This window comes from Enterobacter sp. Taxon_2, assembly GCF_058355295.1.
Map to the genome: position 1 here is coordinate 683,788 of NZ_CM178024.1, position 230,686 is coordinate 914,473.

Below are 230,686 nucleotides of genomic sequence, written 5' to 3' on the forward strand. Positions count from 1 at the left end.
CCCTTTAATCAGTACTCTTTGAATGGAATGGATATGAATACCTTACGCATCGGCTTAGTGTCGATTTCTGACCGCGCCTCCAGCGGTGTTTACCAGGATAAAGGCATCCCCGCTCTGGAAGCGTGGTTGAGCAGCGCGCTGACCACCCCCTTTGACATTCAGACCCGCCTGATCCCTGACGAACAGCCGATCATCGAGCAGACGCTCTGCGAGCTGGTGGATGAGATGAGCTGCCACCTTGTTCTGACGACGGGCGGAACCGGCCCCGCGCGCCGCGACGTGACGCCGGACGCGACGCTGGCGATTGCCGATCGTGAAATGCCTGGCTTCGGCGAACAGATGCGGCAGATCAGTCTACACTTTGTTCCGACGGCCATTCTTTCCCGCCAGGTGGGGGTGATCCGCAAGCAGGCGTTGATCCTGAACCTGCCGGGCCAGCCGAAGTCGATTAAAGAGACGCTGGAAGGGCTGAAAGCAGAAGATGGCAGCGTCCTGGTTCATGGCATCTTTGCAAGTGTACCGTATTGTATACAGCTGCTTGACGGTCCCTATGTGGAAACCGATGAGAAAGTGGTAGCAGCTTTTCGCCCGAAAAACGCACGTCGCGAAACAATCTCCTGAAATTAACCAATATGTGACATTAGCTGAAGCGGCGATAGCGTGGTGAAGCTTTTACGGTATAGTAATTTTTTCTTTACGAATGCTGTAAAAATAAATCCACAACACACGCACAATGGTTCGCTATGTCACATAACACCCGACCTCTGAATCGACAGGACTACAAAACCCTCACGCTCGCGGCTTTAGGCGGCGCGCTGGAGTTTTACGACTTTATTATCTTCGTCTTCTTCGCCGCCGTGGTGGGAGAACTCTTCTTCCCGGCGGATATCCCGGAATGGCTGCGTCAGGTGCAAACCTTCGGCATTTTTGCCGCCGGGTATCTGGCGCGTCCGCTGGGCGGCATCATCATGGCCCACTTTGGCGATCTGGTCGGGCGCAAGAAGATGTTTACCCTTAGCATCCTGCTGATGGCCGTGCCGACGCTGGCCATTGGTTTGCTACCTACCTATGCCTCGATGGGCATTCTCGCGCCGTTGCTGCTGTTGCTGATGCGCGTCCTGCAGGGGGCGGCGATTGGCGGTGAAGTGCCGGGCGCGTGGGTGTTTGTCGCGGAGCATGTGCCAGCGCGCCGCATTGGTATCGCCTGCGGAACCTTAACGGCGGGGCTGACGGTCGGGATCCTGCTCGGCTCGGTGGTCGCAACAATTGTGAATACCAGCATGACGCAGCAGGCCGTGCACGACTGGGGCTGGCGTATTCCGTTCCTGCTGGGCGGAGCGTTTGGTCTGGTCGCGATGTACCTGCGCCGCTGGCTGCAGGAGACGCCGATTTTCCTCGAGATGCAGCAGCGCAAAGCGCTGGCGCAGGAGCTGCCGGTGAAGGCGGTTGTGGTACGCCATAAAAAAGCGGTGGTGGTATCGATGCTGCTGACCTGGCTGCTCTCGGCGGGCATTGTGGTGGTGATATTGATGTCCCCGGTCTGGCTGCAAAAGCAGTACGGTTTCGCCCCTGCCGTGACGCTACAGGCGAACAGTATCGCGACAATCATGCTCTGCTTTGGCTGTCTGGCCGCCGGGCTGGCGGCGGATCGTTTTGGTGCCAGCGTTACCTTTATCATCGGTAGCCTGCTACTGGCCGCATCAAGCTGGGCGTTTTACCATCTTGCGGGCAGCCATCCTGAACAGCTGTTCCTGCTGTACGGCGTGGTAGGGCTGTGCGTGGGCGTAGTGGGGGCTGTGCCTTACGTCATGGTGCGAGCTTTCCCACCGGAAGTTCGTTTCACCGGGATCTCGTTCTCTTACAACGTGTCGTATGCCATTTTCGGCGGGATGACGCCGATTGCGGTCACCGTGCTGATGGGCGTGTCTCCCCTGGCTCCGGCCTGGTACGTGCTGGCGCTGTCGGTGATGGGGCTGGTATTAGGATTTTGGCTTCGTCAGGCGGGGGAATGTCGTGCCCGCGAGGCGGGCACGACAGAGGGATCAGTGTTTTTCACCAATCGGTAAAACGGTGCGGTCAAACTGCTCGTTCAGCACTTCACCCATCGCCAGGTAGATAGCGCTTGCGCCGCAAACCAGACCAATCCAGCCTGCAACATGAACGATGCCTTCGTTATCCACCAGATGACCAATCGCCAGCAGGGCGAACAGCACGGTCAGGCTCAGGAAAACGAACTGCAGCATACGGTTACCTTTCAGGGTACCGAAGAACATGAACAGGGTGAAGACGCCCCACAGGCCCAGGTAAACGCCCAGGAAGTGGGCGTTTGCCGCGTCAGCCATGCCCATTTTAGGCAGCAGCAGAATGGCAACCAGGGTCAGCCAGAAAGAACCGTAAGAGGTGAAGGCGGTTAAGCCGAAGGTATTGCCTTTCTTATATTCCAGCAGGCCCGCGAAGATTTGCGCGATACCGCCGTAAAAAATGCCCATCGCCAGGATGATGCCATCCATCGGGAACATCCCGATATTGTGCAGGTTCAGCAGGATAGTGGTCATGCCAAAACCCATCAGGCCCAGCGGAGCCGGATTAGCCAACTTAGTGTTGCCCATAAGTCCTCAAAAAAATCATCATTAATATGGTGAAATGGTTAAACCCGCGTCAGTTCTCCCTGACTGGGCGCGGCATCATAATGGGCGCAATCGATGGCGTCTATGATCTCATCAGGGTGAAATTAAAATTTTTTTTATCATTCCCCCTTGATGGATGCCGTCGCGACCCCATCTTGTAGTCAACCGCAGTGTGTGGACCTGAAAAAAATCAAATCTGGGCAGTTGAAAAAGCACGTTCTGCCCTTATTACAGGTACACAACCACATGTTGACTGAATTTTTAGTGGAGACGTTTAGATGGGTAAAATTATTGGTATCGACCTGGGTACTACCAACTCTTGTGTAGCGATTATGGATGGCACTACTGCACGCGTGCTGGAGAACGCCGAGGGCGATCGCACCACGCCTTCTATCATTGCTTATACCCAGGATGGTGAAACTCTGGTTGGTCAGCCGGCTAAACGTCAGGCAGTGACAAACCCGCAAAACACCCTGTTTGCGATTAAACGCCTGATCGGTCGCCGCTTCCAGGACGAAGAAGTTCAGCGTGACGTTTCCATCATGCCTTACAAAATCATCGCGGCAGATAACGGCGATGCATGGCTTGATGTGAAAGGCGCTAAAACTGCACCACCGCAGATTTCTGCTGAAGTGCTGAAGAAAATGAAGAAAACCGCTGAAGATTACCTGGGTGAGCCGGTAACTGAAGCTGTTATTACCGTACCTGCCTACTTCAACGATGCTCAGCGTCAGGCAACCAAAGATGCTGGCCGTATCGCAGGTCTGGAAGTAAAACGTATCATCAACGAACCAACCGCGGCTGCACTGGCTTACGGTCTGGATAAAGAAGTTGGCAACCGCACTATCGCGGTTTACGACCTGGGTGGTGGTACCTTCGATATCTCTATTATCGAAATCGACGAAGTTGACGGCGAAAAAACCTTCGAAGTTCTGGCAACCAACGGTGATACCCACCTGGGTGGTGAAGACTTCGATACCCGTCTGATCAACTACCTCGTTGACGAGTTTAAGAAAGATCAGGGCATTGACCTGCGTAACGACCCGCTGGCGATGCAGCGCCTGAAAGAAGCCGCTGAGAAAGCGAAGATCGAGCTGTCTTCCGCTCAGCAGACCGACGTGAACCTGCCGTACATCACTGCAGACGCGACCGGTCCTAAACACATGAACATCAAAGTGACCCGTGCGAAACTGGAAAGCCTGGTAGAAGACCTGGTGAACCGTTCTATCGAGCCGCTGAAAGTTGCTCTGCAGGATGCTGGCCTGTCCGTATCCGATATCCAGGACGTTATCCTGGTCGGTGGTCAGACCCGTATGCCAATGGTTCAGAAGAAAGTGGCTGAGTTCTTTGGTAAAGAGCCACGTAAAGACGTTAACCCGGACGAAGCAGTTGCAATCGGTGCTGCGGTTCAGGGTGGCGTACTGACCGGTGAAGTTAAAGACGTACTGCTGCTGGACGTTACCCCGCTGTCTCTGGGTATCGAAACCATGGGCGGTGTGATGACTGCGCTCATCAACAAAAACACCACCATCCCGACGAAACACAGCCAGGTGTTCTCTACCGCTGAAGACAACCAGTCTGCGGTAACCATCCAGGTGATTCAGGGTGAGCGTAAGCGTGCGGCGGATAACAAATCTCTGGGTCAGTTCAACCTGGACGGTATTAACCCGGCACCGCGCGGCATGCCGCAGATCGAAGTGACCTTCGACATCGATGCTGACGGTATCCTGCACGTGTCTGCGAAAGACAAAAACAGCGGTAAAGAGCAGAAGATCACCATCAAGGCATCTTCTGGCCTGAACGAAGCGGAAATCGAAAAAATGGTTCGCGATGCCGAAGCTAACGCGGAATCCGATCGTAAGTTCGAAGAGCTGGTTCAGACCCGTAACCAGGGTGACCATCTGCTGCACAGCACCCGTAAGCAGGTTGAAGAAGCAGGCGATAAACTGCCAGCGGAAGACAAGACTGCTATCGAAGCTGCACTGAGTGCGCTGGAATCCTCACTGAAAGGTGAAGACAAAGCGGACATCGAAGCGAAGATGCAGGGACTGGCGCAGGCTTCTCAGAAGCTGATGGAAATCGCTCAGCAGCAGCACGCTCAACAGCAGGCGGGCGCTGACGCTTCGGCGAACAACGCGAAAGACGACGACGTTGTCGACGCTGAGTTCGAAGAAGTTAAAGATAAAAAATAATCGCCCTGATGCAGGGTAATTAATCGGCACGGGCGTAGGAGAACTCTCCACGCCCGTGCTCGCATGTTAAGGGGCTTAAAAAAACCAATGGCAAAGCAAGACTATTACGAGATTTTAGGCGTTCCGAAAACTGCGGAAGAGCGTGAAATCAAAAAGGCGTATAAGCGCCTGGCCATGAAATTCCACCCGGACCGTAACCAGGGTGATAAAGAGGCTGAAGCCAAATTTAAAGAGATCAAAGAAGCCTACGAAGTCCTGACCGATGCACAAAAACGTGCGGCCTATGACCAGTACGGTCATGCAGCCTTTGAACAGGGCGGCATGGGCGGCGGTGGATTCGGTGGCGGCGGCTTTGGCGGCGGCGCTGACTTCAGCGATATCTTTGGCGATGTGTTTGGCGACATCTTCGGCGGTGGCCGTGGTCGTCAGCGCGCGGCGCGCGGCGCGGACCTGCGCTACAACATGGAGCTGACGCTGGAAGAGGCCGTCCGCGGTGTCACCAAAGAGATCCGTATTCCGACGCTGGAAGAGTGTGACGTTTGCCACGGCAGCGGCGCGAAAGCAGGTACACAGCCTCAGACCTGTCCAACCTGTCACGGCTCTGGTCAGGTACAGATGCGTCAGGGCTTCTTCGCGGTACAGCAGGCCTGTCCACACTGTCACGGTCGCGGTACCCTGATTAAAGATCCGTGCACCAAATGCCACGGCCACGGTCGCGTTGAGAAAACCAAGACCCTCTCCGTTAAAATCCCGGCCGGCGTCGATACGGGCGACCGCATTCGTCTGGCGGGTGAAGGTGAAGCAGGTGAACACGGCGCACCGGCAGGCGATCTGTACGTTCAGGTGCAGGTGAAGCAGCACGCCATCTTCGAGCGCGAAGGTAATAACCTGTACTGCGAAGTGCCGATCAACTTCGCGATGGCGGCACTGGGCGGTGAAATCGAAGTACCGACGCTGGATGGTCGCGTGAACCTGAAAGTGCCTGGTGAAACCCAGACAGGTAAGCTGTTCCGCATGCGCGGGAAAGGCGTTAAGTCCGTTCGCGGTGGTGCGCAGGGCGACCTGCTGTGCCGCGTCGTCGTAGAAACGCCGGTTGGCCTGAACGACAAGCAGAAACAGCTGCTGAAAGAGCTGCAGGAGAGCTTTGGTGGCCCGACGGGTGAGAAAAACAGCCCGCGTTCCAAAAGCTTCTTCGATGGCGTCAAAAAATTCTTCGATGATTTGACCCGTTAATCTGTTCTCAGATTTTCATCCGCAAAAGCCCGGAAGCGATTCCGGGCTTTTTCTATTTATGGGTATTGCTCGGTAAAACTGAATCTATACTCAATATTAATCTGTTTTTGCCGAGTTATTTGGCTTGGTATTATGGTTTTATCGAGGTATTGTTGTAACAGAGAGAATTAAAGTGAAATTACTACACCGTTTTTTTAGCAGTGAGGCGTCCGGCGGCGTGATCCTGATTATTGCCGCTGCGGCTGCGATGGTGCTGGCTAACCTTGGCATCACGCAGGAACTCTACCATGCATTTCTGGAAACGCCCGTTGAGCTGAAGGTCGGGGCGCTGGAAATTAACAAGAACATGCTGCTGTGGATCAACGATGCGCTGATGGCGGTGTTCTTCCTGCTCGTCGGGCTTGAGGTTAAGCGTGAGCTGGTACTGGGCTCGCTTGCCAGCCGCCAGCGCGCGGCGTTCCCGGTGATTGCCGCGCTCGGCGGGATGGTGGTGCCGGCGCTGCTCTTCCTGGCGTTCACCTGGCAGGATCCGATTGCACGTCACGGCTGGGCGATCCCGGCTGCGACGGATATCGCCTTTGCCCTCGGGGTGCTGGCCTTACTGGGAAGCCGCGTGCCGGTAGCCCTGAAAATCTTCCTGATGGCGCTGGCGATCATCGATGACCTCGGCGCCATTGTGATTATCGCACTGTTCTACACCAGCGATCTGTCGATCCTGTCCCTGAGCGTGGCCGCCGGGGCGATTGCGGTGCTGGCGCTGCTGAACATCTTCAATGTTCGCCGTATCGGTATATACATCCTCGTGGGGATGGTGCTGTGGACGGCGGTGCTGAAATCAGGCGTGCACGCCACGCTGGCGGGCGTGATCGTCGGCTTCTTCGTACCGCTGAAGCCGCAGGACGGCAAGTCGCCTGCCAAACAGCTGGAGCATGTGCTGCACCCGTGGGTCGCCTTTATGATCCTGCCGCTGTTTGCGTTTGCCAACGCCGGTGTGTCGCTGGGTGGCGTGACGCTGGACGGGCTAACGTCCGTGCTGCCGCTGGGCATTATTGCCGGGCTGTTTATCGGCAAGCCGCTGGGTATTAGTCTCTTCTGCTGGCTGGCGACGAAGCTGAAGCTGGCGTCTTTGCCGCACGGCACCACCTTTAAGCAGATTATGGCCGTCGGCGTGCTGTGTGGTATAGGGTTTACGATGTCGATCTTTATCTCGACGCTGGCGTTTGGGACGCATGCGCCTGAGCTTATCGTCTGGGCAAAACTCGGCATTCTCATCGGGTCATTACTGGCCGCGGTAATCGGTTATACCTTGCTGAAGGTAAAATTGTCCGGACAGGCCGTCCAGGCATAACGGAACACCGGGAGGAGGCGATCCTTCTCCCGATACACACTCAGGGAGAGAAGACGCGATGTCTCATTTAAATTACAACCATCTGTACTACTTCTGGCACGTCTATAAACAGGGCTCGGTGGTGGGGGCGGCAGAGGCGCTCTACCTGACGCCGCAAACCATCACCGGGCAAATCAAGGCCCTGGAAGAGCGCCTGCAGGGTAAGCTGTTCAAGCGTAAGGGGCGTGGGATTGAACCCAGCGAACTGGGTGAACTGGTTTTCCGCTACGCGGACAAAATGTTCACCCTGAGCCAGGAGATGCTGGATATCGTCAACTACCGCAAAGAGTCGAACCTGCTCTTTGATGTTGGCGTGGCGGATGCGCTGTCCAAACGGCTGGTAAGCGGCGTGCTGGATGCGGCGGTAGTGGAAGATGAGCAAATCCATCTGCGCTGCTTTGAATCCACCCATGAGATGCTGCTGGAACAGCTCAGCCAGCACAAGCTGGACATGATTATCTCGGACTGCCCGATTGACTCCACCCAGCAGGAAGGGCTGTTTTCGGTGAAGATTGGCGAATGCGGCGTCAGCTTCTGGTGTATTAACCCGCCGCCGGAAAAACCGTTCCCCGCGTGCCTGGAAGAGCGTCGCCTGCTGGTGCCGGGAAGACGTTCCATGCTCGGACGCAAGCTGCTGAACTGGTTTAACTCGCAGGGGCTGAACGTGGAGATACTCGGTGAGTTCGACGATGCGGCGCTGATGAAAGCCTTTGGCGAAGCGCATAACGCGATCTTCGTTGCGCCGACGCTGTACGCGCACGATCTCTATTCGGACGATAAGATTACGGAGATAGGCAGAGTGGATAACGTGATGGAGGAGTATCACGCCATATTTGCCGAAAGAATGATTCAGCACCCGGCGGTACAGCGAATCTGTAACCGCGACTATTCAGCGCTGTTTACGCCACCGGCAATCTGAAGACATAAAAAAACCCGCGTTAAGCGGGTTCTTTAAACAAGCAACAACAAGTAGCGATTAAGCCAGTTTGTTGATCTGCGCAGTCAGGTTTGCTTTATGACGCGCTGCTTTGTTTTTGTGGATCAGACCTTTAGCAGCCTGACGATCCACGATTGGTTGCATTTCGTTAAATGCGTTCTGCGCTGCAGCTTTGTCGCCTGCTTCGATTGCTGCGTATACTTTCTTGATGAAAGTACGCATCATAGAGCGACGGCTTGCGTTGTGCTTACGAGCCTTTTCAGACTGAACGGCACGTTTCTTAGCTGATTTGATATTAGCCAAGTCCAACTCCCAAATATGATCTATGTGGACAATTCAAAGGCCGAGGAATATGCCCTCTTTGCCTTCTTTTGTCAATGGATTTGTGCAAATAAGCGCCGTTAATTAGCGACGCTACGTTACGTAGTGATGGCGCAGGATTCTACCAGCTTGTCTTCCCTGAATACAGCCTTTCGGCATAAAAATCGCAGTTCACGAGCAGATTTTTTCGCTGCGAAAGGTCAGCCTGATGAAATCATTACGGCTTTCTGTTTTGCACGAACAATCGCCGGTTAACCTTAACCGTTGTACAAGGTATACTTTGGCGATTTTCACTGTTTTGAGCCAGACATGAAGCTGATACGCGGCATACATAATCTCAGTAGCGCGCCACACGGGTGCGTGCTGACCATTGGTAATTTCGACGGCGTGCATCGTGGTCATCAGGCGCTGTTGCAGGGATTGCGTAAAGAAGGGGAGGCCCGTGGCCTGCCCGTTGTGGTGATGATTTTCGAACCGCAGCCGCTGGAGCTGTTCGCGGGTGATAAATCTCCCGCCCGTCTCACTCGCCTGCGCGAGAAGTTGCGCTACCTGGCAGAGTCCGGTGTGGACTACGTATTGTGTGTACGTTTCGATCGCCGCTTTGCCGCGCTGACAGCACAAAATTTTGTCAGCGACCTGCTGGTTAAGCGTCTTGGTGTACAGTTTCTCGCCGTGGGCGATGATTTCCGCTTTGGCGCTGGTCGTCAGGGCGATTTCTTGCTATTACAGAAGGCTGGTCTGGAGTACGGGTTTGACGTCACCAGCGCGATGACCTTCTGTGAGGGCGGCGTGCGCGTCAGCAGCACGGCGGTTCGCCGGGCACTGGCCGATGACGAGCTGGAGACGGCGGAAACCCTGCTGGGGCATCCGTTCACTATCTCTGGCCGCGTGGTCCATGGCGATGCGCTGGGCCGCACGATAGGCTTCCCGACGGCGAATATACCGCTGCGTCGTCAGGTTTCCCCGGTTAAAGGGGTGTATGCGGTGGAAGTGGCAGGACTGGGCGATAAGCCGTTTTACGGCGTCGCCAATATTGGCACGCGTCCGACCGTCGCCGGTGTGCGTCAACAGCTGGAAGTGCACCTGCTGGACGTTGTAATGGACCTGTATGGTCGCCATATAGATGTGATACTGCGTAAAAAAATACGCAACGAGCAGCGATTTGGTTCGCTGGATGAACTCAAAGCGCAAATTGCGCGAGATGAATTGACGGCCCGCGAGTTTTTTGGGCTTTGAACCCGGCTTAACTGCCTACGTGATAAATACGGAACCGAGAATCTGATGAGTGACTATAAATCAACCCTGAATTTGCCGGAAACAGGGTTCCCGATGCGCGGCGATCTCGCCAAGCGCGAACCGGGAATGCTGGCGCGTTGGACCGATGATGACCTGTACGGCATCATTCGTGCAGCCAAAAAAGGCAAAAAATCCTTCATTCTGCATGATGGCCCTCCATATGCGAATGGCAGCATTCATATTGGTCACTCGGTTAACAAGATTCTGAAAGACATTATCGTGAAGTCCAAAGGCCTCGCGGGATATGACTCGCCTTACGTTCCAGGCTGGGACTGCCACGGTCTGCCAATCGAGCTGAAAGTGGAGCAGGAATTTGGCAAGCCGGGTGAGAAGTTCACCGCCGCCGAGTTCCGTGCGAAGTGCCGCGAATACGCCGCTACGCAGGTTGATGGTCAGCGCGCTGACTTCATCCGTCTGGGCGTGCTGGGCGACTGGTCGCACCCGTACCTGACCATGGACTTCAAAACTGAAGCCAACATCATCCGTGCGCTGGGTAAAATCATCGGTAACGGCCACCTGCACAAAGGCGCTAAGCCGGTGCACTGGTGCGTGGACTGCCGCTCTGCGCTGGCAGAAGCGGAAGTGGAGTATTACGACAAAACCTCTCCATCTATCGACGTGGCCTTCCAGGCCGTCGATCAGGATGCGGTGAAAGCCAAATTTGGCGTCGCCTCGGTAAACGGCCCAATCTCGCTGGTTATCTGGACCACCACTCCGTGGACCCTGCCTGCGAACCGTGCGATCTCCCTGTCCGGTGAGTTCGAATACGCGCTGGTTCAGGTTGAAGGTCAGGCGGTTATCCTGGCGAAAGATCTGGTTGAAAGCGTGCTGAAGCGTGCGCATATCACCGACTACACCGTGCTGGGCACCGTGAAAGGTGACGCGCTGGAGCTGATGCGCTTCAAGCACCCGTTCCTGGACTTCGACGTTCCGGCGATCCTGGGCGACCACGTGACGCTGGAAGCGGGTACCGGTGCGGTGCATACCGCCGGTGGCCACGGTCCTGACGACTACAACATCAGCCTGAAGTACGGTCTGGAAATCGCTAACCCGGTGGGCCCGGATGGTTCTTACCTGCCTGGCACCTACCCGGCTCTGGACGGTATCAACGTCTTCAAAGCGAACGACATCATCGTCGACATGCTGCGCACCAGCGGCGCGCTGCTGCACGTTGAAAAAATGCAGCACAGCTATCCGTGCTGCTGGCGTCACAAGACCCCGATCATCTTCCGTGCGACCCCGCAGTGGTTCGTCAGTATGGATCAGAAAGGCCTGCGCGAGCAGTCTCTGAAAGAGATCAAAGGCGTGCAGTGGATCCCTGACTGGGGCCAGGCGCGTATCGAATCCATGGTGGCTAACCGTCCTGACTGGTGTATCTCCCGTCAGCGTACCTGGGGCGTGCCGATGTCTCTGTTCGTGCATAAAGAGACGCAGGAGCTGCACCCGAACACCCTGGAACTGATGGAAGAAGTGGCGAAGCGCGTCGAAGTTGACGGCATTCAGGCGTGGTGGGATCTCGACGCCCGCGACATCCTGGGCGCTGACGCTGACAGCTACGAGAAAGTGCCGGATACCCTGGACGTGTGGTTTGACTCCGGATCGACCCACTCCTCCGTGGTTGACGTGCGTCCGGAGTTTGCCGGCCACGCTGCCGATATGTATCTGGAAGGGTCTGACCAACACCGCGGCTGGTTCATGTCATCTCTGATGATCTCTACCGCCATGAAGGGTAAAGCGCCTTACCGTCAGGTACTGACTCACGGTTTCACCGTGGATGGTCAGGGCCGTAAGATGTCCAAATCTATCGGTAACACCGTTTCTCCGCAGGATGTGATGAACAAGCTGGGCGCAGACATTCTGCGTCTGTGGGTGGCGTCGACCGACTACACCGGAGAAATGGCGGTATCTGACGAGATCCTGAAACGTGCTGCCGACAGCTATCGTCGTATCCGTAACACCGCGCGCTTCCTGCTTGCGAACCTGAACGGGTTCGATCCGGCAAAAGACATGGTGAAACCGGAAGAGATGGTCGTGCTGGACCGCTGGGCGGTAGGCTGCGCGAAAGCGGCGCAGGAAGATATCCTGAAGGCCTATGAGTCTTATGACTTCCACGAAGTGGTGCAGCGCCTGATGCGCTTCTGCTCCATTGAGATGGGCTCGTTCTACCTCGACATCATCAAAGACCGCCAGTACACCGCGAAAGCGGATAGCGTGGCGCGTCGTAGCTGCCAGACCGCGCTGTTCCATATTGCAGAAGCGCTGGTACGCTGGATGGCGCCGATCATGTCCTTCACCGCGGATGAAATCTGGGGTTACCTGCCGGGCGACCGCGAGAAGTATGTCTTCACCGGCGAGTGGTACGAAGGTCTGTTCGACCTCTCCAGCACCGAAGCGATGAACGATGCCTTCTGGGACGAGCTGCTGAAAGTGCGTGGCGAGGTGAACAAGGTTATCGAGCAGGCGCGTGCAGACAAGAAAGTCGGCGGCTCTCTGGAAGCGGCAGTCACGCTGTACGCTGAACCGGAGCTGGCGGCGAAGCTGACGGCGCTGGGCGATGAATTACGATTTGTCCTGTTGACCTCCGGTGCGAAAGTTGCGGATTATGCCGAGGCTTCTGCTGATGCTCAGCAGAGCGAACTGCTCAAAGGACTGAAAGTCGCGCTGAGCAAAGCCGACGGTGAGAAATGCCCGCGTTGCTGGCATTACACCACCGATGTTGGCCAGGTGGCGGAACACGCAGACATCTGCGGACGCTGTGTAAGCAACGTCGCCGGTGACGGCGAAAAACGTAAGTTTGCCTGATGAGTAAAACTCTCTGTTCAACAGGACTGCGCTGGCTGTGGCTGGTTGTGGTGGTGCTGATTATCGATCTGGGCAGCAAGTTCCTGATCCTCCAGAATTTTGCTCTGGGGGAGACGGTTCCGCTGTTCCCGTCACTTAACCTGCACTACGCACGTAACTACGGCGCAGCGTTCAGTTTCCTTGCCGATAGCGGTGGCTGGCAGCGTTGGTTCTTTGCGGGTATCGCTCTCGGTATCTGCGTGATCCTGGCTGTGCTGATGTACCGCTCGAAGGCGACGCAAAAGCTGAATAACATCGCCTACGCGCTGATCATTGGCGGCGCGCTGGGCAACCTGTTTGACCGCCTGTGGCACGGCTTTGTGGTCGATATGATCGACTTCTACGTCGGCGACTGGCACTTCGCGACCTTTAACCTCGCCGATAGCGCTATTTGCATCGGTGCAGCGTTAATCGTGCTGGAAGGCTTCTTGCCGAAACCCGCCGCGAAAGAGCAGGCGTAAAAACCAGCCGGGTGGCGCTGCGCTTACCCGGCCTACGGTTAATGTAGGCCCGGCAAGCGCAGCGCCACCGGGCAAAACAAGCGAGCAATTTGCATGTCTAAATCCGTACAGAGCAACAGCGCGGTTCTCGTCCACTTCACGCTGAAGCTGGATGACGGCTCCACGGCCGAATCCACCCGCAATAACGGCAAACCGGCCCTGTTTCGTCTTGGCGATACTTCCCTGTCTGAAGGTCTTGAGCAGCAGCTTCTCGGTCTGAAAGAGGGTGAGAAAAAAGCCTTTTCGCTGGAGCCGGATGCCGCGTTTGGCGTGCCAAGTCCCGATCTGATCCAGTATTTCTCGCGCCGTGAGTTCATGGACGCGGGTGAACCGGAAATCGGGGCGATTATGCTCTTTACCGCTATGGACGGCAGCGAAATGCCTGGCGTGATCCGCGAAATCAACGGCGATTCGATTACCGTTGATTTCAACCATCCGCTTGCCGGGCGTACCGTTCATTTTGATGTTGAAGTGCTGGAAATCGATCCTGCACTGGAGGCCTGAAATGCAGATCCTGTTGGCTAACCCGCGCGGCTTTTGCGCCGGTGTAGACCGCGCTATCAGCATTGTTGAAAACGCGCTGGAGATTTACGGCGCGCCGATTTATGTACGTCACGAAGTGGTGCATAACCGCTACGTGGTTGACAGCCTGCGCGAGCGCGGTGCCATCTTTATTGAGCAGATCAGCGAAGTGCCGGACGGCGCGATCCTGATCTTCTCCGCGCACGGCGTCTCCCAGGCTGTACGTAACGAAGCGAAAAGCCGCGATCTGACCGTATTCGATGCCACCTGTCCACTGGTGACCAAGGTGCATATGGAAGTGGCGCGCGCCAGCCGTCGTGGTGAAGAGTCGATTCTGATTGGCCATGCCGGTCATCCGGAAGTTGAAGGCACCATGGGCCAGTACAGCAACCCGGAAGGGGGGATGTATCTGGTCGAGTCGCCTGAAGATGTCCTGACGCTGAACGTGAAAAATGAAGCCCGTCTGTCGTTTATGACCCAGACGACGCTCTCCGTAGACGATACCTCAGACGTGATTGACGCCCTGCGTCAGCGCTTCCCGAAAATCGTCGGTCCGCGTAAAGATGATATCTGCTATGCGACCACTAACCGTCAGGAAGCGGTGCGCGCACTGGCTGAACAGGCGGATGTGGTGCTGGTGGTCGGCTCCAAAAACTCGTCTAACTCCAACCGCCTGGCCGAACTGGCGCAGCGCATGGGGAAGGCAGCGTTTCTGATTGATGACGCGTCGGATATTCAGGAAGCGTGGGTTAAGCATGCGGCTTGCGTTGGCGTGACGGCCGGGGCGTCTGCGCCAGATATTCTGGTACAGAACGTCATTTCCCGTCTGCAGGAGCTGGGCGGTGGCGAAGCGGTGCCGCTGGAAGGACGTGAAGAGAACATCGTTTTCGAAGTCCCGAAAGAACTGCGCATCGACGCCCGCGAAGTCGAATAGTCCCTTTTCTGATGAAAGGCCAGCACCTCCTGTGCTGGCCTTTTTTTTAACCGTTACTTTATCGTGACGACAAAATCATGTCTTTTACTGATATTTAAGTCGGTTTCACGTTAAATTCTAATTATCGGTGTTTTCAGTTGGCAGTGCTTCTCAAGGCTGGTTAATCTGAAAACGGTTTACATCATTTTAACGTAAGAGAATAACTATGCATGATGCACAGATCCGTGTCGCCATTGCGGGCGCGGGTGGACGTATGGGCCGCCAGCTTATTCAGGCGGCACTTCAGATGGATGGCGTCGCGCTTGGCGCGGCCCTGGAGCGTGAAGGTTCTTCACTTCTGGGGACCGATGCCGGTGAGCTGGCGGGCGCAGGCCACACGGGCGTTACCGTGCAAAGCAGCCTGGAGGCGGTAAAAGAGGACTTCGATGTCTTCATCGATTTTACCCGCCCGGAAGGGACGCTCACGCATCTGGCGTTTTGCCGTCAGCACGGCAAGGGGATGGTGATCGGCACCACCGGTTTTGACGACGCGGGTAAGCAGGCTATCCAGGATGCATCAAAAGAGATTGCGATTGTCTTCGCCGCAAACTTCAGCGTGGGCGTTAACGTCATGCTGAAGCTGCTGGAGAAGGCGGCGAAGGTGATGGGCAACTATACCGATATTGAGATCGTAGAAGCTCACCACCGTTACAAAGTTGATGCGCCATCAGGTACGGCGCTGGCGATGGGCGAAGCGATTGCTCATGCACTCGATAAAGATTTAAAAGAGTGCGCGGTCTATACCCGCGAAGGTCACACTGGCGAACGCGTGCCGGGCACCATTGGTTTCGCCACCGTTCGAGCGGGTGATATCGTCGGCGAACACACGGCGATGTTCGCCGATATTGGCGAACGTGTCGAGATTACGCATAAAGCCTCCAGCCGAATGACATTTGCTAACGGCGCCGTACGCTCCGCTTTGTGGCTGAAAAATAAGAAAGATGGCCTTTTTGATATGCGAGATGTGCTCGATCTCAACAATTTGTAAGCATTATTACCCATCGTGATGTGGTTATTGCAGTCGTAATTGTTTGATTGCATAGGGCAATATTTTATTGCCCTTTTATTTTGACTGTTTCAATGTGAATCAGGCTATAAGCCTATAAAAACCTATCTATTGATGCGTATTAACGTTGCTGAAATGTAAATTTTGACCATTTGGTCCACTTTATGATGCTCCATCCGCTGATTTTTTATTAAACCAGGCGCGCAAGCGTTTTCCGCAGTGATTTACCTGATCTTTTTGTCGCTTAAGCCGCATTCCTCTCGCCAGGCCTGTAAAAGACTAAACAAAATATCCGTTTTAAGTTGACTTTTACCCACCAAATCCCCAGAATGCCGCCGTTTGCCAAAAATCCGCTGGCAACACATTTGCATTGATCCATGACATGGTTATGAATTAATATGCAAATAAAGTGAGTGAATATTCTCTGGAGGGTGTTTTGATTAAGTCAGCGCTATTGGTTCTGGAAGACGGAACCCAGTTTATCGGTCGGGCCATAGGGGCAACGGGTTCGGCGGTTGGGGAAGTCGTTTTCAATACTTCAATGACCGGTTATCAAGAAATCCTCACTGATCCTTCCTATTCTCGCCAAATCGTTACTCTTACTTATCCTCATATCGGCAATGTCGGCACCAATGCTGCTGACGAAGAATCTTCTCAGGTACATGCGCAAGGCCTGGTCATCCGCGATCTGCCGCTGATTGCCAGCAACTTCCGCAATACCGAAGACCTCTCTTCTTACCTGAAGCGCCATAACATCGTGGCGATTGCCGATATCGATACCCGTAAGTTAACGCGTCTGCTGCGCGAGAAGGGTGCACAGAACGGCTGCATCATCGCGGGTGATAACCTCGATGCGACGCTGGCGCTGGAAAAAGCGAAAGCCTTCCCGGGCCTGAACGGCATGGACCTGGCGAAAGAAGTGACTACCGCTGAAGCCTACAGCTGGACTCAGGGTAGCTGGACGCTTTCAGGCGACCTGCCGGAAGCGAAAAAAGAGAGCGAGCTGCCGTTCCACGTGGTGGCCTACGATTTCGGCGCCAAGCGCAACATCCTGCGCATGCTGGTTGACCGCGGCTGCCGCCTGACGGTGGTGCCGGCACAAACGTCTGCTGAAGACGTGCTGAAGATGAATCCGGACGGTATTTTCCTGTCCAACGGCCCTGGCGACCCGGCGCCGTGCGATTACGCTATCGCCGCCATTAAGTCCTTCCTGGAAACCGACATCCCGGTATTCGGCATCTGCCTCGGCCATCAGCTGCTGGCCCTGGCGAGCGGTGCGAACACCGTTAAGATGAAGTTCGGCCACCACGGTGGTAACCACCCGGTGAAAGACATCGATAACAACACGGTGATGATCACCGCGCAGAACCACGGCTTTGCCGTCGATGAAGCCTCAATGCCGGCTAACCTGCGCGTGACCCACAAGTCGCTGTTCGATGGCACCCTGCAGGGCATCCACCGTACCGATAAGCCAGCGTTCAGCTTCCAGGGCCACCCGGAAGCCAGCCCGGGCCCACACGACGCCGCGCCGCTGTTCGATCACTTCATCGAACTTATCGAGCAATACCGTAAGACCGCTAAATAATCAGGAGCCGAGAAGACAATGCCAAAACGTACAGACATAAAAAGCATCCTGATCCTTGGCGCTGGCCCGATCGTGATCGGCCAGGCCTGTGAATTCGACTACTCCGGCGCGCAGGCGTGTAAAGCCCTGCGCGAAGAGGGTTACCGCGTTATCCTGGTGAACTCCAACCCGGCAACCATAATGACCGACCCGGAAATGGCTGATGCGACCTACATCGAGCCGATTCACTGGGAAGTGGTGCGTAAAATCATCGAGAAAGAGCGTCCGGACGCAGTGCTGCCAACCATGGGCGGCCAGACGGCGCTAAACTGTGCGCTGGAGCTGGAGCGTCAGGGCGTGCTGGCCGAGTTCGGCGTGACCATGATTGGTGCGACCGCCGACGCGATTGATAAAGCAGAAGACCGTCGCCGCTTCGACGTGGCGATGAAGAAAATCGGCCTCGACACCGCGCGTTCCGGTATCGCACACAATATGGAAGAAGCGCTGGCCGTTGCGGCTGACGTGGGCTATCCGTGCATCATCCGTCCATCGTTCACCATGGGCGGCACTGGCGGCGGCATCGCCTACAACCGCGAAGAGTTCGAAGAGATTTGCGAACGCGGTCTGGATCTCTCGCCAACCAAAGAGCTGCTGATTGATGAATCGCTGATTGGCTGGAAAGAGTACGAGATGGAAGTGGTGCGTGATAAAAACGACAACTGTATCATCGTCTGCTCTATCGAAAACTTCGATGCGATGGGTATCCACACCGGTGACTCCATCACCGTTGCGCCAGCTCAGACCCTGACCGACAAAGAGTATCAAATCATGCGTAACGCCTCGATGGCGGTACTGCGTGAAATCGGCGTGGAAACCGGCGGTTCTAACGTGCAGTTCTCCGTTAACCCGAAAACCGGCCGTCTGATTGTTATCGAAATGAACCCGCGCGTGTCCCGTTCCTCCGCGCTGGCCTCTAAAGCGACCGGCTTCCCGATTGCGAAAGTGGCGGCGAAACTGGCGGTGGGCTACACCCTCGACGAGCTGATGAACGACATCACCGGTGGCCGCACGCCTGCGTCCTTCGAGCCGTCCATCGACTACGTTGTGACCAAAATTCCTCGCTTCAACTTCGAGAAATTTGCAGGCGCGAACGACCGACTGACCACCCAGATGAAATCTGTCGGTGAAGTGATGGCGATTGGCCGCACGCAGCAGGAATCCCTGCAGAAAGCGCTGCGCGGCCTCGAAGTGGGCGCGACCGGCTTCGACCCGAAAGTGAGCCTGGACGATCCGGAAGCGCTGACGAAAATTCGCCGCGAGCTGAAAGACGCGGGCGCAGAGCGTATCTGGTATATCGCTGATGCCTTCCGTGCGGGGCTGTCCGTCGACGGCGTGTTCAACCTGACCAACATCGACCGCTGGTTCCTGGTGCAGATTGAAGAGCTGGTGCGTCTGGAAGAGCAGGTGTCTGAGCTGGGCATCACCGGCCTGGACGCGGACTTCCTGCGCGTGCTGAAGCGTAAAGGCTTCGCCGATGCGCGTCTGGCTAAGCTGGCGGGCGTGCGTGAAGCGGAAATCCGCAAGCTGCGCGACCAGTATGACCTGCACCCGGTCTACAAGCGTGTGGACACCTGTGCGGCGGAGTTCTCGACCGACACCGCCTACATGTACTCCACCTATGAAGATGAGTGCGAAGCGAACCCGTCCGTCGACCGCGACAAGATTATGGTGCTGGGCGGTGGTCCAAACCGTATCGGCCAGGGCATCGAGTTCGACTACTGCTGCGTACACGCCTCCCTGGCGCTGCGTGAAGACGGTTACGAGACCATCATGGTCAACTGTAACCCGGAAACCGTCTCCACCGACTACGACACCTCCGACCGCCTCTACTTCGAGCCGGTTACCCTGGAAGACGTGCTGGAAATCGTGCGCATCGAGAAGCCAAAAGGCGTTATCGTGCAGTACGGCGGCCAGACCCCGCTGAAGCTGGCGCGCGCGCTGGAAGCAGCAGGCGTGCCGGTTATCGGTACCAGCCCGGATGCGATTGACCGTGCGGAAGACCGCGAGCGTTTCCAGCAGGCGGTTGACCGTCTGAAGCTGAAACAGCCTGCGAACGCCACAGTCACCGCCATTGAGATGGCCGTTGAGAAGGCGAAAGAGATTGGCTACCCGCTGGTCGTTCGTCCTTCCTACGTGCTGGGCGGCCGCGCAATGGAAATCGTTTATGACGAAGCCGACCTGCGCCGCTACTTCCAGACGGCGGTGAGCGTCTCCAACGATGCGCCAGTGTTGCTCGACCGCTTCCTCGACGACGCGGTGGAAGTGGACGTTGACGCCATCTGCGACGGCGAAATGGTGCTGATTGGTGGCATCATGGAGCACATCGAGCAGGCGGGCGTGCACTCCGGTGACTCAGCCTGTTCTCTGCCAGCCTACACGCTGAGTCAGGAGATTCAGGATGTGATGCGCCAGCAGGTGCAGAAGCTGGCCTTCGAGCTGCAGGTTCGCGGTCTGATGAACGTTCAGTTCGCGGTGAAAGACAACGAAGTCTACCTGATTGAAGTGAACCCGCGTGCGGCACGTACCGTCCCGTTCGTCTCCAAAGCCACCGGCGTACCGCTGGCGAAAGTGGCGGCGCGCGTGATGGCGGGCCAGACGCTGGCGCAGCAGGGCGTGACCAAAGAGATCATCCCACCGTACTACTCGGTGAAAGAAGTGGTGCTGCCGTTCAACAAATTCCCGGGCGTTGACCCGCTGTTAGGGCCAGAAATGCGCTCTACCGGGGAAGTGATGGGCGTAGGCCGCACCTTCGCTGAAGCGTTCGCGAAGGCACAGCTGGGCAGTAGCTCCACCATGAGAAAATCAGGCCGTGCGCTGCTCTCCGTTCGTGAAGGCGACAAAGAGCGCGTGGTTGACCTGGCCGCCAAGCTGCTGAAACAGGGCTTCGAGCTGGATGCAACCCACGGTACGGCGATTGTGCTGGGCGAAGCCGGCATCAACCCGCGTCTGGTGAACAAGGTGCATGAAGGTCGTCCGCACATTCAGGATCGTATCAAGAATGGCGAATACACCTACATCATCAACACCACCGCGGGCCGCCAGGCGATCGAAGACTCCAAGCTGATTCGCCGCAGCGCGCTGCAGTACAAAGTGCACTACGACACCACCCTGAACGGCGGTTTCGCAACGGCTATGGCGCTGAACGCGGATGCTACCGAGAAGGTGATTTCAGTGCAGGAAATGCACGCGCAAATTAGCAAGTAAGTAAAAATGCCCGGTGCCGTTCGGCTGCCGGGCATTCTCCCCATCTTCAGAACCTTCTGGTTTTTCATCCGCTTTCAGTCAGTTAGCCTAAAATCATTAGGTCGATAACGAAATTCAACTGAGAGCAGGGGAAAACACCATGCAAAATAAATTACTGATCGCTTCCGTTCTGGCTGCCACGACAATGTTTACCGTTGCGGGCTGTTCGTCCAATCAGGCCGTAAAAACCACCGATGGCAAAACCATTGTTACCGACGGAAAACCACAGGTGGATGACGATACCGGTCTGGTGTCGTACAAAAACGCCGAAACCGGTCAAACCGAGCAGATCAACCGTGACCAGGTGAAATCGATGGGCGAGCTGGATAACTAATTCAGAATTCTGACGTAAGCCCGTCAATAATATTCACTATTAGCCTGTTGAATTACTGACTACACTCTTTTGTTAAAAGAAAGCAGTAACAACAGGCTAATCAATGATTCTGATAATTTATGCCCATCCTTATCCGCAGCACTCGCATGCGAATAAGCGGATGCTTGAGCAGGTAAGGACGCTTGATAACGTAGAGATACGTTCCCTCTATCAACTCTATCCCGATTTTAATATCGATATCGCCGCCGAACAGGAGGCGCTTTCCCGTGCCGATCTGATTATCTGGCAGCATCCCATGCAGTGGTACAGCACGCCCCCGCTCCTGAAACTGTGGATTGATAAAGTCTTCTCCCACGGCTGGGCGTATGGCCACAACGGCAATGCGCTAAAAGGGAAAAGCCTGATGTGGGCGGTCACCACCGGTGGAGGGGAAAGCCACTTTGATATCGGTTCCTTCCCGGGGTTTGAGGTCCTGGCACAGCCGCTGCAGGCGACTGCGCTGTATTGCGGTCTGAACTGGCTCCCGCCTTTTGCGATGCACTGCACCTTTGTCTGCGACGATGAAACGCTGCAGGCGCAGGCTCGCCATTATAAACAACGCTTACTTGAGTGGCAGGAGGCGCACCATGGATAGCCATACGCTGATACAGGCGCTGATATACCTTGGCGCAGCGGCGCTGATTGTGCCCGTGGCGGTACGCCTGGGGCTGGGCTCTGTTCTCGGCTACCTGATTGCGGGCTGCATCATTGGACCGTGGGGCTTTCGACTGGTGACGGATGCAGAGGCGATCCTTCATTTCGCTGAAATCGGCGTTGTGCTGATGCTCTTTGTGATTGGCCTGGAGCTCGACCCGCAGCGGTTGTGGAAGCTTCGCGCATCGGTATTTGGCGGTGGGGCACTGCAGATGGTGGCCTGCGGCCTGCTGCTGGGCGGGTTCTGCATCCTGCTGGGCATGGACTGGAAAGTGGCAGAGCTTATCGGCATGACCCTGGCGCTCTCCTCAACGGCCATTGCCATGCAGGCGATGAACGAACGAAATCTGACGGTATCCCAGATGGGACGTAGCGCGTTCTCGGTGCTGCTGTTCCAGGATATTGCCGCTATCCCGCTGGTGGCGATGATCCCGCTGCTGGCGGCCAGCGGTTCCTCTACCACGCTGGGCGCTTTCGCGCTGTCGGCACTGAAGGTGGCGGGCGCGCTGGCGCTGGTGGTGCTGCTTGGTCGCTACGTCACCCGTCCGCTGCTTCGGTTTGTTGCCCGCTCGGGCCTGCGCGAAGTGTTCAGCGCCGTGGCGCTGTTCCTGGTGTTTGGCTTCGGTCTGCTGCTGGAAGAGGCCGGGCTGTCGATGGCGATGGGGGCGTTCCTCGCAGGCGTGCTGCTGGCGAGTTCTGAATACCGTCACGCGCTGGAAAGCGATATCGAGCCGTTCAAAGGGTTACTGCTGGGGCTGTTTTTCATTGGTGTGGGGATGTCCGTCGACTTCGGCACGCTGGTGACGCACCCGCTGCGGATCGTCATCCTGCTCGTCGGCTTCCTGATCATTAAAATGGTGATGCTGTGGCTGATTGCGCGTCCATTAAACGTGCCGACCAGGCAGCGACGCTGGTTTGCCGTGCTGCTGGGGCAGGGGAGTGAATTTGCGTTCGTGGTCTTTGGCGCCGCGCAGATGGCAAACGTGCTCGATCCCGAGTGGGCGAAAGCGCTGACGCTGGCGGTCGCACTGTCGATGGCGGCGACGCCTGTGCTGCTGGTGGTGCTGACGCGCCTGGAAAAATCGGACAGCGAGCAGGAGCGCGAAGCCGATGAGATTGACGAGGAGCAGCCGCGCGTCATCATCGCCGGATTTGGTCGCTACGGGCAGATCGTCGGGCGTTTATTACTCTCCAGCGGCGTGAAGATGGTCATCCTCGATCACGATCCCGACCATGTCGATACCCTGCGTAAATTTGATATGAAGGTGTTTTACGGGGATGCCACCCGCGTTGATCTGCTGGAATCCGCCGGGGCGGCAAAAGCCGAGGTATTAATTAACGCCATTGACGATCCGGAGACCAGCATGCAGATGGTGGAGCTGGTTAAAGAGCATTTCCCGGCACTGACCATTATCTCCCGCGCGCGCGATGTGGATCACTACATCAGGCTGCGACAGGCGGGCGTAGACGCACCGGAGCGTGAAACGTTCGAAGGTGCGCTGAAGTCTGGCCGTATGGCGCTGGAAAACCTGGGGCTTGGCGCGTACGAAGCGCGCGAACGGGCGGACCTGTTCCGTCGCTTTAATACCGAGATGGTTGAAGAGATGGCGGCGATGGCGGGCAGTACGGCTACCGAGCGCGCGGCAGTGTTTAAACGCACCAGCGCGATGCTGACGGAAATCATTAACGAGGACCGTAACCACCTGTCGCTGATCCAGCGCCATGGCTGGCAGGGCACGGAAGAGGGCAAGCATACCGGCGATCCGGCTGACGAGCCCGAGAGTAAACCTTCCGCGTGAAGTGGAGTTGCCAGCAATATTAAAAAATTTCTTTATCTTTACCCTGCCGCCAGTCGACGAAAGATTAAGCTTTCCGTATAGTGGCGGCAATTTTTTGCATCCGGGAAATTTTCAATGATCAGTCTGATTGCAGCGCTGGCGGTGGACCGCGTTATCGGTATGGAAAATGCCATGCCGTGGAACCTGCCTGCCGATCTCGCATGGTTTAAACGTACTACGTTAAACAAGCCGGTAGTGATGGGCCGCCTGACCTGGGAGTCGATTGGTCGTCCATTGCCGGGCCGTAAGAATATCGTTATCAGCAGCCAGCCAGGCACTGACGATCGCGTCGAATGGGTAAAATCAGTAGACGAGGCGATTGCTGCATGCGGCAATGCCGAAGAGATTATGGTGATTGGCGGTGGGCGTGTGTACGAGCAGTTCCTGCCAAAAGCGCAGAAGCTGTATCTGACCCACATTGATGCAGAAGTGGAAGGGGATACCCATTTCCCGGACTACGATCCGGACGAGTGGGAATCGGTATTCAGCGAATTCCACGACGCGGATGCACAGAACTCCCACAGCTACTGCTTCGAGATTCTGGAACGTCGTTAAGTGATTTTCCCTCTCCCGGCCGGGAGAGGGAATCATTATCAGGAGGCAACGGCCTCGCCTTCTCCTAAGTCCAGCTGTCGGTTGGACGGCTGCACAAAGTAAGCTTTATCTTCCCAGCGTAAGCAGGTTAACTCCCCACCCCAGCTGCATCCGGTATCCAGACCGTAAATCCCTTCCGGCGTTCCTTTTCCTTCCAGTGCTGCCCAGTGACCAAATACCACGCTGTACTCGCTGGTCACCGGTCCCGGAATGGCAAACCACGGTTTCAGCGGGGCGGGCGCGCTTTCCGGCGTCTCTTTGGAATACATATCCAGCTGCCCGTTCGGGAAGCAGAAACGCATGCGGGTGAACGCGTTGGTGATAAAGCGCAGGCGGGCCAGACCGCTGAGATCCTCGCTCCAGTGGTTCGGCATATCGCCGTACATGGCATCAAGGAAGAAAGGATACGAGTCGCTCGCCAGCACCGCCTCAACGTCACGCGCGCAGGTTTTCGCCGTCTCAAGATCCCATTGTGGCGTGATCCCGGCATGCGCCATGACCAGCTTTTTCTCTTCGTCGATCTGCAGCAGGGGCTGACGGCGCAGCCAGTTAATCAGATCGTCCGCGTCCGGCGCATCCAGCAGTGGTGTGAGGCGATCTTTAGGCTTGTTGCGGCTGATCCCGGCGAAAACCGCCAGCAGATGCAGATCGTGGTTACCCAGCACCATGCGCACGCTGTCGCCCAGCGATTTGACGAAACGTAATACTTCAAGGGAGCCGGGGCCACGCGCGACTAAATCGCCCGTCAGCCAGAGCGTGTCCTGTCCTGGCGTAAAGTCGACCTGTTTTAACAATGCGATCAGTTCATCGTAGCAACCGTGAACGTCGCCAATCAGATATGTAGACATTAGATTAATGAATGAGTGTTGTAACGGCGAGACGGAACACAGGAATGGCAACGCGGAATCCGTTGCCATCGACGTCGACCATTTCATAATGGCCTTGCATGGTACCCATCGGCGTTTCAATTACCGCGCCGCTGGTGTACTGGTACTCTTCGCCAGGGGCGATGTGGGGCTGTTCACCGACCACACCTTCGCCCTGAACTTCAATTTCGCGGCCATTGCCGTTAGTGATAAGCCAGTAGCGCCCGCGCAGCTGCACGGGCATCCGCCCCAGATTGCGAATGGTCACGGTATAAGCGAAAACAAAACGATCTTCGTCCGGAGAGGACTGTGATTCAACATAGACGCTTTGTACATGGACACATACGCGGGGCGAATCAATCATGGCTTAACTCTCCTTCGGCGGCGCATTATCGCTGATGTAATTAGCCAGCTTGCAGTACTGCTCTACGGAAATATTCTCCGCACGCATTGCCGGGTCGATCCCCAGCTCGGCTAACACCTCTACGGTAAACGAATTGCTCAGGCTGTTACGGATCGTTTTACGGCGCTGGTTAAAGGCTTCTGTGGTAATGCGGCTCAGTACGCGCAGATCTTTAACCGGATACGGTTTCGTCTTGTGCGGCACAAGGCGCACAACCGCTGAATCCACTTTCGGTGGTGGTGTGAACGCTGACGGCGGTACTTCGAGTACCGGGATCACGTTGCAGTAATATTGTGCCATCACGCTTAAACGACCATACGCTTTACTGTTCGGGCCTGCAACCAGACGGTTAACAACCTCTTTTTGCAACATGAAGTGCATGTCGGCAATGGCATCAGTATAGCTAAAGAGGTGGAACATGAGCGGCGTGGAGATGTTGTACGGCAGGTTGCCGAAAACGCGCAGCGGCTGGCCCATTTTTTCCGACAGTTCGCCAAAGTTCATGGTCATGGCATCCTGCTGATAGATGGTCAGCTTCGGCCCGAGGAACGGGTGCGTTTGCAGGCGTGCGGCCAGATCGCGGTCCAGTTCGATGACGGTCAGTTCGTCGAGGCGTTCGCCTACCGGTTCGGTCAGTGCAGCAAGGCCTGGGCCGATTTCGACCATCGCCTGGCCTTTTTGCGGATTAATAGCCGAGACAATGCTTTCGATCACGAACTGATCGTTAAGGAAGTTTTGCCCGAAACGTTTACGGGCTAAGTGGCCCTGATGGACTCGATTAGTCATTGAGTATTAACAATCATTTTGATGGCGAGATTAAGCGCCGTAATAAAACTGCCGACATCCGCTTTCCCCTGGCCTGCCAGATCCAGCGCAGTACCGTGGTCAACGGACGTTCGAATAAAGGGTAAACCGAGGGTGATATTCACCCCGCGGCCAAAGCCCTGGTATTTTAGCACGGGCAGGCCCTGATCGTGGTACATCGCGAGCACGGCGTCGGCATTATCCAGGTATTTTGGCTGGAAAAGGGTATCTGCTGGCAGCGGCCCGCTGAGGTTCATCCCCTTCGCCCGCATTTCGTTGAGCACCGGAATAATGGTGTCGATCTCTTCGGTGCCCATGTGCCCGCCTTCACCGGCGTGCGGATTCAGACCGCAAACCAGAACGTGCGGCTGCGGGATCCCAAATTTTGTCTGCAGATCGTGATGCAAAATCCCGATGATCTCGCGCAGGAGATCAGGGGTGATCGCATCCGGAATCGCTTTGATCGGAAGATGGGTTGTCACCAGGGCAACGCGCATCGCTTCGGTCGCCAGCATCATCACCACTTTCGGACTGTGCGAGCGCTCTTCGAAGAACTCCGTATGCCCGGTAAACGGTATGCCCGCTTCGTTGATCACGCCTTTGTGAACGGGGCCGGTAATCAGAGCGGCAAATTCGCCCTTCAGGCAACCGTCGCAGGCGCGCGCAAGGGTTTCAACGACATAGTGGCCGTTTTCCGTGCTGAGCTGACCCGGAATGACCGGCGTTCGAAGGGGAACAGAGAGAAGGGTAAGCGTACCGGCTTGCTGTGGTGCGGGCTGTTGGCCTTCAACGTAAGGGATGAGCGTTAAAGGCAGACCGAGCAGTGTTGCCCGGTCTTGTAACAGTGTTGCATCGGCGCAGACAACCAGTTCTACCGGCCAGCTGAGCTGGGCGAGCTGGACAACGAGGTCAGGACCAATCCCGGCGGGTTCGCCGGGCGTGATAACAACACGATGCTGTTTCATTAGTTGCTCAGCACTTTCACGTAAGCACTGGCGCGTTGTTCCTGCATCCAGGTGGCTGCTTCTTCAGAGAACTTACGGTTAAACAGCATACGGTAGGCTCTGTCTTTCTGTGCCGCATCCGTTTTATCAACGTTACGGGTGTCCATCAGCTCGATCAGATGCCAGCCAAACGAAGAGTGGACCGGCGTGCTCATCTGGCCTTTGTTCAGCTTCATCAACGCGTCACGGAAGGCAGGATCGTAAATATCCGCAGCCGCCCAGCCCAGATCGCCGCCCTGGTTAGCAGAGCCTGGATCCTGAGAGAACTCTTTTGCGGCCTTCGCAAACGAGGTTTTACCGCTCTTAATGTCTGCTGCGATCTGTTCCAGCTTCGCACGCGCCTGATCGTCAGTCATGACCGGTGACGGTTTCAGCAGAATGTGGCGAGCGTGAACTTCGGTGACGGAGATATTTTGGCTCTGGCCGCGCAGATCGTTCACCTTCAGAATGTGGAAGCCCACGCCTGAACGGATAGGACCGACGATATCCCCTTTCTTCGCCGTGCTCAGCGCCTGGGCAAAGATGGATGGCAGCTCCTGAATACGTCCCCAGCCCATCTGGCCGCCTTTCAGCGCCTGTTGGTCAGCGGAGTAGGTGATGGCCAGCTTGCCAAAGTCGCCGCCGTTACGCGCCTGTTCAACAATAGAACGCGCCTGGCTTTCTGCTTCCGCAGCCTGATCGGACGTTGGGTTCTCTGGCAGTGGAATCAAAATGTGGCTCAGATTCAGCTCTGTGCTCGCATCGTTCTGGTTACCCACCTGTTTTGCCAGCGCGTCCACTTCCTGAGGCAGGATAGTGACGCGGCGACGCACTTCGTTGTTACGTACTTCCGAAATCAGCATCTCTTTACGGATCTGATTACGGTAGGTGGCGTAGCTGATGCCGTCATAGGCCAGACGGCTGCGCATCTGATCTAAAGACATATTGTTCTGCTTCGCGATGTTAGCGATCGCCTGATCGAGCTGCTCGTCAGTGACCTTCACACCCATTTTCTGCCCCATCTGCAGAACGATCTGATCCATGATCAGGCGCTCCAGGATCTGGTGGCGCAGCGTGGCGTCATCCGGAAGCTGTTGACCGGCTTCGCCCGAATTGAGCTTCACCGATTTCATCAGACCGTCAACGTCACTTTCAAGCACGACGCCGTTGTTAACCACAGCAGCGACTTTATCAACAACCTGGGGGGCCGCGAAGCTGGTATTCGCAACCATAGCGACACCGAGCAGCAGCGTTTTCCAGTTCTTCATACTTTTTCCATTTCAATTAACCGCAAAGCGGATTACGTTGCAAATCAAGCACATTACAAGGCGCTACTGTACGGCAGAATATTCGAGCGCAGCATTTTCTGCGTACCCAGACCGTAGTTGGAACTCAGGCCGCGTAACTCGAAGTTAAAGCCAATCACGTTATCGTATTTGCTCTGATTGTTTTCACTGTTCCAGCCATTAAGCTTACGTTCGTAACCGACACGCAGCGCGTAACAGCAGGAGTTATATTGCAGACCCACCATCTGGTCAGCAGGTTTATTGGCGTTAGTGTCAAAGTAGTAAGCGCCTACGATTGACCAGCGGTCGGCGATAGGCCAACTCGCTGCGCCACCCACCTGCGAGATACCGTCTTTATACTGTTCTGCGCCAGCATAAGATGGCAATGTTGCCTGAATATATTCCGGGCTTGCGTAACGATACGTCAACTGCACCATACGGTCTTCATCACGGCGGTACTCAATAGCAGCGCTACTTGTCGCAATATTATCGAGTCGAGTGTCATATTGCACACCACCACGCAGACCCCAACGGTCAGTCATACGCCAGTAAGTATCTCCTGCCCAAACCAGCGATCCCGTTTTGTTATCTTTCTCCCAGTTAATGTTGTCATCACCGGTGCGTGACTCGGTGAAATAGTAGATTTGACCAACAGAAACGTTAAAACGTTCAACGGCGGCATCATCATATACACGGGTTGTGACGCCGGTCGTCAACTGGTTTGCTGAGGCGATTCGGTCAAGACCACCGTAGGTACGGTCACGGAACAGGCCGCTGTAGTCAGACTGGAGTAAAGAGGAGTCGTAGTTCTGAATCTTGCTTTGATCGCGGTACGGCACGTACAGATACTGCATTCGCGGTTCGAGCGTCTGAGTATAACCATCCGCCAGCAGACCCATATCACGCTCGAAGATCAGCTTGCCGTCCATTTTGAACTGCGGGAGCGTGCGGTTGACCGACTCTTCCAGATGCGTATTGTTAGTTGCGTTGTAGTTATCAACATTTTTTTGCTGATAGTGGGTTGCCATCAGCTTGGCTTCGGTATTCAGGCTTGCCCAGTCGTTAGACCACGGCAGATTGATCGTCGGCTCAAGGTGAACACGCGTGGCTTCAGGCATGTCCGAATCCGTGTTAACGAAATGCACTGCCTGAGCGTAAACCCGAGTGTCGAATGGGCCCACATCATTCTGATACCAGTTAACGTCCAGCTGTGGCTCAGCGCCATAGGTAGGCGTGGACTGATCAGAAAATACCTGGAATTGCTTGGTCGAGACGGTTGCATCAAAGTTCTGCACCGCATAGCCCACGCTGAATTTCTGCGTGGCATAGCCATCGGTACTCGAGCCGTATTTGGACGAGAAGTCATTAAAATAAGACGAATCGCTAACTTTGGTGTAGTCAACGTTAAAGCGCCACACCTGATCCATCACCCCGGCATGCTGCCAGTAGAACAACCAGCGGTGCTTATCACCTTCGGTCGGATGCTCATCCTGGAAGACTTTATCCGACGGCAGATAATCCAGCTCCATCAGACCCGCACCAGCGTGTGTCAGATAGCGGAACTCGTTCTCCCACATGATGTTGCCGCGCTTGTGGATATAATGCGGCGTGATCGTCGCATCCATATTTGGCGCGATGTTCCAGTAATACGGCAGGTAGAACTCAAAGTAGTTCGTGGTGCTGTATTTGGCATTTGGGATCAGGAAACCGGAGCGACGTTTGTCACCCACGGGAAGCTGCAGATAAGGGCTGTAGAATATGGGCACTGGACCCAGTTTGAAGCGGGCGTTCCAGATCTCTGCGACCTGTTCTTCGCGGTCATGGATAACCTCGCTTCCGACCACGCTCCAGGTATTTGAACCCGGCAGACATGACGTAAATGTACCATTTTCCAGGATCGTATAGCGGTTTTCGCCGCGCTGTTTCATCAGGTCTGCGTCACCGCGCCCCTGGCGACCCACCATCTGGTAATCACCTTCCCAGACGTTAGTATCTTTAGTATTCAGGTTTGACCAGGCTTTCGGACCTTTCAGGATGACCTGATTGTCGTCATAGTGCACATTACCCAGCGCATCCACCGTTCGTACCGGCTCGGCCGCACCTTCCGGCTGCTTCTGGTGCAATTGCACTTCATCTGCCTGCAGGCGGCTATTACCCTGGTTAATATCCACATTGCCCGTAAACGTGGCATTGTCAGGGTAAGTCCCTTTCGAACTGTCGGCAGTAATGGTTACCGGCAAGCTATTTGTATCGCCACTCACCAGTGGACGATTATAACTTGGGACGCCAAGCATACACTGCGAGGCGAGATCGGCCGCCAGCCCCTGTTGACTATACAGGGCGGAGCCAATCATTGTGGCCAGAAGGGTGGGGATACGTTTTTTCATACGTTGTATTTTATTGTTCCGTCATCAGTGGCTACGGCTTACAAACGCTCAGAGACTATCTTACTCATCTGCGCAGTACCAGCGTTAATCCTGCCCGTTTGCGTGCCAGAGTGTTAGGCTCGCTATCGAATGACGAGTATGATAAAGCAAATTATAGGCGATGTCCTTCAATTGACCGTGACTTGAACACAGTGATGATGACGTTGCGTCGGCCAGGAATATGACTATCCGGGGAGTATATGCAGTATTGGGGTAAAATAATCGGCGTTGCGTTCGCCATCATCATGGGTGCCGGGTTCTGGGGGATTGTGCTTGGGCTTATTATCGGCCATATGTTTGATAAGGCGCGCAGCCGCAAAATGGCCTGGTTTGCCAATCAGCGCGAGCGTCAGTCACTCTTTTTCTCCACCACCTTTGAGGTGATGGGGCACTTAACCAAATCCAAAGGGCGTGTCACAGAAGCCGATATTCAGATTGCCAGCGTTTTTATGGATCGTATGAACCTGCATGGCGATTCCCGTCTGGAAGCGCAAAATGCGTTTCGCATCGGTAAATCGGATAACTATCCGCTTCGCGAAAAAATGCGTCAGTTCCGCAGCATCTGCTTCGGACGTTTTGACTTAATTCGGATGTTTCTGGAAATACAAATCCAGGCGGCCTTCGCCGACGGTTCACTTCACCCTAATGAACGTGATGTGCTGTACGTCATTGCGGAAGAGCTGGGCATCTCCCGTATGCAGTTCGACCAGTTCCTGCGCATGATGCAGGGCGGGGCGCAGTTTGGCGGCGGCTATCACCAGCAGTCGTCCGGCGGCGCCTGGCAGCAGGCGCAGCGTGGTCCGACGCTGGAAGATGCCTGCAACGTGCTTGGCGTTAAGCCTTCTGACGATCAGACCACGATTAAACGTGCCTATCGTAAGCTCATGAGCGAGCATCATCCGGACAAACTGGTCGCGAAAGGCCTGCCGCCAGAAATGATGGAGATGGCGAAGCAAAAAGCACAGGAAATCCAGAAGGCGTACGAGCTCATTAAAGAGAAGAAAGGTTTCAAATAAAAAAAAGCCCGACGGTGTCGGGCTTTTTTTTAGAAGTCCACCGGGGCTTTAAACGTCATCGCGTTACCGAAGGCCGGATGGGTGATGGTGAGCGTCTGCGCGTGCAGCTGCAGACGTGGCGCTAAGGCCAGCGCTTCAGGCGGCGCGTAGAAGCGATCGCCCAGAATCGGATGACCCAGAGCGAGCATATGCACGCGCAGCTGGTGTGAACGTCCGGTAATCGGTTTAAGCAGGACGCGCGCGGTATTATCCGGCGCATACTCCAGCACTTCATACTCGGTCTGCGCGGCCTTACCGGTTTCATAACACACCTTTTGCTTTGGCCGGTTCGGCCAGTCGCAGATCAGCGGTAAATCCACCAGCCCTTCCGCCTGAGCGGGGTGGCCCCAGACGCGGGCGACATACTGCTTTTTCGGCTCGCGCTCGCGGAACTGGCGTTTTAACTCGCGTTCCGCCGCTTTATTTAGCGCCACCACAATCACGCCGCTGGTGGCCATGTCCAGGCGATGGACAGACTCCGCCTGCGGATAATCGCGCTGAATGCGCGTCATCACGCTGTCTTTGTGCTCATCCAGACGCCCCGGCACGGACAACAGGCCGCTGGGCTTGTTGACCACCATAATGTGTTCATCCTGATACAGAATGACCAGCCAGGGATCCTGCGGCGGATTGTAAGGCTCCATCACCATCTTGCGCTCCGTTTACTGATGCGTCACAACGATAAGACGCAGGGCATCCAGACGCCAGCTCGCCTGATTCAGGCTTTCCAGCACCTGCTGACGGTTACTTTCAATCGCCGCCAGCTCGTCGTCACGAATGTTCGGGTTGACGGCTTTTAACGCTTCCAGACGGGACAGCTCCGCGGACAGTTTCTCGTCGGCTTCACTGCGCGCAGCGTCAATCAGCGCTCTGGCCGCTTTCTCAATTTGGGTTTCGCCCAGTTGCAGAATAGCGTGCACGTCCTGCTGGACCGCGTTAACCAGCTTGCTGCCCGTATGGCGGTTGACCGCGCTCAGCTGTCGGTTGAAGCTCTCGAACTCGACCTGTCCGGCCAGGTTCGTGCCGTTTTTGTCCAGCAGCAGGCGGACGGGCGTTGGCGGCAGGAAGCGGGTGAGCTGCAGCTGTTTAGGCGCCTGCGCTTCCACAACGTAGATCAGCTCTACCAGCAGGGTGCCCACCGGCAGCGCCTTGTTTTTCAACAGGGAGATGGTGCTGCTGCCGGTATCGCCGGAGAGGATCAGGTCCAGACCGTTGCGGATCAGCGGGTGTTCCCAGGTGATAAACTGGGCATCTTCGCGGGACAGCGCCACGTCACGCTCAAAGGTGATGGTACAGCCGTCTTCCGGCAGGCCCGGGAAATCCGGTACCAGCATGTGATCGGACGGGGTCAGGACAATCAGGTTCTCGCCACGGTCGTCCTGGTTGATACCGACAATATCGAACAGGTTCATGGAGAAGCTAATCAGGCTGGTATCGTCATCCTGCTCTTCGATGCTCTCTGCCAGCGCCTGCGCTTTTTCACCGCCGTTGGAATGGATCTCCAGCAGGCGATCGCGACCCTGTTCCAGCTGCGTTTTCAGCGCGTCGTGCTTCTCGCGGCAGGACTTAATCAGATCGTCAAAGCCGTCGGTGTTTTCCGGCGCGGCCAGGTAGCCGATCAGATCGCCATGCACCTGATCGTAAATGGTGCGGCCCGTCGGGCAGGTATGTTCAAACGCGTCCAGACCTTCGTGGAACCAGCGTACCAGCACGGACTGCGCGGTTTTTTCCAGATACGGCACGTGGATCTGAATATCATGCGCCTGACCAATACGGTCCAGACGGCCGATACGCTGCTCCAGCAGATCGGGGTTAAACGGCAGATCGAACATCACCAGGTTGCTGGCGAACTGGAAGTTACGGCCTTCAGAGCCTATTTCCGAGCACAGCAGAACCTGTGCGCCGCTGTCCTCTTCCCCGAACCACGCCGCGGCGCGGTCGCGCTCGACGATGGACATTCCTTCGTGGAACACGGCGGCACGAATACCTTCGCGCTCGCGCAGGACCTGCTCCAGCTGCAGCGCGGTGGCCGCTTTGGCGCAGATCACCAGCACTTTCTGGGAGCGGTGCGCGGTCAGGTAGCCCATCAGCCACTCCACGCGCGGATCGAAGTTCCACCAGGTGCCGGTATCGCCTTCAAATTCCTGGTAGATTTGTTCCGGATAAAGCATGTCGCGGGCGCGCTCTTCCTGGGTTTTGCGCGCGCCCATAATGCCGGATACTTTAATCGCCGTCTGATACTGCGTCGGCAGCGGAAGCTTGATGGTGTGCAGCTCGCGTTTCGGGAAGCCTTTGACACCGTTACGGGTGTTTCGGAACAGCACGCGGCTGGTGCCGTGGCGGTCCATCAGCATGTCGATCAGCTCTTTGCGCGCGGATTCCGCGTTGTCGCTGTCGCTGTTCGCGGCCTGCAAAAGCGGCTCGATATCCTGCTCGCCAATCAGATCGCTCAGGGTGTTGAGTTCGTCATTTGAAAGACGCTTGCCTGCCAGCAGCATGGCGACGGCATCCGCCACCGGACGGTAGTTATTCTGTTCTTCCACGAACTGCGCAAAGTCGTGGAAACGGTTTGGATCGAGCAGGCGCAGACGGGCGAAGTGGCTTTCCAGACCCAGCTGTTCCGGCGTTGCGGTCAGAAGCAGGACGCCAGGCACGCGTTCGGCAAGCTGCTCGATAGCCATATATTCGCGGCTCGGCGCATCTTCGCTCCAGACCAGGTGGTGAGCTTCGTCGACCACCATCAGGTCCCATTCAGCATCGCACAGATGCTCAAGGCGCTGCTTGCTGCGGCGTACGAAGTCCAGAGAGCAAATCACCAGCTGTTCGGTTTCAAACGGGTTGTCCGCATCGTGCTGCGCTTCGGCATAGCGTTCGTCGTCGAACAGCGAGAAACGCAGGTTAAAGCGGCGCAGCATCTCAACCAGCCACTGGTGCTGCAGGGTTTCTGGCACCACAATCAGCACGCGTTCGGCAGCGCCGGAAAGCAGCTGTTGATGCAGGATCATGCCCGCTTCGATGGTTTTACCCAGACCCACTTCATCTGCCAGCAGCACGCGCGGCGCGTGACGACGGCCCACGTCATGGGCGATGTTCAGCTGGTGGGGGATCAGGCTGGTGCGCTGGCCGCGCAGGCCGCTCCACGGCATGCGGTACTGCTCACTCTGGAACTTACGCGCGCGATAGCGCAGCGAGAAGCGATCCATACGGTCGATTTGCCCGGCAAACAGGCGGTCCTGCGGCTTGCTGAACACCAGCTTGCTGTCGAGCAGCACTTCACGCAGGATAACATTGGCCTCGTCGGTGTCCAGACGAGTCCCGATGTAGGCGAGCAGTCCATTCTCTTCTTTTACGTCTTCAATCTTGAGCTGCCAGCCGTCATGGCTGGTCACGGTGTCACCCGGATTAAACATCACGCGGGTGACAGGGGAGTCATTGCGAGCGTACAGACGGTTTTCACCGGTGGCTGGGAAGAGGAGGGTAACCATACGCGTATCGATTGCTACGACGGTTCCTAATCCAAGTTCGCTTTCTGTATCGCTGATCCAGCGTTGACCAAGTGTAAAAGGCATAGTTGTTCGGCTCTAATCTTTAATTGCAGGCAATAGTTCGACCCCCGTCAAAAAAGACGGTCATCGAAAAATGGGTCCGGGAATGGAAAGGGCGCTATGGTACTGGATGGCAGCCATTTCGTCACGCGTCAAAATAGGCCAAGTTGCCCTGTCACTAGTGTAGCAAAATCATCGTCGATGAAGGGCAAAATTCCGTCGGCAACCGGCTGAAGCTGACGCGTCAGATAGTGTTCGTAATCCAGCGGAGAATGCTGATAATCCACGGGTTCCGGGCCGCTAATGGTCCAGACGTATTTGATGGTCCCCCGGTTTTGATACTGCGGCGCGCGGCCGCGGCGTACGTTTTCTTCATCCGCGAGACGCGCGGCGCGTACGTGCGGAGGAACGTTACGCTGGTACTCCGCCAGCGGGCGGCGCAGGCGCTTGCGGTACACCAGCTGCGCGTCAAGTTCGCCCGCCATCAGGCTGGCTATCGTCTTGCGCACATAGTCCTGATAGGGCTCATTGCGGAACACCCGAAGATAGAGCGTCTGTTGGAACTGCTGCGCCAGCGGCGTCCAGTCGGTACGCACTGTCTCGAGCCCTTTAAATACCATCCGCTGCGCGTCGCCTTCCTGAATCAGCCCGGCGTAGCGCTTCTTGCTGCCCTGATCGGTACCGCGAATGGTGGGCATTAAAAAGCGGGCGAAGTGGGTTTCAAATTCCAGCTCCAGCGCGCTGGTTAACCGCGCTTTCTGCAGATGTTCCTGCCACCAGTCGTTCACGAAGGCGACCAGCGCTTTACCTATTTGCGCGGCGTCTTCTTCTGAATGCGCGCCCTTAAGCCACACAAAGGTGGAGTCGGTGTCGCCGTAGATGACGTCATAGCCCCGGGATTCAATCAGCGCTTTGGTCTGGCGCATGATCTCGTGCCCGCGCATGGTGATCGACGACGCCAGGCGCGGGTCAAAGAAGCGACAGGCGCTGGTGCCCAGCACGCCGTAAAAGGCGTTCATGATGATTTTCAGCGCCTGTGATAGCGGCTTGTTACCGTGGCGCTTGGCCTCGTCGCGGCCGTTCCAGATGTTTCCCACGATGTCAGGCAGACAGTGTTTTTCCCGCGAGAAGCGTGCGCCGAGGAAGCCTTCGGTGCTGTGCTCATCATCCGGCTGGGCCAGGCCTTCAACCAGCCCGACGGGATCGATCAGGAAGGTGCGGATGATCGACGGGTACAGACTTTTATAGTCCAGGACCAGAACGGAGTCATACAATCCTGGCCGGGAATCCATGACGTAGCCGCCGGGGCTGGCCTGCGGCGGCACCTCTCCGAGGTTAGGGGCGACATAACCTGTCCGGTGCATCCGGGGAAAATAGAGGTGGCTAAAGGCGGCAACCGAGCCACCGTGCCTGTCGACCGCCAGGCCGTTAACCGTCGCGCGCTCCAGCAGGAACGGCATAATCTCGGTTTTGTGGAATATCTGCGTGACCAGCTCGCAGTCTTTCAGGTTATAGGTGGCGAGCGCGGGCTTGTCTTCGTTAAAGCGCCGGTCGATCTCGTCCATTCTGTCCCAGGGGTTATCGATGGATTTACCTTCGCCAAGCAGCTCCTGCGCCACTGCTTCAAGGGAGAAGGAAGAGAAGCTCCAGAAGGCGGATTTGAGCGCCTCGATGCCGTCAATAATCAGGCGGCCGTTAGCCTGTGCGAAGAAAACGCCATTCTTAAAACCGTGTTCGCGCCATTCCAGCTCGCTGTTGCCGCGCCCGAGCATCAGCGGGATGCGGTAGCGCTCGGCGTGTTTTTGCAGCACGCGCAGGTCAAACTGCACCACGTTCCAGCCGATCAGAACATCGGGATCGTAGTCGGCAAACCACTGGTTAAGCTTCTCCAGCAGCTGCGGGCGGCTGTTGACGTACTCAAGCCGGAAATCCAGCGCGGTGGCATCACCATTCGGCGGCCCGAGCATATAGACAACCCGATCACCACAGCCTTCCAGGCCAATGCAGTACAGTTCGCCGTGACGGGTGGTTTCGATATCCAGGGAGACCCACTTCAGCGGTGGGCGGTAGTGCGGGTTCGGCTTCAGGCGCGCATTAACGAGGCTGCCGCTATGCGCGGTGCCGTCGACCCAGACGGGGGCGGTAATAAACCGCTCCATCAGAAAGCGCTCCGGTGGGCGGATATCGGCTTCGTAGAGCGTCACGCCCGCCTCGCGGAGCAGTTTTTCATAGCGCATCAGCTGTCGATGGGCGCGACAGTAGAGGCCGTAAACCGGCTGGCGGTGGAAATCTTTCAGTTCAAGCGGGGTAATGCGCCAGCCGTTTTCGCCGCGCAGCAGCTGTTTCACGTTTTCGACGTGGGCTTCAGGAATAAAGGCCACGGATTCCTGCGGGGGCAGCGTAACGTGCAGCGGACCGTTGTCCGTCGCCAGCCAGAACGCGACCTCGGTGCCCTGAGGAGTATCCCGCCAGTGTCGGGTCAGTAAAAAGCCTTCTTGCGCCTGCGCCACGCCGTTATCCCAGAAAACAAAACCAGGCCTGATTATAGCCTGGTTAAGATTTTAATGCTGGGTTTATATACAGCTTACTGCCCGTAATAGGCCTTCGCGCCGTGCTTGCGCAGGTAATGCTTATCCAGCAGGGTTTGCTGCATATCCGGCAGCTGCGGTGCCAGCTGGCGACAGAAGATCCCCATATAGGCGATCTCTTCGAGCACGATGGCGTTATGCACCGCGTCCTCCGCGTTTTTCCCCCAGGCAAACGGGCCGTGGGAGTGCACCAGCACGCCGGGCATCTGCGCCGCGTCGATCCCCTGTTTTTCAAAGGTTTCGACAATCACGTTGCCGGTTTCCCACTCATACTCGCCGTTGATTTCTGCATCGGTCATCAGACGCGTGCAGGGAATGGTGCCGTAAAAGTAGTCCGCGTGGGTGGTACCGGTCGCCGGGATGGACTGGCCCGCCTGCGCCCAGATGGTGGCATGGCGCGAATGGGTATGCACGATGCCGCCTATGGTCGGGAATGACCGATAGAGCAGGCGGTGAGTGGGCGTATCGGAGGACGGTTTTTTGTTGCCTTCCACCACTTCGCCGGTCTCGAGGCTGACAACCACCATATCGTCTGCGGTCATCACCGTGTAATCCACGCCGGAAGGCTTAATCACGAACACGCCTTTTTCCCGATCAACGGCGCTGACGTTGCCCCAGGTCAGGGTCACCAGATTATGTTTCGGCAGCGCCAGGTTGGCTTCGAGCACCTGACGTTTGAGATCGTCTAACATAGTTGTCTCCTGCCGGATGGCGCTTCGCTTATCCGGCCTACGAAACCGTAGGCCCGGTAAACGAAGTGCCACCGGGCATTCAGGGCTTAGCGTTTTGAACCGTAATAGACTTCGTTCCAGCGCAGCGCGTCTTTGAAGGCGGGCAGGCGGGTATCATTATCAATCACGGTAAGCTCGATGTCGTGCAGCTCGGCGAACTGACGCATGTCGTTCAGATCCAGCGCGTGGCTGAACACCGTGTGGTGCGCGCCACCGGCCACGATCCAGGCCTCTGAGGCGGTTGGCAGGTCAGGCTGTGCTTTCCACAGGGCGTTGGCGACCGGCAGCTTCGGCAGAGAATGTGGCGTTTCAACCGCATCGACGCAGTTCACCAGCAGGCGGAAACGATCGCCAAGGTCAATCAGGCTGGCGTTGATGGCCGGGCCCGTGCGGGTGTTGAAGATCAGACGCGCCGGATCGGCTTTACCGCCGATGCCGAGGTACTGCACGTCGAGGATCGGTTTTTCCTCTACCGCGATGGAAGGACACACTTCCAGCATGTGCGAGCCGAGCACCAGGTCGTTGCCGTTTTCGAAGTGGTAGGTGTAGTCTTCCATAAAGGAGGTGCCGCCCTGCAGACCGGTCGACATCACCTTCATGATGCGAAGCAGAGCGGCAGTTTTCCAGTCGCCTTCGCCCGCAAAGCCGTAGCCCTGCTGCATCAGACGTTGTACCGCCAGACCCGGCAGCTGTTTCAGGCCGTGGAGATCTTCAAAGGTGGTGGTAAAGGCGTGGAAGCCGCCCTGTTCCAGGAAGCGCTTCATGCCCAGCTCGATGCGCGCCGCGTCCAGCACGTTTTGGCGCTTGTCGCCGTTAATTTGTGCCGCAGGCGTCAGGCGGTAGCTGCTTTCGTACTCGTCCACCAGCGCGCTCACGTCGCCGTCGCTGATTTCATTCACCACCTGCACCAGGTCGCCCACGGCCCAGGTATTCACGGAGAAGCCGAACTTGATCTGCGCGGCCACTTTGTCGCCGTCGGTGACCGCCACTTCACGCATGTTGTCCCCGAAACGTACCACTTTCAGGTGGCGGGTGTCCTGTTTAGAGACCGCCTGACGCATCCAGGAGCCGATACGCTGTTGCGCCTTGCCATCCTGCCAGTGGCCGGTGACCACCGCGTGCTGCTGACGCATACGCGCGCCGATGAAGCCGAACTCGCGGCCGCCGTGCGCGGTCTGGTTCAGGTTCATAAAGTCCATGTCGATGCTGTCCCACGGCAGGGAGGCGTTGAACTGGGTATGGAACTGCAGCAGCGGTTTGTTGAGGATAGACAGGCCGTTGATCCACATTTTGGCGGGTGAGAAGGTGTGCAGCCACACCACCAGGCCGGCGCATTTATCGTCGTAGTTGGCGTCGCGGCAGATGTGGGTAATTTCATCCGGCGTCGTGCCCAGCGGTTTCAGCACCAGTTTGCACGGCAGTTTGGCTTCCGCGTTCAGCGCGTTAACGACGTGCTCCGCATGTTTCGTCACCTGCTGCAGCGCTTCCGGTCCGTACAGATGCTGGCTGCCAATTACAAACCACACTTCATAATTATTAAAAATGGTCATCATCGTGTCCTTAATGGGTCAGGGTTGCCGTAGTGTCCGCGGTGCTTTTGGCCGGGGCGGCGACAGGGAGATAGTGAAGTTCGGCGCTTTTTGTCCATTGCTGGTAGCGCTGATAAAGCTGTTCAAAGCGTTGTGCCTGTTGAGTACGCGGCTGGAGTGTGCTTTCGACGGCGCTCGCCATGTGCTGCTGCGCGGTCGGGATATCCGCATGAACGCCTGCGGCCACGGCGGCGAAAATCGCCGCGCCCAGCGCGCAGCACTGATCGGAGGCCACAATCTGCAGCGGACGGTTCAGCACATCGCAGCAGGCCTGCATGATCACCGGGTTTTTACGGGCGATGCCGCCCAGCGCCATCACGTTGTTCACGTCGATGCCCTGCTCGGTGAAGCACTCCATAATGGCGCGGGCACCAAAGGTGGTGGCGGCAATCAGTCCGCCGAACAGCGCAGGCGCGTCGGTCGCCAGATTGAGATCCGCGATCACCCCTTTCAGACGCTGGTTGGCAAACGGCGTGCGGCGGCCGTTAAACCAGTCCAGCACCACCGGCAAATGTTCGAGAGACGGATTTTTGGCCCAGGCTTCGGTGAGCTGCGGCAGAAGCTGCTTTTTGCTCTCTGCTATCTGGGTTTTCAGTTCAGGATGCGCCGCCGCCAGCCGATCCAGCGGCCAGCCCAGCACGCGGCCAAACCAGGCGTAGATATCGCCAAACGCGGACTGACCGGCTTCGAGGCCAATAAAGTCCGGCACCACGCTGCCGTCCACCTGGCCGCAGATGCCTTTTACCGCGCGGTCGCCGACGGTGGCTTTATCCGCCGTCAGGATGTCGCAGGTGGAGGTCCCGATGACTTTGACCAGCGTGTTTGGCTGCGCGCCCGCGCCCACGGCGCCCATATGGCAATCAAACGCGCCGCCGGAGATCGCCACGTTTTGCGGCAGACCGAGACGCGTCGCCCACTCCTCACAGAGGGTGCCGACGGGAATATCGGCGGTAAAGGTGTCGGTAAACAGCGGGTATGTCAGGCTCTTGTTGATGATCGGGTCGAGCTCATCGAAGAACGCGGCCGGAGGCAGGCCGCCCCAGTTTTCATGCCACAGGGATTTATGCCCGGCACTGCAGCGACCGCGGCGGATATCCTGTGGACGCGTGGTGCCGGAGAGCAGGGCAGGCACCCAGTCGCATAGCTCAACCCATGACGCCGCAGCCTGCGCAACGGTTGCGTCGGCACGGGTGACGTGGAGGATCTTGGCCCAGAACCATTCGCTGGAATAAATCCCGCCGATGTAGCGCGAGTAGTCCGTTTTGCCCGGCTGATGGCACAGGCGGGTGATGGCTTCGGCCTCTTCCACGGCGGTATGGTCTTTCCACAGCACGAACATGGCGTTCGGGTTGTCGGCAAACTCAGGACGCAGCGCCAGCACGCGGCCTTCGGCATCCACAGGGGCTGGCGTGGAGCCGGTGCTGTCGACGCCAATGCCGACAATCTCAGCCCGCTGGGCGTCCGTCAGTTCAGCCAGGACGGTTTTGATCGCCGCTTCCATCGACTCAATGTAGTCACGCGGGTGGTGGCGGAACTGGTTGTTTGGCGCATCGCAGTAGCGCCCCTCTTGCCAGCGCGGGTACCACTCAACGCTGGTTGCTATCTCCTGGCCGGACGTACAATCCACTGCCAGCGCGCGAACCGAGTCGCTGCCAAAATCGAGGCCAATCGCAATTGCCATGGTGTTGCTCCATCGAAAAAAGAGGTATGGAAGAACATTAGAGACTGGGGACAAAAGTCGTCAGGCAGGATCCGCTAATCTTATGGACTAAATTGCTGTTACAACGGAAAGTGTGACGCCGTGCAAATATTCAATGTGGACATTTCTGCCGCACTTATAGACACTTTTGTTACTGCTTATCTGCCTGCTCAGGCGGAGAAATCAGGGGGAAAGGCTGAAACATGGCGGACGTAAAAGCGGCGTGATGCTTTTTGGATCTTTTCGCGGGCCATTTTTAAGCTGCTTTTAATGATATGGACAATTGGTTTCCTTCAGGACCCTTGGGAGAACTGAATCTATGGCCGAAACGCAAAACGATCCCCTGCTGCCGGGATACTCGTTTAACGCGCACCTTGTGGCGGGACTGACCCCTATCGAGGCTGAGGGATATCTCGACTTTTACGTCGACCGACCGCTTGGGATGAAAGGATATATCCTCAACCTGACCGTGCGAGGGGAAGGGATCATCAAGAACGGTGACCAGCAGTTTGTCTGCCGTCCCGGCGATATCCTGCTGTTCCCGCCGGGGGAGATCCACCACTATGGCCGTCATCCGGATGCCAAAGAGTGGTATCACCAGTGGGTCTATTTCCGTCCGCGCGCCTACTGGCAGGAGTGGCTTTCCTGGCCGGCTATTTTTGCGCACACCGGTTTTTATCGCCCGGATGAGGTTCATCTGGCGCAGTTTCGCGAGCTTTTTGCGCAGATTATCGAGGCGGGACAGGCCGGTGGTCGCTACGCTGAACTGCTGGCGATTAACCTGCTCGAACAGCTGCTGCTACGCCGCATGGAAGCGATTAACGAGTCGCTTAATCCCCCGCTGGATAACCGCGTGCGCGACGCCTGCCAGTACATCAGCGACCACCTTGCTGACAGCCAGTTTGATATCGCCAGCGTTGCCCAGCACGTCTGCCTTTCGCCGTCGCGTCTGTCGCATCTGTTTCGCCAGCAGTTGGGCGTCAGCGTGTTGAGCTGGCGCGAGGACCAGCGGATCAGCCAGGCGAAGCTGCTGCTCAGCACCACCCGGATGCCCATCGCCACCGTGGGGCGCAACGTGGGCTTTGAGGATCAGCTCTATTTCTCCCGCGTATTTAAAAAATGTACCGGTGCCAGCCCGAGTGAATTCCGCGCGGGATGTGAATAAACGGTAAAAAAAGATAAACAAACAGGTGAATGCGGGAAGCAACCTGTAAACTATTCAGACAATTGTTGCCTTGACGCGGTGCGGGGCGCTAAGCAGAATCGCTGATTCGTTTTCTGACCGGAATAGTTATGCAGGCATTGCTGGAACACTTTATTACCCAGTCCGTTATGTACTCACTCATCGCCGTGGCGCTGGTGGCGTTTCTGGAGTCGCTGGCGCTGGTTGGGCTGATCCTGCCCGGCACCGTGATGATGGCGGGGCTTGGCGCGCTGATCGGCAGCGGCGAGGTCAATTTCTGGCAGGCGTGGCTGGCCGGGATTATCGGCTGCCTGCTGGGCGACTGGATCTCCTTCTGGCTGGGCTGGCGCTTTAAGAAGCCGCTGCACCGCTGGTCGTTCATGAAAAAGAACAAAGCCTTGCTGGATAAGACCGAGCATGCGCTGCACCAGCACAGCATGTTTACCATCCTCGTCGGCCGCTTCGTTGGGCCAACGCGTCCGCTGGTGCCGATGGTGGCGGGGATGCTGGATCTGCCCGTCGCGAAATTCGTGGTGCCGAACATTATCGGCTGCGTCTTCTGGCCGCCGTTCTACTTCCTGCCGGGGATCCTCGCGGGTGCTGCCATTGATATTCCTGACGGTATGCAAAGCGGTGAGTTTAAGTGGCTGCTGCTGGGCACGGCTGTGCTACTGTGGCTGGCGGCATGGCTCTGCTGGCGGCTGTGGCGCAGCGGGAAAGCAAATATCGATCGCCTGACGCGCTACCTCCCGCGTACTCGCCTGCTCTGGCTGGCCCCGCTGACGCTGGGCGTGGCGGCGGTGGCTCTGGTGGCGCTGATTCGTCACCCGCTGATGCCAGTGTACGGTGAGATCCTGTTGAAAGTTGTGAGCCGTTAAGCGCCGGGCGGCACTGCGTTTGCCCGGCCTACGGTTTTATACCCAATAATCCAGAAGCGCTTTCTTTTCCGCTCATTAATGCTTCTGTTGCTCCATCCCACAAAATGCGTCCCTCCGCGATCACCACCGATCGCGGCGCAATCCGTGCGGCATCCTCAATACTGTGCGAAACCATCAGCATCGTCAGCTGCTGGCGCTGACAGACCTCCTGCACCAGGGCCAGCATCTCCTGACGCAGCGCGGGATCGAGCGCCGAGAACGGCTCATCCAGCAGTAGTATCGGCTGTTCGCGCACCAGACAACGTGCCAGCGCCACGCGCTGACGCTGGCCGCCGGAGAGCTCGCCCGGCAGCCTGTCGATAAACCCGGTGATCCCCATCTGTGCGGCAATTATCTCCAGCTTATGGCGCTGGTCATCGTTCAGCCTGAGTCCCGGGTGCATTCCCAGCGCGATGTTTTGCCGCACCGTCAGGTGGGTAAACAGGTTGTTTTCCTGAAACAGCATTGAGACAGGACGTTTTGCGGGCGGCGTGTGGGTATGATCCCGGTTATCTATGACGATCGAGCCACTTGCCGGCTGCAGAAAACCCGCAACCAGATTAAGCAGCGTGCTTTTTCCTGCGCCGCTTGGGCCAAGCACGGCGATCATCTCTCCCTGGCGCACGGAGAGCGTGAAGCGCATCGGCAGATGCTGATAAAGCCAGGTTACATCAGTCAGTTTTAACATCACGCCCCGGAAGTTTCTCGATAACGGTAAATAAGGCAAAGCACAGCAGCAGCAGTAACAGCGCGGTGACCGCGCCGTCCTGACTGCGGTAAGAGCCGATTTGCTGATAGAGCCAGTAGGGCAGCGTGCGGAAATCGTCATTGCCGAACAGCGCCACGACCCCAAAGTCTCCAATAGAGAGCACGCAGGCAAACGCCAGCGCCTGTGCCAGCGGACGTTTTAGCGCGCGCAGTTCGACCACCTTCAGCCGCTGCCAGCCCTGCATGCCCAGCGACTGGCACAGCAAACTGTAGCGGCTGTTGACGTCGCGCATCGGGTTTTCCAGCACCTTGAGCGCATAAGGGATGGCCATTAAGGCGTTGGTAAAGATCACGATGCCGTCGGCGATTTCCGGCAGGCCGATGGTGCTGTTGAACAGCAAAAAGAAGCCCGTCGCCAGCACGATCCCCGGCATCGCCAGAATCAGCATGCCCGTCAGCTCCAGCATTTGTCCGGCTTTTTGCGCCTGGCGGGCGTAAAGCTCACGGCTGCTCCACAGCAGCATCATGGTCAGGATGACGCACAGTAATCCGGCAGCCAGCGCGATACGCAGCGAGGTCCAGGTGGCTTGCCAGAGGACGGGCTGTTGCAGGACAGACAGGAGATTGAGGTTCAGTCCGTCAACGATAACGGCCAGCAGCGGCGGCAACAGAAGCAGGAGCGCCAGCCCGATCAGGACAAAATCGCTGACGCGGCTGTGCAGGCTGTCCTGCGGATCGCGCCAGCCGGTTATTTGATGACTGCCAGCGGGAATGGCTTTACTCAGCCGCTGGCTCAACAGCACCAGTGCAAGGCAGCATGCCATCTGGACTATCGCCAGCAGCGCGGCGCGACCGGGATCGTAGTCGTAACTCAGCGCCTGGTAAATCGCCAGCTCAATGGTGGTGGCCTGCGGCCCGCCGCCGAGCGACAGCACGGTGGCAAAGCTGGCAAAGCAGAGCATGAAGATTAATGCCGCCACGGGCGGGATTTGGCGGCGCAGCCACGGCCATTCGACAAAGCGGAAGAACGACACGCCGCGCATGCCGAGCTGGGCGGCAACCTGGCGCTGCTCGCCGGGAATGTTCTCCAGCGCCTGCAAGAAGAGGCGCGTTGCCATCGGCATATTGAAAAAGACGTGTGCCAGCAGGATGCCCTGCAGTCCGTAAGGCGAGAATGACCATTCCAGACCAAGCTGGCCGAACAGCGATGCCAGCCAGCCCTGGCGACCGTAAACGCTCAAAATGCCGAATACCGCCACCAGCACGGGCAGTATCAGCGTCATGGCGCACAGGCGCAGCAGGGCCTGCCTGCCGGGGAAACGCCGCCGATACAGGGCGCGCGCCAGAAAAATGGCCGGGATCACCGACAGCAGGGCAGAAAGAAACGCCTGCCAGAAGGAGAACTGGATCACGTGCCAGAGGTAACTGTCGTGCCAGAGGGCGAGCAGATCGCTCTCTGGCGCGTTGAACCACAGTGCAAGAAAAGCCCCCAGGCTGACCGCCACCATCAGCAGGGCGGCGAGCAGACCGGGGATTAACCAGCCGGGAATCAACGGCTGACGGCGCGTTGCCATTCACTTACCCATGCGGCACGCTGCGCGGCGACCTGCTGCGGCGTAAACTCCAGCGAGGTTGTTGGTTTGGTCAGCTGCTCAAAACCTGCTGGCAGCGCAACGCCAGTGACCGGATACATCCAGTTGCCTGCGGGAATGGCATTCTGGAATGCCGGTGAAACCATAAATTTCAGGAACTTCTCGGCCAGCTCCGGCTGTTTGCTGGCGGCGGTACGCGCGGCCACTTCCACCTGCAGATAGTGCCCTTCAGCGAAATTCGCCGCAGCGTAGTTGTCTTTCTTCTCGGCGATGATGTGGTAGGCCGGAGAGGTGGTGTAGCTCAGCACCAGGTCGCTTTCGCCTTTCAGGAACAGGCCATAGGCTTCGCTCCAGCCTTTGGTCACGGTGACGGTTTTGGCGGCCAGCTTCTGCCACGCTTCCGGTGCTTTATCCCCGTAGACCTTTTGCATCCACAGCAGCAGGCCCAGCCCCGGCGTGCTGGTACGCGGATCTTCATAAATCACGCGCCATTTCTGGTCACTTTCCACCAGTTCTTTCAGGCTCTTCGGCGGGTTTTTCAGCTTATTTTTGTCATAAACAAAAGCAAAGTAGCCGTAATCGAACGGCACAAAGGTGTCGTTCTTCCAGCCGCCAGGCACGTTAACGGCATCGGCCGCGACGCCGCTTTTGGCAAACAGTTTGGTTTGCGAGGCGGCTTCCAGCAGGTTGTTATCCAGCCCGAGCACCACGTCGGCCTTGCTGTTTTTCCCTTCCATGCGCAGACGGTTGAGCAGCGAAACGCCATCTTCCAGCGCGACGAACTTCAGCTCGCAGTTGCAGTCGGCTTCAAAGGCTTTTTTGACTACCGGGCCAGGGCCCCAGTCGGCAGAGAAGGAGTCATAGGTATAGACCGTCAGGACGGGCTTCGCAAAAGCAGGCAGCGCAAACAGCGCCAGCAGGGGGAGAACTTTTTTTAACACTTTGCACCTCAAAGTTGAGTGGCAAAGGATTTTGAGCGACAGCCTCAAATCCCTTCGCCGGCGTTATCCGGATCAGGTTCGACGGGTATTATCTCAGCGCACATCAGTGATGCAGCACCCCGTTGAGAACGGCGCTATTGTAATGATTTGGTGAATATTACGAAAGCGTTATGGCTCCGGCGGTGCAAACCAGGCGGATTTAAAATCAAACCAGCCCAGGGTATTCATCCGCAGGCCGCGCATGCTGCGCTGGCCCTGGATCATCAGCCAGTGGTGGATCAACGGGACGATGGTCTGTTCGGCCAGTAGCTGCTGGCACCACACGGCAAGATTCATCTCGCCCGCGCGCCACTGGGCGGCATCCTGCTGCCAGTCACGGTCGATGCAGTGCTGGATCAGCGGGACTTCATACAGGTGCGAGAAGAGCGAGAAATCGAGCGGCAGGGTGAAGTTGGCGCTGTTAAGCCAGATATCACTGGCGATCTCACCCTGATGCCATTCGTCATAGTCAACTTCCCTGACCTCCAGCGTTACTCCTTCGGCTGCCAGCAGTCGGGTCATGATTCTGGCGATAAAACGATGCTCCACGTGCTCGCGGTAGTAGGTTAGGGTGATGGACTCCAGCCCTGCGGGTTTGTCGCAGTGCGACGGGCGGGCGTGGTGCCAGCGCGGAAGCAGGCCGTAGGCCGGGAACCAGTATGTCTGGTACTGAGCTTCCGCATGGTAGATCAGATTGGCAGGGGACAACACGTGGCTGATCCACTTGCGGACGGCCTGGTTTGCCCCGCGGTGGGTGCGGCGGTCAAAGAGGAGATAGTAGCATCCCTCCTCCAGGCGACTCTCCACGGCTTTTTCTCCCGTGGTGGGGCCTTCAAGCGTCAGCCCGCAGCTCAGGTCTTCATTGAGATCCGGCAATACCCACACGTTGACTTCGTCGATCAGCGCCCGATAGCCAAAGTAGTCATCGAACGCGCGGATTTTCAGCTGGTTGCTGTTATTGCGGGACACGGAGTAGGGCCCGGTGCCAATCGGCAGGCTGGCAAAATTGTTCATCGATTCCCATTCGCCGGGCAAAATCATCGACGGCACGTAGCCCAGCAGCCAGGGAAGCCACTTATCCTGCTGCGACAGCTCGATATCCAGCGTCCAGGCCGTGGGGGAGTGGATACGCGAAATATGCGAGTAGAGCGGCAGCCTTCGGACGCGTTCCAGAGAGGCGATGACGTCGTGCATCTCCAGCTCGCGACCATGGTGAAAGTGAATGCCGGGGCGTAAAAAGAAGCGCCAGTGAAGCGGAGAAAGTTGCTGCCAGTGGTGCGCGATATCAGCTTCCAGTTCCCCGTTTTCCTCATTTATCCGCGTCAGACCGCTGAAGATTTGCCGGGCCATATGGGTTTCGGAGCGGCGTAACGCCGTGCCGGGCAGCAGATTTTTCATTGGACGATAGTAGAGCACCCGCAGGATGTGTCGACCCTGACGAAAACTGCGTCCGAGATGGGAAACCAGCATCTGGCGCACGGCGGCTTTGTCGCCCACCAACTGAACCAGCTGATCGATGCGGTCCTGCTCGAGCAGGTCTTCCGCGCGCTGCTGCTGCAACGCCAGCCCGGTATAGAGAAAGGTCAACCGCGAACGTTTGCCGCGTCCCGCCTCAGCTTCCCAGCTTAACCAACCCTGCTGCTGCATGGTGTTGAGCAGCGTACGCATATGACGGCGGGAACAGCTAAGCAGGTCAGCCAGCTCGTTGAGCGTGGTCTCCTGCGATTGCCCCTCGCAGCACTGCCAGAGGCGGATAAACTGTTGTTGCAGACGACCGGAAGGCATAAAAGGGGAACTCCTGACAAAAAACCAGCAATTTATTTATCCCTATATTAGGCCAATAATTCTCCTCGATGAAGTGAGGAGGTAAATTATGAAGAGGTCTACCGCACGTCAGTTTTATCAGCAGTACTTTTCAGCGACAAAAGGATCGTCCTGGCTGGCCCGCCAGTGTGCAGAGCAACGGCTGAAAACGTTAGAAGAATTGATGCAGTGGGACGTTACAACACCGACCTCTTCCCGCTAACTCGCCTCGATCATGTGTGACTGAGTATTGGTGCTTATCACCCGCCAGCAAAATGTTTTTGCTGGCTTTTTTCGTTTATTCTTTCACCCGATTTTGATTCGCTTTCACAAGGACTTGCGCATGCTGTGGTTGATGACGATGGGGCGACGCCTGAACGGCGTGTATGCCGCTTTTATGCTGGTGGCCTTTATGATGGGCGTGGCGGGGGCGCTGCAGGCGCCGACGCTGAGCCTGTTTCTCAGCCGCGAGGTGGGGGCACAGCCGTTTTGGGTCGGCCTGTTTTATACCGTTAACGCCATTGCCGGGATCCTGGTCAGCCTCGCGCTGGCAAAACGATCGGACAGCCAGGGCGATCGCCGCAGGCTGATCCTCTTTTGCTGCGCCATGGCGGTGGGCAACGCGCTGCTCTTCGCCTTTAACCGTCATTATCTGACGCTCATTACCTGCGGCGTGCTGCTGGCGTCACTGGCGAACACCGCCATGCCGCAGCTGTTCGCGCTGGCCCGTGAATATGCGGATAACTCGGCACGGGAAGTGGTGATGTTCAGCTCGGTGATGCGTGCCCAGCTCTCGCTGGCGTGGGTAATTGGTCCGCCGCTGGCCTTCATGCTGGCGTTGAACTACGGCTTTACCATCATGTTCTCTATCGCCGCCGGGATTTTTGTCATCAGCCTGGCATTGATTGCCTTCGCGCTGCCGTCCGTGGCGCGCGTTGAACAGGCTACGGATAAACCTGTCACCGAGGTGAGCGGCTGGCAGGATAAAAACGTCCGCATGCTGTTTATTGCCTCCACGCTGATGTGGACCTGCAACACGATGTACATTATCGATATGCCGCTGTGGATCAGCAGCGATCTGGGTTTACCGGACAAACTCGCGGGGATCTTAATGGGAACCGCCGCCGGGCTGGAGATTCCGGCGATGATTCTGGCGGGTTACTACGTTAAGCGCTTTGGAAAGCGTCGGATGATGATCGTTGCCGTGGCGGCCGGAGTGCTGTTCTACGCGGGGCTGATCCTTTTCCATTCGCGTGAAGCGTTGCTGGCGCTGCAGCTGTTTAACGCCGTGTTTATCGGGATTGTTGCCGGGATCGGCATGCTCTGGTTTCAGGATCTCATGCCCGGTCGTGCCGGCTCGGCGACCACGCTTTTTACCAACAGTATTTCAACCGGGGTGATTCTGGCAGGCGTGATTCAGGGGGCGCTGGCGCAAAGCTATGGGCATGCGTCTGTCTACTGGATGATTGCGGCGCTCTCTGTCGTGACGCTTCTGCTGACCTGCCGCGTAAAGGACGTGTGATCGAATGAATGAAACGGAGCCCGGGAACGCCGGTCTCCGGTTTATTCTGAACACTGATATTTACGCTGCGCGCGTAGCGTCAGGTACATATGAACGAGGCCCATGAAACCGTGTGCCCAGAAATATGTTTCAATAAAGACCGTCAGGAATTTATGCAAATATAAGGCGGATTCCGTGACGGACGAAACGGGTCCGAGCGTGGCGTTCAGCACGAACCAGGCCGCGCCGCAGAGTGCAACGCCCAGCAGCGCCAGCACGCCCAAACCTTGCACCGTTGCCGCCATACCGCCGGCATGCGCGTCAGGAAGCTGACGCTGCGTGAGGGTGCGAATATCGTCAACGATTCCGCGAAAATCCAGCGCCAGCCAGGCGAAGTAATATTTAAATCCGCGCTGGGTTAACATCCATGCCATCATGGCAATGCCACAAAAAATTAAACCAAACCCGGAAATAATATGCATCCAGGTGACAATTCCGTTCAGCCCGGAGTCGTGGAGGGCTTCACTATCGGTGAAATTAGAATTGATGATCTGGACCAGCACCAGTACGGCCACAAGAATGTGCAGTACGCGAAGAAAGGGTGTTTCTTTATGGGGAAGCGTATTGCGTAGCGTTGGGTTCATCGCTTTTTACCTCAATAATGAGAGAGCTGATGCGATGCAGTGTGACGCAGATTAATTAACGAAACCTTAACGGTGGGTTGCGTCACACTGTATTTATGCGTTCCGATTAGCGAGCAGGATCAATATGCGTCATCACGTTCAGCACATTGAATTTTTGCATCACATTGTTTCTGGCATTGACGGCAATCTGATGCCCTTCTTTTACGCTTAATTCGCCGTTAACTTCCAGATGGACATCGACAAGGGCTAAATCGCCCATCTTGCGGGTTTTTAAATCATGGAGTCCGGTGACACCCTCGGTGGAGAGAAGACACGTTTTGATGTCGTGCTCCAGCTCGGGTTCAAGCGAACGGTCCATCAGGTCGTGCAGGGCATCGGCAGAGAATTTGTAACCCATATGGGCGATAAATATCCCAACAATCAGGGCCGCAATCAGGTCCATCGCGTGAAAACCCACTAAATTCCCGGCAATACCGATGGCGACAACCACTGACGAGGCTGCGTCAGAGCGGGCATGCCAGGCATTGGCTATCAGCAGCGAGGACTGAATACGTTTTCCCGTGGCATACATGTATCTGAACAGGCTTTCCTTCACCACCAGCGCCAGTATCGCCACCCACAGAGCGGCCCCTTTCACCAGCTGATGCGTCTCGGGGGAAAGCAGTTTATTCCCTGCTGACCAGAGCATCCCGACCCCAACAAGCAGCAGAATAGCGCCAATAATGAGCTTTGCACCGTTTTCGAAACGCAGATGACCGTAATGATGATCGATATCAGAGGCTTTCTGACTCTTTTTATTTGCAATCAGAACGACAAAGTCAGAGGATAAATCGGAAAGAGAATGAATCCCATCGGCAATTAATCCCTGTGAGCCTGAGAATATTCCTGCAACTATCTGAAAGCCGGTGAGTAAACTATTTGTTATCACGCTAACTATTGTGCATTTTTGTATTTCATGAGAACGGAGATGAGACTCATTGCTATTTTTCTTTTTCATGATAATTTCCGCTGCCAGCTGATTGAGCGATTATTCTGCGCAGGGAACATTAAATTGACATTAAATATAACGTCATTATTGGCTGGGTTTGCGAAGTATTTACAGAAGGAAGATGGGCATTGGGATAAAACACAGCCTGCAGAGTACACTGCAGGCCGGAGGATTATTTCATAAATGCGGGTTGTTTTTGTTCGTAAGTGGCAATCGCCGCTTCGTGCTGGAGAGTTAAACCAATGCTGTCCAGACCGTTCAGCATGCAGTGACGGCGGAAGGCATCAATGCTGAAGCTGTAGGTCTTATCCCCGGCTTTCACCACTTCGGCTTCCAGATCCACTTCAAACGAAATGCCCGGATTCGCCTTAACCAGCGCGAACAATTCGTCGACCTGTTCATCGCTCAGCGTCACCGGCAGAAGCTGGTTGTTGAAGCTGTTGCCGTAGAAGATATCCGCGAAGCTTGGGGCAATGACCACCTTAAAGCCGTAGTCGGTGAGCGCCCACGGCGCGTGTTCACGGGATGAGCCGCAGCCAAAGTTTTCCCGCGCCAGCAAAATGGAGGCGCCTTTATATTCCGGGAAGTTCAACACGAATTCCGGATTAGGCACTTCGCCCTTATCGTCGAGGAAACGCCAGTCGTTAAACAGGTGCGCGCCAAAACCGGTACGCGTCACCTTCTGCAGAAATTGTTTTGGAATAATAGCGTCAGTATCGACGTTAGCGGCGTCCAGCGGGACAACCCGGCCCGTATGTTGGGTAAATTTCTCTGCCATGATTGTCTCCTTATTTCAGGCTGCGAATATCGGCGAAATGGCCGGTGACTGCCGCAGCGGCGGCCATTGCCGGGCTGACCAGATGGGTGCGACCACCGCGGCCCTGACGGCCTTCAAAGTTACGGTTACTGGTGGAGGCGCAGCGCTCACCCGGATTCAGGCGGTCATTGTTCATCGCCAGACACATGGAGCAGCCAGGCAGACGCCACTCGAAGCCCGCTTCGATAAAGATTTTATCCAGACCTTCGGCTTCTGCCTGGGCCTTCACCGGACCGGAGCCAGGAACCACCAGCGCCTGCACGCCTGGTGCCACTTTACGGCCTTTGGCAATTTCGGCGGCGGCACGCAAATCTTCGATACGGGAGTTGGTGCAGGAGCCGATAAACACTTTATCAATGGCTACATCGGTCAACGGCACGCCAGGCTTCAGCCCCATATAGGCCAGCGCTTTTTCCGCACTGGCGCGCTCGACCGGATCGGCGAAGGAGGCCGGGTCAGGGATGCTGTCGTTGACGGAAATCACCTGACCCGGGTTGGTGCCCCAGGTCACCTGAGGCGCAATCTCTTCTGCCTGCAGCGTGACAACGGTATCAAACGTTGCCCCATCGTCGGTTGTCAGGGTTTTCCAGTAGGCTACCGCGTCGTCAAAATCCTTACCTTTCGGCGCGTGCAGACGGCCCTTCACATAGTTGAAGGTGGTTTCGTCCGGCGCGACCAGCCCGGCTTTTGCGCCCATCTCAATGGCCATGTTGCACAGGGTCATGCGACCTTCCATGCTCAGTGCCTGAATAGCGTCGCCGCAGAACTCAACGACGTGGCCGGTACCGCCTGCGCTGCCGGTTTTACCGATGATGGCCAGGACGATGTCTTTAGCGGTAATGCCAGGTGCGGCTTTACCCTTCACCTCAATCTTCATGGTTTTGGCGCGGCCCTGCTTCAGGGTCTGCGTTGCCAGCACATGTTCCACTTCGGACGTGCCAATCCCGAATGCCAGAGCGCCAAACGCGCCGTGGGTCGCGGTATGGGAGTCACCGCAGACGATGGTCATGCCCGGCAGGGTGATCCCTTGCTCAGGCCCCATCACGTGGACGATGCCCTGATACGGATGGTTCAGGTCGTACAGCTCAACGCCAAATTCATTGCAGTTCTTAATCAGCTCCTGCATCTGGATACGGGCCATCTCACCCGAGGCGTTAATGTCTTTGGTCTGGGTGGAAACGTTGTGATCCATCGTCGCGAAGGTTTTACCCGGCTGACGTACCGGACGCTTGTGCGCACGCAGGCCGTCAAATGCCTGAGGTGAGGTCACTTCGTGTACCAGATGACGGTCAATGTACAGCAGCGGGGTTTCGTTTGGTGCCTCGTAAACAACGTGCGCATCGAACAACTTTTCATATAACGTCTTAGCCATGATTACACCCCTTCAGCGACATAGCGGGCAATGATGTCGCCCATTTCATCGGTACTGACTGCCGCCGTGCCGCGTGCTAAATCGCCGGTACGGACGCCTTCTTCTAACGCCCGGTTAATGGCGTTCTCAATTGCGGTTGCCGCATCGCCTGCATCCAGGCTATAGCGCAGCAGCAGGGCCAGGGAGAGGATCTGCGCAATCGGGTTAGCAATGTTTTTGCCTGCGATATCCGGCGCGGAACCGCCTGCAGGCTCGTACAGGCCAAAGCCTTCTTCATTCAGGCTTGCGGATGGCAGCATGCCCATGGAGCCGGTGATCATCGCGCACTCGTCAGAGAGAATATCGCCGAACAGGTTGGAGCACAGCAGCACGTCAAACTGGGACGGATCCTTAATCAGCTGCATGGTCGCGTTGTCGATGTACATGTGCGACAGCGCAACGTCCGGGTACTGCTTAGCGACTTCACTCACAATCTCGCGCCACAAAATGGAGGACTGCAGCACGTTCGCTTTATCAATGGAGGTCACCTTATGGCGGCGTTTGCGCGCCGACTCGAACGCGATGTGGGCGATACGTTCGATTTCGAAACGATGATACACCTCGGTGTCGAACGCTTTCTCATGTTGTCCGCTGCCTTCGCGCCCTTTTGGCTGACCAAAGTAGATCCCGCCGGTCAGTTCACGCACGCAGAGAATGTCGAAACCGTTGGCGGCGATATCCGCGCGCAGCGGGCAGAACTCTTCCAGACCCTGATACAGCTTCGCCGGACGCAGGTTGCTGAACAGCTTGAAATGTTTACGCAGCGGCAGCAGCGCGCCGCGCTCTGGCTGCTCTGCTGGCGGCAGGTGTTCCCATTTCGGGCCACCGACGGAACCAAACAGCACGGCATCGGCATTTTCGCAGCCTTCCACGGTCGCTTTCGGCAGTGGCGTACCGTGGTTATCAATCGCAATACCGCCTACGTCGTAGTGGCTGGTGGTGATTTTCATCGCAAAACGCGTACGAACGGCTTCCAGTACTTTCAGCGCCTGTGCCATCACTTCCGGACCAATACCGTCGCCCGGTAACACAGCAATATGGTAATTCTTCGACATTACACGGTTTCCTTGTTGTTCTCTTTATTCTGAGCTTTGCGTTGCAACTCTTTTTCGACTTCGGCGGCGCGCCAGATGTTGTTCAGAACATGCACCATCGCTTTCGCGGAGGATTCAACGATATCGGTCGCCAGGCCCACGCCATGGAAGCGGCGGCCATTGTGGGTCACAACAATGTCGACCTGACCCAGAGCATCTTTGCCGTGGCCCTTGGCCGTCAGGTCATACTTCACCAGCTCCACGTCGTACTCGGTGACGCGGTTAATCGCCTGGTAGATGGCATCCACAGGGCCGTTACCGTTCGCGGCCTCTGCTTTAATTTCATCACCGCAGGCCAGCTTGACCGAGGCGGTGGCGATGTCGCTGGAGCCGGACTGCACGTTAAAGTAATCCAGACGGAAGTGCTCTGGCTCTTCCTGCTGCTTGTTAATAAAGGCCAGCGCTTCCAGGTCATAATCGAACACCTGACCTTTTTTGTCGGCCAGCTTCAGGAACGCGTCGTACAGCTGATCCATGTTGTAATCGCTGTCCTTATAGCCCATCTCTTCCATACGGTGTTTAACCGCCGCGCGACCGGAACGGGAGGTCAGGTTCAGCTGCACCTGGTTCAGGCCGATGGATTCCGGGGTCATGATTTCGTAGTTTTCGCGGTTCTTCAGGACGCCATCCTGGTGAATACCGGAGGAGTGCGCGAAGGCGCCAGTGCCGACAATCGCTTTGTTAGCCGGAATGGGCATGTTGCAAATCTGGCTGACGGTCTGGCTGGTGCGCCAGATTTCGTTGTGATTGATGCGGGTGTGCACGTCCATGATGTCTTTGCGCACTTTGATCGCCATGATCACTTCTTCCAGCGAACAGTTGCCCGCGCGTTCGCCGATACCGTTCATCGCGCCTTCTACCTGACGCGCACCGGCGTGGACGGCGGCGATGGCATTACCCACGGCCAGACCCAAATCATCGTGGGTGTGGACGGAGATAATTGCCTTATCAATATTGGGTACGCGGTCGTACAGTCCGGTAATGATGTTGGAGAACTCAAACGGCATGGTGTAGCCGACGGTGTCAGGGATGTTGATGGTTTTCGCACCCGCGTTGATGGCGGCTTCCACGACGCGCGCCAGGTCTTCGATTGGCGTACGGCCCGCATCTTCACAGGAGAATTCAACGTCATCGGTGTAGTTGCGTGCGCGTTTCACCATATACACCGCGCGCTCAATCACCTCATCCAGCGTGCTGCGCAGCTTGGTGGCGATGTGCATAGGTGAGGTCGCAATAAAGGTGTGGATACGGAACGCTTCGGCGACTTTCAATGACTCGGCAGCAACGTCGATGTCTTTCTCTACGCAGCGCGCCAGGGCGCATACGCGGCTGTTTTTAATGGTGCGGGCGATAGTCTGGACGGATTCGAAATCACCCGGAGACGAGACCGGGAAACCGACCTCCATCACGTCGACACCCATACGTTCGAGAGCCAGCGCGATCTGCAGTTTCTCTTTTACACTCAGGCTTGCCTGCAATGCCTGTTCACCGTCACGTAAAGTAGTATCGAAAATAATGACTTGCTGGCTCATGGGTTAGGTCCTTGTCAGTCTTAGGGCGCCTTGCTACGAGCATAAAAAAACCCGCGCAGTGGCGCGGGTTTTTAGTCTTACTGGTGACGATTCAACGCTGAATTTCGCCCGCCAGTCTACCGCGCACAGTGAATGCGTTTAGTAGTAGTAGACCGGTGAAACGAATGGTGCGAATCATGAATCGTGCTCCGTTAAATTCAATATGCTTTTAGTGGTACTGGATACGGCCGTTCATGTCAACCCCTGACGATGAAAACGGGCCCGACAGACGGAATCAGCAGGGTATTCACTTTAGCTAATTGTGCTGGTTTTAGCTTTCGCGACCCGACTAATTGTCTAATTTTGGACTTAAGAAAAGAGTTGCAGAAACAAATAAATATAATTGTTTAAAAATGAGTGAAATGTCCTGAAGAGAATGCGTTGTGATTAAAAGGTTTTAATATCATTAAGTTATAAATGCAGTGAATCTGTTCCATAATGCTGAAAAGCGAACGGATATAACAGGTTGTTAACTAACTGTAGGGCGATGGCAATAACAGTTTAATAATACTTAAGTCATCATTAACCTGATGGCAATTGTATATTTGTTTGGTTTATGGTTTCATTCAAATCCTAAAGTCAAACATATCATTTGCGCACATTAATTTTCGTTATTATAGAGTCTTTATATATTCCGAATTTTAAATAATTCTCTGTTGCTGATCGTATTTGCATGATAAATCATATTTTCGAGATGATTACCGTACGTGAGCAAAGGGAGTGTAGCGTGACAGTGGAGTCAGAAGTGTCAGAAAATAATATTAAACAACCTCAAGCTACTGATGGGATTAAACCGCAGTTACGCACGGTGGATCTTAATCTTCTGACGGTATTTGATGCTGTCATGCAGGAACAGAATATCACCCGCGCGGCCCAAGCCTTGGGGATGTCACAACCTGCTGTGAGTAATGCCGTTGCCAGGCTTAAGGTCATGTTTAACGACGAATTGTTTGTTCGTTACGGAAGAGGGATCCAGCCTACGGCGCGCGCATTCCAGCTGTTCGGCTCCATCCGCCAGGCGTTGCAGTTGGTACAAAACGAGCTGCCGGGATCGGGCTTTGAACCCTTAAGTAGCGAGCGCGTATTCCATCTTTGCGTCTGTAGCCCATTAGATAATTATTTAACGTCGATTATTTATAATAAAGTTGAAGAGATCGCACCAAATATCAACCTGGTTTTTAAATCATCCCTGAATCAAAACACGGAACATCAGTTACGCTATCAGGAGATCGAATTCGTTCTGGGGTATGAAGAGTTCCGTCGTCCAGAATTTTCCTGTGTACCACTGTTTAAAGATGAAATGGTTCTGGTCGCCAGTAAAAAACATCCGCGCCTGAATTCTCCGCTGCTAGAAAGCGATGTTTATAACGAGCAGCACGCCGTTGTTGCACTCGACAGATATGCTTCCTTTAGCCTGCCGTGGTACGACACTGCGGATAAACAGTCGAGCGTGGCGTATCAGGGCATGGCCATGGTTAGCGTATTAAACGTGGTCTCCCAGACGCAACTGGTGGCGATTGCGCCGCGCTGGCTGGCAGAAGAGTTTTCTGACCCGTTAAACCTGCAAATTTTGCCTCTGCCGCTCAAGCTAAATAGCCGCACCTGTTATCTTTCCTGGCATGAAGCGGCGGGTCGGGATAAAGGGCATCAGTGGATGGAGGAGTTGCTGGTTGGCATCTGTCGCCGGTAAACGCATCAGGATAAATCGCATCGGTTTATGTGATTTATCCTGAGTTCTTTTAGATAATTGCTATTTTATTCTGAGGTGCTTTTTTTCGGGATGCTCTCCGGCACGCAAAAATAGATGATTTCCTGCATTGTCGCGCTTTTCAGCGATGATTTATCACCCCATCCTCTATTCCCAGAGGAATTAACCATATCTCCTGTTAACGGCTGCTTTTTCTGCTTTACGCGCCGTTTATCTACCCGGGTTTGCTAATTGCCTGCCTCATAACGAGCGGTTAAGGTAAAGAACACTCTGCAAAATATAAGATTGGTTTATCCCAATCGTAAGACGGTGCGGAAATGAATTCGGCAGTCCGTCTATAACAAAATGCCTGGAGGCAAAGCATGGAGATGTTGTCTGGCGCGGAAATGGTCGTTCGGTCGCTGATCGATCAGGGCGTAAAGCAAGTGTTCGGCTACCCTGGCGGTGCGGTCCTCGATATTTATGATGCGCTGCATACGGTAGGGGGCATTGACCATGTTCTGGTACGTCACGAGCAGGCGGCGGTGCACATGGCTGACGGCCTGGCGCGTGCGACGGGTGAAGTGGGCGTGGTGCTAGTCACGTCCGGCCCCGGCGCGACAAACGCCATTACCGGCATTGCGACGGCCTATATGGACTCTATCCCGCTGGTGATCCTCTCCGGGCAGGTGGCAACCTCACTGATTGGCTACGATGCTTTTCAGGAGTGCGACATGGTCGGGATTTCGCGTCCCGTTGTGAAGCACAGCTTCCTGGTCAAGCAAACAGAAGACATTCCCGGCGTACTGAAAAAAGCCTTCTGGCTGGCGGCGAGCGGACGTCCAGGACCGGTGGTGGTCGATCTGCCTAAAGATATCCTGAACCCGGCAAACAAGCTGCCTTATGTCTGGCCGGAATCGGTCAGCATGCGCTCTTATAACCCAACAACGCAGGGGCATAAAGGTCAGATCAAGCGGGCATTGCAAACGCTGCTGGCAGCCAAAAAACCGGTGGTCTATGTCGGTGGCGGGGCGATCAACTCTGCCTGCGAAGTCCAGCTCCGTGAACTCATTGAAAAACTTAACCTGCCAGTTGCATCGTCATTGATGGGGCTGGGGGCATTCCCTGCCACCCATCGTCAGGCGCTGGGGATGCTGGGTATGCACGGTACCTATGAAGCCAACATGACGATGCATCATTCCGATGTCATCTTTGCCGTCGGCGTGCGCTTTGACGATCGCACCACCAACAACCTGGCAAAGTATTGCCCGAACGCCACCGTGCTGCACATCGATATCGATCCTACGTCAATTTCAAAAACAGTGGCGGCTGATGTGCCGATCGTCGGTGATGCTCGTCAGGTTCTGGAGCAAATGCTGGACCTGCTGACCCAGGAGAGTGCGACCCAGCCGCTGGATGAGATCCGCGACTGGTGGCAGCAGATTGAACAGTGGCGCGCGCGTCAGTGCCTGAAATATGACACGCAAAGCGAAAACATTAAGCCGCAGGCGGTCATCGAAGCGGTGTGGCGACTGACGAAAGGTGAGGCGTACGTAACCTCAGACGTGGGACAGCACCAGATGTTTGCCGCCCTGTATTACCCGTTTGATAAACCGCGACACTGGATCAACTCCGGTGGTTTAGGAACCATGGGCTTTGGTCTGCCTGCCGCGCTGGGCGTGAAGCTGGCGTTGCCGAATGAAACCGTCGTCTGCGTGACCGGAGATGGCAGTATTCAGATGAACATTCAGGAGCTGTCTACCGCGCTGCAATATGAACTGCCGGTACTGGTGCTGAACCTGAATAACGGATATCTCGGTATGGTGAAGCAGTGGCAGGATATGATCTACTCTGGCCGTCATTCACAGTCATACATGAAATCGCTGCCGGACTTTGTTCGTCTTGCTGAAGCTTACGGCCATGTAGGCATGCGGGTGACCGATCCGGCTGAGCTGGAAGCGAAGCTCGCGCAAGCGCTTGAGCACGTTAAAAACAACCGCCTCGTCTTTATGGATGTGATTGTTGATGGGACCGAACACGTTTATCCGATGCATATTCGTGGTGGTGGTATGGATGAAATGTGGTTAAGCAAAACGGAGAGAACCTGATATGCGCCGGATATTATCTGTTTTACTGGAAAACGAGTCTGGCGCACTGTCGCGCGTCATTGGTCTTTTTGCGCAGCGCGGCTATAACATTGAAAGCCTGACCGTTGCCCCGACGGAAGACCCGACGCTGTCGCGCATGACGATCCAAACCGTCGGCGATGCCAAAGTGCTTGAGCAGATTGAGAAACAGCTGCATAAGCTGGTTGATGTGCTGCGCGTGAGCGAGCTGGGGCAGGGGGCCTACGTTGAACGAGAGGTTATGCTGGTGAAAATCCAGGCCAGCGGCTACGGGCGTGAAGAAGTTAAACGCAATGCGGATATTTTCCGCGGACAGATTATTGACGTCACCCCTTCTCTTTATACGGTTCAGCTGGTTGGGACAAGCGACAAGCTGGATGCTTTCCTGGCGTCAGTGCGGGATGTCGCAAAAATTGTCGAGGTCGCGAGATCGGGTGTAGTCGGTCTGTCACGCGGCGAGAAAATCATGCGTTAGTTGTCAAAAAGGTTCGCCTCTTTCTGCCCGGTCACCAAAGCCGGGCTTTTTTTTGCGTAATCAGCCGACAACGCAGATAAAAGCGGTTGCCGCGAAGGCTTTTCTGCGTTTAGATGTTAAAAGATTTAACCATAACCTTGACAGGGCCATGGACTCTTTTCTTTTTTTAAGGGGCAATTGTGAAACTGGATGAAATCGCCCGGCTAGCCGGCGTGTCACGAACAACGGCCAGCTATGTGATTAACGGTAAAGCAAAGCAGTACCGTGTTAGCGACAAGACCGTTGAAAAAGTTATGGCGGTGGTTCGTGAGCATAACTACCATCCGAATGCTGTCGCAGCCGGTCTGCGTGCCGGGCGTACCCGCTCTATTGGTCTGGTGATCCCTGACCTGGAAAACACCAGCTATACCCGTATCGCCAACTATCTTGAACGTCAGGCGCGTCAGCGCGGCTATCAGTTGCTGATTGCCTGCTCAGAAGACCAGCCTGATAACGAGATGCGCTGTATTGAGCATCTGCTCCAGCGTCAGGTGGATGCCATTATCGTGTCGACCTCCTTGCCGCCAGAGCATCCGTTCTACCAGCGCTGGGCGAATGACCCGTTCCCAATTGTGGCGCTGGATCGCGCGCTCGATCGCGAGCATTTCACCAGCGTGGTGGGTGCGGATCAGGATGATGCAGAAATGCTGGCCGCAGAGTTGAGAACGTTCCCCGCTGAAACGGTGCTGTATCTTGGCGCGTTGCCCGAGCTTTCTGTGAGCTTCCTGCGTGAGCAGGGATTCAGAACCGCCTGGAAAGACGATCCGCGCGAGGTTCACTACCTCTATGCCAACAGCTACGAGCGTGAAGCCGCCGCGCAGCTGTTCGAGAAATGGCTGGAAACGCATCCGATGCCTCAGGCGCTGTTCACCACTTCGTTTGCGCTGTTGCAGGGCGTCATGGACGTGACTTTACGCCGGGAAGGTAAACTGCCCTCCGACCTGGCGATTGCCACGTTCGGGGATAACGAGCTGCTCGACTTCCTCCAGTGCCCGGTGCTGGCGGTAGCACAGCGTCACCGCGATGTGGCTGAACGCGTGCTGGAGATTGTGCTGGCAAGCCTGGATGAGCCGCGCAAGCCGAAGCCGGGCCTGACGCGTATCAAACGTAATCTCTACCATCGCGGAATTTTAAGCCGCCAAAAATGAAATGACCGGGGCGGCGAAATCTGCCCCCTTTTGTTGCGATAATTCGTGCAGATAATTCCCGGAGAGAAATTAGGATAATTCTTGAGGGATCCTAATCACCTATTTTCCTTAATTCATTCTGGCTTTTAAATTGTCTTTTTAAGAACGTCCGGTCGATTTTAAACGGCATTCTTTGTATTATTTTGTTACAAACCCTTTTCGGTCGATGAATAATCAGACGTTTTTCCTCCTCCTTTGCCAGCTTACGTGGCAACCGCTGCGCTTACCGGGTGCCTGGGTGAATCTGGCGCTGTTATCCCCTGAGAATCTGTCATAAAATGCTGCCCGCGTCGCAAACTGACACTTTATATTTATCTGCGATGATATTGAGTGAGCTTTAACGCTAGTGTGCATATTCGGTTTTTTTCTTACAAATATTCATAACGTTAATTTTGCCTCGCCAGTTGTGCAGTTATTAACCAGGACTGTTTATCTCTGTAAATAGAGGGCTTCCGAGTCCTTATATGGAGAGTCCTGGCTTGACAAGCTTTTCCCTCGCTCCGTAAACTCCTTTAGGTGGGAATTTGTGGGTTAAAGTGGTGAGGAGGGGTGAGACTGGCATGTTCCGTGGAGCTACGTTAGTCAATCTCGACAGCAAAGGGCGTTTATCGGTACCAACCCGATACCGCGACCAGCTGATTGAGAACGCTGCGGGTCAAATGGTTTGCACCATTGACATTAACTCCCCCTGCCTGCTGCTTTACCCCTTGCCTGAATGGGAAATTATTGAGCAAAAGCTGTCGCGACTGTCGAGCATGAACCCGCAGGAACGCCGCGTACAGCGGCTGTTATTGGGACATGCCAGTGAATGTCAGATGGATAACGCAGGGCGATTACTGATTGCCCCTGTGTTGCGGCAACATGCCGGTCTGACCAAAGAAGTGATGCTGGTCGGGCAGTTCAACAAGTTTGAACTGTGGGATGAAACGACCTGGTATCAACAGGTCAAGGAAGATATCGACGCTGAGCAGTCTGATTCCGCGACATTATCGGAACGGCTGCAGGACTTGTCTCTATAAATATGATGGAAAATTATAAACATAAAACGGTGTTACTGGACGAGGCCGTAAACGGCCTGAATATTCGTCCGGATGGCATCTACATTGATGGCACTTTTGGTCGCGGTGGTCACTCGCGTTTGATTCTCTCCCAGCTTGGAGAGGAAGGACGTCTGCTGGCAATCGATCGCGATCCGCAGGCTATTGCCGTTGCACAGACCATCAATGACCCACGCTTTTCCATCGTGCATGGACCTTTCTCTGCGCTCGCGGATTATGTCGCTGAGCGCGGCCTGACGGGCAAGATCGACGGGATTCTTCTCGATCTTGGCGTCTCTTCACCCCAACTTGATGATGCTGAACGTGGTTTCTCCTTTATGCGTGATGGTCCGCTGGACATGCGGATGGACCCGACGCGTGGTCAGTCTGCCGCTGAGTGGCTACAGACAGCTGACGAAGCCGATATTGCATGGGTCATCAAAACGTTCGGCGAAGAGCGCTTTGGCAAACGTATTGCGCGCGCCATCGTTGAGCGCAATCGCATTGAGCCAATGACCCGCACCAAAGAGTTGGCCGAAGTGATCGCGGCGGCGACACCGGTGAAGGATAAGCACAAACATCCCGCGACCCGTACCTTCCAGGCGGTTCGCATCTGGGTAAACAGTGAACTGGAGGAAATAGAGCTGGCGCTAAAAAGCTCGCTCGACGTGCTGGCCCCGGGTGGGCGGTTATCCATCATCAGCTTCCATTCGCTGGAAGACCGTATTGTGAAACGCTTCATGCGTGAACAAAGCCGCGGTCCGCAGGTGCCAGCGGGGCTGCCGATGACGGAAGAACAACTCAGGAAGCTGGGTGGCCGTCAGTTGCGAGCATTAGGCAAGTTGATGCCGGGCGAAGAAGAAGTGGCAGAGAATCCACGCGCCCGTAGTTCAGTGCTGCGTGTTGCAGAGAGGACGAACGCATGATCGGCAGAGTGACAGAGACCCTAAGCAAAGTTAAGGATTCGTTAGGAAGCAACGAGCGCCATGCCTTGCCTGGCGTGATCGGCGACGATCTTTTGCGGTTTGGGAAACTGCCACTCTGTCTGTTCATTTGCATCATTGTCACGGCAGTTACGGTGGTGACCACCGCCCACCATACACGTTTATTGACTGCGCAACGCGAGCAGATGGTACTGGAACGCGATGCGCTGGATATTGAATGGCGAAATCTGATCCTTGAAGAAAACGCGCTCGGCGATCACAGCCGGGTTGAACGGATCGCAACGGAAAAGCTGCAGCTGCAGCATGTTGATCCTTCGCAGGAAAATATCGTAGTACAAAAATAAGGGAAAACGCGACGCATGAAAGCAGCGGCAAAAACGCTAAAACCAAAACGTCAGGAAGAACAGGCCAACTTTGTCAGTTGGCGTTTTGCGTTGCTTTGCGGCTGCATTTTACTGGCGCTGGGTTTCCTGCTCGGACGCGTGGCCTGGCTACAAATCGTCGCCCCTGACATGCTGGTACGCCAGGGCGATATGCGCTCTCTGCGCGTCCAGGAAGTGTCGACATCCCGTGGGATGATCACCGACCGCTCGGGTCGTCCGCTGGCGGTGAGCGTGCCGGTGAAGGCTATCTGGGCCGATCCGAAAGAACTGCATGATGCTGGCGGCATCACGCTTGATAACCGGTGGAAGGCCCTTGCGGATGCGCTGAAGATGCCGCTGGACCAGTTATCTTCACGCGTGAATACCAACCCGAGAGGGCGCTTTATCTATCTGGCGCGTCAGGTGAATCCTGACATGGCAGACTACATCAAAAAATTGAAGCTGCCGGGGATCCATCTGCGCGAAGAATCCCGCCGGTACTATCCATCCGGCGAAGTGACTGCTCACCTCATTGGCTTTACTAACGTTGATAGCCAGGGGATTGAGGGCGTTGAAAAAAGCTTTGATAAATGGCTGACCGGCCAGCCCGGTGAGCGCATTGTGCGTAAAGACCGCTATGGTCGCGTGATCGAGGATATTTCCTCAACGGACAGCCAGGCAGCACACAACCTTGCGCTGAGTATCGATGAGCGGTTACAGGCGCTGGTTTACCGCGAGCTGAACAACGCCGTGGCCTTTAACAAAGCGGAATCGGGTAGTGCCGTGTTAGTTGATGTCAACACGGGTGAAGTGCTGGCGATGGCCAATAGCCCGTCCTACAACCCTAACAATCTTACCGGTACGCAAAAGGATATTATGCGTAACCGTACCATCACCGACGTGTTCGAACCGGGTTCGACCGTTAAGCCGATGGTCGTCATGACTGCACTTCAGCGCGGTATCGTTAATGAAAATACCGTACTGAATACCATTCCTTACCGAATTAACGGTCACGAAATCAAAGACGTGGCGCGCTACAGCGAATTGACCCTGACCGGGGTGTTACAGAAGTCGAGTAACGTCGGTGTTTCAAAGCTGGCGTTAGCGATGCCGTCCTCAGCGTTAGTAGAGACTTACTCACGTTTTGGGCTTGGAAAGGCGACCAATTTGGGGTTGGTCGGAGAACGCAGTGGCTTATATCCTCAAAAACAACGGTGGTCTGACATAGAGAGGGCCACCTTCTCTTTCGGCTACGGGCTAATGGTGACACCGTTACAGTTAGCGCGAGTCTACGCAACGATCGGCAGCTATGGCGTTTATCGTCCGCTGTCGATTACCAAAGTTGATCCACCGGTTCCCGGTGAGCGTATCTTCCCGGAATCGACCGTCCGTACTGTTGTTCATATGATGGAAAGCGTGGCGCTGCCCGGTGGCGGCGGCGTGAAGGCGGCAATCAAAGGTTATCGCATCGCTATCAAGACCGGTACGGCGAAAAAAGTGGGGCCTGATGGCCGCTATATCAACAAATACATTGCCTATACCGCAGGCGTTGCGCCTGCAAGCAATCCGCGTTTTGCGCTGGTGGTCGTGATTAACGATCCACAGGCGGGTAAATACTACGGCGGCGCCGTCTCCGCGCCTGTGTTCGGGGCTATCATGGGCGGCGTGTTACGTACCATGAACATTGAACCGGATGCGCTGGCGACGGGCGAAAAAAGTGAATTTGTAATTAATCAAGGCGAGGGTACAGGTGGCAGATCGTAATTTGCGCGACCTTCTCGCTCCGTGGGTGCCAAATGCACCGGAGCGAGCACTGCGAGAGATGATACTGGACAGCCGCGTGGCTGCTTCTGGCGATCTTTTTGTGGCGGTGGTCGGTCATCAGGCGGACGGGCGTCGTTATATCCCGCAGGCGATTGCGCAAGGTGTGGCTGCCATTATTGCTGAGGCTAAAGATGAGGCAACCGACGGTGAGATCCGTGAAATGCATGGGGTGCCGGTTATCTATCTCAGCCAGTTAAACGAGCGTCTTTCCGCACTGGCGGGGCGTTTTTATCACGAACCTTCCGACCAGCTGCGCCTGGTTGGCGTGACGGGTACCAACGGTAAAACCACCACCACGCAGCTGATGGCGCAGTGGGCCCAGCTGCTGGGTGAAACCGGTGCGGTGATGGGGACCGTGGGTAATGGCCTGCTGGGCAAAGTGAGCCCAACGGAAAACACCACCGGCTCCGCGGTAGACGTACAGCATGTGCTTGCCGGTCTGGCAGGGCAGGGGGCAACCTTTGCTGCGATGGAAGTCTCTTCGCACGGTCTGGTACAGCACCGCGTCGCAGCGCTGAAATTTGCCGCTTCCGTGTTTACCAATCTTAGCCGCGATCATCTTGATTATCATGGTGATATGGAGCATTACGAAGCCGCGAAATGGCTGCTGTTCTCTACTCACCATTACGGACAAGCCATCATCAACGCCGACGACGAAGTGGGCCGCCGCTGGCTGGCGAAGCTGCCGGATGCGGTAGCAGTGTCGATAGAAGACCATATCAATCCAAACTGCCACGGCCGCTGGCTGAAGGCGGTTGAAGTGAATTACCACGACAGCGGGGCGACAATCCGCTTTGCCTCTTCCTGGGGTGAAGGCGAAATTGAAAGCCGCCTGATGGGCGCGTTTAACGTCAGCAACCTGCTGCTGGCGCTGGCGACGCTGCTGGCGCTGGGGTATCCAATGGCTGAGCTGCTGAAAACCTCAGCGCGTCTGCAGCCGGTTTGCGGCCGTATGGAAGTGTTCAGCGCGCCGGGCAAACCGACCGTTGTGGTTGATTATGCCCACACGCCGGACGCGCTGGAAAAAGCGCTGGAAGCGGCGCGCCTGCACTGCACAGGGAAGCTCTGGTGCGTGTTTGGCTGCGGCGGCGATCGCGACAAAGGCAAACGCCCACTGATGGGGGCTATTGCCGAGCAGTTTGCAGATATTCCGGTAGTCACAGATGACAACCCGCGTACGGAAGAGCCGCGCGCCATCATTAATGACATTCTGGCGGGCATGCTGGACGCGGGCCGCGCTCGCGTGGTGGAAGGCCGTGCGGAAGCCGTGACTAACACCATCATGCAGGCGCGGGAGAATGATGTTGTCCTGCTGGCGGGTAAAGGCCATGAAGATTATCAGATCGTTGGCAATCGCCGTCTGGACTACTCGGACCGCGTAACGGCAGCACGTCTGCTGGGAGTCGTGGCATGATTAGCATCACGTTAAGCCAGGCCGCTGCCATTCTGCAGGGTGACCTGCACGGGCAAGACCTGACGATTGATGCCGTCACGACGGACACCCGCAAAATCACCGCAGGCTGTCTGTTTGTGGCGCTGAAAGGCGAGCGTTTTGACGCGCATGATTTTGCTGAACAGGCCAAAGAGAACGGCGCCGGTGCGCTGCTGGTCAGCCGCAAGCTGGATATCGATCTGCCGCAAATTGTGGTGAAAGATACGCGTCTCGCGTTCGGTGAGCTGGCCGCCTGGGTTCGTCAGCAGGTCCCTGCGCGCGTTGTCGCCCTGACCGGATCATCAGGCAAGACGTCGGTGAAAGAGATGACGGCGGCGATCCTCAGCCAGTGCGGGAATACGCTTTATACCGCGGGCAACCTCAATAATGACATTGGCGTGCCGATGACATTACTCCGCCTGACCAAAGAACATGAATTTGCGGTGATCGAGTTAGGGGCAAACCACCAGGGCGAAATCGCCTGGACCGTGAGCCTGACTCGCCCGGAAGCCGCACTGGTGAATAACCTCGCGGCTGCGCATCTGGAAGGCTTTGGCTCGCTGGAAGGCGTAGCAAAAGCCAAAGGTGAGATTTACACCGGCCTGCCGGATGACGGTATCGCCATCCTGAACGCCGATAACAACGACTGGCTGAACTGGCAGAGCATTATTGGTTCGCGTAAAACCTGGCGCTTCTCGCCGAATGCGGTCAACAGTGATTTTACCGCGACCAATATCCATGTGACGTCGCACGGCACAGAATTCACCCTCACCACCCCAACGGGTGGTGTCGATGTGCTGCTGCCGCTGCCGGGTCGCCATAACATCGCCAATGCGCTTGCGGCGGCGGCGTTGTCGACGGCGGTGGGCGCGTCGCATGAAGCGATTAAAACCGGGCTGGCGAACCTGAAAGCCGTGCCGGGACGTCTGTTCCCGATTCAGCTTTCGGAAAATAAGCTGCTGCTGGATGACTCCTACAACGCGAACGTTGGCTCGATGACGGCGGCGGTGCAGGTGTTATCTGAAATGCCGGGCTATCGCATCATGGTAGTTGGCGATATGGCAGAGCTGGGCGACGAAAGCGAAGCCTGTCATATCCAGGTCGGTGAAGCGGCGAAAGCGGCGGGGCTGGACTGTGTGCTGAGCGCAGGAAAACTGAGCCAGGCGATTAGCTATGCCAGCGGCGTTGGCGAGCATTTTGCTGACAAAGCCGCGTTGATAGAGCGCCTTAAAGCGTTGATTGCAGAAAAACAAATTGTGACTGTGTTAGTGAAAGGTTCACGTAGTGCCGCCATGGAAGAGGTTGTGCACGCATTACAGGAGAACGGGACATGTTAGTTTGGCTGGCCGAACATTTGGTCAAATATTATTCAGGCTTTAACGTCTTTTCATATCTGACGTTTCGCGCCATCGTCAGCCTGCTGACTGCGCTGTTCATCTCGTTGTGGATGGGCCCGCGCATGATTGCCCGTCTGCAAAAACTCTCTTTCGGTCAGGTTGTACGTAACGACGGTCCGGAATCGCACTTCAGCAAACGCGGTACGCCGACCATGGGCGGGATCATGATCCTGACCGCCATCGTCGTTTCCGTGCTGCTGTGGGCCTATCCCTCCAACCCGTACGTCTGGTGCGTTCTGACGGTACTGGTGGGTTATGGGATCATCGGTTTTGTTGATGATTACCGCAAAGTTGTTCGTAAAGACACCAAAGGCCTGATTGCCCGCTGGAAATATTTCTGGATGTCGGTGATTGCGCTGGGCGTGGCCTTCGCGCTGTATCTGGCCGGGAAAGACACGCCAGCCACCGAGCTGGTCGTGCCGTTCTTTAAAGACGTGATGCCGCAGCTGGGGCTGTTCTACATCCTGCTGGCCTACTTTGTGATTGTCGGTACCGGCAACGCCGTAAACCTGACCGACGGTCTGGATGGTCTGGCCATTATGCCAACCGTCTTTGTCGCCGCCGGTTTTGCGCTGGTGGCGTGGGCGACCGGTAACATGAACTTTGCGAACTACTTGCACATCCCTTATCTGCGCCACGCGGGTGAGCTGGTGATCGTCTGTACGGCGATTGTCGGCGCGGGGCTGGGCTTCCTGTGGTTCAACACCTATCCGGCGCAGGTCTTTATGGGGGACGTCGGTTCTCTGGCTTTGGGCGGTGCGCTCGGCATTATCGCCGTACTGCTGCGTCAGGAGTTCCTGCTGGTGATCATGGGCGGCGTGTTTGTCGTTGAAACCCTATCGGTGATTTTGCAGGTCGGTTCCTTCAAGCTGCGCGGTCAGCGCATCTTCCGTATGGCGCCGATTCACCACCACTATGAACTGAAAGGCTGGCCGGAGCCGCGCGTGATTGTGCGCTTCTGGATTATTTCGCTGATGCTGGTGCTGATTGGCCTGGCAACGCTGAAGGTACGTTAATCATGGCAGATTACCAGGGCAAAAAAGTCGTTATCATCGGGTTGGGCCTTACGGGGCTCTCCTGCGTGGACTTTTTCCTCGCGCGTGGCGTGACGCCGCGCGTGATGGATACGCGTGTCTCTCCGCCGGGTCTGGACAAACTGCCTGAACAGGTTGAACGCCACCTTGGTGGTCTGAATGATGACTGGCTGCTGGCAGCCGATCTGATTGTCGCCAGCCCGGGTATGGCGCTGGCGCATCCTTCACTGAGCGCTGCCGCGGATGCGGGCGTTGAGATTGTCGGCGATATTGAGCTGTTCTGCCGCGAAGCGCAGGCGCCCGTTATCGCCATTACCGGTTCTAACGGTAAAAGCACCGTCACTACCCTGGTGGGTGAAATGGCGAAAGCGGCGGGCATGAACGTCGGCGTTGGCGGTAACATTGGTTTACCCGCTCTGATGCTGCTGGATAAAGGCTGTGAGCTGTATGTTCTCGAGCTTTCCAGCTTCCAGCTGGAAACAACCTCCAGCCTGCACGCTGCGGCTGCGACAATCCTCAACGTGACTGAAGATCACATGGACAGATATCCATTTGGTCTGCAGCAGTACCGTGCCGCCAAGCTGCGCGTTTATGAGAATGCCAAAGTCTGCGTAGTGAACGCCGATGATGCGCTGACCATGCCGGTGCGTGGCGCAGACGATCGCTGCATCAGCTTCGGTATCACGATGGGGGATTACCACCTGAACCGCCAGCTGGGCGAAACATGGCTGCGCGTGAAGGGTGAGAAAGTGCTGAACGTGAAAGAGATGAAGCTCACTGGTCAGCACAACTATACCAATGCCCTGGCGGCGCTGGCGCTGGCAGATGCAGTAGGGCTGCCACGCTCCTCCAGCCTGAAAGCATTAACCACGTTTTCTGGTCTGGCACACCGTTTCCAGCTGGCGCTGGAGCACAACGGCGTACGCTGGATCAACGACTCTAAAGCCACCAACGTGGGCAGCACGGAGGCCGCGCTGAACGGCCTGCACGTTGACGGCACGCTGCATTTGCTGCTGGGTGGCGACGGTAAATCAGCGGATTTCTCCTCCCTGAAACCGTATCTTTCCGGTGATAACGTCCGTCTGTACTGCTTCGGCCGTGACGGCAGCGAGCTGGCTGCACTGCGCCCCGAGGTCGCCGAGCAAACCGAAACCATGGAACAGGCGATGCGGCTGATTGCTCCTCGCGTGAAGCCAGGCGATATGGTGCTGCTCTCTCCGGCCTGCGCCAGCCTCGATCAATTCAAGAATTTCGAACAGCGTGGTGATGTCTTTACCCGCCTGGCGAAGGAGTTAGGCTGATGCGTTTATCTCTCCCTCGCCTGAAAATGCCGCGCCTGCCAGGATTTGGGATCCTGGCATGGCTGTTTGCGGCGCTCAAAGGCTGGGTGATGGGCTCTCGTCAAAAAGATAACGACAGCCTGGTCATGTACGATCGCACACTGTTCTGGCTCACGATGGGGCTGGCGGCGGTCGGCTTTATTATGGTGACGTCCGCCTCAATGCCCGTCGGGCAGCGTCTGGCGAACGATCCTTTCCTGTTTGCCAAGCGTGATGGTCTGTACATCATTCTGGCGTTTTGCCTGGCGCTGGTGACCTTGCGTCTGCCAATGGAGTTCTGGCAGCGGCACAGTACGGCGATGCTGATCGCCTCGATTATTATGCTGCTGATCGTACTGGTGGTGGGGAGCTCTGTTAACGGGGCATCGCGCTGGATCGCCTTTGGCCCGCTGCGTATTCAGCCTGCGGAATTTACCAAGCTCTCCCTGTTCTGCTACCTGGCTAACTACCTGGTGCGTAAGGTAGATGAAGTGCGTAATAACCTGCGCGGCTTCTTAAAACCGATGGGCGTGATTCTGGTGCTGGCGGTATTACTGCTGGCGCAGCCTGACCTCGGTACCGTTGTCGTGCTGTTCGTTACCACTCTGGCGATGCTGTTCCTGGCGGGCGCGAAGCTGTGGCAGTTCATCGCTATCATCGGAATGGGGATTTCGGCGGTTGTGCTGCTGATCCTCGCCGAGCCTTACCGTATTCGCCGTGTAACCTCGTTCTGGAACCCGTGGGAAGATCCGTTCGGCAGCGGTTATCAGCTGACTCAGTCGCTGATGGCCTTTGGTCGCGGCGAAGTCTGGGGACAGGGTCTGGGTAACTCGGTACAGAAACTGGAGTATTTACCGGAAGCGCATACTGACTTCATCTTCTCCATTATTGCGGAAGAACTGGGTTATATCGGTGTGGTATTAGCGCTATTAATGGTATTCTTCGTCGCTTTCCGCGCCATGTCCATCGGCCGGAAAGCGCTGGAGATCGATCACCGCTTCTCAGGATTCTTAGCCTGTTCAATTGGTATCTGGTTTAGCTTCCAGGCATTGGTTAACGTCGGGGCCGCAGCGGGTATGCTGCCGACCAAAGGTCTGACGTTGCCGTTGATCAGTTATGGTGGTTCCAGTCTGTTGATTATGTCGACGGCCATCATGTTTTTGTTGCGTATAGATTATGAGACGCGTCTGGAAAAAGCCCAGGCGTTTACACGAGGTTCACGATGAATCAACCGAAGCGGTTAATGGTGATGGCAGGCGGTACCGGCGGACACGTGTTCCCGGGGCTGGCGGTTGCGCACCATTTAATGGATCAGGGCTGGCAGGTACGCTGGCTGGGAACCGCAGACCGCATGGAGGCCGACCTGGTACCGAAGCACGGTATCGAGATCGACTTTATTCGTATTTCCGGCCTTCGGGGCAAAGGCCTCAAGGCAATGCTGCTGGCACCGGTGCGTATTTTTAACGCCTGGCGTCAGGCGCGCACCATCATGAAGCGCTTTAAGCCGGATGTGGTGCTGGGCATGGGCGGCTATGTCTCGGGTCCTGGTGGGCTGGCGGCGTGGTCGTTAGGTATTCCCGTTGTGCTGCATGAGCAGAACGGTATTGCCGGTCTGACCAACAAATGGCTGGCGAAAATCGCCACCAAAGTTATGCAGGCGTTTCCCGGCGCGTTCCCGAAAGCGGACGTCGTAGGTAACCCGGTGCGTGTGGACGTGCTGGCGCTGCCGCTGCCGGACGCTCGCCTGACGGGCCGTGAAGGGCCGGTGCGTGTACTGGTCGTCGGCGGCTCTCAGGGCGCGCGTATCTTAAACCAGACGATGCCGCAGGTTGCCGCAAAGCTGGGGGATGCCGTGACGATCTGGCACCAGAGCGGAAAAGGCGCTCAGCAGACCGTTGAGCAGGCTTACGCAGACGAAGGTCAGCCGCAGCATAAAGTCACAGAGTTTATCGACGACATGGCAGCAGCGTATGCCTGGGCCGATGTCGTGGTCTGTCGTTCAGGCGCGCTGACGGTGAGCGAGATCGCCGCCGCCGGTCTGCCTGCCCTGTTTGTGCCGTTCCAGCACAAAGACCGACAGCAGTACTGGAATGCGCTGCCGCTTGAGAAAGCCGGTGCCGCGAAGATATTTGAGCAGCCACAATTTACCGCCGACGCGGTCGCCACCACCCTGGCGGGCTGGAACAGAGACGCACTGCTGGAGATGGCGCAACGCGCGCGCGCGGCCGCTATCCCTGATGCGACGGAACGGGTGGCAAAAGAAGTGAGCCTGGCAGCCCAGGCTTAACCCTCGCAGCGCGTGAAGCGCGGCACGAATTTTAAGTAGTCGATGGCGTTTAGAGAATGAATACACAACAACTGGCAAAACTGCGTTCAATCGTGCCCGAGATGCGTCGCGTCCGGCACATTCACTTTGTTGGCATCGGTGGTGCTGGCATGGGCGGTATTGCCGAAGTGTTAGCTAACGAAGGCTATCAGATCAGCGGGTCTGACCTGGCGCCAAACCCTGTTACGCAGCAGCTGGCATCGCTTGGGGCGACTATCTATTTCAACCATCGTCCGGAAAACGTGCGCGATGCGAGCGTGGTGGTGGTCTCAAGCGCCATCTCCTCTGACAACCCGGAAATCGTTGCCGCGCATGAAGCGCGCATTCCGGTGATCCGCCGTGCTGAAATGCTGGCGGAACTGATGCGTTTCCGTCACGGCATTGCTATTGCCGGGACCCACGGTAAAACCACGACCACGGCGATGGTCTCCAGTATTTATGCGGAAGCGGGTCTCGATCCGACCTTCGTCAACGGCGGTCTGGTCAAAGCCGCAGGCGTACATGCGCGTCTGGGCCACAGTCGTTATCTGATTGCCGAAGCGGATGAGAGCGACGCGTCGTTCCTGCACCTGCAGCCGATGGTGGCGATTGTCACTAACATCGAAGCTGACCATATGGATACCTACCAGGGCGACTTCGAGAATCTTAAGCAGACCTTCATCAACTTCCTGCACAACCTGCCGTTCTATGGACGCGCGGTGATGTGCGTAGACGATCCGGTGATCCGCGAGCTGCTGCCGCGCGTGGGTCGTCAAATCACCACTTACGGCTTCAGCGAAGACGCTGATGTCCGCGTGGAGGAGTACAAACAGATTGGTGCGCAGGGGCATTTCACGCTGGCGCGTCAGGACAAAGAACTGCTGCACGTCACGCTGAATGCGCCAGGTCGCCATAACGCCCTCAATGCCGCAGCGGCAGTGGCCGTCGCGACGGAAGAAGGCATTGATGATGATGCGATTCTACGCGCGCTGGAAAGCTTCCAGGGCACCGGCCGTCGTTTCGACTTCCTCGGTGAATTCCCGCTGGACGCCGTGAACGGTAAAGCCGGCACAGCGATGTTGGTGGACGACTACGGCCACCATCCGACCGAAGTGGACGCCACCATTAAAGCCGCACGTGCAGGCTGGCCTGACAAGAATCTGGTGATGATCTTCCAGCCGCACCGCTTCACGCGTACGCGCGATCTGTACGACGATTTCGCCAGCGTCCTGTCACAGGTTGATACCTTGTTAATGCTGGATGTTTATTCTGCGGGCGAAACGCCGATTCCGGGCGCAGACAGTCGTTCTCTGTGTCGTACCATCCGTGGACGCGGTAAAGTTGACCCTATTCTGGTTTCTGACCCTGCACAGGTGGCGGAAATTCTGGCTCCGGTCCTGACAGGTAACGATTTGATTCTGATCCAGGGCGCGGGAAATATCGGCAAAATCGCCCGTACCTTAGCTGAAATCAAACTGAAGCCGCAAACTCAGGAGGATGAGCATCATGGCTGATAAGATTGCTGTCCTGTCTGGCGGCACCTCCGCCGAGCGTGAGGTTTCCCTGAATTCCGGCGCGGCTGTGCTCGCGGGCCTGCGAGAAGGGGGCGTCAATGCGCACCTGGTCGACCCAAAAGAGGTCGACGTGACGCAATTAAAAGCCATGGGCTTCGATAAAGTCTTTATCGCTTTGCATGGTCGCGGCGGTGAAGATGGCACCCTGCAGGGGCTTCTGGATTTGATCGGCATGCCGTACACCGGCAGCGGCGTGATGGCCTCCGCTATCTCTATGGATAAACTGCGCAGCAAACTCCTGTGGCAGGGCGCGGGGTTACCCGTTGCGCCATGGGTTGCGCTGACGCGTCGCGAATTTGAATTGGGCCTGCCGGATAGCGTTAATACACGCATTGCTGAACTGGGCTTACCGGTTATTGTAAAGCCCAGCCGGGAAGGCTCCAGTGTGGGAATGTCCAAAGTCGACAAAGCTGAAGATCTTTCGTCCGCTTTAGCACTGGCATTTCAACATGATGAAGAAGTTCTGATTGAAAAATGGCTCAGCGGGCCAGAATTTACCGTCGCGATGCTTGGCGAAGAAATTTTACCGTCAATCCGCATCCAACCCGCTGGAGTCTTCTATGATTATGAGGCGAAGTATCTCTCTGATGAGACGCAATATTTCTGCCCTTGTGGTCTTGAAGCCGAGCGTGAAGCAGATTTACAGTCCCTGGTGCTTAAAGCCTGGCATGTTCTGGGTTGCCGCGGCTGGGGACGCATCGACGTGATGCAGGACAGTGATGGGCAATTTTATTTGCTGGAAGCCAATACCTCTCCGGGAATGACCAGCCACAGCCTTGTGCCGATGGCTGCGCGTCAGGCGGGGATGAGTTTCTCGCAGTTAGTCGTACGCATTCTGGACCAGGCGGGCTGATATGTCTCAGGCTGCATTGAACACGCGCAACCGCGATGACGAGGACGAATACACCTCTTCACGCCGCAGTAATGGAACGCGTCTTGCAGGCATCATTTTCCTGCTCGGGGTGTTGTGCACTGTGTTTATCAGCGGCTGGATGGTCCTGGGCTGGATGGAAGATGCGCAGCGGTTGCCGCTCTCTAAGCTGGTGGTCACCGGCGAGCGCCACTACACGCGTAACGACGATATTCGTCAGTCAATACTGGCGCTGGGCTCGCCTGGCACCTTTATGACGCAGGACGTCAATATTATCCAGAGCCAGATAGAACGTCTGCCATGGATAAAACAGGCGAGCGTAAGAAAGCAATGGCCTGATGAATTGAAGATTCATCTGGTTGAATATGTGCCCATTGCGCGTTGGAATGATCAGCACATGGTTGACGTAGACGGAAATTCCTTCAGCGTCCCGACCGATCGTGTCAACAAGCAAAATTTACCGATGTTGTATGGCCCTGAAGGCAGCGAAAACGAAGTGTTACAGGGTTTTCGCGAAATGGGTCAGGTGCTGGCGAAGGACAGGTTTACGTTAAAAGATGCTGCCATGACGGCGCGCCGTTCCTGGCAGCTGACGTTAACGAACGGCATTAAGCTCAACCTGGGACGCGGAGACACAATGAAGCGTCTGGCGCGTTTTGTCGAACTTTACCCGGTTTTACAGCAGCAGGCACAGACTGACGGCAAACGGATAAGCTACGTTGATTTGCGCTATGACTCAGGCGCAGCAGTCGGTTGGGTACCGGCTCCGGTCGAGGAACCTAATCAGCAACAGAATCAGGCACAGGTACAGGCAGAACAACAATGATCAAGGCGACGGACAGAAAACTGGTAGTTGGACTGGAGATTGGCACCGCGAAGGTTGCCGCTTTAGTAGGGGAAGTTCTGCCCGACGGTATGGTCAATATCATTGGCGTAGGCAGTTGCCCGTCCCGTGGTATGGATAAAGGTGGGGTAAACGATCTTGAATCGGTGGTGAAATGCGTTCAGCGCGCCATCGATCAGGCTGAATTGATGGCAGATTGCCAGATTTCTTCTGTCTATCTGGCCCTTTCTGGTAAGCACATTAGCTGCCAGAACGAAATCGGTATGGTGCCGATTTCCGAAGAAGAAGTGACGCAGGAAGACGTTGAGAACGTCGTGCATACGGCGAAGTCCGTGCGCGTTCGCGATGAGCATCGCGTGCTGCATGTCATCCCGCAGGAATATGCGATCGACTACCAGGAAGGGATTAAGAACCCGGTGGGTCTTTCCGGCGTACGTATGCAGGCAAAAGTGCACCTGATCACATGTCACAACGATATGGCGAAGAACATTGTAAAAGCCGTTGAACGTTGTGGCCTGAAAGTTGACCAACTTATTTTCGCGGGGCTGGCGGCAAGTTATTCCGTGCTGACCGAAGATGAACGTGAACTGGGTGTCTGTGTGGTCGATATTGGTGGTGGTACAATGGATATCGCCGTGTATACCGGCGGTGCGTTGCGCCACACCAAAGTGATCCCGTACGCAGGGAACGTCGTGACCAGCGATATTGCTTACGCTTTTGGTACGCCGCCGAGCGATGCAGAAGCGATTAAAGTGCGCCACGGCTGTGCGCTGGGGTCTATTGTTGGCAAAGATGAGAGCGTTGAAGTGCCGAGCGTTGGTGGTCGTCCACCGCGTAGCCTGCAGCGCCAGACGTTGGCAGAGGTGATTGAGCCGCGCTATACCGAGCTGCTCAACCTGGTCAACGAAGAGATTTTACAGTTACAGGAACAGCTTCGTCAGCAGGGCGTTAAACATCATCTTGCGGCGGGGATTGTATTAACCGGCGGTGCAGCGCAAATTGAAGGCCTTGCGGCCTGTGCTCAGCGCGTGTTCCATACGCAGGTGCGTATTGGTGCACCGCTGAATATCACCGGTTTAACGGATTATGCTCAGGAGCCGTATTATTCAACGGCTGTGGGCCTGCTCCACTACGGGAAGGAATCTCATCTCAGTGGTGAAGCGGAAGTGGAAAAACGCGTTTCAGTGGGGTCGTGGGTCAAACGACTGAACAACTGGTTGCGAAAAGAGTTTTAATTTTTTTAAGAGACCGGAGAGAATTAGCGGTCTCGGGCGACAGGCACAACGGAGAGAGAAATTATGTTTGAACCTATGGAACTGACCAACGACGCGGTGATTAAAGTCATCGGCGTCGGTGGCGGCGGCGGTAACGCCGTAGAGCATATGGTGCGTGAACGCATTGAAGGTGTTGAGTTCTTCGCAGTTAACACCGATGCACAGGCACTGCGTAAAACGGCTGTAGGCCAGACTATCCAGATCGGCGGTGGTATCACCAAAGGGCTGGGAGCAGGGGCTAACCCGGAAGTGGGTCGCAATGCGGCTGAAGAAGATCGTGAAGCCCTGCGCGCTGCACTGGAAGGTGCGGACATGGTCTTCATCGCAGCAGGTATGGGTGGCGGTACCGGTACCGGCGCAGCACCTGTTGTGGCTGAAGTGGCAAAAGATTTAGGTATCCTGACCGTTGCTGTCGTGACCAAGCCTTTCAACTTTGAAGGCAAGAAGCGTATGGCTTTCGCGGAGCAGGGTATCACCGAGCTGTCCAAGCATGTGGACTCGCTGATCACCATCCCGAACGATAAGCTGTTGAAAGTTCTGGGTCGCGGTATCTCCCTGCTGGACGCATTCGGTGCAGCAAACGACGTGCTGAAAGGTGCGGTTCAGGGTATCGCTGAACTGATTACCCGTCCTGGCCTGATGAACGTTGACTTTGCAGACGTTCGCACCGTGATGTCCGAAATGGGCTACGCGATGATGGGCTCTGGCGTGGCGAGCGGTGAAGACCGTGCAGAAGAAGCGGCTGAAATGGCTATCTCTTCTCCACTGCTGGAAGATATCGATCTGTCTGGTGCGCGCGGCGTGCTGGTCAACATTACCGCTGGCTTTGACCTGCGTCTGGATGAGTTCGAAACCGTGGGTAACACTATCCGTGCGTTCGCCTCTGACAACGCTACCGTGGTAATCGGTACTTCCCTTGACCCTGAAATGAACGACGAGCTGCGTGTTACCGTTGTTGCGACCGGTATCGGTATGGACAAACGTCCTGAGATCACCTTAGTGACCAACAAGCAGACTCAGCAACCGGTAATGGATCGTTACCAGCAGCACGGTATGTCTCCTCTGACTCAGGAGCAGAAACCGGCCGCGAAAGTGGTGAATGATCCAACGCCGCAAACGGCGAAAGAGCCAGATTATCTGGATATCCCGGCGTTCCTGCGTAAGCAAGCTGACTAAGAATTGGCTGGAATTAGGGGATTTGCGCTCTTTGTGCTAAACTGGCCCACCGTTAGTGATATACACTCTCGGTTGGATAGTTAATTTGGCGAGATTATACGATGATCAAACAAAGGACACTTAAACGTATCGTTCAGGCGACTGGTGTCGGTTTACATACCGGCAAGAAAGTCACGCTGACGTTACGCCCTGCGCCGGCCAATACCGGGGTCATCTATCGTCGCACCGACTTGAATCCACCGGTAGATTTTCCGGCCGATGCCAAATCTGTGCGTGATACTATGCTCTGTACTTGTCTGGTGAACGAGCATGACGTGCGGATTTCTACCGTAGAGCACCTGAACGCCGCCCTGGCGGGTCTGGGTATCGACAACATTATTGTTGAAGTCGATGCGCCAGAAATCCCGATTATGGATGGCAGTGCTGCACCGTTCGTCTATCTGTTGCTGGATGCCGGCATCGAAGAACTGAACTGCGCGAAGAAATTTGTACGCATCAAAGAGACCGTTCGCGTCGAAGATGGCGACAAGTGGGCTGAATTCAAACCGTACAATGGTTTCTCGTTGGACTTTACCATCGACTTTAACCATCCGGCGATTGACTCCAGCACCCAACGCTATGCGATGAACTTCTCTGCTGATGCGTTTATGCGCCAGATCAGCCGAGCCCGTACATTTGGCTTCATGCGTGATATCGAATATCTGCAGTCCCGCGGCCTGTGCCTGGGCGGCAGCTTCGATTGTGCCATCGTTGTTGACGATTATCGCGTACTGAACGAAGACGGCCTGCGTTTCGAAGATGAATTCGTTCGTCACAAAATGCTGGATGCTATCGGCGACCTGTTCATGTGTGGTCACAACATCATTGGTGCATTTACCGCGTTCAAATCCGGTCATGCGCTGAACAACAAACTGTTGCAGGCCGTCCTGGCAAAACAGGAAGCCTGGGAATATGTGACCTTCGAAGACGAAGCTGAACTGCCGCTGGCTTTCAAAGCACCAAGCATGGTTCTGGCGTAACGGTTCAGACCGTTTCGTAAAAAAATCGACTGGTTAACCTGGTACTCTCTCCGACCAGGAAGACCAGTCGTTTTTATTTTTACCCTTCTTCGTTTGCCCCGGCGTTATCTCTCGTTTGTCTTACGCAGAAAATGTGTGCGTTAGCTGCATTCTTGACCGTTTTTCCCCGCGGCGGCACCTCATTCCTGCTGATGTACATTAGCTTTAGTGGTACTATCTGGGCGCTAAAAAGAATAACTGAACTCAGCCTCTGCAAGGCTGGCTTATTGGGTGGAGCAGGTGAGCGGAATACTGACGCGCTGGCGACAATTTGGCAGACGTTACTTCTGGCCGCATCTCTTATTAGGGATGGTCGCGGCGAGTTTCGGCTTGCCTGCGCTCAGCAACAGTGCCGAAGCGGCGACGCCCGCGAAAACCTCTACCACCAAACACGATCTCAACACGCGGGTTAACTTTACAAACCTCGCGTGGCTTGAAGCCAGCCGCCGCCCGAATTTCTCCGTTGATTACTGGCACCAGCACGCTATCCGCACGGTTATCCGTCATCTCTCCTTCGCGATGGCACCACAGGCCATGCCTGTTGCGGAAGAGACGCTTCCGGTGCAGGCACAGCATCTTGCGCTGCTGGACACGCTCAACGCGCTGCTCACGCAGGACAGCCAGCCGCCGGTCATGGTTCGCCAGACGGCGCAGCTCGCGCTTGTTCCTCCTGTCTCATTCTCTGTTTCAACCTGGATTAGCCAGACTCACGGCATTCGTGCCGGGCCACAACGCCTCAGCTAAATTAACTTTTTCAATACCTTAATTTATCTGCCCACGATGGGGCGTTTGAGAATTTATTATGCTAATCAAATTGTTAACTAAAGTTTTTGGTAGTCGTAACGATCGTACCCTGCGCCGTATGCGCAAAGCTGTTGCCGTCATCAACGGGATGGAACCGGCGATGGAGAAGCTCTCTGATGATGAGCTGAAAGCGAAAACGGCGGAATTCCGTGCGCGTCTGGAAAAAGGCGAAACCTTAGAAAGCCTGATCCCGGAAGCGTTTGCAGTTGTGCGTGAAGCAAGTAAGCGCGTATTCGGCATGCGTCACTTCGACGTTCAGCTGCTGGGTGGTATGGTGCTTAACGAGCGCTGCATCGCGGAAATGCGTACCGGTGAAGGTAAAACCCTGACCGCAACGCTGCCGGCTTACCTGAACGCGCTGACCGGTAAAGGCGTTCACGTCGTTACCGTCAACGACTATCTGGCGCAGCGTGACGCCGAAAACAACCGTCCACTGTTCGAATTCCTCGGTATGACCGTCGGCATCAACATGTCCGGCCTGCCTGCGCCAGCCAAGCGTGAAGCGTATAACGCGGACATTACCTACGGTACCAACAACGAATACGGCTTCGACTACCTGCGTGACAACATGGCGTTCAGTCCGGAAGAGCGCGTCCAGCGTAAGCTGCACTACGCGCTGGTGGATGAGGTGGACTCCATCCTGATCGATGAAGCGCGTACTCCGCTTATCATCTCCGGCCCGGCTGAAGACAGCTCCGAGATGTACCGTAAGGTCGACAAAATCATTCCACACCTGCTGCGTCAGGAGAAAGAAGACTCGGATACCTTCCAGGGTGAAGGCCACTTCTCCGTTGATGAAAAAGCGCGCCAGGTGAACCTGACCGAACGCGGTCTGGTGAAAATTGAAGAGCTGCTGGTCGCTGAAGGCATTATGGAAGAGGGCGAGTCTCTGTACTCCCCGAGCAACATTATGCTGATGCACCACGTGACTGCCGCGCTGCGTGCTCACGCGCTGTTCACCCGCGACGTCGACTACATCGTAAAAGACGGTGAAGTGATCATCGTCGATGAGCACACTGGCCGTACCATGCAGGGACGTCGCTGGTCTGACGGTCTGCACCAGGCTGTGGAAGCCAAAGAAGGTGTGGATATTCAGAATGAAAACCAGACGCTGGCGTCTATCACCTTCCAGAACTACTTCCGTCTGTACGAGAAGCTGGCGGGGATGACCGGTACTGCTGATACCGAAGCGTTTGAATTCAGCTCTATCTACAAGCTGGATACCGTGGTCGTTCCAACCAACCGTCCGATGATCCGTAAGGATATGCCGGACTTGGTGTACATGACCGAAGCGGAAAAAATTCAGGCGATCATCGAAGATATTCGCGACCGTACTGCCAATGGCCAGCCGGTTCTGGTGGGGACCATCTCCATCGAGAAATCCGAAGTGGTTTCGCACGAGCTGACGAAAGCGGGTATCCAACACAACGTTCTTAACGCCAAATTCCACGCCAAAGAAGCGGACATCGTTGCGCAGGCGGGTTATCCGGCTGCCGTAACCATCGCCACCAACATGGCGGGTCGTGGTACCGACATTATGCTGGGCGGTAGCTGGCAGGCTGAAGTGGCGGAGCTGGAAAACCCAACGCCAGAACAGATTGCCCAGATCAAAGCCGACTGGCAGGTTCGTCATGACGCCGTTCTGGCGTCCGGCGGTCTGCACATCATCGGTACAGAGCGTCATGAATCCCGTCGTATCGATAACCAGCTGCGTGGTCGTGCGGGTCGTCAGGGTGATGCCGGTTCATCCCGGTTCTACCTGTCTATGGAAGATGCGCTGATGCGTATTTTTGCCTCCGACCGCGTGTCCGGCATGATGCGTAAGCTGGGGATGAAACCTGGCGAAGCTATTGAGCACCCGTGGGTCACCAAAGCGATCGCTAACGCACAGCGCAAAGTGGAAAGCCGCAACTTCGATATTCGTAAGCAGCTGCTGGAATACGATGACGTGGCTAACGACCAGCGCCGTGCGATCTACACCCAGCGTAACGAACTGCTGGACGTGTCCGACGTGAGCGAAACCATCAACAGCATTCGCGAAGATGTGTTTAAAGCCACGATTGATGCGCATATTCCACCGCAGTCTCTGGAAGAGATGTGGGATATCGAAGGCCTGCAGGAACGTCTGAAAAATGACTTTGACCTCGAACTGCCAATCAAAGAGTGGCTGGACAAAGAGCCTGAGCTGCACGAAGAGACCCTGCGTGAACGTATCTTTGAAACCGCGCTGGACGTTTACAAGCGTAAGGAAGAGGTTGTTGGCGCTGAAATGATGCGTCACTTCGAAAAAGGCGTGATGCTGCAGACTCTGGACTCCCTGTGGAAAGAGCACCTGGCGGCGATGGACTACCTGCGTCAGGGTATCCACCTGCGTGGCTATGCGCAGAAAGATCCGAAGCAGGAATACAAGCGTGAATCCTTCTCCATGTTTGCGTCTATGCTGGAGTCACTGAAGTACGAAGTGATCAGCACCCTGAGCAAGGTTCAGGTGCGTATGCCGGAAGAAGTGGAAGCGATGGAGCAGCAGCGTCGTGAAGAAGCCGAGCGTCTGGCACAAATGCAACAGCTGAGTCATCAGACCGACGACAGCGAAGCCGCAGCGGCGATCGCCGCGCAGACCGGCGATCGTAAAGTGGGCCGTAACGATCCGTGCCCGTGTGGTTCCGGTAAAAAGTACAAGGCGTGCCACGGCCGTCTGAGCTAAGTTCATAAAAAAACAAAAAGGCGCAGACATCTGCGCCTTTTTTATGGAAGTAACAATATGAAAATACTGCAAATTGCCGTCGGGATTATTCGCAACCCGCAAAACCAAATCTTCATCACCCAGCGCGCTGCCGACGCCCATATGGCGAACAAGTGGGAGTTTCCGGGCGGTAAAATCGAGTCAGGTGAAACGCCGGAAGAGGCGCTGGTTCGGGAACTTCAGGAAGAGGTGGGGATCACTCCGCTTGGTGCAACGCTGTTTGATAAGCTTGAGTACCAGTTTCCGGACAGGCACATCACGCTGTGGTTCTGGCTGGTGGAAAACTGGGAGGGTGAACCCTGGGGAAAAGAGGGGCAGCCGGGTAACTGGGTGGCGCTTCAGGCAAGTGATGCCGAAAAATTCCCGCCAGCTAATGAACCTGTGATCCTGCGGTTAGTCGCACAACCGTAGGCCTGCTGAGCGACGCGCCAGCAGGCTTTACAGATTACTGCTGGGTTTCACTCCAGTCGTCGCTGTCCGAGAGATCGCCTTTACTCGGAATGCGTTTCTCTTCCGCCGCCCATTCGCCCAGGTCAATAAGCTGGCAGCGTTTGCAGCAGAATGGGCGGAACGGACTCACTTCGCCCCAGACAACGGTTTTGCCACAGGTAGGGCAGTTTACGGTGGTGACATCAGACATCGGCACTCCTTAACAACAGGCCAGTTCAAAATCGAGACGTTCCGGCACGGTGCCATTTTCACTGTCCAGCGGCATAAAGCGAATCGCAAAGCGGCTCTTATGCCCGGAAATCTGTGGGTAAAGCTGTTCGCCAAGAGACAGATTGAGACGCAGAAGATCGGCATCATCACCGTTATCCTGGAAGAAACCATTCAGGCTGGTTTGCTTGCGGAACGGCGCAGAATTACGAATCAGATCGAGGATCAGCGACAGCGTCTGGTGCATAGGCTCCAGGCTTGCCAGCCAGCTGTTCACCTGCGCGTCACGCTGCGCCTGTGGCATATGTAGCCACATATGCAGCGTCGGCAGGTCGAAGCTACAGCAGCCGCCAGGGATGCTCAGACGCTGGCGCACCAGGCCAATCAGGCGGTCTTCACGCAAAAACTGCCCGACGCGCGGCGCGGCCATCAGGATGCTGCTGCTGGTTTTAAGCTGCTGACGAAGGGAATCGATACGGCTTACATCCACCCCCGGAACCTCAGCCCATGCCTGTAATTTACGCTGCTGGCGCTCCAGCTCTTTGAGTAATTCTGTGCGGACATCGCCGCGTTCAATCACATCCAGCAGATCGCCTACGTTGCGGAAGAAGTGCAGCGCCGTAGCGTGATCGTTAACCGGCAGATGTTGTGAAAGCTGCTGAATGAGGAATTCGATGCGCAGCCAGGTGCGCATTTTTTCGTTGAGCGGATGCTCAAAAAGGATGTGTGTCGACATTATGGTTTTTCCTGTGCAACGGCCTGCGCGGCAAACGTCAGATACTGCGCGTGCAGACGGGCAACATCCGATGCAATGGCATCTGGTGCGCCGTTATTATCAATGACATCATCCGCCACGGCAAGGCGCTGAGCGCGCGTAGCCTGAGCGGCAAGAATGTGTTCAGCATGCTCCCGCGAGACATGGTCGCGCGTCATGGTTCTCTGGATTTGCGTTTCGGGAGAGACATCAATCACCAGCACCCGATCGGCTTTCTTCTGCAGCTGATTTTCAACCAGTAGCGGAACCACCCACAAGACATAGGGCGAGCGGGCCGCGGCGATCTGACGCTGAGTTTCCCGGTGGATGATGGGGTGGAGAAGGCTATTAAGCCAGGCTTTTTCCGCGGAATCGGAAAAAATGCATTCGCGAAGCTGACGGCGATTCAGTGTGCCATCGGCATTGATGATGGCCTGACCAAAATGTTCTGCGATGGCCTTTAGCGCGGGTGTATTGGGCTCTACCACCTGGCGGGCAATGATATCGGCATCGATAATCGTGATACCCAAACGAGAGAAAGCGTCTGCAACGGTACTTTTACCACTACCGATGCCGCCGGTTAATGCGACGATATACCCCATTAAATCAAATCCTGGGAATTATTCATTTTTAAAATCAGTTGATTAAAATTCTTACGTGCGCCAGCCACTGTTTAGCCCCGTTTACCGGCTTTTTACCAGGTAAATTTATAGGATTGTAGCGTAAAAAAAGAGAATTTCGCAGTCTTGCGGAGCAGGTATTAGTGCGTATGATAACGTCACTGGAGTTGTGCTTTTAACATATTTGCCTCTAACCCCAGGAATCCGCACATGCGTATCGAAGAAGATCTGAAGTTAGGTTTTAAAGACGTTCTTATCCGCCCTAAACGCTCTACACTGAAAAGTCGCTCAGACGTTGAACTCGAACGTCAATTCACCTTTAAGCATTCCGGTCAGACCTGGTCTGGCGTGCCGATCATCGCTGCCAACATGGATACTGTGGGAACCTTTGAGATGGCAACCGCCCTGGCACAGTTCGACATTCTCACCGCCGTGCACAAACATTACAGCCCTGAAGAGTGGAATGCGTTCGTTGCGTCCGCGTCTGCTGACGTGGTGAAGCATGTGATGGTCTCTACCGGTACCTCCGATGCGGATTTCGAGAAGACTAAACAGATCCTGAATGCTAACCCGGCGCTGAACTTCGTTTGTATTGATGTGGCGAATGGTTACTCCGAGCACTTCGTGCAGTTCGTCAGCAAGGCGCGTGAGGCCTGGCCGACGAAAACCATCATCGCGGGCAACGTGGTGACCGGTGAAATGTGTGAAGAGCTGATCCTCTCCGGTGCAGATATCGTGAAAGTAGGTATTGGCCCGGGCTCCGTATGCACCACACGCGTCAAAACTGGCGTCGGTTATCCGCAGCTCTCTGCAGTCATTGAATGTGCCGACGCGGCGCACGGGCTCGGCGGCCAGATCATCAGCGACGGCGGTTGCACCATACCGGGTGATGTTGCAAAGGCATTCGGTGGCGGTGCGGACTTCGTGATGCTCGGCGGTATGCTGGCAGGTCACGAAGAGAGCGGTGGTACCGTGGTTGAAGAGAACGGCGAGAAATTTATGCTGTTCTACGGCATGAGCTCTGAATCCGCGATGACCCGTCACGTCGGTGGCGTGGCAAAATACCGTGCGGCAGAAGGCAAAACCGTGAAGCTGCCTCTGCGCGGCCCGGTTGAATACACCGCGCGCGATATCCTCGGCGGCCTGCGCTCGGCCTGCACCTACGTTGGGGCATCCCGCCTGAAAGAGCTGACAAAACGTACAACGTTTATTCGCGTTCAGGAACAGGAAAACCGCGTATTCAATAGCCTGTAATGGCTTTCGCTGGCGCATACCCATGCGCCAGCACTGTTTTGCGCTAACCCGCGCTCATCGCATCCCCCAGATGGAAAATCGGCAGGTACATTGCCACCACCAGCGTGCCGATGATGACCCCCGTCACAATCAGAAGCACTGGCTCGAGAAGTGCCGCCAGGCTATCTGCCCGTTGAAAGGTCTGTTCCGTGTGATGTCGGGCGAGGTTTGCCAGCATGATGTCCAGCGCACCTGACATTTCGCCGGTTCGTAAAAGCTGAATGCATAGCGGGGTAAAGATGGCCGCTTTCTGAAAGGATGACCAGACGGGGAGGCCTTTTTCAATGTCCTCTCGCACGCCGCGAAGTATTCCCTGCCAGTACCGGCTCTCAACAGTTTCCTCTGCACTCGCCAGGCCCTGTAAAAAGGGGATGCCCGCCTGTTGCGTGAGTGACAGCACGGTAAAGATATGTCCCAGTTTTCGACCTTTTGCCAGTGCGCCCAACACGGGAGTGAGCATCAGGATGCGCTGCCAGCGAGGGTTCTGCCGCAGAGCCCAGGCGGTGGCTAAGGGCGCGAGTAACGCGGCGAACAGCGCAAGGGCATATGACCGCATAAAGGCGGCCATCCCCATGACCATTTGCGTCAGCAGCGGAAGCGGAGTGTTAAACGTTTTGTAGATCGCGGCAAACTCGGGCAAGACCAGGATGACCATCGCCAGCACCACGAGTACGGCCAGGGTCAGGACGATCGCCGGGTAGCGCAGCGCCTTTTTCACCTTCGCACTGAGCTGCTGCTGCGCTTTTTGCTGCTGCGCGAGCTGGCGACAGCACTCCTCCAGCTTCCCTGTGAGCTCACCGGTTTTCACCATCGAGACATGAAGCGGGCTAAAAACGGCTGGCCACTTTTTTAGCGACTCAGAAAAGGCGGCTCCCTCACTAAGCTCATCGGCAATGCTTTGCAGCAGCGCCTGCCACGGTTTTAACGGATGTTGTTCTGCCAGCATCTGCAGGCTGTGGGACAATGTCAGTCCGGCCTGCAGAAGCGTTGCGAGCTGGCGAAACATCTCGTAGCAGTGATGTGGCCGCCAGCGGTGTCGCTGAGCGCATCGGGTCAGCGTCAGAGGATGGAGGTCGCTGTGCATCAGCCTGGTGAAGGCGGCATTGCGGTCTGTAGCCCAGAGTGTCCCGCTTCGGGGTTCTCCTTCCTGGGTGAGCGCTCGCCAGCGCCAGAGCTGATTAGCAGCCATCCGGCATGCCCAGGACGCGCACCAGCTCTTCGATCGTGGTCAGCCCCTGTTCGACGGCCATGCAGCCGTGCTCAAAAAGAGAAATCATTCCCGCCTGCCGGGCGCTCGCCTCTATCACTTCTGTTCCCGCCCCGCTGGCAATGGCCTGCCGCAGGGCATTGTCGATCGCGAGTACTTCAAAAATAGCCACGCGGCCATAAAAACCGTGATAACAACGTTCGCAGCCGATGGGCTGCCAGCGTGGAAGCGGTCTGGAGCATACGGCGCGCGGTAATTCAGCATGCTCACTGGTTTCCCGACGACAATGTGGGCACAGACGCCGGACCAGACGCTGGGCAATCACCATCGACAGCGCGGAAGATATCATCCAGCGCGCCACGCCCATCTGCTCCAGGCGAGTCAGGGCTTCCGTCGTCGAGTTGGTGTGCAGCGTTGATAGCACCAGGTGCCCGGTCTGGGCAGCATTAATGGCAATCCCGGCCGTTTCACCGTCACGAATTTCGCCGACCATAATGATGTCTGGATCCTGGCGTAGCAGCGCCCGCAGCACGCTCTGGAATGTTAAACCCGCCCGGGGATTAATCTGCGTCTGGTTTAATCCCGCAAGGGGTATCTCAATGGGATCCTCCACGCTACAGATGTTGACGTCAGGGGTGTTACGCGCCTGCAGCGCGCTATACAGCGTCACGGTTTTGCCGCTGCCGGTAGGGCCGGTAACCAGAATTAGCCCCTGCGGCTGGTGGAGGGCCTCATTAAAACAGGCCAGTTGTTCAGCACTCATGCCAAGTGCTTTTGGCTCAAGGGCCAGCTGAACCTGATGCAGGAGACGCAGCACAATTTTCTCGCCGCCGCTGCAGGGAAGCGTCGCGATCCGAAACGAGACCGGCGCGTTCGCCAGCTCTATCGTAAACTGACCGTCCTGTGGCAAACGACGCTCTGCAATATCCAGGTTACCCAGCACTTTTAAACGTGCGCTGAACTGGCTTGCCAGCGAGGCGGAAAGCGGAGGCTGGGGGCAAAGAACCCCGTCGATGCGTAAACGGATCTGGCACGCGTGCTCCATCGGTTCGATATGAATATCAGAGGCGCGCTGGTTGATTGCCTGCTGCAGCGTGTGGTTGAGGATATCTACCGTTGAGTGCGTTTGCGAAACAACGGGCAGATGGGATTGTGACGTTAGCTGTCGCTGTTTTTCCATGCGCTCAGCGCTCCAGCACTCAATATCAATTCGTTTCTGGGTGGCGAAACGCAGCGCCTCCATCAGTTCAGCCGCGGGGTTGCCTACAACGGCGATGCTGACCATGTCACTGTCGCTGTTGAGCAGCAGAGCGTGATGGCGCAGGCAAAGCGCCACGAGTTGATCGGTATTCATTTTCCGCTCCTCAGTTATTGTCGAAGCGGAAAACGTCTTCGCAGGCCTGCTTCAGGGCGCTGTCAGCACTGATGCTGCAGGCACGCGTCCAGCCCGTCATACCGTTGCCGTCGCTCCACCGTGGCGTCATGGTTACCGTCAGCCCGTTAAGACTCTCCTGTCCTGTTAAGGTCACGACCCCTTTCGCTACGCTCATTCCTGAAACGTAGCGTGTCGTGGTGGGGGAAGGGATGCCGTTGCTGCCGGCATCGCAGCTTTCCACACCACCGTGATCCAGCGCGCAAAGCTCGATGGCCGTGCGGTAGGGAATGAAGGTTTGCAGCATATCGGTCAGCGCCGCCTTGCGCAGGTAATTCTGATAGGCGGGGACGCCGATGGCGCTCAGAATCGCAATAATGCCAATGACCACCATCAGCTCAATGAGTGTGAAACCTTGTTGTCTGTCCATATCTGCTCCTTATGCAAAGTGGCGCTACTTTGTCAGCGGGAAAGAGCAGAAACGAGGGGCAAAAAAGGGAACGGGAAGGGGGCTTCAGAGAATTTATTCAGTATTGCAGGGAAGAACAGCGGATCTGCGAGCGGGGCAGTAATTCCCCTCTCCGGGTGGAGAGGGGAGAATGCGTTATTTAAAGCGCATTGAGAGGTCGAGAGCGCGAACGTGTTTGGTTAGCGCACCGACGGAGATGTAATCCACGCCAGTTTCGGCGAATTCACGGATCGTTTCGAAAGTGACGTTCCCGGATACTTCAAGCTGAGCCCGGCCGTTTGTCAGTTTTACCGCCTCGCGCATCTGCTCTGTTTCAAAGTTATCGAGCATGATGATATCGGCCCCGGCCTTAATCGCCTGCTCCAGCTCTTCCAGGTTTTCGACTTCCACCTCAACCGGCACATCCGGGTGCAGCCAGAAGGCTTTCTCCACCGCCTGACGCACGGAGCCAGAGGCAATAATGTGGTTCTCTTTAATCAGGAAGGCGTCGGACAGGCCCAGACGATGGTTTGCGCCCCCGCCGCAGAGCACCGCATATTTCAGCGCGGTGCGCAGGCCCGGCAGCGTTTTGCGGGTATCCAGCAGCTGAGTGCGGGTACCGGCCAGCAGGTCAACGTAGCGACGCACTTCGCTGGCCACGCCTGAGAGCGTTTGTACAAAATTGAGCGCGGTACGTTCGCCGGTCAGCAAGACGCGGGAAGGACCGTCCAGTTCGAACAGCGGCTGGTTGGCCGTGACTGCATCGCCATCTTCCACGTGCCATGTTACCTGCACATCGTCGCCTGCCAGTTGAGTAAAGACCTCTTCAACCCAACGCTTGCCGCAAAAAACACCGTCTTCACGGGTGATGATGACCGCGTGGGAGCGCGTCTCTTTTGGCAATAATTGTGCGGTAATATCCTTATCAGCATTAACGTCACCGCCCAGATCTTCTTTCAAAGCATGGGAGACGCTTGCCGGAATATCCATATTAATACGTTCCAGAAGCGCTTCACGTCGGTGGTCGGGGTTATAGCGGCGAGGCGGCATGATAAAACTCCAAATTGGTAACGAATCATAATATTGAAACATGCTACTCTGAACCGAGTCATTGCACCATACAGAAGGAGTTCCAGCATGTTGTTAGAAGACGGATGGCTGGTGGATGCGCGGCATGTGCCCTCGCCGCACCACGATTGCCGCCCGGAGGATGAAAAGCCCACACTGCTGGTGGTTCATAATATTAGTCTCCCGCCGGGTGAATTTGGCGGCCCGTGGATCGATGCGTTATTCACGGGAACGATTGATCCCGCTGCTCATCCCTTTTTTGCTGAAATTGCACATCTGCGCGTATCGGCTCACTGCCTGATTCGTCGCGATGGTGAAGTGGTTCAGTATGTTCCCTTTGATAAGCGCGCCTGGCATGCCGGGGTGTCGATGTATCACGGGCGCGAACGGTGCAACGATTTTTCTATCGGGATCGAACTGGAAGGCACGGATACCACGCCCTATACCGATTCACAGTATCAACAGCTAGCGGCCGTGACCCGCACGCTTATCGGACTCTACCCGGCTATCGCCGACAATATCACGGGGCACAGTGATATTGCCCCGGAGAGAAAAACCGATCCCGGCCCGGCCTTTGACTGGCCCCGGTTTCGCGCCATGCTCACCGCGTCGTCAGAATAAGGAGATACCATGACGTTGTTTACCATGCTGCTGGTTATCATCGCTGAACGCCTGTTCAAGCTCGGCGAGCACTGGCATCTGGATCACCGGCTGGAGGTGTTTTTCCGCCGGATTAAGCACTTTTCCATGCTGCGCACGCTGCTGATGATGGCGGGCGTGATGGTCATTACGTTCCTGCTCCTGCGCTCGCTGCACGGACTGTTTTTCAACGTGCCGCTGCTGGTGGTGTGGATCCTGCTTGGGGTGCTGTGCATTGGTGCGGGCAAGGTGCGTTTGCACTATCACGCCTACCTGAAAGCCGCCTCCCGTGACGATGCCCATGCGCGCAATGCTATGGCGAGCGAACTGACCATGATCCACGGCGTGCCGCCGGACTGCGACGAGCGCGAATTTCTGCGCGAGCTGCAGAACGCGCTGCTGTGGATTAACTTCCGTTACTACCTGGCACCGCTGTTCTGGTTCGTGGTGGGCGGCCCGTGGGGGCCGGTACTGCTAATGGGGTATGCGTTCCTGCGCGCCTGGCAGACCTGGCTTGCCCGCTATCTGACGCCGCATGAACGTTTGCTGTCCGGCATCGATGCCATCCTGCACGTGCTCGACTGGCTCCCGGTGCGTCTGGTGGGCGTGGTGTATGCGTTAATTGGTCATGGTGAGAAAGCGCTGCCCGCGTGGTTTGCTTCGCTGGCTGACCGCCATACGTCGCAGTATCAGGTGTTAACGCGTCTGGCGCAGTTCTCGCTGGCGCGTGAGCCGCATACCGACAAGATTGAAACACCAAAAGCCGCTGTCTCCATGGCGAAGAAAACGTCGTTTGTGGTGGTGGTGATCGTGGCGCTGCTGACTATTTACGGCACGCTGGTGTAAGCCAGCGCGCCGCAAAGACTACAGCGTATCCGCGGGCGGGATGCCGAAATCAGGCATCCCGTTTTCATTCCAGCGGACGAGCTTCAGGCGGGTATGCCGGTTCGGATCGTACAGCGGGTCGCCCTCAATTTCGGTGTAGTTACGCGCGTGATACACCAGCACGTCTTCCCCTTCCGGCGTTTGCGTAAAGCTGTTGTGTCCCGGGCCGAACTGGCGGTTTTCATAGCTGGTAACGAACACCGGACGCGGGGATTTGTGCCAGTTTGCCGGGTTTTTCGGAGCGGCATTCAGGTCTATCCACAGTAGCCCCATACAGTAGTTCTCGTCGGTGGCGCTGGCGGAATAGCTGATAAACAGCTTATCGCCGTGAATCAGTACCGCCGGGCCTTCGTTAACCCAAAATCCGCGACACTCCCAGTCATACTCCGGCTTGCTGAGCATCACCGGCTCGCCTTTTAGCGTCCACGGGTTCGCCATTTCGCACAGATAAAGGTTGGAGTTCCCGGTGATATCCGGCGCTTTTTGCGCCCACAGATACCAGCGTTTTCCCTGATGCACAAAGGTGGTGGCGTCCAGGGCGAAGGTGTCGAAAGGCGTTTTGATCTGCCCTTTTTCCACCCACGCGCCGGTAAGCGGATCGTCGTCTGCACATTCAATGGCGAACATTCGGTGCTGGAACATCCCGAGCGCGTCGAGCGCCTGGGTGTGCGTCGCGGCAAAGTAGATGTACCACTTCCCGTCAATGTGGTGCAGTTCCGGCGCCCAGATCAGCTGGCTCATGGGTCCGGTCTCGGGTTTGCGCCAGACCACAACTTCTTCAGCATGGCGTAAGCCTTCCAGCGACGCTGCGCGGCGGATCGCCAGCCTGTCGTACTGCGGCACGGAGGCGATAAAATAGTACTCCCCCTCATGGCGTAAAATGTACGGGTCGGCGCGTTGTTCGATAAACGGGTTTGGCCACTGATGCATTTGGCTCTCCTTATTTTGTCTCTGTGGCTTTCAGTTCCTGATAGTCGCTCAGTTCACGGTAATTGGTGCGACGTTTTTCCAGGTCTTCCTGAATGCGTTTCATCGTTTCACGGTCAACCTTCAGCAGCCGTACTACGCCCGCGGTGATTAAGTATCCAATGCCGGGAATGACGGTAAACAGCAGGACGATCCCGTTGATGGCGTCCGCGCTCTGCGCTTTTGCGCCCGCGTCATAGCCGTACCAGGAGAGCAGGAAGCCGACCATCGCACCGGCAATCGCCAGCCCTAATTTCAGGAAGAAGATGTTGCCGGAGAAGCTGATGCCCGTGATGCGCTTCCCGGTCTTCCACTCGCCGTAGTCGTCCACGTCGGCCATCAGCGACCAGTGCAGCGGAGACGGGATCTGGTGCAGGATGTTCAGCAGGACGTAGAGCACCACAATGGTGACGGTGGCTTTCGGGTCGAAGAAGTAGAAGGCGCAGGAGAAAATCGCCAGCACGATGTTGGTCCAGAAGAAGACCTTCAGCTTACACCAGCGGTCGGTCAGCACTTTTGCCAGCACGCTGCCGAGCATCATGCCGACCACGCCCAGGCTGATAAACAGCGTAGCGAAGTGGGTGCTCTGGCCCATCACCCAGGTGACGTAATACATGGTGGCCGCCATACGGATAAAGCCCGGGCAGACGTTGCAGAGCGTCAGCAGTAGAATGCGTACCCACTGGTCGTTCTTCCACACGTCTTTCAAATCGTTTTTCAACTCGTCGTTGGTCTGTACCGCCGGGCGCACGCGCTCGCGCACGGTGGCGAAGCAGAACAGGAACATGCAGGTGCCAATCAGCGCCAGCACGGTCATCGCCATCTGGTAGCCTTTGGCTTTATTGTCCCCGCCAAACCAGTCGGCCATCGGCAGCAGCGTTAATGAGAGCAGCAGCGTGGCGATGCCGACCAGCACGAAGCGATACGACTGGCAGGCCACGCGTTCTTTTGGATCGTTGGTGATTACCCCTCCTAAGGAGCAGTAAGGGATGTTGATTGCCGTATAGGTCAAAGAGAGCAGGAAGTAGGTGACAAACGCATAGATAACTTTGCTGCTATAGCTCCACTCCGGCGTGGTGAACATCAGGATGCTGAACAGCGCGTAGGGGAAGGCGATCCACAGCAGCCATGGACGAAATCGGCCATATTTACTGCGGGTACGGTCGGCAATCGCGCCCATGATCGGGTCCGTTACGGCGTCAATTACGCGGACGGACAGCAGCAGCACGCCGACCAGCGCAGGCGCGAGGCCAAAAATATCCGTATAAAAATAGTTAACAAACAACATGATGGCGCCAAAGATAATGTTGCATCCGGCGTCGCCCATCCCATAGCCGATCTTTTCTTTTACTGACAGTGTGTTGTTATCCATCGACAGCTCTCCGGTTTACGGTATGGAGAGAATTATTCGCTGGCAAAGGGATATATGCGTTGCAGTATCAGGGCGGTGATATGGATAAATGCGCTATGGGCGTGAAAGTGTGAGGGAGGTAACAACGCGCGGTACCCGCAAAAGCAGGTACCGCGGAGAGAGGCTTAGTGTGCCTTCATGGCATTACGGCTTTTCTGACTGAAGAGATAGCCCACGCCGAGGATCGCAATCCAGACCGGGATCAGGTAGACGGAAATCGCCATACCCGGCGTGATCAGCATGATCACCAGCACGGCCGCCATAAACAGCAGGCAGATCCAGTTACCCAGCGGATAGAGCAGGGCAGGGAAGCGCGTGGTGACGCCCTGCTGCTGTTTCGCGCGGCGGAACTTGATGTGTGCCAGGCTGATCATCGCCCAATTGATGACCAGGGCTGAGACCACCAGCGCCATCAGCAGGCCAAACGCCGATTCCGGTGCCATGTAGTTAATGAGCACGCACAGGGCGGTCACGATGGCGGAAACAATGATGGTATTCACCGGCACGCCGCGTTTATCAACGTTAAGCAGCATCTTCGGCGCGTTGCCCTGTTGGGCGAGGCCGAACAGCATACGGCTATTGCAGTATACGCAGCTGTTGTATACGGAGAGCGCTGCGGTCAGCACCACGATGTTCAGGGCGTTGGCGACAAAGGTGTCGCCCAGCTCGTGGAAGATCAGCACAAACGGGCTGGTGTCGGCGGTGACGCGCGTCCACGGCAGCAGGGAGAGCAGCACGGCCAGTGAGCCCACATAGAAGATCAGAATACGGTAGATAACCTGATTTGTGGCTTTCGGGATGCTCTGCTCCGGGTTGTCGGCTTCAGCGGCAGTGATCCCTACCAGCTCCAGACCGCCGAAGGAGAACATAATGATGGCCATCATCATCACCAGACCTGTCATGCCGTGAGGCAGGAAGCCACCCTGTTCCCAGAGGTTGCGCACGGTGGCCTGCGGTCCGCCGTTGCCGCTGAACAGCAGCCAGCCGCCAAAGATAATCATCGCCACCACGGCAATGACTTTGATGATGGCGAACCAGAACTCCATCTCACCGAACACTTTTACGTTGGTCAGGTTAATGGCGTTAATAATGACAAAGAAGGCCGCAGCAGAAGCCCAGGTTGGGATTTCGGGATACCAGAACTGAATGTATTTTCCGACGGCGGTAAGCTCAGCCATGGCAACCAGAACGTACAGCACCCAATAGTTCCAGCCTGAGGCGAAACCGGCAAAGCTGCCCCAGTATTTATAGGCAAAGTGGCTGAAGGAGCCTGCGACCGGCTCTTCAACGACCATTTCGCCCAGCTGGCGCATAATCAGAAAAGCAATGAAACCCGCAATCGCGTAACCCAAAATAATACCCGGACCGGCAGACTGGATAACGGATGCGCTGCCCAGAAACAGGCCGGTACCTATCGCACCGCCCAGTGCGATGAGCTGAATATGGCGGTTTTTAAGCCCGCGCTTTAGCTGATCGCCGTGCTGTTGAGCTTCCATTTGAAACCTCGTGTGTGGTTGTTATGTTCACGCTGTGCGTGTGTAATTATGAAAATCCATATTCTGTATTTATTTCTTTACGGTTAACGAGACCGAAAAAAGCGGAGATGACTTCCGTAAGCGCAAGAATAGTGGTAAGCGCCTGCGAATGCACCTGCTTTATGAAGGGGTGATGACGACTTGAATAAAAAGAAAGCATTTGTAAATCGGCCCGCTCGTTGTTCCTAACCCAACCTATAGAATAGAAATGCGCCGTAAGTGGGCGAATTTTCATTATTTGCCTTGTTGAATCGCTTCAGATTGCAAAAACCCTCGTTTCATTATGGTTAAAACTCCCTCTTTAGGAGTAATCAACTCATTTGTGCAAAGTTACATTTCTGAAACGTTATTTCTGTAAGGTTGTTAAAATGTGCAGGGTTTACTGATTTCAATCAAAACCAATATGGACAGAAGGTGAATACTTTGTTACTTTAGCGATACGAAATAGAAATTGGTAAGACCAATTGACTCCGGGCAAAAAGGCGTAAGACAGGGAATATGGCCTACAGCAAAATTCGCCAACCAAAACTATCTGATGTGATTGAGCAGCAGCTGGAGTTTTTAATCCTCGAAGGGACTCTGCGCCCGGGTGAGAAACTTCCACCAGAACGCGAGCTGGCAAAACAGTTCGACGTTTCACGTCCCTCTCTGCGTGAGGCGATTCAACGTCTCGAAGCAAAGGGCTTGCTGCTTCGTCGCCAGGGCGGCGGAACCTTTGTGCAAAACAGCCTGTGGCAGAGCTTCAGCGATCCGCTGGTAGAACTTCTCTCTGACCACCCAGAATCCCAGTTTGACCTGCTTGAGACCCGTCACGCGCTTGAAGGGATTGCGGCCTATTACGCCGCCCTTCGCAGCACTGATGAAGATCGCGTGCGTATCCGCGAACTGCATCAGGCCATTGAACGGGCACAGCAGTCCGGCGATTTAGACGCCGAGTCCAGCGCCGTCGTCCAGTATCAAATCGCCGTCACCGAAGCGGCACACAATGTGGTGCTCCTCCATCTGCTACGCTGCATGGAGCCGATGCTGGCCCAGAACGTTCGTCAGAATTTTGAATTGTTGTATGCCCGTCGGGAGATGCTCCCACTGGTAAGCAACCATCGCACCCGAATATTCGAGGCGATAATGGCCGGGGAACCGGAGCAGGCGCGTGAAGCGTCGCACCGCCATCTGGCTTTCATTGAGGAAATCTTGCTGGACCGCAGCCGTGAACAATCGCGTCGCGAACGTTCATTACGCCGCATACAGCAACGAAAGGATTAAGCGCCAGGTACTTTTAGAGCGCGGCAACTAAACGCAGAACCTGTCTTATTGTGTTCTTGCCCAAGAGCACAATGGGACAGGTTCCAGACAAATCAACGTATTAGATAGATAAGGAATACCCCCATGTCAGAACGTCTCCAAAATGACGTGGATCCGATCGAAACTCGCGACTGGCTACAGGCGATCGAATCGGTCATCCGTGAAGAAGGTGTTGAGCGCGCTCAGTATCTGATTGATCAGCTGCTTTCTGAAGCCCGCAAAGGCGGTGTGAAGGTTGCTTCAGGTGCAGGGGCTAGCAACTACGTAAACACGATTGCCGTCGAAGACGAACCGGAATACCCGGGCAATCTGGATCTGGAACGTCGTATCCGTTCTGCAATCCGCTGGAACGCCATCATGACCGTTCTGCGCGCCTCCAAGAAAGATCTGGAGCTCGGTGGCCACATGGCGTCCTTCCAGTCTTCTGCGACCGTTTACGAAGTGTGCTTTAACCACTTCTTCCGTGCAGCGAACGAGAAAGACGGCGGCGACCTGGTGTACTTCCAGGGCCACATCTCTCCGGGCATCTATGCACGTGCCTTCCTGGAAGGTCGTCTGACTGAAGAGCAGATGAACAACTTCCGTCAGGAAGTTCACGGTAAAGGTCTGTCTTCTTACCCGCACCCTAAACTGATGCCTGAATTCTGGCAGTTCCCGACCGTATCTATGGGTCTGGGCCCAATCGGTGCGATCTACCAGGCTAAATTCCTGAAGTACCTGGAACACCGTGGTCTGAAAGACACCTCTGAGCAGACCGTATACGCCTTCCTGGGCGACGGTGAAATGGATGAGCCAGAATCTAAAGGTGCGATCACCATCGCTACCCGTGAGAAGCTGGACAACCTGTGCTTCATCATCAACTGTAACCTGCAGCGTCTGGATGGTCCGGTAACCGGCAACGGCAAGATCATCAACGAACTGGAAGGCATCTTCGCGGGTGCTGGCTGGAACGTGATCAAAGTCATGTGGGGCGGTCGTTGGGATGAACTGCTGCGTAAAGACACCAGCGGTAAACTGATCCAGCTGATGAACGAAACCGTTGACGGTGACTACCAGACCTTCAAATCCAAAGACGGTGCCTACGTTCGTGAGCACTTCTTCGGCAAATACCCTGAAACCGCAGCCCTGGTTGCAGACTGGACTGATGAGCAGATCTGGGCCCTGAACCGCGGTGGTCACGATCCGAAGAAAGTCTACGCTGCACTGAAAAAAGCGCGTGAAACCAAAGGTAAAGCGACTGTAATCCTGGCCCATACCATCAAAGGTTACGGCATGGGTGATACCGCAGAAGGTAAAAACATCGCTCACCAGGTTAAGAAAATGAACATGGACGGCGTGCGTTATATCCGCGACCGTTTCAACGTTCCAGTGACCGATGAGCAGGTAGAAAACCTGTCTTACATCACCTTCCCGGAAGGTTCTGAAGAGCATAAGTACCTGCACGAACGTCGTCAGGCGCTGAAAGGCTACCTGCCAGCTCGTCAGCCTAACTTCACCGAGAAGCTGGAACTGCCAGCGCTGGAAGACTTCTCTCAGCTGCTGGAAGAGCAGAACAAAGAGATCTCTACCACTATCGCTTTCGTTCGTGCCCTGAACGTGATGCTGAAGAACAAGTCGATCAAAGATCGTCTGGTTCCAATCATCGCCGACGAAGCGCGTACTTTCGGTATGGAAGGTCTGTTCCGTCAGATCGGTATCTACAGCCCGAACGGCCAGCAGTACACCCCGCAGGACCGTGAGCAGGTTGCATACTACAAAGAAGACGAGAAAGGTCAGATCCTGCAGGAAGGTATCAACGAGCTGGGCGCAGGCGCATCCTGGCTGGCTGCTGCGACTTCTTACAGCACCAACAACCTGCCGATGATCCCGTTCTACATTTACTACTCCATGTTCGGGTTCCAGCGTATCGGTGACCTGTGCTGGCAGGCAGGCGACCAGCAGGCTCGCGGCTTCCTGGTAGGTGGTACTTCCGGTCGTACGACCCTGAACGGTGAAGGTCTGCAGCACGAAGATGGCCACAGCCACATTCAGTCTCTGACTATCCCTAACTGTATCTCTTACGACCCGTCTTACGCGTACGAAGTGGCAGTCATCATGCATGACGGTCTGCAGCGCATGTACGGTGAAGCGCAAGAGAACATTTACTACTACATCACCACCCTGAACGAAAACTACCACATGCCGGCAATGCCAGCAGGTGCCGAGGAAGGTATCCGTAAAGGTATCTACAAACTCGAAACCATTGAAGGTAGCAAAGGTAAAGTTCAGCTGCTGGGCTCCGGTTCTATCCTGCGTCACGTACGTGAAGCAGCGCAGATCCTGGCGAAAGACTACGGTGTCGGTTCCGATGTGTACTCTGTGACCTCATTCACTGAGCTGGCGCGTGATGGCCAGGATTGTGAGCGCTGGAACATGCTGCACCCAATGGAAACCCCACGCGTTCCGTACATCGCTCAGGTGATGAACGATGCACCAGCGGTCGCGTCTACTGACTATATGAAACTGTTCGCTGAGCAGGTTCGTACTTACGTTCCAGCTGATGATTATCGCGTTCTGGGTACTGACGGCTTCGGTCGTTCTGACAGCCGCGAAAACCTGCGTCACCACTTCGAAGTTGATGCTTCTTACGTGGTTGTAGCAGCACTGGGCGAACTGGCTAAACGTGGCGAAATCGATAAGAAAGTGGTTGCAGACGCAATCACCAAATTCAACATCGATGCAGAAAAAGTTAACCCGCGTCTGGCGTAAGAGGTAAAAGAATAATGGCTATCGAAATCAATGTACCGGACATCGGGGCTGATGAAGTTGAAATCACCGAGATCCTGGTCAAAGTAGGCGACAAAGTTGAAGCTGAACAGTCGCTGATCACCGTAGAAGGCGACAAAGCCTCTATGGAAGTCCCGTCTCCTCAGGCTGGCATCGTTAAAGAGATCAAAGTCTCTGTTGGCGATAAAACCGAGACTGGCAAACTGATCATGATTTTCGATTCCGCCGACGGTGCAGCAGCAGCTGCACCTGCGCAGGAAGAGAAGAAAGCCGCTCCGGCCGCCGCTGCTCCAGCCGCTGCCGCGAGCGCGAAAGAAGTGAACGTGCCTGACATCGGCGGTGACGAAGTTGAAGTCACTGAAATCCTGGTGAAAGTGGGCGACACCGTTGCGGCCGAGCAGTCACTGATCACCGTAGAAGGCGACAAAGCCTCTATGGAAGTGCCAGCGCCGTTCGCCGGTACCGTTAAAGAGATCAAGATCAACACCGGTGACAAAGTGTCTACTGGCTCCCTGATCATGGTCTTCGAAGTGGCAGGTGCTGCACCTGTTGCCGCGCCTGCACAGGCCGCTGCTCCGGCTCCAGCCGCAGCACCAGCCGCTGCTGGCGGCGCGAAAGACGTTAACGTACCGGACATCGGCGGTGACGAAGTTGAAGTCACCGAAGTGATGGTGAAAGTGGGCGACAAAGTTGCCGCTGAACAGTCACTGATCACCGTTGAAGGCGACAAGGCTTCTATGGAAGTCCCTGCGCCGTTCGCGGGTACGGTTAAAGAGATCAAAATCAGCACCGGCGACAAAGTGTCTACCGGCTCTCTGATCATGGTCTTCGAAGTGGAAGGCGCTGCGCCTGCCGCAGCTCCGGCTGCCGCGGCTGCTCCTGCACCTGCTGCTGCGCCGGCTCAGGCTGCTAAACCAGCCGCTGCCCCTGCTGCTAAAGCAGAAAAATCTGAGTTCGCTGAAAACGACGCTTACGTCCACGCTACCCCGCTGATTCGTCGCCTGGCGCGCGAATTCGGTGTGAACCTGGCGAAAGTGAAAGGGACCGGCCGTAAGGGTCGTATCCTGCGCGAAGACGTTCAGACCTACGTGAAAGACGCGGTGAAACGCGCCGAAGCTGCACCAGCTGCAGCCGCTGGCGGCGGTATCCCGGGCATGCTGCCATGGCCGAAAGTGGACTTCAGCAAGTTCGGCGAAATCGAAGAAGTGGAGCTGGGCCGTATCCAGAAAATCTCTGGTGCGAACCTGAGCCGTAACTGGGTGATGATCCCGCACGTTACGCACTTTGATAAGACCGATATCACCGATCTGGAAGCGTTCCGTAAACAGCAGAACGCCGAAGCCGAGAAGCGCAAACTGGACGTGAAATTCACCCCAGTGGTCTTCATTATGAAAGCGGTTGCTGCGGCTCTGGAGCAGATGCCACGCTTCAACAGCTCCCTGTCCGAAGACGGTCAGAAGCTGACGCTGAAGAAATACATCAACATCGGTGTTGCGGTTGATACGCCAAATGGTCTGGTTGTTCCGGTCTTCAAAGACGTGAACAAGAAGAGCATTACCGAGCTGTCCCGTGAACTGACCGTGATCTCCAAGAAAGCGCGTGATGGTAAGCTGACTGCCGGCGAAATGCAGGGCGGCTGCTTCACTATCTCCAGCATCGGCGGCCTGGGTACTACCCACTTCGCGCCGATTGTGAACGCGCCGGAAGTGGCTATCCTCGGTGTGTCCAAGTCCGCGATGGAGCCGGTGTGGAATGGCAAAGAGTTCGTACCGCGTCTGATGATGCCAATCTCTCTGTCCTTCGACCACCGCGTAATCGACGGTGCTGATGGTGCGCGTTTCATCACCATCATCAACAACATGCTGAGCGACATTCGCCGCCTGGTGATGTAATCGAAAAGCCGGCCAGTCGGCCGGCTTTTTTCTGATAATCTCATGGGGTTTGTGAGGTTATTGGCGAAAGCGACAATTCGTGAGCCGTTTGTTGTTTCAAAATTGTTAACAATTTTGTAAACTGCGGGCGGATAGAACGACCCGGTGGACGACGGGTATAAATTAAGAGGTCATGATGAGCACAGAAATCAAAACTCAGGTCGTAGTACTTGGGGCAGGCCCGGCAGGTTACTCCGCAGCATTCCGCGCCGCGGATTTAGGTCTGGAAACCGTCATCGTAGAGCGTTACAGCACCCTCGGCGGTGTTTGTCTGAACGTCGGCTGTATCCCTTCTAAAGCGCTGCTGCACGTAGCGAAAGTTATCGAAGAAGCCAAAGCGCTGGCTGAACACGGTATCGTCTTCGGCGAGCCGAAAACCGATATCGACAAAATTCGTACCTGGAAAGAGAAAGTTATCACTCAGCTGACCGGCGGTCTGGCGGGTATGGCCAAAGGCCGTAAAGTGAAAGTGGTAAACGGTCTGGGTAAATTCACCGGTGCGAACACCCTGGAAGTGGAAGGCGAAAACGGCAAAACCGTGATCAACTTCGACAACGCGATCATCGCGGCAGGCTCTCGCCCAATCGAACTGCCATTCATTCCGCATGAAGATCCACGCGTGTGGGATTCCACCGATGCGCTGGAGCTGAAAACCGTTCCTAAGCGTCTGCTGGTTATGGGCGGCGGTATCATCGGTCTGGAAATGGGTACCGTGTACCATGCGCTGGGTTCAGAGATCGACGTGGTTGAAATGTTCGACCAGGTTATCCCGGCTGCCGACAAAGACATCGTTAAGGTCTTCACCAAACGCATCAGCAAGAAATTTAACCTGATGCTGGAAACCAAAGTGACTGCCGTTGAAGCGAAAGAAGACGGTATTTACGTTTCCATGGAAGGCAAAAAAGCCCCATCCGAACCACAGCGTTACGACGCCGTGCTGGTGGCTATCGGTCGTGTACCGAACGGTAAAAACCTCGACGCGGGCAAAGCTGGCGTGGAAGTGGACGACCGTGGCTTCATCCGCGTTGACAAACAGCTGCGCACCAACGTGCCGCACATCTTTGCTATCGGCGATATCGTCGGTCAGCCAATGCTGGCGCACAAAGGTGTCCACGAAGGTCACGTTGCCGCTGAAGTTATCGCCGGCATGAAGCACTACTTCGATCCGAAAGTGATCCCATCTATCGCGTACACCGAGCCAGAAGTGGCATGGGTGGGTCTGACCGAGAAAGAAGCGAAAGAGAAAGGCATCAGCTACGAAACCGCCACCTTCCCGTGGGCTGCTTCTGGCCGTGCTATCGCTTCCGACTGCGCAGACGGTATGACCAAACTGATCTTCGACAAAGAGACTCACCGTGTAATCGGTGGTGCGATTGTCGGTACCAACGGCGGCGAGCTGCTGGGTGAAATCGGTCTGGCTATCGAAATGGGCTGTGACGCTGAAGACATCGCGCTGACCATCCACGCTCACCCGACTCTGCACGAGTCCGTGGGCCTGGCGGCAGAAGTGTTTGAAGGTAGCATCACCGACCTGCCAAACGCGAAAGCGAAGAAGAAATAAGTTTCTTCAGATGAAAAAAGCGGCCTCAGGCCGCTTTTTTTATGCGCTGCGTTCAGGGGGCCACAGGCTGCCAGGTTTTATCAGGACTATAGGTGGTTAACGCCCGGGCTTTCTGCTCAGAATCGCTGCCGAGATCGGTCTGATACACCTTATCATCCTGATTTATCACAAAGCTCATGACGCCCGTCTGACCATAGCTGACTGGCCAGGCCACCATCGCGAAACCGTTATTATCCGGCAGGATGCGGAAACGATAGCCGTGATAACCGGTACCCGGCTCTTTTGGGCTAAATGCCGGTCCGAGCGGACTGGGCGCTTCGCCGGGAGAGGCAGGCCAGTACAAACCGTCTTTTTTCCCTTTCGAGCTGACAATCTTCTGCGCGAATTTCTGGTTCATCGCAAAGTAGCTTTGCTGCGCATCAACATAGGCATGTAAGGCTTCAATGGCGGCAAGTTCGTTACGCCCGATTTCGCGGGTCAGGATCTCTTCGGCCCCTTCTTTGATATCGAATTGCCAACCGGCAGAGGTTTTGATCACCGGGATAGGAAGCTGCCAGCTGTTGTCACCGACAACCAGATGCGCCGTATCCCCTTCGACAACCGTGTTATGACGGACTTTCCAGTCGCGCAGGAAACGATCGACGGCATCCGGGTCAACGCCTTCAGGGGGCAGAAAATCGCGCCAGTTCTCTCCAAGCAGATTGCTCATCTCGCTCTCATTATGCTCACTAATGGCTTTGGTCAGCGCATCGGTTGCCTGATCGGGGGTGCTAAAGGATTGCTGCGCCATCACCGAAGCCGAAAGCATGAACAACACCATGCCACTGAGTAGTTTACTTTTCATGTCGGTTCCCTTAGCGATGTCGAATTTCACGGCGTTCAGCGCGTCCACCAGACGCCTGACGTGGCTGCTGCTGGCGAGCCGCAAGCTGTCTGCTTTGCGCACCGCGCTGCTGCTGCGCCTGCCAGTTCGCGGAGCGGCTGTCGTTGCCGCTCAGCGCATTGGCCCGGGGCTGGCTGTTTCGCTGCTGGAGAGCGCGTTGCTGCGCCGGCTGCGAACCCCGTTTCTCTTGTCTCTGCGCGGTGGTCTGGCGATTTTCTCGCTGCTGCGTGGTGGTTCGCTTCGTCGTCTGCGGTTTGGTGTCGTAGCCACGGTAGTTATTGCGCTGCGAAATCTGCTTCAGCTGTTCACTTGAGGCCTGACGCTGCACATCTTTCGTGCCGGGACGCGCCGTTTGGGGGAAGGTTTTACCCGTGGACTTCTCCATCTGGCTCAGGGCAGCCTGACGCTGGCTATCGCGGTTAACCGGTTTTTGCTGCGTTGAGCTTAGTCCGGTAGCCGTGCTGGTGGAGTGGAAACGGTTGTTGAGCTGGTTAGTCGGATAAGGCACGCCTTCACGATAGGCTGGGTTATGCTGCCAGGTACGGTTGGCGTCCGTTAGACGCTGCCCGCTGATTTTATTGAAGTTCTCAACGTTGATATTGATGTTGTTATCACCGTTGCGGTTATAGCCGCCGTGATTATCCCAGTCGTCATGGTGATGATCCCAGTCATCGTCATCATCCCAATCGATGTTGCTGAAGATGGCATAGGTTGTGGCGACGCCCAGGCTGAAGCCTAAGCCGTTGACGAAGCTGTTGCCAAACTGCTCCCCGGGTGTAGGCGGGAGATAAGTAGGTGGATAGGCGGTGTTTGGCCAGGTCCCGTAAACCGTATTGGGGTTATAGGTAGGGACGTAAACAACCTGCGGATCGGCAGATTCAATTTTGATTACCGTTGGGGCCGGCGCAGACGTGGTTGTTGTCGTTGCCTCGGTGGTGCTGGTTTTCGCTGGTGCCGGTTTTGTCACGGTGGTGACCGTCTGCTGAGGCGTGGATTGTAAAGCGCCGGTCTTTTGTGCCAGCGCGCGCAGGCGTTGAACGGAATCCATTACGTCCTTCGGCTGCGCGAGAAACGCATCGCCCAGATTTTGTACCCACGGCGGGTTTTCACCCATCAGGGACATGAGCTGAGGAAACGCGACCAGCGATTTTACGCTGGGATCCCAGGGCTGGCTGGCAACGGCCTGAATGGCGGCGTCCCCTTCCATTTTAGGGTTGTCTTTTGACCACTGCGCCGCCTGGATCACGTTGGCCGGGTAAGTCGAGGCCATCAGGATTTGCGACAGCAGGGCATCCGGGTAGAGCGCGATAGGGGCAACCCACTGATCGATTTGCGCGGCAGTATAGGTTGGTGCGGCGACAGGGGCGGGCGTTGCTGCTACCGGTGCCGCCGGTGCCGCTGGTTGTTGTGCGACGGGGGTCGGCGCAACGGGTTCCGTTGCACGACTTTTGACAAACATGACGCCTGAGGCGGCAAGCAGCCCGGCACTGCACAGAAGGACGAGCAGATGTGGCTTAAAGGGCAACTTCATAAAATGACTCCAACGAGACAAGCGCTGTGCCGTGAGGCGTTACGGTTGGCGTGAGTATTATTCACCCGTCTTTTACTGTTTTGACTTTTATTGGGAAGCGTCCGGTACGTCCGGATAAAGATTGTGAGTATTTATTACACAATTATATGCGATGCGGGAAAAACCGAAGGGAATTCAGAAGGCCGCTCTTACGAGCGGCCAGCAGCTAGTTGCCGAGGTTGACGACAAACAGCACCGTGATGTCGGATATGTTCCAGCCACCGTGCAGCGCGGTTAGCAGTAAACCGGTCACAACGATCAGCGCAGTGATTCGCATCTCCATTGCGTGCGTTCCTGTAAAGGCTACGCGGGTTCATTCTTCACCGGGAAAGGCAGAACCAGGCAAGTTGGGATTGCCGCGTAGGTTACGGAACTGCTCCCGGGCCCGGTGACTGGTTGCTACACCAGCGAAGCAGGCCGAGAGGAAGAGTAATCGACTCAGTAGTCATTCTGAAGGCGAAAAATGAAGTGAAACGAATTTTCATTCGAAACAGGAAGGCGCTACGCAAAATTGACATAATGGCTTGCAAGCCAGCGGGGCGTGATGCAAAATTCATTGCGTTGGGGTTGCCGCAAATCTGCCAACACGGTGTGCTACCATCGCAAGGCAACAAATAAACCGCTATCAGGCGGTTTTTTTGTACCCAAAATTCGTCTTGTCTCCCCGCTACACCATGCTTAACGATTCAGCAAATTTTTTAATGTTGCTTTTTTGTAAACGGATTAACACTGTGCAGAAATCCTGCTATGCTGCCCGACGCGGTATCGGGCATTTACCCTACAAACTGCTGTCTCACAGGAGCGTGAAGAGAACGCCCGCCGCATATGACAATGAGAGCGAGGAGAACCGTCGTGCTAGAAGAATACCGTAAGCACGTAGCAGAACGTGCCGCCGAGGGAATTGTACCCAAACCTTTAGATGCAACCCAAATGGCCGCGCTCGTCGAGCTGCTGAAGAACCCGCCTAAGGGCGAAGAAGAATTCCTGTTAGATCTGCTGATCAACCGCGTACCGCCTGGCGTAGATGAAGCTGCCTACGTAAAAGCCGGATTCCTTGCTGCTATCGCCAAAGGCGAAGCCACCTCCCCACTGGTTACTCCTGAAAAAGCCATTGAACTGCTCGGCACCATGCAGGGTGGTTACAACATACATCCGCTGATTGACGCGCTGGATAACGACAAGCTGGCACCGATTGCCGCTAAAGCGCTCTCTTCCACGCTGCTGATGTTCGATAACTTCTACGATGTAGAAGAAAAAGCCAAAGCAGGCAACGTCTATGCGAAGCAGGTGATGCAGTCCTGGGCGGATGCCGAATGGTTCCTGAACCGTCCTGCGCTGGCTGAAAAAATCACCGTTACCGTCTTTAAAGTGACCGGTGAAACCAACACCGATGACCTCTCTCCGGCACCGGACGCGTGGTCTCGCCCGGATATTCCTCTGCACGCCCTGGCAATGCTGAAAAACGCCCGTGAAGGCATTGAGCCGGATCAGCCGGGCAGCGTTGGCCCGATCAAACAGATCGAAGCCCTGCAGAAAAAAGGGTTCCCGCTGGCCTACGTGGGTGACGTTGTAGGTACCGGTTCTTCCCGTAAGTCCGCCACCAACTCCGTGCTGTGGTTCATGGGTGATGACATCCCTCATGTGCCAAACAAACGCGGCGGCGGCCTGTGCCTTGGCGGCAAAATTGCACCGATCTTCTTCAACACCATGGAAGATGCGGGCGCCCTGCCGATCGAAGTGGATGTTTCTAACCTGAATATGGGCGACGTGATTGACGTTTACCCGTACAAAGGTGAAGTGCGTAACCATGAAACCAACGAGCTGCTGGCGAGCTTTGAGCTGAAAACCGACGTGCTGATCGACGAAGTGCGTGCCGGTGGCCGTATTCCGCTGATCATCGGCCGTGGCCTGACCACCAAAGCGCGTGAAGCGCTGGGTCTGCCGCACAGTGATGTATTCCGTCACGCGAAAGACGTGGCGGAAAGCAATCGCGGTTACTCTCTGGCGCAGAAAATGGTCGGTCGCGCCTGCGGCGTCGCCGGTGTTCGTCCTGGCGCATACTGCGAGCCGAAGATGACCTCCGTAGGTTCTCAGGACACCACTGGCCCAATGACCCGTGACGAACTGAAAGACCTGGCGTGCCTGGGCTTCTCTTCTGACCTGGTGATGCAGTCCTTCTGCCACACGGCGGCGTATCCGAAGCCGGTTGACGTGACCACGCACCACACGCTGCCAGACTTCATCATGAACCGCGGCGGCGTTTCCCTGCGTCCGGGCGACGGCGTAATTCACTCCTGGCTGAACCGCATGCTGCTGCCGGATACCGTGGGTACCGGCGGTGACTCCCATACCCGTTTCCCAATCGGTATCTCTTTCCCGGCGGGCTCCGGTCTGGTGGCGTTTGCTGCGGCGACGGGCGTGATGCCGCTGGATATGCCGGAATCGGTGCTGGTGCGCTTCAAAGGTAAAATGCAGCCGGGTATCACCCTGCGCGACCTGGTTCACGCGATCCCGCTGTATGCGATTAAACAGGGTCTGCTGACCGTTGAGAAGAAAGGGAAGAAAAACATCTTCTCTGGCCGCATCCTGGAAATCGAAGGTCTGCCGGATCTGAAGGTTGAGCAGGCGTTCGAGCTGACCGATGCCTCCGCTGAGCGTTCAGCTGCGGGCTGTACCATCAAGCTGAACAAAGAGCCGATTATTGAGTATCTTAACTCTAACATCGTGCTGCTGAAGTGGATGATTGCAGAAGGCTACGGCGACCGTCGTACGCTGGAGCGTCGTATCCAGGGCATGGAGAAATGGCTGGCCAATCCGCAACTGCTGGAAGCCGATGCTGACGCAGAGTACGCGGCGGTGATCGACATCGATCTGGCGGATATCAAAGAGCCAATCCTGTGTGCACCGAACGATCCGGACGACGCGCGTCCGCTGTCCGAAGTTCAGGGCGAGAAGATCGACGAAGTGTTCATCGGATCCTGCATGACCAACATCGGCCACTTCCGTGCGGCCGGCAAGCTGCTGGATACCCACAAAGGCCAGCTGCCAACCCGTCTGTGGGTGGCGCCGCCAACCCGTATGGATGCGGCTCAGCTGACCGAAGAGGGCTACTACAGCGTGTTTGGTAAGAGCGGGGCGCGTATCGAAATTCCTGGCTGCTCCCTGTGCATGGGCAACCAGGCGCGCGTAGCCGACGGTGCGACGGTGGTTTCCACCTCTACCCGTAACTTCCCGAACCGTTTAGGTACCGGTGCGAACGTCTTCCTGGCCTCTGCGGAGCTGGCGGCGGTTGCGGCGCTGATTGGCAAACTGCCAACGCCGGAAGAGTACCAGACCTTTGTGGCTCAGGTGGATAAGACCGCGGTGGATACTTATCGCTATCTGAACTTCGACCAGCTCTCTCAGTACACCGAGAAGGCCGACGGGGTTATCTTCCAGACGGCGGTATAAACAGCAAAACCGTCTCCACGAGACGGTTTTTAGTGTTTGCACCCTCTCCCGTGGGAGAGGGACGGGGTGAGGGCATCAGGCCGCAGGGTCTTGCTCTCACCTTTTTATTTTCATTCCTCCCACCTCTCACGCTTTTTTTCTTCCTCGCTGCTGCGATAATTACCTTAATGGCTTTGCAGAGGAAAACACTATGGATTACGAATTTCTGCGCGACATCACCGGAGTGGTGAAAGTGCGTATGTCGATGGGCCACGAAGCCGTTGGACACTGGTTTAACGAAGAGGTGAAAGAAAATCTCGCACTTCTTGATGAGGTTGAACAGGCGGCAAATACGGTGAAAGGCAGTGAACGCTCCTGGCAACGCGCCGGGCATGAATACACGCTGTGGATGGACGGTGAAGAGGTTATGGTGCGCGCCAACCAGCTCGAGTTTTCAGGTGACGAGATGGAAGAAGGGATGAGCTACTATGACGAAGAGAGCCTGTCGATGTGCGGCGTAGAAGACTTCCTTCAGGTGGTGAATGCCTACCGCGAGTTTATGAAACAGCGGTAACTTCCCGAAGCGTCCCTGCTCCGGGCAACACTTACACGGCCGGAATATTACGGCCGTAGTAGATCTCGCGCATCTCTTTCCAGAGCAGGTCGGTAATCGCCTTACGCTCTTCTTCGCTCAAATCTTCCGGCTTCGTGTGGAACATATAGTGCTTAAGGTCGAATTCCTTAAGTAACATCTTGGTATGGAAGATGTTTTCCTGGTATACGTTCACGTCCATCATGTCATACAGCGATTTCATGTCTTCGGACATGAAGTTCTGAATAGAGTTGATTTCGTGGTCGATGAAGTGCTTCATGCCGTTGATATCACGAGTAAAACCGCGCACGCGGTAATCAATCGTGACGATATCCGATTCCAGCTGATGGATGAGATAGTTCAGCGCGTTCAGCGGGGAAATCACGCCGCAGGTCGACACTTCAATATCGGCGCGGAACGTACACAGCCCACCTTCCGGGTGACTCTCCGGGTAGGTATGGACGCAGATATGGCTTTTATCCAGGTGGGCAACAACCACTTCCGGCAGCGGGCCCGGATGTTCCGTTTTGTCGATAAGCTTAGGATCGACCGGCTCTTCGCTGACCAGGATGGTCACGCTGGCGCCCTGGGGTTCATAATCCTGTCGGGCGATGTTCAGGATGTTGGCGCCGATAATGGAACAGGTTTCTGACAGGATCTCGGTCAGACGGTTGGCGTTGTAGAGTTCGTCGATATAGGCGATGTAACCATCGCGTTCTTCCGCTGTTTTGGCATAGCAGATATCGTAAATACAAAAACTCAGGCTTTTCGTCAGGTTGTTAAAGCCATGCAGTTTAAGCTTTTTCAATTAGCTCACCCCCTTAGTGGATAATGCGTCTTGCAGGTACTGCGGCAGAGCAAACGCTGCGGTATGAATAGCCGGATTGTAGTATCGGCACTGAAGACCGGCCTGATGGAAGCGGGCCTGAATAATTTCGGTGGAAAGATGACGTAATACGTCGTTATCCGTCGCCCAGGCAAAGGTCATGATCCCGCCGTAGTACGTCGGAATAGCGGCCTGATAGAAGCTGACATCATCGAAATAGGTGCTGAGCTTACGATGGCTATCCAGCGCTTCATCCTGCTGCAGGAAGCAGACGCCATTTTGGGCGACGAAGATCCCGCCCGGGTTCAGGCAGCGCTTGCAGCCCTCGTAGAAGGAGGAGGTAAACAGCGACGCGCCGGGGCCGATAGGGTCGGTGCAGTCGGAGATGATCACGTCAAAGGTCTGCGAGGTCTGGTTAACGAAGTTAACGCCGTCGTCAATCACCAGGCTAAAGCGCGGATCGTCATAGCTGCCGGCATTGTGGTTGGGCAGGTACTGGCGGCAGAAAGAGACGACGCCCGCATCGATTTCCACCATGGTGATGGTTTCAATGGAACGATGGCGGGACACTTCACGCAGCATTGCGCCGTCGCCACCGCCGATAATCAGGACATGCTTCGCGTGGCCGTGCGCCAGCAGCGGGACGTGGGTCATCATCTCATGATAGATAAACTCATCTCGCTCGGTGGTTTGCACGATGCCGTCCAGCGCCATCACGCGGCCAAAGGCAGCATTCTCGAAGATGATCAGATCCTGGTGATCGGTTTTCTCATGATAGAGCACGTTATCAACGGCAAAGTACTGACCAAACTGGTCATGCAAGGTTTCATGCCACAACGTGTGGTCGGCCATAGCGAACTCCTCCTGTGTAAACATCCGTTACGCTCACAAAAAATGAGCGAAACATGATAGCTAACTCTAACCGCGGTTGCACGGTCAGAGGTTCAACAGGGGGCGTCGGGAAGGTTATTTGACGTAGGCGAGCAGGCTGAGTGAGTCGCGAGCCAGCGCTTTGCATTTTTTGGCAGTGGGAATACCAATACCGCTTAGGTCGCGGTAGCTGTCTTCACCGAGCGCCTTCATGTCGAAGCTGTCGTAGTTGCTGAGATCCCACTGGTTCTGCTGGGCAAAAAAGACCAGCGCGCGGCGAATTTGCCCGTTGGGTAAATTCTGGTAGCCACAATCATTTTTCAGGAATACAAAAACCGCCGTTAAATCGGCCATATCTTCCGCTTCATTTTCACTTAGCGCATAGCTGTTCGCACACATTGCCATCAGGCTACCGAACAAAATTGTCCTGAAAAACGTCTTCATTGCTTCTACCACTTCTTCACGGAAAATTAACGTTAGCATACTTGATGCCAGTGCGACGATCTTTATTATTGCCGCTTGACTTGACCTTCCGGTAAGGGGAGGGTTTATGCTCAAAAGATCGCCTGCTGGAAATAAGGAAATGAACATGCAACGTCGTGATTTTTTAAAATATTCCGTGGCGCTGGGTGCTGCCAGCGCATTGCCTCTCTGGAGCCGCGCGGTTTTCGCGGCTGACAGGCCTGCCTTACCCATCCCTGACTTGCTGACCGCGGATGCCCGTAGCCGTATCAAACTTGTTGTTCAGTCCGGCAACACGCTGTTCGGTGCGCACAACGCGACGACCTGGGGCTATAACGGCAATCTGCTCGGCCCGGCGCTACAGCTGCGCAAAGGGAAAGCGGTGACGGTGGATATCCACAACACGCTTGCCGAAGAGACGACGCTGCACTGGCACGGGCTGGAAGTGCCGGGCGAGGTAGACGGCGGGCCGCAGGGCGTCATCAAAGCGGGCGGCACGCGCAGCGTCACCTTTACGCCCGACCAGCGCGCGGCAACCTGCTGGTTCCATCCGCATCAGCATGGCAAAACGGGCCATCAGGTGGCGATGGGGCTGGCGGGGCTGGTGCTGATTGAAGACGACGAAAGCCGCCTGCTGCGCCTGCCGAAACAGTGGGGCATCGACGACGTGCCGGTGATTGTTCAGGACAAGAAATTCACCGCGGACGGGCAAATTGACTACCAGCTGGACGTGATGAGCGCGGCGGTAGGCTGGTTTGGCGACACGCTGTTGACCAACGGCGCCATTTATCCTCAGCACGCCGCACCCAAAGGCTGGCTGCGCCTGCGTCTGCTGAACGGCTGTAACGCGCGTTCACTCAACTTCGCCACCAGCGATAAGCGTCCTCTGTACGTGGTCGCCAGCGACGGCGGCCTGCTGCCGGAGCCGGTGAAAGTGAGCGAACTCCCGATGCTGATGGGGGAGCGCTTTGAGGTGCTGGTGGATATCAGCGACGGCAAGGCGTTTGATCTTGTGACCCTGCCGGTTAGCCAGATGGGGATGGCGGTCGCACCGTTTGACAAGCCGCATCCGGTGCTGCGCATTCAGCCGTTACTGGTGACCGCTTCCGGCACGCTGCCTGATACGTTAACCACTCTGCCAGCACTCCCGTCGCTTGATGGGCTTACGCAGCGTAAGCTACAGCTCTCCATGAACCCGATGCTCGATATGATGGGCATGCAGGCGCTGATGGCGAAATATGGCGATAAGGCGATGGCGGGGATGCATCACGGGCAGATGATGGGTCATATGAATATGGACCACGGCAAAATGGGCGGCATGGGGAACATGGATCACGGCGACCATGGCTTTGATTTCCACAACGCCAATATGATCAACGGCAAAGCGTTCGACATGAACACGCCGATGTTTGCTGCGACAAAAGGGCAGTTTGAGCGCTGGGTGATTTCAGGTGAAGGGGACATGATGCTGCATCCGTTCCACATTCACGGTACGCAGTTCCGCATTCTCTCAGAAAACGGTAAAGCGCCGGATGCGCATCGCGCGGGCTGGAAAGATACGGTGAGAGTGGAAGGCGGCGTCAGCGAGGTGCTGGTGAAGTTTGACCACGACGCGCCGAAGGAGTTTGCCTATATGGCGCACTGCCATCTGCTGGAGCATGAAGATACGGGGATGATGCTCGGGTTCACTGTTTAAAACAGTGCGGCCTGATGCCCTCACCCTGACCCTCTCCCACAGGGAGAGGGAACAAACACAAAAACGGCAACCGAAGTTGCCGTTTTGCATCTTTCCGTAAGCCGGGTAAGGCGTAGCCGCCACCCGGCTTTTTCAGTTACTTGTTTTCGTCAGGCAACGCATACGCGACAATATAGTCGCCCATCTTCGTGCCAAACGAACCGTGACCACCCGCGGAGATGACAACGTACTGCTTGCCATTCACTTCATAGGTCATCGGGGTAGCCTGTCCGCCAGCCGGCAGACGGCCTTGCCACAGTTTTTCACCGTTGGTCATGTTGTACGCGCGCAGGTAGTTATCTGCGGTTGCCGCGATGAACAGCACGTTACCGGCGGTGGAAATTGGGCCACCCAGCATTGGCATACCCATATTGAACGGCACCGGAACCGGCATCGGGAACGGCATGCTGTCCTGTGGCGTACCAATACGTTTTTTCCACACGATCTGGTTGGTTTTCAGATCCAGGCCGGAGATATAACCCCAGGCAGGCTGTTTACAAGGCAGACCAAACGGTGACAGGAACGGGTTCAGCGTTACGCCGAACGGTACGCCATACTGCGGCTGAATACCGGCTTCGGTACCGCTGCCTTTCGCGTCTTTCGGCTGCTCCATTGGGTTGCCCGGACCGCGTGGGATCAGACGGGAAACGAACGGTAGCGCCATTGGGTTAGCAATAGCGACCTGACGGTTAGGGTCAACGGAGATCCCGCCCCACTCGAACATCCCCAGGTTACCCGGGAAGACCAGCGTGCCCTGCTCAGAAGGCGGCGTGAAGATGCCTTCATAGCGCAGCTGATGGAACATCACGCGGCACACCAGCTGGTCAAACATCGTGGCACCCCACATGTCTGCCCCGCTGAGGTCTTTCTTCGGACGGAAGCTCAGGTCAGAGAACGGCTGGGTTTTGCTGACGTAATCGCCTTTCGCCGCACCCTGCGGAACCGGTTTTTCCGGTGCCGGCACAACCAGCTTGCCGTTGCTGCGATCCAGAACGAAGATGTTGCCGGTCTTGGCCGGGGCGTAAATCACCGGAACGGTTTTGCCGTCAACGGTAATGTCCGCCAGCGTCGGCTGGGACGGCATATCCATATCCCACAGATCGTGGTGTACGGTCTGATAGCTCCACGCCAGCTTACCGGTGGTCGCGTTCAGCGCCACGATAGCACTCGCATAACGTTCCTGCTCCGGCGTGCGGTTACCGCCCCAGATATCTGGCGTAGTAACGCCCATCGGCAGGTAGACCAGGTCCAGCTTCGCGTCATACGCAGCCGGGGCCCAGGAGTTTGGCGAGTTAAAGGTAAAGGTGTGCTCGTCCGACGGGATCGCATTCGGATCTTTCGCGCCCGGGTCGAAGGCCCACAGCAGTTTACCGGTATTCACGTCGAAACCGCGGATAACGCCGGAGGTTTCACGCGTGGAGAAGTTATCCGTTACCGAACCGGCAATCACGATGGTTTTATCGGTGATGATCGGCGGCGAGGTTGGCTCATACAGACCCGGCGTGGTGTCCGGCATGTTGGTCTGTAGATTCAGGATACCTTTGTTGGCAAAGGTTTCGCACAGCTTGCCCGTTTCGGCATTGATGGCGAACAGACGACCATCGTTGACCGGCAGCATGATGCGGCGCGGACAGTCGGCAACCACTTCCGGGCTCGCGTTATCGGCGCGCGCTTCGTGATAAGAGACGCCACGGCAGGTGACGTGCTGGAAGGACGGGTTGGAGTTCAGCTGCGGATCGAAGTGCCATTTCTCTTTACCGGTGGCCGCATCGAGCGCGAACAGACGCTGGTGCGCCGTACACAGGTAGAGCATGTTGCCCACTTTGATCGGGGTGACTTCGTTGGTCAGTTCACCCGGATCGTTCGGCATCTTCAGGTCGCCGGTACGGAATACCCAGGCTTCTTTCAGGTTCTTAACGTTGTCCGCGTTGATCTGCTTCAGCGGAGAGTAACGCTGACCTTCCTGATTACGACCATACGCAGGCCAGTCGCCGTCCGCTACCTGCGAGATAGCCGCCGCAGGCGTCGATTCTGCGTTCAGCGTACCGTTGATCTCCTGCGGGTCGTTAAAGCCGGCCCATGTCAGGATGCCGCCGGTAATCAGCAGGGCAACAACCAGGCCCGCCACAGCACCGCTGGAAGGCACAATCAGGCGACGCCAGACGAACGGCAGGATCAGCCAGATACCGAAGAAGACCAGGATGTCGCTGCGCGGCGTCAGCGCCCAGAAGTCAAAGCCAACTTCCCAGACGCCCCAGATCATGGTGGCAAGAAGGAGTGCGGCATACAGCCACAGTGCAGATTGTTTTCTACGCCAGAGCAGGACGGTTACGCCAAGCATAACCAGGCCCGCAATCGGGTAGTACCAGGAGCCGCCGATCGCGACCAGCCAGACGCCACCGATTAACAGATACAGCGCGCAGAAGGCTGCGAACGCCGCTGTTAATGTCACCAGTAGACGCGGCTGTTTAGAGTTTGTTTCAGCCATAGAAAGTGTACTCGTCAGTTTTTGTTAATAATTTGCTAGCAACTAATTATAGGTATTAACAAGTGTGATCGGAATCACAATATTTGCTTTTTATAACTCATACGCCAGGGTTATCCATTTGCTGATATAATGGCTGGCTTGCGTATCAGTGCTGGATATTAACTCATCCGTATTGAGAGATTTTCATCAAAATCATTTGGTTAGTAATATGAAACATACTGTTGAAGTGATGATCCCGGAAGCCGAGATCAAAGCGCGTATCGCCGAACTGGGTCGTCAAATCACCGAACATTACAAGGACAGCGGCAGCGAAATGGTGCTGGTCGGTCTGTTGCGCGGCTCTTTCATGTTCATGGCCGACCTGTGCCGTGAAGTGCATGTGCCCCATGAGGTCGATTTTATGACCGCCTCCAGCTACGGCAGCGGCATGTCCACCACCCGTGATGTGAAAATCCTGAAAGATCTGGATGAAGATATTCGTGGCAAAGATGTGTTGATCGTGGAAGACATCATCGACTCCGGCAACACGCTGTCAAAAGTGCGCGAGATCCTGAGCCTGCGTGAGCCAAAATCGCTGGCGATTTGCACCCTGCTGGATAAGCCTGACCGCCGTGAAGTGCAGGTGCCGGTAGAGTTTGTCGGTTTCTCGATTCCGGATGAATTCGTCGTCGGTTACGGCATTGACTACGCGCAGCGTTATCGCTATCTGCCGTATGTTGGGAAAGTGGTATTGCTGGACGAGTAATTGCGGTTTGTTGCCCGGTGGCGCTGCGCTTACCGGGCCTACGAATGGGCACATGTAGGCCGGGTAAGGCGCAGCCGCCACCCGGCTTTGTTTATTTATGGTTCACATGCTTAAGCTGAAGGTTGGCAATTCCCGAACGGTAACGCTGCTCCAGCGTTTCGCGGTTGGTGGCGGTCACTTCAAGATTGCGCAGCAGACCGTCATGAATGCCGTACGCCCAGCCGTGGATCGAGACCTTCTGCCCGCGTTTCCACGCCGATTGCATGATCGTTGAGTGGCCCAGGTTATATACCTGCTCCATCACGTTGAGTTCGCACAGGGTATCCATGCGACGCTCCTGCGGCATTTCGCCCAGCAGTGAGCTATGTTTGAACCAGATATCGCGGATGTGCAGCAGCCAGTTATCAATGAGCCCCAGTTCCGTGTTTTCAACCGCCGCCTGCACGCCGCCGCAGCCGTAGTGGCCGCAAATGATGATGTGCTCGACTTGCAGAACGTCAACGGCATACTGAACAACAGAAAGACAATTGAGATCGGTGTGAATCACCAGGTTGGCAACGTTGCGGTGAACAAACAGTTCGCCGGGCTCGAGGCCGGTCAGGCGCTCCGCCGGTACGCGGCTGTCGGAGCATCCAATCCAGAGAAAGCGTGGGTTTTGCGCCTGCGCGAGTTTTCCAAAAAATCCGGGGTCTTCCTCCACCAGCATTTTTGACCATAGTGCATTGTTGCTGATGAGTGTATCTATGTTGTTCATGGAGGTTAGCGACCTGTAACCGAGTAATTGCGTTGCGCTACTATAGGGTAACCCGACTTTTAATGAAACCACACAACGTGTGTCAGAACGGAAGGTAAGTTAATTTCATGGCAATTGCACTGGAGCTTGAGCAGCTTAAAAAAACCTATCCGGGCGGCGTTCAGGCGCTGCGCGGAATAGATCTAAAAGTAGAGGCCGGTGATTTTTATGCGCTTCTGGGGCCGAACGGGGCGGGGAAATCGACCACCATTGGGATTATCAGCTCGCTGGTCAATAAAACCTCCGGCCGGGTGAGCGTCTTTGGTTACGACCTGCAAAAAGATGTGGTGAACGCCAAGCGCCAACTGGGTCTGGTGCCGCAGGAGTTCAACTTCAACCCGTTTGAGACGGTGCAGCAGATCGTTGTTAACCAGGCGGGTTATTACGGCGTCGAGCGTAAAGAGGCCCTGGAGCGGAGCGAAAAGTACCTCAAGCAGCTCGATCTGTGGGAAAAGCGTAACGAACGCGCCCGGATGTTGTCCGGCGGGATGAAGCGCCGCCTGATGATTGCCCGCGCGCTGATGCACGAGCCAAAGCTGCTGATCCTTGATGAGCCGACGGCGGGTGTTGATATCGAACTTCGTCGTTCCATGTGGGGCTTCCTGAAAGATCTCAACGACAAAGGCACCACCATTATTCTGACCACCCACTACCTTGAAGAGGCTGAAATGCTGTGCCGCAACATCGGCATCATTCAGCACGGCGAGCTGGTGGAAAACACCTCGATGAAGAACCTGCTCTCCAAGCTGAAATCAGAAACCTTCATTCTCGATCTGGCGGCAAAAAGTCCGCTGCCGAAGCTGGAAGGGTATCAGTATCGTCTTGTCGATACCTCGACGCTGGAAGTGGAAGTGCTGCGCGAGCAGGGCATTAACAGCGTGTTCTCACAGCTGAGCGCGCAGGGTATTCAGGTCTTAAGTATGCGTAACAAAGCGAACCGACTGGAAGAGCTGTTTGTCTCTCTGGTGCAGGATAAACAAGGAGACAAGGCATGACGCATCTTTACTGGGTCGCGCTGAAAAGCATCTGGGCGAAAGAGATTAACCGCTTCATGCGCATCTGGGTGCAAACCCTGGTGCCGCCGGTCATCACGATGACGCTCTATTTCATCATCTTCGGTAACCTGATTGGTTCCCGGATTGGTGAGATGCACGGCTTTACCTATATGCAGTTTATCGTGCCGGGCCTGATTATGATGGCGGTGATCACCAACGCCTATGCCAACGTGGCGTCGTCATTCTTCAGCGCCAAGTTCCAGCGCAACATCGAAGAACTGCTGGTGGCGCCGGTACCGACGCACGTTATTATCGCCGGCTATGTTGGCGGCGGCGTGGCGCGCGGGCTGTGCGTGGGGATCCTGGTCACGGCGATTTCGCTGTTCTTTGTGCCGTTCCAGGTGCACTCCTGGCTGTTCGTCGCGCTGACGCTGCTCCTGACGGCGATCCTGTTCTCGCTGGCCGGTCTGCTGAACGCCGTGTTCGCCAAAACGTTTGACGACATCAGCCTGATCCCGACCTTCGTGCTGACTCCGCTGACCTATCTTGGCGGGGTGTTCTACTCCCTGACGCTGCTGCCACCGTTCTGGCAGGCGCTGTCGCACCTGAACCCGATTGTCTACATGATCAGCGGCTTCCGCTTTGGCTTCCTTGGTATCACTGACGTGCCGCTGTTTACCACGGTGGCGGTGCTGGTGGTGTTCATCATCGCCTTCTACCTGCTGTGCTGGTATCTGATCCAGCGCGGACGCGGTCTGCGCAGCTAGCCCTCAGCCCGGCGATATTCTGTCTGCCGGGCACTTTCTTTGACAGTTATCACCGAAAGCTAACCTTCACTCCGCTAAACTACTTGCCTGCTAAGGAGAGAGTTATGCTGGGATGGGTTATCACCTGCCACGATGAACGGGCGCAGGACATGCTGGACACGCTTGAAGCCAGCTTTGGCCCGCTGGCACAGTGCCGGGCGGTAAATTACTGGCGCGGGTTGAGCACCAATATGCTGAGCCGCATGATGTGCGATGCCCTGCATGAAACGGACACCGGTGATGGCGTCATTTTTTTGACCGATAAATCGGGCGCGGCGCCTTACCGCGCAGCCGCTTTGCTGAGCCATAAGCATGATTGCTGTGAGGTGATCTCGGGCATCAGCCTTCCATTACTTGAAGCGATGTATCCGCAGCGTCAAACGTTAACCAGTGCCGGGTTCCGGAACGCTATCGTCGAGCAGGGCGCGCCGGACGTCAGCAGCTTGTGGCATCAGCAGCAAAAAAATCCTCCTTTCGTCCTGCTCCATGATCTGTATAAGAATTAAACGTTGGTATTGATGTCGCTTTTGCTACAATGGCATAAGTATTTCCGCTTCGAATAAGACCCCTCATGTTCACGCGTATTGTTTTTCTGTTGTTGATGTTCGTGTCCGGCACTTCTTCTGCCAGTTTATTAAGTCAGCAAAGACTGCCTGCCCAATATATGCAAACCACCGAAGATGCGGCGATTTGGGCGCAGGTCGGCAACAGCGTTATTAACGTCGGCAACGTGCGGGCAGGGCAGATCCTTGCGGTGGTGCCTGCGGCGGCGGACTACTATGAATTTCGCTTCGGATTTGGCACGGGCTTTATCGACAAGGGGCATCTGGAGCCGGTGCAGGGTAAACAGCGCGTCGAGGATGGGCTGGGAGATCTAAATAAACCGCTGAGCAATCAAAACCTGATAACGTGGAAAGACACGCCCGTTTATAACGCCCCGAACAACGGTAGCGCCCCCTTCGGCACCTTAAGTGCCAATCTTCGCTATCCGATCCTGAACAAGCTCAAAGATCGCCTCAATCAGACCTGGTTCCAGATCCGCATCGGCAACCGCCTGGCGTGGATCAGCAGCCTGGACGCGCAGGAAGATAATGGCATTCCGGTCATTACCTATCACCATATTTTGCGCGACGAGGAGAACACCCGTTTCCGCCATACCTCCACGACCACCAGCGTGCGGGCGTTCAGTAACCAGATGACCTGGCTGCGCGACCAGGGCTATACCACACTGACGATGTACCAGCTGGAAGGGTACGTGCGTAACAAAATGAACCTGCCGGCGAAATCGGTGGTGATTACCTTCGACGACGGCCTGAAGTCCGTTAACCGCTATGCTTACCCGACCCTCAAAGCGTATGGCTTTAAGGCGACGGCGTTTATTATCTCCTCGCGCATCAAGCGCCACCCGCAAAAATGGGCGCCGAAATCCCTGCAGTTTATGAGCGTGTCGGAGCTGGAGCAGATGCATGACGTGTTCGACTATCAGTCCCACACGCACTTCCTGCACCGCGTTGACGACAACCATCAGCCCATTCTACTGAGCCGCAGCTATCACAATATTTTGTTTGATTTTAAGCGCTCGCGCAGGGACCTGGCGCAGTTTAACCCGCACGTGCTTTACCTCTCGTATCCGTTCGGCGGCTACGACGATAAAGCGATTAAAGCCGCGAATGACGCCGGGTTTCATCTGGCGGTGACGACGGTACGCGGGAAGGTCAAACCGGGGGATAATCCGTTCTTGCTGAAGCGCCTGTATATCTTAAGAACGGATTCGCTGGAGACGATGTCGCGGCTGATCAGCAATCAGCCGCAGGGGTAAATCATTCGTAAGTAAACTGGAACGTAATGTTCGCCCCGAATGCGCCCACCGTTACCGGGTCGCTGCCCGTCTTCACCAGGTGCGCCCAGATATTGTCGTTAATTATGTTCACCGGGTTAACGTAGTCAGCATGTAATACTTGCTTATAGCCAGCCGGTATTGGATAGTAGTCATTTTGACCATAGGTAATCTTGACACCGACTCCCCCGGCTGCGGTCACGCTTGCATTACTCACCAGCGAATTGGTGAAATACTTCTTGTCATCTGTCGTGTTGGCGGAGGACATCGTGTAGCTCACATCATGCGTATTGGCGCAGGTGCCGGTCACGTTAACCGGCACCACGGTAGTTGTCCCGTTTTCCACTTCCGCCGGTGTCCAGTCGCCCAGGTTAACCGTGTACGGCATTCTGAGTGCGCAGGTCGGGCGATTCAACGGCACATTAAACGACATTTCCGAGATGTTGACTAACGGACGCGGGTGGTCGCCGGCCGTCCCGGTATTTGGATCGCCCAGTACGATTTGACCTATTGGGCCGCTTCCGAGGGTGAGATAATTGACATCTTCAGGAATACCCGCGAACCCGCTATTCTGGTAGATATCGACGCGGACATGCCAGGTTCTTCCCTTCACGTTACCTTCATTCTCATGATCGTCGCCCGTCATATACCAGCTTCCCGCATTCGGAGGAAACCAGGCCGTTAATCCGTTTCCGTCAGGATAAAAAGCGACGGTGTATTCGATTCCCGGTACGTTGGTTCGAAAAGCCGCTTTGTTATCAACGTAGCCTACAAGCATGGCGTTATTGGTCATTTGGTAGACATCATCACCATCTTTACCCACTTCGCAGTCAGACGTTAACGCCGGCGTGGTTTCCATAATAATGGTTGAACTGATTTGCACTGGCGTGGAGCCGACTGTACCCACAGGCAGCGGAACGATACTCGGTGTAGCCGCAGGGGACATGATTTGGAGCGTATCGCCGCTGTTAAAATGGCATTCGTAGCCCGCATGGGACAGACCTGATATCCCTGTTAACACGGTGGCTAACAATAAGTTTGTAAAACGCATACTAAGTCCTTTTATTCGTAACTTACGTCGACCAAAACGTTGCTGACAACAAGACCACTCGTGACGTCGCCCGTGTTTTGATAGCGTGCGTAAAATTGATAGTCCGTTAAATAATCTTCCGGGTTGCTGCTTACGTCATAAACGACGTTTGAACTGCCGTCGCTGTTTAACACGTTCTTGTTGTAAGCAGCAGAGAAAATAACAATGCCCACATTCCTGGCAGCACCTGCCGTGGCATCATTCTTAAACACCTGATTCTGGTTACTCCAGAATCCCGTCTTCGGCGTGAAGCTGAATTGCAGCTGTTTAACGCCGGCTCCCTCACTACCCGTATAGCAGTTTTCTACATGTACGGTAAAAGGCGTTCCTGCCTCATCGTCGGTAGGGGAGAGGCGATAGCTATTATCCGCGTTATAAAACCAGTCGCGCGATACGTTCGGTAAAAAGACGTCCCCACCGTTTTCCAGGCTTAACTGACAGGTGTTATTGACGATATTGGCTGTCAGATTGATATCCATATCTGAACCTGCCTGGCTTACGCCAGGCAGCAAATTTCCAGCCAGACCGACGAGCAACAGAAGACCGGGCTGGCATAAATTAAACGGTGATTGTTGCATCATAAGCCTTGCTTAAGGATAGGTAATGGTAAATGTTACTGGCGCGGTGACGGCTCCAGTACCCACATTTGCAATGGATCTGTCTTTTGCGATGACAATACGTGAATTCATTGGGAATTCTCCTGTACCATCGGATATTGCAACTTCCTGTGCGGATGGTGGCGTTTTGCAACTCAACAACACGCCATTGTCAACCACTCCTGACCAGACTTCGAAACCTGTGGCGAGGCCAGCGGAGAAAGAATCACCGTCAGAATTTGGTCCTGAACATCCGCCTCCAGGTCCTGGTGCTGCAGAAACTGTTGCTTTATCGACACCTGAACAGTTGGTGAAGGCGATCTTCAGCGGTTCGACGCGTGTTTTGTTTACCAGATCTGATTTATAGACATCGCCAAAAGCAATTTCCGTTGCTTCCGTACCGGCATTGTTCAACAGTTTTGCGGTACAGGTACCTGAGGTGACGTTGGTGACGAAGGTCATTTCTGCGCTGCTGGTACCCGTGATCGTTGCGTTAGCCATGCCAGAAAATAACGCGGCAGAAACGGAAAGGGCGATTAAAGCTGAGTTAAATTTCATAATAGTGCTCCGTTATTCTGCACAAATTATTCGTAAGTAAATTCAAATGTGGCAACAGTCTGGAATGAGCCCGTTGTCATCTGGTTTGCTTTTGTTTCACGCAGAGTCGCCACGAGTGGGAGCTCTTTGTTATTAATCTCTTCTGATGTCCAGACCAGGCGTTGAGCATCTGCCGTTGCGTTCGGGGTAAAAGGCGCATCCGGCGTAGATTCACGTGCAATTTCGATTGCCGCATAATCAGCGCCACCGCTATCTTTGCTTATCTGGTTAACAAAACCGGTCGCTAAATCCGCTGCGGCCTGGCCTTTAATGGTTGTTTTCAAGGACGTCAGCGATGATGGGCATTCAACGATCATCAGCTTAAAATCAGCAGACACGTTACCGCTTTTGACATCGTTCAGGCGCACTTCACCTTTGCTACCACCCAGCGTTAAGGTCTGCTGGGTGTCAGAACCGATACCGCCGGAAAGTTTCATATCGCAGGTTGTTTCACGAATATTTGCCGTAAAGTTAACGGTGATATCCGCACCGTCCGTAGCCTGGGCTGACCCCATAGATGCCAAAACAGCAATCGCTGTCATGGACAAGCCAAGAAGACTTTTTTTCATATAAATTCTCATTAATTTAATCCCTGAATAATTACATCTGGCACAGCTGATTGCTGAGCACGGTTGTAAGCCCTACTTTTTGAGCATCTGGCGTAACGTGATAACTCACTGAACACGTACTATCTTTATTTCCGCCCCAGTTAACATGCAGCACTCCCTGGTCGGGAATACCGCGAACGTAGGCCTGCCCAGCCTGTCCGACTGTACCGACAACTTCATTCTTCTCATTCAGTACATCCGCGCCTAACGGAATAAAACCTTTATCGCTACGCTGGAGTTCTAATATGACGGAACGACCTTCATCCGTTTCGAAATTAACTAAAACAACCGAGCCGCTGCGTGGAACGGTAATGGCGGTGGTGTTTTTGACTTCCACATCGTTTTCCAGGGTGCTGATATCCAGCGAGACCCGGTTTTCACGATAGGCAGACATATAAGGCAGGATCCCGTAACCGGAATCGCCTATTTCAGCATTGCTGAAACCAATGCCGGCCCCTTTCGCGCCGCTGGCTTTAACCAGCGCTAACGAATCATTGTCACCGATACTTCCCGGCGCAAACGCGATGCCGCCAGAGTGCAGGACCATGCCGCCGCTGTAAGAGGCAGAATATTGTTTGCTGCTGTCGTCCCCAAATGAGGCTGACAGACCCAGAGGGCCATACTCGCTGTTCCAGGAGCTAAAACCGCTGATCTGGTTCAGATCGCCATAATTACCGGAGCTTGAGGCGGCGCTGACGGAATAACTGACTTTGCCGTCTTCGGTATTGCCCCCTGCCGAGGTGTTGAAGTTCGTTCCACCTTTCAGGTCAGAGCGTAACCCCATATTGATATTGGTAAAGCCTCCCGAAGAGCGGCCGCCGTCGTTAGAGAACACGCTCAATGGCACGCTTAGGCTCAGATAAACGCTGTCGTCTTTCTTCCCCGTCTGGTCATAGGTGCGCTGCACCGACAGGCTATAACTTCCGTATTTGAAGCTGTTGTTATAACCCACGTTATAGTTGGAGTTAGACCCTGTACCGTTCCAGTAATCCTGCCAGGTACCGCTGACGTACAGTGAGCCGTAATTTTCTTCACCCGCCTTCAGCGGCTGGTTAAGACTAAGCTGCACCTGGTTTTTAGTACGCTGATAGTTGGCATACAGCTCGTTGTTAGAATCATAGCTGCGGTTCGCGTACTTCTGGCGCTTGATACTGTCTTCAAGCTGTGCGGCATCGCTAAGGCTGAGGTAATCCTCCGTCGAGAAGCGATAGGCCGCGACGTTAAAGGAGGTATTGGTGGCTTCAACCATCTTGCTGTACGTTAAGCGATAGCTTTGGCCACTTAGCGAATCCAGCCCTTCGATATCCGCATGGGACTGCGTAATATCGAAGGCAAAGGCACCTATTTCGGTGTTCATCGCCAGGCCTAAAATACCGGCGTAGAAATCCATATCGGTATACTGCGCACCCAGATAGCCCGTGAAGGTATTGTTCAGGCCATAGTAAAGCGTGCCGTACCCGACCTTCGGTTTTTCCAGAAGCGAGTCATCATTGAGCTCACCCACGCCAACATCCCAGCGCGCTATGCCCGGACGCAGCATCTGGGTCACGGAAGAGAAGGGCACACTAAAGGAGCGTTTGCTGCCATCCGCTTCTTCAATGGTGACCAGCAGGTCGTTTCCGTAACCCGTTGTGCTTAAATCGTTAATTTCAAACGCACCCGGCGGCACGGACGTTTCGTAAATCTTGTTACCGCTCTGCGTTACGCTCACTTTGGCGTTACTGTTTGCTACGCCGCGAATAACCGGGGCGTAGCTGCTTGAGCCCATTGGCAGCATGCGGTCGTCGCTGTACATGCGCGCGCCGCGAAGGCTAACTGAGTCAAAGGCTTCACCGCGGGTGTATGAGTCTCCCATCACCATCTGTGCGCTAAGGCGGGTCACGTCGCGCTGCAGGTAGATATCCTGGCTGGAATAGTGGCTGCCATTGTCTTTATCCCAGTTAAAGTTACCTCGCGAGCGCAGGCGCCATGGGCCCATGTTGAGGCCGTAGCGAAGCCCCATATAGCCGGTTTCTGACGTATCGCCATTACTTTCGTTGTGCCACGCATTCATGTCGTACGAGACTAATGCCGCCGGAATACCGGCATCCCATAACGACGGGTCGACATAGCCATTTGGGCGCTTAATCACATAGATTTGCGGGAAGTTAAGATCCAGCGCCTGTTTTCCGCTGTCATAATTGGCAGTCGCGCCAGGGTAGGATTTCTGAATATCGATACAAACGGTATTGTCTTCGTCATCCAGCTTTTCATCGAGCTTGCTGACGTCAACCCCGGCCTGAGCCAGTAACAGTTTCGTGATACAGGCAGATGCCCTCGGCGTGCCGTTTTCTTTAAAGGTAATTTCAGCGGTAGATTTTAATTTACCGTTCAGATTTACCCTGGTGCGATAAGTCCCTGGCGCAACCGGGTTGCCGTATGCGAAGCGGCTAACGTCAATGTTTGTACTGCCATTAAGCAGAAACTGATCGTTAAACTCGATAGCACTATCATCTTCAGGCATATTATCTGAAGATGCATTTGCGTCAGCATAGGCATATAAAGGCAATGCTGTACTTATAGCAAGACATAAAAGAGAGCGTCGAAACAACATGGCACATCCGTATAATTAGAGCGGATAACGTACTATCCGCAGAATTTATGCTATCAATTGTTACTGGTATTCAGAGTGTGCAGATTATTTCAGGCTTTTTTCGAGCTTATCTGTACCACCGAAATCATTAATTGAATCGAACAGAACTGTCCCGGTTGTGGACGACGTCAATCCTTTAACAACCATAGATGCGTCGCTGAACGGTTTAACTGTCTGATGCACAACATCGTAATTTTTCTCCCCAACTTTCAATTTCACCGAGGAAAGTGAAATATGATAAGGCGAATTGTTGTGCGCAATCAGATGAAGAGTATTTCCCTCTTTTTTCTGCGACCAGGTTAATGCGGCAGCAGCTTCACCTTGTGATCCTTTCATTCCTTCAGGACGATAGAAAAATTTAATACGGGTGCGGAATGCCAGCTGGAGCTGATTAAGGTTTTCTGCCTTAACCACTTTTGATTTTGGCGGGATTTCCAGTACGTTGAACCAGAAAAGGGATTCGCGGTCTTGCGGTAAAGATCCCCCCGTGTAGGTGACACGAACGGACTGGCCTTTTTTCGGATCGATACGTGATACCGGAGGGGTAATCACAAACGGTAGCTTAAGTTCTTCAGGGTTCACGCCATCACGACCGTCGTCCAGCCATGTCTGAACGAGCAGGGGTTTATCGCCGTGGTTGTCGAGATTAACGATCACATCTTTGGATGATTGCGGGTAAATAACGCGAGTGCCTGAAATGACGATATCAGCATTAGCAGCGAATGCTGTTAATAATGCAGTCGCGACGAACGCGGATTTTAATCCTTTAAATACAAATGCTTTAAACATTTTTTCCACTTCCTGTTGGAATTAAATGAACTATCCCCCGGTATTCACCGAGGGATTGATTTACCAGCGATATATAACGCTATTATTCGTAGATCATGGTGAAGGCAACCTGTGCCTGCACGGTACCTACGGTCACTGGGTTAGCAGATGCATCCCAGTTCTGGCCCTGCGTATACGCTACGCGGTAGTACAGGTTGCCTGCACCGGAAGCATCGACAGTGGCTTTCTGAGTGTTGTTGGTCTGGTCAACTTTGATCTGGTCGGTTGCGGAGTTACCGTCGTTCGACAGCACCAGGTTTACGTTCTGAGCAGCACCCTGGCTGTTTGATGGTGGAACCAGCAGGCCGCCTTCAGTAGAGGAGGAACCGGCCCATGAAGAGAACTGTGCAGACGCATCTTTAACCGTTGCAGTGTCGCAACCGGTCAGGGACAGACTGAATTTCTTTTCACCCAGGGTGCTGGTTGTACCCAGTGCGTTAGCGAAATCTTTCACGTACACGGTATCCAGCGTGACGTCGAAATCGTTGCCGTTCTGGTCAATTTTCTGATCCAGGGAGATCTGGCAGGTGTTATTAGAAACCATACCATGGAAAGTAATTGTACCGGTATCAGAGTCAGCTGCTACAGCTGAACCTGCGCTCATTACCATTGCCATTGCAACTGCTAAACCATATTTCTTAAAAGACATTTTAATATCCATATCGTGTATATAATGATAAGCAAACATATATATGCTTGCTCTATGGGTGAAATATTATTTCGGGGCTGATTTTATCCGCGATTTTTATTGATAGGAATAGCGTGGGCGGTTAGTTTATTTTAAAAGGAATTTAAGAATGCCTTAAGGGGGGTGATTTTAGGTTTTTATATTGGTGCGAGGAATATTTTTTGCGTGCAATGCGTGGAAGAATGACGTAACTGACGGGGCTGAAAGAATAACTCATTCGCGATAATTATATTTCGCGAATGAGTTTGGTAATATGAATTATCAGGCAACCTGAACCGGAATCGCCTTTGCGGTGCGCTTCATTTCATTGTCGCCTTCGAAGTAGGCCACTTTAGGCTGCCAGCGGCGGGCTTCTTCATCAGACATCATCACGAAGCTGGCGATAATCACAATGTCGCCCACGTCTGCACAGTGCGCGGCTGCGCCGTTAACGGAGATGATTTTAGACCCGCGCTCGGCGGCAATCGCATAGGTAGAGAAGCGTTTACCGTTGTTCACGTTCCAGATATCAATCGCTTCGTTTTCGAGGATACCTGCTGCATCAAGGAAATCCTGGTCAATGGCGCAGGAGCCTTCATAGTGCAGGTCGGCCTGGGTGACTTTCACACGGTGAAGCTTACCTTGCAGCATTTTGCGAATCATTACGTTTACCTATAATTATCAAGGGTGAAAGGAACTACGCCAGCTCAACCACTTTATTGTCGATCAGACGCGCCTGACCTAGCCAGGCCGCCACCAGGATGACTGCGCGCTTGCTGTTCTGGGTTAATTCCAGCAGCGTATCAGCATCACGAATCTGTACGTCGTCAGCACGAAGGCCTTTATCGTTCAGCGCCTGCTCGGCAAGGGCGATAATCTCTTCTGCTGTTAACTCTTTTGCCAGCATCTGCTCTGCCATGGTGTTCATGACCTTGCTGAGACCCGGCGCGATTTTACGCTGTTCGGCGGTCAGGTAGCCATTACGCGAGCTGAGCGCCAGTCCGTCTTTGGCACGTACAATCGGTACGCCGACAATCTCGATATCGTAACCCATATCCGCGACCATCTTGCGGATCAGCGCCAGCTGCTGGAAATCTTTCTCACCAAAACAGGCAACGTCCGGCTGTACCAGGTTGAACAGCTTGCTGACGATGGTGGACACGCCGCGGAAATGACCCGGGCGGCTGGCGCCTTCGAGCATGGTGGAAATGCCCGGGACGTCAACGTAGGTTGCCTCTTCGGTACCCTGCGGATAAACATCCGCTGGTGCAGGTGAGAAGACGATATCCGCGTGGCGTTTTTTGAGCTTCTCGCAATCTTCCTGCAGGGTACGCGGGTAGCGCGCCAGATCGTCCGCGCGATCAAACTGCATGGGGTTCACGAAGATACTGACCACCACGATATCAGCCCGCGCGCGGGCTTCGTCGACGAGCTTCATGTGGCCGTCATGCAGATTGCCCATGGTCGGGACCAGTGCGATACGTTTACCTTCCTGACGCGCGCGGCGGATATGCTGGCGCAGCAGCGGCAGGGTTTCAATGATTAGCACAACGAGACTCCTTAATGGAAACTGTGTTCTTCACCCGGGTAAACACCGGATTCAACGTCGGCAATATACTGCCTGACCGCAGCGCGCATGTCGCCCGCTTCGGCGAGGAAATTTTTGGCAAATTTCGGGATGTGTCCGCCGGTGATACCGAAGGCGTCGTGCATCACCAGAATCTGGCCGTCGGTGACGTTGCCTGCACCAATACCAATCACCGGAATGGACAGCGCGTCGGTGATGCGTTTCGCCAGCTCAACCGGCACGCACTCCAGCACCAGCAGCTGGGCACCTGCGGCTTCCAGCGCCAGGGCATCATCCAGCAGCGTCTGGGCTGCATCGCCGCGGCCCTGCACCTTATAGCCGCCGAAGATATTCACGGATTGCGGCGTCAGGCCTAAATGGCCGCAGACCGGCACGGCGCGTTCGGTGAGCATCTTCACCGTATCAACCAGCCAGGCGCCGCCTTCAATTTTGACCATATTGGCACCGGCACGCATCACTGCCGCCGCGTTTTCGAATGCCTGTTCCGGCGTGGCATAGGCCATAAACGGCAGATCGGAAAGCAGCAGGCAGGCTGGGGCGCCACGGCGCACGGCACGGGTATGGTAAGCGATATCCTCAACCGTCACCGGCAGGGTGGAATCATGTCCTTGTACCGTCATCCCTAACGAATCTCCGACCAGCATGACGTTGATCCCCTCTTCGGCAAACAGTTTGGCGAAGCTGTAGTCATACGCGGTGATGGTGGCGAAGCGTTTTTTTTCCTGTTTGCATTTCTGCAGTAAGGAGATGGTGGTTGGTTTCATACTGTTTCCTGATAGCCCAAAAGCGAATCTTTGCGCATTCTAACAGTAACATTCGAGGGAACAATGATTTTAGGTAAACGATTAGCCACAATTATTTTGAGGTTAATTGACAGGGGAACCCGATCACCAGCGAGCAGGTTTTTCCGCGTTGAGGTTGTCCAGAATGGACTTAAGTGAGGTGCCATCCGGGAAGATGAGATCGGGGGCGACTTCAAACAGCGGCCAGAGCATAAACCCGCGATTTTTCATATCGTAATGCGGAACGGTGAGACGTTCAGTGTTAATCGTCTCGTGACCAAACAGCATAATGTCGAGGTCCAGCGTGCGCGGTCCCCAGCGTTCGGCTTTGCGAACGCGACCCTGCTGCAGTTCGATGCGCTGGGTATTGTCCAGCAGCGCTTCTGGACCCAGTTCAGTCTCAAGCACCACGGCAGCGTTGAGATAATCGGGCTGATCCTGCGGCCCCAGCGGCGGCGTGCGGTAGAACGAGGAGACCGCCACGATCTTGCTTTGCGGAATCTCGCCCAGCGCCTGTACGGCAGCATTCACCTGCTCCAGCGGAGAGGCTAAATTGCTGCCGATGGCGATATACGCGAGGGTCATGCTGTCCCTTCACGACGCGGCGCGCGTTTGCGCGGACGACGATGACGACGACGCGGTTCCGGCTCTTCATCCAGTCCGGTAAGCATATCTTTCTGCTCCGGCGGGGCGGAGACCTGGAATTCAGCCCACCACTGCGCCAGACGCTGCAGCTCCTGGTTGCGTTCAATTTCAGCACGCAGCGACAGGAGATCGAAGGCAGCGCGGAATTTAGGATGCTCCATCAGCTTCCAGGCGCGTTTGCCCTGACGACGGGACATGCGCAGCTGAAGCTGCCAGATGTCGCGCACCAGGGTGGTAATCCGTTTCGGAATGGCGAGCGTGCGGCAGCCTTCGTCCAGCACGTCGTTGGCGGCCAGCGCGAACGCATCGTAATAGGCGAGCCCGCTCTCCTGGGTAATACGCTGTGCCGTTTCCAGCAGCGGATACCAGAACATCGCGGCAAACAGGAACGCCGGGTTCACGCGCATGTCGTTGCGAATGCGGGTATCGGTATTTTTCAGCACCTGCGCAATCATCCGCTCCATTGGGCTGTCACCGTTTTCGGTGAAGTAGCGGGTAATGGTCGGGAACAGCGGCTGGAACAGGTTATATTCGCGCAGCAGATTATAGGTTTCAAAGCCGTGGCCGGCCTGCAGCAGCTTCAGAGCCTCTTCAAACAGGCGGGCAGGCGGCACGTCGTTAATCAGCGTTGCCAGACGCGGGATCGGCTCTGCCGTTTCCGGGCTGATGCGCATATCCAGCTTGGCGGCGAAACGCACGGCGCGCAGCATACGCACGGGATCTTCACGGTAGCGCGTTTCCGGCGTGCCGATCAGACGAATCAGACCTTCTTTCAGGTCCTGCATGCCGCCGACGTAATCGCGCACGGTGAAATCCGCCACGCTGTAATAAAGGCTATTGATGGTAAAGTCGCGACGCTGGGCATCTTCTTCGATAGAGCCGAAGATATTGTCGCGCAGCAGCATACCGTTCTGGCCGCGCTGTGACGTAGTGCGATCGGACGCGCCCGCTTCGTGGTGCCCGCGGAAGGTCGCCACTTCGATAATTTCTGGCCCAAACATCACGTGAGCCAGACGGAAACGGCGGCCAACGAGACGACAGTTACGGAATAATTTGCGCACCTGCTCAGGCGTGGCGCTGGTCGTCACGTCGAAATCTTTTGGTTTTTTGCCCAGCAGTAAATCACGCACTCCACCGCCCACGAGATAGGCCTCGTAGCCCGCTTTATTCAGACGATAGAGCACCTTGAGGGCATTTTCACTGATATCTTTGCGGGAAATAGTGTGCTGCTCACGCGGAATAACCGACATGTGTGGCTGTGCAATAGCATCGTTCGCCATGCTCTCTTCGCGGCTTAGCACTTTACGGCAAAAATTAGCGACTCGGGTAAAAATGGTACACCTCGTAGTGTGTTTTGTTATGAAAAAAGCGGCTAATCATAGCTCAGCGCAACGCATTTGAGAATGCTGGATTTTTGGCACTGCCGCGAGCGTCCAGTTGGCAACGGCCATTTTCAGCAGTTCGTCAATACGCAGATCCTGCCATTCGTTGGTTACATTCTGGTTGAGAAATCGCAGCGCGTCGATCAAAACAGGACGCGGATCGCCGTCTGGCAGGGCCGGGGCGTGGTTCTGCTTTGACAATTTAAAGCCTTGCGCATTGACCGCCAGCGGCAGATGAATGTAGTCCGGCGCCGTCCAGCCAAACTGGTGATACAGCGAGATTTGTCGCACGGTCGGCTCGACCAGATCCGCCCCGCGCACAATTTCCGTCACGCCCTGGAAATGATCGTCCACCACCACGGCCAGGTTATAGGCGAACAGGCCATCGCGACGGTGAATAATAAAATCCTCACGCGCCAGACGTTCATCGGCATGAATCTCACCGGAGAGTAAATCGGTAAAGCGCGTCACCGGGGAGCGCTGCCTGATACGCACGGCAGCATTTTCCGGAGGAAGATTAAGCGTGCGGCAGTGGCCGTCATAGACGCCGCCTGCGCTCTGGATACGCGCGCGGGTGCAGGTGCAGTTATAGGAAAGCCTCTGTGCGCGAAGCCAGGCCAGACGTTCCCGATACGCCTCGTGACGTTTTGACTGCCACAGCACCTCGTCATCCCAGTGAAGACCGTAATGTTCCAGCTGACGCAGAATCGTCTCTGCAGCACCGGGAACTTCACGCGGAGGGTCAATATCTTCAATGCGGACGAGCCATTTTCCCTGGCGGGCGTGAGCCTGCAGGTAGCTGCCGAGCGCGGCAATTAATGAGCCGAAGTGTAATTCACCGGAAGGAGATGGCGCGAAGCGCCCAATATAGTGTGATTCAGACATATCAACAGTAACAAGGCGGGAGAGACTCCCGCCTTTAGAGTGTGTAAACAGCGCTGGTATTAACCGGCCATCTGTTTTTCGCGGATTTCGGCCAGCGTTTTACAGTCGATGCACAGATCGGCGGTTGGACGCGCTTCCAGGCGACGAATACCGATTTCAACACCGCAGGATTCGCAGTAGCCAAAATCTTCGTCTTCGACTTTTTTCAGCGTTTTCTCGATCTTTTTGATCAGTTTGCGTTCGCGGTCACGGTTACGCAGTTCGAGGCTGAACTCTTCTTCCTGAGCGGCACGGTCTACCGGATCCGGGAAGTTAGCAGCTTCATCCTGCATATGAGTAACGGTGCGATCGACTTCATCCCTGAGTTGATTACGCCATGCTTCAAGAATACGCTTGAAGTGCGACAGCTGGGCTTCGTTCATATACTCTTCGCCCGGCTTCTCTTGATACGGCTCCACCCCAGCGATGGCGAGAATACTCAGGGACGATGTTTTACGGTTTTGCCCTTCTTGCATGTTGCTTCTCCTTAACACGCACTATCGATCCCCGTGTTGGGGGAAAAATCAGGTCGCTATAAATAGCAGATGCTTTTCCGGATGGCAATTATCTAAACGTAACACTTGACAAGCCTGTGAGGAAAAGCGTATTTGCGCACGCGGCCAGAACACTTAATCGTCAATCGTCTAATCCCTTATAAGACAATGGGAAGAGAGGATCTCAGAGTCATATTATCGGCAGAAAGTTCCGCTTTATAAGCGAAAACCTCTACCCCCTGCTTTTGTGCCTCATTCAACAATTGCGCGTATTTAGGATCAATATGGCGGGCAGGGGAGAAACGTTCAATGGCTGAATGCAACACCGCAAACAGCAATACGGCGCGTTTGCCCGCCGCCGCAACACTCATTAGCTCTCGCAGATGCTTCTGGCCACGTAGCGTTACCGCATCCGGGAAGTAGCCATTTTCCTGCTCCGCTAACGTCACTGATTTCACTTCAATATAGCACTCCGGCCTGTCTTCCGCCTGTAACATGAAGTCAATTCTGCTGCTTTCATCGCCATATTTCACTTCACTTTTATGCGTGCCATAACCGACCAGTTCAGGAATGGTGCCATGGGTCAGTGCTTCCTTAACCAATTGATTTGCGCGCAGGGTGTTAACGCAAATAAATGCCCCGTTTTGGGTTTCGGTCATTTCCCAGGTATGGGCATATTTGCGTTTAGTATTTTCTGATGTGGAATACCAGACCCTGTCACCCGGCGTCGCACAGCCCGTCATGGCACCGGTATTGGGACAGTGCAGAGTAAGCTGTATCCCTTCGGGGGTGATCACGTCGGCGAGGAAGCGTTTGTAGCGTTGGATAAGCGTAGCGTGCTGCAGGGGGGGACTAAACTTCATCAGAATTCCTTTCGGTGTTGCCCAGCGTCCAGCGCTGTAGCGGCGTATAGCGGGTGCGTCCCTGTGCAAAGACGGATTCGTAAAGCGCGAATCCGTTGACCGGAAAAGCCCAGTGAAAACCCGGCGGCGGGATGGCAACGGCCTGACCGGCATCGCGCAGCAGCGTGATATGTGGATGAAACGGCTGTGGGCTCTGATAACAGCCGCTGCGCGCCGCCTGCGCGCGCAGCATGTTCGCCAGCTGCAATAATCCGCGCGGTGGCTGGCGCGTGCCCAGCCAGACCACGCGCGAACGCAGCCACTGACCCGCGTCGTCGAGGTGCAGCGTAAATTCCGGCTGGGCAATACGCCCGGCCATGGCGGCTAACGCCCGCTGCTTTTCGGCACTGACGTCGCCCAAAAAGGCCAGCGTCAGGTGCAGGTTAGCCGCCGCGACAGGGCGACCGGCTTCCGGCGGGAAGCGTTCGGCGCGCCAGCGAACTATTTGACGCTGTATCGCGGTGGGCAATTCAATGGCAAAAAACAGCCGTTTGGACTCAGGCATACGGAGGACTCGGTAATGATATGCGCCGATGCTACAATGTACGCCGACTAATGTTAACCCTCTGGAGCTGTTAGTGTCCTCATTGCCGGTCGCCGTCGTTCTTCCTGACCTTCTCGCTGCCTTACATCATGCCCCGCAGGTTTTGCTGAATGCCCCGACGGGTGCGGGGAAGTCCACCTGGCTGCCGCTGCAGATTCTGAAAGACGGGAACATCAGCGGGAAAATTATCCTGCTGGAGCCGCGCAGGCTGGCCGCGCGCAACGTGGCGCAGCGTCTGGCGGAACTGCTGAATGAAAAGCCGGGCGAAACGGTAGGTTACCGGATGCGCGCCGAGACCTGCGTGGGGCCGAGCACGCGCCTCGAAGTGGTCACCGAGGGTATTCTCACCCGCATGCTGCAAAACGATCCGGAACTCACCGGCGTCGGGCTGGTGATCCTGGATGAATTCCACGAGCGCAGCCTGCAGGCGGATCTGGCCCTCGCGCTGTTGCTGGATGTGCAACAGGGACTGCGTGACGATCTCCGGCTGCTGATTATGTCGGCCACGCTGGATAACGAGCGGCTACGGCAGGCGCTACCCGATGCACCGGTCATCAGCTCTGAAGGGCGGGCGTTTCCGGTAGAACGCCGCTATCAACCGCTTCCCTCCCACCAGCGTTTTGACGAGGCGGTCGCCATTGCTACCGCTGAGCTGCTGCGCCAGGAGCCCGGTTCCCTGCTGCTGTTTTTGCCGGGTGTCGGTGAGATCCAGCGTGTGCAGGAGCAGCTTTCTACACGCGTAGGCGGTGATGTGCTGCTGTGTCCGCTTTACGGCGCGCTGTCGCTCCAGGATCAGCGTAAAGCCATCCTTCCGGCCCCGGTGGGGCAGCGCAAGGTGGTGCTGGCAACCAACATTGCTGAAACCAGTTTAACCATTGAAGGGATTCGCCTGGTGGTGGATAGCGCCCAGGAGAGGGTGGCAAGCTTTGACCCGCGTACCGGGCTGACTAAACTTCTGACGCAGCGCATTAGCCAGGCGTCGATGGTGCAGCGCGCGGGCCGCGCGGGGCGTCTTGAGCCGGGTATCTGCCTGCATTTGACCAGCGCGGAACAGGCTGAACGCGCTGCACAGCAAAGCACGCCGGAAATTTTACAAAGTGATTTGTCGGGCCTGGTGATGGATCTGCTTCAGTGGGGCTGTCCGGATCCTGGACAGCTTACCTGGCTTGATTCTCCGCCTGCCGTGAATCTCGCCGCTGCGCGCAATCTGCTGACCCAGCTTGGCGCGCTGGAAGGCGAACGTCTGACGGCGCGCGGCCAGAAAATGGCGGCACTGGGCAACGATCCGCGTCTGGCCGCAATGCTGGTGGCCGCGCTGGGGGACGATGAAATTGCCACGGCGGCTAAACTGGCGGCTATTCTTGAGGAGCCGCCGCGCGGAGGCAGCAGCGATCTGGGGCAGGCGTTTTCGCGCAACCAGGGGAACTGGCAGCAGCGGGCGCAGCAGCTCGGTAAACGGCTTAACAGCCGCGGCGGCGTACCAGACAGTGAGAGTATTCCCCGGCTGCTGGCGCAGGCGTTTCCGGACAGGATTGCGCGTCGGCGCGGGCTGGACGGTCGCTACCAGCTGGCAAACGGCATGGGGGCGATGCTGGACAGCGATGATGCGCTGACGCGTCACGAGTGGCTGATTGCGCCGCTCCTGCTGCAGGGGAGTCACTCCCCGGATGCGCGTATCCTGCAGGCGATAGCCATAGATATTGACGCCCTGACCCGTACCTGTCCGCAGCTGCTTCAGCAATCGGACATCGTTGAGTGGGATGATGCCCAGGGCACGCTGAAGGCGTTTCGGCGTAGCCAGATTGGTAAACTGACCCTCGGGACGAAGCCGCTGGCGAAGCCGTCGGAAGAAGAGCTTCATCAGGCTATGCTGAACGGCATTCGGGAAAAAGGATTAGGCGTGCTGAACTGGTCACCAGAGGCTGAACAGTATCGTCTTCGCCTGCATTGTGCCGCACGTTGGCTACCGGAGTATGCCTGGCCCGCAGTCGATGATGAGACATTGCTGGGCTCTCTGGAGCGCTGGCTGCTGCCGCAAATGCACGGTGTTCACTCGCTTCGGGCGCTGAAAGCCCTTGATGTTAAGGTCGCGTTACAGAATTTACTGGACTGGTCATTACGTCAACGTCTGGATAGTGAACTGCCAGGGCATTACACTGTGCCCACCGGAAGCCGGATTGCCATCCGTTATCATGAGGATAATCCGCCGGCGCTGGCGGTTCGGATGCAGGAGATGTTTGGTGAGGCCACCACGCCGTCCATTGCGGAAGGGCGTGTGCCGTTAGTGCTTGAGCTGCTGTCGCCTGCGCATCGTCCATTACAAATCACCCGAGATTTGGGGGCGTTCTGGGCGGGAAGCTACCGTGAAGTGCAAAAAGAGATGAAGGGGCGATACCCCAAACATGTCTGGCCGGACGATCCGGCGAATACGGCGCCGACGAGGCGGACGAAGAAGTATTCCTGAAAGGGATGTGCGGCCTGATGCCCTCACCCCAGCCCTCTCCCTCAGGGAGAGGGAGAACTAATTTTGAGAGATTTCTTCTTTCACAGGCCTGTGGAAGAAAAGAAAATCTGGCCTTTGCGCCTGAAAGTTGCGGAGAAAAAGCATGGCGGGGAATGACCGCGAGCCAATAGGACGTAAGGGAAAACCAACGCGTCCGGCGAAAGAAAAGGTAAGCCGTCGTCGCCTCAGAGATGAGGACTATGACGATGACTATGAAGACGATGATGAGGATGAAGAACCGATGCCGCGTAATGGAAAAGGCAAAGGGCGTAAGCCTCGGGGCAAGCGCGGCTGGTTCTGGCTGCTGCTGAAGCTATTTATTGTTTTTGTCGTGCTGATGGCGATTTACGGCGTGTATCTGGATCAGAAGATCCGCAGCCGTATCGACGGTAAAGTCTGGCAGTTACCTGCGGCAGTATATGGCCGTATGGTGAACCTTGAGCCAGATATGTCCATCACGAAGAACGAGATGGTTAAACTGCTCGAAGCCACCCAGTATCGTCAGGTGTCAAAAATGACGCGGCCTGGCGAATTTACCGTGCAGTCCAACAGCATTGAGATGATCCGTCGTCCGTTTGATTTCCCGGACAGCAAAGAGGGGCAGGTGCGCGCGCGTCTGACCTTTGACGGCGATCGTCTGGATACCATCGAGAACATGGATAACAACCGTCAGTTCGGTTTCTTCCGTCTCGATCCGCGTCTGATCACCATGCTTTCGTCAGCAAACGGCGAGCAGCGCCTGTTCGTGGCGCGTAACGGCTTCCCGGATCTGCTGGTCGATACCCTGCTGGCAACCGAAGACCGCCACTTCTACGAGCACGATGGCATTAGCCTCTACTCGATTGGTCGTGCGGTGCTGGCTAACCTGACTGCCGGCCGTACCGTACAGGGCGCGAGTACGCTGACCCAGCAGCTGGTGAAGAACCTGTTCCTCTCCAGCGAACGTTCTTACTGGCGTAAAGCGAACGAAGCCTACATGGCCGTGCTGATGGATGCGCGCTACAGCAAGGATCGCATCCTTGAACTGTACATGAACGAGGTGTATCTCGGTCAGAGCGGCGATAACGAAATCCGCGGCTTCCCGCTGGCGAGCCTGTACTACTTTGGTCGTCCGGTGGAGGAGCTGAGCCTGGATCAGCAGGCGCTGCTGGTGGGCATGGTGAAAGGGGCGTCCATTTATAACCCGTGGCGTAACCCGAAACTGGCGCTGGAGCGTCGTAACCTGGTGCTGCGTCTGCTGCAACAACAGCAGGTGATTGACCAGGAGCTGTACGACATGCTGAGCGCACGTCCGCTTGGCGTTCAGCCGCGCGGCGGTGTGATTTCGCCTCAGCCTGCGTTTATGCAGCTGGTGCGTCAGGAGCTGCAAAGCAAGCTTGGCGATAAGGTCAAAGATCTCTCCGGCGTGAAGATCTTCACCACCTTTGACTCCGTGGCGCAGGATGCGGCAGAAAAAGCGGCGGTGGAAGGCATTCCGGCGCTGAAGAAACAGCGTAAGCTCTCCGATCTTGAAACCGCGATGGTGGTGGTTGACCGTAACTCCGGCGAAGTTCGCGCGATGGTGGGCGGTGCCGAGCCGCAGTTTGCAGGCTACAACCGTGCCATGCAGGCGCGTCGATCGATCGGTTCTCTGGCAAAACCGGCGACCTATCTCACTGCCCTGAGCCAGCCAAACCAGTATCGTCTGAATACCTGGATTGCGGATGCGCCGATCTCCCTGCGCCAGCCTAACGGCCAGGTGTGGTCACCGCAGAACGATGATAAACAGTTCAGCGGTCAGGTGATGCTGGTGGATGCGTTAACGCGTTCCATGAACGTACCAACCGTTAACCTGGGCATGTCGCTGGGACTGCCAGCGATTGTCGACACCTGGCAAAAACTAGGCGTATCGAAAGATCAGCTGCACCCGGTGCCGGCAATGATCCTCGGGGCGCTTAACCTGACCCCGATCGAAGTCGCCCAGGCGTTCCAGACCATTGCCAGCGGCGGTAACCGCGCACCGCTGTCTGCCCTGCGTTCGGTTATTGCCGAAGACGGTTCCGTGCTGTATCAGAGCTTCCCGCAGGCCGAGCGTGCCGTTCCTGCTCAGGCGGCCTATATGACGCTGTGGACCATGCAGCAGGTTGTCCAGCGTGGTACCGGGCGTCAGCTGGGGGCGAAGTATCCGGGTCTGCATCTGGCGGGTAAAACCGGGACCACCAACAACAACGTTGATACCTGGTTTGCCGGTATTGATGGCCGCGAAGTGGTGATCACCTGGGTAGGCCGCGACAACAACCAGCCGACCAAACTGTACGGGGCGAGCGGGGCGATGTCGATTTACCAGCGCTATCTGGCCAATCAGTCACCGGTGCCGCTGAACCTCGTTGCGCCGGAAGATATCGTGGATATGGGCGTGGACAGCTCCGGTAACTTTGTCTGCGGTGGCGGAATGCGTACCCTGCCGGTCTGGACAACCAACCCGGATTCACTGTGCCAGCAGAGCCAGCCTGAACAGCCGACGGGCAACCCGTTCGATCAGTCCTCTCAACCGCAGCAGCAGCCGCAACAACAGTCGCAGCAGCAGAATGAGAAGAAAGACAGCGACGGCGTAGCCGGCTGGATCAAGGATATGTTCGGCGGAAACTGATTTTCATGCTAAAACATAAAGCCGCTTCATTTCGAAGCGGCTTTTTTTTTTGAATGTATTATTCATGGGTTGAATGGATTTCCTTAATTTAATTTTTATAAAATTCTATTTAAGAATATTTAATTGCATTTTTTGTGGTTTAAAAACAGCTGGTTAATGATGTTGTGCGTTTTTTTTGAATTTTACACGGTAGACGGAGTAGAGAAAATCCTGATTTAATAAGACCACGAAATAAAGTTGAGTTTTTATTTCACCGTAATTAACGTTCTGACCCGATATTGTAGTCTGGAATGGAAGCGTATATTGGTCTTTAATAAGGAATATTTTATGAAAAAACAGATTGTGCACACTCTTGTTTCCGCCAGTCTTTTAGCAACATTAGCGATGCCAGTAATGGCAAGCGATTCTGGCACGGTTAATTTCGCCGGAAAAATTGTCGCGGATACCTGTGAAGTGAATGTTGATGATTCAGGTGCAACGGTATCGACCGTCACGTTTGCTGATACCTATCCCTCCGATTACGGGACAGATGGAAAAATAGGTACTTCAAAAGATTTCAAAATTGAGGTGTCAAAATGTGACCCGCTGGTTGCAAATCTCAACCTGAAATTTAGTGGTACCACAACGGATGCAGCCTATAAGCGCCTGCAAAACGATCTGTCTGGTGCCGGTAATGCGACCAATGTCGGTATCACGGTTGCCAATAACAATGGCGCCAAAGGTGATGTGCTCTTTAACGGTTCCGTGCCAGACAGTTCAACCGATGTGGCGAACGACCCTACTGGTGCCAGCGCCTCAGTATTCAATTATACCGCGAACGTTATTCAGGTTGGAGATGAGGTACCCACGGCGGGCCATTACTCGGCTTCAGCCACCTTCGAGGTAATGTATCGCTAAGCCTCTTTGGGCAGCCATCCCGGCTGCCCTTATTGGATTTTATAATGTTATGAACTCATGTTTAAAAATATTGTGTGGATGTTTATTGATTAGTTGCTGTTCAGCTCAGGCCAGCATTGTATTGGGGGGAACCCGAATTATTTACCCTTCCAATAAATCTGAGGTACAAATAGCCCTCAAAAATAAAGATCCGCATACCCGTTATTTGGTTCAGAGTTGGGTCAGCTATCTGAATGATACAAAAGCCCCTTTCGTTATCACTCCGCCTGTTTATAAGCTGCAAGAAAACCGTCAGACGCTCCTGCATATTATTTATACCGGTGATAAGAACGCATTGCCGGGCGATCGGGAATCGCTGTTTGTGGCCAATGTGAAATCCGTATCAGCGATTACACCGGAGTTGAAAGAGAAAAACACACTTCAGTTTGCGATGAAGACACGCCTCAAACTGTTCTGGCGTCCGGCAAATCTGAAGGAAGCTGACGCGCTGCAGGCCTGGGAGAAAGTCACCTTCCGTCGGCAGGGAACGCAGCTCATCGCGAAAAATCCGACGCCATTTTATGTCTCTTTTGGCGAGCTGTCCGTCGGGGGCAAAGCGGTACCGGTCGTGGAAAGTAAAGATTCACCCGGTGCGATTTCAATGATGGTCGCGCCTTTCAGTGAGAAAGCATTTGCCTTGCCGAAGGGGGCAAGCGGTACGGTTCGCTGGACGGCAATCAGCGATTTTGGTGCCCAAACCCGTCAGAAGCAACAGGCCTTATAACTCATCATGTTGGTATGTTATGTCATCTTCTTCACTCTACAGGACGGTTTTGAACGGATTAACGTTAGCGTTGCTAGCGTTATGCCAGCCGGCGAGTGCAGATGATGAGTTTAACCTGCGTATTCTCGAACTGGATACGCCACTGGAAAATACCTCAACCTTAAGGAATTTCATCGGTAACAACAGCTTGTTAGCCGGAAATTATCCGACAACCATTATGTGGGGTAAAGATGTGTTGGATAAGCGAACCCTTGCTTTCGCGCTGTCCGACGACAAACAGCAGCTGCTTCCCCAGTTAACCAAAGCCGATCTGCGCGATTTGGGTGTCAAAGTGGATACCTTGCCGGATATGAAAGACCTGGATGATGGTGTGCTGGTTGATGATATCTCGCGTTTTATTGACCAGGCTCGCTACGATTTCAACCAGGATAACCAGACCCTGAACCTGGTCATTCCACAGATTTATCGTGACCAGGCGGCGGCAGGCGCCATCAACCCGAAATACTGGGACGATGGCGCGTCAGCGGCCTGGGCCAGCTATCAGTTGAGCGGGTCACAGCAGCAAACTGATTCCGGTAAAACCTCATCGACATGGCTTGGCCTGGACTCCGGCATCAATCTTGGCGCATGGCGCCTTCGCAACAGCAGCACCTGGAGCGATTCATCCGGATGGGATGCCATCAGCACAAGTGTGCAGCGAGACATTAAGGCGCTGAAAAGCCAGCTGGAGATCGGTCAGACCGCCACCAGCGGGGAACTTTTTGATAGCGTGCAAATGACGGGCGTGAAGCTGGAAACCGATACCTCCATGCTGCCGAGCAGCCAGCAGGGGTTCGCTCCGGTGGTCCGTGGGATAGCCAACAGCGACGCAAAAGTTACGATCAAGCAAAACGGTTACACCGTTTATCAGACCAATGTCTCTCCCGGCCCGTTTGAAATCCGTGATTTAAGCCAGGTAACTTCCGGCGCCGATCTCGAAGTCACCGTCGAAGAGGCGGACGGCAGCGAGCACAGTTTTATTCAGGCCAGCGCCTCTGTGCCTGTTTTGCAGCGTGAAGGCGCGTTTAAATATGCCCTGGCGGCAGGGACGTTTCGGGGCAACGAAGGAGAAGAGGAGCCTGCATTTGCGCAGGGCACGGCGATCTACGGGCTCCCTTACGGTGTGACGGTTTACACGGGGGCGCTGGGGGCGTCGTTGTATCATGCTTTGCTGGCGGGTATCGGCGCTGATTTAGGCCGTTTTGGTTCGGCGTCGGTGGATGTCACTGCCGCGCGTACCGCCTTCGATGATGGCCGTGCGGATGCCAGCGGCCTGTCGGTTCGCTCTCAATACTCAAAAGATATCCCGGATACGGACACAACGGTAACGCTTGCCAGCTATCGCTACTCCACGTCCGGGTTTTATACCTTCCAGGAAGCCATCGACCAGCGCGATAGCCAGATTGATGACGGGATCTATACCTACCGCCGAACGAATAACCGCCGCAGCCGAATGCAGGTGAATCTCTCCCAGCGTCTGGGGGAGTGGGGTTCCGCCTATCTCAACGGCTACCAGCAGAACTACTGGGATATGGATGGCCATGAACGCAGCGTAAGCGCCGGATTAAGTTCAAGCTGGCGTGATATCTCCTGGTCGGTCAGTTATAACCTGACCCGGACGCCAAATGCCGGGCAGGACAGGCAGATGGCACTGACGGTTAATATTCCGCTCTCCCACTGGCTGCCAAATTCCTGGGCAACCTATAGCGCAAATACAGCCAGCGGCGGCTACACATCACATCAGTTAGGGATTGGCGGCACCGCGCTGGAAAACAATAACCTCAGCTACAACCTGCAGCAGAGCTATACCAGCAATAACACCGGTTATGGTGCAAGCGTGTCAGGCCGCTACCGTGGCTCGGCGGGAGAGGTGGGGTTAGGTTACAGCTATGCTGGCAGCAACCAGCAGTGGAACTACAGTGCGCGTGGATCTGTCGTCGCACATAAACATGGCGTCACGCTTGGGCAATCTGTACGGGATGCCTTCGCCATTGTGCATATCAAAGGCGGTGACAACGTCAAAGTGCAAAACGGGCGGGGCATTTACACCGATGCGTTTGGCAATGCCATTGTGCCAACGCTCACCGCCTACCGTCACAACACGGTGACCGTGAACACACAGGATCGGGACGATATTGAGATAGAGGCTGCAACCCAGGATCTCGTGCCGACGAAAGGCGCAGCGGTGACAGCGAATTTTGACGCCAGAGTTGGGATGAGAGCACTGATTACCCTGCTGTACCAGGGAAAAGCGGTGCCCTTTGGCGCCATTGTGTCTCTGGATAACACCACGGCCATTGTAGGCGACGATGGTGAGGTGTGGCTGACCGGCTTACGAGACGTCGTGTCATTTAACGTCCAGTGGGGAGACGGGCGCGAGGAGCAATGTCGCGGTACGTTTAGCGTTCCTGCAGACAATGCGGCTTCCATTTATAAAACCACGGTAACTTGCCGTTAGACAAAGGTGACAGGTGAAAACGTTAATTTCGCTCCAACGGTTAGGTATTACGATGCTCGTTATGACGCTGCTCGGCATTGTGCAGCCTGCTTTCGCCGGATCCTCCTGCACCCATGATGGCAATCCCGGGACAATGATCTTTCAGCTACCCGCCAGCCTGCAGCTCGAGCCAGATACCGCAGTGGGTACTATTGTTTTTGAACAGACGCTGGATAGTGGCGAAATTAAAATAACCTGTTCATCCGTTGGCAATAAATACAAAGGTTACACCAGCCTGACGGATGCCGATGCCCGTAGTGATGTGTTGGAAGGGGTATATCAAACCAACGTGCCCGGGATTGGCATCCGTATGGCACAGGCGCAGGATCGAAATACCTCCTATACCACCAGTGATATTATTACCCCCATGCACTTTTACAGCTATGGTGGGGGGGCAATAGCATTTGACACGGTTTTTCATGCCGCGATGCAACTGGTGGTCACCGGGAAGGTGGAAGAGGGCTACCTTGATACATCCCGCCTGACTTCAGAAGAGAAGTATGGCAGCGACGTGGTTGCCCAACTGCTCGTTTCACCCACCAGCGTTCATATTCAGACCAACACCTGTAATCTGGTGGATAAAAATATCTATGTGCCGCTGAAAACTGTTCACGCCAGTGATTTTGACGGCCCGTATTCCGATATCCTCACGGACGGTGGTTTTAAAATTGAAATTACCGATTGTCATGAAGGCACTCAGATTGATTATCAGTTTACCAGCGCAGGCTCTACGGGAGTTACGAACGGAAATATTCTGGATATTGCCGCTGGTGACGGCGCCGCAAGCGGGGTAGGGATCCAGATTCTGGATAACAAGGACACCGTGCTGAACTTTGACCAGACTTATACCGCCATCAGCAGCACTCATGCCAATGAAGTGGCGGAGATCCCCCTGCAGGCGCGCTACATCAAAACCGGCGACGTTAAAGCCGGAAAGGTGAACGCCGTTGCCACCTTTGAGGTCTTCTACCGCTAAGCCACTTTGACCCGTTTTGACGGGTCATACGCGATCATTTCGCTATCCTCATTAACCCTCTCTTTTCATCTGGTTAATTCTTAAACCCTTAAATCTTGTAGGGCTGCTTACTGCTTGCTATGCAACCCGCGTTTCGCATATTATTCTGGCGCTCATAATAATAATTCTCGTTTACGTTATCATTCACTTTTCCATCAGAGAAACATCATGGCGCTTTCCAATACTGCTCAGCCAATGAACACGTCGCTGCGTAAACTCGCGGTCGTCGTCGCCATAGCGGTTGCCGGCATGTCCGCGTATGCTCATGCGGCCGAAACCCCGAAAAAAGAAGAAACCATCACGGTAACCGCAGCACCTGCGGCACAGGAGAGTGCCTGGGGACCGGCGGCGACCATCGCTGCACGGCAATCGGCGACCGGGACCAAGACGGATACTCCGATTCAAAAGGTTCCTCAGTCTATTTCCGTGGTGACCGCTGAAGAGATGGCGCTGCACCAGCCACGCTCGGTGAAAGAAGCCCTGAGCTACACGCCGGGTGTTGCGGTGGGTACGCGTGGCGCGTCTAACACCTATGACTACCTGGTCATTCGCGGTTTCGCGGCCGACGGTCAGACCCAGAATAACTACCTCGACGGTATGAAGATGCAAGGCAACTTCTATAACGACGCGGTGATTGACCCTTATATGCTGGAGCGTGCTGAGATCATGCGCGGCCCGGTTTCAGTTCTGTACGGCAAAAGCAGCCCTGGCGGCTTGCTGAACATGGTCAGCAAGCGCCCAACGACCGAGCCGTTGAAAGAAGTGCAGTTTAAAATGGGCACCGACAGCCTGTTTCAGACCGGCTTTGACTTCAGCGATGCGATCGACGATGACGGCGTTTACTCTTATCGCTTAACGGGCGTTGCACGTTCGAACAACTCACAGCAGGAAGGCAAAGGTGAGCAGCGTTATGCCATCGCGCCTTCTTTCTCCTGGCGTCCGGATGATAAAACCACCTTCACGTTCCTCTCATACTTCCAGAACGAGCCTGAGACAGGCTACTACGGCTGGCTGCCAAAAGAGGGAACGGTTGATCCGCTGCCGAATGGCGATCGTCTGCCGACGAACTTCAACGAAGGCGCGAAGAACAACACCTACTCCCGTAACCAGAAAATGGTGGGATACAGCTTCGACCACGCCTTCAACGATACCTTTACCGTGCGCCAGAACCTGCGCTTTGCTGAGAACAAAACTTCGCAAAACAGCGTATACGGCTATGGTGTCTGTACCGACCCGGCGAACAGCGGCAACAAGCAGTGCGCGGCGCTAGCGCCATCGGATAAAGGCCATTATCTGGCGCGTAAATACGTTGTCGATAATGAAAAACTGCAGAACTTCACCGTTGATACTCAGCTGCAGAGCAAATTCGCTACGGGTGAGGTGGACCACATCCTGCTGACCGGCGTTGACTTTATGCGTATGCGTAACGACATCAACTCCTGGTTTGGCTATGACGACTCTGTTCCGCTGCTGGATCTCTACCATCCGGTGAACAGCGATTTTGATTTTGGTGCAAAAGACCCGGCAAACTCCGGCCCGTATCAGATCCTTAACCGTCAGAAACAGACGGGACTCTACGTTCAGGATCAGGCGCAGTGGGATAAGGTCCTGGTAACCCTGGGCGGCCGTTATGACTGGGCCGATCAGGAATCCTACAACCGCGTGACGAACACCACTTCCAAACGTGATGACACCCAGTTCACCTGGCGCGGCGGCGTTAACTACCTGTTTGATAACGGTGTCACCCCGTACTTTAGCTACAGCGAATCGTTTGAACCGGCTTCGCAGACCGATGCCCAGGGTAAACTGTTCTCCCCTTCCAAAGGCAAACAGTACGAAGCGGGCGTGAAATACGTACCGAACGATCGTCCGATCGTTGTTACCGGTGCGGTATACCAGCTGACCAAAACCAACAACCTGATGGCGGACCCGGCGGGCTCCTTCTTCTCCGTTGAAGGCGGTGAAATCCGCGCGCGTGGCGTAGAGCTGGAAGCGAAAGCGGCCCTCTCTGCAAGCGTGAACGTCGTCGGCTCCTATACCTATACCGATGCGGAATACACCACCGATACGAACTACAAAGGCAACACGCCAGCTCAGGTGCCAAAACACATGGCATCCGTTTGGGGTGATTACACGATGTTTGATGGCCCACTGTCTGGCCTGACGCTGGGTACCGGCGTGCGTTACACGGGTTCCAGCTATGGCGATCCGGCGAACTCCTTCAAGGTGGGCAGCTACACCGTTGTCGATGCGCTGGTCAGATACGATCTGGCACGCGTTGGCATGGCAGGCTCGAACGTGGCGCTGCACGTGAACAACCTGTTCGATCGTGAGTACGTTGCCAGCTGCTTCAACACCTACGGCTGCTTCTGGGGTGCTGAACGTCAGGTTGTTGCTACCGCGACCTTCCGCTTCTAATCTCTGTCCGGGCACGGTTCGCCGTGCCCTTTTTATTTAAGTTGGCTGATATGCAGGATAATCAAACGCAACCCGACACCACCTTTACGCTCAACCATCTCTCCTTTCGCGTACCCGGGCGCACCTTGCTGCATCCGCTCTCTCTGACGTTCCCCGCAGGTAAAGTCACTGGCCTGATTGGTCACAACGGTTCAGGTAAATCCACGCTGCTCAAGATGCTGGGGCGTCATCAGCCGCCTTCAGAAGGCGATATTCTGCTGGATGATCAACCGCTGGAGAGCTGGAGCAGTAAAGCCTTTGCCCGCAAAGTGGCCTATCTGCCGCAGCAGCTGCCGCAGGCGGAGGGGATGACGGTGCGAGAGCTGGTGGCGATTGGGCGTTATCCGTGGCACGGGGCGCTTGGACGATTTGGCGTGGCCGACAGAGAGAAAGTGGAAGAGGCTATTGCGCTGGTCGGGCTAAAGCCGCTGGCGCATCGTCTGGTGGATAGCCTGTCCGGCGGCGAACGTCAGCGCGCGTGGATTGCGATGCTGGTGGCGCAGGACAGCCGCTGTCTGCTGCTGGATGAACCGACCTCTGCGCTGGATATCGCGCATCAGGTCGACGTCCTGGCGCTGGTGCACCGCTTAAGCCAGCAGCGTGGTCTGACGGTCATTGCGGTCCTGCACGATATCAACATGGCCGCGCGTTATTGTGACTACCTCGTCGCGCTGCGCGGGGGCGAGATGATTGCCCAGGGTACACCCGCAGAGCTGATGCGCAGCGAAACGCTGGAACATATTTACGGTATTCCTATGGGTATTCTGCCTCACCCGGCCGGGGCTGCACCGGTGAGCTTTGTCTACTGATGCTCGATAACACACGCATTAGCCGCCGTCGCCTGCTGACGGCGATGGCGCTCTCACCGCTGCTGTTAAAAATGAATACGGCGCGTGCTGCTGCCGTCGATCCGCACCACATAGTCGCTCTGGAGTGGCTGCCGGTCGAGCTGATGATGGCGCTCGGCGTCACGCCCTACGGCGTGGCGGACATTCCTAACTATAACCTCTGGGTGAACGAGCCGAAGCTGCCGGACTCGGTGATCGACATCGGCCTGCGGACGGAGCCAAACCTCGAGCTGCTCACCCAGATGAAACCCTCGTTCATGTTCTGGTCAGCGGGCTACGGTCCGTCAGAGGAGACCATGGCGCGCATCGCGCCCGGACGTGGATTCGCCTTCAGTGACGGTAAAAAACCGCTGGCCATGGCTAAAAATTCGATTAACGAGATGGCGCGTTTCCTCAACCGCGAGGTCGAGGCCAAAAAACATCTCGACGAATTTGATGCCCTGATCGACTCCCTGAAGCCCCGATTTGCTCACCGGGGCGATCGTCCGCTGCTGATGGTGACGCTGCTGGATGCCCGCCATATGCTGGTTTTCGGTAAAAACTGCCTCTTCCAGGAAGTGCTCGACAGCTTCGGCATTCGTAATGCCTGGGAAGGGGAGATGACGTTCTGGGGCAGTACCGCCGTGGGTATCGATCGTCTCGCGGCGTTTCGCGACGTGGATGTGCTGTGCTTCGATCACGGCAACGAGCGCGCCATGCAAACCCTGATGGCGACGCCGCTCTGGCAGGCGATGCCATTTGTGCGTGCGCAGCGCTTCCAGCGCGCCCCGGCGGTCTGGTTCTACGGCGCGACGCTGTCGGCCATGCATTTTGCCCGCGTGCTGGATAACGCGCTGGGAGGGAAAGCATGAGTACGCGTATCGCCCGCTTCCCGGCGCTGCTGCTATCCCTGCTTTTGCTGGTTGCGCTGGTATTAACCGGGTTCAACCTCTCGACGGCGTTACCCCGCACGCAGTGGGGGGCCGCGCTGGCCTCGCCGGATATCGACAATATTCAGCAGATGCTGTTCCACTACAGCCTGCTGCCGCGTCTGGCGATCTCCCTGTTAGTCGGCGCCGGTTTAGGGCTGGTGGGCGTGCTGTTCCAGCAGGTTTTGCGTAACCCGCTGGCAGAGCCAACCACGCTCGGCGTCGCGACCGGCGCACAGCTTGGGATCACCATTACCACGCTGTGGGTGCTGCCGGGTGCGTTAACCTCGCAGTTTGCGGCACTCGCGGGGGCGTGCGTGGTGGGTGCGCTGGTCTTTGGCGTGGCCTGGGGCAAGCGCCTTTCGCCAGTAACGCTTATCCTGGCCGGGCTGGTGGTGAGCCTCTACTGTGGGGCGATCAACCAACTGCTGGTGCTGTTCCACCACGATCAGCTGCAAAGCATGTTCCTGTGGAGCACCGGCACGCTGACCCAGACCGACTGGAGCGTGGTGCAGCGCCTGTGGCCGCAGCTGGCTGGCGGTGTTGTGCTGACGCTGCTGCTGCTGCGTCCTCTTACGCTGATGGGACTGGATGACGGCGTGGCGCGCAACCTGGGGCTGGCGCTGTCGCTGGCTCGCCTGGCGGCGTTGACGCTGGCAATTGTATTGAGCGCCCTGCTGGTGAACGCGGTCGGCATCATCGGGTTTATCGGCCTGTTTGCGCCGCTGCTGGCGAAAATGCTCGGGGCGCGTCGTTTACTGACGCGTCTGATGCTGGCGCCGCTGATTGGGGCGCTGATCCTCTGGCTTTCCGATCAGCTTATTCTCTGGCTGGCGCAGGTCTGGCGGGAAGTCTCCACCGGCTCTGTGACCGCGCTTATCGGGGCGCCGCTGCTGCTGTGGCTGCTCCCGCGGCTGCGCAGCATGAGTGCACCGGCGATGGACGCGGGCGATAAAGTCTACGCTGAACGTCGGTCGGTGCTTTGGTTTAGCCTTGCCGGTCTGGCGGTGCTGATTATCGCCTTGTTCGCGGCGCTCTCATTTGGACGCGATGCCGCGGGCTGGCACTGGGCAACGGGTGATTTACTCAATGAACTGCTACAGTGGCGCTGGCCGCGTATCGTCGCTGCGCTGATCGCCGGGGTGATGCTGGCGGTGGCGGGGTGCATCATTCAGCGTCTGACCGGCAACCCGATGGCGAGTCCGGAAGTGCTTGGGATCAGCTCTGGCGCCGCCTTTGGCGTGGTGCTGATGCTGTTCTTCGTGCCGGGCAATGCGTTTGGCTGGCTGATGCCTGCCGGCAGTATCGGCGCGGCAGCCACGCTGATGATTATCCTGATAGCCGCCGGTCGCGGTGGGTTTTCACCGCACCGCATGCTGCTGGCCGGGATGGCGCTCAGCACCGCGTTTACGATGCTGCTGATGATGCTGCAGGCAAGCGGCGATCCGCGTATGGCGAAGATACTGACCTGGATTTCCGGCTCGACCTACAACGCCACCGGAAGCCAGGTGGTCTGGTCCGGGATGGTGATGCTCGTGCTGCTGGCGATGGTGCCGCTGTGCCGCCGCTGGATGACCATTCTGCCGCTCGGCGGCGAAACCGCGCGTGCGGTGGGGATGGCGCTGACACCAGCGCGCGTGGCCTTGCTGCTGCTGGCGGCGTGCCTGACGGCGACGGCAACCCTGACGATTGGACCGCTGAGTTTTGTGGGGTTAATGGCGCCGCACATTGCCAGAATGATGGGGTTCCGCCGGACGATGCCGCATATCGTCATGTCGGCCCTGACGGGCGGGGTGATGCTGGTGTTCGCAGACTGGTGCGGAAGAATGGTGCTGTTCCCGTACCAGATCCCGGCGGGTCTGCTGTCGACCTTTATCGGTGCGCCGTACTTTATTTATCTGTTGAGAAAGCAGAGCCGGTAGTCAGGTGCGGCCTGATGCCCTCACCCCAGCCCTCTCCCACAGGGAGAGGGAGAACATCGTAGGCCGGGTAAGCGTTAGCGCCACCCGGCAATGACCTTAGAGCTTCGCAAACACCTTACGCGCCGCGTCGATGGTGTTATTGATATCTTCTTCGCTGTGCGCCACGGACATAAAGCCCGCTTCGAACGCGGACGGCGCCAGATACACGCCTTCTTCCAGCATCAGGTGGAAGAAGCGCTTGAAGCGCTCAACGTCGCACTTCACCACGTCCTGATAGCAGGTCACGGTTTTCGCATCGGTGAAGAAAATCCCGAACATGCCGCCCACGTGGTTAACCACCAGCGGAATACCGGCTTCCTCTGCCGCTTCAAGCAGTCCGTTTGCCAGCTGCGTCGTCAGGTCGGTCAGGGTTTCGTGAATGCCTGGCTGGGCCACTTCGGTCAGGCAGGCAAAGCCCGCGGCCATGGCGATGGGGTTACCGGAGAGCGTGCCCGCCTGGTAAACCGGGCCGGTTGGCGCCAGGGCTTCCATCACGTCCTTACGACCGCCGAATGCGCCGACCGGCATGCCGCCGCCGATGATTTTGCCGAGGCAGGTCAGGTCCGGCTCAACGCCGTAGTAAGACTGGGCACCCGCCAGTGCTACGCGGAAGCCGGTCATCACTTCATCGATGATCAGCAGCGCGCCGAACTCGTCGCACAGGGCGCGCAGGCCCGGCAGGAATTCAGGCTGCGGTGGGATGCAGTTCATGTTGCCCGCAACCGGCTCAACGATGATGCAGGCGATCTCCTGCGGATACTGCTCGAACGCCGCGCGAACGGTAGCAAGATCGTTGTAGGTGCAGGTCAGGGTGTGCTTCGCGAAATCGGCCGGTACGCCAGGTGAGTTTGGCTGGCCGAGCGTCAGCGCGCCGGAACCGGCTTTCACCAGCAGGCAGTCCGCATGGCCGTGGTAGCAGCCTTCGAATTTGATGATTTTATCGCGACCGGTAAAACCGCGCGCCAGGCGGATGGCGCTCATGGTGGCTTCGGTACCGGAGTTCACCATACGCACCATGTCCATGGTCGGCACCAGTTCGGTCACCAGCTCCGCCATTTTCACTTCCATTTCGGTTGGCGCGCCGAAACTCAGGCCGCGCTGGGCAGCTTCAATCACCGCATTACGAATAGCCGGGTGGTTGTGCCCCAGCACCATCGGGCCCCAGGAGCCGACATAATCGATATAGGCTTTGCCATCGACATCATACAGATACGCGCCGTCAGCACGTTCGATAAACAGCGGCGTACCGCCCACGCCGGTGAAGGCGCGCACAGGTGAGTTCACGCCACCCGGAATAAGCTCGCGGGCTGCACTGTAGAGGTTTTCAGACTTGCTCATGGCGTCGTTCCTGGTTCGTATAAAATGATTAAGCCCACTATTCTAAGTGATTCGGGGAAGGTTATGAAATTTTTAGCCGGGTAATGCTTTAAGATTTGTTAAGTAATTTTCAGGAGACGGTGGGGCAGTCTCTGGTAAAATCCTCGCGGCTTTTTGTATGACGAATAAGAACAGGACATGAAATCAGATTCTCCGTCTTTTGAAGAACAACAGTTTACGCGCGCCCGGCACCGGGTCAGTATTCGGCGGCTGCTCAATCGCGATAAAACGCCGCTGGCGATCCTGCTGGCCGCTGCCGTGGTGGGGACTCTCGCGGGGCTGATTGGCGTGGCGTTTGAAAAAGCGGTTAATGCCGTACTCAACTGGCGAGTGGGCACTGTGGCCGGTTTCGCCGATAGCGAATGGCTGGTCTGGGTTTGGGCATTCGGGCTGTCTGCGCTGTTTGCCATGGTGGGGTATTTTCTGGTGCGTAAATTCGCGCCGGAGGCGGGCGGGTCTGGCATCCCGGAAATTGAAGGTGCGCTGGAGGAGCTGCGTCCGGTGCGCTGGTGGCGGGTGATTCCGGTTAAATTCATCGGCGGCATGGGTACGCTGGGCGCAGGCATGGTACTTGGCCGGGAAGGGCCCACGGTACAGCTGGGGGGGAACGTCGGCCGCATGGTGGGCGATCTGTTTCGGATGCGAAGCGCCGAAGCGCGCCATACGCTGCTGGCTACCGGTGCGGCGGCGGGGCTGTCGGCGGCGTTTAACGCGCCGCTGGCGGGCATTTTGTTCATTATCGAAGAGATGCGCGCGCAGTTTCGCTACAACCTGATCTCCATTAAAGCGGTGTTTACCGGCGTCATTATGTCGAGCATCGTCTTTCGCCTCTTTAACGGCGAAGGGGCGGTCATTGAGGTGGGTAAACTGACCAACGCGCCGGTCAACACCCTGTGGCTTTACCTGATCCTCGGCATGATTTTTGGCGTGGTGGGGCCGCTGTTTAACACCTTTATCCTGCGCGCTCAGGATATGTTCCAGCGCATTCACGGCGGGAACACCACGAAATGGGTGCTGATGGGCGGTCTGCTGGGCGGAATGTGTGGCGTGCTCGGGTTTATCGAGCCGAATGCCGCAGGCGGCGGGTTCGGGCTGATTCCCATTGCGGCGGCGGGGAATTTCAGCGTGGGTCTGCTGCTGTTTATGTTTATCTCCCGCGTCATCACGACGGTACTCTGTTTTTCCTCCGGCGCGCCCGGCGGGATATTTGCCCCGATGCTGGCGCTGGGGACCTTGCTGGGCACCGCGTTTGGTATGGCGGCTGAAGTGGGTTTTCCCGCCTATCATCTTGACGCCGGGACCTTTGCCATCGCCGGAATGGGAGCGCTGCTGGCCGCATCCCTGCGTGCGCCGTTGACCGGGATCGTGCTGGTGTTGGAGATGACGGACAATTACCAGCTCATTTTGCCAATGATCATTACCTGTCTCGGCGCGACACTATTAGCCCAGTTCCTGGGTGGAAAGCCGCTATACTCCACCATCCTTGCGCGTACTCTGGCAAAACAAGAGGCTGAACGGGCCGCAGTGCAGAATACTTGAATGAATTACCAGGGTATTAGATAATGACACAAAGAATTGGGTGAATTTTACCCAATCGCAGTAGCAGTATTCATGGGAGCATATGATGAGTGATGATGTAGCGTTGCCGCTGGAATTTACCGAAGCAGCAGCCAACAAAGTGAAAACCCTGATTGCAGACGAAGACAATCCGGATCTGAAACTGCGCGTCTATATTACCGGTGGCGGCTGCAGCGGCTTCCAGTATGGTTTTACCTTTGACGATCAGGTTAACGATGGCGATATGACTATCGAGAAACAGGGCGTCGCGCTGGTGGTTGACCCGATGAGCCTGCAATATCTGGTGGGCGGTTCGGTGGATTACACCGAAGGTCTGGAAGGTTCGCGCTTTGTGGTGACCAACCCGAACGCGACAAGCACCTGCGGGTGTGGTTCTTCGTTCAGTATTTAAGAGGGTGCGGGCTGTTGCCCTCACCCCGGCCCTCTCCCACAGGGAGAGGGAGAAAAGACTAAAAACGGTAACCGTCAGGTTACCGTTTTGCTTTTACCGGTCATCCAGCGCAAACGTCGGCAGCTTCAGGTGCCAGCGTATCGCCGCTAAACGTATCACCAGCGTCACGACCATCCCCAGCATCGCGGCGTTTTCCAGCGGAAGTGCAAACGTGTAGTACGCGGTCGCGTGGACAATGCCCCCCGCGATACAGGCCGTTGCGTAAATTTCAGTACGCAGGATCATCGGTACTTCACGCGCCAGAATGTCGCGAATGATCCCACCGCCCACGCCGGTTAATACGCCCATACAGATTGCCACCATTGGACCGGTACCCGCATTAAACGCCTTATTGACGCCAATACCGACAAACACGGCCAGGCCGACGGCATCCAGTACCGGCAATATCCATTTGGGTAATCTGCGGGGCTGGCGAACCAGCACAATGGTTAACAGACAGGTGACCATCGCGACCACCAGATCGGTAGGATCTTTCACCCAAAACACCGGGCCATTCGCCAGCGCCATATCGCGGATTGTCCCGCCACCGACGGCGGTCACGACCCCAAGCACCAGCACGCCAAACGGATCCATGCGTAGTTTTCCGGCGAGCAGGACGCCGGAGATAGCAAAAACGGCTGTGCCAAGAATATCCAGCCAATAAACGAGCATCGTTAAATCCTCGAAAAGGGTCTTATGTTAGTGACTCTCTGCCAGCGCGGCACAGAGCTGTTTTGCGGCGAGGATAATACGCGGGCTGGCGCGTTCAAACCAGTCGCTGTTAAGGGGAATTACCGGTATTTTTAGCTGCCGTTGCCAGAATTGTTCAATTTTGGGAATTTCGCTCGCATTTCCGACCACGACGATAGCCTGCGGCTGGCGCGCCAGGACCTGTTCACGGCTAACCTGGGGCCACGGCACCCGGCTGGCTGCAAAGATGTTTTCACCGCCACAGACTTCCAGCACCTGGTTCTGAATCGACCCTTTTCCGGTGGTGAACAGCGGCTGGCTGCCAAACTGCAGGAAGATGCGCTTTTTAACAGGGGTATCGTATCGGGATTTCAGCGCGGCATAGTCGCTCAGCATCTGTTTCGCCGCCGCCTCGGCTTTTTTGGGCGTAGGGCTATAGGGTGCCAGGGCGCGTAGCGCCTGAGCGACTTGCTCAATGCTGACGGCATCAATCCACATCACTTTTATGCCAAGCGAGGTGAGCTGGTTGACCTGCCGCTCGGCGTTACCGCCGCGCCAGGCCAGCACGAGATCCGGTTTAAGCGCCACTATGCGCTCAAGGTTCATCCCTTGCCAGGTGGCGACTTGTTCAATTCCCGCGGCCTGCGGCGGATAATCCGAATAGCTACTCACGCCAACGGGCGTGATCCCGGCGGCAAACGCCAGTTCCGTATTTGCGGGAGAGAGTGTAATCACGCGCGGTACAGCATAGAGCCACAGCGGTGCGAGAAGAAGCAGGGCGGCCAGCGCCCTGACGGTATGTTTAGCCACGTGCCAGATTCTGCACCAGGCGTTCCACCATCACGGTGGACTGTTTTGCCGCAACGGTCAGGAACTCGTCGAAGCTGATGTGGGACTGCTGGTCTGCCACGTCAGAGATGGCGCGAACCACCACGAACGGTACGCTGAAGTTATGGCAAACGTGCGCAATCGCGGTCGCTTCCATCTCAACGGCAACCGCCTGAGGGAAGTTATGACGGATTTTCGCCAGCCCAACGGAGCCGTTGATGAACGCATCACCGCTGACAATCAGACCGCGTACCGCGTTGAGGTTGAGTTCTGCGATGCAGGTCTCCGCCGCCGCAATCAGTTTGTCGTCAGCTTTAAAAGCAGCAGGGCAGCCCGGGAGCTGACCGTACTCGTAACCGAACGCGGTGACGTCAGCATCGTGGTAACGCGCTTCGTCGGAGACAACGATATCACCCACCTTCAGCGTCGGCGCCAGGCCGCCCGCAGAGCCGGTATTCACGATCACATCCGGCTTGCAGCGCTCAAGCAGCAGGGTAGCACCCAGCGCAGCTGCCACTTTACCGATGCCTGATTTCAGCAGAGCCACGTCAACACCGTTCAGCTGGCCGGTATAGATCTCACAACCACCAAGAGAGAGGGTCTGACGGTTCTCAATTTTGTCACGCAGCAGCGTAACTTCTTCTTCCATTGCACCAATAATGCCGATTTTCATAGATTTACTCGCGATGTGCCTTGTTAAGATGCATAGTCTATCATGCGGTTAAGGGGAAACGCATTCTCACGCGGGGGAGCACATGGCACCAATCGATTTTCGCACCAAAATTAACTGGCACCGACGTTTCCGTTCGCCGCAGGGCGACAAGAGCGAACATGAGATCCTGCGTATCTTCGAAAGCGATCGCGGGCGGATCATTAACTCGCCAGCCATCCGCCGTCTGCAGCAAAAGACCCAGGTCTTTCCGCTTGAGCGTAACGCCGCGGTGCGCACGCGCTTAACCCACTCCATGGAGGTGCAGCAGGTCGGGCGCTACATTGCCAAAGAGATTTTAAGCCGTCTCAAAGAGCAGCGCTTACTGGAAACCTATGGTCTGGACGAGCTGACGGGGCCTTTTGAGAGCATCGTTGAGATGGCCTGCCTGATGCATGACATCGGCAACCCGCCTTTTGGCCACTTTGGTGAGGCGGCGATCAATGACTGGTTTAAGCAGCGGCTTTACCCTTCGGATGCGGTAAGCCAGCCGCTGAGCGACGACCGCTGCATCGTACGCGATTTACGCCTGCGTGAAGGCGAAGAGGGGCTGAACGATCTGCGTCGCAAAGTGCGCCAGGATTTGTGTCACTTCGAGGGCAACGCGCAGGGGATCCGGCTGGTCCACTCCCTGATGCGCATGAACCTGACCTGGGCACAGGTCGGCTGCATTCTGAAATATACCCGCCCCGCGTGGTGGATGGGAGATACGCCCGCGTCCCACAGCTATTTAATGAAAAAACCGGGCTATTACCTTTCCGAAGAGGCCTATATTAAACGGCTACGTAAAGAACTTTCATTGACGCCAAACGGCCGCTTTCCATTGACCTGGATTATGGAAGCCGCCGATGATATTTCCTATTGCGTGGCCGATCTGGAAGATGCCGTTGAGAAAAGAATCTTCAGCGTTGAGGAGCTTTATCAGCATCTTTATGCGGCCTGGGGTACCCATGAAAAAGGCTCGCTGTTTGCGCAGGTTGTCGAAAATGCCTGGGAAAAATCGCGCTCAAATACATTAAGCCGTAGTACAGAAGACCAGTTCTTTATGTATTTGCGGGTCAATACATTAAATAAACTGGTGCCGTATGCGGCGTCGCGCTTTATTGATAATTTACCGCTCATCTTCAGCGGGGAATTCAACCACGCGCTGCTGGAAGATGACAGCAGTTTCAGTCAACTCCTTGAGCTTTATAAACATGTGGCGATGCGGCATGTATTTAGCCATCCGGATGTCGAGCAGTTAGAGCTGCAGGGTTATCGGGTAATCAGTGGGTTACTGGAAATTTATTCCCCGTTGCTCCAGCTGTCGGTCGACGAGTTCAGCGAGCTGGTGGAACACGAGCGCGTGCGCAGAATACCTATCGAATCGCGGCTTTATCAGAAACTCTCTACCCGGCATCGTCTGGCGTATGTCGAAGCGATTGGCAAGCTGGATCGCCACTCTTCCCAATGGCCGGTGATGGAATATTATTATCGCAGTCGTCTAATCCAGGACTATATCAGCGGCATGACGGATTTGTATGCCTGGGATGAATACCGCAAGCTTATGGCGGTGGAATAATCCCGGAGTTTTGTAAAGACGGCCAATAAATTTTTACCTTTTCCATAAACTTATCGCCGGAACTAAGCGGTATAAAACGAATCTGAGTTACACAGCAATTTTGCGTTACCTGTAAATCGAGATTGAGAAACATGAAAAAAACCACATTAGCAATGAGTGCACTGGCTCTGAGTTTAGGTTTAGCGCTGTCTCCTCTGACTGCTACTGCAGCCGAGACCGCGTCGTCGGCAGCAACCGCGCAGCAGATGCCAAGCCTGGCACCGATGCTCGAAAAAGTGATGCCATCGGTGGTGAGTATTAACGTTGAGGGCAGTACGACCGTCAATACGCCGCGTATGCCGCGTAACTTCCAGCAGTTCTTCGGCGACAACTCGCCGTTCTGCCAGGATGGTTCGCCATTCCAGAGCTCTCCATTCTGTCAGGGCGGTGGTGCCGGGGATGATAGCCAGGGCGGCGGCCAGCAGCAGAAATTCATGGCGCTTGGCTCGGGGGTAATCATTGATGCAACGAAAGGCTATGTCGTCACTAACAACCACGTTGTTGATAACGCGAACAGCATTAAGGTTCAGCTGAGCGATGGCCGTAAGTTCGACGCCAAAGTGGTGGGTAAAGACCCGCGCTCCGATATCGCGCTGATCCAGATCCAGGATCCGAAAAACCTGACGGCGATTAAAATTGCCGACTCCGACGCGCTGCGCGTGGGCGACTATACCGTGGCGATCGGTAACCCGTTCGGCCTGGGTGAAACCGTGACCTCGGGTATCGTCTCTGCGCTGGGTCGTAGCGGCCTCAATGCCGAGAACTATGAAAACTTCATCCAGACGGATGCGGCGATCAACCGCGGTAACTCCGGCGGTGCGCTGGTGAACCTGAACGGTGAGCTGATCGGTATCAACACCGCGATCCTGGCACCGGACGGCGGCAACATTGGGATCGGCTTTGCTATCCCAAGTAACATGGTGAAAAACCTGACCGCGCAGATGGTGCAGTATGGCCAGGTGAAACGCGGTGAGCTGGGTATCCTCGGGACTGAGCTGAACTCCGAACTGGCTAAGGCGATGAAAGTTGACGCCCAGCGCGGGGCATTCGTCAGCCAGGTGATGCCGAACTCCTCCGCGGCGAAAGCGGGCATTAAAGCGGGGGATGTGATCACCTCCCTGAACGGTAAGCCGATCAGCAGCTTTGCCGCCCTGCGTGCCGAAGTGGGCTCAATGCCGATTGGCAGCAAAGTGACCCTCGGCCTGCTGCGCGACGGTAAGCCGGTTAACGTGAGCCTGGAGCTGCAGCAGAGCAGCCAGAATCAGGTGGATTCCAGCACCATCTTTAGCGGTATTGAAGGTGCCGAGATGAGCAATAAAGGCGCAGACAAAGGCGTGGTGGTGAACAACGTGAAAGCGAATTCACCGGCAGCCCGTATCGGCCTGAAAAAAGGCGATGTGATCATGGGCGCTAACCAGCAGCCGGTGAAAAACATCGCTGAACTGCGCAAGATCCTCGACAGCAAGCCTTCCGTGCTGGCGCTGAATATCCAGCGTGGTGATACTTCGCTTTATCTGCTGATGCAGTAATCCTCTGAAGCCCCTGTTCGCAGGGGCTTTTTCGTTTCTGTGATTCTTGCCACAACTCCATACATCTCCCTCTCTCTTTGTGCATTCGCACAATGCAGCCGCCGCTGAACTTCCCTATGCTTGAGCTCTGCTCACGGGAGGGTTCTATGGCTGGCTGGCATCTTGATACCAAAATGGCGCAGGATATCGTGGCGCGCACCATGCGCATCATTGATACCAATATCAACGTGATGGATGCCCGCGGGCGCATTATTGGCAGCGGCGATCGCGAGCGTATTGGGGAATTGCACGAAGGTGCGCTGCTGGTGCTTTCCCAGGGGCGGGTCGTGGATATCGACGATGCGGTAGCGAAACACCTGCACGGCGTCCGTCAGGGCATCAATTTACCGCTGCGCCTTGAAGGCGAGATTGTGGGGGTCATCGGCCTGACCGGCGAGCCCGAGTCACTGCGAAAATACGGTGAGCTGGTCTGTATGACGGCAGAGATGATGCTGGAGCAGTCGCGCCTGATGCACCTGCTTGCCCAGGACAGCCGCCTGCGTGAAGAGCTGGTGATGAACCTTATTCAGGCGGAAGAGCACACGCCCGCGCTCAGCGAATGGGCGCAGCGTCTGGGGATCGATCTGAACCAGCCGCGCGTGGTGGCGGTGATTGAGGTCGATAGCGGCCAGCTGGGCGTAGACAGCGCGATGGCCGAGCTGCAGCAGCTGCAAAATGCGCTGGCCACGCCGGAGCGCGATAACCTGGTGGCGATCGTTTCTCTGACGGAAATGGTGGTACTCAAACCGGCGCTCAATGCGTTCGGCCGCTGGGATGCGGAAGATCATCGTCGTCGCGTGGAGCTGCTGATCTCCCGGATGAAGGAGAATGGTCAGCTGCGTTTTCGCGTTGCGCTGGGCAACTACTTTACCGGGCCGGGCAGCATCGCCCGCTCCTGGCGTACCGCGCGCACCACCATGATGGTGGGCAAGCAGCGGATGCCGGAGAGCCGCAGCTATTTCTATCAGGACCTGATGCTGCCGGTGCTGCTCGACAGCCTGCGCGGGGGTTGGCAGGCCAATGAGCTGGCACGGCCATTAGCGCGTCTGAAAGCCATGGACAATAACGGCCTGCTGCGCCGGACGCTGCAGGCATGGTTCCGTCATAACGTGCAGCCGCTGGCGACGTCAAAAGCGCTGTTTATTCACCGGAATACCCTGGAGTATCGGTTAAACCGAATTTCAGAGCTGACGGGGCTGGATCTGGGGAATTTCGACGACAGGCTGCTGCTGTATGTGGCGCTGCAGCTGGACGAGCAGAGATGATGCTGTTTGCCGGGTGGCGGCTTCGCCTTACCCGGCCTACACGCGTTCGTAGGCCGGGTAAGCGAAGCGCCACCGGGCAATAAAACGGCTTATTTGTTGCGGGTTAACTTCTCAAGATCCGCTTCAATCTCGCTGATCTTATTGGTCACAACGCTTTCAAGGTGACGCAGATCGTCAAGGATCTTACGCTTGAGATCGACTTCGGTGCGGTCGCGCTGGCAGATCTGATCGAGTTCATCGATCACATAGCGCAGGTTAGGGCTGATTTCCTGTACTTCTTTGTATCCCTGTCCTACACCGTCTGCAACAACGGTCTTACGCTGGCGTGGATATTTAAACTTCACGCTTTTGGCGAAAAACTCTCCTTTGTCCTTGTGAAAATAGATTTTCAGAATATCGTTATTGGCTTCCTGACGGAGGCTGTAACGATCAATTTCATCAGGATTGGTAATGCCCAGACTTTTCAGATTATCGTACATAGCGGTACCCTTGATCTCAACATAACCTTTGAATAATTAACGAAAAAATCTATTTTCGCCACCCTCAGATACAAAAAAAGCGGGGTTGCCCCCGCTTTTTGTTATACCCGATTAATCGATGGTGCGCAGCAACTCGTTGATGCCCACTTTACCGCGCGTTTTCGCATCCACTTTCTTCACGATAACCGCACAGTACAGGCTGTATTTGCCATCTTTAGACGGCAGGTTGCCGGAAACCACCACGGAGCCCGCCGGAACGCGACCGTAGTGAACTTCGCCGGTTTCACGGTCATAAATGCGGGTGCTCTGACCGATGTAAACGCCCATGGAGATCACGGAGCCTTCTTCAACGATCACCCCTTCAACCACTTCAGAGCGCGCGCCGATGAAGCAGTTGTCTTCGATGATGGTCGGGTTAGCCTGCAGTGGCTCCAGAACACCACCGATGCCCACGCCGCCGGACAGGTGAACGTTTTTACCGATCTGCGCGCAGGAACCGACCGTCGCCCAGGTGTCAACCATGGTGCCTTCGTCAACGTAGGCACCGATGTTCACGTAGGATGGCATCAGCACGGTATTACGTGCGATGAAAGCGCCCTGACGCACTGCCGCAGGTGGCACCACGCGGAAGCCTTCTTTCTGGAAACGCGCTTCGTCGTAGTCAGCGAATTTCATAGGGACTTTATCGAAGTAGCGGCTTTCAGCTCCGTCGATAACCTGGTTATCGTTGATACGGAAAGAGAGCAGCACGGCTTTCTTCAGCCATTGATGAGTGACCCACTGACCGTCGATTTTTTCTGCCACGCGCAGCGCGCCGGAATCCAGCAGGGAAATCACCTGGTTTACCGCTTCACGGGTCACGGTATCCACATTTGCCGGGGTAATCTCGGCGCGACGCTCAAAAGCGGACTCAATAACGTTCTGTAACTGCTGCATTGTTTACTCTTTCCATTTCACTAAAAAACATATCACCCTTTATCGTTTGGATTGAGGGCTGCTGTCAACCGTTGTTGCACTTCAAGCTGCAGGTCATTATTAAGGGCACGCCGGTCCGCTGTCGCGATTATAAATAAATCTTCTACTCGCTCGCCAATCGTTGTAATTCGGGCGCCATGGAGCGAAATTCCCAGATCGGCAAAAACCTGGCCGACGCGGGCGAGCAGCCCCGGCTGGTCGAGCGCGATCAGCTCCAGGAACGATTTACGGTCGGTGTGGGTCGGCAGGAAGTTGACCTCGGTATCGACGGTAAAGTGGCGCAATTTCGCCGGCTGGCGACGCGGCTGCGGGGGCTGCCAGCTGCGCTGGGTAATCGCCTGTTCCAGACCAAAACGTATCCCTTCATGCCTGTCCGACGACAGCGGGCTGCCGTCCGGCTCCAGCACGATAAAGGTGTCCATTGCCATGCCGTCGCGGGTGGTGAAAATCTGCGCGTCGTGAACGCTCAGGTTTCGCCTGTCCAGCTCGGCGCAGACCGCAGCAAACAGATAAGGTCGGTCCGGGCTCCAGATGAAAATCTCCGTTCCGCCTCGGGTAGCCTGAGGGCTCAGCAGAATCATTGGCTGGGACAGGTCGTGCTTCAGCAGGTGCCGCGCGTGCCACGCAAGCTGGTTTGGGCTGTGGCGGACAAAATAGTTGGCACGGCAGCGGGCCCATATCTGGTGTAGCGCCTCTTCATCAATGTTATCCATCCGCAGCAGCGCCAGCGCCTGCAGCTGGTGATGACGCACGCGCTCGCGCATGTCCGGGGTGTTTTGCATCCCGCGACGCAGCTGTTTTTCGGTAGCGAAGTACAGCTCGCGCAGCAGGCTCTGCTTCCAGCTGTTCCACAGCGTTTCGTTGGTGGCGCAGATATCGGCCACCGTCAGGCAGACCAGATAGCGCAGACGGTTTTCCGTCTGAACCGCTTCCGCGAACTGCTTGATCACCTCAGGATCCTGAATGTCACGACGCTGCGCGGTAACCGACATCAGAAGGTGATGACGCACCAGCCAGGCCACCAGCTGCGTTTCACGTGAGTTCAGGCCGTGCAGCTCGGCAAATTTCAGTACGTCCTGTGCGCCCAGCACCGAATGATCGCCGCCGCGACCTTTGGCGATATCGTGGAACAGGGCAGCAATCAGGATCAGTTCCGGGTGGGTCAGGCGCGGCCATAGCTCCACGCACAGCGGATGGCGGGAGCGCGTCTCTTCTTTTGCAAAGCTTTCCAGCTTGAGCATCACGCGGATCGTGTGTTCATCCACCGTGTAGGCGTGGAACAGATCGAACTGCATCTGTCCGACAATGTGCGACCACTGCGGCATATAGGCCCACAGCACGCTGTGGCGGTGCATCGGCAGCAGCCCACGACTGACGGCGCCCGGGTGGCGGAGCATGCTCAGGAATAGCGAGCGCGCTTCCGGGATATAGCACAGCGGCTCCGTCAGATGACGGCGCGCATGGCGCAGATGACGCAGGGTGGTGGAGTAGATCCCAGTGATGGTGCTGTTGCGCACCATGGTATAGAACATCCGCAGAATCGCTTCCGGCTCGCGGATGAACAGCGTTTCGTCGCGCAGATCGATAAGCGTGCCGCGCAGCTGGAATTCGTCATCAATCGGGCGCGGTTTTTCGTCCGCCGTCAGGGCCAGAATGGCCTCGTCGAACAGCTGCAGCAGCATCTGGTTCAGCTCGGTCACCCGGCGGGTGACGCGGAAGAAATCCTTCATCATGTGCTCAACCGGCTCGTTGCCTTCGCCCTGATAATTCAGGCGCTGAGCCACGCTGAGCTGGCGGTCAAACAGCAGACGGTTATCGTAGCGGGTGACTTCCAGATGCAGGGCGAATCGAATACGCCACAGCAGGTGCAGGCACTCGTTCAGCTCGTTACGCTCTGCCTCGGTTAAGAAGCCGAAGCCGACCATCTCGTCCATCGAGGTGGCGCCAAAATGGCGGCGAGCGACCCACTGCAGGGTATGGATGTCGCGCAGGCCGCCGGGGCTGCTTTTAATATCGGGTTCAAGGTTATAGCTGGTGCCGTGGTAGCGCTGGTGGCGCTGGTTTTGCTCCTCGACCTTCGCGGCGAAGAACTTTTCTGACGGCCAGAAGCCGTCGCTGAAGATATGCTTTTGCAGCTCCAGAAACAGCGCGACGTCGCCAATCAGCAGGCGGGTTTCAATCAGGTTGGTGGCGACGGTCAGGTCCGATAACCCTTCCAGCAGACACTCTTCCAGGGTGCGTACGCTGTGGCCGACTTCCAGCTTCACGTCCCAGAGGAGCGTCAGCAGTTCGCCAATTTTTTGCGCCTGTTCGTCCGGCAGCTTTTTGCGGCTTAAGATCAGGAGATCGATATCGGAAAGCGGATGCAGCTCACCGCGGCCATAGCCCCCGACGGCAACCAGCGCAACATCACTGATTTGCCCAAACCCGTAATCGATCCACAGGCGCTGCAGAAGCTGGTCGATAAATTCGGTGCGCGCTTCAATGAGCTGCTCGGCCGACACGCCTGCGTCGAACGCGCTGCCCAGCCAGCGATGGAAAACATCCATGTGGGCTTTAATATGCGCGCAGGTCAGCTCGTGCGACGGCCAGACGCCCGGGTTATCGGGCTGGTCGGGAAGGGTGGGAAGTGCTGTGTTAGCATACTGTTCGGGTAAAAGATTACTCATCGTGCGCCACCCATAAGAAAAAGCTATAGCCATTAAAAAAGCCGGCATTTGCCGGCTTTTTTATCATTCGTCGTGCGTCAGTATCGCCGGGATGGTGTCATCCTTGCGCAACGTCATAATTTCGCAGCCGTTGTCTGTTACCACAATAGTATGCTCGTACTGCGCAGACAAGCTTCTGTCTTTGGTTTTCACCGTCCAGCCGTCTTTCATGGTACGGATGCGGTAGTCACCCGCGTTGACCATCGGCTCAATGGTAAAGGTCATGCCTTTTTGCAGCACCACGCCGCCGTCATCTGCATCATAGTGCAGAACCTGCGGTTCTTCATGGAAGACGCGACCAATGCCGTGACCGCAGTACTCGCGCACCACGGAGAAGCCTTCTGCTTCCACAAACTTCTGGATTGCCGCACCGATGGTACGCAGGCGAATACCCGGTTTAACCATTTTCAGCGCCAGGTAGAGGCTCTCTTGCGTCACTTTGCACAGACGCTCGCCAAGAATAGTCGGCTTGCCAACGATGAACATTTTTGAGGTGTCACCGTGGTACTCGTCTTTAATGACGGTCACGTCAATGTTGACGATGTCGCCATCTTTCAGCAGTTTTTCATCGTCCGGGATGCCGTGGCACACCACTTCATTAATAGAGATGCAGACGGATTTCGGGAAACCGTGGTAGCCGAGGCAGGCGGAAACCGCGTGCTGCTCGTTCACGATATAGTCGTTACAGATACGGTCCAGTTCACCAGTGCTGACGCCCGGCTTCACGAACGGCTCGATCATTTCCAGCACTTCCGCGGCCAGACGACCGGCGACGCGCATCTTTTCAATTTCTTCAGGTGTCTTAATAGAGATAGCCATGTAATCTGTCCATCGGTGTCGATTTTTTCGACAATACTAGTCTAAGTGTCGTCAATGGTATCAGTCAGGCACACCCCGTGCCAAATTGAGAATCATTAACAGCACACTCCGCCAACAACTGTTGGTTTCTGGTCGTGTTTTGTGGTATAAAGCGCGCCGGACTTCCGATCCATCTCAGATACACAGGCTGGACGGAAGCGACAAATCTCACTTTGTGTAACAACACACACGTATCGGCACATATTCCGGGGTGCCCTTTGGGGTCGGTAATATGGGATACGTGGAGGCATAACCCCAACTTTCAATATAGAGGTTTTAAACATGGCAACTGTTTCCATGCGCGACATGCTCAAGGCTGGTGTTCACTTTGGTCACCAGACCCGTTACTGGAACCCGAAAATGAAGCCTTTCATCTTCGGCGCGCGTAACAAAGTTCACATCATCAACCTTGAGAAAACTGTACCAATGTTCAACGAAGCCCTGGCTGAGCTGAACAAGATCTCTTCCCGTAAAGGTAAGATTCTGTTCGTTGGTACTAAGCGCGCTGCAAGCGAAGCTGTGAAAGATGCTGCTAACAGCTGCGACCAGTTCTTCGTGAACCATCGCTGGTTGGGCGGCATGCTGACCAACTGGAAAACTGTTCGTCAGTCCATCAAACGCCTGAAAGATCTGGAAACCCAGTCTCAGGACGGTACTTTCGACAAGCTGACTAAGAAAGAAGCGCTGATGCGCACTCGTGAACTGGACAAGCTGGAAAACAGCCTGGGCGGTATCAAAGATATGGGCGGCCTGCCAGACGCGCTGTTCGTAATCGATGCAGACCACGAGCACATCGCAATCAAAGAAGCTAACAACCTGGGTATCCCGGTATTCGCTATCGTTGATACCAACTCCGATCCGGACGGTGTTGACTTCGTTATCCCGGGTAACGACGACGCAATCCGTGCTGTTAGCCTGTACCTGAGCGCTGTAGCTGCTACCGTTCGTGAAGGCCGTTCCCAGGATCTGGCTTCTCAGGCGGAAGAAAGCTTCGTAGAAGCTGAATAATAAGGTTTTACCCCTTATTAGTACCGTGTATGAATAGGGGCCCATTACCGGCCCCTTTTTTCAATTTACACTGTTTGGCCCCCGGCCGGGCAGTTCACATCTCCCGAGGATTTAAGAATGGCTGAAATTACCGCATCCCTGGTAAAAGAGCTGCGCGAGCGTACTGGCGCAGGCATGATGGATTGCAAAAAAGCGCTGACTGAAGCGAACGGCGACATCGAGCTGGCAATCGAAAACATGCGTAAATCCGGTGCGATCAAAGCAGCTAAAAAAGCAGGCAACGTTGCTGCTGACGGCGTGATCATCACTAAAATCGACGGCACCTACGGCATCATTCTGGAAGTTAACTGCCAGACTGACTTCGTTGCTAAAGATGGTGGTTTCCAGGCATTTGCTAACAAAGTTCTGGACGCAGCTGTTGCTGGCAAAATCACTGACGTTGAAGTTCTGAAAGCACAGTTCGAAGAAGAACGTGTTGCGCTGGTTGCTAAAATCGGTGAGAACATCAACATCCGTCGCGTTGCTTCTCTGGAAGGCGACGTTCTGGGCTCTTACCAGCACGGTGCACGTATCGGTGTTCTGGTTGCGGCTAAAGGCGCTGACGAAGAGCTGGTTAAACAGCTGGCTATGCACATCGCTGCAAGCAAGCCAGAATTTGTTAAGCCAGAAGACGTGTCTGCTGAAGTGGTAGAGAAAGAGTACCAGGTTCAGCTGGACATCGCGATGCAGTCTGGTAAACCAAAAGAAATCGCAGAGAAAATGGTTGAAGGCCGCATGAAGAAATTCACCGGCGAAGTTTCTCTGACTGGCCAGCCATTCGTTATGGATCCAAGCAAGTCTGTTGCTCAGCTGCTGAAAGAGCACAACGCTGACGTAACTGGCTTCATCCGCTTCGAAGTGGGCGAAGGCATCGAGAAAGTTGAGACTGACTTCGCAGCAGAAGTTGCTGCAATGTCCAAGCAGTCTTAATGATTGAAAAGGAGCCGCCTGAGGGCGGCTTCTTTTTGTCACCCGTCACAGGAAATCAGACAGGCTCCAGTATCGCTGTGCTGATTTGCGGCATATCATGTCGCCAGAATTAACCCCCATCTTAATCGTTGACAGTCTCAGGAAAGAAACATGGCTACCAATGCAAAACCCGTGTACAAACGCATTCTGCTTAAGCTGAGTGGCGAAGCGCTGCAGGGATCGGAAGGCTTCGGTATTGACGCAAGCATCCTTGATCGCATGGCACAGGAAATCAAAGAACTGGTCGAACTGGGTATCCAGGTTGGCGTGGTCATTGGCGGTGGCAACCTTTTCCGTGGTGCTGGTCTGGCGAAAGCGGGGATGAACCGCGTTGTGGGCGACCACATGGGTATGCTGGCAACCGTGATGAATGGCCTGGCAATGCGTGATGCGCTCCATCGCGCCTATGTGAATGCCCGCCTGATGTCCGCGATCCCCCTGAATGGCGTTTGCGATAATTACAGCTGGGCAGAAGCTATCAGCCTGCTGCGCAATAACCGCGTGGTGATCCTCTCCGCCGGTACGGGTAACCCGTTCTTTACAACCGATTCCGCTGCCTGCCTGCGCGGTATCGAGATCGAAGCCGATGTGGTACTGAAAGCGACCAAAGTAGACGGCGTGTTTACTGCCGACCCGGCAAAAGATCCTTCTGCCACCATGTACGATCAGCTGAGCTACAGCGAAGTGCTGGATAAAGAGCTGAAAGTGATGGATCTTGCCGCCTTCACGCTGGCTCGCGACCACAAACTGCCGATCCGTGTCTTCAACATGAACAAGCCTGGCGCACTGCGTCGCGTGGTCATGGGCGAAAAAGAAGGCACTTTGATCACGGAATAATTTCCGTTGACGATAAATACAGGTAAGATTCCGCTTTATTTTGTAGTGGTATCTTACCCGGGCGCGCCTTTGGCGTTGTCATGAATTAAACGCGACTATACTTAGCACACCTGTAGCGCTGTGCTGGCGGATAGTCTGCCTGAGACAAGTTTTCAAGGATTCGTAACGTGATTAACGACATCAGAAAAGATGCTGAAGTACGCATGGAAAAATGCGTAGAAGCGTTCAAAACCCAAATCAGCAAAATCCGTACTGGCCGTGCTTCCCCAAGCCTGCTGGATGGCATCATCGTAGAATACTACGGTACGCCAACCCCTCTGCGTCAGCTGGCGAGCGTAACGGTAGAAGATACCCGTACGCTGAAAATCAACGTGTTCGATCGTTCTATGAGCCCGGCCGTTGAGAAAGCGATCATGGCCTCTGACCTCGGACTGAACCCAAGCTCTGCGGGTTCTGACATCCGCGTTCCACTGCCTCCACTGACGGAAGAGCGTCGTAAAGATCTGATCAAAGTGGTTCGTGGCGAAGCTGAGCAGGGTCGTGTATCCGTGCGTAACGTCCGTCGCGACGCGAACGATAAAGTAAAAGCGCTGCTGAAAGAAAAAGAGATCAGTGAAGATGACGATCGTCGTTCTCAGGACGACATTCAGAAAATGACCGACGCTGCCATCAAGAAAATTGATGCGGCGCTGGCAGATAAAGAAGCGGAACTGATGCAGTTCTGATTTCTGTCGTACACTGATAAACGCCGTTCAGAGGGACTTCGGGTCTTGCTGGCGGCGTTTTGCTTTTATCTGGTCTAACTTTTTTCGGGCATCTCATGAAGCATTTAACACTCCTTGGCTCAACCGGCTCTATCGGTTGCAGCACTCTCGACGTCGTTCGCCATAATCCTGAACTCTACACCGTGACAGCGCTGGTGGCCGGTAAGAATGTGCAGCGAATGGTCGAGCAGTGCCTGGAGTTTGCGCCCCGCTATGCGGTGATGGATGACGAAGAGAGCGCGCGTCTGCTGAAAGCGCAGCTGCGTGAACAGGGCTGCCGAACCGAGGTGCTGAGCGGCCAACAGGCGGCCTGCGAGATGGCGGCGCAGGATGAGGTGGATCAGGTGATGGCGGCCATCGTCGGGGCGGCAGGGTTATTGCCTACGCTTGCCGCGATTGATGCCGGCAAGGACGTTCTGCTGGCCAATAAAGAGTCGCTGGTCACCTGTGGACGCCTGTTTATGGATGCGGTGAAGCAGCGCGGCGCGCGTCTTTTGCCGGTCGACAGCGAGCACAACGCGATTTTTCAGAGTTTACCGCAACCTTTTCAACAGAACCTGGGGTACGCTGACCTGGAGCAGAATGGCGTGGTGTCTATTCTGCTTACCGGGTCTGGTGGCCCGTTCCGTGAAACGCCACTGTCTGAACTGCGCGCCATGACGCCGGATCAGGCGTGCCGTCATCCGAACTGGTCGATGGGGCGTAAAATCTCCGTTGACTCTGCCACCATGATGAACAAAGGTCTGGAATACATTGAAGCGCGCTGGCTGTTTAATGCGTCAGCGAAACAGATGGAAGTACTGATTCACCCGCAATCGGTGATTCACTCGATGGTGCGTTATCAGGATGGCAGCGTGCTGGCACAGCTGGGCGAGCCGGACATGCGTACGCCAATTGCCCATTCCATGGCGTGGCCAAATCGAGTGAAATCCGGCGTGAAGCCGCTTGATTTCTGCAAGCTAAGTTCCCTGACGTTCAGTGAACCGGACTATGACCGCTATCCTTGTCTGAAGCTTGCGATGACTGCCTTTGACCAGGGGCAGGCGGCGACGACGGCACTTAATGCAGCCAATGAAATTACCGTTGAGGCATTTCTGAATCAGCAAATTCGTTTTACCGATATCGCGTCGTTAAATTTATCGGTACTGGAGATGATGGATTTGCGCGAACCACAAAGCGTGGAAGAGGTGCTGGCGGTGGATGCAGCTGCGCGTAATATTGCGCGTCAACAGGTGACACGTCTCGCAAGCTGGTGATAAAGCAACCACTAGTCGTCGTGCTATTTGTTAGCGTTGGGCTTCAGTGATATAGTCTGCGCCACCTGATCGCAGGTATTTGACTTAATGTGGTCAGGTGAGCCGTGGTTTGACACGGCTTTTTTATGTATAGGCTTCAGTATTCCTGAGTACCGTTAAATCCTTTTCAGGGACAAAAAACGCGTTATGTTGTCTGCGAATCAACCAATAAGCGAAAATTTGCCAGCTCATGGCTGCCGTCATGTAGCAATCATTATGGATGGCAATGGCCGCTGGGCGAAAAGACAAGGGAAGATACGAGCCTTTGGGCATAAAGCGGGGGCGAAATCCGTTCGTCGCGCCGTTTCTTTTGCCGCCAACAACGGCATTGATGCGTTAACGCTCTATGCTTTTAGCAGTGAAAACTGGAATCGACCTTTGCAGGAAGTGACTGCGTTGATGGAATTGTTTGTGTGGGCGCTAGACAGCGAAGTAAAAAGCCTGCACCGCCACAACGTCCGCCTGCGTATCATTGGCGATACCAGTCGTTTTAACTCACGTTTGCAGGAACGGATTCGTAAAGCAGAAGCGCTGACGGAAAATAATACCGGTCTGACGCTGAATATTGCGGCGAATTACGGCGGACGCTGGGATATTATCCAGGGCGTTCGGCATCTGGCCGAACAGGTTCAGGAAGGGCTGTTGAGACCCGACCAAATTGATGAAGAGGCGCTGAGCAAGCAAATCTGCATGAATGAACAGGCGCCTGTGGATTTGGTAATTAGGACAGGGGGGGAACATCGCATAAGTAACTTTTTGATATGGCAAATTGCCTATGCCGAACTTTACTTTACGGATGTTCTTTGGCCCGATTTTGATGAACAAGACTTTGAAGGTGCGCTGCATGCCTTTGCCAATCGAGAGCGTCGTTTCGGCGGCACCGAGCCTGGTGGCGACAAAGCCTGATGGGGGTAGCTTTTGCTGAAGTATCGCCTGATTTCCGCTTTTGTATTAATACCCATTGTCATTGCGGCGCTGTTTTTACTGCCCCCGGTGGGATTCGCTATTGTCACGCTGGTGGTGTGCATGCTCGCCGCGTGGGAATGGGGACAGTTTAGCGGCTTTACCTCGCGCACTCAGCGAGTATGGCTCGCGGTACTTTGTGGCTTTATCCTGGCCATAATGCTGTTTACGTTGCCTGAATATCACCATGATATTCATCAGCCCCTGGTTGCCGGCTCCTTGTGGATATCGTTGGTCTGGTGGGTTGCCGCGCTGTTGCTGGTTCTTTTTTATCCAGGTTCCGCGGCGTTATGGCGTAATTCAAAAGTGCTACGACTGATTTTTGGTTTGCTCACCATTATTCCTTTTTTCTGGGGTATGGTTGCGCTGCGCGCCTGGCACTACGACGAAAACCACTACAGCGGTGCGATCTGGCTGCTTTATGTGATGATTCTGGTCTGGGGGGCTGACTCCGGGGCCTATATGTTTGGTAAACTGTTTGGCAAACATAAGCTGGCGCCGAAGGTTTCTCCGGGCAAAACCTGGCAAGGATTCATCGGCGGCCTGTTTACGGCAGCGATCATCTCCTGGGGCTACGGCGTCTGGGCGAATCTTGAAGTGGCACCGTCAATACTGCTGGTGTGCTCGATTTTTGCTGCGCTTGCCTCCGTGCTCGGTGATTTAACCGAAAGTATGTTTAAGCGTGAAGCAGGGATTAAGGACAGCGGACACCTGATTCCAGGGCATGGCGGTATACTGGATCGCATTGATAGCCTGACAGCGGCTGTTCCAGTGTTTGCATGTTTGCTTTTACTGGTATTCGGGACGATTTAACGGAAGGTTTTATGCTGAGCATTCTCTGGAATCTGGCGGCGTTCATAGTTGCACTGGGTGTACTGATTACCGTGCATGAATTTGGCCATTTCTGGGTTGCTCGCCGCTGTGGCGTGCGCGTAGAGCGGTTTTCCATCGGTTTTGGCAAATCACTCTGGACGCGCACCGACCGCCACGGCACGGAATTTGTCATCGCCCTTATCCCACTGGGCGGCTACGTCAAAATGCTCGACGAACGCGTCGAGCCTGTCGCACCTGAGCTGCGACACAGCGCTTTCAACAATAAAACCGTTGGACAACGCGCCGCCATCATTGCTGCCGGACCGGTAGCCAACTTCATTTTTGCGATTTTCGCTTACTGGCTGGTGTTTATCATCGGCGTCCCGGGCGTGCGTCCGGTGGTGGGAGAAATTGCTCCCAACTCCATCGCGGCGAGTGCGCAAATTACATCCGGGATGGAACTTAAAGCGATTGATGGCATCGAAACCCCTGATTGGGATGCCGTGCGACTGCAGCTGGTTGCCAAAATTGGCGATCCGCAGACCACCATCAGCGTATCGCCGTTTGGTTCCGATGCACGTCAGGACAAAGTGCTCGATTTACGTCACTGGCGTTTCGAGCCAGACAAAGAAGATCCCGTCGCTGCGCTGGGTATTCGTCCACGCGGTGCGCAGATCGAGCCGGTATTAGCCGAAGTACAGGCAAATTCGGCGGCGAGCAAAGCGGGTTTGCAAGCGGGCGACAGGATCGTTAAAGTCGATGGTCAACCATTAACAGAGTGGATGACCTTTGTTACTCTGGTGCGCGATAATCCGGGAACGTCTCTCGCGCTGGAAGTTGAAAGGCAAGGCAGTCCGCTTTCGCTGACGCTGATCCCGGACACGAAGTCGGTCGGCAAAAAGGCAGAAGGGTTTGCAGGCGTTGTGCCAAAAGTGATCCCGCTGCCAGATGAGTACAAGACAATACGCCAGTATGGGCCGTTCAGCGCCATCCTTGAAGCCACGGATAAAACATGGCAACTGATGAAGCTGACGGTCAACATGTTGGGGAAATTGATAACCGGTGATGTGAAACTGAACAACCTCAGTGGGCCAATTTCGATTGCCCAGGGGGCTGGGATGTCAGCGGAGTTCGGGGTGATTTACTATCTCATGTTCCTCGCGCTCATTAGCGTGAACCTTGGGATAATCAACCTGTTCCCGCTTCCCGTTTTAGACGGGGGTCATCTGCTGTTTTTAGCGATTGAAAAGCTAAAAGGCGGACCGGTATCCGAGCGAGTTCAAGACTTTAGTTATCGCATTGGCTCGATTTTGCTGGTGCTGTTAATGGGGCTTGCACTTTTCAATGATTTCTCTCGGTTGTAAGAGAGTGTTAGGAAGAACGCATAATAACGATGGCGATGAAAAAGTTGCTCATAGCGTCGCTGCTGTTTAGCAGCGCCACCGTATACGGTGCTGACGGGTTCGTAGTGAAAGACATTCATTTCGAAGGCCTCCAGCGTGTCGCCGTTGGTGCGGCCCTCCTCAGTATGCCTGTACGCCCCGGCGATACGGTTAATGATGATGATATCAGTAACACCATCCGTGCTCTGTTTGCCACCGGCAACTTTGAGGATGTCCGCGTCCTGCGCGATGGTGATACGCTGCTGGTACAGGTAAAAGAACGTCCAACGATCGCCAGTATCACTTTCTCCGGTAACAAGTCGGTGAAAGATGACATGCTCAAGCAAAACCTTGAAGCATCCGGTGTTCGTGTGGGGGAATCCCTGGACCGCACAACCCTTTCAGACATTGAAAAAGGTCTGGAAGACTTCTACTACAGCGTCGGTAAATACAGTGCCAGCGTGAAAGCAGTTGTCACTCCGCTTCCGCGCAACCGTGTTGACCTGAAGCTGGTCTTCCAGGAAGGTGTTTCTGCGAAGATCCAGCAGATCAACATTGTCGGCAACCATGCGTTCAGCACCGACGAACTGATCTCCACCTTCCAGCTGCGCGATGAAGTGCCATGGTGGAACGTGGTAGGCGATCGCAAATACCAGAAACAGAAACTGGCGGGCGACCTTGAAACCCTGCGCAGCTACTATCTCGATCGTGGCTATGCGCGTTTCAACATCGACTCGACTCAGGTAAGCCTGACGCCGGACAAGAAAGGGATCTACATTACGGTCAACATCACTGAAGGCGAGCAGTACAAGCTTTCGGGTGTTGAGGTGAGTGGTAACCTGGCGGGGCATTCTGCTGAAATCGAATCGCTGACCAAAATTCAGCCAGGCGACCTGTATAGCGGTTCTAAGGTAACCAAAATGGAAGACAGCATTAAGAAGCTGCTCGGCCGCTATGGTTATGCCTATCCGCGCGTACAGACTCAGCCTGAAATCAATGACGCGGATAAAACCGTTAAGCTGCATGTGAATGTTGACGCGGGCAACCGTTTCTACGTGCGTAAGATCCGCTTCGTCGGTAACGACACCTCCAAAGATTCCGTTCTGCGTCGCGAAATGCGTCAGATGGAAGGCGCATGGTTGGGTAGCGACCTTGTTGATCAGGGTAAAGAGCGTCTGAACCGTCTGGGCTATTTTGAAACGGTGGATACCGATACCCAGCGCGTACCGGGCAGCCCGGATCAGGTTGATGTCGTTTATAAAGTGAAAGAGCGCAACACCGGTAGCTTCAACTTCGGTGTGGGCTACGGTACCGAGAGCGGCGTCAGCTTCCAGGTCGGCGTGCAGCAGGATAACTGGCTGGGTACGGGTTACTCTGTCGGGATTAACGGCACCAAAAACGACTACCAGACCTACTCTGAGTTCTCTGTGACTAACCCATACTTCACCGTAGACGGTGTGAGCCTGGGCGGTCGTATCTTCTATAACGACTTTAAAGCAGACGATGCGGATCTGTCTTCTTACACCAACAAGAGTTACGGTGTGGACGGTACGCTTGGCTTCCCGGTTAACGAATACAACACCCTGCGTGCGGGCTTAGGTTACGTGCATAACGACCTGTCCAACATGCAACCGCAGGTGGCGATGTGGCGTTATCTGGACTCTATCGGCCAGTCAACCAGTAAAAATGGTAATGACAATGGCTTCGCGGCGGATGACTTCACCTTTAACTACGGCTGGACCTATAACCGTCTCGACCGTGGTTACTTCCCAACGGAAGGTTCTCGCGTCAACCTGAACGGTAAAGTGACCGTGCCGGGTTCCGATAACGAGTTCTACAAGGTGACGCTGGATACCGCGTCCTACTTCCCGATCGATGACGATCATAAGTGGGTGGTTCTGGGTCGTACCCGCTGGGGCTACGGCGACGGTTTAGGCGGCAAAGAACTGCCGTTCTATGAAAACTTCTATGCCGGTGGTTCCAGTACCGTTCGTGGCTTCCAGTCCAACAACATTGGTCCGAAAGCGGTTTACTACGGCGGGAACGACAAAGATAACTGTGATAAGTCTTCCTCTTCGGAAGTCTGTAGCTCCAATGATGCGGTGGGCGGTAACGCCATGGCCGTTGCCAGCCTGGAGTTCATCACGCCAACGCCGTTTATCAGCGATAAATATGCGAACTCGGTCCGTACGTCCTTCTTCTGGGATGCCGGTACCGTATGGGATACCAACTGGCAGAATACTGCACAGATGCGTGATGCTGGCGTCCCTGACTACAGCGATCCGAGCAATATTCGCATGTCTGCCGGTATCGCATTACAATGGATGTCACCGCTGGGACCGTTGGTCTTCTCTTACGCCCAGCCGTTTAAGAAATATGATGGAGATAAGTCGGAGCAATTCCAGTTTAACATTGGTAAAACCTGGTAATAATCCGCTGCAAAGGAATGCGTTGGCAGTGTAGCGCTGACAACTGGCGATCGGTAACACGGTCGCCTTGCCACGCAAAGAACGGTACCTTCTGGTGCCAATGGGATGGTAAGGAGTTAATTGTGAAAAAGTGGTTATTAGCTGCAGGTCTCGGTTTAGCGATGGCAACTTCTGCTCAGGCAGCAGACAAAATTGCAATCGTCAACATGGGTAATTTGTTCCAGCAGGTTGCACAGAAAACAGGTGTTTCTGCGACTCTGGAAAACGAATTCAAAGGCCGTGCAAGCGAACTGCAGGGTATGGAAAACGATCTTCAGTCCAAAATGCAGCGTCTGCAGCGTGATGGTTCTACCATGAAGGCAAGCGACCGCAGCAAGCTGGAAAAAGACGTAATGGCTCAGCGCCAGGCGTTCTCCCAGAAAGCGCAGGCTTTCGAGCAGGATCGTCAGCGTCGTTCTAACGAAGAACGCGGCAAGCTGGTGACTCGCATTCAGACCGCTGTTAAAGCAGTGGCTGCCGATCAGAGCATCGATCTGGTTGTTGATGCGAACGCCGTCGCTTTCAACAGCAAAGATGTTAAAGACATCACTGCTGATGTTCTGAAACAGGTTAAATAAGTAATGCCTTCAATTCGACTGGCTGATTTAGCTCAGCAGTTGGATGCAGAATTACACGGTGATGGCGATATCGTCATCACCGCTGTTGCGTCCATGCAATCTGCTAAAGCTGGCACGATTACCTTCATGGTAAGCCCTAAGTACCGTGAGCAACTGGCTCAATGCCAGGCGTCAGCTGTTGTACTGACGCAGGACGATCTTCCATTTGCCACTGTAAGCGCGCTGGTAGTGAAAAACCCCTACCTGACGTATGCACGCATGGCTCAAATTCTTGATACCACGCCGCAACCGGCCCAGAACATTGCTGCCAGCGCAGCGATTGATGAGACGGCCAGGCTGGGTAACAACGTCGCCGTTGGGGCGAATGCGGTTATCGAATCCGGCGTTGTGCTGGGCGATAACGTCGTCATTGGCCCAGGCTGCTTCGTTGGGAAAAATACGACAATCGGCGCAGGGACCCGTTTATGGGCCAATGTGTCCGTTTATCATGACGTTGAAATTGGCGAAAACTGCCTCGTCCAGTCCAGCACCGTGATTGGTTCTGATGGCTTTGGTTACGCTAACGATCGCGGTAACTGGGTGAAGATCCCGCAGCTTGGTCGCGTTATTATTGGCGATCGCGTGGAGATCGGCGCTTGTACCACCATTGACCGTGGCGCGCTTGACGACACGATCATTGGCAATGGTGTTATCATCGATAACCAGTGCCAGATTGCGCATAACGTTGTGATTGGCGACAATACCGCGGTTGCGGGTGGCGTCATCATGGCGGGCAGCCTGAAAATTGGCCGTTATTGCATGATTGGCGGTGCGAGCGTGATTAATGGCCATATGGAAATCTGCGACAAGGTGACCGTGACGGGAATGGGCATGGTAATGCGTCCTATCACTGAACCTGGCGTTTATTCCTCTGGCATTCCGCTACAGCCCAACAAGGTATGGCGTAAAACAGCAGCTCTGGTGATGAACATTGATGATATGAGCAAGCGCCTCAAGTCCCTTGAGCGTAAGATCGATCAACAAGACTAAGCGTCATCCGTTGAACGCTATTTTTCCCGGCCTGTCGGCTTTCTAATAAACCGGCAGGCCGTGTTATTATTGTTATCAGTACATTTTGACAGGAAGAGTATTTTGACTACTGACACTCATACTCTGCATATTGAAGAGATTTTAGAACTTCTGCCGCACCGCTACCCGTTTCTGCTGGTAGACCGCGTGCTGGATTTTGAAGAAGGTCGTTTTCTGCGCGCAGTGAAAAATGTTTCCGTGAACGAGCCGTTCTTCCAGGGGCACTTCCCTGGTAAGCCTATCTTCCCGGGTGTGTTGATTCTGGAAGCGATGGCTCAGGCTACCGGTATTCTGGCGTTTAAAAGCGTCGGTAAACTGGAGCCAGGTGAGCTGTATTACTTCGCGGGTATTGATGAAGCGCGCTTTAAGCGCCCTGTCGTGCCTGGTGATCAGATGATCATGGAAGTCACTTTTGAAAAAACGCGTCGTGGCCTGACTCGCTTCAAAGGCGTAGCACTGGTTGACGGCAAAGTTGTTTGCGAAGCGACGATGATGTGTGCTCGTAGCCGGGAGTCCTGATACGTGATTGATAAATCCGCCTTTATTCATCCTACCGCGATTGTGGAAACCGGTGCCATCATTGGTGCTAACGTCCACATTGGCCCGTTTTGTATTGTTGGACCCCATGTCGAAATTGGTGAGGGTACAGTACTGAAATCTCACGTTGTCGTGAATGGTCATACGACCATTGGCTGCAATAACGAGATCTATCAGTTCGCCTCCATCGGCGAAGTTAACCAGGATCTGAAATATGCTGGTGAGTCGACCCGTCTGGAAATTGGCGATCGTAACCGTATTCGCGAAAGCGTCACCATTCATCGTGGAACAGTACAGGGTGGTGGGTTGACGAAGGTGGGCAGCGATAACCTGTTTATGGTTAATGCGCATATCGCGCACGACTGTACCGTGGGTGACCGCTGTATTCTTGCCAACAACGCAACGCTGGCAGGACACGTATCGGTTGATGACTTCGCAATTATTGGCGGCATGACCGCAGTCCATCAGTTCTGCATCATTGGTGCGCACGTGATGGTTGGCGGCTGCTCCGGTGTGGCGCAGGACGTCCCACCATATGTGATTGCGCAGGGCAACCATGCCACGCCGTTTGGCGTGAACATCGAAGGCCTCAAGCGTCGTGGTTTTAGCCGCGAAGCGATTACTGCCATCCGCAACGCGTACAAACTGCTGTACCGTAGCGGTAAAACGCTGGAAGAGGCGAAGCCGGAAATTGCCGAGCTGGCGAATAAGCACCCGGAAGTGAACGCGTTCATGGAATTCTTTGACCGTTCAACAAGGGGTCTGATTCGTTAATGGTCGACAGTCGTCCGCTTACGATAGCCCTGGTCGCCGGAGAAACCTCCGGCGATATTCTTGGTGCAGGTCTCATCCGCGCGCTTAAGGCGCGTGTACCCAACGCTCGCTTTGTCGGCGTTGCTGGCCCGCTGATGCAGGCCGAAGGCTGTGAAGCCTGGTATGAAATGGAAGAGCTGGCCGTGATGGGCATCGTTGAGGTGCTGGGACGGCTCCGCCGTTTGCTGCACATTCGTGCCGATCTCACCCGCCGTTTTACCGAACTCAAACCCGATGTGTTTGTCGGTATCGATGCACCTGATTTCAACATTACCCTCGAAGGGAATCTGAAAAAGCAGGGCATAAAAACCATTCACTACGTCAGTCCGTCCGTCTGGGCGTGGCGACAGAAACGCGTTTTCAAAATTGGACGGTCCACCAACCTGGTGCTGGCTTTTCTGCCTTTCGAAAAAGCGTTTTACGACAGATTTAATGTTCCGTGCCGTTTTATCGGTCATACCATGGCGGATGCGATGCCATTGGATCCGGATAAAAACGCGGCGCGCGACGTGCTGGGCATCCCCCATGATGTGCATTGTCTGGCACTGCTGCCAGGCAGCCGTGGTGCAGAAGTGGAGATGCTGAGCGCCGATTTCCTCAAAACAGCGCAAATTCTTCGCCAGAGCTATCCCGACCTTGAAGTGGTTGTTCCGCTGGTGAATGCCAAACGCCGCGAGCAGTTTGAGCGCATCAAAGCGGAAGTCGCCCCGGATCTCCACGTCCGTCTGCTGGACGGGAAAGGGCGAGAAGCGATGTATGCGAGCGATGCCGCACTGCTGGCTTCCGGCACGGCGGCCCTGGAATGTATGCTGGCGAAATGCCCGATGGTGGTCGGTTACCGCATGAAGCCGTTCACCTTCTGGCTGGCAAAACGTCTGGTGAAAACGGATTATGTCTCCCTGCCAAACCTGCTTGCCGGGCGCGAACTGGTGAAAGAGCTATTGCAGGATGAGTGCCAGCCGCAGGCGCTTGCCGATGCACTGCTGCCGCTGCTGGCAAACGGCAAGACCAGCCACCAGATGCACGACACCTTCCGCGAACTGCATCAACTGATCCGCTGTAATGCTGATGAGCAAGCGGCTGATGCGGTGCTGGAGCTAGCAAAATGATGGAATTTGTTTATCCTCACACTCGCCTTGTGGCGGGCGTGGACGAAGTGGGTCGTGGTCCGTTAGTGGGGGCTGTGGTGACCGCCGCGGTGATCCTCGATCCGGCTCGCCCGATTATCGGGCTGAACGACTCAAAAAAATTGTCTGAAAAGCGCCGGCTGGCGCTGTTTAGTGAGATTCAGGAGAAGGCGCTGGCCTGGAGCCTGGGGCGCGCTGAACCGCATGAAATAGACGAACTGAATATTTTGCATGCCACGATGCTGGCGATGCAGCGTGCGGTAGCGGGTTTGAAAATTTCCCCGGAATATGTCCTGATTGACGGCAACCGCTGTCCCGCATTGCCCATGCCTTCAATGGCGGTTGTCAAAGGCGATAGCCGGGTCGCAGAAATCAGCGCAGCTTCTATTATTGCCAAAGTGACGCGCGACGCTGAAATGGCCGCGCTGGACCTCACTTACCCTCAGTATGGTTTCGCCCAGCATAAGGGGTATCCCACACCTTTCCATCTGGAAAGGCTGGCTGAACATGGCGCAACCGAACACCACCGTCGCAGCTTTGGCCCGGTGAAGCGCGCGCTGGGACGGGTGTCCTGAATCAATACGCAAGCAATTAAGTAACGCGGAATCTGAAGATGGCTGAACCACGTTTCGTACACCTGCGGGTGCATAGCGACTACTCCATGATCGATGGGCTGGCGAAGACCGGGCCGCTGGTAAAAAAGGCGGCCTCCCTTGGCATGCCCGCGCTGGCGATCACCGATTTTACCAACCTGTGTGGCCTGGTGAAGTTCTACGGAACGGCGCATGGCGCGGGGATGAAGCCTATCGTTGGCGCAGATTTTCATGTGCAGAGCGATCTCATCGGCGATGAAATGACGCAAATCTCCGTGCTGGCGATGAACAACACGGGCTATCAAAACCTCACTCTGCTTATCTCAAAAGCCTACCAGCGTGGATACGGTGCGCTGGGGCCGTGGATCGACCGTGACTGGCTGGCTGAGCTGAACGAAGGGCTTCTGCTGATCTCCGGCGGCCGTATGGGCGATGTCGGCAAATGCCTGCTGCGCGGCAATAGCGCGCTGGTGGATCAATGCCTCTCGTTCTATGAAGAGTATTTCCCGGATCGTTATTATCTGGAGCTGATCCGCACCGGCCGTCAGGACGAAGAGAACTATCTTCATGCCGCTGTGGCACTTGCAGAAGAGCGTGGGTTGCCCGTGGTGGCTACCAACGATGTGCGGTTCCTTGAGCCGGGGGATTTTGACGCGCACGAAATTCGCGTGGCGATCCACGATGGCTTCACGCTGGACGATCCTAAACGACCGCGCAACTACTCATCGCAGCAGTACATGCGCAGCGAAGAGGAGATGTGTGAGCTCTTCTCCGATATCCCGGAAGCGCTGGAAAACAGCGTAGAGATTGCCAAGCGCTGTAACGTTACCGTCCGCCTTGGCGAGTACTTCCTGCCGCAGTTCCCGACAGGAGACATGACCACGGAAGATTTCCTGGTCGCAAAATCAAAAGAAGGTCTGGAAGAGCGTCTGGAGTTTCTGTTCCCGGATGAGGCCGTTCGCAAAGAAAAGCGGCCGCCGTACGATGAACGCCTGGACATTGAACTCCAGGTGATCAACCAGATGGGCTTCCCGGGCTACTTCCTGATCGTCATGGAGTTTATCCAGTGGTCGAAGGATAACGGCGTACCGGTCGGACCGGGCCGAGGCTCCGGTGCTGGGTCGCTTGTGGCCTATGCGCTTAAAATTACCGACCTCGATCCGCTGGAATTCGACCTGCTGTTCGAACGTTTCCTTAACCCGGAACGTGTTTCCATGCCCGACTTTGACGTCGACTTCTGCATGGAGAAACGTGACCAGGTGATCGAGCACGTCGCCGATATGTACGGCCGTGATGCGGTATCGCAGATTATTACGTTCGGTACGATGGCGGCGAAAGCGGTTATCCGTGACGTCGGCCGCGTGCTGGGCCACCCGTACGGGTTTGTCGATCGCATCTCTAAACTGGTACCGCCCGATCCGGGCATGACGCTGGCAAAAGCCTTTGAGGCTGAACCACAGCTGCCGGAAATCTACGAAGCGGACGAAGAAGTCAAAGCGCTGATCGACATGGCGCGCAAGCTGGAAGGCGTCACGCGTAACGCCGGTAAGCATGCGGGTGGCGTAGTTATCGCTCCGACCAAAATTACCGACTTTGCGCCGCTCTACTGCGACGAAGCGGGCCAGCACCCGGTTACCCAGTTCGATAAGAACGACGTAGAATACGCCGGGCTGGTGAAGTTCGACTTCCTTGGTCTGCGTACGTTGACCATCATTAACTGGGCGCTGGAGATGATCAACGCCCGCCGCGAGAAGAACGGCGAGCCGCCGTTGGATATCGCGGCCATCCCGCTGGATGACAAGAAAAGTTTCGACATGCTGCAGCGCTCGGAGACCACCGCCGTCTTCCAGCTTGAATCGCGCGGCATGAAAGATCTGATTAAGCGCCTGCAGCCCGACTGCTTCGAAGATATGATCGCGCTGGTTGCCCTGTTCCGTCCGGGCCCGCTGCAGTCAGGGATGGTAGATAACTTTATCGACCGTAAGCACGGGCGCGAAGAGATTTCCTACCCGGACGTTCAGTGGCAGCACGAAAGCCTGAAGCCGGTGCTGGAGCCCACCTACGGCATCATCCTGTACCAGGAACAGGTTATGCAGATCGCCCAGGTGCTTTCCGGCTATACCCTCGGCGGCGCGGACATGCTGCGTCGTGCAATGGGTAAGAAAAAGCCGGAAGAGATGGCCAAGCAGCGAGGTACTTTCGAAGAAGGCGCGAGAAAAAACGGCGTTGATGGTGAACTGGCGATTAAGATCTTTGACCTTGTGGAGAAATTCGCCGGGTACGGATTTAACAAATCCCACTCTGCCGCCTATGCTTTGGTGTCATACCAAACGCTGTGGCTGAAAGCGCACTATCCTGCTGAATTTATGGCGGCGGTAATGACGGCCGATATGGACAACACCGAGAAGGTGGTGGGCCTGGTGGACGAGTGCTGGCGCATGGGGCTTAAGATCCTGCCGCCGGACATTAACTCGGGTCTCTACCACTTCCACGTCAACGACGACGGAGAGATCGTTTACGGGATCGGCGCGATCAAAGGCGTGGGTGAAGGTCCGATCGAGGCGATCATTGAAGCGCGTAACAACGGCGGGTATTTCCGCGAGCTGTTCGATCTTTGCGCCCGCACCGATACCAAAAAACTGAACCGTCGCGTGCTGGAAAAACTGATCATGTCCGGCGCGTTTGACCGGCTGGGGCCGCACCGCGCCGCGCTGATGAATTCACTCGGCGATGCGCTGAAAGCGGCGGATCAGCATGCAAAAGCGGAAGCCATTGGTCAGGCGGATATGTTCGGGGTGCTGGCGGAAGAGCCGGAGCAGATCGAGCAATCTTACTCCAACTGCCAGCCGTGGCCAGAACAGGTGGTACTGGATGGCGAGCGTGAGACGTTAGGCTTGTACCTGACGGGGCACCCGATCAACCAGTACATCAAAGAAATTGAGCGCTATGTCGGCGGCCACAGGCTTAAAGACATGCATCCGACAGAACGTGGTAAAATCACCACGGCTGCGGGGCTCGTGATTGCTGCAAGGGTTATGGTCACCAAACGCGGCAATCGTATCGGCATCTGTACGTTGGATGACCGTTCCGGGCGTCTGGAGGTGATGTTGTTCACCGACGCGCTGGATAAATACCAGCAATTGCTGGAAAAAGACCGCATACTTATCGTCAGCGGACAGGTCAGCTTTGATGACTTCAGTGGGGGGCTTAAAATGACCGCCCGCGAAGTGATGGACATTGACGAAGCCCGGGAAAAATATGCTCGCGGGCTTGCTATCTCGCTGACGGACAGGCAAATTGATGACCAGCTTTTAAACCGACTCCGTCAGTCTCTGGAACCCCACCGCTCGGGGACAATTCCAGTACATCTCTACTATCAGAGGGCGGATGCACGCGCGCGGTTGCGCTTTGGTGCAACGTGGCGTGTCTCTCCGAGCGATCGTTTACTGAACGATCTCCGTGGCCTCATTGGTTCGGAGCAGGTGGAACTGGAGTTTGACTAATACAGGAATACTATGAGTCTGAATTTCCTTGATTTCGAACAGCCGATTGCTGAGCTGGAAGCGAAAATCGATTCTCTGACAGCGGTAAGCCGTCAGGATGAAAAACTGGATATTAACATCGACGAAGAAGTGCATCGTCTGCGCGAGAAAAGCGTAGAGCTGACGCGCAAAATCTTTGCCGATCTCGGCGCATGGCAGGTGGCCCAGCTGGCTCGCCATCCACAGCGTCCGTACACCCTGGATTATGTCCGCCTGGCGTTTGACGAATTTGACGAACTGGCAGGCGATCGCGCATACGCTGACGATAAAGCTATCGTTGGCGGTATCGCGCGTCTGGACGGACGCCCGGTGATGATCATTGGTCATCAGAAAGGTCGTGAAACCAAAGAAAAAATCCGTCGTAACTTTGGTATGCCAGCCCCAGAAGGCTACCGCAAAGCCCTGCGTCTGATGGAGATGGCTGAGCGTTTCAACATGCCAATCATCACCTTCATCGATACCCCGGGTGCATATCCTGGCGTGGGCGCGGAAGAGCGCGGTCAGTCTGAAGCCATCGCGCGCAACCTGCGCGAGATGTCTCGTCTGAAGGTGCCGGTCATCTGTACCGTTATCGGCGAGGGTGGTTCCGGCGGTGCGCTGGCGATTGGCGTGGGCGATAAAGTGAATATGCTGCAGTACAGCACCTATTCCGTTATCTCCCCTGAAGGCTGCGCGTCCATTCTGTGGAAAAGCGCCGACAAAGCGCCGCTGGCTGCAGAAGCAATGGGCATTATTGCGCCACGCCTGAAAGAGCTTAAGCTGATCGATTCCATCATCCCGGAACCGCTGGGTGGTGCACATCGTAAGCCGGAAGTAATGGCGGCTTCTCTGAAAGCGCAGCTGCTGGCTGACCTGGCGGATCTGGACGTGCTGAGCAAAGACGATCTGCTCAACCGCCGTTACCAGCGTCTGATGACCTACGGTTACGCGTAAGCTTCACAATTATCTGAAAAGCCGCACACTGTTGCGGCTTTTTTTATACCTGCGGTTTAGCCGGACTATGCTTAGCTAATGTTTTTTAAGGAGGAAGCCCATGAATATCATTGCCGTTATGGGGCCACACGGCGTCTTTTATAAAGATGAGCCGATTAAGGAGCTGGAGCAAGCCCTGCAGTCGCGCGGGTATCAGCTGATCTGGCCGCACAACAGCGCCGACCTGCTGAAGTTCATCGAGCATAACCCGCGTATCTGCGGCGTGATCTTCGACTGGGACGAATATGATCTCGAACTGTGCAGCGACATCAACAAGCTGAACGAATACCTCCCGCTGTATGCGTTTATTAATACCCACTCCACCATGGACGTCAGCGCCAATGATATGCGTATGGCGCTGTGGTTCTTTGAATATTCCCTCGGCGTGGCGGACGATATTGCGACCCGAATTCAGCAATACACGAATGAATATCTCGATAACATTACTCCACCGTTTACCCGGGCGCTTTTCACCTACGTAAAGGAGGGGAAATATACCTTCTGTACGCCGGGTCATATGGCGGGTACGGCTTATCAAAAAAGCCCGGTGGGCTGCCTGTTCTATGATTTCTTTGGTGGCAACACGCTGAAAGCGGACGTGTCGATTTCAGTCACCGAATTAGGCTCTCTGCTGGATCACACCGGCCCGCATCTGGAAGCCGAAGAGTATATCGCCCGCACCTTTGGCGCAGAGCAGAGCTATATGGTGACCAACGGCACCTCGACCTCGAACAAAATCGTCGGGATGTACGCCGCGCCTGCTGGCAGCACCCTGCTGATTGACCGTAACTGCCATAAATCGCTGGCTCACCTGCTGATGATGAGCGACGTCGTACCGCTCTGGTTGTCACCCACGCGTAACGCGCTCGGTATACTTGGCGGCATTCCGCGCCGGGAGTTCACCCATGAAGCCATTGAAAGCAAGGTCGCGTCAGTGCCAGGCGCGAACTGGCCTGTCCATGCGGTGATCACCAACTCGACCTATGACGGTCTGCTGTACAATACAGACTGGATCAAAAAGGCGCTGGACGTGCCGTCTATCCACTTTGATTCCGCATGGGTACCGTATACCAACTTCCACCCGATATACGCAGGTAAAAGCGGCATGAGCGGTGAACGCGTGCCGGGTAAAGTATTCTTCGAAACGCAGTCGACGCACAAAATGCTGGCAGCATTTTCCCAGGCTTCGCTTATCCACATCAAAGGTGAGTACGACGAAGACACGTTCAACGAAGCCTTTATGATGCACACTACCACTTCACCGAGCTATCCGCTGGTGGCCTCTATTGAAACGGCCGCGGCGATGCTGCGCGGCAACCCGGGTAAACGTCTCATCAACCGTTCGGTGGAGCGCGCGCTGCATTTCCGCAAAGAGGTTCAGCGGCTGAAAGATGAAGCCGACGGCTGGTTCTTTGATATCTGGCAGCCGGAAGAGATTGATGAGGCGGAGTGCTGGCCCGTCTCGCCCGGCGAAGACTGGCATGGCTTCCGGGATGCCGATAGCGACCATATGTTCCTCGACCCGGTAAAAGTAACAATTCTGACGCCGGGCATGGATGAGCAGGGCAAGATGAGCGAGGAAGGTATTCCGGCCGCGCTGGTGGCGAAATTCCTTGATGAACGTGGCGTGGTGGTGGAAAAAACCGGCCCCTATAACCTGCTGTTCCTGTTCAGTATTGGTATTGATAAAACTCGGGCGATGGGGTTGTTGCGCGGTCTGATGGAGTTTAAGCGCGCCTACGATCTTAACCTGCGGGTGAAGAACATGCTGCCGGATCTCTACGCGGAAGATCCTGACTTCTATCGCAATATGCGTATTCAGGATCTGGCCCAGGGGATCCACAGATTGATCCGCCAGCACGATCTGCCGCGTCTGATGCTTCAGGCGTTCGATGTGTTACCGGAGATGAAATTAACCCCGCACAAGGCTTGGCAGCGCCAGGTGAAAGGGGAGGTCGAAACCGTTGAGCTGGAAAATCTGGTTGGGCGCGTATCGGCCAATATGATCCTGCCTTACCCGCCGGGCGTTCCGCTCCTGATGCCAGGAGAGATGATTACCGAGGAGAGTCGGGCCGTGCTCGATTTCCTGCTGATGCTCTGTTCGGTAGGGCGTCACTATCCCGGTTTTGAGACGGATATTCACGGTGCGAAGCGCGATGAGAACGGCGTTTACTGGGTGCGAGTCCTAAAATAAGGGTGACCGCTTGCAAGGTGCGGGTTTTCGGTTGTAACGTTCAGGCATCATAAAAAGGAGAAGCTATGCTGGGTTTAAAAGCTGTTCATCATATTGCGATCATTGCGACCGATTACGCGAAAAGTAAGGCCTTCTACTGCGACATCCTGGGCTTTACGCTCATGAGCGAGGCCTACCGCGAAGAGCGCGACTCCTGGAAGGGCGATCTGGCGTTAAACGGGCAATATGTGATTGAACTGTTCTCTTTCCCTTTTCCGCCTGCGCGTCCGTCCCGTCCGGAAGCCTGTGGCCTGCGCCATCTTGCCTTCAGCGTCGATGATCTGGATAGCGCAGTCAAACATCTGGAAGCGCACGGCGTGACGTGTGAAGCGATCCGCGTCGATCCTTTCACCGACAAGCGCTTTACCTTTTTCAACGACCCGGACGGCCTGCCGCTGGAGCTTTATCAGCAGTAATCTTCGTCCTGTGTGATAATGCCCGCTCAGTTCGGGCATTTTTTATGTGTAATTCCCTATGACCTTACCCGCTATCGCACACGCCGTTTCACCGTACCGCCAGCTGCTGGTGGGGTTTAGCGGTGGCCTGGATTCCACCGTTCTGCTCCATCGTCTTAAGCGTTGGCGCGACCAGGAGCCTGACGTCCAGCTGCGGGCGATACATGTTCATCACGGATTAAGTCCTCACGCAGAGGAGTGGGTGGCGCACTGCGAAGCCTTGTGTGCGGCATGGGCGATCCCGCTCCTCGTCGAGCGCGTCACGCTGGTAGAGGAAGGGCTGGGCATTGAGGCGCAGGCGCGTAAAGCCCGCTATGCCGCGTTTGCTGGGGCATTACGTGCTGGAGAAGCGCTGGTCACGGCTCAGCATCTGGACGATCAGTGTGAAACCTTTCTGCTGGCGCTTAAGCGGGGAAGCGGACCGGCGGGGCTTTCTGCCATGCCGGCGCGTTCGGTATTTGCCGGCACAACGTTACTGCGTCCGCTGCTTGGCGAGACGCGCGCCTCGCTTGAAGCCTGGGCGCGAGATCATCAGCTGAGCTGGATTGAAGATGAGAGCAACCAGGATGACGGGTATGATCGTAACTTTCTGCGTCTGCGCGTCCTCCCGCTATTGAGCGAGCGCTGGCCGCATTTCGCCGACGCGACGGCAAGAAGCGCTATGCTGTGTGCCGAACAGGAAACTCTGCTGGACGAGCTATTGAGTGACGAGCTGGCTGAACTGATTTCTAAAGACGGGGCGCTGGCCATTGCACCGCTGACAGCGATGAGCCCGGTACGTCGCGCCGCGCTGCTACGACGCTGGCTGGCCTCTCATTACGCTGCGATGCCGTCGCGGGCGATGCTGAGCCGTATCTGGGACGAAGTCGCGCTGGCGCGGGATGATGCTTCTCCGTGCGTCCACCTGAACGGTTTTGACGTAAGACGCTATAAAGGGGAACTCTGGTGGATAAAATCCACGCCCTCACTGAACGATGTGGTGCTCGACTGGCTTTCACCTGACGCACCGCTGGTATTGCCCGCTGAGGCTGGACTCGTCTCTCTCCTGCCGTCTGGTCATGTGCGGCTGCCGGAGCCCGGTGAACCGGTCACCGTGCGCTTTAAGGCTGGCGGCATGCTGCACATCGTCGGGCGCAACGGCGGACGGAAACTGAAGAAAATATGGCAAGAGTGCAACGTACCACCGTGGCTGCGCGACACCACGCCACTGCTGTTCTATGGTGAAACGCTTATCGCTGCGGCAGGGGTTTTCATCACGGAAGCGGGATGGGCGGAAGAGGGGGTCAGGTTTGAGTGGCAGAAAGCGTAACGGGCAGCCTGGCTGCCCGTTAGTGTCATCAGGATTCGCTCACCACGACGGTGCCGATTTGCGGGTGGCTGAAGCTGGCTATTTTATCCAGACGCAGCTCACGCGTCGCACCGGCATCTTCTACTATCAGGTATTCCACATTCTTACGTGAAACCAGATCGTTGGCTTTCGCCTTCAACACTTCGCCATCTTTTAGCTCCAGCGTCAGTAATAAATGATGCTGGCAGGCGAGTTCGAGGTTGTCATAGTCATCACAATTGATGGGTTGATAAGTATCATTCATCGACATAATCGCTCACCAGTAAATTCGCCGCAGCATACGCTGCTTTTTCCCTGACCGACTCTGAAAGGCTCTCATCAGAGGCCACTTCATTAAGCACTTTCAATACACAGCCCAACGCGTCCGGGACATACCCCAGATCTCCGCTGGCGATTTCCGCATACCGTTTGCGAATTAACTCACAATAATTATTCAAATCCCCTCCCGCCAGCGCACTGACTTACTGTGAGATATCATTAAGCCTACGAAGATAAACTCGGTTTAGCAAGGTGACTATACCATACTCATTTAAGCAATATCAGCGCCTTGATAGCGGTGTATTTAACACCCCATAACAGCCTTTTGCCGCGGTTTTCGCTACAATGGGCGCCTGATTCGAATGGAGTTCTCTCATGGCGCTGAAAGCGACAATTTATAAAGCAGTGGTCAATGTGGCCGATCTGGATCGCAACCAGTTCCTGGACGCCTCGCTGACGCTGGCACGCCACCCCTCCGAAACCCAGGAGCGCATGATGCTGCGCCTGCTGGCGTGGATAAAGTATGCCGACGAGCGTCTGCAGTTTACCCGTGGCTTAAGCGCAGAAGACGAGCCTGAAGCCTGGCTGCGCAACGATCATCTGGGTATCGATTTGTGGATCGAACTCGGACTGCCGGACGAGCGCAGAATTAAGAAGGCCTGCACCCAGTCCGCTGAAGTGGCCTTATTCGCGTATAATCAGCGCGCTGCGGAGATCTGGTGGCAGCAAAACAAGAGCAAGTGTGGACAGTTTAAAAATCTTACGGTCTGGTATCTGGATGATGAGCAGCTGGCGCAGCTGAGCGAGTTTGCCAGCCGGACCATGGTATTGCAGGCTACGATTCAGGACGGTGCAATCTGGCTTTCTGATTCTCAGAATAATCTGGAAATTCATTTGACGGCGTGGCAACCGGCCTCATGATCGTCTTGTCCCGAAACGTCAGCATTCCGGACAACGAGCTGGAGATCACCGCTATCCGTGCACAGGGGGCCGGTGGGCAGCACGTGAACAAGGCGTCGACGGCTATCCATTTGCGTTTTGACATTCGGGCCTCAAGCCTGCCAGAGTATTATAAAGAAAGTCTGCTTGCCGCCAGCCACCACCTGATCACCAGCGATGGTGTGATTGTGATTAAAGCCCAGGAGTACCGTAGCCAGGAGCTCAACCGGGAAGCGGCGATAGCCAGGCTGGTGGCGGTCATCAAAGAGTTAACGGCAGTACAAAAAAGCCGCCGGGCAACGCGGCCAACCCGCGCATCGAAAGAGCGTCGTTTGTCCTCGAAGGCCCAAAAATCCACAGTGAAAGCACTACGCGGTAAAGTTCGTCGCCCGACAGAGTGACGAAAGGGAACACACTTTTCATAAGGAATTCATTGTGAAAAAAGCATTATGGTCAGCGCTGGCAGTGAGTACGCTGTTTGCGCTTTTCGGGTGTAACAACCGCTCCGAAACGCAGGTTTTACAACCCACGCAAACGGAAGAATTAAAACCGATGCAGCAGAGCTGGCGTGGCGTATTGCCTTGCGCGGACTGTGAAGGCATTGAAACGTCCCTGTTCCTGCAAAAAGACGGTACCTGGGTAATGAACCAGCGCTATCAGGGGGCGAAAGAGCCTTCTTCTTTTGCGACTTATGGAACATGGGCGCGTACGGCGGAGAAGCTGGTCCTGACCGATACCACCGGTGAGAAAACCTGGTTCCGTCCTAAAGGTGACAGCATGGAGATGCTCGACCGCGAAGGAAACCCTATTCAATCCCAGTTCAATTACACGCTGGCCCCGGTGAAAGCGGCCCTGCCTGCCACACCGATGGCAATGCGGGGGATGTACTTCTATATGGCGGATGCGGCGATCTTTACCGACTGCGCAACCGGCAAGAAGATCAGTGTGGCAAACAATGCGCAGCTTGAACGTGATTACGCCGTGGCGCGCGGCAATGACAGCAAGCCGGTATTGCTGACGGTTGACGGCCACTTTACGCTGGAGCCAAACCCGGATAGCGGAGAGATGGTGAAAACGCTGGTGGCAGATAAAGACGCGAAATTTATTGCGGGCAAAGACTGTAACAGCAAATAAGCTGACGTAGCGCCATTAAAAAACCCCGCCTGAGCGGGGTTTTTTGTTTAGCCTTTGATGGCTTTCACCAGGTAATCAAGAATGTCGCCGGTCTTGATCATCTGTTTTTCGCCGCTGCGACGGTATTTGTATTCAATCTCGTCGCTGTCGAGGTTACGGTCGCCGATGACAATGGTGTGTGGGATACCGATCAGTTCCATATCGGCAAACATCACGCCCGGACGCTCTTTACGGTCATCCATCAGCACTTCGATACCCTGAGCGCGCAGCTCGGCATACAGCTTCTCGGCCAGCTCCTGCACGCGGTAAGACTTATGCATGTTCATTGGCAGAATAGCGACCTGGAACGGTGCGATGTTGTCCGGCCAGACGATGCCGCGCTCGTCGTAGTTCTGCTCAATGGCGGCAGCTACCACGCGCGTTACCCCGATCCCATAGCAACCCATGGTCAGGATCTGGTTACGGCCATCTTCACCCTGAACGGCGGCGTTCAGCGCGCGCGAGTATTTATCGCCCAGCTGGAAGATGTGACCGACTTCGATGCCGCGCTTGATCATCAGGGTACCCTGACCGTCCGGGCTTGGGTCGCCTGCCACCACGTTACGGATGTCAGCCACTTCCGGCGTCGCCACGTCGCGATCCCAGTTGATGCCGAAGTAATGTTTACCGTCGATGTTCGCACCGGCGGAGAAGTCGCTCATCGCGGCTACCGTACGGTCAACAACAACCGGAACCGGCAGATTGACTGGACCCAGTGAACCTGGACCCGCATTCACCACAGCGCGGATTTCCGCTTCCGTCGCGAACGTCAGCGGGCTGGCGACCTGCGGCAGCTTCTCGGCTTTCACTTCGTTCAGCTCGTGATCGCCACGCACCAGCAGGGCAACCAGCGGATAAGCGCTCCCTTCGGTGGACTTCACCAGCAGGGTCTTAACGGTTTTTTCAACTGGCAGGTTGAACTGCTCAACCAGCTCGGCGATGGTTTTCGCGTTTGGCGTATCAACCAGCGTCATCTCTTGCGTTGCAGCAGCACGTGGTTCTTTTGGTGCCAGCGCTTCTGCAAATTCGATGTTCGCCGCGTAGTCTGAAGAGTCAGAGAAGATCACATCGTCTTCACCGCTCTGCGCCAGTACCTGGAACTCATGGGATGCGCTACCGCCGATGGAGCCGGTATCAGCCTGCACAGCACGGAAATCCAGACCCATGCGGGAGAAGATTTTGCTGTATGCCGCGTACATTGCGTCGTATGTCTCTTGCAGGGATTCCTGAGAGGTATGGAAAGAGTAGGCATCTTTCATCAGGAATTCGCGAGAGCGCATGACGCCGAAACGTGGGCGAACTTCGTCACGGAACTTGGTCTGGATCTGGAAGAAGTTCAGCGGCAGCTGTTTGTAAGAGCTCAGCTCATTACGAATCAGGTCGGTAATGACTTCTTCATGCGTTGGGCCGAGAACGAACGGACGCTCGCCGCGATCGACGAAGCGCAGCAGTTCTGGGCCATATTGTTCCCAACGGCCACTCTCCTGCCACAGGTCAGCGGGCTGAACCACAGGCATGGACACCTCGATAGCACCGGCGTTGTTCATCTCTTCACGCACGATGTTTTCGACTTTTTTCAGGACGCGCACGCCGGTCGGCAGCCAGGTGTATAACCCGGAGGCCAGCTTGCGGATCATCCCGGCGCGCAGCATCAGCTGATGGCTGATCACTTCGGCGTCGGCAGGCGTCTCCTTCAGAGTGGAGAGCAGATATTGGCTAGTACGCATGTTGTTACGGTTCCATTTCGACGATTGGAACAGGCTGAAACACCAGCCTGACACAAAAAAAGTGGTTTAGTTTACCAGTGTGGCAAAGATGCCAAAAGAGAGGAGAACAAAATTACCTGGGTTCAAGGGCAAACACTTCAAAACCTGCCCCAGTGACGCGCCAGCGAACGTTAAAATCCAGCAGCCAGACGGCGTATGATTTTCCTGCTTCCTCTTCTTTACGGTAGGCCGGACGCGGGTCCTGTGCCAGAACTTCGGTGATGAAATCCCGTAAGCGAGGATAGCGTTTCTCCAGTTGACCGAGCTGCGCGGTTATCTCAGGCGTAAAATAAACAGGCATGTCCGCCTGCGGTGCGTCCTGAGCATAACTTGCACGCGCGTCCGGGAGGGCTTCGGCGAAGGGCAAATAGGGTTTGATGTCGATAACCGGCGTGCCGTCGACCAGATCCAGGCTACCTAACTCCAGTATCACCCGATCTTTCTGGCAGCGTATGCCTTTCAGTTCAACCAGCGACATGCCAACCGGATTTGGGCGGAAGGTCGAGCGCGTTGCAAACACCCCCATTCTCGCATTTCCGCCAAGACGAGGAGGGCGCACGGTCGGACGCCAGCCGCCTTCCATCGTCTGGTGAAACACGAATACCACCCATAAATGGCTGAAAGCCTCGAGCCCGCGTACCGCATCGGCCTGATTGTAAGGCGCAATCAGGTGAAGCTCACCGCGTCCGCTGGTAACAAGACCGGGCTGGCGGGGGACGGCGAACTTCTCTTTATAGGGAGAGTGGATAACGCCTATCTGCTCGAACTGAAATGCACTCATTTCGCCGTGATGTTCAACGCAGAACCGATGCAAACCGCCTGACGGTAGCAGCCCGGCGTGCCGCTGGTGACTTCGCAGCTGTGCAGCAGGACCGCGTTGGCTTTCATTTTTGCGGCATTGATCTGCATACGTTTACGCGCTGTCGGAATATTCGGTGGTGAGTCCTGATTGGTCGCCTGACAGGAATCGCCGCTTACTTCGCCCAGTTCACGGAACGGTTTACCGACGAGTTCGTCCGCTTTCGTAATAATGCGAACTGGCGCAGGGCGAACCACTTTTGGTTTCGCAGGCTCTGTTTTTGGCGGGGTTGCCGTGCTTTGAACGGGTTCAACGGGAGATCTGCTTAGCATTGAACAGCCGCTCAGCATGAGTGCTAAAAGACAGATCGGTAAAGCACGCATAATATTTCCTCAATGGATAATCAAAACGTCAGATATTGAATCAGTTGACTGCACAAATGACAAGACGGGCATAAGCCCGTCCTGATGATATTACACTGAGGTGAGATTACCAGCCTTTAACAGCGCCACCGTTAAACACTTTGTTGGCTTCCTGGTAAACTTCATCAGACTGATAAGCCTGAACGAATTTCTTCACGTTTTCCGCGTCTTTATTGTCTTCGCGAGTCACGATCAGGTTAACGTACGGGGAATCTTTATCTTCAACGAAGATACCGTCTTTGGCTGGCGTTAGGCCAATCTGGCTGGCGTAAGTAGTGTTGATAACGGCCAGGGCAATCTGGGCATCGTCCAGAGAACGTGGCAGCTGAGGCGCTTCCAGTTCAACAATTTTCAGATTTTTCGGGTTCTCGGTGACATCCAGAACGGTTGGCAGCAGGCCAACACCGTCTTTCAGTTTGATCAGACCCACTTTCTGCAGCAGCAGCAGGGAACGACCAAGGTTGGTTGGGTCGTTAGGCACGGCTACCTGAGAGCCCGGCTGCAGTTCGTCCAGCGATTTAATTTTCTTAGAGTAACCGGCAATTGGATAAACGAAGGTGTTACCGACACCCACCAGTTTATAGCCACGATCTTTGATCTGCTGGTCCAGGTATGGCTTATGCTGGAAGGCGTTCGCGTCGATATCGCCTTTGCTCAGCGCTTCGTTCGGCAGAACGTAATCGTTGAAGGTCACCAGCTCAACGTCCAGGCCATATTTCTCTTTTGCCACTTTCTGAGCAACTTCCGCAACCTGCTGTTCTGCACCCACGATAACGCCCACTTTAATGTGGTTTGGATCCTTTTCGTCCTGACCGCAACCCACCAGTGCCAGAGAGCCGATCAGCGCGCCTACTGCTGCAAAGGTCTTTAATTTAAACGCCATGTTTTATCCTTAACTCGTAGAGTTTGTGTTGTGTGTAACGTTATTTGTGAGTAACGGTCCGGACGATGCGATCGCCAGAGAACTGGATTAAGTAAACCAGAACAACCAGCAATACCAGAACGGTATTCATCACGGTAGCGTTATATCCAATATAGCCGTACTGGTAACCAATCTGACCTAAACCGCCCGCGCCAACTGCACCACCCATTGCCGAATAACCGACCAGCGTGATGAGCGTGATGGTTGCCGCATTCACCAGGCCTGGCAGTGCTTCCGGGAGCAGGACTTTGCGCACGATCTGCATCGGTGTTGCGCCCATCGCGCGGGAAGCTTCGATCAAACCGGTTGGAATTTCCAGCAGGGCGTTTTCCACCATACGGGCGATAAACGGCGCAGCCCCCACGGTCAGCGGAACGATGGCCGCCTGCAGACCGATAGACGTTCCGACGATCACGCGGGTAAACGGAATCATCCACACCAGCAGAATAATGAAGGGGATTGAACGGAAGATGTTCACCAGCGCAGAGAGCGTACGGTACAGTTTCGCGTTCTCAATGATTTGACCCGGACGCGTCACGTACAGCAATACGCCGACCGGCAGGCCAATCACAAAACCAAAGAAGCCAGAGACAAAGGTCATTGCCAGCGTTTCCCAAACGCCGCGAACCAGCAGCCACATCATCGGCTCAGACATAACCCAGTACCTCTACTTTTACATGATGTTCTTGCAGCCAGGCAATCGCGGCCTGGGTTTCTTCTTGTGTGCCGTGCATTTCTGTCAGCATGATGCCGAACTTCACGCCACCGGCGTAATCCATCTGCGCGCTGATGATGTTGTTGTTCACGTTAAAGCGACGTGCGGTTTCGGAAAGCAGGGGAGCGTCAACGGACTGACCGGTGAACTCCATGCGCAGCATCGGGACGCTGTCTGTTGCAGGTTCGGTTTTCAAACGCTCCAGATAATCTTCCGGAATATCCAGATGCAGGGTGGACTGGATGAACTGCTGTGCCAGCGGCGTCTTCGGATGCGAGAACACTTCACTTACCGTGTCCTGCTCGATCAGTTCACCGTTGCTGATGACCGCCACGCAGTCGCAGATGCGTTTCACCACGTCCATCTCGTGCGTAATAAGGAGGATCGTCAGGCCCAGGCGACGGTTAATGTCTTTCAGCAGTTCCAGAATCGAACGCGTGGTGGCCGGATCCAGTGCGCTGGTGGCTTCATCACACAGCAGTACCTTAGGATTGCTTGCCAGCGCGCGGGCAATGGCCACACGCTGTTTTTGCCCACCGGACAGATTTGCCGGGTAGCTATCATGTTTATCGCCCAGACCCACGAGGTCGAGCAACTCGGTGACGCGACGCTTCACTTCTTCTTTCGGCGTGTTATCCAGCTCAAGCGGTAAGGCAACGTTGCCGAACACGGTGCGGGAGGCCAGCAGGTTAAAGTGCTGGAAAATCATGCCAATCTGACGACGCGCCTTGGTGAGTTCTTTTTCTGAAAGGGCGGTAAGTTCCTGGCCGCCAACTTCTACGCTGCCCTGGGTTGGGCGCTCAAGCAGGTTAACACAACGGATCAGCGTGCTTTTACCTGCACCCGATGCGCCAATGACGCCATAAATTTGACCAGCAGGAACATGCAGACTGACGTTGTTCAGCGCCTGAATGGTTCGGTTCCCCTGCTGGAACACTTTGGTGATATTGGAAAGTTTAATCATTAGATTATTTTTATCGTATGTAAGTTAGCCGTGGCATTTTCTTCTGCCAGATACGGGTGATGACCGTAAACAAAACGGATGTTAAGGCATCCAGACGTCTAAATCAATCCAACTCTGTACGATGAGCACTTTATTGCGCTGCGATTCATGAGATACTAGTCGAACATGCCTTTTTCAGGAGCAAACCGGTGGCAAAATCAGTACCCGCAATTTTTCTCGATCGTGACGGCACTATTAATGTGGATCACGGTTATGTCCATGAGATTGATGAGTTCGAGTTTATCGAGGGCGTAATAGATGCCATGCGCCAGCTGAAAGAGATGGGCTATGCGCTGGTAGTTGTAACGAACCAGTCCGGTATTGCACGCGGTAAATTCACCGAAGCGCAGTTCGAGACGCTGACGGAATGGATGGACTGGTCGCTGGCCGACCGCGGCGTGGATCTCGACGGCATCTATTATTGTCCGCACCACCCGCAGGGAACGGTAGAAGCGTATCGCCAGACCTGCGACTGCCGTAAGCCGCATCCGGGGATGTTCATCTCTGCGCAGGAGTTCCTGCACATTGATATGTCTGCTTCTTATATGGTGGGCGATAAACTGGAAGATATGCAGGCAGCAGCAGCAGCGGGTGTAGGGACCAAAATATTAGTCCGCACCGGTAAGCCAGTAACGCCAGAAGCAGAAAATGCAGCGGATTGGGTGATTAATAGTCTGGCCGATCTGCCAAAAGAGATTAAAAAGCACCAAAAATAGCCTTTTTGGCGAAAAGATGAGCGGTTGAAATAAAAATGCATTTTTCCGCTTGTCATTCCTCGGCGGCCCCCTATAATGCGCCTCCATCGACACGGCGGATGTGAATCACTTCACAAACAACCCGGTCGGTTGAAGAGAAAAAATCCTGAAATAACGGGTTGACTCTGAAAGAGGAAGGCGTAATATACGCCACCTCGCAACGGTGAGCGAAAGCCGCGTTGCACTGCTCTTTAACAATTTATCAGACAATCTGTGTGGGCACTCAAAGTGACATGGATTCTTAACGTCCTCGGACGAAAAATGAATACCAAGTCTCTGAGTGAACATGCGTAATTCATTACGAAGTTTAATTCACGAGCATCAAACTTAAATTGAAGAGTTTGATCATGGCTCAGATTGAACGCTGGCGGCAGGCCTAACACATGCAAGTCGAGCGGTAGCACAGGGAGCTTGCTCTTGGGTGACGAGTGGCGGACGGGTGAGTAATGTCTGGGAAACTGCCTGATGGAGGGGGATAACTACTGGAAACGGTAGCTAATACCGCATAACGTCGCAAGACCAAAGAGGGGGACCTTCGGGCCTCTTGCCATCAGATGTGCCCAGATGGGATTAGCTAGTAGGTGGGGTAACGGCTCACCTAGGCGACGATCCCTAGCTGGTCTGAGAGGATGACCAGCCACACTGGAACTGAGACACGGTCCAGACTCCTACGGGAGGCAGCAGTGGGGAATATTGCACAATGGGCGCAAGCCTGATGCAGCCATGCCGCGTGTATGAAGAAGGCCTTCGGGTTGTAAAGTACTTTCAGCGGGGAGGAAGGCGTTGTGGTTAATAACCACAGCGATTGACGTTACCCGCAGAAGAAGCACCGGCTAACTCCGTGCCAGCAGCCGCGGTAATACGGAGGGTGCAAGCGTTAATCGGAATTACTGGGCGTAAAGCGCACGCAGGCGGTCTGTCAAGTCGGATGTGAAATCCCCGGGCTCAACCTGGGAACTGCATTCGAAACTGGCAGGCTAGAGTCTTGTAGAGGGGGGTAGAATTCCAGGTGTAGCGGTGAAATGCGTAGAGATCTGGAGGAATACCGGTGGCGAAGGCGGCCCCCTGGACAAAGACTGACGCTCAGGTGCGAAAGCGTGGGGAGCAAACAGGATTAGATACCCTGGTAGTCCACGCCGTAAACGATGTCGACTTGGAGGTTGTGCCCTTGAGGCGTGGCTTCCGGAGCTAACGCGTTAAGTCGACCGCCTGGGGAGTACGGCCGCAAGGTTAAAACTCAAATGAATTGACGGGGGCCCGCACAAGCGGTGGAGCATGTGGTTTAATTCGATGCAACGCGAAGAACCTTACCTACTCTTGACATCCAGAGAACTTAGCAGAGATGCTTTGGTGCCTTCGGGAACTCTGAGACAGGTGCTGCATGGCTGTCGTCAGCTCGTGTTGTGAAATGTTGGGTTAAGTCCCGCAACGAGCGCAACCCTTATCCTTTGTTGCCAGCGGTCCGGCCGGGAACTCAAAGGAGACTGCCAGTGATAAACTGGAGGAAGGTGGGGATGACGTCAAGTCATCATGGCCCTTACGAGTAGGGCTACACACGTGCTACAATGGCGCATACAAAGAGAAGCGACCTCGCGAGAGCAAGCGGACCTCATAAAGTGCGTCGTAGTCCGGATTGGAGTCTGCAACTCGACTCCATGAAGTCGGAATCGCTAGTAATCGTAGATCAGAATGCTACGGTGAATACGTTCCCGGGCCTTGTACACACCGCCCGTCACACCATGGGAGTGGGTTGCAAAAGAAGTAGGTAGCTTAACCTTCGGGAGGGCGCTTACCACTTTGTGATTCATGACTGGGGTGAAGTCGTAACAAGGTAACCGTAGGGGAACCTGCGGTTGGATCACCTCCTTACCTTAAAGAACCTGCCTTTGCAGTGCTCACACAGATTGTCTGATGAAAAACAGCAGTAAAAAATCTCTGCAGGCTTGTAGCTCAGGTGGTTAGAGCGCACCCCTGATAAGGGTGAGGTCGGTGGTTCAAGTCCACTCAGGCCTACCAAACTCCTTTTAAAGGATGAGCGGTACAGAGATTGCAAAACGATGGGGCTATAGCTCAGCTGGGAGAGCGCCTGCTTTGCACGCAGGAGGTCTGCGGTTCGATCCCGCATAGCTCCACCATCTTTTACTGCAAACCCAAGAAAACTTCAGAGTGAACCTGAAAAGGTGCACTGCGAAGTTTTGCTCTTTAAAAATCTGGATCAAGCTGAAAATTGAAACGACACATCTTTAAGGTGTGTTCGAGTCTCTCAAATTTTCGCAATCAGAAGTGAAACATCTTCGGGTTGTGAGGTTAAGCGACTAAGCGTACACGGTGGATGCCCTGGCAGTCAGAGGCGATGAAGGACGTGCTAATCTGCGAAAAGCGCCGGCGAGGTGATATGAACCTTTGACCCGGCGATGTCCGAATGGGGAAACCCAGTGCAATTCGTTGCACTATCGTTAACTGAATACATAGGTTAACGAGGCGAACCGGGGGAACTGAAACATCTAAGTACCCCGAGGAAAAGAAATCAACCGAGATTCCCCCAGTAGCGGCGAGCGAACGGGGAGCAGCCCAGAGTCTGAATCAGCTTGTGTGTTAGTGGAAGCGTCTGGAAAGTCGCAGGGTACAGGGTGATACTCCCGTACACGAAAACACACAGGTTGTGAACTCGAAGAGTAGGGCGGGACACGTGGTATCCTGTCTGAATATGGGGGGACCATCCTCCAAGGCTAAATACTCCTGACTGACCGATAGTGAACCAGTACCGTGAGGGAAAGGCGAAAAGAACCCCGGCGAGGGGAGTGAAAAAGAACCTGAAACCGTGTACGTACAAGCAGTGGGAGCACCTTCGTGGTGTGACTGCGTACCTTTTGTATAATGGGTCAGCGACTTATATTCTGTAGCAAGGTTAACCGTATAGGGGAGCCGAAGGGAAACCGAGTCTTAACTGGGCGTTAAGTTGCAGGGTATAGACCCGAAACCCGGTGATCTAGCCATGGGCAGGTTGAAGGTTGGGTAACACTAACTGGAGGACCGAACCGACTAATGTTGAAAAATTAGCGGATGACTTGTGGCTGGGGGTGAAAGGCCAATCAAACCGGGAGATAGCTGGTTCTCCCCGAAAGCTATTTAGGTAGCGCCTCGTGAACTCATCTTCGGGGGTAGAGCACTGTTTCGGCTAGGGGGCCATCCCGGCTTACCAACCCGATGCAAACTACGAATACCGAAGAATGTTATCACGGGAGACACACGGCGGGTGCTAACGTCCGTCGTGAAGAGGGAAACAACCCAGACCGCCAGCTAAGGTCCCAAAGTCATGGTTAAGTGGGAAACGATGTGGGAAGGCACAGACAGCCAGGATGTTGGCTTAGAAGCAGCCATCATTTAAAGAAAGCGTAATAGCTCACTGGTCGAGTCGGCCTGCGCGGAAGATGTAACGGGGCTAAACCATGCACCGAAGCTGCGGCAGCGACACTTAGGTGTTGTTGGGTAGGGGAGCGTTCTGTAAGCCGTTGAAGGTGTGCTGTGAGGCATGCTGGAGGTATCAGAAGTGCGAATGCTGACATAAGTAACGATAAAGCGGGTGAAAAGCCCGCTCGCCGGAAGACCAAGGGTTCCTGTCCAACGTTAATCGGGGCAGGGTGAGTCGACCCCTAAGGCGAGGCCGAAAGGCGTAGTCGATGGGAAACAGGTTAATATTCCTGTACTTGGTGTTACTGCGAAGGGGGGACGGAGAAGGCTATGTTAGCCGGGCGACGGTTGTCCCGGTTTAAGCATGTAGGCGGAGGTTCCAGGTAAATCCGGTACCTTTTAACGCTGAGGTGTGATGACGAGGCACTACGGTGCTGAAGTAACAAATGCCCTGCTTCCAGGAAAAGCCTCTAAGCATCAGGTAACATCAAATCGTACCCCAAACCGACACAGGTGGTCAGGTAGAGAATACCAAGGCGCTTGAGAGAACTCGGGTGAAGGAACTAGGCAAAATGGTGCCGTAACTTCGGGAGAAGGCACGCTGATATGTAGGTGAAGCCCCTGCGGGTGGAGCTGAAATCAGTCGAAGATACCAGCTGGCTGCAACTGTTTATTAAAAACACAGCACTGTGCAAACACGAAAGTGGACGTATACGGTGTGACGCCTGCCCGGTGCCGGAAGGTTAATTGATGGGGTTAGCGGCAACGCGAAGCTCTTGATCGAAGCCCCGGTAAACGGCGGCCGTAACTATAACGGTCCTAAGGTAGCGAAATTCCTTGTCGGGTAAGTTCCGACCTGCACGAATGGCGTAATGATGGCCAGGCTGTCTCCACCCGAGACTCAGTGAAATTGAACTCGCTGTGAAGATGCAGTGTACCCGCGGCAAGACGGAAAGACCCCGTGAACCTTTACTATAGCTTGACACTGAACACTGGTCCTTGATGTGTAGGATAGGTGGGAGGCTTTGAAGCGTGGACGCCAGTCTGCGTGGAGCCATCCTTGAAATACCACCCTTTAATGGCTGGTGTTCTAACGTAGACCCGTGATCCGGGTTGCGGACAGTGTCTGGTGGGTAGTTTGACTGGGGCGGTCTCCTCCCAAAGAGTAACGGAGGAGCACGAAGGTTAGCTAATCCTGGTCGGACATCAGGAGGTTAGTGCAATGGCATAAGCTAGCTTGACTGCGAGAGTGACGGCTCGAGCAGGTGCGAAAGCAGGTCATAGTGATCCGGTGGTTCTGAATGGAAGGGCCATCGCTCAACGGATAAAAGGTACTCCGGGGATAACAGGCTGATACCGCCCAAGAGTTCATATCGACGGCGGTGTTTGGCACCTCGATGTCGGCTCATCACATCCTGGGGCTGAAGTAGGTCCCAAGGGTATGGCTGTTCGCCATTTAAAGTGGTACGCGAGCTGGGTTTAGAACGTCGTGAGACAGTTCGGTCCCTATCTGCCGTGGGCGCTGGAGAATTGAGGGGGGCTGCTCCTAGTACGAGAGGACCGGAGTGGACGCATCACTGGTGTTCGGGTTGTCATGCCAATGGCACTGCCCGGTAGCTAAATGCGGAAAAGATAAGTGCTGAAAGCATCTAAGCACGAAACTTGCCCCGAGATGAGTTCTCCCTGAGACTTTAAGTCTCCTGAAGGAACGTTGAAGACGACGACGTTGATAGGTCGGGTGTGTAAGCGCAGCGATGCGTTGAGCTAACCGATACTAATGAACCGTGAGGCTTAACCTTACAACGCCGAAGCTGTTTCGGCGAAGAGACGAACAATCAAAATTCAGCCTTGATACAGATTAACAGAATTTGCCTGGCGGCTTTAGCGCGGTGGTCCCACCTGACCCCATGCCGAACTCAGAAGTGAAACGCCGTAGCGCCGATGGTAGTGTGGGGTCTCCCCATGTGAGAGTAGGGAACTGCCAGGCATCAAATTAAGTAGTAAGCCGGTGCATTAATCCGGTGGTTACAAGCAGTCTTCGGTGGAGCGGTAGTTCAGTCGGTTAGAATACCTGCCTGTCACGCAGGGGGTCGCGGGTTCGAGTCCCGTCCGTTCCGCCACTTATTAAAAGCCCTGAGTTAACGCTCAGGGCTTTTTTCTTATCTGACGTTTAATTATTGCGAAATCAGCAAAAATCCTCTGCGTTTTACGATCTTTTTCTCTATAACACCGCCAGCGATAATCGTCCTCAGTTTACGAACATAACGATTGAGGAAAATTATGACTCTCCCTGCATTTGGTCTGGGCACATTCCGCCTGAAAGACGACGTTGTTATCGCATCAGTGAAAACCGCACTCGAACTGGGCTATCGCGCAGTTGATACGGCGCAGATCTATGAAAACGAAGCTGCCGTTGGACAAGCTCTCGAAGAGAGCGGTGTACCGCGTAATGAGCTGTTCATTACCACCAAAATCTGGATTGAGAATCTCAGCAAAGACAAGCTTATCCCTAGCCTGAAAGAGAGCCTGAAAAAACTGCGTACTGACTACGTCGATCTGACGCTGATCCACTGGCCATCACCAAACGATGCCGTCTCCGTAGAAGAATTCATGCAGGCACTGCTGGAAGCGAAAAAGCAGGGCTTAACCCGCGAAATTGGGATCTCCAACTTCACCATTCCGCTGATGGAAAAAGCCATTGCTGCTGTTGGTGCAGAAAATATTGCGACCAACCAGATTGAACTGTCTCCATACCTGCAAAACCGCAAAGTCGTGGACTGGGCAAAACAGCACGGGATCCACATCACCTCATACATGACGCTGGCCTACGGTAAAGCGCTGAAAGATGAAGTGATTACGCGTATCGCTGAGAAACATAGCGCGACTGCCGCGCAGGTGATTCTGGCATGGGCAATGGGGGAAGGTTATGCCGTGATCCCATCATCAACTAAGCGTGAAAACCTGGCGAGCAACCTGTTAGCAACGGATCTTCACCTGGATGCTGACGATAAAAAAGCGATCGCAGCCCTGGAGTGCAACGATCGCCTGGTCAGCCCGGAAGGCTTAGCCCCTCACTGGGATTAAGTTTTACCCACCCTCTGTAACCTGAACCCTCACACAGCTCCTCCGGGAGCTGTTTTTACATGTTCACTCAGGAAGTCAATAAAGGCCCGTATGCGCGTGCTTACCGCTCTGTCACTGTAATACACCGCGCTAAAAGGCATCTCTACCGGCAGACGCTTATCGGCCATTAACTCCACAAGTTCACCGCGCGCAATTTCTTTATCAATCATGTAATCCGATAAACAGGCGATGCCATTCCCGGTAAGGCATAGCTGCTTCAATGTTTCCCCGCTGTTTGAGGATAATCCGCAGGTAATTTCATGAAGTTGACCATCATGACAGGCGACAGGCCAGGTGTTCAGTGACACCGGCTCCGTAAAGCCCAGGCACAGATGCTGCTTCAGTTCTTCAACCGTCTCCGGTTTACCATGTTCAGCAATATACTCTGGTGATGCGATAATTTTGCGGTAGCTGGCAAACAGCGGGCGGGCACGCAAGCTTGAATCGGTCAGGGTTCCTGCCCGGATAGCCACATCCACTTTACGCTCGATGAGGTTGATAAACGTCTCTGAGGAGACCAGAGAGAGCGTCATCTCCGGATAACGTTCGCGGAAAGGTTTAATCAGCGGCATCAGAAAGTGAAGCACCACCGGCGTGGCCGCATCAATGCGCAGTAACCCACGCGGCGTGCTGCGGGTCTCCATAATCTCCGTCTCCGCTGCAGCCATCTCCTGCAGTACCGACTGCACGCGGCGAAAATAACGCTCTCCTTCTTCCGTCAGGCTCAGCTGCCGCGTCGTTCGATTGAGCAGACTCACCCCAAGCTTCATCTCCAGCTTTTTTACCGAGCGGCTGATGGCTGAGTTAGCCTGTCCCAGCTGTTCGGCCGCGCGGCTAAAGCTGCCGCTTTCAACGACGGCGACAAAAATTGTCAGCTCTTCTGACGTTGCTTTCATTGTTGCACCACCCGCAAAATTCTATTGATATTTTGACCATTTTTGTTATTTAAGCACTGGCGCATACTGCCTGTCATCTTAATCCTGATGATACGGAGTATTTTATGCCACTGGCGCTTCTTGCCCTGACGATCAGTGCCTTTGCAATTGGCACGACCGAATTTGTTATCGTGGGGCTGGTTCCCACTATTGCTAACCAGCTTGCGATCTCGTTGCCCTCCGCCGGGCTGCTGGTGTCCATCTACGCCCTGGGCGTCGCCGTCGGTGCGCCCGTGCTGACGGCCCTGACCGGACGTTTTCCGCGTAAGCAGCTGTTAGTCGCGCTGATGGTGCTGTTCACCGCCGGCAACGTGTTGGCCTGGCAGGCACCGGACTACACCACGCTGGTCATCGCTCGTCTGTTGACCGGCCTTGCACACGGGGTGTTCTTCTCGATTGGTTCCACTATTGCAACCAGCCTGGTACCCAAAGAGAAAGCGGCGTCTGCCATTGCGATCATGTTTGGCGGACTGACCGTTGCTCTCGTTACGGGCGTACCGCTGGGCACGTTTATCGGACAGCACTTCGGCTGGCGTGAAACTTTCCTGGCCGTCTCCTTACTGGGCGTCATTGCCCTGGTGACCAGTCTGCTGCTGGTACCGTCGAATATTCCTGGCCGGGCCAGCTCCAGCCTGCGCGATCAGTTGAAGGTGCTCACGCATCCGCGCTTACTGATCATCTATGCGGTCACGGCACTGGGCTATGGCGGCGTATTCACCGCCTTCACCTTCCTGGCACCGATGATGCAGGACCTGGCAGGCTTCTCCCCCAATGCCGTGAGCTGGATTTTGCTGGGATACGGTATTTCCGTTGCGATTGGCAATATCTGGGGCGGCAAGCTTGCGGATAAGCATGGTGCGGTACCGGCGCTGAAATTCATCTTCGCCGCCCTGGTTGTTCTGCTGATGATTTTCCAGTTCACGGCTTCGCTACACTACGCCGCGCTGGTCACGGTGCTGGTCATGGGGATCTTTGCCTTTGGTAATGTGCCTGGTCTTCAGGTTTACGTTGTCCAGAAAGCCGAGATCTATACGCCAAATGCAGTGGATGTGGCATCGGGTCTGAACATTGCCGCATTTAATATCGGCATCGCGCTGGGCTCCATCATTGGCGGACAAACCGTAGAGCATGTTGGATTAACTCAGACTCCATGGATTGGCGCGGTGATTGTCCTGGTCGCCTTCCTGTTGATTGGCCTGAGTGGACGTCTTGATAAACCCGCTCGTGTCGCGCTGGGATAAAAACAGTAAGTGCTTGCTTACAAAACTGGAAAGCGGTTTCTCAGAAATTGCGTTGAAAGTATGACCTAAAGTCCCTATAACATTAGAACCAGTCCGTTTTCCGGGCTGGTTCATGTTACAGAGGCTGTTTCCAAAAGTGCGAAAAAATACCTATGCCATGCGTTATGTTGCCGGAATGCCCGCGGAGAGGATCTTGCCTCCGGGGTCATTTGCGAGCATAAGCCAGGCATTACCCGCCGGCACTCCGTTAAGCAGCGATGAAAAAATCCGTGTGCTGGTGTGGAATATCTTTAAGCAGCAGCGTGCAGAGTGGTTATCGGTCCTCAAGAATTTTGGCAAAGATGCCCATCTGGTTCTGCTCCAGGAGGCGCAAACCACCCCTGAGCTGGTCCGGTTTGCCACCACGAACTATCTTGCCGCCGACCAGGTGCCTGCATTTGTTCTGCCACAACACCCCTCAGGCGTGATGACGCTTTCAGCAGCACATCCGGTCTATTGCTGTCCTCTGCGCGAACGTGAACCTATTCTGCGTCTGGCAAAATCGGCGCTGGTGACGGTCTATCCGCTGCCGGATACCCGTATGTTGATGGTCGTGAATATCCACGCGGTAAACTTCAGCCTGGGCGTGGATGTCTACAGTAAGCAGTTACTTCCCATTGGCGATCAGATAGCGCATCACAGCGGACCCATTATTATGGCAGGCGATTTCAATGCCTGGAGCCGTCCACGCATGAATGCGCTGTATCGCTTTGCGCGCGAAATGTCGCTGCGTGAAGTTCGTTTTAGCGATGACCAGCGCAAAAAAGCCTTTGGTCGTCCTCTCGACTTTGTCTTCTATCGTGGTTTGAGCGTGCATGACGCCTCTGTTCTGGTGACGCGCGCCTCGGATCATAACCCTCTACTAGTTGAATTCAGTCCCGGCAAACCTGATAAATAATGGTGTGTCAGGTCTGCCGTGGGGCAGGCCTGCGCGGGTGCTGCCCTTTATTTTCCACTCACAAAGGACAGTACGATGACAACAACACACTCCCATCATGACAACGTAGAAAAACAGTTTGGTTCTCAGGCAAATGCCTATCTGAGCAGCGCCGTGCATGCTTCTGGCCGCGATCTGGTGCGTCTCGGTGAACGTCTGGCGGCATTCCCGCTGGCCCACGTGCTGGATTTAGGCTGCGGGGCAGGGCATGCCAGCTTTACGGCTGCACAGCATGTCGCGCACGTTACCGCGTATGACTTATCAAGCCAGATGCTGGACGTCGTTGCTGAGGCGGCGAAAGCGAAGGGGCTGGACAACATTGATACGCGTCAGGGCTATGCCGAATCATTACCTTTTGATGATGCGTCGTTTGAGGTGGTGATCAGCCGTTACTCCGCGCACCACTGGCATGATGTTGGCCAGGCATTACGCGAAGTCAAACGTGTTCTGAAGCCGGGCGGCATCTTCATTATTATGGATGTGATGTCTCCTGGACATCCGGTACGCAATATCTGGCTGCAGACGGTGGAAGCGCTGCGCGACACCTCGCATGTGCAAAACTACGCCAGCGGTGAGTGGTTGTCATTTATCACTGAAGCGGGGCTGATCGCGCGTGCGTTGATTACAGACCGCTTACCGCTTGAGTTCAGCTCGTGGATCGCGCGTATGCGCACCCCGGAAGCATTAAGCCAGGCAATCAGGCTGTATCAGGAGAGTGCGTCCGCAGAGGTAAAGGCATACTTTGAACTGCAGGACGATGGTTCGTTTACCAGCGATACCATCATGGCTGAAGCGCAAAAAGCGGGATAAACAAAAAAGGCACCGAGGGGAATCGGTGCCTTTTTATCTTTCGATCGTGCTATCAGGAGTCTGGCGTCGCGCTGTTCTTCACAAACAGCGTTAGCTGGTCGCCAGGTTTCAGATTGTCAGTATCATTGTTCCAGCGCATCACATCCTTGATGTTCACGCCGTGTCGTTTTGCGATACTGGACAGTGAATCGCCCTTGCGCACGCGATAGGTAATGCTATCGCTGTTGCTGGCGAGACGCTGTGCGCTGCTACCTGCGCCTACCGTCAGAGTCTGACCCACTTTCAGGCCGGAGCTGCGCAGGTTATTCCACTGCTGCAGATCTTTCGCATTCACGCCAAGACGTGACGCAATGCCCGAAAGCGTATCACCTGAACGAACCTTATAACTGCGGCTGTTAACTGATGAGACATCCGCGATCAGCGTTGACTGAACGGCGGCGATTTCACCCGAAGCTAAAGACTCACGTAACTGCTCAGCATGTTTCTGCGGAACCATTACATACTGCGGGCCACTTGCCCCCAGGGTTGAGCCTTTAACGCCAGCATTAAAGGTTTTCAATTTACTTACCGACATACCCGTCATATCAGCAACCTGTTGAATATCAACCGGATTGCTGAGGCGAACACGCGCCAGTGCACGACTTTCGTCTGGTGTTGGCAGTTGTACACCGTAACGCTTGCTGTTCTTGAGAATATCGCTCAATGCCAGCATTTTCGGTACGTAAATCTTTGTTTCCTGTGGCAGTGAGAGCGACCAAAAATCGGTGGATTTACCCCGTGCTTTATTCGCTTTCATTGCCTTCAGTACACGACCTTCGCCGCTATTGTATGCTGCGACCGTTAACAGCCAGTCACCGTCAAACATCTTGTTCAGACGTTGCATCATGTCGAGAGCGGCTGTCGTTGAAGCGACAACATCGCGACGCGCATCATAGTTGCGGGTCTGTTTCAGACCATAGTTTCGCCCGGTGCTCGGAATGATCTGCCAAATGCCTGCGGCATTGGCGCCAGACGTCGCGTGTGGGTCAAAAGCGCTCTCCACTATGGGTAGGAGTACCAGCTCCATAGGCATGTTACGTTTCTTAACTTGCCCGGCTATCCAGTACATATACGGCTCTGCCCGTAACGTTACATCGTGGAGATAGCTCTTATTACTTAAATACTTCTGTTTCTGTTCGCGAATCCGGGTATTTTCCGGAATTCCCATCTTTAGCTCGTCGCCAATAGAGGTCCACAAGTCTTGATCCTGCGCGAAAGATGTTCCATCGTCCATCCAGCGCGCCGAACTTGCAAACTTCCCTGCTTCCCCTTGACCAGCTGCAGAAAGGCTCTGTGCGTGCTGTTGTACGTTGCTGCCGTTCTGCGACTGGCAACCTACAAGCAGGACAGAGGCGAGTAATATCGCTTTTGCCTTCATGTGTGTGTCAATAGTTGCTTAAAAGACGAGCGATAATAACGGCGAAATTTTGAAAAGGCAACCCGCAATTATCTGAAGTTATCTTTCTTTGACCTTAACCATGCAAATCGCTGTTCTGGTTGTTGCAAATTTGTTTCTTGGTTAATTTTATTAATTAAATCAATATTATCTGTTCGTAAAAATAAATTAATTTGGCGCTCATTTTTCAGAATTACGGGTAGTGTTTTTTGGTCTTTTGCACGTAACTCCTTCACTTTGTGATAATAATCCTGAATCGCCCGATCCTCGGGTAAGAGGCTCACGGCAAACTTCATATTTCCTAATGTATACTCATGGGCGCAACAAATAATGGTGTCATCGGGTAACGCATTAATCTTCTGTAAAGACTGGTGCATTTGAGCTGGCGTGCCTTCAAACAGTCTTCCGCAGCCTCCGGAGAACAACGTGTCGCCGCAAAAAAGATAAGGTTTACTGTAGAAACACAGATGTCCCAAAGTGTGACCTGGTGTAGCAAATACGGAAAACTCCCACTCGCGTATGAGGATAGTTTCGCCTTCTTCGACTACTTGCGTGACGCCCTTATCTTGTGCCTCCGCCGGTCCGTAAACCACCAGATGCGGAAAATGAGCGCGCAGTTCAGGCACGCCGCCAGTATGATCGTGATGGTGATGCGTCAACAGAATGGCTTCCGGCACCCAGCCGTTCTCTTTTATTGCGCGCAGAACGGGGGCGGATTCTCCGGGATCGACAATGACGCATCGGCGATCGTCGTCAACCAAAACCCAGATGTAATTGTCCTCAAAGGCTGGAATACTGATAAGATTCATACATTACCTCTTATAGCGTGGCGGGTGTTTTGATGAAACCGGCAAGGATACCTCAGACTGTCGCAGCACCGGAACGTTGGGCGGAATTGCCCTGGGGTGAATACTATCGCGAAGCGTTAGAACAACAGCTGAAGCCCTGGCTCGCGAAGATGTATGGCTTTCACCTGCTTAAGATTGGCAATCTCAGCGCGGAAATCAATACCGAAAGCTGCGCTATCTCACATCAGGTCAACGTCTCTCTCGGCGGAGCGCCGGTTCAGGTGAAAGCAGACCCGTTGCATCTGCCGTTTGCAGAGAAATCCGTTGATGCCTGTTTGCTCGCCCACACGCTGCCCTGGTGCAGCGATCCGCATCGTCTGCTTCGCGAAGCCGATCGCGTGCTGATTGATGACGGCTGGCTGGTACTGAGCGGATTTAATCCGCTAAGCCTGATGGGCCTGCGTAAGCTGGTACCGGTACTACGCCGGGCCCCACCTTACAACAGCCGGATGTTCACCATGATGCGCCAGCTCGACTGGCTTTCGCTGCTGAACTTTGAAGTGCTCTGCTACGGTGGTTTTCAGGTGCTGCCCTGGGCGCGGCAGGGGGGCGTTGTACTGAGTACCCACCTCCCCGCGTTGGGCTGTTTGCAGTTTATCGTCGCGCGTAAGCGAACCATTCCCCTTACGCTTAACCCCATGAAGCAGAGCAAGTCGAAAACGCCCATCCGCCAGACCGTCGGTGCCACGCGGCAGTACAAAAAAACCGATTAAACGTCGGGCTGATAGCCCGCATCTTCATGAGCGGGATTGGATGCCGCAGCACGCGCCAGTTCGTCGCAGCGTTCGTTTTCCGGGTGGCCTGCGTGGCCTTTAACCCACTCCCACTTAATCTGGTGCTGGCCCAGCGCAGCATCAAGACGTTTCCAGAGATCGACGTTCTTGACCGGTTTCTTATCGGCGGTTTTCCAGCCGCGTTTTTTCCAGTTATGGATCCACTGGGTAATCCCCTGGCGCACGTACTGACTGTCGGTGCTTAACACCACGTCACAATGTTCTTTTAACGCCTCCAGCGCCACGATGGCCGCCATCAACTCCATCCGGTTGTTGGTGGTCAGAAAATAGCCTTCGCTAAAAGTTTTTTCGTGCTGGCGATAGCGCATAATCGCGCCGTAACCGCCGGGTCCTGGGTTACCGAGACAAGATCCATCGGTGAAAATTTCTACCTGTTTACGCATCTCTGGTAGACTTCCTGTATTCGAAACGTTCAGTAAAACGATAAGTCTGACATAAATGACCGCTATGAGCACTGCAATTACTCGCCAGATTGTCCTCGATACCGAAACCACCGGTATGAACCAGATCGGCGCGCACTACGAAGGGCATAAGATCATCGAGATCGGCGCCGTTGAAGTGGTGAACCGTCGTCTTACGGGGAACAACTTCCACGTCTACCTCAAACCCGATCGGCTGGTGGATCCGGAAGCGTTCGGCGTTCACGGGATTGCCGATGAGTTCTTGCTGGATAAGCCGACGTTTGCGGATGTCGCTGACGAGTTCCTGGAATATATCAAGGGTGCCGAGCTTGTCATCCATAACGCCTCGTTCGATATCGGCTTTATGGATTATGAATTCAGCAAGCTTAATCGTGATATCCCTAAGACGAACACCTTCTGTAAGGTGACGGACAGCCTGGCGCTGGCAAGGAAGATGTTTCCCGGCAAGCGTAACAGCCTGGATGCGCTCTGCTCGCGCTACGAGATAGACAATACCAAACGAACGCTCCACGGGGCGTTGCTCGATGCCCAGATCCTGGCGGATGTCTATCTGACGATGACCGGCGGGCAGACCTCAATGAAGTTCAGTATGGAAAATGAATCCCAGCAGACGCAAGGCGAAGCGGGCATTCAGCGTGTTGTCCGTCAGGCAAGCCGGTTGCGGGTTGTTTTAGCCAGTGATGAAGAGCTTCATAACCACGAATCCCGGCTTGATCTGGTCCAGAAGAAGGGCGGTAGCTGTATGTGGCGCGCCTGAAAAAACGCCGGAATGCCTGTAAAATCATCGTTTGGGCGATTTTTGCAGCAAACGATTCAAAACGCGAGAAAAAGCGTTGACGAGATCGGAGGCGCACCGTAATATGCGCCTCGTTCCCCAAACGGGAACAGTGGAGCGGTAGTTCAGTCGGTTAGAATACCTGCCTGTCACGCAGGGGGTCGCGGGTTCGAGTCCCGTCCGTTCCGCCACTATTCAGAAGGCCTGAATCAGAAATGATTCAGGCCTTCGTCGTTTCAGCATTCTGTAATCTCATCCCCTCAATTATCGTTAACAAAAAGTTAATATCTATGGTGCAATTAATTAACAATTGCACAAATATAGTGCGTTATCTGCACTGATGTTGTGCATTTAACCACCATTCCTCTCTTCAGACCTCAGTCAGAATGTGTCTTTCTGTAAAAATAATTCACGCAGAATCATTTGGTTATCTCCCGCTTTCCAAAAAATAACCGAACCAATTGCGTATTGGTTTGGTTATTGCTTAATCATTAGCACGATAAGCTTCATTCCATATCAATAACTTATCGTTAATAAAAATAAAATTATGATGAAAGCGAGCGAACCAATATGGAAAAACCGTCACGGTTTCTGGCCAATTCCAGCACCGCGCTTGAGCAGCTGCGCGGGCTAATCAACCAGCATGAGTCAACACCAGGCATACCGCTGCCCACGGAACGTGAGCTGTCGGACACTCTCGGCGTAGGGCGACGTGAAGTGCGTCGTGCGCTGGACGTGCTGGAAGAAGAGGGGCGCATCTGGCGTAAGCAGGGCAAAGGGACCTTTATTGGTCCGGCGGCACCTGTTGAACCGCTGGCCCTTCAGGGATTGGTTCAGCAGACCAACCTTCTGGAAGTGATGGAAGCTCGTCTACAGCTCGAACCCGGCTTAGCCCGGCTTGCGGCACTGCGTGCCACCAGGGAAAACCTCGCGCTCATGCAGCGCATGCTGGAACGCATCGATAAGGTCAGCCCGGACGACCGCGATCTCAACGAACTGTGGGATAGCGCCTTTCACCGGGCGATTGCCGAGGCGGCGGGCAACCGTCTGATGCTCGGCCTGTTTGATGCCATTGATGCCGTGCGGCGTGAACCGGGCTGGCAGCATCTGCGCGAGCTGGCGCGTACCCCCGAACGTGTCGACAGCTATAACGACCACCACCATAAGATCATGTCTGCGATTATCCATCGCCAGCCTAATGAAGCCGCGGCCGCCATGCGCGAACACCTGCTCAGCCTGCAAACCGCCCTGATTCAGGCGATCCACCTCGAGGACGACTTCACGCCATGACGACAATACCCTTTAAGGACGCCACGCCCGTATTGCGAGTGCAAAACCTCAACGTTACGTTTGCTGGCTCGCCGGTTAGCGTGCTTGATGGTATTTCTCTGACCGTCAGGGCAGGCGAAACGCTGGCGCTGGTGGGGGAGTCCGGCTGCGGGAAAAGTATCACTTCACTGGCGCTGATGGGGTTACTGCCCGCCAGCGCACGGATCGTCAGCGGTGAGATGCAGTTCCGCCGCCACGATCTGCGCAAGCTCTCGCCGCGGGAATATGCCGATCTGCGCGGCAGCGAGCTGGCGATGATATTTCAGGAGCCGATGACTTCGCTCAATCCGGCGTTTACGCTCGGGGATCAGCTGAGTGAAGCGGTTATGCGCCATCAGGACGTCTCACGCGCAGAGGCGATGAGGGTCGCGCTGCAGATCCTCGAGAAAGTGCAGATCCCGGCGGCAGAGATGCGTCTCAAGGCTTACCCTCACCAGCTTTCCGGCGGCATGCGCCAGCGCGTGATGATTGCGATGGCGCTGATCAACCATCCCAAACTGCTGATTGCCGACGAACCCACCACCGCGCTCGACGTCACCATCCAGGCGCAAATCCTCGCCTTGCTCAACACTTTAAAAGAGGAAACCGGCACGGCGGTGCTGATGATCACCCACGATTTAGGCGTGGTGGCAGAAGTCGCTCAGCAGGTCGCCGTGATGTATGCCGGGCAGGTGGTGGAGCAGGGGAGCGTGGAGGCTATTTTTGCCGACCCGCAGCACCCGTACACCATCGGCCTGATGGGCTCGATTCCTTCTCTTGGCGCACGCAAGGGCCAGCTCTCCACCATTCCCGGCGCGGTCCCGCTCCCGGAATCCATGCCGAAAGGCTGCCGTTTTGCCACCCGCTGCCCGTTTGCGCAGACGCGCTGCCATGATGAAAAACCGCAGCTCGCCACGCTCGGCGCGGGCCATCAGGTCGCCTGCTTCCGCGTGCCGCTCGAACAGCACATTGCCCTGGGAGAAATCGCATGACCACGCCCATTCTTGAAGCCCGTGACCTCAGCAAGCTTTTCCCCGGCCCCAAAAAACTCTTTACTCCGGCACGGTTTGTCACCGCAGTCGATCGCGTTTCGCTTGCCGTGATGCCGGGCGAAACGCTGGCGATCGTCGGCGAGTCCGGCTCCGGAAAATCCACGCTTGGCCGTCTGCTGCTGCGCCTGCTGGCCGCCAGCGAAGGGCGCGTGTTTTACCAGGGGGAAGAGATCACGCATGCCTCGGGGGCGCGCCTCAATCAGCTCCGGCGCGAGCTACAGATTATCTTCCAGGATCCCTTCGCCTCGCTCAACCCGCGCATGACGGTGGAGCAGATCGTCGGCGAGCCGCTGTGGCTGCACCAGAACATGAAGAAAGCGGACCGCCAGTACCGCGTTGCCGAGTTACTTAAAACCGTAGGCCTGCCCGCCGCCTGGGCCGGGCGCTACCCGCACGAGTTTTCCGGCGGGCAGCGCCAGCGTATCGGCATTGCGCGCGCGCTGGCCTCGGGACCGAAGCTGCTGCTGGGCGATGAGCCGGTATCCGCGCTGGACGTCTCCGTTCAGGCGCAGGTGGTCAATTTGCTGGAAAGCCTGAAGCACCAGCTTGGGCTGACGATGGTGATTGTCGCCCATGGTCTGGCGGTGATCCGCCACATGAGCGACCGCGTGGCGGTCATGTACCTCGGGCAAATCGTCGAGCTCGCCACCGTGGATGAGATATTTGACGCGCCGCTGCATCCTTATACGCAGGCGCTGATTGCCTCGGCGCCGCAGATGCAGCCGGGCGCTGAACGCGACGCGCCGCTGCTGCTGGGGGACTTACCGAACCCTGCCAGCCCGCCGTCCGGCTGTCGTTTCCACACCCGTTGCCCGTACGTCACCGACGAATGCCGTCAGGTCGAGCCGATTAATCAGGTGCTCGACGGCGGGCGTCAGGTTGCCTGCCACCGCTGGCAGGAGATCAACCGCGATCGCAGCGTTATCCAGATTGCACCGCCATCCGCCGCTTTTCTGCGCCGCCGCGCGCTGTTTGAACACGCGGCCACTCACTCGTCCCTTCCTCCAAGGAACTCATGATAATGACAATGCGTAATTCTCTTTTGACCGTACTGGGAAGTGTTATGTTGCTTGGCGCGGCGCTGCCCGCCCATTCTGAAAGCGTGCTGCGAATCGGCCTGGGCGCTGACCCGGACATGCTCGACCCGCATCTGGCGCGCACCTACTATGGCCGCTTCGTGTTTGCCTCCCTGTGCGACAGGCTGGTGGACGTGGATGAAAATCTGAAGGTTGTTCCCGGTCTGGCCAAAGACTGGGCGTGGAGTGCGGACGGTAAAACCCTGACGCTCAATCTGCGCGAAGGCGTCACCTTCCACGACGGTGAGAAATTCGATGCCGCTGCGGCAAAATACAACCTCGACCGCGCCCTGACCCTGAAAGGCTCCCTGCGTAAAAGCGAGATCTCCTCCGTTGAATCGGTCGAGGTCACCGGCCCGATGCAGATTGCGCTGCACCTGAAGACCCCCGATGCCGCGCTGCTGATGCAGCTCACCGACCGCGCGGGCGCGATGATGGCCCCCGAGGCGGCGAAAAAGCCTGACTTTGCCGCCCATCCCGTCTGTTCCGGCCCGTATAAATTCGACAGCCGCGTGTCCCAGGACCGTATTGTTCTGACCCGCTTCGACAACTACTGGAATAAAGACGCCTACCACTTCGACAAAATTATCTATCTGCCGATCCCGGATGCCTCCGTGCGTCTCGCGAACCTGCGTGCGGGCGATCTCGACCTGACCGAAGGCATCGCCGCCAGCGATGTGAAAACCGTCGAAGCCGACAGCAAGCTGGCGCTGGCGAAGGTAACGGGCCTGGGCTATCAGGGCATCACCTTTAACATCAACAACGGCAAGGTGCCAGCTAACGATCCGTTCAAAGATGCCCGCGTGCGCGAGGCCTTCTCGCAGGCTATCGACCGCGATGCGCTAAACCAGGTGGTCTTTGAAGGGCTCTACACCCCGGCCAACCAGGCGTTTTCACCGGTCAGCCCGTATCACGTTAACCTGCCGGTCCCGCCGCGTGACGTCGACAAAGCCAAAGCGCTGCTGAAAGCCGCCGGTGTGACCACGCCGCTGACCGTCAACCTGCTGGTGCCGAACAACCCTACCTCGCAGCAGGTGGGACAGGTGCTGCAGGCGATGGTGGCCGAGGCGGGCTTCACCCTGAACCTGCAGATGACCGAATTCGCCACGCTGCTGGATCGCCAGCAGAGCGGGGACTATCAGCTGAGCTTCTCCGGCTGGTCGGGACGCCCGGATCCGGACGGCAGCATCTACGGCTTTATCAACAGCAAAGGCACCCTTAACGACGGCCGCTACAGCAACGCGCAGGTTGACGAATGGCTGACCCAGGCGCGCCAGAGCACCGACCAGGCCGCGCGCCAGCCGCTGTACGACAAGGTGGTGAAGCAGCTGCAAACCGACATGCCGATTGCCTACCTCTACTTCGAGCCGCGCATTTTTGGCCTGAATAAAAGCGTGCAGGGCTTTAAGCCTTACCCGGACGGCATCGTGCGTCTGGCGGGTTTGACGTTGACGAAATAACCGTCCTGAGGAGAGCCCATGCTGGAATTGATTTGCAAACGTCTGCTGCTGGCCGTCCCGACGCTACTGCTGGTGAGCATGATGGTGTTCGGGTTGCAAAAGCTGCTGCCCGGCGACCCGCTGATCGCCATGGCTGGCGAGGAGCGCGATCCGGCGGTCATCGCCCAGCTGCGTGCGGAGCTGAACCTCGATGCGCCGATCCCCATGCAGTATTTCCACTGGCTGACGCGGGCGCTGCAGGGCGATCTGGGCTTCTCCTTACGCACGCACGAGCCGGTGACGCAGCTGATTGCCAGCAAGTTGCCGGTCACGCTGGAGCTGTCGCTGCTGGCGATGATTATCGCGCTGGTGTTTGGCATCAGCATGGGGATCCTCGCGGCGGTGAACAAAAACAGCTGGGTCGATCACGGGGCGAACTTCGTGGCGATCTCGGGGATCTCGATCCCGCACTTCTGGCTGGGGATCCTGCTGATTCTGGTCTTTTCGGTAAACCTGCAGTGGCTACCTGCCTCCGGCTACGTGCCGTTCAGTGAAGATCCGATCCAGAACCTGCGTACGCTGCTGCTGCCCGCGTCCGTGCTCGGAACGGGCCTCGCGGCAACGCTGATGCGCCATACCCGCGCCTCGATGATTGCGGTGCTAAAGGCGGATTACATCCGCACCGCGCGCGCTAAGGGGCTGCTGCCGAAGGCGGTGATCTTAAAGCACGCGTTTCGCAACGCGCTGGTGCCGGTGATTACCCTCACCACGCTGCTGTTTGGCGAGCTGCTGGGCGGCGCGGTGCTGACCGAACAGGTTTTCACCATTCCGGGCTTTGGCAAGATGATCGTCGACTCGGTATTTAACCGTGACTACGCGGTGGTGCAGGGCGTGGTGCTGATCGTGGCAATCGGCTTCCTGATGCTCAACCTGCTGGCCGACGTGCTCTACGTCCTTATCAACCCGAAAATGCGAGGTTAACCATGGCGGAACTGACGACGCAAACCGTTACGCCTGCACTCCCGCGCGCGCAGAACCGGGTACTGAAGAAATTCCTCGGCAATAAAAGCGCGGTCATTGGCGCGGTGGTGGTGGGGTTCTTTGTGCTGTTGGCGCTGCTGGCGCCGTGGATCGCCCCGTTCGACCCGGTGAAAGCCAACTTCCTGGCGGTGCGCAAAGCGCCGTCGGCGATGTACTGGTTCGGCACCGACGAGCTGGGGCGCGACATCTTATCCCGCATTATCTGGGGGGCTCGCACCTCGCTGATGGCGGGCTGTATGTCGGTCGTTATTGCGGTGGTTATCGGCGTGCCGCTGGGGCTGGTGGCGGGCTACTTCCAGAAGATGTGGGACGGCGTGATCTCGCGCTTTATCGAGGCGCTGCTGGCCTGTCCGTTCCTGATCATGGCGATCGCGCTGGGGGCATTTTTGGGCCCAAGCCTGACCAACGCGATGATCGCCATCGGCCTTTCCGCGATGCCGATCTTTGCCCGCCTGACGCGCGGCCAGGTGATCGCCATTCGCAACGAAGAGTATATCGACGGCGCGCGGGCGATTGGCCTGCCGGATCGCTGGATCATCATTAAATACGTCCTGCCCAACGTGATGTCGCCGATCCTGGTGCAGGCCACGCTGGCGATTGCCTCGGCGATAATCGCTGAAGCCAGCCTGTCGTTTTTAGGGCTGGGACAGCAGCCGCCCAATCCGTCCTGGGGGTCCATGCTCAACACCGCGAAAGGTTTTCTTGAGCAGGCCCCGTGGATGTCCATTTTCCCCGGCGTGGCGATTTTCCTTGCCGTGCAGGGCTTTAATTTACTCGGCGACGGGCTGCGCGATGCGCTCGATCCGCGCCATGACTAAGGAGTCATGATGACCAAAGCGCTTGATTTTACGTCCGGTTACGCTTCACGACGCCCGCCGATGCTGGGCCATAACGCGGTTGCGACGTCTCAGCCGCTGGCGGCGCAGGCGGGCATGAAGATGCTGCAGCTGGGCGGGAATGCCGTGGATGCGGCCATTGCCACCGCGATGGCGCTGACGGTGGTCGAGCCGACCGGTAATGGGATTGGCAGTGATGCCTTTGCCATCGTCTGGGACGGCGAAAAGCTGCACGGCCTGAACGCGTCCGGTCGTTCGCCTGCGAGCTGGCATGCGGATCTGTTTGCCGGTAAAACCGCGGTGCCGGAAATTGGCTGGGACGCGGTGACCGTGCCGGGGGCGGTATCCGGCTGGGTCGCGCTGGCGGAACGCTTCGGCACGCTGCCGTTTACCACCCTGGCGCAGCCTGCTATTGACTACGCGCGCAACGGTTTCCCGGTCTCCCCTCTGATCGGTCATCTGTGGCAGCGCGGCTATAGCAAGCTGAAAGATCAGCCGGGCTTTAGCGCCTGCTTCGCGCCGGAAGGCCGCGCCCCGCGCGTGGGGGAGATCTTCCGTAACCCGGCGCAGGCGAACTCGCTGGAGCAGATTGCTCGCACCAACGGCGAAGCCTTTTACCGCGGCGAGCTGGCGCAGAAAATTGCTGCCTTCGCCAAAGAACATGGCGCGCACCTGACGGCTGAAGATCTGGCCAACCACCGCGTGGACTGGGTCGAGCTGCTGTCGCGCGACTTCGCGGGCGGTTCGGTGCAGGAGCTACCGCCTAACGGTCAGGGGATCGCCACGCTGATTGCGCTCGGCATTCTTGAGCAGTGCGGCATTGAGAAGCATCATCCGGATTCCGTGCAGTCTCTGCATCTCTCCATTGAGGCGATGAAGCTGGCGCTGGCGGATCTCGACCGCTACGTGGCGGATGAAGAACACATGGCGTTCGCGGCGAAAGAGCTGCTGAGCGACCATTACCTGAAGTCGCGCGCGGCGCTGATTAACCACGACAACGCCTCTGATTTTGTCTACGGTTCCCCGACGCAGAGCGGCACGGTCTACATCAGCACCGCGGATGCCAGCGGGATGATGGTCTCGTTTATTCAGTCCAACTATATGGGCTTCGGTTCAGGCATCGTGGTGCCGGATACCGGGATCAGCCTGCAAAACCGGGGCTGTGGGTTTGTGCTGGATCCTAATCACCCGAACGCGCTGGCGGGCAGCAAGCGTCCGTTCCACACCATCATTCCGGGCTTTGCGATGGACGGCAACGGCCAGCCGCTGATGTCCTTCGGCGTGATGGGCGGCCCGATGCAGGCGCAGGGACACATGCAGATGGCGCTGCGCATCATGTTGCACGGGCAAAACCCGCAGGCGGCAATCGACGCCCCGCGCTGGCGCGTGGTGCAGGGCAGGGAGGTGATCGTTGAATCGACGTTCGATCGCAACACGATTGCCGCGCTGCGCGCGCGCGGGCATCAGATCGTGGTGGAAGATCCGCTTCAGGACTACAACTTCGGCGGTGCGCAGGTGATTTACCGCCTGCCGGAAGGGCACTACGTGGCCGCGACGGAAAGCCGCAAGGACGGGCAGGCGCTGGTGAGTTAATGTTTTATCCTCCCTCTCCCTTTGGGAGAGGGGCGGGGTGAGGGGAAAATTTCAGCCGATGCTAAACGGATCCGCATCCTGCCACGCCGGAAACTTCTCCCGGTACTCTTTCAGCGCCGTTAACGACAGCTCCGCATCAATGCGCGTCGCCTGGTGCGGCTCGGCGGTGGCGATGATCTCGCCCTGCGGATTCACCACCCGACTGTCGCCGCGGTAGTGATGTCCGTTGCCGTCCGTTCCCACGCGGTTACAGCCCACCACGTACGCCTGGTTCTCAATCGCGCGCGCCACCAGCAGCGACTGCCAGTGCAGGGAGCGCGGTGCAGGCCAGTTGGCGACATACAGCGCCAGGTCGTAATCGTTGCGGTTACGCGACCACACCGGGAAACGCAGGTCGTAGCAAACCAGCGGCAGAATACGCCAGCCGCGCCACTCAAACACCACGCGCTCGTGACCCGCTTCATAGTGATGGTGCTCATCCGCCATGCGGAACAGGTGGCGTTTATCGTAAAAATGCACTTTCCCTTCCGGCTCCACCAGCAGGAAGCGGTTCACCGGCCCGCGTTCGGTCTGCAGGGCGGCGCTGCCAGCGATCAGCGCATTAGTCTGCTGCGCTTTGACATGCATCCAGGCGACCACCTCATCCTGCGGCATTGACTGCTGTGCCGCTTCCATGGCGAAGCCGGTGGTGAACATTTCCGGCAGGACAATCACATCACGCCCGGTAATGTCTTCCAGTTGACGATCAAAGTGGCGCAGGTTGGCGGGGCCATCCATCCACACTAAAGGTTGCTGCAAAATAGAAATCTTCAGACCAGGCACAATTCAGACTCCTCAAACGACCACTTTTTGACACTGTAGCACGACATAACGAGAAAATGTGGCAATAAAAAACCCCGCGCGAGGCGGGGTTTGTATAAGCGAAACGCGTTACGCCGCTTCAGGTTTACGGTGCTTCTCCGGCAGCTTTACCGGCTGCGTCGCCAGCTCGTCCGGTTCGAAATCATCCACGTTAATACTGCGCAGACGGCTCTCTTCGGCTTTCACCAGCAGAGCGGCTTCATCTTTATTGATAATGCCACCGGCGAGTGCCTGTTTTGCCAGTTCGTCCAGACGGGTAAACGGCAGGTTTTTGCCCAGCTGTTTACAGATCTTCTGGTGAATCGGATCGGCAGCCATCACGTCCAGCAGCGCTTCTTCCAGCAGACCCACCGGGTTATGCGGCGTCGGCGTCAGATACTGACCACGACCGATACGGGAGCGGGTTGCGCTCGGAACCTGCAGGATCTTCGCCACTTTGTGGTCCAGCTTGTCGGACGGCGCCAGGTGGTGACGACCGGTCGGGAAGATCACCACGCGCAGGGCGCCAGCCACAAAGCGGTTCGGGAAGTTCGCCAGCAGATCGTCAATCGCCTGTTCAGCCTGATACATCGCATCCTGCACGCCCCAGTGCACCAGCGGCAGATCCGCTTCCTGACGGCCTTCGTCGTCGTAGCGTTTCAGGACCGCAGAGGCCAGGAAGATCTGGCTCAGCACATCGCCCAGACGGGCAGAGATACGTTCGCGACGCTTCAGGCTGCCGCCCAGCACCGCCATGGAAACGTCAGACAGCAGGGCCAGGTTGGCGCTCAGACGGTTCAGATGCTGGTAATAACGTTTGGTCGCATCGCCGGTCGGCGTCGCGCTGGTGAGACCGCGCGTCAGGCCCAGCCAGAAGCTGCGCACCTTGTTGCTGCCCACGTGACCGATATGTTTGAACAGCAGCTTATCGAAGGCATCCACGTCGTTGTTCTGCGCGGCGGCCATCTCTTCCAGCACGTAAGGATGGCAGCGAATTGCGCCCTGACCGAAGATCATCATGCTGCGGGTCAGGATGTTTGCCCCTTCCACGGTGATGGCAATCGGTGCGCCCTGATAGCCGCGCGCCAGGAAGTTGCCTTCGCCGAGCATAATGCCTTTACCGCCCGCGATATCCATCGCGTCAATAATTGACTGCTGCGCGCGGTGGGTACAGTGGTACTTCACAATCGCGGACAGTACGGCCGGTTTTTCGCCCAGCATAATGCCGTAGGTAATCAGCGTGGCGGCGGCGTCCATCACGTAGGCGTTGCCCGCGATACGCGCCAGCGGCTCTTCGATACCTTCCATCTTGCCGATGGAGATTTTGAACTGACGACGGATGTGAGCGTAAGCCCCAATCCCCATCGCGACCGACTTCAGACCGCCGGTTGAGTTCGACGGCAGGGTAATGCCGCGGCCCACCGACAGACATTCCACCAGCATACGCCAGCCCTGACCGGCCATTTTCGGGCCGCCGATGATGTAGTCAATCGGCACAAAGATATCCTGGCCGCGGGTCGGACCGTTCTGGAACGGCACGTTCAGCGGGAAGTGACGACGACCAATCTCGACGCCTGGGGTAGAAGTTGGGATCAGCGCACAGGTAATGCCCAGATCTTCTTCGCCGCCCAGCAGTTTTTCCGGGTCAGAGAGCTTAAAGGCCAGACCCAGCACGGTGGCGATAGGCGCCAGGGTGATATAACGCTTGTTCCAGGTCAGGCGCATGCCCAGCACCTGCTCGCCCTGCCACTCGCCCATGCAGACCACGCCGGTATCCGGGATCGCGCCCGCATCGGAGCCTGCTTCCGGGCTGGTCAGCGCGAAGCACGGAATTTCCTGACCGCGTGCCAGACGCGGCAGGTAGTGATCTTTTTGCTCTTCCGTACCGTAATGCTGCAGCAGTTCGCCCGGCCCTAAGGAGTTAGGCACGCCAACGGTAATCGCCAAGATCCCGGAAACGCCTGCCAGCTTTTGCAGGACGCGAGCCTGAGCGTAAGCGGAGAACTCCAGACCGCCGTACTCTTTCTTGATGATCATCGCGAAGAAGCGATGCTCTTTCAGGTACGCCCACAGTTCTGGCGGCAGATCGGCCATTTCATGGGTGATGGCAAAGTCGTTTGCCATACGGCAGGCTTCTTCTACCGGGCCGTCAATAAAGGCCTGTTCTTCAGCGGTCAGGCGCGGCTGCGGGTAGTTATGCAGCTTTTTCCAGTCCGGATTGCCCTGGAACAGGTCGCCTTCCCACCAGGTAGTGCCCGCATCAATCGCTTCTTTCTCGGTACGCGACATTGGCGGCATCACTTTGCGGAAGCCCTTGAACACCGGCGCAGAGATCATGGATTTACGCATCGGTGCCAGGTTAAACGGCAGAAGAATGATGGCAAGAGGGACTAAAAGCCAGATATTCCAGAGACCTGCGACGCCAAGCGCAGCCGTCCAGGCCAGAAGAATCAGGCTGCTCAGGAATAAACTTACGCGGTGATAGAACAACACACCGAGCAGAACAACGGTTGCGAGAATGCTCAAAATCATCATAAAGAAAAGCTCCCTTGCTTGTAGGAGGTCTGACCACTTGTGATGATATGGTTGTAGTTGATGTAAATTCCTTTAGCAATGTGTTTACAAAATAATTACAACCTGGTTCACATTGTTCGTGTTTTAGCCGGCACAAAAAATCAAAACGCCGGACGATTCGCATGGCTTTAGCTTCTCGCTTTTCGCGCTATCCGGTACACTCCACTGTGTTATTTCATCAATACTGAAGGATTATCCTCATGTACCAGGATCTTATTCGTAACGAACTGAACGAAGCGGCGGAAACGCTGGCGAACTTTCTGAAAGATGATGCCAATATTCACGCTATTCAGCGCGCAGCGGTCCTGCTGGCCGACAGCTTCAAAGCCGGTGGCAAAGTGCTCTCATGCGGTAACGGCGGTTCCCACTGCGACGCGATGCACTTCGCAGAAGAGCTGACCGGACGCTATCGCGAAAACCGCCCGGGCTACCCGGCGATTGCGATTTCCGACGTGAGCCACATCTCCTGCGTAGGCAACGACTTCGGTTACGACCACATCTTCTCCCGCTACGTTGAAGCGGTAGGCCGTGAAGGCGACGTGCTGCTGGGGATTTCTACCTCCGGCAACTCCGGCAACGTGATCAAAGCGATCGCCGCCGCGCGTGAAAAAGGGATGAAAGTCATCACCCTGACGGGTAAAGATGGCGGTAAGATGGACGGTACGGCGGATGTTGAAATCCGCGTTCCGCACTTCGGTTATGCTGACCGTATTCAGGAAATTCACATCAAAGTGATCCACATCCTGATCCAGCTGATCGAAAAAGAGATGGTTAAGTAAGACTTCGCTGGGGGCACTCTTGCCCCCGCTGTTGTGGAGGTGACGTATGTGCGAACTGCTCGGGATGAGCGCCAATGTGCCAACCGATATCTGCTTTAGTTTCACCGGGCTGGTTCAGCGCGGTGGAGGAACCGGGCCGCATAAAGACGGCTGGGGCATCACCTTCTACGAAGGCAAAGGGTGTCGCACGTTCAAAGATCCACAGCCCAGCTTTAACTCACCGATTGCCAAACTGGTGCAGGACTACCCCATCAAGTCCCGCTCGGTGATCGCCCACATCCGTCAGGCTAACCGTGGCGAAGTGGCGCTGGAAAATACCCATCCGTTTACCCGCGAGCTGTGGGGCCGTAACTGGACCTACGCGCACAACGGCCAACTCACGGGCTATAAGTCGCTGGAGACGGGCAATTTTCGCCCGGTCGGCGAAACGGATAGCGAAAAAGCGTTCTGCTGGCTGCTGCACAAGCTGACGGAGCGCTATCCCCGCACGCCCAGCAACATGGCTGCCGTGTTCAAATACATCGCGACGCTGGCGTCTGAACTGCGTGAAAAAGGCGTGTTCAACATGCTGCTCTCTGACGGCCGCTATGTGATGGCGTTCTGCTCGACGAATCTGTTCTGGATCACCCGCCGTGCGCCGTTTGGCGTGGCGACGCTGCTCGATCAGGATGTGGAGATAGACTTTCAGAAGGAGACCACACCGAACGATGTGGTCACAGTCATTGCAACGCAGCCGCTGACGGGCAACGAAACCTGGCAAAAGATTATGCCAGGCGAGTGGGTACTATTTTGTCTCGGGGACCGTGTAATTTGACGCCAGCTGTGGATGGACGACTTCGTGGCTCAGCGGTTTGCTGACCACGTAACGGCCATCTACGATAGAGACCACCGGCGGCTTGTGGGTCTGCTCAAAGTAGTCGTAACCTGGCTTCAGCTGTTTCCAGAAATCCGCGTAGTATGAGTACTTGTGACGCGCCATGTTGGCGTCCGTCATGCGGAACGGATAGATGCTGACCTGTACGCTAGGCTGCCCAAAGACCAGCGCGCCGGTCACGAACTGGAATATCTCATCAATGCCGGAATCGGTCATCGCATAACAGCCGATAGACACGCAGGCACCGTGGATCATCAGGTATTTACCTTCATAACCGTGAGCACGGTCATAGGCATTCGGGAAGCCGATGTTAATGGCTTTATAGAAGCGGCTGTCAGGCTTGAGCTGGCTGCGCTGAACGTTGTAGAACCCTTCCGGACTTTTGAAGTCGCCCTGACGCTGTTTTGGCCCCAGCCCGCCGGAGTAGTTACAAATTTTGTAACTATCAAGCAGCTGATAGGTCTCGCCCATTTTCACAAACAGATCGAGAGTGCGTTCTTCCTTGAAGATTTGAATATAAACCGGCGATCCCATTAACTGCTGTTTATATTCCTTGCTGACCGGCGTCGTTGAGCTATTACTGCTGAGCAGTCCGGCAAACGACATGCACGGAATCAGAAGCATCGCAATGAACAATGCGATTTTACGCATACTACTAGTTCCTTGATAAAACCATGACCAACTTGCCAGGACGGCAAAAGAGACCCGAAATCAGATTATTCTGTTAGGAGCGCTCACATTAGCACCGCTATAGATTTTCGCAAGAGCCGGGCGGTGAGTTTAC

The 230,686-nt window shown here is 55.5% G+C and carries 197 protein-coding genes, 4 tRNA genes, 3 rRNA genes, 1 pseudogene and 1 riboswitch; of the genes and pseudogenes, 123 read left to right on the top strand and 82 right to left on the bottom strand.

Annotation, left to right across the window (positions count from 1 at the left end; translation table 11 throughout):
- Positions 1-33 precede the first annotated feature (33 nt).
- The gene (gene mog, locus AC4IC4_RS03185) at positions 34-621 is read left to right on the top strand and encodes a molybdopterin adenylyltransferase (RefSeq protein WP_024907419.1); all 588 of its coding nucleotides are present in this window, start codon (positions 34-36) and stop codon (positions 619-621) included.
- Between the two features lie 122 nt (positions 622-743).
- Entirely contained in the window at positions 744-2,066 is a 1,323-nt protein-coding gene (locus AC4IC4_RS03190; RefSeq protein WP_491472140.1) for an MFS transporter, read from the top strand.
- On the opposite strand, the gene satP is transcribed toward AC4IC4_RS03190, so the two are convergent.
- Positions 2,043-2,609, bottom strand: coding sequence for an acetate uptake transporter (gene satP, locus AC4IC4_RS03195; protein WP_008502042.1), 567 nt, complete (start codon positions 2,607-2,609; stop codon positions 2,043-2,045). The genes AC4IC4_RS03190 and satP overlap by 24 nt on opposite strands.
- Before the next feature lie 296 nt (positions 2,610-2,905).
- Here satP and dnaK point away from each other — a divergent pair, with 296 nt between their 5' ends.
- From dnaK to nhaR, 4 genes are all read left to right on the top strand, one after another.
- On the top strand, positions 2,906-4,819 hold the full coding sequence (gene dnaK, locus AC4IC4_RS03200; RefSeq protein WP_491472141.1) for a molecular chaperone DnaK: 1,914 nt from the start codon (positions 2,906-2,908) through the stop codon (positions 4,817-4,819).
- 87 nt (positions 4,820-4,906) lie between these two features.
- Positions 4,907-6,052 carry a molecular chaperone DnaJ gene (gene dnaJ / locus AC4IC4_RS03205; protein WP_023310347.1) on the top strand — a complete coding sequence of 382 codons (1,146 nt, stop codon included), beginning with the start codon at positions 4,907-4,909 and terminating at the stop codon, positions 6,050-6,052.
- A 172-nt stretch (positions 6,053-6,224) separates the two neighbouring features.
- On the top strand, positions 6,225-7,400 hold the full coding sequence (gene nhaA / locus AC4IC4_RS03210; RefSeq protein WP_407820844.1) for a Na+/H+ antiporter NhaA: 1,176 nt from the start codon (positions 6,225-6,227) through the stop codon (positions 7,398-7,400).
- 58 nt (positions 7,401-7,458) lie between these two features.
- Positions 7,459-8,358 carry a transcriptional activator NhaR gene (nhaR, locus tag AC4IC4_RS03215; RefSeq protein WP_003856462.1) on the top strand — a complete coding sequence of 300 codons (900 nt, stop codon included), beginning with the start codon at positions 7,459-7,461 and terminating at the stop codon, positions 8,356-8,358.
- A 57-nt stretch (positions 8,359-8,415) separates the two neighbouring features.
- Here nhaR and rpsT read toward each other — a convergent pair whose 3' ends face one another.
- Entirely contained in the window at positions 8,416-8,679 is a 264-nt protein-coding gene (gene rpsT, locus AC4IC4_RS03220; RefSeq protein WP_003856458.1) for a 30S ribosomal protein S20, read from the bottom strand.
- A 101-nt stretch (positions 8,680-8,780) separates the two neighbouring features.
- On the opposite strand from rpsT, the pseudogene AC4IC4_RS03225 reads away from it, so the two are divergent.
- The 13 genes and pseudogenes from AC4IC4_RS03225 to folA all read left to right on the top strand — a co-directional run bounded on the left by AC4IC4_RS03225 (position 8,781) and on the right by folA (position 24,122).
- Positions 8,781-8,999: pseudogene (locus tag AC4IC4_RS03225) on the top strand (DUF2575 domain-containing protein).
- A gap of 7 nt (positions 9,000-9,006) precedes the next feature.
- A complete protein-coding gene (gene ribF / locus AC4IC4_RS03230; RefSeq protein ID WP_024907423.1) occupies positions 9,007-9,933 on the top strand; it encodes a bifunctional riboflavin kinase/FAD synthetase in 927 nt (308 codons plus the stop codon).
- 45 nt (positions 9,934-9,978) lie between these two features.
- Positions 9,979-12,795: an isoleucine--tRNA ligase gene (gene ileS, locus AC4IC4_RS03235; protein ID WP_491472142.1), complete on the top strand. Its 2,817-nt coding sequence runs from the start codon at positions 9,979-9,981 to the stop codon at positions 12,793-12,795.
- Positions 12,795-13,295: a signal peptidase II gene (gene lspA / locus AC4IC4_RS03240; protein WP_008502034.1), complete on the top strand. Its 501-nt coding sequence runs from the start codon at positions 12,795-12,797 to the stop codon at positions 13,293-13,295. Before ileS ends, lspA begins: the two co-directional genes overlap by 1 nt.
- A 93-nt stretch (positions 13,296-13,388) precedes the next feature.
- Positions 13,389-13,838 (top strand): FKBP-type peptidyl-prolyl cis-trans isomerase, encoded by a 450-nt coding sequence (fkpB, locus tag AC4IC4_RS03245; RefSeq protein ID WP_003856450.1) that lies wholly within the window; start codon positions 13,389-13,391, stop codon positions 13,836-13,838.
- 1 nt (position 13,839) lies between these two features.
- Complete coding sequence (gene ispH, locus AC4IC4_RS03250) at positions 13,840-14,790, top strand: 4-hydroxy-3-methylbut-2-enyl diphosphate reductase (RefSeq protein ID WP_024907425.1); 951 nt, start codon at positions 13,840-13,842, stop codon at positions 14,788-14,790.
- A gap of 205 nt (positions 14,791-14,995) precedes the next feature.
- Entirely contained in the window at positions 14,996-15,817 is an 822-nt protein-coding gene (gene dapB / locus AC4IC4_RS03255; RefSeq protein ID WP_024907426.1) for a 4-hydroxy-tetrahydrodipicolinate reductase, read from the top strand.
- A gap of 454 nt (positions 15,818-16,271) precedes the next feature.
- On the top strand, positions 16,272-17,420 hold the full coding sequence (gene carA / locus AC4IC4_RS03260) for a glutamine-hydrolyzing carbamoyl-phosphate synthase small subunit (RefSeq protein WP_024907427.1): 1,149 nt from the start codon (positions 16,272-16,274) through the stop codon (positions 17,418-17,420).
- Between the two features lie 18 nt (positions 17,421-17,438).
- Positions 17,439-20,663 carry a carbamoyl-phosphate synthase large subunit gene (gene carB, locus AC4IC4_RS03265; RefSeq protein WP_491472143.1) on the top strand — a complete coding sequence of 1,075 codons (3,225 nt, stop codon included), beginning with the start codon at positions 17,439-17,441 and terminating at the stop codon, positions 20,661-20,663.
- 139 nt (positions 20,664-20,802) lie between these two features.
- Positions 20,803-21,036, top strand: coding sequence for a YgdI/YgdR family lipoprotein (locus AC4IC4_RS03270; protein ID WP_023310357.1), 234 nt, complete (start codon positions 20,803-20,805; stop codon positions 21,034-21,036).
- A 103-nt stretch (positions 21,037-21,139) separates the two neighbouring features.
- Positions 21,140-21,670, top strand: coding sequence for a glutathione-regulated potassium-efflux system oxidoreductase KefF (gene kefF, locus AC4IC4_RS03275; protein ID WP_032649856.1), 531 nt, complete (start codon positions 21,140-21,142; stop codon positions 21,668-21,670).
- The gene (gene kefC / locus AC4IC4_RS03280) at positions 21,663-23,528 is read left to right on the top strand and encodes a glutathione-regulated potassium-efflux system protein KefC (RefSeq protein ID WP_491472144.1); all 1,866 of its coding nucleotides are present in this window, start codon (positions 21,663-21,665) and stop codon (positions 23,526-23,528) included. The genes kefF and kefC overlap by 8 nt, the downstream gene beginning before the upstream one ends.
- Positions 23,529-23,642: 114 nt before the next feature.
- A complete protein-coding gene (gene folA, locus AC4IC4_RS03285) occupies positions 23,643-24,122 on the top strand; it encodes a type 3 dihydrofolate reductase (protein ID WP_008502023.1) in 480 nt (159 codons plus the stop codon).
- A gap of 38 nt (positions 24,123-24,160) precedes the next feature.
- Here folA and apaH read toward each other — a convergent pair whose 3' ends face one another.
- From apaH to lptD, 6 genes are read right to left on the bottom strand one after another with little or no spacing between them, the layout of a single operon-like run.
- Positions 24,161-25,009, bottom strand: a complete 849-nt coding sequence (gene apaH, locus AC4IC4_RS03290) for a bis(5'-nucleosyl)-tetraphosphatase (symmetrical) ApaH (RefSeq protein ID WP_491472145.1) — start codon at positions 25,007-25,009, stop codon at positions 24,161-24,163.
- Between the two features lie 4 nt (positions 25,010-25,013).
- Positions 25,014-25,391 carry a Co2+/Mg2+ efflux protein ApaG gene (apaG, locus tag AC4IC4_RS03295; protein ID WP_024907431.1) on the bottom strand — a complete coding sequence of 126 codons (378 nt, stop codon included), beginning with the start codon at positions 25,389-25,391 and terminating at the stop codon, positions 25,014-25,016.
- 3 nt (positions 25,392-25,394) lie between these two features.
- The gene (gene rsmA / locus AC4IC4_RS03300) at positions 25,395-26,216 is read right to left on the bottom strand and encodes a 16S rRNA (adenine(1518)-N(6)/adenine(1519)-N(6))-dimethyltransferase RsmA (protein WP_023310362.1); all 822 of its coding nucleotides are present in this window, start codon (positions 26,214-26,216) and stop codon (positions 25,395-25,397) included.
- On the bottom strand, positions 26,213-27,199 hold the full coding sequence (pdxA, locus tag AC4IC4_RS03305; RefSeq protein WP_024907432.1) for a 4-hydroxythreonine-4-phosphate dehydrogenase PdxA: 987 nt from the start codon (positions 27,197-27,199) through the stop codon (positions 26,213-26,215). The genes rsmA and pdxA overlap by 4 nt, the downstream gene beginning before the upstream one ends.
- Positions 27,199-28,485, bottom strand: coding sequence for a peptidylprolyl isomerase SurA (gene surA / locus AC4IC4_RS03310; protein WP_267215259.1), 1,287 nt, complete (start codon positions 28,483-28,485; stop codon positions 27,199-27,201). Before surA ends, pdxA begins: the two co-directional genes overlap by 1 nt.
- A 53-nt stretch (positions 28,486-28,538) precedes the next feature.
- Positions 28,539-30,890, bottom strand: coding sequence for an LPS assembly protein LptD (lptD, locus tag AC4IC4_RS03315; RefSeq protein ID WP_491472146.1), 2,352 nt, complete (start codon positions 30,888-30,890; stop codon positions 28,539-28,541).
- Between the two features lie 239 nt (positions 30,891-31,129).
- Here lptD and djlA point away from each other — a divergent pair, with 239 nt between their 5' ends.
- Positions 31,130-31,945 carry a co-chaperone DjlA gene (gene djlA / locus AC4IC4_RS03320; RefSeq protein WP_008502016.1) on the top strand — a complete coding sequence of 272 codons (816 nt, stop codon included), beginning with the start codon at positions 31,130-31,132 and terminating at the stop codon, positions 31,943-31,945.
- Between the two features lie 29 nt (positions 31,946-31,974).
- On the opposite strand, the gene rluA is transcribed toward djlA, so the two are convergent.
- From rluA to araB, 6 genes are all read right to left on the bottom strand, one after another.
- Entirely contained in the window at positions 31,975-32,634 is a 660-nt protein-coding gene (gene rluA, locus AC4IC4_RS03325; protein ID WP_008502014.1) for a bifunctional tRNA pseudouridine(32) synthase/23S rRNA pseudouridine(746) synthase RluA, read from the bottom strand.
- A 12-nt stretch (positions 32,635-32,646) separates the two neighbouring features.
- Positions 32,647-35,553: an RNA polymerase-associated protein RapA gene (rapA, locus tag AC4IC4_RS03330; RefSeq protein ID WP_491472147.1), complete on the bottom strand. Its 2,907-nt coding sequence runs from the start codon at positions 35,551-35,553 to the stop codon at positions 32,647-32,649.
- Between the two features lie 128 nt (positions 35,554-35,681).
- Positions 35,682-38,039, bottom strand: coding sequence for a DNA polymerase II (gene polB, locus AC4IC4_RS03335; RefSeq protein ID WP_491472148.1), 2,358 nt, complete (start codon positions 38,037-38,039; stop codon positions 35,682-35,684).
- A gap of 74 nt (positions 38,040-38,113) precedes the next feature.
- The gene (araD, locus tag AC4IC4_RS03340; RefSeq protein WP_024907438.1) at positions 38,114-38,809 is read right to left on the bottom strand and encodes an L-ribulose-5-phosphate 4-epimerase; all 696 of its coding nucleotides are present in this window, start codon (positions 38,807-38,809) and stop codon (positions 38,114-38,116) included.
- A gap of 86 nt (positions 38,810-38,895) precedes the next feature.
- The gene (araA, locus tag AC4IC4_RS03345; RefSeq protein WP_475683257.1) at positions 38,896-40,398 is read right to left on the bottom strand and encodes an L-arabinose isomerase; all 1,503 of its coding nucleotides are present in this window, start codon (positions 40,396-40,398) and stop codon (positions 38,896-38,898) included.
- 10 nt (positions 40,399-40,408) lie between these two features.
- A complete protein-coding gene (gene araB, locus AC4IC4_RS03350) occupies positions 40,409-42,118 on the bottom strand; it encodes a ribulokinase (protein WP_491472149.1) in 1,710 nt (569 codons plus the stop codon).
- Between the two features lie 337 nt (positions 42,119-42,455).
- Between araB and araC the strand changes: the two genes are divergently transcribed.
- Together araC and AC4IC4_RS03360 are read left to right on the top strand one after the other, a co-directional pair.
- Complete coding sequence (araC, locus tag AC4IC4_RS03355) at positions 42,456-43,301, top strand: arabinose operon transcriptional regulator AraC (RefSeq protein WP_023310373.1); 846 nt, start codon at positions 42,456-42,458, stop codon at positions 43,299-43,301.
- 128 nt (positions 43,302-43,429) lie between these two features.
- Entirely contained in the window at positions 43,430-44,197 is a 768-nt protein-coding gene (locus AC4IC4_RS03360; RefSeq protein ID WP_024907441.1) for a DedA family protein, read from the top strand.
- Positions 44,198-44,225: 28 nt separating this feature from the next.
- Here AC4IC4_RS03360 and thiQ read toward each other — a convergent pair whose 3' ends face one another.
- From thiQ to sgrR, 4 genes are all read right to left on the bottom strand, one after another.
- Complete coding sequence (gene thiQ / locus AC4IC4_RS03365) at positions 44,226-44,924, bottom strand: thiamine ABC transporter ATP-binding protein ThiQ (protein ID WP_491472150.1); 699 nt, start codon at positions 44,922-44,924, stop codon at positions 44,226-44,228.
- Positions 44,908-46,518, bottom strand: a complete 1,611-nt coding sequence (gene thiP / locus AC4IC4_RS03370; RefSeq protein WP_491472151.1) for a thiamine/thiamine pyrophosphate ABC transporter permease ThiP — start codon at positions 46,516-46,518, stop codon at positions 44,908-44,910. Before thiP ends, thiQ begins: the two co-directional genes overlap by 17 nt.
- Positions 46,494-47,477, bottom strand: coding sequence for a thiamine ABC transporter substrate binding subunit (gene thiB, locus AC4IC4_RS03375; protein ID WP_248272742.1), 984 nt, complete (start codon positions 47,475-47,477; stop codon positions 46,494-46,496). Before thiB ends, thiP begins: the two co-directional genes overlap by 25 nt.
- A gap of 31 nt (positions 47,478-47,508) precedes the next feature.
- Positions 47,509-47,609: riboswitch (TPP riboswitch) on the bottom strand.
- 36 nt (positions 47,610-47,645) lie between these two features.
- On the bottom strand, positions 47,646-49,301 hold the full coding sequence (gene sgrR / locus AC4IC4_RS03380; RefSeq protein WP_491472152.1) for an HTH-type transcriptional regulator SgrR: 1,656 nt from the start codon (positions 49,299-49,301) through the stop codon (positions 47,646-47,648).
- A gap of 88 nt (positions 49,302-49,389) precedes the next feature.
- Here sgrR and sgrT point away from each other — a divergent pair, with 88 nt between their 5' ends.
- Positions 49,390-49,542 carry a glucose uptake inhibitor SgrT gene (gene sgrT, locus AC4IC4_RS03385; RefSeq protein WP_032644049.1) on the top strand — a complete coding sequence of 51 codons (153 nt, stop codon included), beginning with the start codon at positions 49,390-49,392 and terminating at the stop codon, positions 49,540-49,542.
- Between the two features lie 120 nt (positions 49,543-49,662).
- Complete coding sequence (locus AC4IC4_RS03390) at positions 49,663-50,841, top strand: sugar efflux transporter (protein WP_491472153.1); 1,179 nt, start codon at positions 49,663-49,665, stop codon at positions 50,839-50,841.
- Positions 50,842-50,882: 41 nt separating this feature from the next.
- On the opposite strand, the gene AC4IC4_RS03395 is transcribed toward AC4IC4_RS03390, so the two are convergent.
- The 7 genes from AC4IC4_RS03395 to leuL all read right to left on the bottom strand — a co-directional run bounded on the left by AC4IC4_RS03395 (position 50,883) and on the right by leuL (position 57,484).
- Positions 50,883-51,464, bottom strand: coding sequence for a cytochrome b/b6 domain-containing protein (locus AC4IC4_RS03395; protein ID WP_032649825.1), 582 nt, complete (start codon positions 51,462-51,464; stop codon positions 50,883-50,885).
- Between the two features lie 106 nt (positions 51,465-51,570).
- The gene (locus tag AC4IC4_RS03400; RefSeq protein WP_491472154.1) at positions 51,571-52,461 is read right to left on the bottom strand and encodes a cation diffusion facilitator family transporter; all 891 of its coding nucleotides are present in this window, start codon (positions 52,459-52,461) and stop codon (positions 51,571-51,573) included.
- 163 nt (positions 52,462-52,624) lie between these two features.
- The gene (leuD, locus tag AC4IC4_RS03405; RefSeq protein ID WP_048989656.1) at positions 52,625-53,230 is read right to left on the bottom strand and encodes a 3-isopropylmalate dehydratase small subunit; all 606 of its coding nucleotides are present in this window, start codon (positions 53,228-53,230) and stop codon (positions 52,625-52,627) included.
- 10 nt (positions 53,231-53,240) lie between these two features.
- Entirely contained in the window at positions 53,241-54,641 is a 1,401-nt protein-coding gene (gene leuC / locus AC4IC4_RS03410; RefSeq protein ID WP_048989655.1) for a 3-isopropylmalate dehydratase large subunit, read from the bottom strand.
- A 2-nt stretch (positions 54,642-54,643) separates the two neighbouring features.
- The gene (gene leuB / locus AC4IC4_RS03415; RefSeq protein WP_024907450.1) at positions 54,644-55,735 is read right to left on the bottom strand and encodes a 3-isopropylmalate dehydrogenase; all 1,092 of its coding nucleotides are present in this window, start codon (positions 55,733-55,735) and stop codon (positions 54,644-54,646) included.
- Positions 55,735-57,306, bottom strand: a complete 1,572-nt coding sequence (gene leuA / locus AC4IC4_RS03420; RefSeq protein ID WP_029741222.1) for a 2-isopropylmalate synthase — start codon at positions 57,304-57,306, stop codon at positions 55,735-55,737. The genes leuB and leuA overlap by 1 nt, the downstream gene beginning before the upstream one ends.
- Positions 57,307-57,397: 91 nt before the next feature.
- Positions 57,398-57,484, bottom strand: a complete 87-nt coding sequence (gene leuL / locus AC4IC4_RS03425) for a leu operon leader peptide (protein ID WP_071787438.1) — start codon at positions 57,482-57,484, stop codon at positions 57,398-57,400.
- A 606-nt stretch (positions 57,485-58,090) separates the two neighbouring features.
- Here leuL and leuO point away from each other — a divergent pair.
- From leuO to mutT, 23 genes are all read left to right on the top strand, one after another.
- The gene (gene leuO / locus AC4IC4_RS03430; RefSeq protein WP_061715973.1) at positions 58,091-59,035 is read left to right on the top strand and encodes a transcriptional regulator LeuO; all 945 of its coding nucleotides are present in this window, start codon (positions 58,091-58,093) and stop codon (positions 59,033-59,035) included.
- Between the two features lie 380 nt (positions 59,036-59,415).
- Positions 59,416-61,140: an acetolactate synthase 3 large subunit gene (ilvI, locus tag AC4IC4_RS03435; protein WP_032649818.1), complete on the top strand. Its 1,725-nt coding sequence runs from the start codon at positions 59,416-59,418 to the stop codon at positions 61,138-61,140.
- Between the two features lies 1 nt (position 61,141).
- Complete coding sequence (gene ilvN / locus AC4IC4_RS03440) at positions 61,142-61,633, top strand: acetolactate synthase small subunit (protein WP_008501994.1); 492 nt, start codon at positions 61,142-61,144, stop codon at positions 61,631-61,633.
- Positions 61,634-61,812: 179 nt separating this feature from the next.
- On the top strand, positions 61,813-62,820 hold the full coding sequence (gene cra, locus AC4IC4_RS03445; RefSeq protein WP_008501993.1) for a catabolite repressor/activator: 1,008 nt from the start codon (positions 61,813-61,815) through the stop codon (positions 62,818-62,820).
- A 599-nt stretch (positions 62,821-63,419) separates the two neighbouring features.
- Entirely contained in the window at positions 63,420-63,878 is a 459-nt protein-coding gene (gene mraZ, locus AC4IC4_RS03450; protein ID WP_021240528.1) for a division/cell wall cluster transcriptional repressor MraZ, read from the top strand.
- A gap of 2 nt (positions 63,879-63,880) precedes the next feature.
- A complete protein-coding gene (gene rsmH, locus AC4IC4_RS03455; RefSeq protein ID WP_021240527.1) occupies positions 63,881-64,822 on the top strand; it encodes a 16S rRNA (cytosine(1402)-N(4))-methyltransferase RsmH in 942 nt (313 codons plus the stop codon).
- Positions 64,819-65,184, top strand: coding sequence for a cell division protein FtsL (gene ftsL, locus AC4IC4_RS03460; protein ID WP_008501989.1), 366 nt, complete (start codon positions 64,819-64,821; stop codon positions 65,182-65,184). Before rsmH ends, ftsL begins: the two co-directional genes overlap by 4 nt.
- A 15-nt stretch (positions 65,185-65,199) precedes the next feature.
- Positions 65,200-66,966: a peptidoglycan glycosyltransferase FtsI gene (locus AC4IC4_RS03465; protein WP_024907454.1), complete on the top strand. Its 1,767-nt coding sequence runs from the start codon at positions 65,200-65,202 to the stop codon at positions 66,964-66,966.
- Positions 66,953-68,440, top strand: a complete 1,488-nt coding sequence (murE, locus tag AC4IC4_RS03470; RefSeq protein WP_491472155.1) for a UDP-N-acetylmuramoyl-L-alanyl-D-glutamate--2,6-diaminopimelate ligase — start codon at positions 66,953-66,955, stop codon at positions 68,438-68,440. Before AC4IC4_RS03465 ends, murE begins: the two co-directional genes overlap by 14 nt.
- Positions 68,437-69,795: a UDP-N-acetylmuramoyl-tripeptide--D-alanyl-D-alanine ligase gene (murF, locus tag AC4IC4_RS03475; protein ID WP_491472156.1), complete on the top strand. Its 1,359-nt coding sequence runs from the start codon at positions 68,437-68,439 to the stop codon at positions 69,793-69,795. Before murE ends, murF begins: the two co-directional genes overlap by 4 nt.
- The gene (gene mraY, locus AC4IC4_RS03480) at positions 69,789-70,871 is read left to right on the top strand and encodes a phospho-N-acetylmuramoyl-pentapeptide-transferase (RefSeq protein WP_008501985.1); all 1,083 of its coding nucleotides are present in this window, start codon (positions 69,789-69,791) and stop codon (positions 70,869-70,871) included. The genes murF and mraY overlap by 7 nt, the downstream gene beginning before the upstream one ends.
- A gap of 2 nt (positions 70,872-70,873) precedes the next feature.
- Positions 70,874-72,190: a UDP-N-acetylmuramoyl-L-alanine--D-glutamate ligase gene (gene murD, locus AC4IC4_RS03485; protein ID WP_407859445.1), complete on the top strand. Its 1,317-nt coding sequence runs from the start codon at positions 70,874-70,876 to the stop codon at positions 72,188-72,190.
- Positions 72,190-73,434: a cell division protein FtsW gene (gene ftsW, locus AC4IC4_RS03490; protein WP_024907458.1), complete on the top strand. Its 1,245-nt coding sequence runs from the start codon at positions 72,190-72,192 to the stop codon at positions 73,432-73,434. The genes murD and ftsW overlap by 1 nt, the downstream gene beginning before the upstream one ends.
- A complete protein-coding gene (gene murG / locus AC4IC4_RS03495) occupies positions 73,431-74,495 on the top strand; it encodes an undecaprenyldiphospho-muramoylpentapeptide beta-N-acetylglucosaminyltransferase (RefSeq protein ID WP_023334504.1) in 1,065 nt (354 codons plus the stop codon). The genes ftsW and murG overlap by 4 nt, the downstream gene beginning before the upstream one ends.
- A gap of 56 nt (positions 74,496-74,551) precedes the next feature.
- The gene (murC, locus tag AC4IC4_RS03500) at positions 74,552-76,027 is read left to right on the top strand and encodes a UDP-N-acetylmuramate--L-alanine ligase (RefSeq protein ID WP_032649810.1); all 1,476 of its coding nucleotides are present in this window, start codon (positions 74,552-74,554) and stop codon (positions 76,025-76,027) included.
- Complete coding sequence (locus AC4IC4_RS03505; RefSeq protein WP_032649808.1) at positions 76,020-76,940, top strand: D-alanine--D-alanine ligase; 921 nt, start codon at positions 76,020-76,022, stop codon at positions 76,938-76,940. The genes murC and AC4IC4_RS03505 overlap by 8 nt, the downstream gene beginning before the upstream one ends.
- A gap of 1 nt (position 76,941) precedes the next feature.
- The gene (ftsQ, locus tag AC4IC4_RS03510; RefSeq protein ID WP_024907461.1) at positions 76,942-77,784 is read left to right on the top strand and encodes a cell division protein FtsQ; all 843 of its coding nucleotides are present in this window, start codon (positions 76,942-76,944) and stop codon (positions 77,782-77,784) included.
- Positions 77,781-79,037: a cell division protein FtsA gene (ftsA, locus tag AC4IC4_RS03515; protein WP_023334508.1), complete on the top strand. Its 1,257-nt coding sequence runs from the start codon at positions 77,781-77,783 to the stop codon at positions 79,035-79,037. Before ftsQ ends, ftsA begins: the two co-directional genes overlap by 4 nt.
- A 63-nt stretch (positions 79,038-79,100) precedes the next feature.
- The gene (gene ftsZ, locus AC4IC4_RS03520) at positions 79,101-80,252 is read left to right on the top strand and encodes a cell division protein FtsZ (protein WP_008501978.1); all 1,152 of its coding nucleotides are present in this window, start codon (positions 79,101-79,103) and stop codon (positions 80,250-80,252) included.
- 101 nt (positions 80,253-80,353) lie between these two features.
- Positions 80,354-81,271 (top strand): UDP-3-O-acyl-N-acetylglucosamine deacetylase, encoded by a 918-nt coding sequence (lpxC, locus tag AC4IC4_RS03525; protein ID WP_008501977.1) that lies wholly within the window; start codon positions 80,354-80,356, stop codon positions 81,269-81,271.
- 279 nt (positions 81,272-81,550) lie between these two features.
- The gene (gene secM, locus AC4IC4_RS03530; RefSeq protein ID WP_193745660.1) at positions 81,551-82,054 is read left to right on the top strand and encodes a secA translation cis-regulator SecM; all 504 of its coding nucleotides are present in this window, start codon (positions 81,551-81,553) and stop codon (positions 82,052-82,054) included.
- A 58-nt stretch (positions 82,055-82,112) separates the two neighbouring features.
- Entirely contained in the window at positions 82,113-84,818 is a 2,706-nt protein-coding gene (secA, locus tag AC4IC4_RS03535; RefSeq protein WP_024907463.1) for a preprotein translocase subunit SecA, read from the top strand.
- Positions 84,819-84,875: 57 nt separating this feature from the next.
- A complete protein-coding gene (gene mutT, locus AC4IC4_RS03540) occupies positions 84,876-85,268 on the top strand; it encodes an 8-oxo-dGTP diphosphatase MutT (protein ID WP_024907464.1) in 393 nt (130 codons plus the stop codon).
- Between the two features lie 34 nt (positions 85,269-85,302).
- Here the strand turns inward: mutT and yacG are convergent, their stop codons facing one another.
- Genes yacG through coaE form a run of 3 tightly spaced genes read right to left on the bottom strand, consistent with a single transcriptional unit; the run spans position 85,303 to position 86,870 of the window.
- Positions 85,303-85,497, bottom strand: coding sequence for a DNA gyrase inhibitor YacG (gene yacG / locus AC4IC4_RS03545; RefSeq protein ID WP_024907465.1), 195 nt, complete (start codon positions 85,495-85,497; stop codon positions 85,303-85,305).
- Between the two features lie 9 nt (positions 85,498-85,506).
- Positions 85,507-86,250: a cell division protein ZapD gene (zapD, locus tag AC4IC4_RS03550; protein WP_024907466.1), complete on the bottom strand. Its 744-nt coding sequence runs from the start codon at positions 86,248-86,250 to the stop codon at positions 85,507-85,509.
- A complete protein-coding gene (gene coaE / locus AC4IC4_RS03555) occupies positions 86,250-86,870 on the bottom strand; it encodes a dephospho-CoA kinase (protein WP_032649802.1) in 621 nt (206 codons plus the stop codon). The genes zapD and coaE overlap by 1 nt, the downstream gene beginning before the upstream one ends.
- A 228-nt stretch (positions 86,871-87,098) precedes the next feature.
- Here coaE and AC4IC4_RS03560 point away from each other — a divergent pair, with 228 nt between their 5' ends.
- Positions 87,099-88,142 carry a GMP reductase gene (locus AC4IC4_RS03560; RefSeq protein ID WP_491472157.1) on the top strand — a complete coding sequence of 348 codons (1,044 nt, stop codon included), beginning with the start codon at positions 87,099-87,101 and terminating at the stop codon, positions 88,140-88,142.
- A 43-nt stretch (positions 88,143-88,185) separates the two neighbouring features.
- Here AC4IC4_RS03560 and hofC read toward each other — a convergent pair whose 3' ends face one another.
- From hofC to nadC, 4 genes are all read right to left on the bottom strand, one after another.
- Positions 88,186-89,370: a protein transport protein HofC gene (gene hofC / locus AC4IC4_RS03565; protein WP_491472158.1), complete on the bottom strand. Its 1,185-nt coding sequence runs from the start codon at positions 89,368-89,370 to the stop codon at positions 88,186-88,188.
- On the bottom strand, positions 89,360-90,742 hold the full coding sequence (gene gspE, locus AC4IC4_RS03570; protein WP_491472159.1) for a type II secretion system protein GspE: 1,383 nt from the start codon (positions 90,740-90,742) through the stop codon (positions 89,360-89,362). Before gspE ends, hofC begins: the two co-directional genes overlap by 11 nt.
- Positions 90,743-90,752: 10 nt before the next feature.
- Entirely contained in the window at positions 90,753-91,190 is a 438-nt protein-coding gene (gene ppdD / locus AC4IC4_RS03575; protein ID WP_491472160.1) for a prepilin peptidase-dependent pilin, read from the bottom strand.
- 174 nt (positions 91,191-91,364) lie between these two features.
- Positions 91,365-92,258, bottom strand: a complete 894-nt coding sequence (nadC, locus tag AC4IC4_RS03580) for a carboxylating nicotinate-nucleotide diphosphorylase (RefSeq protein WP_032649796.1) — start codon at positions 92,256-92,258, stop codon at positions 91,365-91,367.
- A gap of 87 nt (positions 92,259-92,345) precedes the next feature.
- Here nadC and ampD point away from each other — a divergent pair, with 87 nt between their 5' ends.
- A complete protein-coding gene (gene ampD, locus AC4IC4_RS03585; RefSeq protein WP_463726575.1) occupies positions 92,346-92,897 on the top strand; it encodes a 1,6-anhydro-N-acetylmuramyl-L-alanine amidase AmpD in 552 nt (183 codons plus the stop codon).
- Between the two features lie 9 nt (positions 92,898-92,906).
- A complete protein-coding gene (ampE, locus tag AC4IC4_RS03590) occupies positions 92,907-93,761 on the top strand; it encodes a beta-lactamase regulator AmpE (protein WP_090419051.1) in 855 nt (284 codons plus the stop codon).
- 18 nt (positions 93,762-93,779) lie between these two features.
- On the opposite strand, the gene AC4IC4_RS03595 is transcribed toward ampE, so the two are convergent.
- The 4 genes from AC4IC4_RS03595 to AC4IC4_RS03610 all read right to left on the bottom strand — a co-directional run bounded on the left by AC4IC4_RS03595 (position 93,780) and on the right by AC4IC4_RS03610 (position 97,947).
- The gene (locus tag AC4IC4_RS03595) at positions 93,780-94,730 is read right to left on the bottom strand and encodes a glycoside hydrolase family 43 protein (protein WP_267217223.1); all 951 of its coding nucleotides are present in this window, start codon (positions 94,728-94,730) and stop codon (positions 93,780-93,782) included.
- A gap of 10 nt (positions 94,731-94,740) precedes the next feature.
- Positions 94,741-96,138, bottom strand: coding sequence for a glycoside-pentoside-hexuronide (GPH):cation symporter (locus AC4IC4_RS03600; RefSeq protein WP_491472161.1), 1,398 nt, complete (start codon positions 96,136-96,138; stop codon positions 94,741-94,743).
- Positions 96,139-96,302: 164 nt separating this feature from the next.
- A complete protein-coding gene (aroP, locus tag AC4IC4_RS03605; RefSeq protein ID WP_024907477.1) occupies positions 96,303-97,673 on the bottom strand; it encodes an aromatic amino acid transporter AroP in 1,371 nt (456 codons plus the stop codon).
- Positions 97,674-97,719: 46 nt separating this feature from the next.
- Complete coding sequence (locus AC4IC4_RS03610) at positions 97,720-97,947, bottom strand: hypothetical protein (protein WP_081112054.1); 228 nt, start codon at positions 97,945-97,947, stop codon at positions 97,720-97,722.
- Positions 97,948-98,210: 263 nt separating this feature from the next.
- Here AC4IC4_RS03610 and pdhR point away from each other — a divergent pair, with 263 nt between their 5' ends.
- The 4 genes from pdhR to lpdA all read left to right on the top strand — a co-directional run bounded on the left by pdhR (position 98,211) and on the right by lpdA (position 105,272).
- Positions 98,211-98,975 carry a pyruvate dehydrogenase complex transcriptional repressor PdhR gene (gene pdhR / locus AC4IC4_RS03615; RefSeq protein ID WP_014882565.1) on the top strand — a complete coding sequence of 255 codons (765 nt, stop codon included), beginning with the start codon at positions 98,211-98,213 and terminating at the stop codon, positions 98,973-98,975.
- A gap of 123 nt (positions 98,976-99,098) precedes the next feature.
- Positions 99,099-101,762 (top strand): pyruvate dehydrogenase (acetyl-transferring), homodimeric type, encoded by a 2,664-nt coding sequence (aceE, locus tag AC4IC4_RS03620; protein ID WP_024907478.1) that lies wholly within the window; start codon positions 99,099-99,101, stop codon positions 101,760-101,762.
- A 14-nt stretch (positions 101,763-101,776) separates the two neighbouring features.
- Positions 101,777-103,672: a pyruvate dehydrogenase complex dihydrolipoyllysine-residue acetyltransferase gene (gene aceF, locus AC4IC4_RS03625; protein ID WP_491472162.1), complete on the top strand. Its 1,896-nt coding sequence runs from the start codon at positions 101,777-101,779 to the stop codon at positions 103,670-103,672.
- Positions 103,673-103,847: 175 nt separating this feature from the next.
- Complete coding sequence (gene lpdA / locus AC4IC4_RS03630) at positions 103,848-105,272, top strand: dihydrolipoyl dehydrogenase (RefSeq protein WP_003856313.1); 1,425 nt, start codon at positions 103,848-103,850, stop codon at positions 105,270-105,272.
- 52 nt (positions 105,273-105,324) lie between these two features.
- Here the strand turns inward: lpdA and AC4IC4_RS03635 are convergent, their stop codons facing one another.
- Entirely contained in the window at positions 105,325-106,116 is a 792-nt protein-coding gene (locus AC4IC4_RS03635) for a DUF2950 family protein (RefSeq protein WP_032650074.1), read from the bottom strand.
- A 10-nt stretch (positions 106,117-106,126) separates the two neighbouring features.
- A complete protein-coding gene (locus AC4IC4_RS03640) occupies positions 106,127-107,686 on the bottom strand; it encodes a DUF3300 domain-containing protein (protein ID WP_491472163.1) in 1,560 nt (519 codons plus the stop codon).
- Between the two features lie 891 nt (positions 107,687-108,577).
- On the opposite strand from AC4IC4_RS03640, the gene acnB reads away from it, so the two are divergent.
- Together acnB and yacL are read left to right on the top strand one after the other, a co-directional pair.
- Complete coding sequence (gene acnB, locus AC4IC4_RS03645; protein WP_491472164.1) at positions 108,578-111,175, top strand: bifunctional aconitate hydratase 2/2-methylisocitrate dehydratase; 2,598 nt, start codon at positions 108,578-108,580, stop codon at positions 111,173-111,175.
- Between the two features lie 190 nt (positions 111,176-111,365).
- Positions 111,366-111,728 carry a protein YacL gene (gene yacL / locus AC4IC4_RS03650; protein ID WP_032649783.1) on the top strand — a complete coding sequence of 121 codons (363 nt, stop codon included), beginning with the start codon at positions 111,366-111,368 and terminating at the stop codon, positions 111,726-111,728.
- A 31-nt stretch (positions 111,729-111,759) separates the two neighbouring features.
- Here the strand turns inward: yacL and speD are convergent, their stop codons facing one another.
- The 3 genes from speD to AC4IC4_RS03665 all read right to left on the bottom strand — a co-directional run bounded on the left by speD (position 111,760) and on the right by AC4IC4_RS03665 (position 113,886).
- Entirely contained in the window at positions 111,760-112,554 is a 795-nt protein-coding gene (gene speD / locus AC4IC4_RS03655) for an adenosylmethionine decarboxylase (protein ID WP_032649781.1), read from the bottom strand.
- Positions 112,555-113,424, bottom strand: coding sequence for a polyamine aminopropyltransferase (gene speE, locus AC4IC4_RS03660; protein WP_491472165.1), 870 nt, complete (start codon positions 113,422-113,424; stop codon positions 112,555-112,557).
- 114 nt (positions 113,425-113,538) lie between these two features.
- Positions 113,539-113,886 (bottom strand): YacC family pilotin-like protein, encoded by a 348-nt coding sequence (locus AC4IC4_RS03665; protein WP_014882582.1) that lies wholly within the window; start codon positions 113,884-113,886, stop codon positions 113,539-113,541.
- A gap of 145 nt (positions 113,887-114,031) precedes the next feature.
- Here AC4IC4_RS03665 and cueO point away from each other — a divergent pair, with 145 nt between their 5' ends.
- Positions 114,032-115,600 carry a multicopper oxidase CueO gene (cueO, locus tag AC4IC4_RS03670; RefSeq protein WP_491472166.1) on the top strand — a complete coding sequence of 523 codons (1,569 nt, stop codon included), beginning with the start codon at positions 114,032-114,034 and terminating at the stop codon, positions 115,598-115,600.
- Between the two features lie 136 nt (positions 115,601-115,736).
- Here the strand turns inward: cueO and AC4IC4_RS03675 are convergent, their stop codons facing one another.
- Entirely contained in the window at positions 115,737-118,127 is a 2,391-nt protein-coding gene (locus AC4IC4_RS03675) for a glucose/quinate/shikimate family membrane-bound PQQ-dependent dehydrogenase (RefSeq protein ID WP_491472167.1), read from the bottom strand.
- Positions 118,128-118,335: 208 nt separating this feature from the next.
- On the opposite strand from AC4IC4_RS03675, the gene hpt reads away from it, so the two are divergent.
- Complete coding sequence (hpt, locus tag AC4IC4_RS03680; RefSeq protein ID WP_491472168.1) at positions 118,336-118,872, top strand: hypoxanthine phosphoribosyltransferase; 537 nt, start codon at positions 118,336-118,338, stop codon at positions 118,870-118,872.
- A gap of 91 nt (positions 118,873-118,963) precedes the next feature.
- Here hpt and can read toward each other — a convergent pair whose 3' ends face one another.
- The gene (gene can, locus AC4IC4_RS03685) at positions 118,964-119,626 is read right to left on the bottom strand and encodes a carbonate dehydratase (protein WP_008501947.1); all 663 of its coding nucleotides are present in this window, start codon (positions 119,624-119,626) and stop codon (positions 118,964-118,966) included.
- Positions 119,627-119,733: 107 nt separating this feature from the next.
- On the opposite strand from can, the gene AC4IC4_RS03690 reads away from it, so the two are divergent.
- The 4 genes from AC4IC4_RS03690 to AC4IC4_RS03705 all read left to right on the top strand — a co-directional run bounded on the left by AC4IC4_RS03690 (position 119,734) and on the right by AC4IC4_RS03705 (position 123,285).
- Entirely contained in the window at positions 119,734-120,660 is a 927-nt protein-coding gene (locus tag AC4IC4_RS03690) for an ABC transporter ATP-binding protein (RefSeq protein ID WP_008501946.1), read from the top strand.
- Entirely contained in the window at positions 120,657-121,427 is a 771-nt protein-coding gene (locus tag AC4IC4_RS03695; protein ID WP_023334536.1) for an ABC transporter permease, read from the top strand. The genes AC4IC4_RS03690 and AC4IC4_RS03695 overlap by 4 nt, the downstream gene beginning before the upstream one ends.
- 104 nt (positions 121,428-121,531) lie before the next feature.
- Positions 121,532-121,972 (top strand): PTS sugar transporter subunit IIA, encoded by a 441-nt coding sequence (locus AC4IC4_RS03700; protein WP_491472169.1) that lies wholly within the window; start codon positions 121,532-121,534, stop codon positions 121,970-121,972.
- 65 nt (positions 121,973-122,037) lie between these two features.
- Entirely contained in the window at positions 122,038-123,285 is a 1,248-nt protein-coding gene (locus AC4IC4_RS03705) for a polysaccharide deacetylase family protein (RefSeq protein ID WP_491472170.1), read from the top strand.
- Position 123,286: 1 nt separating this feature from the next.
- On the opposite strand, the gene AC4IC4_RS03710 is transcribed toward AC4IC4_RS03705, so the two are convergent.
- The 16 genes from AC4IC4_RS03710 to thpR all read right to left on the bottom strand — a co-directional run bounded on the left by AC4IC4_RS03710 (position 123,287) and on the right by thpR (position 137,543).
- Complete coding sequence (locus AC4IC4_RS03710) at positions 123,287-124,354, bottom strand: fimbrial protein StkG (protein WP_491472171.1); 1,068 nt, start codon at positions 124,352-124,354, stop codon at positions 123,287-123,289.
- Between the two features lie 11 nt (positions 124,355-124,365).
- Positions 124,366-124,971, bottom strand: coding sequence for a fimbrial-like protein (locus tag AC4IC4_RS03715; RefSeq protein WP_491472793.1), 606 nt, complete (start codon positions 124,969-124,971; stop codon positions 124,366-124,368).
- Between the two features lie 12 nt (positions 124,972-124,983).
- Positions 124,984-125,547: a fimbrial protein gene (locus tag AC4IC4_RS03720; RefSeq protein WP_491472172.1), complete on the bottom strand. Its 564-nt coding sequence runs from the start codon at positions 125,545-125,547 to the stop codon at positions 124,984-124,986.
- Between the two features lie 26 nt (positions 125,548-125,573).
- A complete protein-coding gene (locus AC4IC4_RS03725; protein ID WP_491472173.1) occupies positions 125,574-126,155 on the bottom strand; it encodes a fimbrial protein in 582 nt (193 codons plus the stop codon).
- A gap of 31 nt (positions 126,156-126,186) precedes the next feature.
- A complete protein-coding gene (locus tag AC4IC4_RS03730) occupies positions 126,187-128,787 on the bottom strand; it encodes an outer membrane usher protein (RefSeq protein WP_491472174.1) in 2,601 nt (866 codons plus the stop codon).
- 84 nt (positions 128,788-128,871) lie between these two features.
- Positions 128,872-129,615, bottom strand: coding sequence for a fimbrial chaperone (locus tag AC4IC4_RS03735; protein ID WP_491472175.1), 744 nt, complete (start codon positions 129,613-129,615; stop codon positions 128,872-128,874).
- A gap of 82 nt (positions 129,616-129,697) precedes the next feature.
- Complete coding sequence (locus AC4IC4_RS03740) at positions 129,698-130,303, bottom strand: fimbrial protein (protein WP_032650069.1); 606 nt, start codon at positions 130,301-130,303, stop codon at positions 129,698-129,700.
- 300 nt (positions 130,304-130,603) lie between these two features.
- Positions 130,604-130,984: an aspartate 1-decarboxylase gene (gene panD / locus AC4IC4_RS03745; protein WP_003856284.1), complete on the bottom strand. Its 381-nt coding sequence runs from the start codon at positions 130,982-130,984 to the stop codon at positions 130,604-130,606.
- A 34-nt stretch (positions 130,985-131,018) separates the two neighbouring features.
- Positions 131,019-131,870, bottom strand: coding sequence for a pantoate--beta-alanine ligase (panC, locus tag AC4IC4_RS03750; protein ID WP_008501942.1), 852 nt, complete (start codon positions 131,868-131,870; stop codon positions 131,019-131,021).
- 11 nt (positions 131,871-131,881) lie between these two features.
- Positions 131,882-132,673, bottom strand: coding sequence for a 3-methyl-2-oxobutanoate hydroxymethyltransferase (gene panB, locus AC4IC4_RS03755; RefSeq protein ID WP_008501941.1), 792 nt, complete (start codon positions 132,671-132,673; stop codon positions 131,882-131,884).
- A gap of 123 nt (positions 132,674-132,796) precedes the next feature.
- Entirely contained in the window at positions 132,797-133,276 is a 480-nt protein-coding gene (gene folK, locus AC4IC4_RS03760; protein ID WP_491472176.1) for a 2-amino-4-hydroxy-6-hydroxymethyldihydropteridine diphosphokinase, read from the bottom strand.
- Complete coding sequence (pcnB, locus tag AC4IC4_RS03765; RefSeq protein WP_073961632.1) at positions 133,273-134,670, bottom strand: polynucleotide adenylyltransferase PcnB; 1,398 nt, start codon at positions 134,668-134,670, stop codon at positions 133,273-133,275. The genes folK and pcnB overlap by 4 nt, the downstream gene beginning before the upstream one ends.
- A 42-nt stretch (positions 134,671-134,712) precedes the next feature.
- On the bottom strand, positions 134,713-135,603 hold the full coding sequence (gene gluQRS / locus AC4IC4_RS03770) for a tRNA glutamyl-Q(34) synthetase GluQRS (protein WP_491472177.1): 891 nt from the start codon (positions 135,601-135,603) through the stop codon (positions 134,713-134,715).
- A gap of 59 nt (positions 135,604-135,662) precedes the next feature.
- Complete coding sequence (gene dksA, locus AC4IC4_RS03775; RefSeq protein WP_001155232.1) at positions 135,663-136,118, bottom strand: RNA polymerase-binding protein DksA; 456 nt, start codon at positions 136,116-136,118, stop codon at positions 135,663-135,665.
- A 176-nt stretch (positions 136,119-136,294) separates the two neighbouring features.
- On the bottom strand, positions 136,295-136,999 hold the full coding sequence (sfsA, locus tag AC4IC4_RS03780; protein ID WP_024907500.1) for a DNA/RNA nuclease SfsA: 705 nt from the start codon (positions 136,997-136,999) through the stop codon (positions 136,295-136,297).
- Positions 136,989-137,543: an RNA 2',3'-cyclic phosphodiesterase gene (gene thpR / locus AC4IC4_RS03785; protein ID WP_090419011.1), complete on the bottom strand. Its 555-nt coding sequence runs from the start codon at positions 137,541-137,543 to the stop codon at positions 136,989-136,991. Before thpR ends, sfsA begins: the two co-directional genes overlap by 11 nt.
- Positions 137,544-137,616: 73 nt before the next feature.
- Here thpR and hrpB point away from each other — a divergent pair, with 73 nt between their 5' ends.
- The 10 genes from hrpB to fhuB all read left to right on the top strand — a co-directional run bounded on the left by hrpB (position 137,617) and on the right by fhuB (position 154,060).
- Entirely contained in the window at positions 137,617-140,046 is a 2,430-nt protein-coding gene (gene hrpB / locus AC4IC4_RS03790; RefSeq protein ID WP_491472178.1) for an ATP-dependent helicase HrpB, read from the top strand.
- Between the two features lie 142 nt (positions 140,047-140,188).
- The gene (mrcB, locus tag AC4IC4_RS03795) at positions 140,189-142,714 is read left to right on the top strand and encodes a bifunctional glycosyl transferase/transpeptidase (protein ID WP_491472179.1); all 2,526 of its coding nucleotides are present in this window, start codon (positions 140,189-140,191) and stop codon (positions 142,712-142,714) included.
- A 327-nt stretch (positions 142,715-143,041) separates the two neighbouring features.
- Positions 143,042-143,611, top strand: coding sequence for a fimbrial protein (locus AC4IC4_RS03800; protein WP_491472180.1), 570 nt, complete (start codon positions 143,042-143,044; stop codon positions 143,609-143,611).
- Between the two features lie 49 nt (positions 143,612-143,660).
- Positions 143,661-144,374 carry a fimbrial biogenesis chaperone gene (locus AC4IC4_RS03805; protein ID WP_071995291.1) on the top strand — a complete coding sequence of 238 codons (714 nt, stop codon included), beginning with the start codon at positions 143,661-143,663 and terminating at the stop codon, positions 144,372-144,374.
- Positions 144,375-144,393: 19 nt separating this feature from the next.
- Positions 144,394-146,871: a fimbria/pilus outer membrane usher protein gene (locus AC4IC4_RS03810; protein WP_491472181.1), complete on the top strand. Its 2,478-nt coding sequence runs from the start codon at positions 144,394-144,396 to the stop codon at positions 146,869-146,871.
- 13 nt (positions 146,872-146,884) lie between these two features.
- Entirely contained in the window at positions 146,885-147,886 is a 1,002-nt protein-coding gene (locus tag AC4IC4_RS03815; protein WP_491472182.1) for a fimbrial protein, read from the top strand.
- 207 nt (positions 147,887-148,093) lie between these two features.
- The gene (gene fhuA / locus AC4IC4_RS03820; protein WP_491472183.1) at positions 148,094-150,343 is read left to right on the top strand and encodes a ferrichrome porin FhuA; all 2,250 of its coding nucleotides are present in this window, start codon (positions 148,094-148,096) and stop codon (positions 150,341-150,343) included.
- 50 nt (positions 150,344-150,393) lie between these two features.
- Complete coding sequence (gene fhuC / locus AC4IC4_RS03825) at positions 150,394-151,191, top strand: Fe3+-hydroxamate ABC transporter ATP-binding protein FhuC (protein ID WP_024907509.1); 798 nt, start codon at positions 150,394-150,396, stop codon at positions 151,189-151,191.
- Positions 151,191-152,081, top strand: a complete 891-nt coding sequence (fhuD, locus tag AC4IC4_RS03830) for a Fe(3+)-hydroxamate ABC transporter substrate-binding protein FhuD (protein WP_491472184.1) — start codon at positions 151,191-151,193, stop codon at positions 152,079-152,081. The genes fhuC and fhuD overlap by 1 nt, the downstream gene beginning before the upstream one ends.
- A complete protein-coding gene (gene fhuB / locus AC4IC4_RS03835) occupies positions 152,078-154,060 on the top strand; it encodes a Fe(3+)-hydroxamate ABC transporter permease FhuB (RefSeq protein ID WP_491472185.1) in 1,983 nt (660 codons plus the stop codon). Before fhuD ends, fhuB begins: the two co-directional genes overlap by 4 nt.
- Before the next feature lie 96 nt (positions 154,061-154,156).
- On the opposite strand, the gene hemL is transcribed toward fhuB, so the two are convergent.
- Positions 154,157-155,437 (bottom strand): glutamate-1-semialdehyde 2,1-aminomutase, encoded by a 1,281-nt coding sequence (gene hemL / locus AC4IC4_RS03840; RefSeq protein ID WP_032649736.1) that lies wholly within the window; start codon positions 155,435-155,437, stop codon positions 154,157-154,159.
- A gap of 177 nt (positions 155,438-155,614) precedes the next feature.
- Here hemL and clcA point away from each other — a divergent pair, with 177 nt between their 5' ends.
- Entirely contained in the window at positions 155,615-157,015 is a 1,401-nt protein-coding gene (gene clcA, locus AC4IC4_RS03845) for a H(+)/Cl(-) exchange transporter ClcA (protein WP_267217238.1), read from the top strand.
- A gap of 85 nt (positions 157,016-157,100) precedes the next feature.
- Complete coding sequence (gene erpA / locus AC4IC4_RS03850; RefSeq protein ID WP_013095643.1) at positions 157,101-157,445, top strand: iron-sulfur cluster insertion protein ErpA; 345 nt, start codon at positions 157,101-157,103, stop codon at positions 157,443-157,445.
- A 93-nt stretch (positions 157,446-157,538) separates the two neighbouring features.
- Here the strand turns inward: erpA and AC4IC4_RS03855 are convergent, their stop codons facing one another.
- The 3 genes from AC4IC4_RS03855 to mtnN are packed head-to-tail and all read right to left on the bottom strand — an operon-like array spanning position 157,539 to position 159,675.
- Positions 157,539-158,156 (bottom strand): TRIC cation channel family protein, encoded by a 618-nt coding sequence (locus AC4IC4_RS03855; protein ID WP_024907514.1) that lies wholly within the window; start codon positions 158,154-158,156, stop codon positions 157,539-157,541.
- A 27-nt stretch (positions 158,157-158,183) separates the two neighbouring features.
- Entirely contained in the window at positions 158,184-158,984 is an 801-nt protein-coding gene (btuF, locus tag AC4IC4_RS03860) for a vitamin B12 ABC transporter substrate-binding protein BtuF (protein WP_024907515.1), read from the bottom strand.
- On the bottom strand, positions 158,977-159,675 hold the full coding sequence (gene mtnN / locus AC4IC4_RS03865) for a 5'-methylthioadenosine/S-adenosylhomocysteine nucleosidase (RefSeq protein WP_024907516.1): 699 nt from the start codon (positions 159,673-159,675) through the stop codon (positions 158,977-158,979). The genes btuF and mtnN overlap by 8 nt, the downstream gene beginning before the upstream one ends.
- A gap of 82 nt (positions 159,676-159,757) precedes the next feature.
- Here mtnN and dgt point away from each other — a divergent pair, with 82 nt between their 5' ends.
- From dgt to cdaR, 3 genes are all read left to right on the top strand, one after another.
- Complete coding sequence (gene dgt, locus AC4IC4_RS03870; RefSeq protein WP_491472186.1) at positions 159,758-161,272, top strand: dGTPase; 1,515 nt, start codon at positions 159,758-159,760, stop codon at positions 161,270-161,272.
- Positions 161,273-161,403: 131 nt separating this feature from the next.
- Entirely contained in the window at positions 161,404-162,840 is a 1,437-nt protein-coding gene (degP, locus tag AC4IC4_RS03875) for a serine endoprotease DegP (protein ID WP_491472187.1), read from the top strand.
- Positions 162,841-162,986: 146 nt separating this feature from the next.
- Positions 162,987-164,144: a DNA-binding transcriptional regulator CdaR gene (gene cdaR, locus AC4IC4_RS03880; RefSeq protein ID WP_023334570.1), complete on the top strand. Its 1,158-nt coding sequence runs from the start codon at positions 162,987-162,989 to the stop codon at positions 164,142-164,144.
- A gap of 89 nt (positions 164,145-164,233) precedes the next feature.
- Here the strand turns inward: cdaR and AC4IC4_RS03885 are convergent, their stop codons facing one another.
- The 4 genes from AC4IC4_RS03885 to map form a co-directional block, all read right to left on the bottom strand.
- Positions 164,234-164,623: a DUF3461 family protein gene (locus tag AC4IC4_RS03885; protein WP_008501916.1), complete on the bottom strand. Its 390-nt coding sequence runs from the start codon at positions 164,621-164,623 to the stop codon at positions 164,234-164,236.
- Between the two features lie 111 nt (positions 164,624-164,734).
- Positions 164,735-165,559, bottom strand: a complete 825-nt coding sequence (gene dapD / locus AC4IC4_RS03890) for a 2,3,4,5-tetrahydropyridine-2,6-dicarboxylate N-succinyltransferase (RefSeq protein WP_008501915.1) — start codon at positions 165,557-165,559, stop codon at positions 164,735-164,737.
- A 32-nt stretch (positions 165,560-165,591) separates the two neighbouring features.
- Positions 165,592-168,267, bottom strand: a complete 2,676-nt coding sequence (glnD, locus tag AC4IC4_RS03895; protein WP_024907520.1) for a bifunctional uridylyltransferase/uridylyl-removing protein GlnD — start codon at positions 168,265-168,267, stop codon at positions 165,592-165,594.
- Between the two features lie 63 nt (positions 168,268-168,330).
- A complete protein-coding gene (gene map, locus AC4IC4_RS03900; RefSeq protein ID WP_023310454.1) occupies positions 168,331-169,125 on the bottom strand; it encodes a type I methionyl aminopeptidase in 795 nt (264 codons plus the stop codon).
- A 321-nt stretch (positions 169,126-169,446) separates the two neighbouring features.
- Here map and rpsB point away from each other — a divergent pair, with 321 nt between their 5' ends.
- The 20 genes from rpsB (at position 169,447) to tilS (ending at position 192,929) form a co-directional block, all read left to right on the top strand.
- Entirely contained in the window at positions 169,447-170,172 is a 726-nt protein-coding gene (gene rpsB / locus AC4IC4_RS03905; RefSeq protein WP_003856207.1) for a 30S ribosomal protein S2, read from the top strand.
- A gap of 117 nt (positions 170,173-170,289) precedes the next feature.
- The gene (gene tsf / locus AC4IC4_RS03910) at positions 170,290-171,141 is read left to right on the top strand and encodes a translation elongation factor Ts (RefSeq protein WP_014830708.1); all 852 of its coding nucleotides are present in this window, start codon (positions 170,290-170,292) and stop codon (positions 171,139-171,141) included.
- A gap of 150 nt (positions 171,142-171,291) precedes the next feature.
- On the top strand, positions 171,292-172,017 hold the full coding sequence (pyrH, locus tag AC4IC4_RS03915) for a UMP kinase (RefSeq protein WP_008501910.1): 726 nt from the start codon (positions 171,292-171,294) through the stop codon (positions 172,015-172,017).
- A gap of 167 nt (positions 172,018-172,184) precedes the next feature.
- Positions 172,185-172,742, top strand: a complete 558-nt coding sequence (frr, locus tag AC4IC4_RS03920; protein ID WP_014882629.1) for a ribosome recycling factor — start codon at positions 172,185-172,187, stop codon at positions 172,740-172,742.
- A 95-nt stretch (positions 172,743-172,837) separates the two neighbouring features.
- Positions 172,838-174,037: a 1-deoxy-D-xylulose-5-phosphate reductoisomerase gene (ispC, locus tag AC4IC4_RS03925; RefSeq protein ID WP_491472188.1), complete on the top strand. Its 1,200-nt coding sequence runs from the start codon at positions 172,838-172,840 to the stop codon at positions 174,035-174,037.
- 186 nt (positions 174,038-174,223) lie between these two features.
- A complete protein-coding gene (gene ispU, locus AC4IC4_RS03930) occupies positions 174,224-174,982 on the top strand; it encodes a (2E,6E)-farnesyl-diphosphate-specific ditrans,polycis-undecaprenyl-diphosphate synthase (RefSeq protein ID WP_024907522.1) in 759 nt (252 codons plus the stop codon).
- Positions 174,983-174,994: 12 nt separating this feature from the next.
- Positions 174,995-175,852 carry a phosphatidate cytidylyltransferase gene (cdsA, locus tag AC4IC4_RS03935; RefSeq protein WP_024907523.1) on the top strand — a complete coding sequence of 286 codons (858 nt, stop codon included), beginning with the start codon at positions 174,995-174,997 and terminating at the stop codon, positions 175,850-175,852.
- 11 nt (positions 175,853-175,863) lie between these two features.
- Positions 175,864-177,216, top strand: coding sequence for a sigma E protease regulator RseP (gene rseP / locus AC4IC4_RS03940; RefSeq protein ID WP_024907524.1), 1,353 nt, complete (start codon positions 175,864-175,866; stop codon positions 177,214-177,216).
- Positions 177,217-177,245: 29 nt separating this feature from the next.
- Positions 177,246-179,663: an outer membrane protein assembly factor BamA gene (bamA, locus tag AC4IC4_RS03945; RefSeq protein ID WP_491472189.1), complete on the top strand. Its 2,418-nt coding sequence runs from the start codon at positions 177,246-177,248 to the stop codon at positions 179,661-179,663.
- A 122-nt stretch (positions 179,664-179,785) separates the two neighbouring features.
- The gene (gene skp / locus AC4IC4_RS03950) at positions 179,786-180,280 is read left to right on the top strand and encodes a molecular chaperone Skp (protein WP_008501902.1); all 495 of its coding nucleotides are present in this window, start codon (positions 179,786-179,788) and stop codon (positions 180,278-180,280) included.
- Positions 180,281-180,283: 3 nt separating this feature from the next.
- A complete protein-coding gene (gene lpxD, locus AC4IC4_RS03955) occupies positions 180,284-181,309 on the top strand; it encodes a UDP-3-O-(3-hydroxymyristoyl)glucosamine N-acyltransferase (protein ID WP_157188633.1) in 1,026 nt (341 codons plus the stop codon).
- A 102-nt stretch (positions 181,310-181,411) separates the two neighbouring features.
- Positions 181,412-181,867 carry a 3-hydroxyacyl-ACP dehydratase FabZ gene (gene fabZ / locus AC4IC4_RS03960; RefSeq protein WP_010426706.1) on the top strand — a complete coding sequence of 152 codons (456 nt, stop codon included), beginning with the start codon at positions 181,412-181,414 and terminating at the stop codon, positions 181,865-181,867.
- 3 nt (positions 181,868-181,870) lie between these two features.
- On the top strand, positions 181,871-182,659 hold the full coding sequence (gene lpxA, locus AC4IC4_RS03965) for an acyl-ACP--UDP-N-acetylglucosamine O-acyltransferase (protein ID WP_023310462.1): 789 nt from the start codon (positions 181,871-181,873) through the stop codon (positions 182,657-182,659).
- A complete protein-coding gene (gene lpxB, locus AC4IC4_RS03970) occupies positions 182,659-183,807 on the top strand; it encodes a lipid-A-disaccharide synthase (protein WP_024907527.1) in 1,149 nt (382 codons plus the stop codon). The genes lpxA and lpxB overlap by 1 nt, the downstream gene beginning before the upstream one ends.
- Positions 183,804-184,400 (top strand): ribonuclease HII, encoded by a 597-nt coding sequence (gene rnhB, locus AC4IC4_RS03975; RefSeq protein ID WP_024907528.1) that lies wholly within the window; start codon positions 183,804-183,806, stop codon positions 184,398-184,400. Before lpxB ends, rnhB begins: the two co-directional genes overlap by 4 nt.
- A 38-nt stretch (positions 184,401-184,438) precedes the next feature.
- Entirely contained in the window at positions 184,439-187,921 is a 3,483-nt protein-coding gene (dnaE, locus tag AC4IC4_RS03980; protein ID WP_024907529.1) for a DNA polymerase III subunit alpha, read from the top strand.
- Positions 187,922-187,933: 12 nt separating this feature from the next.
- On the top strand, positions 187,934-188,893 hold the full coding sequence (gene accA, locus AC4IC4_RS03985; protein ID WP_023310466.1) for an acetyl-CoA carboxylase carboxyl transferase subunit alpha: 960 nt from the start codon (positions 187,934-187,936) through the stop codon (positions 188,891-188,893).
- 100 nt (positions 188,894-188,993) lie between these two features.
- Complete coding sequence (locus tag AC4IC4_RS03990; RefSeq protein ID WP_491472190.1) at positions 188,994-191,126, top strand: lysine decarboxylase LdcC; 2,133 nt, start codon at positions 188,994-188,996, stop codon at positions 191,124-191,126.
- A 65-nt stretch (positions 191,127-191,191) separates the two neighbouring features.
- Positions 191,192-191,581 (top strand): VOC family protein, encoded by a 390-nt coding sequence (locus AC4IC4_RS03995; protein ID WP_023334583.1) that lies wholly within the window; start codon positions 191,192-191,194, stop codon positions 191,579-191,581.
- Between the two features lie 58 nt (positions 191,582-191,639).
- Positions 191,640-192,929 carry a tRNA lysidine(34) synthetase TilS gene (gene tilS, locus AC4IC4_RS04000; RefSeq protein WP_491472191.1) on the top strand — a complete coding sequence of 430 codons (1,290 nt, stop codon included), beginning with the start codon at positions 191,640-191,642 and terminating at the stop codon, positions 192,927-192,929.
- A gap of 28 nt (positions 192,930-192,957) precedes the next feature.
- Here tilS and rof read toward each other — a convergent pair whose 3' ends face one another.
- Both rof and AC4IC4_RS04010 read right to left on the bottom strand, forming a co-directional pair.
- Positions 192,958-193,218, bottom strand: a complete 261-nt coding sequence (gene rof / locus AC4IC4_RS04005) for a Rho-binding antiterminator (RefSeq protein ID WP_024907532.1) — start codon at positions 193,216-193,218, stop codon at positions 192,958-192,960.
- A complete protein-coding gene (locus tag AC4IC4_RS04010) occupies positions 193,205-193,405 on the bottom strand; it encodes a YaeP family protein (protein WP_008501889.1) in 201 nt (66 codons plus the stop codon). The genes rof and AC4IC4_RS04010 overlap by 14 nt, the downstream gene beginning before the upstream one ends.
- A 196-nt stretch (positions 193,406-193,601) precedes the next feature.
- On the opposite strand from AC4IC4_RS04010, the gene AC4IC4_RS04015 reads away from it, so the two are divergent.
- Genes AC4IC4_RS04015 through nlpE form a run of 3 tightly spaced genes read left to right on the top strand, consistent with a single transcriptional unit; the run spans position 193,602 to position 195,299 of the window.
- Entirely contained in the window at positions 193,602-194,147 is a 546-nt protein-coding gene (locus tag AC4IC4_RS04015; protein WP_023310470.1) for a YaeQ family protein, read from the top strand.
- Positions 194,144-194,566 (top strand): alternative ribosome rescue aminoacyl-tRNA hydrolase ArfB, encoded by a 423-nt coding sequence (arfB, locus tag AC4IC4_RS04020; RefSeq protein ID WP_032649720.1) that lies wholly within the window; start codon positions 194,144-194,146, stop codon positions 194,564-194,566. The genes AC4IC4_RS04015 and arfB overlap by 4 nt, the downstream gene beginning before the upstream one ends.
- Positions 194,567-194,600: 34 nt before the next feature.
- On the top strand, positions 194,601-195,299 hold the full coding sequence (nlpE, locus tag AC4IC4_RS04025) for an envelope stress response activation lipoprotein NlpE (RefSeq protein WP_491472192.1): 699 nt from the start codon (positions 194,601-194,603) through the stop codon (positions 195,297-195,299).
- A gap of 47 nt (positions 195,300-195,346) precedes the next feature.
- Here the strand turns inward: nlpE and proS are convergent, their stop codons facing one another.
- The 6 genes from proS to metN all read right to left on the bottom strand — a co-directional run bounded on the left by proS (position 195,347) and on the right by metN (position 200,926).
- Positions 195,347-197,065: a proline--tRNA ligase gene (gene proS / locus AC4IC4_RS04030; protein ID WP_491472193.1), complete on the bottom strand. Its 1,719-nt coding sequence runs from the start codon at positions 197,063-197,065 to the stop codon at positions 195,347-195,349.
- Between the two features lie 112 nt (positions 197,066-197,177).
- The gene (gene tsaA, locus AC4IC4_RS04035) at positions 197,178-197,885 is read right to left on the bottom strand and encodes a tRNA (N6-threonylcarbamoyladenosine(37)-N6)-methyltransferase TrmO (RefSeq protein ID WP_032649713.1); all 708 of its coding nucleotides are present in this window, start codon (positions 197,883-197,885) and stop codon (positions 197,178-197,180) included.
- On the bottom strand, positions 197,882-198,286 hold the full coding sequence (rcsF, locus tag AC4IC4_RS04040; RefSeq protein WP_032649711.1) for an Rcs stress response system protein RcsF: 405 nt from the start codon (positions 198,284-198,286) through the stop codon (positions 197,882-197,884). The genes tsaA and rcsF overlap by 4 nt, the downstream gene beginning before the upstream one ends.
- A 106-nt stretch (positions 198,287-198,392) precedes the next feature.
- A complete protein-coding gene (metQ, locus tag AC4IC4_RS04045; protein ID WP_014168729.1) occupies positions 198,393-199,208 on the bottom strand; it encodes a methionine ABC transporter substrate-binding lipoprotein MetQ in 816 nt (271 codons plus the stop codon).
- Positions 199,209-199,248: 40 nt separating this feature from the next.
- The gene (locus tag AC4IC4_RS04050) at positions 199,249-199,902 is read right to left on the bottom strand and encodes a methionine ABC transporter permease MetI (RefSeq protein ID WP_014168730.1); all 654 of its coding nucleotides are present in this window, start codon (positions 199,900-199,902) and stop codon (positions 199,249-199,251) included.
- Positions 199,895-200,926 (bottom strand): methionine ABC transporter ATP-binding protein MetN, encoded by a 1,032-nt coding sequence (metN, locus tag AC4IC4_RS04055; RefSeq protein WP_491472194.1) that lies wholly within the window; start codon positions 200,924-200,926, stop codon positions 199,895-199,897. Before metN ends, AC4IC4_RS04050 begins: the two co-directional genes overlap by 8 nt.
- Before the next feature lie 188 nt (positions 200,927-201,114).
- Between metN and gmhB the strand changes: the two genes are divergently transcribed.
- The 8 genes from gmhB (at position 201,115) to dkgB (ending at position 208,215) form a co-directional block, all read left to right on the top strand.
- Positions 201,115-201,681 (top strand): D-glycero-beta-D-manno-heptose 1,7-bisphosphate 7-phosphatase, encoded by a 567-nt coding sequence (gene gmhB / locus AC4IC4_RS04060; RefSeq protein WP_029741186.1) that lies wholly within the window; start codon positions 201,115-201,117, stop codon positions 201,679-201,681.
- A 368-nt stretch (positions 201,682-202,049) separates the two neighbouring features.
- A 16S ribosomal RNA gene (locus AC4IC4_RS04065) occupies positions 202,050-203,589 on the top strand.
- A 70-nt stretch (positions 203,590-203,659) separates the two neighbouring features.
- Positions 203,660-203,736 (top strand) — tRNA-Ile (locus AC4IC4_RS04070).
- A 43-nt stretch (positions 203,737-203,779) separates the two neighbouring features.
- Positions 203,780-203,855, top strand: a tRNA-Ala gene (locus AC4IC4_RS04075).
- 170 nt (positions 203,856-204,025) lie between these two features.
- A 23S ribosomal RNA gene (locus AC4IC4_RS04080) occupies positions 204,026-206,930 on the top strand.
- Between the two features lie 72 nt (positions 206,931-207,002).
- A 5S ribosomal RNA gene (rrf, locus tag AC4IC4_RS04085) occupies positions 207,003-207,118 on the top strand.
- The 16S, 23S and 5S rRNA genes sit together here with 3 tRNA genes alongside, the layout of an rRNA operon.
- A gap of 56 nt (positions 207,119-207,174) precedes the next feature.
- Positions 207,175-207,251: transfer RNA gene (locus tag AC4IC4_RS04090), tRNA-Asp, on the top strand.
- Between the two features lie 160 nt (positions 207,252-207,411).
- Positions 207,412-208,215, top strand: a complete 804-nt coding sequence (dkgB, locus tag AC4IC4_RS04095; protein ID WP_048029939.1) for a 2,5-didehydrogluconate reductase DkgB — start codon at positions 207,412-207,414, stop codon at positions 208,213-208,215.
- Positions 208,216-208,244: 29 nt separating this feature from the next.
- Here the strand turns inward: dkgB and yafC are convergent, their stop codons facing one another.
- A complete protein-coding gene (gene yafC / locus AC4IC4_RS04100) occupies positions 208,245-209,150 on the bottom strand; it encodes a DNA-binding transcriptional regulator YafC (RefSeq protein ID WP_491472195.1) in 906 nt (301 codons plus the stop codon).
- Between the two features lie 104 nt (positions 209,151-209,254).
- On the opposite strand from yafC, the gene AC4IC4_RS04105 reads away from it, so the two are divergent.
- From AC4IC4_RS04105 to AC4IC4_RS04115, 3 genes are all read left to right on the top strand, one after another.
- Positions 209,255-210,430, top strand: coding sequence for an MFS transporter (locus tag AC4IC4_RS04105; protein WP_491472196.1), 1,176 nt, complete (start codon positions 209,255-209,257; stop codon positions 210,428-210,430).
- Between the two features lie 136 nt (positions 210,431-210,566).
- On the top strand, positions 210,567-211,367 hold the full coding sequence (locus AC4IC4_RS04110) for an endonuclease/exonuclease/phosphatase family protein (protein ID WP_024909448.1): 801 nt from the start codon (positions 210,567-210,569) through the stop codon (positions 211,365-211,367).
- Positions 211,368-211,442: 75 nt separating this feature from the next.
- On the top strand, positions 211,443-212,216 hold the full coding sequence (locus AC4IC4_RS04115) for a class I SAM-dependent methyltransferase (RefSeq protein ID WP_491472197.1): 774 nt from the start codon (positions 211,443-211,445) through the stop codon (positions 212,214-212,216).
- 52 nt (positions 212,217-212,268) lie between these two features.
- Here the strand turns inward: AC4IC4_RS04115 and mltD are convergent, their stop codons facing one another.
- Both mltD and gloB read right to left on the bottom strand, forming a co-directional pair.
- Complete coding sequence (mltD, locus tag AC4IC4_RS04120; RefSeq protein ID WP_032645479.1) at positions 212,269-213,633, bottom strand: murein transglycosylase D; 1,365 nt, start codon at positions 213,631-213,633, stop codon at positions 212,269-212,271.
- A gap of 68 nt (positions 213,634-213,701) precedes the next feature.
- Positions 213,702-214,460, bottom strand: coding sequence for a hydroxyacylglutathione hydrolase (gene gloB, locus AC4IC4_RS04125; RefSeq protein WP_491472198.1), 759 nt, complete (start codon positions 214,458-214,460; stop codon positions 213,702-213,704).
- A 32-nt stretch (positions 214,461-214,492) separates the two neighbouring features.
- Here gloB and AC4IC4_RS04130 point away from each other — a divergent pair, with 32 nt between their 5' ends.
- Positions 214,493-215,212: a class I SAM-dependent methyltransferase gene (locus AC4IC4_RS04130; RefSeq protein WP_024909452.1), complete on the top strand. Its 720-nt coding sequence runs from the start codon at positions 214,493-214,495 to the stop codon at positions 215,210-215,212.
- Here AC4IC4_RS04130 and rnhA read toward each other — a convergent pair.
- On the bottom strand, positions 215,209-215,787 hold the full coding sequence (gene rnhA, locus AC4IC4_RS04135; RefSeq protein ID WP_175557791.1) for a ribonuclease HI: 579 nt from the start codon (positions 215,785-215,787) through the stop codon (positions 215,209-215,211). The two genes, AC4IC4_RS04130 and rnhA, sit on opposite strands and share 4 nt — an antisense overlap.
- Between rnhA and dnaQ the strand changes: the two genes are divergently transcribed.
- The 9 genes from dnaQ to AC4IC4_RS04180 all read left to right on the top strand — a co-directional run bounded on the left by dnaQ (position 215,741) and on the right by AC4IC4_RS04180 (position 224,835).
- The gene (dnaQ, locus tag AC4IC4_RS04140) at positions 215,741-216,472 is read left to right on the top strand and encodes a DNA polymerase III subunit epsilon (RefSeq protein ID WP_055726119.1); all 732 of its coding nucleotides are present in this window, start codon (positions 215,741-215,743) and stop codon (positions 216,470-216,472) included. The genes rnhA and dnaQ overlap by 47 nt on opposite strands.
- 132 nt (positions 216,473-216,604) lie before the next feature.
- Positions 216,605-216,681: transfer RNA gene (locus tag AC4IC4_RS04145), tRNA-Asp, on the top strand.
- 379 nt (positions 216,682-217,060) lie between these two features.
- Positions 217,061-217,780, top strand: a complete 720-nt coding sequence (locus tag AC4IC4_RS04150) for a FadR/GntR family transcriptional regulator (protein WP_023334601.1) — start codon at positions 217,061-217,063, stop codon at positions 217,778-217,780.
- Positions 217,777-218,790, top strand: coding sequence for an ABC transporter ATP-binding protein (locus AC4IC4_RS04155; RefSeq protein ID WP_491472199.1), 1,014 nt, complete (start codon positions 217,777-217,779; stop codon positions 218,788-218,790). The genes AC4IC4_RS04150 and AC4IC4_RS04155 overlap by 4 nt, the downstream gene beginning before the upstream one ends.
- On the top strand, positions 218,787-219,869 hold the full coding sequence (locus tag AC4IC4_RS04160; protein WP_491472200.1) for an ABC transporter ATP-binding protein: 1,083 nt from the start codon (positions 218,787-218,789) through the stop codon (positions 219,867-219,869). Before AC4IC4_RS04155 ends, AC4IC4_RS04160 begins: the two co-directional genes overlap by 4 nt.
- Positions 219,870-219,871: 2 nt before the next feature.
- Positions 219,872-221,386: an ABC transporter substrate-binding protein gene (locus AC4IC4_RS04165; RefSeq protein WP_491472201.1), complete on the top strand. Its 1,515-nt coding sequence runs from the start codon at positions 219,872-219,874 to the stop codon at positions 221,384-221,386.
- 18 nt (positions 221,387-221,404) lie between these two features.
- A complete protein-coding gene (locus AC4IC4_RS04170; RefSeq protein WP_491472202.1) occupies positions 221,405-222,346 on the top strand; it encodes an ABC transporter permease in 942 nt (313 codons plus the stop codon).
- A 2-nt stretch (positions 222,347-222,348) separates the two neighbouring features.
- Entirely contained in the window at positions 222,349-223,224 is an 876-nt protein-coding gene (locus AC4IC4_RS04175) for an ABC transporter permease (RefSeq protein WP_491472203.1), read from the top strand.
- Positions 223,225-223,233: 9 nt separating this feature from the next.
- Positions 223,234-224,835 (top strand): gamma-glutamyltransferase family protein, encoded by a 1,602-nt coding sequence (locus tag AC4IC4_RS04180; RefSeq protein WP_491472794.1) that lies wholly within the window; start codon positions 223,234-223,236, stop codon positions 224,833-224,835.
- A gap of 51 nt (positions 224,836-224,886) precedes the next feature.
- Here the strand turns inward: AC4IC4_RS04180 and AC4IC4_RS04185 are convergent, their stop codons facing one another.
- Together AC4IC4_RS04185 and fadE are read right to left on the bottom strand one after the other, a co-directional pair.
- Positions 224,887-225,657: an amidohydrolase gene (locus AC4IC4_RS04185; protein WP_024909460.1), complete on the bottom strand. Its 771-nt coding sequence runs from the start codon at positions 225,655-225,657 to the stop codon at positions 224,887-224,889.
- 108 nt (positions 225,658-225,765) lie between these two features.
- The gene (fadE, locus tag AC4IC4_RS04190) at positions 225,766-228,210 is read right to left on the bottom strand and encodes an acyl-CoA dehydrogenase FadE (RefSeq protein WP_024909461.1); all 2,445 of its coding nucleotides are present in this window, start codon (positions 228,208-228,210) and stop codon (positions 225,766-225,768) included.
- Positions 228,211-228,449: 239 nt separating this feature from the next.
- On the opposite strand from fadE, the gene lpcA reads away from it, so the two are divergent.
- Together lpcA and AC4IC4_RS04200 are read left to right on the top strand one after the other, a co-directional pair.
- The gene (gene lpcA / locus AC4IC4_RS04195; protein WP_010427884.1) at positions 228,450-229,028 is read left to right on the top strand and encodes a D-sedoheptulose 7-phosphate isomerase; all 579 of its coding nucleotides are present in this window, start codon (positions 228,450-228,452) and stop codon (positions 229,026-229,028) included.
- A gap of 46 nt (positions 229,029-229,074) precedes the next feature.
- Entirely contained in the window at positions 229,075-229,842 is a 768-nt protein-coding gene (locus tag AC4IC4_RS04200) for a class II glutamine amidotransferase (RefSeq protein WP_032646961.1), read from the top strand.
- Here the strand turns inward: AC4IC4_RS04200 and dpaA are convergent.
- Positions 229,813-230,553, bottom strand: coding sequence for a peptidoglycan meso-diaminopimelic acid protein amidase (gene dpaA / locus AC4IC4_RS04205; protein WP_024909462.1), 741 nt, complete (start codon positions 230,551-230,553; stop codon positions 229,813-229,815). The two genes, AC4IC4_RS04200 and dpaA, sit on opposite strands and share 30 nt — an antisense overlap.
- Between the last annotated feature and the right edge of the window lie 133 nt (positions 230,554-230,686).

Excerpts from the sequence above, each read along its gene's own strand:
- mog (WP_024907419.1), top strand. The coding sequence starts at position 34 with ATGAATACCTTACGCATCGGCTTAGTGTCGATTTCTGACCGCGCCTCC.
- AC4IC4_RS03190 (WP_491472140.1), top strand. The coding sequence starts at position 744 with ATGTCACATAACACCCGACCTCTGAATCGACAGGACTACAAAACCCTC.
- satP (WP_008502042.1), bottom strand. The coding sequence starts at position 2,609 with ATGGGCAACACTAAGTTGGCTAATCCGGCTCCGCTGGGCCTGATGGGT.
- dnaK (WP_491472141.1), top strand. The coding sequence starts at position 2,906 with ATGGGTAAAATTATTGGTATCGACCTGGGTACTACCAACTCTTGTGTA.
- dnaJ (WP_023310347.1), top strand. The coding sequence starts at position 4,907 with ATGGCAAAGCAAGACTATTACGAGATTTTAGGCGTTCCGAAAACTGCG.
- nhaR (WP_003856462.1), top strand. The coding sequence starts at position 7,459 with ATGTCTCATTTAAATTACAACCATCTGTACTACTTCTGGCACGTCTAT.
- ribF (WP_024907423.1), top strand. The coding sequence starts at position 9,007 with ATGAAGCTGATACGCGGCATACATAATCTCAGTAGCGCGCCACACGGG.
- ileS (WP_491472142.1), top strand. The coding sequence starts at position 9,979 with ATGAGTGACTATAAATCAACCCTGAATTTGCCGGAAACAGGGTTCCCG.
- lspA (WP_008502034.1), top strand. The coding sequence starts at position 12,795 with ATGAGTAAAACTCTCTGTTCAACAGGACTGCGCTGGCTGTGGCTGGTT.
- fkpB (WP_003856450.1), top strand. The coding sequence starts at position 13,389 with ATGTCTAAATCCGTACAGAGCAACAGCGCGGTTCTCGTCCACTTCACG.
- ispH (WP_024907425.1), top strand. The coding sequence starts at position 13,840 with ATGCAGATCCTGTTGGCTAACCCGCGCGGCTTTTGCGCCGGTGTAGAC.
- dapB (WP_024907426.1), top strand. The coding sequence starts at position 14,996 with ATGCATGATGCACAGATCCGTGTCGCCATTGCGGGCGCGGGTGGACGT.
- carB (WP_491472143.1), top strand. The coding sequence starts at position 17,439 with ATGCCAAAACGTACAGACATAAAAAGCATCCTGATCCTTGGCGCTGGC.
- AC4IC4_RS03270 (WP_023310357.1), top strand. The coding sequence starts at position 20,803 with ATGCAAAATAAATTACTGATCGCTTCCGTTCTGGCTGCCACGACAATG.
- kefF (WP_032649856.1), top strand. The coding sequence starts at position 21,140 with ATGATTCTGATAATTTATGCCCATCCTTATCCGCAGCACTCGCATGCG.
- kefC (WP_491472144.1), top strand. The coding sequence starts at position 21,663 with ATGGATAGCCATACGCTGATACAGGCGCTGATATACCTTGGCGCAGCG.
- folA (WP_008502023.1), top strand. The coding sequence starts at position 23,643 with ATGATCAGTCTGATTGCAGCGCTGGCGGTGGACCGCGTTATCGGTATG.
- apaH (WP_491472145.1), bottom strand. The coding sequence starts at position 25,009 with ATGTCTACATATCTGATTGGCGACGTTCACGGTTGCTACGATGAACTG.
- apaG (WP_024907431.1), bottom strand. The coding sequence starts at position 25,391 with ATGATTGATTCGCCCCGCGTATGTGTCCATGTACAAAGCGTCTATGTT.
- rsmA (WP_023310362.1), bottom strand. The coding sequence starts at position 26,216 with ATGACTAATCGAGTCCATCAGGGCCACTTAGCCCGTAAACGTTTCGGG.
- pdxA (WP_024907432.1), bottom strand. The coding sequence starts at position 27,199 with ATGAAACAGCATCGTGTTGTTATCACGCCCGGCGAACCCGCCGGGATT.
- surA (WP_267215259.1), bottom strand. The coding sequence starts at position 28,485 with ATGAAGAACTGGAAAACGCTGCTGCTCGGTGTCGCTATGGTTGCGAAT.
- lptD (WP_491472146.1), bottom strand. The coding sequence starts at position 30,890 with ATGAAAAAACGTATCCCCACCCTTCTGGCCACAATGATTGGCTCCGCC.
- djlA (WP_008502016.1), top strand. The coding sequence starts at position 31,130 with ATGCAGTATTGGGGTAAAATAATCGGCGTTGCGTTCGCCATCATCATG.
- rluA (WP_008502014.1), bottom strand. The coding sequence starts at position 32,634 with ATGGTGATGGAGCCTTACAATCCGCCGCAGGATCCCTGGCTGGTCATT.
- rapA (WP_491472147.1), bottom strand. The coding sequence starts at position 35,553 with ATGCCTTTTACACTTGGTCAACGCTGGATCAGCGATACAGAAAGCGAA.
- araD (WP_024907438.1), bottom strand. The coding sequence starts at position 38,809 with ATGTTAGACGATCTCAAACGTCAGGTGCTCGAAGCCAACCTGGCGCTG.
- araA (WP_475683257.1), bottom strand. The coding sequence starts at position 40,398 with ATGACCATTTTTAATAATTATGAAGTGTGGTTTGTAATTGGCAGCCAG.
- araB (WP_491472149.1), bottom strand. The coding sequence starts at position 42,118 with ATGGCAATTGCGATTGGCCTCGATTTTGGCAGCGACTCGGTTCGCGCG.
- araC (WP_023310373.1), top strand. The coding sequence starts at position 42,456 with ATGGCCGAAACGCAAAACGATCCCCTGCTGCCGGGATACTCGTTTAAC.
- AC4IC4_RS03360 (WP_024907441.1), top strand. The coding sequence starts at position 43,430 with ATGCAGGCATTGCTGGAACACTTTATTACCCAGTCCGTTATGTACTCA.
- thiQ (WP_491472150.1), bottom strand. The coding sequence starts at position 44,924 with ATGTTAAAACTGACTGATGTAACCTGGCTTTATCAGCATCTGCCGATG.
- thiP (WP_491472151.1), bottom strand. The coding sequence starts at position 46,518 with ATGGCAACGCGCCGTCAGCCGTTGATTCCCGGCTGGTTAATCCCCGGT.
- sgrR (WP_491472152.1), bottom strand. The coding sequence starts at position 49,301 with ATGCCTTCCGGTCGTCTGCAACAACAGTTTATCCGCCTCTGGCAGTGC.
- sgrT (WP_032644049.1), top strand. The coding sequence starts at position 49,390 with ATGAAGAGGTCTACCGCACGTCAGTTTTATCAGCAGTACTTTTCAGCG.
- AC4IC4_RS03390 (WP_491472153.1), top strand. The coding sequence starts at position 49,663 with ATGCTGTGGTTGATGACGATGGGGCGACGCCTGAACGGCGTGTATGCC.
- AC4IC4_RS03395 (WP_032649825.1), bottom strand. The coding sequence starts at position 51,464 with ATGAACCCAACGCTACGCAATACGCTTCCCCATAAAGAAACACCCTTT.
- AC4IC4_RS03400 (WP_491472154.1), bottom strand. The coding sequence starts at position 52,461 with ATGAAAAAGAAAAATAGCAATGAGTCTCATCTCCGTTCTCATGAAATA.
- leuD (WP_048989656.1), bottom strand. The coding sequence starts at position 53,230 with ATGGCAGAGAAATTTACCCAACATACGGGCCGGGTTGTCCCGCTGGAC.
- leuC (WP_048989655.1), bottom strand. The coding sequence starts at position 54,641 with ATGGCTAAGACGTTATATGAAAAGTTGTTCGATGCGCACGTTGTTTAC.
- leuB (WP_024907450.1), bottom strand. The coding sequence starts at position 55,735 with ATGTCGAAGAATTACCATATTGCTGTGTTACCGGGCGACGGTATTGGT.
- leuA (WP_029741222.1), bottom strand. The coding sequence starts at position 57,306 with ATGAGCCAGCAAGTCATTATTTTCGATACTACTTTACGTGACGGTGAA.
- leuL (WP_071787438.1), bottom strand. The coding sequence starts at position 57,484 with ATGATTCGCACCATTCGTTTCACCGGTCTACTACTACTAAACGCATTC.
- ilvI (WP_032649818.1), top strand. The coding sequence starts at position 59,416 with ATGGAGATGTTGTCTGGCGCGGAAATGGTCGTTCGGTCGCTGATCGAT.
- ilvN (WP_008501994.1), top strand. The coding sequence starts at position 61,142 with ATGCGCCGGATATTATCTGTTTTACTGGAAAACGAGTCTGGCGCACTG.
- mraZ (WP_021240528.1), top strand. The coding sequence starts at position 63,420 with ATGTTCCGTGGAGCTACGTTAGTCAATCTCGACAGCAAAGGGCGTTTA.
- rsmH (WP_021240527.1), top strand. The coding sequence starts at position 63,881 with ATGATGGAAAATTATAAACATAAAACGGTGTTACTGGACGAGGCCGTA.
- ftsL (WP_008501989.1), top strand. The coding sequence starts at position 64,819 with ATGATCGGCAGAGTGACAGAGACCCTAAGCAAAGTTAAGGATTCGTTA.
- AC4IC4_RS03465 (WP_024907454.1), top strand. The coding sequence starts at position 65,200 with ATGAAAGCAGCGGCAAAAACGCTAAAACCAAAACGTCAGGAAGAACAG.
- murF (WP_491472156.1), top strand. The coding sequence starts at position 68,437 with ATGATTAGCATCACGTTAAGCCAGGCCGCTGCCATTCTGCAGGGTGAC.
- mraY (WP_008501985.1), top strand. The coding sequence starts at position 69,789 with ATGTTAGTTTGGCTGGCCGAACATTTGGTCAAATATTATTCAGGCTTT.
- murD (WP_407859445.1), top strand. The coding sequence starts at position 70,874 with ATGGCAGATTACCAGGGCAAAAAAGTCGTTATCATCGGGTTGGGCCTT.
- ftsW (WP_024907458.1), top strand. The coding sequence starts at position 72,190 with ATGCGTTTATCTCTCCCTCGCCTGAAAATGCCGCGCCTGCCAGGATTT.
- murG (WP_023334504.1), top strand. The coding sequence starts at position 73,431 with ATGAATCAACCGAAGCGGTTAATGGTGATGGCAGGCGGTACCGGCGGA.
- murC (WP_032649810.1), top strand. The coding sequence starts at position 74,552 with ATGAATACACAACAACTGGCAAAACTGCGTTCAATCGTGCCCGAGATG.
- AC4IC4_RS03505 (WP_032649808.1), top strand. The coding sequence starts at position 76,020 with ATGGCTGATAAGATTGCTGTCCTGTCTGGCGGCACCTCCGCCGAGCGT.
- ftsQ (WP_024907461.1), top strand. The coding sequence starts at position 76,942 with ATGTCTCAGGCTGCATTGAACACGCGCAACCGCGATGACGAGGACGAA.
- ftsA (WP_023334508.1), top strand. The coding sequence starts at position 77,781 with ATGATCAAGGCGACGGACAGAAAACTGGTAGTTGGACTGGAGATTGGC.
- ftsZ (WP_008501978.1), top strand. The coding sequence starts at position 79,101 with ATGTTTGAACCTATGGAACTGACCAACGACGCGGTGATTAAAGTCATC.
- lpxC (WP_008501977.1), top strand. The coding sequence starts at position 80,354 with ATGATCAAACAAAGGACACTTAAACGTATCGTTCAGGCGACTGGTGTC.
- secA (WP_024907463.1), top strand. The coding sequence starts at position 82,113 with ATGCTAATCAAATTGTTAACTAAAGTTTTTGGTAGTCGTAACGATCGT.
- mutT (WP_024907464.1), top strand. The coding sequence starts at position 84,876 with ATGAAAATACTGCAAATTGCCGTCGGGATTATTCGCAACCCGCAAAAC.
- yacG (WP_024907465.1), bottom strand. The coding sequence starts at position 85,497 with ATGTCTGATGTCACCACCGTAAACTGCCCTACCTGTGGCAAAACCGTT.
- zapD (WP_024907466.1), bottom strand. The coding sequence starts at position 86,250 with ATGTCGACACACATCCTTTTTGAGCATCCGCTCAACGAAAAAATGCGC.
- coaE (WP_032649802.1), bottom strand. The coding sequence starts at position 86,870 with ATGGGGTATATCGTCGCATTAACCGGCGGCATCGGTAGTGGTAAAAGT.
- AC4IC4_RS03560 (WP_491472157.1), top strand. The coding sequence starts at position 87,099 with ATGCGTATCGAAGAAGATCTGAAGTTAGGTTTTAAAGACGTTCTTATC.
- hofC (WP_491472158.1), bottom strand. The coding sequence starts at position 89,370 with ATGGCTGCTAATCAGCTCTGGCGCTGGCGAGCGCTCACCCAGGAAGGA.
- gspE (WP_491472159.1), bottom strand. The coding sequence starts at position 90,742 with ATGAATACCGATCAACTCGTGGCGCTTTGCCTGCGCCATCACGCTCTG.
- ppdD (WP_491472160.1), bottom strand. The coding sequence starts at position 91,190 with ATGGACAGACAACAAGGTTTCACACTCATTGAGCTGATGGTGGTCATT.
- nadC (WP_032649796.1), bottom strand. The coding sequence starts at position 92,258 with ATGCCGCCTCGCCGCTATAACCCCGACCACCGACGTGAAGCGCTTCTG.
- ampD (WP_463726575.1), top strand. The coding sequence starts at position 92,346 with ATGTTGTTAGAAGACGGATGGCTGGTGGATGCGCGGCATGTGCCCTCG.
- ampE (WP_090419051.1), top strand. The coding sequence starts at position 92,907 with ATGACGTTGTTTACCATGCTGCTGGTTATCATCGCTGAACGCCTGTTC.
- AC4IC4_RS03595 (WP_267217223.1), bottom strand. The coding sequence starts at position 94,730 with ATGCATCAGTGGCCAAACCCGTTTATCGAACAACGCGCCGACCCGTAC.
- AC4IC4_RS03600 (WP_491472161.1), bottom strand. The coding sequence starts at position 96,138 with ATGGATAACAACACACTGTCAGTAAAAGAAAAGATCGGCTATGGGATG.
- aroP (WP_024907477.1), bottom strand. The coding sequence starts at position 97,673 with ATGGAAGCTCAACAGCACGGCGATCAGCTAAAGCGCGGGCTTAAAAAC.
- AC4IC4_RS03610 (WP_081112054.1), bottom strand. The coding sequence starts at position 97,947 with ATGAAAATTCGCCCACTTACGGCGCATTTCTATTCTATAGGTTGGGTT.
- pdhR (WP_014882565.1), top strand. The coding sequence starts at position 98,211 with ATGGCCTACAGCAAAATTCGCCAACCAAAACTATCTGATGTGATTGAG.
- aceE (WP_024907478.1), top strand. The coding sequence starts at position 99,099 with ATGTCAGAACGTCTCCAAAATGACGTGGATCCGATCGAAACTCGCGAC.
- aceF (WP_491472162.1), top strand. The coding sequence starts at position 101,777 with ATGGCTATCGAAATCAATGTACCGGACATCGGGGCTGATGAAGTTGAA.
- lpdA (WP_003856313.1), top strand. The coding sequence starts at position 103,848 with ATGAGCACAGAAATCAAAACTCAGGTCGTAGTACTTGGGGCAGGCCCG.
- AC4IC4_RS03635 (WP_032650074.1), bottom strand. The coding sequence starts at position 106,116 with ATGAAAAGTAAACTACTCAGTGGCATGGTGTTGTTCATGCTTTCGGCT.
- AC4IC4_RS03640 (WP_491472163.1), bottom strand. The coding sequence starts at position 107,686 with ATGAAGTTGCCCTTTAAGCCACATCTGCTCGTCCTTCTGTGCAGTGCC.
- yacL (WP_032649783.1), top strand. The coding sequence starts at position 111,366 with ATGGATTACGAATTTCTGCGCGACATCACCGGAGTGGTGAAAGTGCGT.
- speE (WP_491472165.1), bottom strand. The coding sequence starts at position 113,424 with ATGGCCGACCACACGTTGTGGCATGAAACCTTGCATGACCAGTTTGGT.
- AC4IC4_RS03665 (WP_014882582.1), bottom strand. The coding sequence starts at position 113,886 with ATGAAGACGTTTTTCAGGACAATTTTGTTCGGTAGCCTGATGGCAATG.
- cueO (WP_491472166.1), top strand. The coding sequence starts at position 114,032 with ATGCAACGTCGTGATTTTTTAAAATATTCCGTGGCGCTGGGTGCTGCC.
- AC4IC4_RS03675 (WP_491472167.1), bottom strand. The coding sequence starts at position 118,127 with ATGGCTGAAACAAACTCTAAACAGCCGCGTCTACTGGTGACATTAACA.
- hpt (WP_491472168.1), top strand. The coding sequence starts at position 118,336 with ATGAAACATACTGTTGAAGTGATGATCCCGGAAGCCGAGATCAAAGCG.
- can (WP_008501947.1), bottom strand. The coding sequence starts at position 119,626 with ATGAACAACATAGATACACTCATCAGCAACAATGCACTATGGTCAAAA.
- AC4IC4_RS03690 (WP_008501946.1), top strand. The coding sequence starts at position 119,734 with ATGGCAATTGCACTGGAGCTTGAGCAGCTTAAAAAAACCTATCCGGGC.
- AC4IC4_RS03695 (WP_023334536.1), top strand. The coding sequence starts at position 120,657 with ATGACGCATCTTTACTGGGTCGCGCTGAAAAGCATCTGGGCGAAAGAG.
- AC4IC4_RS03700 (WP_491472169.1), top strand. The coding sequence starts at position 121,532 with ATGCTGGGATGGGTTATCACCTGCCACGATGAACGGGCGCAGGACATG.
- AC4IC4_RS03705 (WP_491472170.1), top strand. The coding sequence starts at position 122,038 with ATGTTCACGCGTATTGTTTTTCTGTTGTTGATGTTCGTGTCCGGCACT.
- AC4IC4_RS03710 (WP_491472171.1), bottom strand. The coding sequence starts at position 124,354 with ATGCGTTTTACAAACTTATTGTTAGCCACCGTGTTAACAGGGATATCA.
- AC4IC4_RS03715 (WP_491472793.1), bottom strand. The coding sequence starts at position 124,971 with ATGCAACAATCACCGTTTAATTTATGCCAGCCCGGTCTTCTGTTGCTC.
- AC4IC4_RS03720 (WP_491472172.1), bottom strand. The coding sequence starts at position 125,547 with ATGAAATTTAACTCAGCTTTAATCGCCCTTTCCGTTTCTGCCGCGTTA.
- AC4IC4_RS03725 (WP_491472173.1), bottom strand. The coding sequence starts at position 126,155 with ATGAAAAAAAGTCTTCTTGGCTTGTCCATGACAGCGATTGCTGTTTTG.
- AC4IC4_RS03730 (WP_491472174.1), bottom strand. The coding sequence starts at position 128,787 with ATGTTGTTTCGACGCTCTCTTTTATGTCTTGCTATAAGTACAGCATTG.
- AC4IC4_RS03735 (WP_491472175.1), bottom strand. The coding sequence starts at position 129,615 with ATGTTTAAAGCATTTGTATTTAAAGGATTAAAATCCGCGTTCGTCGCG.
- AC4IC4_RS03740 (WP_032650069.1), bottom strand. The coding sequence starts at position 130,303 with ATGTCTTTTAAGAAATATGGTTTAGCAGTTGCAATGGCAATGGTAATG.
- panD (WP_003856284.1), bottom strand. The coding sequence starts at position 130,984 with ATGATTCGCAAAATGCTGCAAGGTAAGCTTCACCGTGTGAAAGTCACC.
- panB (WP_008501941.1), bottom strand. The coding sequence starts at position 132,673 with ATGAAACCAACCACCATCTCCTTACTGCAGAAATGCAAACAGGAAAAA.
- folK (WP_491472176.1), bottom strand. The coding sequence starts at position 133,276 with ATGACCCTCGCGTATATCGCCATCGGCAGCAATTTAGCCTCTCCGCTG.
- gluQRS (WP_491472177.1), bottom strand. The coding sequence starts at position 135,603 with ATGTCTGAATCACACTATATTGGGCGCTTCGCGCCATCTCCTTCCGGT.
- dksA (WP_001155232.1), bottom strand. The coding sequence starts at position 136,118 with ATGCAAGAAGGGCAAAACCGTAAAACATCGTCCCTGAGTATTCTCGCC.
- sfsA (WP_024907500.1), bottom strand. The coding sequence starts at position 136,999 with ATGAAGTTTAGTCCCCCCCTGCAGCACGCTACGCTTATCCAACGCTAC.
- thpR (WP_090419011.1), bottom strand. The coding sequence starts at position 137,543 with ATGCCTGAGTCCAAACGGCTGTTTTTTGCCATTGAATTGCCCACCGCG.
- mrcB (WP_491472179.1), top strand. The coding sequence starts at position 140,189 with ATGGCGGGGAATGACCGCGAGCCAATAGGACGTAAGGGAAAACCAACG.
- AC4IC4_RS03800 (WP_491472180.1), top strand. The coding sequence starts at position 143,042 with ATGAAAAAACAGATTGTGCACACTCTTGTTTCCGCCAGTCTTTTAGCA.
- AC4IC4_RS03805 (WP_071995291.1), top strand. The coding sequence starts at position 143,661 with ATGAACTCATGTTTAAAAATATTGTGTGGATGTTTATTGATTAGTTGC.
- AC4IC4_RS03810 (WP_491472181.1), top strand. The coding sequence starts at position 144,394 with ATGTCATCTTCTTCACTCTACAGGACGGTTTTGAACGGATTAACGTTA.
- fhuA (WP_491472183.1), top strand. The coding sequence starts at position 148,094 with ATGGCGCTTTCCAATACTGCTCAGCCAATGAACACGTCGCTGCGTAAA.
- fhuC (WP_024907509.1), top strand. The coding sequence starts at position 150,394 with ATGCAGGATAATCAAACGCAACCCGACACCACCTTTACGCTCAACCAT.
- fhuD (WP_491472184.1), top strand. The coding sequence starts at position 151,191 with ATGCTCGATAACACACGCATTAGCCGCCGTCGCCTGCTGACGGCGATG.
- fhuB (WP_491472185.1), top strand. The coding sequence starts at position 152,078 with ATGAGTACGCGTATCGCCCGCTTCCCGGCGCTGCTGCTATCCCTGCTT.
- hemL (WP_032649736.1), bottom strand. The coding sequence starts at position 155,437 with ATGAGCAAGTCTGAAAACCTCTACAGTGCAGCCCGCGAGCTTATTCCG.
- clcA (WP_267217238.1), top strand. The coding sequence starts at position 155,615 with ATGAAATCAGATTCTCCGTCTTTTGAAGAACAACAGTTTACGCGCGCC.
- erpA (WP_013095643.1), top strand. The coding sequence starts at position 157,101 with ATGAGTGATGATGTAGCGTTGCCGCTGGAATTTACCGAAGCAGCAGCC.
- AC4IC4_RS03855 (WP_024907514.1), bottom strand. The coding sequence starts at position 158,156 with ATGCTCGTTTATTGGCTGGATATTCTTGGCACAGCCGTTTTTGCTATC.
- mtnN (WP_024907516.1), bottom strand. The coding sequence starts at position 159,675 with ATGAAAATCGGCATTATTGGTGCAATGGAAGAAGAAGTTACGCTGCTG.
- dgt (WP_491472186.1), top strand. The coding sequence starts at position 159,758 with ATGGCACCAATCGATTTTCGCACCAAAATTAACTGGCACCGACGTTTC.
- degP (WP_491472187.1), top strand. The coding sequence starts at position 161,404 with ATGAAAAAAACCACATTAGCAATGAGTGCACTGGCTCTGAGTTTAGGT.
- cdaR (WP_023334570.1), top strand. The coding sequence starts at position 162,987 with ATGGCTGGCTGGCATCTTGATACCAAAATGGCGCAGGATATCGTGGCG.
- AC4IC4_RS03885 (WP_008501916.1), bottom strand. The coding sequence starts at position 164,623 with ATGTACGATAATCTGAAAAGTCTGGGCATTACCAATCCTGATGAAATT.
- dapD (WP_008501915.1), bottom strand. The coding sequence starts at position 165,559 with ATGCAGCAGTTACAGAACGTTATTGAGTCCGCTTTTGAGCGTCGCGCC.
- glnD (WP_024907520.1), bottom strand. The coding sequence starts at position 168,267 with ATGAGTAATCTTTTACCCGAACAGTATGCTAACACAGCACTTCCCACC.
- map (WP_023310454.1), bottom strand. The coding sequence starts at position 169,125 with ATGGCTATCTCTATTAAGACACCTGAAGAAATTGAAAAGATGCGCGTC.
- rpsB (WP_003856207.1), top strand. The coding sequence starts at position 169,447 with ATGGCAACTGTTTCCATGCGCGACATGCTCAAGGCTGGTGTTCACTTT.
- tsf (WP_014830708.1), top strand. The coding sequence starts at position 170,290 with ATGGCTGAAATTACCGCATCCCTGGTAAAAGAGCTGCGCGAGCGTACT.
- pyrH (WP_008501910.1), top strand. The coding sequence starts at position 171,292 with ATGGCTACCAATGCAAAACCCGTGTACAAACGCATTCTGCTTAAGCTG.
- ispC (WP_491472188.1), top strand. The coding sequence starts at position 172,838 with ATGAAGCATTTAACACTCCTTGGCTCAACCGGCTCTATCGGTTGCAGC.
- ispU (WP_024907522.1), top strand. The coding sequence starts at position 174,224 with ATGTTGTCTGCGAATCAACCAATAAGCGAAAATTTGCCAGCTCATGGC.
- rseP (WP_024907524.1), top strand. The coding sequence starts at position 175,864 with ATGCTGAGCATTCTCTGGAATCTGGCGGCGTTCATAGTTGCACTGGGT.
- bamA (WP_491472189.1), top strand. The coding sequence starts at position 177,246 with ATGGCGATGAAAAAGTTGCTCATAGCGTCGCTGCTGTTTAGCAGCGCC.
- lpxD (WP_157188633.1), top strand. The coding sequence starts at position 180,284 with ATGCCTTCAATTCGACTGGCTGATTTAGCTCAGCAGTTGGATGCAGAA.
- lpxB (WP_024907527.1), top strand. The coding sequence starts at position 182,659 with ATGGTCGACAGTCGTCCGCTTACGATAGCCCTGGTCGCCGGAGAAACC.
- rnhB (WP_024907528.1), top strand. The coding sequence starts at position 183,804 with ATGATGGAATTTGTTTATCCTCACACTCGCCTTGTGGCGGGCGTGGAC.
- dnaE (WP_024907529.1), top strand. The coding sequence starts at position 184,439 with ATGGCTGAACCACGTTTCGTACACCTGCGGGTGCATAGCGACTACTCC.
- accA (WP_023310466.1), top strand. The coding sequence starts at position 187,934 with ATGAGTCTGAATTTCCTTGATTTCGAACAGCCGATTGCTGAGCTGGAA.
- AC4IC4_RS03990 (WP_491472190.1), top strand. The coding sequence starts at position 188,994 with ATGAATATCATTGCCGTTATGGGGCCACACGGCGTCTTTTATAAAGAT.
- AC4IC4_RS03995 (WP_023334583.1), top strand. The coding sequence starts at position 191,192 with ATGCTGGGTTTAAAAGCTGTTCATCATATTGCGATCATTGCGACCGAT.
- tilS (WP_491472191.1), top strand. The coding sequence starts at position 191,640 with ATGACCTTACCCGCTATCGCACACGCCGTTTCACCGTACCGCCAGCTG.
- rof (WP_024907532.1), bottom strand. The coding sequence starts at position 193,218 with ATGTCGATGAATGATACTTATCAACCCATCAATTGTGATGACTATGAC.
- AC4IC4_RS04015 (WP_023310470.1), top strand. The coding sequence starts at position 193,602 with ATGGCGCTGAAAGCGACAATTTATAAAGCAGTGGTCAATGTGGCCGAT.
- arfB (WP_032649720.1), top strand. The coding sequence starts at position 194,144 with ATGATCGTCTTGTCCCGAAACGTCAGCATTCCGGACAACGAGCTGGAG.
- proS (WP_491472193.1), bottom strand. The coding sequence starts at position 197,065 with ATGCGTACTAGCCAATATCTGCTCTCCACTCTGAAGGAGACGCCTGCC.
- tsaA (WP_032649713.1), bottom strand. The coding sequence starts at position 197,885 with ATGAGTGCATTTCAGTTCGAGCAGATAGGCGTTATCCACTCTCCCTAT.
- rcsF (WP_032649711.1), bottom strand. The coding sequence starts at position 198,286 with ATGCGTGCTTTACCGATCTGTCTTTTAGCACTCATGCTGAGCGGCTGT.
- metQ (WP_014168729.1), bottom strand. The coding sequence starts at position 199,208 with ATGGCGTTTAAATTAAAGACCTTTGCAGCAGTAGGCGCGCTGATCGGC.
- AC4IC4_RS04050 (WP_014168730.1), bottom strand. The coding sequence starts at position 199,902 with ATGTCTGAGCCGATGATGTGGCTGCTGGTTCGCGGCGTTTGGGAAACG.
- metN (WP_491472194.1), bottom strand. The coding sequence starts at position 200,926 with ATGATTAAACTTTCCAATATCACCAAAGTGTTCCAGCAGGGGAACCGA.
- dkgB (WP_048029939.1), top strand. The coding sequence starts at position 207,412 with ATGACTCTCCCTGCATTTGGTCTGGGCACATTCCGCCTGAAAGACGAC.
- yafC (WP_491472195.1), bottom strand. The coding sequence starts at position 209,150 with ATGAAAGCAACGTCAGAAGAGCTGACAATTTTTGTCGCCGTCGTTGAA.
- AC4IC4_RS04105 (WP_491472196.1), top strand. The coding sequence starts at position 209,255 with ATGCCACTGGCGCTTCTTGCCCTGACGATCAGTGCCTTTGCAATTGGC.
- AC4IC4_RS04115 (WP_491472197.1), top strand. The coding sequence starts at position 211,443 with ATGACAACAACACACTCCCATCATGACAACGTAGAAAAACAGTTTGGT.
- mltD (WP_032645479.1), bottom strand. The coding sequence starts at position 213,633 with ATGAAGGCAAAAGCGATATTACTCGCCTCTGTCCTGCTTGTAGGTTGC.
- gloB (WP_491472198.1), bottom strand. The coding sequence starts at position 214,460 with ATGAATCTTATCAGTATTCCAGCCTTTGAGGACAATTACATCTGGGTT.
- AC4IC4_RS04130 (WP_024909452.1), top strand. The coding sequence starts at position 214,493 with ATGAAACCGGCAAGGATACCTCAGACTGTCGCAGCACCGGAACGTTGG.
- dnaQ (WP_055726119.1), top strand. The coding sequence starts at position 215,741 with ATGAGCACTGCAATTACTCGCCAGATTGTCCTCGATACCGAAACCACC.
- AC4IC4_RS04150 (WP_023334601.1), top strand. The coding sequence starts at position 217,061 with ATGGAAAAACCGTCACGGTTTCTGGCCAATTCCAGCACCGCGCTTGAG.
- AC4IC4_RS04155 (WP_491472199.1), top strand. The coding sequence starts at position 217,777 with ATGACGACAATACCCTTTAAGGACGCCACGCCCGTATTGCGAGTGCAA.
- AC4IC4_RS04160 (WP_491472200.1), top strand. The coding sequence starts at position 218,787 with ATGACCACGCCCATTCTTGAAGCCCGTGACCTCAGCAAGCTTTTCCCC.
- AC4IC4_RS04165 (WP_491472201.1), top strand. The coding sequence starts at position 219,872 with ATGACAATGCGTAATTCTCTTTTGACCGTACTGGGAAGTGTTATGTTG.
- AC4IC4_RS04170 (WP_491472202.1), top strand. The coding sequence starts at position 221,405 with ATGCTGGAATTGATTTGCAAACGTCTGCTGCTGGCCGTCCCGACGCTA.
- AC4IC4_RS04175 (WP_491472203.1), top strand. The coding sequence starts at position 222,349 with ATGGCGGAACTGACGACGCAAACCGTTACGCCTGCACTCCCGCGCGCG.
- AC4IC4_RS04180 (WP_491472794.1), top strand. The coding sequence starts at position 223,234 with ATGACCAAAGCGCTTGATTTTACGTCCGGTTACGCTTCACGACGCCCG.
- fadE (WP_024909461.1), bottom strand. The coding sequence starts at position 228,210 with ATGATGATTTTGAGCATTCTCGCAACCGTTGTTCTGCTCGGTGTGTTG.
- lpcA (WP_010427884.1), top strand. The coding sequence starts at position 228,450 with ATGTACCAGGATCTTATTCGTAACGAACTGAACGAAGCGGCGGAAACG.
- AC4IC4_RS04200 (WP_032646961.1), top strand. The coding sequence starts at position 229,075 with ATGTGCGAACTGCTCGGGATGAGCGCCAATGTGCCAACCGATATCTGC.
- dpaA (WP_024909462.1), bottom strand. The coding sequence starts at position 230,553 with ATGCGTAAAATCGCATTGTTCATTGCGATGCTTCTGATTCCGTGCATG.